Annotated in this window: 206 protein-coding genes, 2 tRNA genes and 1 other RNA gene (2 of these 209 cut by a window edge); 117 read left to right on the top strand and 92 right to left on the bottom strand. The window is 34.1% G+C overall.

Translation table 11 applies throughout. The features are described 5' to 3' along the window. Nucleotides 1-266: the 5' portion of a diadenylate cyclase CdaA gene (gene cdaA / locus PBT89_RS12225; protein ID WP_270062154.1), read on the bottom strand. The gene continues 514 nt to the left of window position 1, outside the view; the window shows 266 of its 780 coding nt (coding positions 1-266); the start codon lies at nt 264-266; its stop codon lies beyond the left edge, outside the window. 37 nt (nt 267-303) lie between these two features. Then, nucleotides 304-1,128, bottom strand: a complete 825-nt coding sequence (gene folP / locus PBT89_RS12220; RefSeq protein WP_270062153.1) for a dihydropteroate synthase — start codon at nt 1,126-1,128, stop codon at nt 304-306. A 91-nt stretch (nt 1,129-1,219) separates the two neighbouring features. Here folP and PBT89_RS12215 point away from each other — a divergent pair, with 91 nt between their 5' ends. From PBT89_RS12215 to PBT89_RS12190, 6 genes are all read left to right on the top strand, one after another. Then, on the top strand, nt 1,220-1,768 hold the full coding sequence (locus PBT89_RS12215; protein WP_270064260.1) for a DUF1599 domain-containing protein: 549 nt from the start codon (nt 1,220-1,222) through the stop codon (nt 1,766-1,768). Nucleotides 1,769-1,792: 24 nt separating this feature from the next. Further along, the gene (locus tag PBT89_RS12210; RefSeq protein ID WP_270062152.1) at nt 1,793-2,887 is read left to right on the top strand and encodes a BT_3928 family protein; all 1,095 of its coding nucleotides are present in this window, start codon (nt 1,793-1,795) and stop codon (nt 2,885-2,887) included. Between the two features lie 132 nt (nt 2,888-3,019). Next, on the top strand, nt 3,020-3,772 hold the full coding sequence (gene tpiA, locus PBT89_RS12205) for a triose-phosphate isomerase (RefSeq protein WP_270062151.1): 753 nt from the start codon (nt 3,020-3,022) through the stop codon (nt 3,770-3,772). A 3-nt stretch (nt 3,773-3,775) separates the two neighbouring features. Continuing rightward, a complete protein-coding gene (prmA, locus tag PBT89_RS12200) occupies nt 3,776-4,609 on the top strand; it encodes a 50S ribosomal protein L11 methyltransferase (protein WP_270062150.1) in 834 nt (277 codons plus the stop codon). Nucleotides 4,610-4,665: 56 nt separating this feature from the next. Next, nucleotides 4,666-4,935, top strand: a complete 270-nt coding sequence (locus PBT89_RS12195; protein WP_270060615.1) for an ATP-dependent Clp protease adaptor ClpS — start codon at nt 4,666-4,668, stop codon at nt 4,933-4,935. Between the two features lie 186 nt (nt 4,936-5,121). Beyond that, nucleotides 5,122-5,195 (top strand) — tRNA-Arg (locus PBT89_RS12190). A gap of 447 nt (nt 5,196-5,642) precedes the next feature. Here the strand turns inward: PBT89_RS12190 and PBT89_RS12185 are convergent. Then, on the bottom strand, nt 5,643-6,026 hold the full coding sequence (locus PBT89_RS12185; RefSeq protein WP_270062149.1) for a DUF805 domain-containing protein: 384 nt from the start codon (nt 6,024-6,026) through the stop codon (nt 5,643-5,645). Between the two features lie 511 nt (nt 6,027-6,537). Next, the gene (locus PBT89_RS12180) at nt 6,538-6,864 is read right to left on the bottom strand and encodes a DMT family transporter (RefSeq protein WP_270062148.1); all 327 of its coding nucleotides are present in this window, start codon (nt 6,862-6,864) and stop codon (nt 6,538-6,540) included. A 284-nt stretch (nt 6,865-7,148) separates the two neighbouring features. On the opposite strand from PBT89_RS12180, the gene PBT89_RS12175 reads away from it, so the two are divergent. After that, a complete protein-coding gene (locus PBT89_RS12175) occupies nt 7,149-8,561 on the top strand; it encodes an alkaline phosphatase (RefSeq protein ID WP_270062147.1) in 1,413 nt (470 codons plus the stop codon). Between the two features lie 170 nt (nt 8,562-8,731). Here PBT89_RS12175 and PBT89_RS12170 read toward each other — a convergent pair whose 3' ends face one another. The 5 genes from PBT89_RS12170 to PBT89_RS12150 form a co-directional block, all read right to left on the bottom strand. Beyond that, complete coding sequence (locus PBT89_RS12170) at nt 8,732-9,541, bottom strand: hypothetical protein (RefSeq protein WP_270062146.1); 810 nt, start codon at nt 9,539-9,541, stop codon at nt 8,732-8,734. 34 nt (nt 9,542-9,575) lie between these two features. Next, nucleotides 9,576-10,769, bottom strand: a complete 1,194-nt coding sequence (locus tag PBT89_RS12165; protein ID WP_270062145.1) for a GTP-binding protein — start codon at nt 10,767-10,769, stop codon at nt 9,576-9,578. A 94-nt stretch (nt 10,770-10,863) separates the two neighbouring features. Then, the gene (locus PBT89_RS12160; protein WP_270062144.1) at nt 10,864-11,274 is read right to left on the bottom strand and encodes a Fur family transcriptional regulator; all 411 of its coding nucleotides are present in this window, start codon (nt 11,272-11,274) and stop codon (nt 10,864-10,866) included. A 122-nt stretch (nt 11,275-11,396) separates the two neighbouring features. Then, nucleotides 11,397-12,548: a hypothetical protein gene (locus PBT89_RS12155; protein ID WP_270062143.1), complete on the bottom strand. Its 1,152-nt coding sequence runs from the start codon at nt 12,546-12,548 to the stop codon at nt 11,397-11,399. Between the two features lie 537 nt (nt 12,549-13,085). Continuing rightward, nucleotides 13,086-13,625, bottom strand: a complete 540-nt coding sequence (locus tag PBT89_RS12150) for a glutathione peroxidase (RefSeq protein ID WP_270062142.1) — start codon at nt 13,623-13,625, stop codon at nt 13,086-13,088. A 549-nt stretch (nt 13,626-14,174) separates the two neighbouring features. Between PBT89_RS12150 and PBT89_RS12145 the strand changes: the two genes are divergently transcribed. From PBT89_RS12145 to PBT89_RS12120, 6 genes are all read left to right on the top strand, one after another. After that, nucleotides 14,175-14,744: an RNA polymerase sigma factor gene (locus PBT89_RS12145; protein WP_270062141.1), complete on the top strand. Its 570-nt coding sequence runs from the start codon at nt 14,175-14,177 to the stop codon at nt 14,742-14,744. 163 nt (nt 14,745-14,907) lie between these two features. Beyond that, nucleotides 14,908-16,065, top strand: a complete 1,158-nt coding sequence (locus tag PBT89_RS12140; protein ID WP_270062140.1) for a FecR family protein — start codon at nt 14,908-14,910, stop codon at nt 16,063-16,065. A 166-nt stretch (nt 16,066-16,231) separates the two neighbouring features. Continuing rightward, on the top strand, nt 16,232-19,645 hold the full coding sequence (locus PBT89_RS12135; protein ID WP_270062139.1) for a SusC/RagA family TonB-linked outer membrane protein: 3,414 nt from the start codon (nt 16,232-16,234) through the stop codon (nt 19,643-19,645). A gap of 43 nt (nt 19,646-19,688) precedes the next feature. Beyond that, the gene (locus tag PBT89_RS12130; RefSeq protein WP_270062138.1) at nt 19,689-21,197 is read left to right on the top strand and encodes a RagB/SusD family nutrient uptake outer membrane protein; all 1,509 of its coding nucleotides are present in this window, start codon (nt 19,689-19,691) and stop codon (nt 21,195-21,197) included. 104 nt (nt 21,198-21,301) lie between these two features. Beyond that, on the top strand, nt 21,302-22,501 hold the full coding sequence (locus tag PBT89_RS12125; protein ID WP_270062137.1) for a TlpA disulfide reductase family protein: 1,200 nt from the start codon (nt 21,302-21,304) through the stop codon (nt 22,499-22,501). A 113-nt stretch (nt 22,502-22,614) separates the two neighbouring features. Next, on the top strand, nt 22,615-23,055 hold the full coding sequence (locus tag PBT89_RS12120) for a DoxX family protein (protein ID WP_270062136.1): 441 nt from the start codon (nt 22,615-22,617) through the stop codon (nt 23,053-23,055). A gap of 105 nt (nt 23,056-23,160) precedes the next feature. Here PBT89_RS12120 and PBT89_RS12115 read toward each other — a convergent pair whose 3' ends face one another. After that, nucleotides 23,161-23,748 (bottom strand): RNA polymerase sigma factor, encoded by a 588-nt coding sequence (locus PBT89_RS12115; RefSeq protein ID WP_270062135.1) that lies wholly within the window; start codon nt 23,746-23,748, stop codon nt 23,161-23,163. 100 nt (nt 23,749-23,848) lie between these two features. On the opposite strand from PBT89_RS12115, the gene PBT89_RS12110 reads away from it, so the two are divergent. From PBT89_RS12110 to PBT89_RS12085, 6 genes are all read left to right on the top strand, one after another. After that, nucleotides 23,849-24,982 carry a FecR family protein gene (locus PBT89_RS12110; protein WP_270062134.1) on the top strand — a complete coding sequence of 378 codons (1,134 nt, stop codon included), beginning with the start codon at nt 23,849-23,851 and terminating at the stop codon, nt 24,980-24,982. 92 nt (nt 24,983-25,074) lie between these two features. Then, on the top strand, nt 25,075-28,617 hold the full coding sequence (locus PBT89_RS12105; protein ID WP_270062133.1) for a SusC/RagA family TonB-linked outer membrane protein: 3,543 nt from the start codon (nt 25,075-25,077) through the stop codon (nt 28,615-28,617). A 9-nt stretch (nt 28,618-28,626) separates the two neighbouring features. Continuing rightward, nucleotides 28,627-30,042 (top strand): RagB/SusD family nutrient uptake outer membrane protein, encoded by a 1,416-nt coding sequence (locus PBT89_RS12100; RefSeq protein ID WP_270062132.1) that lies wholly within the window; start codon nt 28,627-28,629, stop codon nt 30,040-30,042. A 52-nt stretch (nt 30,043-30,094) separates the two neighbouring features. Next, nucleotides 30,095-32,074, top strand: a complete 1,980-nt coding sequence (locus tag PBT89_RS12095) for a TlpA family protein disulfide reductase (protein WP_270062131.1) — start codon at nt 30,095-30,097, stop codon at nt 32,072-32,074. A gap of 6 nt (nt 32,075-32,080) precedes the next feature. After that, complete coding sequence (locus PBT89_RS12090) at nt 32,081-33,487, top strand: alpha/beta hydrolase family protein (protein WP_270062130.1); 1,407 nt, start codon at nt 32,081-32,083, stop codon at nt 33,485-33,487. Nucleotides 33,488-33,507: 20 nt separating this feature from the next. Next, nucleotides 33,508-35,610: a protein-disulfide reductase DsbD family protein gene (locus tag PBT89_RS12085; RefSeq protein ID WP_270062129.1), complete on the top strand. Its 2,103-nt coding sequence runs from the start codon at nt 33,508-33,510 to the stop codon at nt 35,608-35,610. Between the two features lie 66 nt (nt 35,611-35,676). Here PBT89_RS12085 and PBT89_RS12080 read toward each other — a convergent pair whose 3' ends face one another. After that, nucleotides 35,677-36,903 (bottom strand): MFS transporter, encoded by a 1,227-nt coding sequence (locus tag PBT89_RS12080; RefSeq protein ID WP_270062128.1) that lies wholly within the window; start codon nt 36,901-36,903, stop codon nt 35,677-35,679. Nucleotides 36,904-37,097: 194 nt separating this feature from the next. Here PBT89_RS12080 and PBT89_RS12075 point away from each other — a divergent pair, with 194 nt between their 5' ends. From PBT89_RS12075 to PBT89_RS12065, 3 genes are all read left to right on the top strand, one after another. Beyond that, nucleotides 37,098-37,952 (top strand): M57 family metalloprotease, encoded by an 855-nt coding sequence (locus PBT89_RS12075; protein ID WP_270062127.1) that lies wholly within the window; start codon nt 37,098-37,100, stop codon nt 37,950-37,952. A 546-nt stretch (nt 37,953-38,498) separates the two neighbouring features. Further along, on the top strand, nt 38,499-40,526 hold the full coding sequence (locus PBT89_RS12070; RefSeq protein ID WP_270062126.1) for a tetratricopeptide repeat-containing sensor histidine kinase: 2,028 nt from the start codon (nt 38,499-38,501) through the stop codon (nt 40,524-40,526). 74 nt (nt 40,527-40,600) lie between these two features. After that, a complete protein-coding gene (locus PBT89_RS12065; protein WP_270062125.1) occupies nt 40,601-41,167 on the top strand; it encodes a DNA-binding response regulator in 567 nt (188 codons plus the stop codon). Here PBT89_RS12065 and PBT89_RS12060 read toward each other — a convergent pair. From PBT89_RS12060 to PBT89_RS12045, 4 genes are all read right to left on the bottom strand, one after another. Next, nucleotides 41,164-41,316, bottom strand: a complete 153-nt coding sequence (locus tag PBT89_RS12060; protein WP_270060639.1) for an SsrA-binding protein — start codon at nt 41,314-41,316, stop codon at nt 41,164-41,166. The genes PBT89_RS12065 and PBT89_RS12060 overlap by 4 nt on opposite strands. A gap of 70 nt (nt 41,317-41,386) precedes the next feature. Beyond that, nucleotides 41,387-43,618 (bottom strand): M56 family metallopeptidase, encoded by a 2,232-nt coding sequence (locus PBT89_RS12055; protein WP_270062124.1) that lies wholly within the window; start codon nt 43,616-43,618, stop codon nt 41,387-41,389. 47 nt (nt 43,619-43,665) lie between these two features. After that, entirely contained in the window at nt 43,666-44,025 is a 360-nt protein-coding gene (locus PBT89_RS12050) for a BlaI/MecI/CopY family transcriptional regulator (RefSeq protein WP_270062123.1), read from the bottom strand. A 79-nt stretch (nt 44,026-44,104) separates the two neighbouring features. Continuing rightward, the gene (locus PBT89_RS12045) at nt 44,105-45,100 is read right to left on the bottom strand and encodes a carboxypeptidase-like regulatory domain-containing protein (RefSeq protein ID WP_270062122.1); all 996 of its coding nucleotides are present in this window, start codon (nt 45,098-45,100) and stop codon (nt 44,105-44,107) included. 113 nt (nt 45,101-45,213) lie between these two features. Here PBT89_RS12045 and PBT89_RS12040 point away from each other — a divergent pair, with 113 nt between their 5' ends. Further along, complete coding sequence (locus PBT89_RS12040) at nt 45,214-46,161, top strand: calcium/sodium antiporter (RefSeq protein WP_270062121.1); 948 nt, start codon at nt 45,214-45,216, stop codon at nt 46,159-46,161. Nucleotides 46,162-46,438: 277 nt separating this feature from the next. On the opposite strand, the gene PBT89_RS12035 is transcribed toward PBT89_RS12040, so the two are convergent. After that, nucleotides 46,439-47,449, bottom strand: coding sequence for a glutamine synthetase beta-grasp domain-containing protein (locus PBT89_RS12035; protein WP_270060644.1), 1,011 nt, complete (start codon nt 47,447-47,449; stop codon nt 46,439-46,441). Nucleotides 47,450-47,674: 225 nt separating this feature from the next. Here PBT89_RS12035 and PBT89_RS12030 point away from each other — a divergent pair, with 225 nt between their 5' ends. From PBT89_RS12030 to PBT89_RS12020, 3 genes are all read left to right on the top strand, one after another. Beyond that, nucleotides 47,675-49,861 (top strand): glutamine synthetase III family protein, encoded by a 2,187-nt coding sequence (locus PBT89_RS12030; RefSeq protein WP_270062120.1) that lies wholly within the window; start codon nt 47,675-47,677, stop codon nt 49,859-49,861. 184 nt (nt 49,862-50,045) lie between these two features. Then, on the top strand, nt 50,046-51,224 hold the full coding sequence (locus PBT89_RS12025) for an AIR synthase related protein (RefSeq protein ID WP_270062119.1): 1,179 nt from the start codon (nt 50,046-50,048) through the stop codon (nt 51,222-51,224). A 120-nt stretch (nt 51,225-51,344) separates the two neighbouring features. Continuing rightward, entirely contained in the window at nt 51,345-52,034 is a 690-nt protein-coding gene (locus PBT89_RS12020; protein WP_270062118.1) for a hypothetical protein, read from the top strand. A gap of 13 nt (nt 52,035-52,047) precedes the next feature. On the opposite strand, the gene PBT89_RS12015 is transcribed toward PBT89_RS12020, so the two are convergent. Continuing rightward, on the bottom strand, nt 52,048-52,698 hold the full coding sequence (locus PBT89_RS12015; protein WP_270062117.1) for an ATP-binding cassette domain-containing protein: 651 nt from the start codon (nt 52,696-52,698) through the stop codon (nt 52,048-52,050). A gap of 442 nt (nt 52,699-53,140) precedes the next feature. Between PBT89_RS12015 and prfA the strand changes: the two genes are divergently transcribed. The 3 genes from prfA to PBT89_RS12000 are packed head-to-tail and all read left to right on the top strand — an operon-like array spanning nt 53,141 to nt 55,870. Next, entirely contained in the window at nt 53,141-54,217 is a 1,077-nt protein-coding gene (gene prfA / locus PBT89_RS12010; RefSeq protein WP_270062116.1) for a peptide chain release factor 1, read from the top strand. Nucleotides 54,218-54,253: 36 nt separating this feature from the next. Further along, entirely contained in the window at nt 54,254-55,075 is an 822-nt protein-coding gene (gene pyrF / locus PBT89_RS12005; RefSeq protein ID WP_270062115.1) for an orotidine-5'-phosphate decarboxylase, read from the top strand. 3 nt (nt 55,076-55,078) lie between these two features. Continuing rightward, entirely contained in the window at nt 55,079-55,870 is a 792-nt protein-coding gene (locus PBT89_RS12000; protein ID WP_270062114.1) for an ABC transporter substrate-binding protein, read from the top strand. Here PBT89_RS12000 and PBT89_RS11995 read toward each other — a convergent pair. From PBT89_RS11995 to purU, 3 genes are all read right to left on the bottom strand, one after another. Next, nucleotides 55,828-56,031, bottom strand: coding sequence for a Lacal_2735 family protein (locus PBT89_RS11995; RefSeq protein WP_270062113.1), 204 nt, complete (start codon nt 56,029-56,031; stop codon nt 55,828-55,830). The genes PBT89_RS12000 and PBT89_RS11995 overlap by 43 nt on opposite strands. A 128-nt stretch (nt 56,032-56,159) precedes the next feature. After that, nucleotides 56,160-56,864, bottom strand: coding sequence for a DUF4197 domain-containing protein (locus tag PBT89_RS11990; RefSeq protein ID WP_270062112.1), 705 nt, complete (start codon nt 56,862-56,864; stop codon nt 56,160-56,162). 102 nt (nt 56,865-56,966) lie between these two features. Continuing rightward, nucleotides 56,967-57,818 carry a formyltetrahydrofolate deformylase gene (gene purU / locus PBT89_RS11985; protein ID WP_270062111.1) on the bottom strand — a complete coding sequence of 284 codons (852 nt, stop codon included), beginning with the start codon at nt 57,816-57,818 and terminating at the stop codon, nt 56,967-56,969. 167 nt (nt 57,819-57,985) lie between these two features. Here purU and PBT89_RS11980 point away from each other — a divergent pair, with 167 nt between their 5' ends. After that, on the top strand, nt 57,986-61,432 hold the full coding sequence (locus PBT89_RS11980; protein WP_270062110.1) for a methylmalonyl-CoA mutase family protein: 3,447 nt from the start codon (nt 57,986-57,988) through the stop codon (nt 61,430-61,432). 188 nt (nt 61,433-61,620) lie between these two features. Next, entirely contained in the window at nt 61,621-62,235 is a 615-nt protein-coding gene (locus tag PBT89_RS11975) for a MarC family protein (RefSeq protein WP_270061428.1), read from the top strand. 16 nt (nt 62,236-62,251) lie between these two features. Here the strand turns inward: PBT89_RS11975 and PBT89_RS11970 are convergent, their stop codons facing one another. Then, complete coding sequence (locus PBT89_RS11970) at nt 62,252-62,632, bottom strand: hypothetical protein (RefSeq protein WP_270062109.1); 381 nt, start codon at nt 62,630-62,632, stop codon at nt 62,252-62,254. A gap of 118 nt (nt 62,633-62,750) precedes the next feature. Here PBT89_RS11970 and PBT89_RS11965 point away from each other — a divergent pair, with 118 nt between their 5' ends. Further along, nucleotides 62,751-63,200, top strand: coding sequence for an Lrp/AsnC family transcriptional regulator (locus PBT89_RS11965; RefSeq protein ID WP_270060657.1), 450 nt, complete (start codon nt 62,751-62,753; stop codon nt 63,198-63,200). Here the strand turns inward: PBT89_RS11965 and PBT89_RS11960 are convergent. Then, a complete protein-coding gene (locus PBT89_RS11960; protein ID WP_270062108.1) occupies nt 63,193-64,086 on the bottom strand; it encodes a class I SAM-dependent methyltransferase in 894 nt (297 codons plus the stop codon). The genes PBT89_RS11965 and PBT89_RS11960 overlap by 8 nt on opposite strands. A gap of 190 nt (nt 64,087-64,276) precedes the next feature. Here PBT89_RS11960 and PBT89_RS11955 point away from each other — a divergent pair, with 190 nt between their 5' ends. From PBT89_RS11955 to PBT89_RS11945, 3 genes are all read left to right on the top strand, one after another. After that, the gene (locus tag PBT89_RS11955) at nt 64,277-64,474 is read left to right on the top strand and encodes a DUF1328 domain-containing protein (RefSeq protein ID WP_270062107.1); all 198 of its coding nucleotides are present in this window, start codon (nt 64,277-64,279) and stop codon (nt 64,472-64,474) included. A gap of 104 nt (nt 64,475-64,578) precedes the next feature. Continuing rightward, nucleotides 64,579-66,042 carry a hypothetical protein gene (locus PBT89_RS11950; RefSeq protein ID WP_270062106.1) on the top strand — a complete coding sequence of 488 codons (1,464 nt, stop codon included), beginning with the start codon at nt 64,579-64,581 and terminating at the stop codon, nt 66,040-66,042. Between the two features lie 6 nt (nt 66,043-66,048). Continuing rightward, nucleotides 66,049-66,660: a DUF1684 domain-containing protein gene (locus PBT89_RS11945; RefSeq protein ID WP_270062105.1), complete on the top strand. Its 612-nt coding sequence runs from the start codon at nt 66,049-66,051 to the stop codon at nt 66,658-66,660. Between the two features lie 65 nt (nt 66,661-66,725). Here PBT89_RS11945 and PBT89_RS11940 read toward each other — a convergent pair whose 3' ends face one another. From PBT89_RS11940 to PBT89_RS11920, 5 genes are all read right to left on the bottom strand, one after another. Then, nucleotides 66,726-67,838, bottom strand: a complete 1,113-nt coding sequence (locus tag PBT89_RS11940; RefSeq protein ID WP_270062104.1) for a porin — start codon at nt 67,836-67,838, stop codon at nt 66,726-66,728. A gap of 164 nt (nt 67,839-68,002) precedes the next feature. Continuing rightward, complete coding sequence (locus PBT89_RS11935; RefSeq protein ID WP_270060663.1) at nt 68,003-69,217, bottom strand: ammonium transporter; 1,215 nt, start codon at nt 69,215-69,217, stop codon at nt 68,003-68,005. A 33-nt stretch (nt 69,218-69,250) separates the two neighbouring features. Next, nucleotides 69,251-69,589 carry a P-II family nitrogen regulator gene (locus tag PBT89_RS11930; RefSeq protein WP_270060664.1) on the bottom strand — a complete coding sequence of 113 codons (339 nt, stop codon included), beginning with the start codon at nt 69,587-69,589 and terminating at the stop codon, nt 69,251-69,253. A gap of 172 nt (nt 69,590-69,761) precedes the next feature. Next, nucleotides 69,762-70,136 (bottom strand): fluoride efflux transporter CrcB, encoded by a 375-nt coding sequence (gene crcB / locus PBT89_RS11925; RefSeq protein WP_270062103.1) that lies wholly within the window; start codon nt 70,134-70,136, stop codon nt 69,762-69,764. Further along, nucleotides 70,129-71,175, bottom strand: coding sequence for an SRPBCC family protein (locus PBT89_RS11920; protein ID WP_270062102.1), 1,047 nt, complete (start codon nt 71,173-71,175; stop codon nt 70,129-70,131). Before PBT89_RS11920 ends, crcB begins: the two co-directional genes overlap by 8 nt. A 281-nt stretch (nt 71,176-71,456) precedes the next feature. Here PBT89_RS11920 and PBT89_RS11910 point away from each other — a divergent pair, with 281 nt between their 5' ends. Beyond that, on the top strand, nt 71,457-71,843 hold the full coding sequence (locus PBT89_RS11910; protein ID WP_270062100.1) for a nucleoside triphosphate pyrophosphohydrolase family protein: 387 nt from the start codon (nt 71,457-71,459) through the stop codon (nt 71,841-71,843). 1 nt (nt 71,844) lies between these two features. Here PBT89_RS11910 and PBT89_RS11905 read toward each other — a convergent pair whose 3' ends face one another. Both PBT89_RS11905 and PBT89_RS11900 read right to left on the bottom strand, forming a co-directional pair. Beyond that, the gene (locus tag PBT89_RS11905) at nt 71,845-73,551 is read right to left on the bottom strand and encodes a hypothetical protein (protein WP_270062099.1); all 1,707 of its coding nucleotides are present in this window, start codon (nt 73,549-73,551) and stop codon (nt 71,845-71,847) included. A 305-nt stretch (nt 73,552-73,856) separates the two neighbouring features. Further along, complete coding sequence (locus tag PBT89_RS11900; RefSeq protein ID WP_270062098.1) at nt 73,857-74,924, bottom strand: branched-chain amino acid aminotransferase; 1,068 nt, start codon at nt 74,922-74,924, stop codon at nt 73,857-73,859. Nucleotides 74,925-75,029: 105 nt separating this feature from the next. On the opposite strand from PBT89_RS11900, the gene PBT89_RS11895 reads away from it, so the two are divergent. From PBT89_RS11895 to PBT89_RS11885, 3 genes are all read left to right on the top strand, one after another. Beyond that, complete coding sequence (locus tag PBT89_RS11895) at nt 75,030-75,557, top strand: DUF4920 domain-containing protein (RefSeq protein ID WP_270062097.1); 528 nt, start codon at nt 75,030-75,032, stop codon at nt 75,555-75,557. Between the two features lie 4 nt (nt 75,558-75,561). Further along, nucleotides 75,562-76,233, top strand: a complete 672-nt coding sequence (gene mnmD, locus PBT89_RS11890) for a tRNA (5-methylaminomethyl-2-thiouridine)(34)-methyltransferase MnmD (protein ID WP_270062096.1) — start codon at nt 75,562-75,564, stop codon at nt 76,231-76,233. Between the two features lie 72 nt (nt 76,234-76,305). Beyond that, a complete protein-coding gene (locus PBT89_RS11885; RefSeq protein ID WP_270062095.1) occupies nt 76,306-77,208 on the top strand; it encodes a TIGR01777 family oxidoreductase in 903 nt (300 codons plus the stop codon). A gap of 76 nt (nt 77,209-77,284) precedes the next feature. Here PBT89_RS11885 and PBT89_RS11880 read toward each other — a convergent pair whose 3' ends face one another. Next, nucleotides 77,285-77,959, bottom strand: a complete 675-nt coding sequence (locus PBT89_RS11880) for a YceI family protein (RefSeq protein ID WP_270062094.1) — start codon at nt 77,957-77,959, stop codon at nt 77,285-77,287. Between the two features lie 167 nt (nt 77,960-78,126). Here PBT89_RS11880 and grpE point away from each other — a divergent pair, with 167 nt between their 5' ends. The 8 genes from grpE to PBT89_RS11840 all read left to right on the top strand — a co-directional run bounded on the left by grpE (nt 78,127) and on the right by PBT89_RS11840 (nt 85,948). Then, nucleotides 78,127-78,714, top strand: a complete 588-nt coding sequence (grpE, locus tag PBT89_RS11875; protein WP_270062093.1) for a nucleotide exchange factor GrpE — start codon at nt 78,127-78,129, stop codon at nt 78,712-78,714. A gap of 34 nt (nt 78,715-78,748) precedes the next feature. Then, nucleotides 78,749-79,876, top strand: coding sequence for a molecular chaperone DnaJ (gene dnaJ, locus PBT89_RS11870; protein WP_270060676.1), 1,128 nt, complete (start codon nt 78,749-78,751; stop codon nt 79,874-79,876). A gap of 210 nt (nt 79,877-80,086) precedes the next feature. Then, nucleotides 80,087-80,626: a fasciclin domain-containing protein gene (locus tag PBT89_RS11865; RefSeq protein WP_270062092.1), complete on the top strand. Its 540-nt coding sequence runs from the start codon at nt 80,087-80,089 to the stop codon at nt 80,624-80,626. 136 nt (nt 80,627-80,762) lie between these two features. Continuing rightward, complete coding sequence (locus PBT89_RS11860; RefSeq protein WP_270060678.1) at nt 80,763-81,692, top strand: ABC transporter ATP-binding protein; 930 nt, start codon at nt 80,763-80,765, stop codon at nt 81,690-81,692. Next, a complete protein-coding gene (locus PBT89_RS11855) occupies nt 81,685-82,980 on the top strand; it encodes an ABC transporter permease (RefSeq protein ID WP_270060679.1) in 1,296 nt (431 codons plus the stop codon). Before PBT89_RS11860 ends, PBT89_RS11855 begins: the two co-directional genes overlap by 8 nt. Before the next feature lies 1 nt (nt 82,981). Further along, nucleotides 82,982-83,875 (top strand): mechanosensitive ion channel family protein, encoded by an 894-nt coding sequence (locus PBT89_RS11850; protein WP_270060680.1) that lies wholly within the window; start codon nt 82,982-82,984, stop codon nt 83,873-83,875. A gap of 1 nt (nt 83,876) precedes the next feature. Beyond that, nucleotides 83,877-84,782 (top strand): DUF6268 family outer membrane beta-barrel protein, encoded by a 906-nt coding sequence (locus PBT89_RS11845; RefSeq protein WP_270062091.1) that lies wholly within the window; start codon nt 83,877-83,879, stop codon nt 84,780-84,782. Then, complete coding sequence (locus PBT89_RS11840) at nt 84,782-85,948, top strand: sigma-54-dependent transcriptional regulator (protein WP_270062090.1); 1,167 nt, start codon at nt 84,782-84,784, stop codon at nt 85,946-85,948. The genes PBT89_RS11845 and PBT89_RS11840 overlap by 1 nt, the downstream gene beginning before the upstream one ends. 41 nt (nt 85,949-85,989) lie before the next feature. Here PBT89_RS11840 and PBT89_RS11835 read toward each other — a convergent pair whose 3' ends face one another. From PBT89_RS11835 to PBT89_RS11815, 5 genes are all read right to left on the bottom strand, one after another. Continuing rightward, complete coding sequence (locus PBT89_RS11835; protein ID WP_270062089.1) at nt 85,990-87,219, bottom strand: hypothetical protein; 1,230 nt, start codon at nt 87,217-87,219, stop codon at nt 85,990-85,992. A 131-nt stretch (nt 87,220-87,350) separates the two neighbouring features. Beyond that, entirely contained in the window at nt 87,351-89,357 is a 2,007-nt protein-coding gene (gene uvrB / locus PBT89_RS11830) for an excinuclease ABC subunit UvrB (protein ID WP_270062088.1), read from the bottom strand. A 66-nt stretch (nt 89,358-89,423) separates the two neighbouring features. Beyond that, nucleotides 89,424-91,835, bottom strand: coding sequence for a T9SS type B sorting domain-containing protein (locus tag PBT89_RS11825; RefSeq protein WP_270062087.1), 2,412 nt, complete (start codon nt 91,833-91,835; stop codon nt 89,424-89,426). Between the two features lie 70 nt (nt 91,836-91,905). Continuing rightward, nucleotides 91,906-92,739 (bottom strand): ABC transporter permease, encoded by an 834-nt coding sequence (locus PBT89_RS11820; protein ID WP_270062086.1) that lies wholly within the window; start codon nt 92,737-92,739, stop codon nt 91,906-91,908. After that, nucleotides 92,739-93,641 carry an ABC transporter ATP-binding protein gene (locus tag PBT89_RS11815; RefSeq protein WP_270060687.1) on the bottom strand — a complete coding sequence of 301 codons (903 nt, stop codon included), beginning with the start codon at nt 93,639-93,641 and terminating at the stop codon, nt 92,739-92,741. Before PBT89_RS11815 ends, PBT89_RS11820 begins: the two co-directional genes overlap by 1 nt. A gap of 235 nt (nt 93,642-93,876) precedes the next feature. On the opposite strand from PBT89_RS11815, the gene PBT89_RS11810 reads away from it, so the two are divergent. Continuing rightward, complete coding sequence (locus tag PBT89_RS11810) at nt 93,877-94,941, top strand: hypothetical protein (RefSeq protein ID WP_270060688.1); 1,065 nt, start codon at nt 93,877-93,879, stop codon at nt 94,939-94,941. A gap of 78 nt (nt 94,942-95,019) precedes the next feature. On the opposite strand, the gene PBT89_RS11805 is transcribed toward PBT89_RS11810, so the two are convergent. The 5 genes from PBT89_RS11805 to PBT89_RS11785 form a co-directional block, all read right to left on the bottom strand. Then, entirely contained in the window at nt 95,020-96,078 is a 1,059-nt protein-coding gene (locus PBT89_RS11805; RefSeq protein WP_270060689.1) for a nucleoid-associated protein, read from the bottom strand. A gap of 49 nt (nt 96,079-96,127) precedes the next feature. Next, nucleotides 96,128-96,640 carry an IS1096 element passenger TnpR family protein gene (locus PBT89_RS11800; protein WP_270062085.1) on the bottom strand — a complete coding sequence of 171 codons (513 nt, stop codon included), beginning with the start codon at nt 96,638-96,640 and terminating at the stop codon, nt 96,128-96,130. An 84-nt stretch (nt 96,641-96,724) separates the two neighbouring features. Further along, the gene (locus PBT89_RS11795) at nt 96,725-97,741 is read right to left on the bottom strand and encodes a COX15/CtaA family protein (protein ID WP_270062084.1); all 1,017 of its coding nucleotides are present in this window, start codon (nt 97,739-97,741) and stop codon (nt 96,725-96,727) included. A gap of 118 nt (nt 97,742-97,859) precedes the next feature. After that, the gene (locus PBT89_RS11790; protein WP_270062083.1) at nt 97,860-99,287 is read right to left on the bottom strand and encodes a CCA tRNA nucleotidyltransferase; all 1,428 of its coding nucleotides are present in this window, start codon (nt 99,285-99,287) and stop codon (nt 97,860-97,862) included. Nucleotides 99,288-99,290: 3 nt separating this feature from the next. Beyond that, a complete protein-coding gene (locus PBT89_RS11785) occupies nt 99,291-99,860 on the bottom strand; it encodes an L-threonylcarbamoyladenylate synthase (protein WP_270062082.1) in 570 nt (189 codons plus the stop codon). Between the two features lie 211 nt (nt 99,861-100,071). Between PBT89_RS11785 and PBT89_RS11780 the strand changes: the two genes are divergently transcribed. Further along, a complete protein-coding gene (locus PBT89_RS11780) occupies nt 100,072-100,887 on the top strand; it encodes a glycosyltransferase family 2 protein (protein WP_270062081.1) in 816 nt (271 codons plus the stop codon). On the opposite strand, the gene PBT89_RS11775 is transcribed toward PBT89_RS11780, so the two are convergent. After that, on the bottom strand, nt 100,862-101,986 hold the full coding sequence (locus PBT89_RS11775) for a CDP-glycerol glycerophosphotransferase family protein (protein ID WP_270062080.1): 1,125 nt from the start codon (nt 101,984-101,986) through the stop codon (nt 100,862-100,864). The genes PBT89_RS11780 and PBT89_RS11775 overlap by 26 nt on opposite strands. Nucleotides 101,987-102,070: 84 nt before the next feature. Here PBT89_RS11775 and PBT89_RS11770 point away from each other — a divergent pair, with 84 nt between their 5' ends. Then, the gene (locus PBT89_RS11770) at nt 102,071-102,826 is read left to right on the top strand and encodes a lipopolysaccharide kinase InaA family protein (protein ID WP_270062079.1); all 756 of its coding nucleotides are present in this window, start codon (nt 102,071-102,073) and stop codon (nt 102,824-102,826) included. Here PBT89_RS11770 and PBT89_RS11765 read toward each other — a convergent pair. Genes PBT89_RS11765 through PBT89_RS11755 form a run of 3 tightly spaced genes read right to left on the bottom strand, consistent with a single transcriptional unit; the run spans nt 102,823 to nt 105,757 of the window. Next, on the bottom strand, nt 102,823-103,896 hold the full coding sequence (locus tag PBT89_RS11765) for a UDP-N-acetylglucosamine 2-epimerase (protein WP_270062078.1): 1,074 nt from the start codon (nt 103,894-103,896) through the stop codon (nt 102,823-102,825). The genes PBT89_RS11770 and PBT89_RS11765 overlap by 4 nt on opposite strands. Beyond that, the gene (locus tag PBT89_RS11760; protein ID WP_270062077.1) at nt 103,893-104,942 is read right to left on the bottom strand and encodes a glycosyltransferase family 9 protein; all 1,050 of its coding nucleotides are present in this window, start codon (nt 104,940-104,942) and stop codon (nt 103,893-103,895) included. Before PBT89_RS11760 ends, PBT89_RS11765 begins: the two co-directional genes overlap by 4 nt. Further along, nucleotides 104,942-105,757: a 2,3,4,5-tetrahydropyridine-2,6-dicarboxylate N-succinyltransferase gene (locus PBT89_RS11755; RefSeq protein WP_270061429.1), complete on the bottom strand. Its 816-nt coding sequence runs from the start codon at nt 105,755-105,757 to the stop codon at nt 104,942-104,944. Before PBT89_RS11755 ends, PBT89_RS11760 begins: the two co-directional genes overlap by 1 nt. 88 nt (nt 105,758-105,845) lie before the next feature. Here PBT89_RS11755 and ruvX point away from each other — a divergent pair, with 88 nt between their 5' ends. The 4 genes from ruvX (at nt 105,846) to PBT89_RS11735 (ending at nt 107,920) form a co-directional block, all read left to right on the top strand. Further along, a complete protein-coding gene (ruvX, locus tag PBT89_RS11750; RefSeq protein ID WP_270062076.1) occupies nt 105,846-106,250 on the top strand; it encodes a Holliday junction resolvase RuvX in 405 nt (134 codons plus the stop codon). Between the two features lie 32 nt (nt 106,251-106,282). Beyond that, nucleotides 106,283-106,873 carry a peptide deformylase gene (def, locus tag PBT89_RS11745; protein ID WP_270062075.1) on the top strand — a complete coding sequence of 197 codons (591 nt, stop codon included), beginning with the start codon at nt 106,283-106,285 and terminating at the stop codon, nt 106,871-106,873. Nucleotides 106,874-106,930: 57 nt separating this feature from the next. Further along, nucleotides 106,931-107,353: a DUF5606 family protein gene (locus tag PBT89_RS11740; RefSeq protein ID WP_270060701.1), complete on the top strand. Its 423-nt coding sequence runs from the start codon at nt 106,931-106,933 to the stop codon at nt 107,351-107,353. A 222-nt stretch (nt 107,354-107,575) separates the two neighbouring features. After that, complete coding sequence (locus PBT89_RS11735) at nt 107,576-107,920, top strand: hypothetical protein (protein ID WP_270062074.1); 345 nt, start codon at nt 107,576-107,578, stop codon at nt 107,918-107,920. 33 nt (nt 107,921-107,953) lie between these two features. On the opposite strand, the gene smpB is transcribed toward PBT89_RS11735, so the two are convergent. Then, nucleotides 107,954-108,415: an SsrA-binding protein SmpB gene (smpB, locus tag PBT89_RS11730; RefSeq protein ID WP_270060703.1), complete on the bottom strand. Its 462-nt coding sequence runs from the start codon at nt 108,413-108,415 to the stop codon at nt 107,954-107,956. A gap of 143 nt (nt 108,416-108,558) precedes the next feature. Here smpB and PBT89_RS11725 point away from each other — a divergent pair, with 143 nt between their 5' ends. Beyond that, entirely contained in the window at nt 108,559-109,302 is a 744-nt protein-coding gene (locus PBT89_RS11725) for a DUF6503 family protein (RefSeq protein WP_270062073.1), read from the top strand. Here the strand turns inward: PBT89_RS11725 and PBT89_RS11720 are convergent. Both PBT89_RS11720 and PBT89_RS11715 read right to left on the bottom strand, forming a co-directional pair. After that, nucleotides 109,294-109,824, bottom strand: a complete 531-nt coding sequence (locus PBT89_RS11720) for a DUF4269 domain-containing protein (RefSeq protein ID WP_270062072.1) — start codon at nt 109,822-109,824, stop codon at nt 109,294-109,296. The genes PBT89_RS11725 and PBT89_RS11720 overlap by 9 nt on opposite strands. A gap of 1 nt (nt 109,825) precedes the next feature. After that, nucleotides 109,826-110,587, bottom strand: coding sequence for a class I SAM-dependent methyltransferase (locus PBT89_RS11715; protein ID WP_270062071.1), 762 nt, complete (start codon nt 110,585-110,587; stop codon nt 109,826-109,828). Between the two features lie 232 nt (nt 110,588-110,819). Between PBT89_RS11715 and PBT89_RS11710 the strand changes: the two genes are divergently transcribed. Further along, nucleotides 110,820-112,220 (top strand): NAD-dependent succinate-semialdehyde dehydrogenase, encoded by a 1,401-nt coding sequence (locus PBT89_RS11710; RefSeq protein ID WP_270062070.1) that lies wholly within the window; start codon nt 110,820-110,822, stop codon nt 112,218-112,220. A gap of 75 nt (nt 112,221-112,295) precedes the next feature. On the opposite strand, the gene PBT89_RS11705 is transcribed toward PBT89_RS11710, so the two are convergent. After that, the gene (locus tag PBT89_RS11705; RefSeq protein ID WP_270062069.1) at nt 112,296-112,838 is read right to left on the bottom strand and encodes a phosphoglycerate mutase family protein; all 543 of its coding nucleotides are present in this window, start codon (nt 112,836-112,838) and stop codon (nt 112,296-112,298) included. A 3-nt stretch (nt 112,839-112,841) separates the two neighbouring features. Then, nucleotides 112,842-113,942: an esterase-like activity of phytase family protein gene (locus tag PBT89_RS11700; protein WP_270062068.1), complete on the bottom strand. Its 1,101-nt coding sequence runs from the start codon at nt 113,940-113,942 to the stop codon at nt 112,842-112,844. A 114-nt stretch (nt 113,943-114,056) separates the two neighbouring features. On the opposite strand from PBT89_RS11700, the gene PBT89_RS11695 reads away from it, so the two are divergent. Next, entirely contained in the window at nt 114,057-114,242 is a 186-nt protein-coding gene (locus PBT89_RS11695; RefSeq protein ID WP_270060709.1) for a CsbD family protein, read from the top strand. 81 nt (nt 114,243-114,323) lie between these two features. Here the strand turns inward: PBT89_RS11695 and clpB are convergent, their stop codons facing one another. Then, nucleotides 114,324-116,927: an ATP-dependent chaperone ClpB gene (gene clpB / locus PBT89_RS11690; protein ID WP_270062067.1), complete on the bottom strand. Its 2,604-nt coding sequence runs from the start codon at nt 116,925-116,927 to the stop codon at nt 114,324-114,326. Between the two features lie 178 nt (nt 116,928-117,105). Between clpB and ytxJ the strand changes: the two genes are divergently transcribed. Together ytxJ and PBT89_RS11680 are read left to right on the top strand one after the other, a co-directional pair. Then, on the top strand, nt 117,106-117,501 hold the full coding sequence (gene ytxJ, locus PBT89_RS11685) for a bacillithiol system redox-active protein YtxJ (protein WP_270062066.1): 396 nt from the start codon (nt 117,106-117,108) through the stop codon (nt 117,499-117,501). Between the two features lie 121 nt (nt 117,502-117,622). Beyond that, nucleotides 117,623-117,838, top strand: a complete 216-nt coding sequence (locus tag PBT89_RS11680) for a hypothetical protein (protein ID WP_270062065.1) — start codon at nt 117,623-117,625, stop codon at nt 117,836-117,838. 54 nt (nt 117,839-117,892) lie between these two features. Here the strand turns inward: PBT89_RS11680 and fahA are convergent, their stop codons facing one another. Continuing rightward, on the bottom strand, nt 117,893-119,182 hold the full coding sequence (gene fahA / locus PBT89_RS11675) for a fumarylacetoacetase (RefSeq protein ID WP_270060712.1): 1,290 nt from the start codon (nt 119,180-119,182) through the stop codon (nt 117,893-117,895). 108 nt (nt 119,183-119,290) lie between these two features. On the opposite strand from fahA, the gene glyA reads away from it, so the two are divergent. Continuing rightward, on the top strand, nt 119,291-120,565 hold the full coding sequence (gene glyA, locus PBT89_RS11670) for a serine hydroxymethyltransferase (protein ID WP_270062064.1): 1,275 nt from the start codon (nt 119,291-119,293) through the stop codon (nt 120,563-120,565). A gap of 58 nt (nt 120,566-120,623) precedes the next feature. Here glyA and PBT89_RS11665 read toward each other — a convergent pair whose 3' ends face one another. Beyond that, complete coding sequence (locus tag PBT89_RS11665) at nt 120,624-120,965, bottom strand: DUF6249 domain-containing protein (protein WP_270062063.1); 342 nt, start codon at nt 120,963-120,965, stop codon at nt 120,624-120,626. Nucleotides 120,966-121,110: 145 nt separating this feature from the next. Here PBT89_RS11665 and PBT89_RS11660 point away from each other — a divergent pair, with 145 nt between their 5' ends. Then, a complete protein-coding gene (locus PBT89_RS11660; protein ID WP_270062062.1) occupies nt 121,111-121,692 on the top strand; it encodes an RNA polymerase sigma factor in 582 nt (193 codons plus the stop codon). Next, entirely contained in the window at nt 121,682-122,125 is a 444-nt protein-coding gene (locus tag PBT89_RS11655; RefSeq protein WP_270062061.1) for a hypothetical protein, read from the top strand. Before PBT89_RS11660 ends, PBT89_RS11655 begins: the two co-directional genes overlap by 11 nt. On the opposite strand, the gene PBT89_RS11650 is transcribed toward PBT89_RS11655, so the two are convergent. After that, nucleotides 122,122-122,535, bottom strand: coding sequence for an acyl-CoA thioesterase (locus tag PBT89_RS11650; RefSeq protein ID WP_270062060.1), 414 nt, complete (start codon nt 122,533-122,535; stop codon nt 122,122-122,124). The two genes, PBT89_RS11655 and PBT89_RS11650, sit on opposite strands and share 4 nt — an antisense overlap. Before the next feature lies 1 nt (nt 122,536). Continuing rightward, nucleotides 122,537-123,604 carry a glutaminyl-peptide cyclotransferase gene (locus PBT89_RS11645; protein WP_270062059.1) on the bottom strand — a complete coding sequence of 356 codons (1,068 nt, stop codon included), beginning with the start codon at nt 123,602-123,604 and terminating at the stop codon, nt 122,537-122,539. Between the two features lie 88 nt (nt 123,605-123,692). On the opposite strand from PBT89_RS11645, the gene ffs reads away from it, so the two are divergent. The 3 genes from ffs (at nt 123,693) to fsa (ending at nt 125,377) form a co-directional block, all read left to right on the top strand. Beyond that, an RNA gene (gene ffs / locus PBT89_RS11640) (signal recognition particle sRNA small type) lies at nt 123,693-123,791 on the top strand. A gap of 42 nt (nt 123,792-123,833) precedes the next feature. Further along, entirely contained in the window at nt 123,834-124,652 is an 819-nt protein-coding gene (locus PBT89_RS11635; protein ID WP_270062058.1) for an SDR family oxidoreductase, read from the top strand. A gap of 68 nt (nt 124,653-124,720) precedes the next feature. Continuing rightward, on the top strand, nt 124,721-125,377 hold the full coding sequence (gene fsa, locus PBT89_RS11630) for a fructose-6-phosphate aldolase (protein ID WP_270060720.1): 657 nt from the start codon (nt 124,721-124,723) through the stop codon (nt 125,375-125,377). A gap of 125 nt (nt 125,378-125,502) precedes the next feature. On the opposite strand, the gene PBT89_RS11625 is transcribed toward fsa, so the two are convergent. Further along, the gene (locus PBT89_RS11625; protein ID WP_270062057.1) at nt 125,503-126,918 is read right to left on the bottom strand and encodes a TlpA family protein disulfide reductase; all 1,416 of its coding nucleotides are present in this window, start codon (nt 126,916-126,918) and stop codon (nt 125,503-125,505) included. Nucleotides 126,919-127,085: 167 nt separating this feature from the next. Between PBT89_RS11625 and PBT89_RS11620 the strand changes: the two genes are divergently transcribed. Next, nucleotides 127,086-128,702 (top strand): ABC-F family ATP-binding cassette domain-containing protein, encoded by a 1,617-nt coding sequence (locus tag PBT89_RS11620; protein ID WP_270062056.1) that lies wholly within the window; start codon nt 127,086-127,088, stop codon nt 128,700-128,702. 100 nt (nt 128,703-128,802) lie between these two features. Here PBT89_RS11620 and PBT89_RS11615 read toward each other — a convergent pair whose 3' ends face one another. Beyond that, nucleotides 128,803-131,157 (bottom strand): TonB-dependent receptor domain-containing protein, encoded by a 2,355-nt coding sequence (locus PBT89_RS11615; RefSeq protein ID WP_270062055.1) that lies wholly within the window; start codon nt 131,155-131,157, stop codon nt 128,803-128,805. A gap of 392 nt (nt 131,158-131,549) precedes the next feature. Here PBT89_RS11615 and PBT89_RS11610 point away from each other — a divergent pair, with 392 nt between their 5' ends. Next, entirely contained in the window at nt 131,550-131,912 is a 363-nt protein-coding gene (locus tag PBT89_RS11610) for a CoA-binding protein (RefSeq protein ID WP_270062054.1), read from the top strand. Here PBT89_RS11610 and PBT89_RS11605 read toward each other — a convergent pair. Continuing rightward, nucleotides 131,883-133,346, bottom strand: a complete 1,464-nt coding sequence (locus PBT89_RS11605) for a sodium:solute symporter (RefSeq protein WP_270062053.1) — start codon at nt 133,344-133,346, stop codon at nt 131,883-131,885. The genes PBT89_RS11610 and PBT89_RS11605 overlap by 30 nt on opposite strands. Nucleotides 133,347-133,429: 83 nt before the next feature. On the opposite strand from PBT89_RS11605, the gene recR reads away from it, so the two are divergent. The 18 genes from recR (at nt 133,430) to PBT89_RS11515 (ending at nt 152,301) form a co-directional block, all read left to right on the top strand. Beyond that, nucleotides 133,430-134,047 (top strand): recombination mediator RecR, encoded by a 618-nt coding sequence (gene recR, locus PBT89_RS11600; RefSeq protein WP_270060726.1) that lies wholly within the window; start codon nt 133,430-133,432, stop codon nt 134,045-134,047. Nucleotides 134,048-134,231: 184 nt separating this feature from the next. Next, entirely contained in the window at nt 134,232-135,557 is a 1,326-nt protein-coding gene (locus tag PBT89_RS11595; RefSeq protein WP_270062052.1) for a dihydrolipoamide acetyltransferase family protein, read from the top strand. Between the two features lie 95 nt (nt 135,558-135,652). Further along, entirely contained in the window at nt 135,653-136,426 is a 774-nt protein-coding gene (locus PBT89_RS11590; protein WP_270062051.1) for a 3'-5' exonuclease, read from the top strand. Nucleotides 136,427-136,428: 2 nt separating this feature from the next. Further along, nucleotides 136,429-137,373 (top strand): carboxypeptidase-like regulatory domain-containing protein, encoded by a 945-nt coding sequence (locus PBT89_RS11585; protein WP_270062050.1) that lies wholly within the window; start codon nt 136,429-136,431, stop codon nt 137,371-137,373. An 11-nt stretch (nt 137,374-137,384) separates the two neighbouring features. Beyond that, the gene (locus PBT89_RS11580) at nt 137,385-137,999 is read left to right on the top strand and encodes a fumarylacetoacetate hydrolase family protein (RefSeq protein ID WP_270062049.1); all 615 of its coding nucleotides are present in this window, start codon (nt 137,385-137,387) and stop codon (nt 137,997-137,999) included. A gap of 14 nt (nt 138,000-138,013) precedes the next feature. Beyond that, nucleotides 138,014-138,352: an Hpt domain-containing protein gene (locus PBT89_RS11575; protein ID WP_270060731.1), complete on the top strand. Its 339-nt coding sequence runs from the start codon at nt 138,014-138,016 to the stop codon at nt 138,350-138,352. Next, a complete protein-coding gene (locus tag PBT89_RS11570) occupies nt 138,352-139,602 on the top strand; it encodes a CinA family nicotinamide mononucleotide deamidase-related protein (RefSeq protein WP_270062048.1) in 1,251 nt (416 codons plus the stop codon). The genes PBT89_RS11575 and PBT89_RS11570 overlap by 1 nt, the downstream gene beginning before the upstream one ends. A 141-nt stretch (nt 139,603-139,743) precedes the next feature. Continuing rightward, the gene (gene rpmB, locus PBT89_RS11565) at nt 139,744-139,983 is read left to right on the top strand and encodes a 50S ribosomal protein L28 (RefSeq protein ID WP_013070732.1); all 240 of its coding nucleotides are present in this window, start codon (nt 139,744-139,746) and stop codon (nt 139,981-139,983) included. 26 nt (nt 139,984-140,009) lie between these two features. Further along, entirely contained in the window at nt 140,010-140,192 is a 183-nt protein-coding gene (gene rpmG, locus PBT89_RS11560) for a 50S ribosomal protein L33 (protein ID WP_093113661.1), read from the top strand. Nucleotides 140,193-140,200: 8 nt separating this feature from the next. Then, nucleotides 140,201-140,350 carry a DUF4295 domain-containing protein gene (locus PBT89_RS11555; RefSeq protein WP_084842706.1) on the top strand — a complete coding sequence of 50 codons (150 nt, stop codon included), beginning with the start codon at nt 140,201-140,203 and terminating at the stop codon, nt 140,348-140,350. Between the two features lie 139 nt (nt 140,351-140,489). Then, a complete protein-coding gene (ftsY, locus tag PBT89_RS11550) occupies nt 140,490-141,440 on the top strand; it encodes a signal recognition particle-docking protein FtsY (protein ID WP_270062047.1) in 951 nt (316 codons plus the stop codon). A gap of 86 nt (nt 141,441-141,526) precedes the next feature. Beyond that, nucleotides 141,527-143,185, top strand: coding sequence for an amidase family protein (locus PBT89_RS11545; protein ID WP_270062046.1), 1,659 nt, complete (start codon nt 141,527-141,529; stop codon nt 143,183-143,185). A gap of 414 nt (nt 143,186-143,599) precedes the next feature. Then, complete coding sequence (locus PBT89_RS11540; protein ID WP_270062045.1) at nt 143,600-146,836, top strand: S41 family peptidase; 3,237 nt, start codon at nt 143,600-143,602, stop codon at nt 146,834-146,836. A 122-nt stretch (nt 146,837-146,958) separates the two neighbouring features. Next, nucleotides 146,959-147,837 carry an aminotransferase class IV gene (locus PBT89_RS11535; protein ID WP_270062044.1) on the top strand — a complete coding sequence of 293 codons (879 nt, stop codon included), beginning with the start codon at nt 146,959-146,961 and terminating at the stop codon, nt 147,835-147,837. Nucleotides 147,838-148,050: 213 nt separating this feature from the next. Next, nucleotides 148,051-148,302, top strand: coding sequence for a hypothetical protein (locus PBT89_RS11530; protein ID WP_270062043.1), 252 nt, complete (start codon nt 148,051-148,053; stop codon nt 148,300-148,302). An 86-nt stretch (nt 148,303-148,388) separates the two neighbouring features. Beyond that, nucleotides 148,389-149,738, top strand: a complete 1,350-nt coding sequence (gene rimO, locus PBT89_RS11525) for a 30S ribosomal protein S12 methylthiotransferase RimO (protein ID WP_270062042.1) — start codon at nt 148,389-148,391, stop codon at nt 149,736-149,738. Nucleotides 149,739-149,798: 60 nt separating this feature from the next. Next, entirely contained in the window at nt 149,799-150,158 is a 360-nt protein-coding gene (locus tag PBT89_RS11520; protein WP_270062041.1) for a hypothetical protein, read from the top strand. 97 nt (nt 150,159-150,255) lie between these two features. Further along, on the top strand, nt 150,256-152,301 hold the full coding sequence (locus tag PBT89_RS11515) for an LTA synthase family protein (RefSeq protein WP_270062040.1): 2,046 nt from the start codon (nt 150,256-150,258) through the stop codon (nt 152,299-152,301). Here PBT89_RS11515 and PBT89_RS11510 read toward each other — a convergent pair. From PBT89_RS11510 to PBT89_RS11500, 3 genes are all read right to left on the bottom strand, one after another. Further along, nucleotides 152,298-153,476, bottom strand: a complete 1,179-nt coding sequence (locus PBT89_RS11510) for a hypothetical protein (RefSeq protein WP_270062039.1) — start codon at nt 153,474-153,476, stop codon at nt 152,298-152,300. The genes PBT89_RS11515 and PBT89_RS11510 overlap by 4 nt on opposite strands. Nucleotide 153,477: 1 nt before the next feature. Next, complete coding sequence (locus tag PBT89_RS11505) at nt 153,478-154,755, bottom strand: YaiO family outer membrane beta-barrel protein (RefSeq protein ID WP_270062038.1); 1,278 nt, start codon at nt 154,753-154,755, stop codon at nt 153,478-153,480. A 118-nt stretch (nt 154,756-154,873) separates the two neighbouring features. Then, on the bottom strand, nt 154,874-155,857 hold the full coding sequence (locus PBT89_RS11500; RefSeq protein WP_270062037.1) for a PAS domain S-box protein: 984 nt from the start codon (nt 155,855-155,857) through the stop codon (nt 154,874-154,876). Nucleotides 155,858-156,022: 165 nt separating this feature from the next. Here PBT89_RS11500 and PBT89_RS11495 point away from each other — a divergent pair, with 165 nt between their 5' ends. Together PBT89_RS11495 and PBT89_RS11490 are read left to right on the top strand one after the other, a co-directional pair. Further along, on the top strand, nt 156,023-156,871 hold the full coding sequence (locus PBT89_RS11495) for an aldo/keto reductase (RefSeq protein WP_270062036.1): 849 nt from the start codon (nt 156,023-156,025) through the stop codon (nt 156,869-156,871). Nucleotides 156,872-156,958: 87 nt separating this feature from the next. Next, nucleotides 156,959-157,032, top strand: a tRNA-Pro gene (locus PBT89_RS11490). A gap of 397 nt (nt 157,033-157,429) precedes the next feature. Here PBT89_RS11490 and PBT89_RS11485 read toward each other — a convergent pair. Both PBT89_RS11485 and PBT89_RS11480 read right to left on the bottom strand, forming a co-directional pair. Next, nucleotides 157,430-158,266 carry a class I SAM-dependent methyltransferase gene (locus PBT89_RS11485; protein WP_270062035.1) on the bottom strand — a complete coding sequence of 279 codons (837 nt, stop codon included), beginning with the start codon at nt 158,264-158,266 and terminating at the stop codon, nt 157,430-157,432. Nucleotides 158,267-158,368: 102 nt separating this feature from the next. Next, nucleotides 158,369-159,001: an alpha/beta hydrolase gene (locus PBT89_RS11480; protein ID WP_270062034.1), complete on the bottom strand. Its 633-nt coding sequence runs from the start codon at nt 158,999-159,001 to the stop codon at nt 158,369-158,371. Nucleotides 159,002-159,414: 413 nt separating this feature from the next. Between PBT89_RS11480 and PBT89_RS11475 the strand changes: the two genes are divergently transcribed. The 4 genes from PBT89_RS11475 (at nt 159,415) to PBT89_RS11460 (ending at nt 163,626) form a co-directional block, all read left to right on the top strand. Next, nucleotides 159,415-160,092: a sensor histidine kinase gene (locus PBT89_RS11475; protein WP_270062033.1), complete on the top strand. Its 678-nt coding sequence runs from the start codon at nt 159,415-159,417 to the stop codon at nt 160,090-160,092. Nucleotides 160,093-160,565: 473 nt separating this feature from the next. Next, nucleotides 160,566-162,467 (top strand): tetratricopeptide repeat-containing sensor histidine kinase, encoded by a 1,902-nt coding sequence (locus PBT89_RS11470; protein WP_270062032.1) that lies wholly within the window; start codon nt 160,566-160,568, stop codon nt 162,465-162,467. Continuing rightward, nucleotides 162,467-163,108 (top strand): response regulator transcription factor, encoded by a 642-nt coding sequence (locus PBT89_RS11465; RefSeq protein WP_270062031.1) that lies wholly within the window; start codon nt 162,467-162,469, stop codon nt 163,106-163,108. Before PBT89_RS11470 ends, PBT89_RS11465 begins: the two co-directional genes overlap by 1 nt. Before the next feature lie 95 nt (nt 163,109-163,203). Further along, nucleotides 163,204-163,626 carry a hypothetical protein gene (locus tag PBT89_RS11460; RefSeq protein WP_270062030.1) on the top strand — a complete coding sequence of 141 codons (423 nt, stop codon included), beginning with the start codon at nt 163,204-163,206 and terminating at the stop codon, nt 163,624-163,626. A 67-nt stretch (nt 163,627-163,693) separates the two neighbouring features. Here PBT89_RS11460 and PBT89_RS11455 read toward each other — a convergent pair whose 3' ends face one another. Next, complete coding sequence (locus PBT89_RS11455; RefSeq protein ID WP_270062029.1) at nt 163,694-165,256, bottom strand: carboxylesterase/lipase family protein; 1,563 nt, start codon at nt 165,254-165,256, stop codon at nt 163,694-163,696. Between the two features lie 243 nt (nt 165,257-165,499). On the opposite strand from PBT89_RS11455, the gene PBT89_RS11450 reads away from it, so the two are divergent. From PBT89_RS11450 to PBT89_RS11435, 4 genes are read left to right on the top strand one after another with little or no spacing between them, the layout of a single operon-like run. Further along, nucleotides 165,500-168,166, top strand: coding sequence for a TonB-dependent receptor (locus PBT89_RS11450; protein WP_270062028.1), 2,667 nt, complete (start codon nt 165,500-165,502; stop codon nt 168,164-168,166). Nucleotides 168,167-168,182: 16 nt separating this feature from the next. Further along, nucleotides 168,183-169,532, top strand: coding sequence for a DUF4876 domain-containing protein (locus PBT89_RS11445; protein WP_270062027.1), 1,350 nt, complete (start codon nt 168,183-168,185; stop codon nt 169,530-169,532). A gap of 36 nt (nt 169,533-169,568) precedes the next feature. Next, the gene (locus PBT89_RS11440; protein WP_270062026.1) at nt 169,569-171,125 is read left to right on the top strand and encodes a DUF6850 family outer membrane beta-barrel protein; all 1,557 of its coding nucleotides are present in this window, start codon (nt 169,569-169,571) and stop codon (nt 171,123-171,125) included. Nucleotides 171,126-171,128: 3 nt separating this feature from the next. After that, nucleotides 171,129-172,265, top strand: a complete 1,137-nt coding sequence (locus tag PBT89_RS11435) for a cytochrome-c peroxidase (protein WP_270062025.1) — start codon at nt 171,129-171,131, stop codon at nt 172,263-172,265. Between the two features lie 83 nt (nt 172,266-172,348). On the opposite strand, the gene PBT89_RS11430 is transcribed toward PBT89_RS11435, so the two are convergent. Both PBT89_RS11430 and PBT89_RS11425 read right to left on the bottom strand, forming a co-directional pair. Continuing rightward, nucleotides 172,349-173,407, bottom strand: a complete 1,059-nt coding sequence (locus PBT89_RS11430; protein ID WP_270062024.1) for a succinylglutamate desuccinylase/aspartoacylase family protein — start codon at nt 173,405-173,407, stop codon at nt 172,349-172,351. Nucleotides 173,408-173,681: 274 nt separating this feature from the next. After that, nucleotides 173,682-174,434, bottom strand: coding sequence for a hypothetical protein (locus PBT89_RS11425; protein ID WP_270062023.1), 753 nt, complete (start codon nt 174,432-174,434; stop codon nt 173,682-173,684). 162 nt (nt 174,435-174,596) lie between these two features. On the opposite strand from PBT89_RS11425, the gene PBT89_RS11420 reads away from it, so the two are divergent. Continuing rightward, nucleotides 174,597-175,700: an SGNH/GDSL hydrolase family protein gene (locus PBT89_RS11420; RefSeq protein ID WP_270062022.1), complete on the top strand. Its 1,104-nt coding sequence runs from the start codon at nt 174,597-174,599 to the stop codon at nt 175,698-175,700. Between the two features lie 119 nt (nt 175,701-175,819). Here PBT89_RS11420 and PBT89_RS11415 read toward each other — a convergent pair whose 3' ends face one another. The 3 genes from PBT89_RS11415 to PBT89_RS11405 form a co-directional block, all read right to left on the bottom strand. Further along, nucleotides 175,820-176,272: a hypothetical protein gene (locus PBT89_RS11415; protein WP_270062021.1), complete on the bottom strand. Its 453-nt coding sequence runs from the start codon at nt 176,270-176,272 to the stop codon at nt 175,820-175,822. 124 nt (nt 176,273-176,396) lie between these two features. After that, nucleotides 176,397-176,807, bottom strand: coding sequence for a hypothetical protein (locus PBT89_RS11410; RefSeq protein WP_270062020.1), 411 nt, complete (start codon nt 176,805-176,807; stop codon nt 176,397-176,399). Then, nucleotides 176,807-177,358 (bottom strand): hypothetical protein, encoded by a 552-nt coding sequence (locus PBT89_RS11405; protein WP_270060861.1) that lies wholly within the window; start codon nt 177,356-177,358, stop codon nt 176,807-176,809. Before PBT89_RS11405 ends, PBT89_RS11410 begins: the two co-directional genes overlap by 1 nt. 297 nt (nt 177,359-177,655) lie before the next feature. Here PBT89_RS11405 and PBT89_RS11400 point away from each other — a divergent pair, with 297 nt between their 5' ends. Genes PBT89_RS11400 through PBT89_RS11390 form a run of 3 tightly spaced genes read left to right on the top strand, consistent with a single transcriptional unit; the run spans nt 177,656 to nt 181,918 of the window. After that, nucleotides 177,656-178,768 (top strand): glycosyltransferase family 4 protein, encoded by a 1,113-nt coding sequence (locus PBT89_RS11400; protein ID WP_270062019.1) that lies wholly within the window; start codon nt 177,656-177,658, stop codon nt 178,766-178,768. Between the two features lie 32 nt (nt 178,769-178,800). Further along, nucleotides 178,801-180,648 (top strand): ABC transporter ATP-binding protein, encoded by a 1,848-nt coding sequence (locus PBT89_RS11395; RefSeq protein WP_270062018.1) that lies wholly within the window; start codon nt 178,801-178,803, stop codon nt 180,646-180,648. 1 nt (nt 180,649) lies between these two features. After that, nucleotides 180,650-181,918, top strand: a complete 1,269-nt coding sequence (locus tag PBT89_RS11390; RefSeq protein ID WP_270062017.1) for a glycosyltransferase — start codon at nt 180,650-180,652, stop codon at nt 181,916-181,918. Between the two features lie 92 nt (nt 181,919-182,010). Here PBT89_RS11390 and PBT89_RS11385 read toward each other — a convergent pair whose 3' ends face one another. Further along, nucleotides 182,011-182,202, bottom strand: a complete 192-nt coding sequence (locus PBT89_RS11385; RefSeq protein WP_270062016.1) for a hypothetical protein — start codon at nt 182,200-182,202, stop codon at nt 182,011-182,013. Nucleotides 182,203-182,445: 243 nt separating this feature from the next. Between PBT89_RS11385 and trhA the strand changes: the two genes are divergently transcribed. Continuing rightward, nucleotides 182,446-183,102, top strand: a complete 657-nt coding sequence (gene trhA, locus PBT89_RS11380; RefSeq protein ID WP_270062015.1) for a PAQR family membrane homeostasis protein TrhA — start codon at nt 182,446-182,448, stop codon at nt 183,100-183,102. A 142-nt stretch (nt 183,103-183,244) separates the two neighbouring features. Here trhA and PBT89_RS11375 read toward each other — a convergent pair whose 3' ends face one another. The 3 genes from PBT89_RS11375 to sbcD form a co-directional block, all read right to left on the bottom strand. Then, nucleotides 183,245-184,522 (bottom strand): carboxypeptidase-like regulatory domain-containing protein, encoded by a 1,278-nt coding sequence (locus tag PBT89_RS11375; RefSeq protein ID WP_270062014.1) that lies wholly within the window; start codon nt 184,520-184,522, stop codon nt 183,245-183,247. Between the two features lie 124 nt (nt 184,523-184,646). After that, entirely contained in the window at nt 184,647-187,670 is a 3,024-nt protein-coding gene (locus tag PBT89_RS11370; protein ID WP_270062013.1) for an SbcC/MukB-like Walker B domain-containing protein, read from the bottom strand. 2 nt (nt 187,671-187,672) lie between these two features. Next, a complete protein-coding gene (gene sbcD / locus PBT89_RS11365; protein WP_270062012.1) occupies nt 187,673-188,896 on the bottom strand; it encodes an exonuclease subunit SbcD in 1,224 nt (407 codons plus the stop codon). A 325-nt stretch (nt 188,897-189,221) separates the two neighbouring features. Between sbcD and serA the strand changes: the two genes are divergently transcribed. Next, nucleotides 189,222-191,114 carry a phosphoglycerate dehydrogenase gene (gene serA, locus PBT89_RS11360; RefSeq protein ID WP_270062011.1) on the top strand — a complete coding sequence of 631 codons (1,893 nt, stop codon included), beginning with the start codon at nt 189,222-189,224 and terminating at the stop codon, nt 191,112-191,114. 90 nt (nt 191,115-191,204) lie between these two features. Here serA and PBT89_RS11355 read toward each other — a convergent pair whose 3' ends face one another. After that, nucleotides 191,205-192,143 carry an oxidoreductase gene (locus PBT89_RS11355; protein WP_270062010.1) on the bottom strand — a complete coding sequence of 313 codons (939 nt, stop codon included), beginning with the start codon at nt 192,141-192,143 and terminating at the stop codon, nt 191,205-191,207. Nucleotides 192,144-192,648: 505 nt separating this feature from the next. Between PBT89_RS11355 and PBT89_RS11350 the strand changes: the two genes are divergently transcribed. Then, entirely contained in the window at nt 192,649-193,515 is an 867-nt protein-coding gene (locus tag PBT89_RS11350) for a L,D-transpeptidase (RefSeq protein WP_270062009.1), read from the top strand. 112 nt (nt 193,516-193,627) lie between these two features. Then, nucleotides 193,628-194,302: a hypothetical protein gene (locus PBT89_RS11345; protein ID WP_270062008.1), complete on the top strand. Its 675-nt coding sequence runs from the start codon at nt 193,628-193,630 to the stop codon at nt 194,300-194,302. A 35-nt stretch (nt 194,303-194,337) separates the two neighbouring features. Here the strand turns inward: PBT89_RS11345 and PBT89_RS11340 are convergent, their stop codons facing one another. Continuing rightward, nucleotides 194,338-195,129 (bottom strand): HAD family hydrolase, encoded by a 792-nt coding sequence (locus PBT89_RS11340; RefSeq protein WP_270060873.1) that lies wholly within the window; start codon nt 195,127-195,129, stop codon nt 194,338-194,340. 209 nt (nt 195,130-195,338) lie between these two features. Here PBT89_RS11340 and PBT89_RS11335 point away from each other — a divergent pair, with 209 nt between their 5' ends. Next, a complete protein-coding gene (locus PBT89_RS11335; protein WP_270062007.1) occupies nt 195,339-197,801 on the top strand; it encodes a TonB-dependent receptor in 2,463 nt (820 codons plus the stop codon). Between the two features lie 240 nt (nt 197,802-198,041). Here the strand turns inward: PBT89_RS11335 and PBT89_RS11330 are convergent, their stop codons facing one another. The 13 genes from PBT89_RS11330 to nhaC all read right to left on the bottom strand — a co-directional run bounded on the left by PBT89_RS11330 (nt 198,042) and on the right by nhaC (nt 210,473). Then, nucleotides 198,042-198,398 (bottom strand): phage holin family protein, encoded by a 357-nt coding sequence (locus tag PBT89_RS11330; protein WP_270060875.1) that lies wholly within the window; start codon nt 198,396-198,398, stop codon nt 198,042-198,044. A gap of 74 nt (nt 198,399-198,472) precedes the next feature. Continuing rightward, nucleotides 198,473-199,102, bottom strand: a complete 630-nt coding sequence (locus PBT89_RS11325; protein WP_270062006.1) for a SanA/YdcF family protein — start codon at nt 199,100-199,102, stop codon at nt 198,473-198,475. Nucleotides 199,103-199,619: 517 nt separating this feature from the next. Then, a complete protein-coding gene (gene ribB, locus PBT89_RS11320) occupies nt 199,620-200,768 on the bottom strand; it encodes a 3,4-dihydroxy-2-butanone-4-phosphate synthase (protein ID WP_270062005.1) in 1,149 nt (382 codons plus the stop codon). A gap of 35 nt (nt 200,769-200,803) precedes the next feature. After that, nucleotides 200,804-202,249, bottom strand: a complete 1,446-nt coding sequence (locus tag PBT89_RS11315) for an LptF/LptG family permease (RefSeq protein WP_270062004.1) — start codon at nt 202,247-202,249, stop codon at nt 200,804-200,806. Between the two features lie 10 nt (nt 202,250-202,259). Beyond that, the gene (locus tag PBT89_RS11310) at nt 202,260-202,901 is read right to left on the bottom strand and encodes a LolA family protein (protein WP_270060879.1); all 642 of its coding nucleotides are present in this window, start codon (nt 202,899-202,901) and stop codon (nt 202,260-202,262) included. 16 nt (nt 202,902-202,917) lie between these two features. Further along, nucleotides 202,918-205,332 carry a DNA translocase FtsK gene (locus PBT89_RS11305; protein WP_270062003.1) on the bottom strand — a complete coding sequence of 805 codons (2,415 nt, stop codon included), beginning with the start codon at nt 205,330-205,332 and terminating at the stop codon, nt 202,918-202,920. Nucleotides 205,333-205,447: 115 nt separating this feature from the next. Next, a complete protein-coding gene (locus PBT89_RS11300; protein WP_270062002.1) occupies nt 205,448-206,443 on the bottom strand; it encodes an alpha/beta fold hydrolase in 996 nt (331 codons plus the stop codon). An 83-nt stretch (nt 206,444-206,526) separates the two neighbouring features. Beyond that, nucleotides 206,527-206,895: a diacylglycerol kinase family protein gene (locus PBT89_RS11295; protein WP_270060882.1), complete on the bottom strand. Its 369-nt coding sequence runs from the start codon at nt 206,893-206,895 to the stop codon at nt 206,527-206,529. A 1-nt stretch (nt 206,896) separates the two neighbouring features. Next, a complete protein-coding gene (gene tpx, locus PBT89_RS11290; RefSeq protein ID WP_270060883.1) occupies nt 206,897-207,397 on the bottom strand; it encodes a thiol peroxidase in 501 nt (166 codons plus the stop codon). Between the two features lie 138 nt (nt 207,398-207,535). Then, nucleotides 207,536-207,787 carry a DUF6952 family protein gene (locus PBT89_RS11285; protein WP_270062001.1) on the bottom strand — a complete coding sequence of 84 codons (252 nt, stop codon included), beginning with the start codon at nt 207,785-207,787 and terminating at the stop codon, nt 207,536-207,538. Beyond that, a complete protein-coding gene (locus PBT89_RS11280; RefSeq protein ID WP_270062000.1) occupies nt 207,768-208,082 on the bottom strand; it encodes a thioredoxin family protein in 315 nt (104 codons plus the stop codon). The genes PBT89_RS11285 and PBT89_RS11280 overlap by 20 nt, the downstream gene beginning before the upstream one ends. A gap of 107 nt (nt 208,083-208,189) precedes the next feature. Further along, nucleotides 208,190-208,828, bottom strand: a complete 639-nt coding sequence (locus PBT89_RS11275) for a peroxiredoxin (RefSeq protein ID WP_270061999.1) — start codon at nt 208,826-208,828, stop codon at nt 208,190-208,192. Nucleotides 208,829-208,988: 160 nt separating this feature from the next. After that, nucleotides 208,989-210,473: a Na+/H+ antiporter NhaC gene (nhaC, locus tag PBT89_RS11270; protein ID WP_270061998.1), complete on the bottom strand. Its 1,485-nt coding sequence runs from the start codon at nt 210,471-210,473 to the stop codon at nt 208,989-208,991. A 317-nt stretch (nt 210,474-210,790) separates the two neighbouring features. Between nhaC and lpdA the strand changes: the two genes are divergently transcribed. The 5 genes from lpdA (at nt 210,791) to PBT89_RS11245 (ending at nt 214,741) form a co-directional block, all read left to right on the top strand. Beyond that, nucleotides 210,791-212,197, top strand: a complete 1,407-nt coding sequence (lpdA, locus tag PBT89_RS11265) for a dihydrolipoyl dehydrogenase (RefSeq protein ID WP_270061997.1) — start codon at nt 210,791-210,793, stop codon at nt 212,195-212,197. Between the two features lie 196 nt (nt 212,198-212,393). Then, nucleotides 212,394-212,702, top strand: a complete 309-nt coding sequence (locus PBT89_RS11260) for a hypothetical protein (RefSeq protein ID WP_270061996.1) — start codon at nt 212,394-212,396, stop codon at nt 212,700-212,702. Nucleotides 212,703-212,985: 283 nt separating this feature from the next. Next, entirely contained in the window at nt 212,986-213,960 is a 975-nt protein-coding gene (locus PBT89_RS11255; protein WP_270061995.1) for a hypothetical protein, read from the top strand. Continuing rightward, nucleotides 213,953-214,213 (top strand): hypothetical protein, encoded by a 261-nt coding sequence (locus PBT89_RS11250; protein WP_270061994.1) that lies wholly within the window; start codon nt 213,953-213,955, stop codon nt 214,211-214,213. Before PBT89_RS11255 ends, PBT89_RS11250 begins: the two co-directional genes overlap by 8 nt. A 33-nt stretch (nt 214,214-214,246) precedes the next feature. Continuing rightward, nucleotides 214,247-214,741, top strand: coding sequence for a hypothetical protein (locus tag PBT89_RS11245; RefSeq protein ID WP_270061993.1), 495 nt, complete (start codon nt 214,247-214,249; stop codon nt 214,739-214,741). A 192-nt stretch (nt 214,742-214,933) separates the two neighbouring features. Here PBT89_RS11245 and PBT89_RS11240 read toward each other — a convergent pair whose 3' ends face one another. Both PBT89_RS11240 and PBT89_RS11235 read right to left on the bottom strand, forming a co-directional pair. Next, the gene (locus PBT89_RS11240) at nt 214,934-215,644 is read right to left on the bottom strand and encodes a LytR/AlgR family response regulator transcription factor (protein WP_270061992.1); all 711 of its coding nucleotides are present in this window, start codon (nt 215,642-215,644) and stop codon (nt 214,934-214,936) included. Nucleotides 215,645-215,690: 46 nt separating this feature from the next. Next, on the bottom strand, nt 215,691-216,089 hold the full coding sequence (locus PBT89_RS11235; RefSeq protein ID WP_270061991.1) for a hypothetical protein: 399 nt from the start codon (nt 216,087-216,089) through the stop codon (nt 215,691-215,693). 242 nt (nt 216,090-216,331) lie between these two features. On the opposite strand from PBT89_RS11235, the gene PBT89_RS11230 reads away from it, so the two are divergent. Further along, on the top strand, nt 216,332-217,357 hold the full coding sequence (locus PBT89_RS11230) for a sensor histidine kinase (RefSeq protein WP_270061990.1): 1,026 nt from the start codon (nt 216,332-216,334) through the stop codon (nt 217,355-217,357). 251 nt (nt 217,358-217,608) lie between these two features. On the opposite strand, the gene PBT89_RS11225 is transcribed toward PBT89_RS11230, so the two are convergent. Beyond that, a complete protein-coding gene (locus tag PBT89_RS11225) occupies nt 217,609-218,952 on the bottom strand; it encodes a DEAD/DEAH box helicase (protein WP_270061989.1) in 1,344 nt (447 codons plus the stop codon). A gap of 72 nt (nt 218,953-219,024) precedes the next feature. Beyond that, on the bottom strand, nt 219,025-219,897 hold the full coding sequence (locus PBT89_RS11220) for an aldose 1-epimerase family protein (protein ID WP_270061988.1): 873 nt from the start codon (nt 219,895-219,897) through the stop codon (nt 219,025-219,027). Nucleotides 219,898-220,056: 159 nt separating this feature from the next. On the opposite strand from PBT89_RS11220, the gene PBT89_RS11215 reads away from it, so the two are divergent. From PBT89_RS11215 to PBT89_RS11185, 7 genes are all read left to right on the top strand, one after another. Next, on the top strand, nt 220,057-220,590 hold the full coding sequence (locus tag PBT89_RS11215) for an NADPH-dependent FMN reductase (protein ID WP_270061987.1): 534 nt from the start codon (nt 220,057-220,059) through the stop codon (nt 220,588-220,590). After that, complete coding sequence (locus PBT89_RS11210; protein WP_270061986.1) at nt 220,590-221,900, top strand: anthranilate synthase component I family protein; 1,311 nt, start codon at nt 220,590-220,592, stop codon at nt 221,898-221,900. Before PBT89_RS11215 ends, PBT89_RS11210 begins: the two co-directional genes overlap by 1 nt. A gap of 61 nt (nt 221,901-221,961) precedes the next feature. Continuing rightward, nucleotides 221,962-223,272, top strand: coding sequence for a tRNA lysidine(34) synthetase TilS (gene tilS / locus PBT89_RS11205; protein ID WP_270061985.1), 1,311 nt, complete (start codon nt 221,962-221,964; stop codon nt 223,270-223,272). 235 nt (nt 223,273-223,507) lie between these two features. Next, complete coding sequence (locus PBT89_RS11200; RefSeq protein WP_270061984.1) at nt 223,508-225,361, top strand: CocE/NonD family hydrolase; 1,854 nt, start codon at nt 223,508-223,510, stop codon at nt 225,359-225,361. A gap of 6 nt (nt 225,362-225,367) precedes the next feature. Next, entirely contained in the window at nt 225,368-227,188 is a 1,821-nt protein-coding gene (locus PBT89_RS11195; RefSeq protein ID WP_270061983.1) for a DUF885 domain-containing protein, read from the top strand. A gap of 54 nt (nt 227,189-227,242) precedes the next feature. After that, complete coding sequence (locus PBT89_RS11190; RefSeq protein ID WP_270061982.1) at nt 227,243-228,229, top strand: aldose epimerase family protein; 987 nt, start codon at nt 227,243-227,245, stop codon at nt 228,227-228,229. A 179-nt stretch (nt 228,230-228,408) separates the two neighbouring features. After that, nucleotides 228,409-230,091 (top strand): sodium:solute symporter family transporter, encoded by a 1,683-nt coding sequence (locus tag PBT89_RS11185; RefSeq protein WP_270060898.1) that lies wholly within the window; start codon nt 228,409-228,411, stop codon nt 230,089-230,091. A 174-nt stretch (nt 230,092-230,265) separates the two neighbouring features. Here the strand turns inward: PBT89_RS11185 and PBT89_RS11180 are convergent, their stop codons facing one another. Then, on the bottom strand, nt 230,266-230,686 hold the 3' end of the coding sequence (locus PBT89_RS11180; RefSeq protein WP_270061981.1) for a UDP-glucose--hexose-1-phosphate uridylyltransferase. Its footprint extends 620 nt past the window's final position; only the last 421 of its 1,041 coding nucleotides appear in the window; its start codon lies off the right edge, out of view; the stop codon is at nt 230,266-230,268.

Raw genomic sequence — 230,686 nt, 5'->3', positions numbered from 1 at the left:
CCAATCATCAATAAAAACTTCCTGATTTCTTGCTGAAAAACCACGATTAAAGCAAACATTCCTACGCCAACAAACTGGTCTAAAACACTACTTAAAAGTTCCATTTGAAGTAGTTGCGTAAGTCTCCAAACCAGATAGATGATCACAATACCGATAAAGATATTTACCGCAACCGTCCCTCTAACCAGTTTATATACATAGTACAGCAGAATTGCGATAAGAACTATATCGAGAATATCCAGGAAGCGAATACTTAAAATATCCAAATTTGCGAGGTTTTATGTAAAAATAGAAAATAAAAGATTATTTGCTTAAATGCGCTATCAATTTTATAGACTCCATAGCTTCTTTAACATCATGGACCCTTAAAATCGATGCACCTTTGGTTAGTGCTAAAGTATTAAGCACGGTTGTACCATTAAGTGCTTCAGTTGGATCGATATTCAATGTTTTATGAATCATTGTTTTTCTTGAAATACCAATGAGCACTGGAAGTTTGAAGCTTGAAAAAAGATCTGATTTTTTCAATAATTCAAAATTTTGTTCGGTTGTTTTTGCGAAACCAAATCCGGGATCTAAAATAAGATCGTTAATACCTAAAGCTCTTGCTTTTTTAATTTTTTCTGAAAAATAGAAAGTGATGTCACTTACCAAATCCTCATATTCGGTTAATTGTTTCATGGTTTTTGGCGTGCCACGCATATGCATCATTATATATGGTACCTGATATTGCGCAATTACAGCCATCATTTTTTCATCTAGATTACCAGCAGCAATATCATTAATCATCGCCGCACCGGCTTCAATAGCTTCAGCAGCAACTTTACTTCTAAAGGTATCTACAGAAATTAAAATTTCAGGAAACTCTTTTACTAAAAGTTCTATTGCTGGTACTACTCGGTTTATCTCTTCCTCTTCAGCTACATCCTCTGCATCTGGCCTACTGCTATAACCTCCAATATCGATAAAGGTGGCGCCTTGCTTCAGCATTAAATCACCTTTTTTAAGAATATCGCTTTCAGTTTGCGTTCGGCTATGCTCAAAAAACGAATCTGGCGTAATATTTAAAATTCCCATCACTTTGGGAGAAGAAAGATCGATAAGCTTGCCTTTGCAATTGATCGTCATGTCTTTAGAAGTTTTAAAAATTAGGGCAGTTCAAAATAATTTTGACCAGCTGGAATATTTGCCCGAAATTTACGCAAATTACCACGGTTTTATGCAAGACACCTCGAAACAATACGATGCGGTAATCGAAATTTGTCGCAGTTTGTTTACCAAGAAAATGAAAGATTACGGCTGTGCATGGCGAATTTTAAGATTGCCATCCTTAACAGATCAAATCTTTATTAAAGCGCAACGAATACGAAAACTTCAGGAAAATGAAGTAAGAAAAGTAGATGAAGACGAGAAATCTGAATTTATTGGCATTATCAACTACTCGATCATGGCACTTATTCAGCTTGAAAAAGGAATTGCAGATCAGCCAGATTTGGGCGCAGAAGAAGCCTCACAGCTTTATGATGAAAAGATCACTGCAACGAAAGAGTTAATGATGAATAAAAATCACGATTATGGCGAAGCCTGGCGTGATATGCGTATAAGTTCGCTAACAGATCTTATCCTTCAGAAATTATTGCGTGTAAAGCAAATTGAAGATAATAAAGGACAAACTTTGGTAAGCGAAGGTATTGATGCTAACTATCAGGACATGATCAATTATGCGGTATTTGCAATGATTCATTTTGCTGAAGCTGAAGAAAAATAATATCCAAAAACCACCAATATTAAGATGAAGTTATTAGTGAAATTTGCCCGCATTTTTGTAGGTATTCTTTTTATTTTCTCAGGATTTATAAAACTGAATGATCCTATTGGATTCTCTTTTAAACTTCAAGAATATTTTTCACCAGAGGTTTTAGATTTAGCTTTCTTATCGCCTTTTGCGCTGGTAATTGCTATCTTAATTTGTGTTTTCGAATTGGTGTTGGGAATAATGCTGCTCATTGGTTATTTGCCTAAATTCACGGTGTGGAGTTTGTTGCTGATGATCATTTTCTTCACCTTCCTCACATTTTATTCGGCATATTTTAATAAAGTGACCGATTGTGGTTGTTTTGGCGATGCCATCCCGCTTACACCTTGGCAAAGCTTTACGAAAGATCTCATTTTACTTGTTTTCATTTTAATATTGTTTTTTAATAGCAAGATGATCAATCCGGTTTTTGTTCCAGCAAGCCATCGTTGGATCATTTTCTTAAGTTATATGCTCTGTTTTTTATACGCATATTACGTGTTAATGCATTTACCGGTTATCGATTTTAGACCTTACAAAGTGGGAAATAATATTCCGGAATTACGAGATATTCCTGAAGGCGCTGCAACCGATGTTTTTGAATATCATTGGAAATTTAATGTGGATGGTAAAGAAGAAGTGGTAGTGACCGATGGAAGTTATCCGCAGCACGAAGGTGAATTTATTGAAGTTGATACAGAAATGATTGAAGAAGGCTATGTGCCGCCAATTCACGATTTCCAAATCTTAGATGATGGAGATGATATTACTTCAGAAATTCTTGAGGCCGAAAAAGTATTATTAATTGTAGCTTACGATCTAAATCTTACCGAGAAACAAGGATACGAAGCTATAAAATTTCTGGAAAAAGAAGCTAAAAGTAAAGGTTATGAAGTGGTTGGATTAACCGCCTCAGGAGATGTTTTAAAATCTAAGATAAAAGAAGAATTTAATCTTGAATTTCCTTTTTATCAAACCGATGCTACTGCACTTAAAACAGTGGTAAGGGCTAATCCAGGAATCTTGGTTTTAGAAAAGGGAACAATAACTCAGAAAAAACATTGGTCTGATGCTTCAGCAATAAAATTATAAGCAAATTCTAAAAAGTTTTAGAAGATTAATAAAAAGCTGCAAAAGCCTTTTACACAACTAAGCTATGTGTGTGCGAATCGGTATATTTGTAGAAATCAGCTTAAAAATTAAACAATCTTAGAACATTTAATTATGAGAAAAAATATTGTAGCCGGAAACTGGAAAATGAATAACGACCTGGCACAAACCCAGGAACTTATTGCAGATCTAAAAAAGCAAATGTCTGGCGAGCCGGCAGCAACCATCATGGTAGCACCAACATATACAAATCTTTATCCTGCGTTTGAAGCTTTAAAAGACACCCCTGTTATCGTTGCAGCTCAAAATATGCATCAAGAGGACAACGGTGCTTTTACAGGAGAAATTTCTGCAGCTATGCTTAAAAGTGTAGGAGTAGAGACTGTAATTTTAGGACATAGCGAAAGACGTGCTCAATTTAATGAAACAAACGAGCTTTTGGCTAAAAAAGTAGATGTAGCTTTAGAAAACGATATGACCGTGATCTTTTGCTTTGGTGAGGAATTAGAAGATCGTAAAGCAGATAAACATTTTGATCTTGTGGAGCGTCAGTTAAAAGAAAGTTTATACCATCTTCCTAAAGAGAGTTGGAAAAGCATCATCCTTGCTTACGAGCCTGTTTGGGCTATTGGTACAGGAGAAACTGCATCGCCAGAACAAGCTCAGGAAATGCATGCATTTATTAGAAAAAGTGTTGCAGATAAATTTGGTAGCGACGTAGCCGATGGGGTTTCTATACTTTATGGAGGTAGTTGTAAGCCAGGAAATGCTAAAGAGATCTTTGCAAACGAAGATGTCGATGGTGGATTAATTGGTGGAGCAAGCCTTAAGGCAGAAGACTTTTTAGCAATTGTGAACTCATTTTAAAAAATGGCATCAAATTATCTTGAATTTCAGTTTAAAATAAATCCACCAGTTCCTGCTTCAGAAATATTAATTGCTGAATTGGGCGCTTTAGGATTTGAAAGTTTTGTGGAAAATGAAGATGGCGTTACAGCATATATTCTGAAAGATGAATTTCAGGAAGAAATGCTGGCTGAGGTTCAGATATTAGATTCTGATGAATTTGAAATCTCCTATTCTTCTTCCGAGATACAACAAGTTAATTGGAATGAAGAATGGGAGAAAAATTTTCAGCCTATTGTGGTTGATAATACCTGTAGTGTACGTGCACCATTCCATCCAAAGCCGGAAACCGAATTTGATATTGTTATCGAGCCAAAAATGAGTTTTGGAACTGGACATCATGCTACTACGCATATGATGATTCAGTTTATTTTAAAGAATAGCTGGAAAGGTAAATCAGTCTTAGATATGGGCTGCGGAACCGGAGTTTTAGCTATTTTAAGTGCACAGAAAGGTGCAAATCCTGTTGAAGCTATCGATATAGATAACTGGTGCTACTTAAATACACTTGAAAATATTGAACGTAATAATGTTCCCGACATTAACGTTAAAGAAGGAGGAGCAGAACTATTAGGTGACAATAAATATGATGCTATAATAGCGAATATTAACCGAAACATTTTGTTGAATGATATGTCGAAATATGTTTCAGTTTTAAAATCTGATGGCGATTTATATCTAAGTGGATTTTATAAAGAAGACATTCCTATTATCCGAGAAGCTTGCGAAAAGCTGGGATTAAAATTTCAGGAAAATCTTGAAAAGGATAAATGGGTTGCGGTAAAGTTTTCTTTTTGAGTTGTTTAACTGTTATTTTTGTATTTTTGCGGTCTCCGAATTAAATTTAATACCCTATGAGTACACAAGAAGAAGTATTAGAGAAAGTAGAAACTAAAGTTGATAAAGAAAACGAGATTGTTTTATATAATGACGATTACAATACCTTTGATCATGTAATCGAAACTTTAATTTACGCCTGCGATCACACTCCAGAACAGGCAGAGCAATGTTCTATTTTAGTGCATTATAAAGGAAAATGTACGGTAAAGACCGGAGCTTTTAATGATTTAAAACCAAGATGCTCTAAACTTTTAGATGCAGGATTAAGTGCAGAAATTGTTTAGATAAAAATAGGTGATTTACAATGCGATATTTTAAGGTTGTAAGAATTATTGTTCGCTAGGCATTAATGTGTTACAATTTCGACCTATATTTTTCTTGAAAAAAGTTTCAAAAAAGTTTTTCTGAATTTAAAATAAAGAATATATTTGCACCCGCTTAAGGTTATTGCCTTTAGCGAAACAAATAAAGGCCTCGTGGCGCAACTGAATAGCGCATCTGATTACGGCTCAGAAGGTTGCAGGTTTGAATCCTGCCGAGGTCACTTTTTAAGAAGATAAATGATTACAAAACCACGCAAATCCTAGGAATTGCGTGGTTTGCGCGTTTTTAGGTATGTCGTTAAATAAACGGTTTCCGGGAAAAATTAGTACAAGAAGCGCCAAATATTTAAATATATCATATAGCGGATCAAACCAGGAGAAATGAGATGAGCTTTTTGAAAAAGAACAGGAAAAGATCTATCGAAAAGATAAGAGTTACTATCTAAGGGTTTCTATATATAATACCCCTCAAAAGACCAGAAATTACATAGTACATAATAAGTTTCCTGCATAGCTTAAAACATTGGTTTGCAAGTCTATTATATTTTAATTACTAATTTCCGAAAATCAGATTTAAAAAAGGCTAAGAAAAATCTTTGTGAAAAAGTTCTCTTAGCCTTACAATTCAAAATCTGAGATAATCTTACTCGGGATTAATATTCCAAATATTAGATGTCTTGTATAATAAATTCTTGCTTTGGATTTGCACCATACTCATTATTTTCAGGATCACTGTCTGTAATTAATAAGATTAGCATCCAAATAGGCCCGACTAATGGGATAAAGTTAACTAATAGCATCCAGCCACTTTTGCCTATATCATGTAAACGTCTTACAGATACTGCAATTGATGGAACTAAAGTAGCCAGCATGTATAAGACATAAATACTAATAAAAGCAGGAGTTTCTAGCCATGCACTAAGTGCAGAACTTACTGCAATACAAAGTATCGTAAATAAGGCGTTAAATAGACCAAACATAAAATATTCTTTTCTTCTTGCTCTACCGTTAAAATCTGAATATTGACGGAATGCTTTTAAATACCATTTCATAATTGAATTTTTAATTTTTGTTTATACTATAAATAGAAAATATGGGGAATTACATTTTTGACTGAAACTGCTACCATAATTGCGAGTTTTGCCTAGATTTGATTTTTTAAAACGGATTAATAAGTAATAGTTGTAGTACATAATATCATTAGCAAAATTCCATAAATCATAATAGGATTATTTAAGTTTAAGTTCATGCAAATATCTTTAGGAATTGGATTCTGCAGTAGACGGTAAGCCGTGAAATGTATCTCCCTGAAAACAGTAGGTCAGTTTATTTTACGGCATAAAGAATAGTAGTTTAGCTTATTGAATTTTGTAAACGAATAACTAAGTTTTCGATAATTCTTGAAGATTTTTTAGGCGAAAAAAAAAATCTTTTTACTATTTCATTTCGGGTTTTAATTGATACCCTTTTTGATTATCTATGTAAAGAAGTTTTATCATTTTAATAGGAAAGCCGATAATTTTAGATCACTGATTTCAGAATTATTTTTATTATTGAATTTTATTAGTGGGAAACTAATTTTAAACCGATGATAGAACCAATAAGTGTAGTTATAAAAAATAACCTCCAAAATGTGGCTGGTTCTTTAAAAACAAATATTCCCAAAAGTACGGTTCCGGCAGCTCCAATTCCCGTCCAGACAGCATAAGAAGTGCCAATAGGGAGTGTTTTTGTAACTTTTACAAGTAAACTCATGCTAAGGAAAAGACATAGTAAAAAACTGCCAAACCAAACCTTAGAGGTCATTCCTTCAGTGTGATTAGCTTTGCCAAGACATAAAGCAAAAAGCATTTCAAATAATCCAGCGATAATCAGGAGTAACCAATTCATAACAATAGATTTTCAGTAAAAATAGAAACAATTATGAATAAAATCTCGATAAGAATCGATATTCAAATTCGGTAATATTTAATTCTTTTTTTGATCATTAAAAACCATAAAAATACATTAGAATGAATAGTTGTGATATTTATATTGAATATTTTGCCGATGCTTATTCCTATCTTTCTTTCAAACGTTGATAGGCACTTTAAAATAAAGATTTGTAAGTTAACTTCAAGATAATATAGACTAATAAAAAATATTTTATATTTAACGCAACTAATATGCGTTAAATGAAAAGAAGAGATTTTTTCAAAAACAGTAGTCTTTTTGCTTTTGGAAGCCTTGCAAGCCAGTTTCATTCAGATATTTGGATGAATAGCAAAAACAATTTTCAAACTAAAAAAGCCAAAAATATCATTTTTATGGTAAGTGACGGGATGAGTACCGGCACTTTAAATATGGCTGATAGGCTTTTACAAATTAGCAACGGCAAAGGAAGTCACTGGTTAGATTTATATAGAGAGGGTAAAATTAATAGAGCTTTAATGGATACTGCTTCAGCAAGTTCGCTGGTAACAGATTCTGCCGCAGGTAGTTCTTCTTGGGGTGGGGGAAAGCGTGTCCCTAATGGATCATTAAATGTTTCAGCAAATGGAGAAAAACATTTACCGATTCTTCAAAAATTCAAAAGTTCAGGGAAAAAAGTAGGCTGTGTAACAACAGTGCCAATTACGCACGCTACACCAGCTGGTTTTTCGGTAATGCAAAAAGATCGAGGAGATCAAGAAGCGATCGCTTTAAAATATCTGGATCTGGAATTTGATGTGATGATGGGTGGTGGTAACGATTATTTTTCTTCTAGTAAAAGAGCAGATGGGAAAGATGTTTACGCGAGTTTTAAACAAAAAGACTTTACCATTTTTAGAAATCGAAAAGACTTATTAGCATCCAAATCAGATCAAAAAATTCTTGGTGTTTTTGCTGATGGTGGGCTTCCTTATGCATTGGATAGGTCTAACGATAAAGAATTAGAGGAGTCAACACCTACTTTAGCTGAAATGTCTAATCAAGCTATTAAACATCTTTCCAAAAATAATGATGAAGGTTTTGTATTGCAAATTGAAGCGGGAAAGGTAGATTGGGCAGCTCATGCTAATGACCCAGGAGGTTTGCTGTATGATCAAATAGCTTTTGATGAAGCCATAAAAGAGGTTATAGACTTTGCTGAAAAGGATCGCGAAACATTGGTGATTATTACAACAGATCATGGAAATGCCAATCCCGGACTTATTAAAAGTCATGATGTAGATAAAAATTTCAGCTATTTGCAAAATTTTACTCATACCAATGATTGGTTACTTCAGCAGATAAAAATGAAAGCAAATTCTTTTTCATCAATTCGCGAAATGATCGCAAATGCTAATGGCGATAAAACAATTACAGACGAAGAAGCCAAAATATTATTGAATTTTTACAATATAAATAATGGGGGATTATATAATACCGGTAATTTACCTTATGGCCCGCTCGCAGAAATGCAAAAGAAATATACGTCTATAGGTTGGATAAGTATGGACCATTCTGGCGATTATGTAGAATTAGCCGCTTTTGGCCCAGGAAGCGATGAGCTTAAACCTTTCGTAAAGAATTATGAGCTGCATCAGTTTATGCTACAATCTGCTGAAGTAGAAGATAACTTTTGATTTTTGTAAAAACCCATTAAGAAATAGCTAATATTGGCCATTTCTTAATGGGTTTTTATAAGCTTTTTCTAGTTAATTAAATTTCAAAAAATAACCGGCAAAGATGGTCGAATAATAATCACAAAACCAACCATTATTAAACTTCACCGGCATTCTTATAAAAGAGATTCTTATTTTAGTAGTACACTTCTGGTAACGTCGTTATATTCACCTTTAATTGGTTGATCGTTATTATCGAAAAGTTGCAGTCTAATATCAATTTGTCCTTTTGATAGGCCTTTTATAATATAAGGTTGCCATTTTGTAATTTTGAATGTTTCACCGTTTATAGTAGCTTTCACATAATTGCCATTTTCAGACAAAGTGGTATTCAATAGAAAAAAATCAAGTAATAAATTCTCAATATCTTTTCCAGAATATTCTCCTTTTGGTCGGCTATATATTAATGTGGGCTTCGTAAAATCTACATTAGATCGTTCGTCAGGACTACTACCAATTTTGACTGTTTTGGTAATAAAAGATTGATCGTTTTTAACAGATTCGTGATATGATCTGCTTAAAAAAGCAACAATATGATGTGTGCCTTCAGAAAAATCTTTAGAAAATTCAGTTTCGTAATGTGCTGAATAGGGTTCGTTATCAACAATAAAATGAATGTGCTGTCCTTTATCAGAATTTGCAAGTCTCGAAGTTATTTCATTCTTTGTTGTTTGCGCTCCTAATTGGTAATTATCCACGTTGAATTTGAATTCAACAGTGTTTTTCGTAAACTGATTATTTTCAGGAATAACAAGACTTAAACCTGAATCCTCATATGCCGGAGATTCTTTTAAAGGCTCTATACTTATGTTTTGACTTTCAGTGTCTTGGAATGATTCTTCTGTTTTATTTTTTTTTTCTTTATTCTTCTCATTATTTTTGCAAGAGGAAAAGCTTAGTAATGCTACCACAGCGTATAGTGGTAAGATTCTATAATTCATAACTATTTTTATTTAGTATTACTAATTCTAAGTTTTAAACTGGCCAGCAATCATGAAGCTCAAGATAGCCTAATTGCCATGCTTCTAGTTCAGCTTCATTAAGAAGGCAGGCATTAAGTTTTTCTGCTAATTGATTTTTATCGTAATGCATTCCTATAAAAACGAGTTCGTTTTTACGATCACCAAATGCTGCATCCCAGTCTTTTTCTATAATGTCTTGATTTTCTATAAATGCGGGATGGTCTATACGTTCATTAAATTGCATGGAAGCCCACCAGACGCCTGCGGGATCGGCCTTAAAAGATCCCCCGGCACTGCTCCAAATTAAAGCCTGTTCGGGTCGAGATGCTAACCAAAATAGGCCTTTACTTCTTATAATTCCTTGCGGGAAATTTTGCATTAAAAACTGAAACAAGCGCTCTGGATGAAAAGGAAGAAGTTGCTTGAAAGTTAGCGAAGTGATCCCGTATTCTTCGGTTTCAGGAATGTGTTCATTTTCCAATTCTTTTATCCATCCTGCAGAAGCTTCAGCTTTTTCAAAATCAAAACTTCCGGTACCAATTACTTCATTATAATCAATTTCAGCATTTTTAGCCTGTATTATTTTTGCTTCCGGATTAAGTGCTTTTACAAAGGCTTTAACGCGCTGCAATTCTTCAGCGGTAACTAGATCTATTTTATTTATAAGAATAACATTAGCAAATTCTATCTGATCGGTGAGTAGATTAACAATACTCCTTTGGTCTTCTTCGTCACTTGCCAATTGACGATCTTTTAAAAGAGAAGCGCTAGAAAAATCATTTAAAAAGTTGAATGCGTCAACCACAGTGAGCATACAATCTATGTAGCTGATATTTTTTAAATTGAAGTGGCCTAATTCATCTTCAAAACTAAAGGTTTGAGCTACCGGTATAGGTTCAGAAATCCCTGTACTTTCTATAATTAAATAATCAAACCGCCCATCTCTTGCCAGACGTTTTACTTCAATCATTAAGTCTTCCCGAAGCGTACAGCAAATACATCCATTGCTCATCTCAACTAATTTTTCTTCAGTCTTAGAAAGTGTATGTTGATTCTCGACAAGCTGAGCATCGATATTAATTTCGCTCATATCGTTTACGATTACAGCGAGTTTCATGCCTGCACGATTGTGAAGTAGATGGTTTAAAAGCGTCGTTTTTCCAGCTCCTAAAAATCCACTAAGTACAGTAACTGGTAGTTTTTTCATACTATTTGGTTAAGTATGTACCAAATGTATAAAAGAATTTTTAATTAAAGCAATTAAGTTGCATTAAATTGATCTGAATTTGTTTTACTGAAGTTTAAGATTTGGCAGTGGTACAGGTTTTACAGATACCAATCAGCAATAATTGAGTTTCTTTAATTTGGTAGTTTTTAAGTGTAGGAACTTCTAAAGTCTGCGGAAGACATTCTACATTTCCGCAGTTTTCACATTGAAAGTGTAAGTGATTATGGATATGTTGCTCTGGCTCTTCTTCACAATCTTTACAAAGTGCGTAGTAAGATTTACCATTTTGCCCGGTTACAAAATGGATTTTTCCGGCATCTACAAAACGATCTAACATCCGGTATACGGTTGTTTTATTAATGTTATCTTCTATTTGTTCCTTAATCTCATCTGCGGTGAGTGTTTTAGTTGCTTTTTGTAAAAGATCTAATACTGCTTGTTGATGTTTTGTATTTCTAGTTTTTTTCTCTTCAATCCTACTCATTTTCTCCAAATTTATAATGTAAAATTAGGCATTCTAGGAATGAAAAAAAAGTCTATTTATGGTAACAAATGAAACAAAAAAGCAGGCGAAAGCCTGCTTTTTCTATAGTTAGTGTATGCTTTTTAATGTTGGTGGTTATCGTCATTAACTTCGTTCATGACCAAGGTCACTTCAGCTTCAAAGGTTAAACCGGTGGTGGTTTGGGCCTCTACTGTTATTAGATATTCACCTTCGGTTAAACTATGGTTATGTGCGACGTTTATTTTTCCTGATTCGGCCTCTATAGAAATAATTCCTTCCTCATTCTCAAAATTGCTACCGTCCTTTTTTATGGAAAGAATAGAAAAAGATTTTTTATATTTTTCAGGATATATTTGTGGAGCAGCGGATTGATAGGTTTGGTGTAAACCTATATGCAACCTATTGGTTGATATGGTCCAATCTAAATCAGGATAGTACATTCCGTATAAAAATTTTATTTCGGGAATAAATCTCACACGAAATTGTCTTCTGGCTACTGTAAACCCATCACGTTCTAAAGAAGAAATTAAATCATAGGTCCATTCTGCTTTTTGTTCCGGATCTCCAGGGTTTTCAGCGAAAGAGATTACATTTTCATTGAGTAATACTTTTTGATCTGGTCTACCATTTTGATGTAGCTTCCAACTGGTGTTTTCTAAGTCCAAATCTTCAGCAAGAATGTGAAATTTTGATGAGGTGGCATCACTGTACATTTGATAAGCGAAGGGAATAGAAAGCTCATTATCCAATTCTTCAATTTGAAGAGCCGCAGGTTTTATCTTCACATAAAATGTTTTACTTACTGGTAAATAAGCGTCTGCCTTTGCAGTTAAAGTAACGACATAAGCTTCTGGTAATCGATTTCCGTTAATAGAGGAACTAAAATTGTTAGGATATAATTGCTGACTATTAACTACTAATTTATTGGTAGTGGCGTCGACAAAAATTCCTTCCTGAAGTACATCATATAATTTTTTTTCAGCATTAATGATGCTATTTTCGTTTGAAAATTTCATCTCAAAATTCACATTTTGGGATGGATATTCTTCTGGTAAAACAGTTGTAAAATTACTGCCATAATTCAGTTTAATGGTGTCGGGTACTTGTAGCGGTGCCAGATAGCCTACGAGCTCAATTTCTTCTGGTTCATCTTTGCCAGATGTATCAACCATAAAGTCATCATCGCTATCACAAGCGAAAAACATTAGCAAACTTGCCAAAAGGCACATGCTTTTTAGATAAAATTTAGTCATCGGATATTTTTTTGCAAGAATACTGTTTCTTGATTTTAAACGCAACATATTTGCGTTAATTATTGCGGTAATGTTGCGTTATTGAAAGATCTTCTATAGTATTTATACATAAAGAACAGGCCAAGTTTCAATTTTATAGCATAATAAAGCGTTCGGAATGATGATTTAAAACCCTTAAAACTATTTATTTAGGAAATATTTATTGTCTATAATTTTGTGAAGAAAAATAACTACGTGAGCATTAAACCAGAAAATAATGTTTTAGCTAAGTGGAGATGATTTTCAGCTTTGAAAAAAAGAGAATGTCTAACAGCTTAAAGGATATCAGTTGGAAAACCGAAAGCAATACATTAAATCTCGACCTTATTTTAGTATAGAAGTATTATTTTAGACATCGTACCTAGTATAGATGAAATTATTCTTATAAAGAGAAATTTTCATGAACTTTTTAAAATGAAAGAATTTAATATAGGCGAAAAAATCTAATTTGAGTGATTACTCTCTGCTGTAATTTAAAACGCAAAATTCAAGAAAGTCTTAATCGGTAATCCATTTTATAATTTCAGGATCATTCGGAAGTTTTTGTGATTCTAGCACCGCTACTAATTTTCCGTCTTTACTAATTAAATATTTCTGAAAATTCCATTTTACTTCAGAATTTTTAAATCCGTTTTTTTCTTTTTGTGTCAAGAATTTATATAGTGGATGCATATTTTCACCTTTGACAGTTATTTTCGACATCATTGGAAAATCGACTCCATAATTTTGCTGACAAAATTCTTGTATTTCTTCGTTACTTCCAGGTTCCTGATTACCAAAATCGTTGGAAGGGAATCCAATAATCACAAAATCTTCATACTTATATTGTTTGTACAATTTTTGAAGAGAAGCATATTGCGGAGTGAATCCACATTTACTAGCGGTATTTACGATCATTACTTTTTTTCCTTTTAAAGAACTAAGCTCGAACTCGTTTCCGTCTATATCTTTTACTTTATAATTATAAATCACTTCTTGATTTTGGGACATTACGAAGTTTCCTGACAACATTATTAATACTATAAAGAAATATTTCATTGCTAAATTTTATTTTGAGTACTAAGGTAACTATTTATTTAAGGTGAAAAATGTGTAGACTACACGAAAAATTTTTTATGTATTCGGAAAAAGTAGACGGTTAATTATGTAAACGTATAAAAATCAGATGTTGAGGAAATATCAAGCCTTATATTGGTGAGAATGGGTGTAAGGTATTATCATGTTCAAAATATAATCCTATTTATGTAATATGGGAATTAAAAGACCATTTTAGTCTGTGCTCAATACAACTTTCGGGCGACGAAATCGCATAGAATATAGATTTGCGGTTACAGTAAAACCTATTTTATAATAAATACATGAGCCTCCATCAGTAGTTTTTTGTACGTATAAAATTATTTAAATAGATGCTATTGCTCCAATAAGTTTAAGGGATTGTAATTTTAATTGTTAAATAAAACGATTAAATTTTCTTCTATAAATAACTATTTAAAAATCAAAACTTCGTTTTATTGTTGATATCCTAAATGTAATCTAATATTAAATTTTTGTAAAAAATATCATTAATTTTGTTAATTAATTGCATCAATGATAGAGTCTTCAATGGATGATGAATTTCTTAAAAAAATAAAAAAAGGAGATAAGCGAGCCTTAACTTGTTTATACAACAAATATTGGAAAATGTTATATATGTCCTCCTTTAACATATTGAAAGATAGAGAAATTTGTGAAGAAATTATTCAAGATGTTTTTATCGATGTTTGGAACAATAGAGCAAAACTTCAGATTAAAGTCTCTCTAAAAAGTTACCTATTTGCTTGCGTAAAATATAAGGTTTTTTCAGAGTTCAGGAAAAACAAAGCAGTTCATTTAGAGTTATTTGAAAATTTAGATACAAGATTACAGCAAGTAACTCCCGAATCTAAAATTATTGATCAGGAACTAAGACAACACATAGATATTGTTGTAAATAATCTACCTAAAAAATGTCAAAAAGTTTATAAGCTGAGTAGATATGAGCAATTGAGCCATAAAGAAATTGCAGAAAAATTAGGTATTTCAACTAAAACTGTAGAAAATCATATAGGAATTGCTCTCAAAGTACTTCGCACCTCTCTTGGAAGTATATATATCATTTCATTATTTATTTCCTTATAAATTTATTATTCAAAATAGATTTTTTTGTCTTATTATTCTTATTGGTGTTAATTGAAGGTTTGTTTTAGTCTTAAATTTTGTTAAAATTTAAAATAATTCAAATTTAATTTAGGGGGTACTTAGATTTTTTGACACTATACTAATAGAAACTAAAATTAGATTTTTGAAAGAATCAGAAATTAATACCATAAAGCTCAAAAAACTTATAGAAAAATATCTAAAAGGAGATATTACAAGTATCGAGTTACAGCAGCTAATGAATTACTATGAGAGTTTTCAGCAAGTTGACAGTTGGACTACTGAGATGGGCTCAGAGAAGGAATTAGAAAATAAGATGCTAATTACTATTCTTGAATCTTTAGAAAATGAATCAGAAGCAAAATCAGTTCCCTTTTATAGAAAAGGGTTTTTTAAATATGCTGTTGCTGCTTGTTTCGCAGTATGTATCGGGATTAATTTCTTCTATTATTATCAAAATGATACATCGCATGTAAGCCAAAATACCTCGAATATTCAAAAAGGAACAGATAAAGCGACATTAACTTTTGCAGATGGAACTCGTGTTATTTTAGAAAATGGAAAAGAATATAATTCCGATGCAGTTTATAGCAACGGAACTCATTTAGTTTATAAGAACAAAGAAAATAAAGATAAATTAAAGTGTTCTTATCACTATTTAAGTGTTCCCAAAGGAGGAAAATTTTTTATTGAACTGGCTGATGGAACAGAGGTGTGGTTAAATTCAGATTCTAAAATTTCGTACCCAGAAAATTTTATAGAAGGAAAAAAACGAGTAGTAGATCTGATTTATGGCGAAGCTTACTTTAAAGTCTCTCCAAGCTCAGCACATCAAGGAGCACGATTTGTCGTAAAAACAGGTGATCAGGAAATTGAAGTATTGGGAACTGAATTTAATGTAAAAGCTTATAAAGAAGAACAACATATTTATACGAGTTTGGTAGAAGGGAGTATTCAATTAAAACATGCTACTAATCATATTGAAAAATTAACTCCAGGTGAACAGGCTATTTTTAATAAAGAAAGTAACGATGTGATTGTTTCTCCAATCGATCTCTCCTATGAAATTGCTTGGAAAAAAGGCTTGTTTAAATTTAAAAATGCAGATTTAGAGGAAATTATGACCGTTTTGTCACGGTGGTATAATATAGATGTCAGCTTCGATAATGAAGCTCTAAAACAAATACAATTTACTGGTCAACTTAGGAAAGATCAGGATTTAAAAAGCATTTTAGATTTATTTGAAAATACAAATTTCATCAAAACATATAAGCTCGAAAACAATCATGTCCAATTAAAATAATCTTCAGAAAAAAGGGAGTAAAGCCTGCACTCGCCAAAGTTAATGCTTTCTCCCTTCTATTTAATAACCAGTTAAATGAATTAACTAATTAACACCCTCTAAATTTATGAAAATAAAATTAACCGGTACCTCTTGTGAAACGCTAAGTAGGTATTTCAAGATTCTTATGAAAAGTTTCATTTTTTTATTCTGTACAACTGTCTTCAGTTTTTCTTCAAACAATATCTTATCTCAGAATGCCAAAATATATGTCAAGGAAGATAAATTAGTTTCTGTAGATGAGGTACTCAATTTGGTGATGAGCCAAACAGATTACGTTTTTGTGTACCAATCAGATTTATTTAAAAACTCATCAAAAATCGATTTAAAGGAAGGAGCCATCAAAGCTAACGAATTGCTTAATTATAGTTTAGCAGATAGCAAATTTGATTTTGTTTACGATGGTGAGTATACCATAGTATTTAAAGAAAAGCCGAAATCAAGTCAACAAGTAATTGCAATTACAGGGAAAGTTACCGATAAAGAAGATATGCCTTTACCTGGACTTACTGTATATATCACTAACAAAGAGCCTACAATAAAGAACGGAAAAGCAGATAATGACAATATAGTAAGAGGTACAGTTACCGATTTTGATGGTGTTTTTTCCATTAAAGCAACTGTAGGTGAGTTTCTTGTAGTTAGTGGAGTAGGTTATGAAGCCTATTATCAAAAAGTTGAATCTACATCAACAGATGTTTCTATTACTTTAAAAGAAGAAATGAATTCTTTAGAAGAAGTAATGGTTGTTGGGTACGGAACAACTAGAAAAAAAGATTTAACAGGATCTGTAGGATCTGTAAAAGCTGAAGCATTACAACAAATAAAAACACAAACTTTAGATCAGGCCTTGGTGGGGCAAGTAGCCGGTGTTTATGTACAAAATAGAGGAGGGCAACCAGGAGCCGGAGCTTTTGTGCAAGTTAGAGGGCTTAGCCAAATTAGAGGAGACAATCAACCATTGTATGTTATTGATGGAGTTCCAATAAATATTACACCAAATACCGAATCTCTTGGGATTATTAATTATGGATCGCGTGAAAATCCGCTTTTATCTATAAATCCGGATGATATTGAACGTGTAGATATCTTAAAAGATGCTTCAGCAGCTGCGATCTATGGTTCCAGAGCCGCAAATGGTGTTGTTATAGTTACTACCAAACGTGGTAAACGAGGTGAAGCCCCGAGGTTATCTTTCAACGTAAGTTCTACCTTTCAAAATCCAGTGGATACTTATGATTATTTGGATGCTTCAGGATATATTTCTTGGACTCAAGCCAATGCTCGTCGTATATTAAGTGGTGTTCCTGAAGAAAATTGGGAATCTGCCTACCCGGTACAATATAACATTTTAAATAATCCAGATAGTTATTTTGGTAATGCAAATACTAATTGGCAGGATTTAATTACGAATAAAAATGCTTTATGGACAAAATATAGCTTAAGTGTTAGTGGAGGGACAGAAAAAGCAAGTTATTTTACCTCTCTTGGTATATCCGATCAAGATGGAGTTATGATTGGCAATAATTTTAAGCGTTACAATTTAAGTACAAATGTAGACGCTAATGTAACCGATCGTTTAAAAGTAGGAACTTCTATTAATTATAATTATACCGTTAATAAAAACAATGGGTTTACTTCTTTAAGTCAAGGAGAATTTAGACCTGATTTAGGTCCTTATAATGAGGATGGATCATATTCAACTTTTGATGGCGAATATGGTGAACAGTTTACGCTTTTAGGAAATGGAAATCAAATAAGGGATAAAAGAATTTCTAAAAACCTTTTAGCCACTATTTTTGGAGAATATGAAATTATTGATGATTTGAAGTTTAAATCTCGAATTAGTATTGGATTGAAAGAAGACAATATCGATGAGTTTTACACTTCAAAATCTACAGAAGCTTTATATGAAGGTTTATATTATAGCCGACCTGGTGCTGCTTTAGGTGTACAAACTAACAATAACTGGTCTACAACATTTACAAATACGCTAAACTTTAATAAAACGATCAATAACGATCATACCATCGATGCTGTTGTTGGAGTTTCTTGGGATCGAAGTCGTTATGATGCAGAATCACAAACTTATAGAGGTTTTCCCGACGATGATATTTTAACCAATATAGCTTCAGCAAGTTTTTTTGATAATGCCAATAGCGAGAGTTTACAGCAGGGCTTAAACTCTGTTTTTGGAAGAATAAACTACAATTATAAAAGCAAATACTTAGCTACATTTACTGCACGTAGGGACGGATCGACAAAATTTGGTCCAGATAATCAATTTGGATTTTTCCCTTCTGGTGCTCTTGCCTGGAATATGCATAACGAAGATTTCTTAAAAGAAGTAAGTTTTATTAATCAACTTAAGCTTAGAGCTTCTTTGGGGCGCGTAGGGTCTGACAATTTACCTTCTTTTACCTACTTGTCCTACTATCAGGCGTTAGAAAATGGAGATTCTTATTATGATGGCCAAAACGGTATAGCGGTTACAGGAGTGCCAAATACAGGAATTAGATGGGAAGAAACAGATCAATTAGATCTTGGTGCAGAATTTAGTTTATTCAATAATCGTTTAAACGCTGAGATTGTTTATTATGAAAAAAATACTTCCGGTATAATTTTATTTTCCCCAATCCCTGCAGAAACTGGATTCAACTCTTGGAATACTAATATTGCAGATGTTTCGAATAAAGGTTGGGAAATAACAATAGGAGGGGATATCATTAGAAATAAAAATTTCACGTGGAATTCTTCACTTAATATCGCAACTATTAAAAATAATGTGGATCACTTGTATGGTTCAAATTCAGGAGATCAAACTGGTATTGTAGAAGGTCAGCCTATTGGCGTAATAATGGGGTACGATGTAATTAAAATTGTTCAGACACAGGAAGAAATAGATGAATTAAATAGTACGGTCGACGGTCGCTATCAGTCTTCACTAAGACAACCAGGAGATTATCTTTTTAAAGATATAAATGGTGACGGTAAAGTGAATACAAATGATAGAACACCTATTGGTAATCCTAATCCCGATTTCTTTGGGGGGTGGAACAACCGACTTTCTTACAAAAATTGGAGTTTAAACATGAATTGGAATTTTGTTAGTGGAGCGGAACGAGAATATGAAATGATAACAAAATTGAGGTCTATCGATATTAACTCAAATATCACCAATCTAGTAAGTAATACATGGGCAGAAGATAATACTGATGCAACTTATGCAAGACATGGTTCAAGAAGTCACGGCTCTACTCCAAGTTCAAAATCAATTGTAGATGCATCTTACATAAAACTTAGATCTGCTTCTATTAGTTATAATTTGCCTAAAAAATGGTTTGGAGATACAGGAATTTCTAATACTCGATTAACCTTGAGTGGAAATAATCTAATCACTATTACCGATTATCCCGGTTTAGATCCTGAAGATGTTTCTAGTTTTGGTTTTGCGAACCGAAGTACCAATTTCAACTCAGATGATGGACTTTCGTATCCAAATGTTAGAACTTTCACGTTTGCTCTAAATGTGACCTTTTAAATAGAATGCAAGAGCATATTATCTCAAACAAAAATTTTAAAAGATGAAAAAAACACTATACAAATATATAAGCGTTTTAACGCTTTTGGTATCTATATATTCTTGCCAACTAACCGAAGAGCTGGACGATTATGAACCCTTATATTCATTAGACGCCGAAGATGCAATTGATACACAAGAGACTGCAGAATTAGCGTTAGTTGGAGCATATTCTGGTTTTACACAAAGAAGTTTAGGTAGCCCATTCCCAGATATGTTTATTATTCCAGATGTTTTAAGTGGCTATAGCACTGTAGGGCGCATATTTTCTTCAGATCCAGAAGAAGCGGCCTTTATTCAAAACGATCCAATTTCAACTGGTACGGTTAGAACATTAAACATTTATACTGGCTTATATGAATTTATTAATAGAACAAATTGGATAATAAGTACTGTAGAAGAACTTGACGATGATATTTTTGAACCTAAAGTAAGACGTATAGAAATAATTGCTGAAGCTAAAATTCTAAGAGCTTTAGGACATTTTTATTTGTTACGCAATTTTGGTCAGTTTTACGATATTAATTCAAAATATGGTATAAATACAAGATTAGAGCCCTCCAAATCGGCTAAAGCTTACTCTAGAGATTCAGTTTTAGAAACTTACGAAACGATATTAAAAGATTTGGAATATGGTATTGAGAATGGTCCTAGTTTAAGAACTAAAGGCTATACTAATAGTACATTTGCAAAAGGATTAAAAGCTAGAGTATTATTATATATGCAGCGTTATAGCGAAGCGGCTAATGTAGCAAAAGAAATAATTGAGAGTTCTAGTAGTAACTTCAGTTTAGAACCTACTTTTTTATCTATTTTCGATGATCATGAATCATCAATAATATTTCAAAGTTCAGAAATTTTATTTGGGACAAGAGGGGAACCTGCAGCTACTATTGGTATGGGATCTTATTACAGTGGTTTTTTTGCCACTATTACTCAGGATTATTTAGATGCAGTTAATGGATCGTTGAATGTTAATGGACAGATCATTGATATTGGTGGTTCAGAACGAACTGAAGAAATCTTTTTTCCGAACTCATCTTACGGAGGATATTATTCTACAAAATACACTTCCAATTTCACAGACGGAGATTATGATATGATTTACCATATGCGTATGGCTGAGGTTTATTTAATATTTGCCGAAGCAAATGCCAGAGCAAATAATGTGGTAACACCAGAAGCTTTGGAAGCATTAAATACAATTCGACTTAGGGCGGGAGCAACTTCCACTGGTGAAGACGGTTTTAATACATATCCTACAAGCATAAGTTTAGATCAATTTCTTACGGCTGTTCGATATGAAAAATTAGCAGAGTTATATTCAGAAGGAGGAGAAACGTGGTACGATCTAATTCGTTACGATTATAGCGATGGTTTCAATTCCGGTTTTCAGGTAAGCGATGTTAAAGCATCAGCCACAGATCCAGATAAATTCATTTTACCGATTCCAACTGAGACTATAGACGCAGGAGGAAATGTAATTATTCAAAATCCAGGGTATGATGATTAATTTTATTGGAGTATGGATAATGCACTGGCTTTTATAGCCAGTGTGCTGCCATAATCTGTATGTTATCAGAAATACCTTAAAATTAAATTTTAAAACACGCAGAAATGAAAAAGCTTATAACATTGTTTTGTGTAATCCTGATACTCATAGCTTGTCAAGATAAGAAAAAATTAAAGCCTGGTGAGTATGAAATTTCAGGTGAAGTTCGAGGCATGGAGACTGGAGAATTATTTCTTATTTCGAAAAAGCCAAGCGGCATTCAGGTGGATACTTTACATGTTAAGTCTGGAAGTTTTAATTTCAGAAACAGTCTGGAGAATGATGTAATAGAAGCATATATTGCAGATCAGCCTAATTATCGTTCAAGTGATAATGTAGCCAGTATTTATATAGAACCGACCCGTATGCAATTGCAACTTGATACCAATGATTTTGAGAGTGCTGAATTAACAGGTTCCCGAACACAGGAGGACGCTGAAGCATTACAGAAAAAGCAAGAAGAACTGCGGTTAAAATATAAGAAAGAGCTTGACGCTTTTTCAGCTAATGGAGAGCTATTAAAAAAAGCCAAAAAACCTGAAGAAAAAGAAGAATTAAAATGGAAAGATGATGAATTAAGAGGCGATCTTCGACCTTATTTCGCAGAAGAAAAAGAGCTTGTGAAACAATTTATATTAACACATCCAAAATCGTATATAAGCTTTGAAAATATGCTTTATATGATAGAAGAATTCACTCAGGAAGAAGCCAGAAAAGTTTATAATGAATTTCCAGAGAGTTTTAAAAAAAGAAAATTAGGCTCGGTTATTAAAAAACAAATCGATGATAAGTCAAAAGGTATCGTAGGAGCAACTGCTGAGAATTTTAGTACGGTGGATATTGACGGTAAATCTCTAAAATTAGAAGATTTTAAAGGACAATATGTATTATTAGATTTTTGGGCTTCTTGGTGTATTCCCTGCAGGAAAGGAAATCCACATTTATTGAAGATCTACGATAAATATAATGATAAGGGTTTTGAAATTATAGGTATTTCTGATGATGATAGAAATCCTGATGCATGGCGAAAAGCAGTAAAAAAAGATGGAATAGGAGTATGGCGCCATATTTTGAGAGGTATGGAGGTGGATACCACCGGTGGACGATTCAAAATAATCGATCAGGGTATTACAGACGGATACAATATTCCTTCTTTACCGACTAAGATCTTAGTAAATCCCGATGGAAAAATAGTTGGGCGTTACGAGGGAAGTAAAGACGATGAAGAATCTTTAGATAAAAAGTTGGCAGATATATACGAATAGAATCAGATTTCCCCATTTCAATTAGCTTAACAATAATGTCAAAGATTTGATAAAGCCCGTTCCATAATTGCTATTACCTTAAATCCTAAGTATTTTTAGAGGAAAAAGAGGTTATGAGAAATATAGGAGCTAAAAGTGTTTTACGAATTGTGATGGGATCTGCGATGGTATTTGCGGGTATTGCTCATCTTACTTTTAAGCGAAAGGAATTTCAGGCACAGGTGCCAAGATGGTTACCAACAGATCAAAAAACCATGGATTTAACTGTGCTCAGTTCTGGTATTGTAGAAATTTCATTAGGATTATTAATGATTTTATGGAAGGAAAAGAAAATTACTACTGGCTTAATGTTGGCTTTGTTTTATATTCTTATTTTTCCGGGTAATATTTCCCAATATCAAAATAGAATAAATGCATTTGGCTTAGATAGCGATACAAAACGCCTTGTTAGATTATTGTTTCAACCCGTTTTAATTTATGGAGCATTATGGACAACAGGAGCAGATAAATTTTTGATAGAGAAATGCGATTTTCAAAAGTGTCTTGAGAATTAGAAGATATTAAACTAAAAGACTATTAATTCAATTTGATAAAATAGATTATACATTCAGCGAAGTAGCTATCATATTTTGTGTGCTACTCTGCTGGATGTTATTTAATCAAGCTTTGTCACTTTTAGATGCAATTCTTCCAAAACAGATTATTAGCAATAGATCTGTTTCTTCTTTAAATTCTTTCCTAATACGTTTAAGAGCAATACTCATCTGTGCTTCTACGGTTTTTACAGAAATTTCTAATTTATCTGCAATTTCCTTAAAAGAATGACCTTTTTCTTTATGCAATTTGAATATTGTTTTACAGCGATCGGGCAGACCTTCTACAGTCTTTTGAATTAATTTAATTTTTTTCTGAAATTCCTCTTCAGGCTCATCTACTAAAGATTGTAAAGCTTGATGCTTGAGGTCTTCTAAATAACTTTTGTTTTTCTTCTCTTTTCTGAAGTTATCCACATAAGAATTGTACGCTGAAGTATATAGATAACTTTTTATTGAAATTGTTAAATTAATATGACTTCTTTTTTCCCACAACTTAATAAATGTGCTCTGAGCGATATCTTCGGCATCAGCCGGTTTATCAGTATATTGTAAAAGGTAGGCTACCAATGGTTGATACAATTCATTAAAAAGCACGGTGAATGATTCTTCATCCCCTTTCTTCCATAAATTATTTAACTCAGTATTGGTCATCAAACATTAAAAAAAACTCAAAGGTTAAAAAAAAATTAATTTTTCTTTAAGGGTAGCTTTGATTTTTTTCGTCATTAAGTTGTAAAATAGTGTATATACGATGGGTAACATTGATAAATTAATAGATAAATTTCAAAAGAATAGCATAAGCAGTGAAGAATTATCTGAACTTGAAAATTGGGTGAAAGATAGTGAATATAATAAGGATTATTTTAAAAGGAGTGTCCAGAATGACTATTTAATTTCATCTTTTTACCGAAAGCAAGAAGAAATTCCGAATTTATCAAATCTAAAAAAGCCAATAATTGCTCTTAAAGCGAGAAAACGACGAGCAAATTTGATGAAATTTGCAGCTATTTTTATTGTAGCACTTATAGCTTCCACTACGGTATATTTTTACTTTTTTAATTCCGCAGAAACTACTTATGTACCCGGAGAAATTATTATTACGAATGAAAATGGTGAGAAAATAACCGTAGATAATCAAATTAGAGAGATTGTTTATAATGAAGAAGGAGAAGTTTCAAACTTGGGATCACAAGTAAAAAAGAATCCTAATTCTAGCAAAAATCGCAGTAATACATTAGCATATAACACGATTAATGTGCCTAAAGGAAAGCGCATACAATTAGTGTTATCAGATGGAACGAAAGTATACCTCAATTCTGAAAGTTCGCTACGATTTCCTTCTCACTTTCCAAAAACAGGACAGTTACGAAAGGTTAGTATTACTGGCGAGGCGGTTTTCGAAGTAAGTAAAGATTCTTTAAAACCTTTTATAGTTGAGGCGGGGATGCTGAAAATAGAAGTTTTAGGGACACTATTTAATGTAGATGCTTATCCTCAATCTAAACAAATTTCTACTACACTGGCAGAAGGATCGGTACAGTTAAATTACGAAAATGAAGTTCTTAGATTAGAACCGGGTGAAGCCGGGATTTTAAGTAAGAATACAAATATTCTTCAGTTAGAAAAAGTAAATGTAGCTAACAAAATGGCTTGGGTAGACGACCGTCTATTGTTTATAAACGAGACTTTTTCAGAAATTCAGAAGAAAATAGAACGTAGTTATGGCGTTCAGATAATTAACAATAACAAACAGTTAAACGATGTGAGGTTTAACGGAGATTTTGATATTAATTCAGAAAATATAGAGGATGTTTTAAATGCCTTTAAAGCAGTAGACTTTTTCGAATATACTTACAAAAATAATATAGTAACCATTAAAAAATAAAGAATGATATAGCGCTTAAAAAAAGGGAATGCGCCAACATTCCCTCAAACAGTCAATTATTTCCAATAAACAATTAAAAGTTATTCAAAATTATGAAAATAAAGTACTTGAAGATGAAAGCTTCATTCATTTTAACCTTGTTTTGTGTTTTTCAGATTTCTGCATTAGAAAGCCTGGCGCAAAAATTTAATATCGATCTGGATGGGGTTAAGGTTACCCAGGTTATAGAACAGATTAAGGAACAAAGTGATTATAAGTTTTTCTATAAAGATAATGTGATTAATGAAGACTGGAAGGTAGACATTCATAGCGATGGTGAAGATATAAATGAGGTCTTAAATCAGTTATTTCGAAATTTCCCGGTAAGTTTCGTAATTCAGAAAAAGCAAATTATCCTCAAAGAAAAAGAAAAATCATCTACAACTGGTAGCGCCGATATGCAACGTTTTATCGATGGTACCGTAAAAGACGAAACCAACTTTCCTATTATGGGAGCAACAGTATGGTTAAAAAATTCTCGGATAGGTGCAGTTACAGATGAAGACGGTAAATTTAGAATCCAGGCTGCTACTGGCGATACACTTGTATTTAGCTTTATAGGTTTTAAAACCAAAGAGCATGTGCTGGGAAACGAAAAAAACTTAGCTATCCAACTAAAAACCGATGTTAGTGGTTTAGATCAGGTTACTGTGGTCTCTACCGGTTATCAAAAAATCAATAAAGAACGTGCAACAGGTTCTTTTTCTACTATAAGTGGCGAAGAGCTTCAAGAAGTACCAGTAAATAACGTGATGCACCAATTGGAAGGACGTGTGCCTGGTTTACAAATAGATATAGAAGAGTCTGATAATACTTTTGTTTACAGTAATTTAAATAGAGAGACAGAGGGTAACGGTAGTTACAATTTTAAGATACGAGGACAATCAACTATTGATGGTAATAAAAGTCCGCTTATTGTTATTGATGGCGCCCCAACCGAGCTGGATATCAAAAATATTAATAGTGCTGATGTTGCAAATATAACTTTTTTGAAGGATGCTGCTGCGGCTTCAATTTATGGGGCCAGGGCTGCTAATGGAGTTATTGTTATCGATACTAAAAATGGCAAAAAAGGTAAAATGAGAATTAATTTTTCTCATACCAATACTTTCTCAACAAAACCTTCTATATCAGGTCTTCCTTTAATGAATTCTAGCCAGATATTGGATTTAGAACAGGAACTTGTAGATAAGAATCTTATTACAGATCCTGCACAGGCAGGAGCACTTTATAGTTCCTATCCTGTAAGTGAAGGAGTAGAGAATATGTTGGAATACGAACGTGGAAATATTAGTTTGGAAGAGCGCGAAGCACGTTTAAATGATTTACGAGGAAGAAATAATTATAATCAAATCACCAAATATTTAATGCAACCGGCCTCTGCTACTACTTATAATTTATCACTTAGTGGAGGAAATAATAATTATAATTATTTCACATCGGCATCTTATTCAAAAGAAGAAACACAACGAAAAGGTTCAGAAGGTGAGAAAATGACATTTACCATAAATCAAAATTTTAAACTGTTTGATTATGCAGATGTAAGCACTAGCCTTAAAGGTTCCTTTTTTAATTTTGATGAGAACGGGATAGGTTTAGAACCATTAGCCGGGCAGCGTTATTCTTACTTACCTTATGATAGACTTCGTGATGAAAATGGTAATAATGTTAGTTTTGCCCGTGAATATTATCGTGATCAAATTACAGAATTTGAAGATGCGGGTTATTTACCTTGGGAATACAGTTATTTAGATGAATTAAAAAATGGAAACTCAACTGCTCAGGAGCAAAACTATTCTGCTAACATTCAGGTTTCCCTGCCTATATATAAAGGATTGAATGCATCTGGAACATATTTGATAGAGCGTTCTAACAGAAGTAGACCTACATTATACAATGAAGAAACGTACTACACAAGAAATGCTATAAATAGTGCAACTTATTTAGATCCTGCTACCAATTCTATTACTAGAGGATTGCCATTAGGTTCAATTTATCGAACAAACCGAAGTATTTTAACAAGCCAGACAACAAGAGCGCAATTAAATTATAATGAACGTTTTAAGGATCATGCAATCGATGCTATTGCCGGCATAGAATTTAGAGAAACCAGGGAAGAAGTATCATCAGGGACCTTATACGGTTATAACGAAAAAACGCAAACTTCGGTAGATGTGGTTTCTTTAAATTATACTAACGTAGAGGGGTGGAATTCCACCTTAAATTATGGTAATGTCTTAACGGATCAAAGAAGAAGATTTTTGTCTTATTATGGAAATGCAGCCTATACATATAAGGGGAAATATGTGATTTCAGGTAGCGCCAGACTGGATGATTATAACAATTTTGGAGTAGATAAAAGTTATAGAAGAACACCTTTATGGTCTACCGGTCTTAAATGGAATGCAAGTAAAGAATCTTTCCTAAAAAATATAGAAGCAATAAATAATCTAAGTTTCAGAGCTTCCTATGGTTTTAACGGAAATATAAGTTTAACAACATTTCCTTTTACCAAAATCTCAATTGCTAATACCGATTACAACCTTTCTCAATTGCCTTATGCATTTGTATCTGCAGCTGCCAATCCTGCCTTAAGATGGGAGAAAACAGGGATATTAAATATTGGTGTTGATTTTGGATTATTGGATAATAGAATTTCAGGAAGTTTAGAATATTATAAAAAAAATAGTGATGATTTAATTCAGGAATTCCCGGTATCAGAATTTTATGGAGTTCCAAATAGTACACTTATAAGAAATACTTCAACCTTAGAGGGGAAAGGAGTAGATTTAAGCTTAAATGGTATTTGGATACAATCCAAAAATTTCACGGCAAGCTCTAATTTCATTTTCACATATAATACGAATGAAGTTACCGATTCTCGTTTCAAAAATTATTCAACGTATCTAAACGGTTCAGGAATTACTCCTCCAATTGTAGATTATCCATTAAATAGTGTATTTGCATTTCGCTCTGCTGGATTAGATGAAAATGGAGCATTCCAGGTTTACGATCGCAATGATGAAATTGTTGGGCCGAATGAGTTATTGACGGAAATAGAGGATTTGAAATATATGGGTACTAGTACACCTAAATATTATGGAAGTCTAAATACAACGCTAAAATACAAGCAATTTTCGTTGTATGTTTTAGCTACCTATAAAATGGGTTATAAATTGTTTAAGCCTACATTCGATAATTACATTTCACGTTTTAATGAATTTACCGGCTATAATTTGAATACAGATATTGCCGATAGATGGCGTGAACCGGGAGATGAAAATTCTACAAATGTACCGGGTGTTTTAGGGTTAGGAGGATACTCGTATTCAAGATATAGATTAAGTGAAGATCAGGTAATCTCTGGGGATCATATTCGATTAAGAGAAATTTCCCTTAGTTATGATTTTTCTAAAGTACTGCAAGAAAGCTTTATAAGAGGCGCTTCATTATCATTTACCGCTCGTAATCTTGGACTTTTATGGCGAGCTAATAACGACGACATAGATCCAGATTTTTTACCCCACACTACAGGAAATCAAATAAGACCTACACCTACAGCGATGTATTCTATAGGCTTAAATGTTAACTTTTAATTCGATATTATGAAATTAAATTATATATATACCTTTTTATTGATCATAGTTACAACATTAGTGAGCTGTGATGATTATGTCGATATAAAGACAGAAGGGATTTTATATCCTGAAGATACCGAAAATTATAGGTACTTATTAAATAATACTCCTATTTACGATCTTTCATATAGCCTGGTAGATGTCCCATCAGATGATATTTCTATGCGCTACGATCATGCTCAATATTTTGAAGAAAATGCAGCAAATTCAGAGTTTAATCGTCCATTTAAAGATACTTATATTTTTGCAGACTCTATTTATCATACGGGTGAAGCAGATAGTGAAATAAAAACCATGTACGAAGGTCTTTATAGTGCCAATGTGGTTATTACTGAAGTTTTAGAAAGTACAAGTGGTACTGAGGAAGAAAAAATAGCCTTAAGGGGAGAAGCATTGGTGCATAGAGCCTATTTGTTTCTTAATCTGGTAAATACATTTGGGAAAGCATACGATGCCAGCACGGCCAGTACAGATTTAGGAATTCCGATATTTACTGAGCCAACTTCTGATGGAGATATAAAAAGAGCAACAGTTCAGCAAGTTTACGATCAAATAATTTCTGATTTAACCGAAGCAACCAATTCAGGCTTGCCTGGGGTTCGAAGTGGTACCGAAGTTGGTTTCCCTTCTAAATCCAGTGCTCATGCTTTATTGGCAAGAACCTACTTGTATATGGGTAATTATACGGAAGCTTTAGAAAATGCAGAACAAAGCCTTGCGTTACAAAACACTTTGCTAGATTTAAAGAATTATACGGAAACTCCCGATTTTAGCTGGCCTCGACGTATAGAAGATCCAGAGCTTATTCTATCAAAAAAAACAATAAGATCTTATGCGTATCTGCCAACTTTACTATCACTTAGCGACGAATTACTAAATAGCTTTGATAGTACCGATTTACGCTATCAACTTTATACAAGATCTAATGAAGAGCTTTCTTATGGATCTATTTCTGAAGGAAGATCGTATTGTATAGCAAGATTAACCGGCGAAAATCGTAATGCCGGGCCAACAGTGCCAGAAATGTATTTAATTAAAGCAGAATGTTTGGCGCGTACCGGTAGTACAGATGCAGCGATGGAAACTATAAATACACTAAGAGAAGCGCGTTTTAGAGCAGAAGATTATTATGATTTAAGCGCAAGCGATGCAGAAGATGCTTTAATAAAAGTGCTTGCAGAGAGAAGACGTGAACTTATGGGAAAAGGCGGATTTAGGTTTTTCGACCTAAAACGTCTTAATAAAGAGCCTCGATTTGCCAAAACTGTGGAGCATGAATATTTAAATGAAACCTATACGTTAGAGCCGGGAGGTGATAGATATCAATTTCCTTTCGCTTCAACTTTATTTCAGTATGCGCCCAATTTAGAGCAAAATCCATAACACAATTAATAGTCCCCGAGATTAATCGGGGGCTTAATTAGATTCATAAAAAATGCGAAAAATAAGAATATTGCTAGGTATATTATTAGTGCAGTTCACTATAAATGCCCAGCAGACCGAGCAAATTTTTTCTTTAAGTCCAAAATTACCTAATCCAGGAGATCGGGTTACCTTAAACTATAATCCAGCGAATACAGTATTAAAAGATGCTAAAGAGATTCAGGCGGTGATCTATATAAATGCAGATCATAAGTGGTCGGCTAGCGATCTAAATTTTCAAGAAACCGAAGATAATCATTGGAAAGCCTCATATAAATTACCAGAGAATACAGCCCTTATAAGCTGTGTATTTAAATCGGATACTTTAGTAGATAGAGGTGGAGCAACTACGTATTCTTGGTTGCTCGATAAAGAGCCGGGCTCCTATGCTAGCTGGGGGATCTTAAGGTCTAAAATTTTGCAAGAGGAAAGTATTGCAATAGTAAACGATAGCGCCTATATCTCTAGCGAGGTTGGATTAATGTGGATCAATAAAGAAATAGAGAAATTTCCTGAAAGCCGAAATCTATATTTCTATGAAGGGCTAAAATTAATGCAATATTCTAAAGAAGGCGACCATAGCAACCGAATTCAGAATGAAATCAAGCATGTCTTAGAACAGGATCTTTCTAAACTTCAGCAATATAAACTTCAGCAATCACTTCAGTTATTAGATAAAGAAAAATCGAAATCTTTCATTGATTCTGTAAATGATGTTTTATTGAAAAGATATCCTAAAGGAGTTTTAGCTAGGGATAACGAAATTAAGCGTTTATTTACCGAAAGTGATGTTCAGAAAAAGATTGGCGAATTTGAAGAATTTCAATCTGACTTTCCCAAAGAAGATTTTAAAGAGGTCTTTACGTTTACCGAAGACTTATATTACGACAAATTATACAGAACTATAGCCTATAGATATATTACAGAAAACGGCGATTATAGCTTTGTGTTCGACAATCTTAAAGATGCAGGTTTTTATAATCTGGTAGATTATAGCTGGCATTTTGTAAGTATTCCCTATAATAATGAATCTATAGCAGTGGATAGTTTAAATACTATCGCAAGCAAAATTACACCTGAATTAGAAATTCGAGAAAAAGTAATTCCTAAAAGGTACGAAGGGAAATTATCACCGCAAGAATGGAAACAAAAAGCACAGGAAGCATCTGCGCGAGAATATTTAACCTATGCTAAAATTCTTGACGAATTAAAAGATTATAAAGCTGAAGATCATTATTTAGAAAAAATAAAATCATTCTATATTTATGAAAATACAGATTTTAATGAGCTTTATGCAGATTATTTAATAAGGCAGAATAATAAAGAAGAAGCGATTAATTTCATTAAAGAAAGTCTTTCCCGTAATAATGCTACAGCGCAAATGCTTTCTATACTGAAAGAAGATTTTTTAGCAAAGAATAGAAGTAATGCTAATTTTGAAGAGTATATAAGCGGTATTAAATCTGGCGATTCTCAAGATCAATTTAAAGAAGAATTGATTGCTGAAATAATCAATAAACCTATTGAAGATTTTGAACTAGAAAGTTCTTTAGGCGGAACGGTAAAACTATCCGATCAAAAAGGGAAAATCGTAATTATCGACATGTGGGCTACATGGTGTGCTCCTTGTAAAAAAGCAATGCCCGGGATGAAGATGGCGGTAGATAAGTATGCTGAAGATAAAAATGTAAAATTTTACTTCTTAGATACTCAAGAATATATTTCAGATTATAAAAAGAAAACAGTAGAATTTATCGAGGAGAATAATTATCCTTTCGAAATTCTTTACGATGCTGAAAATCCTGAATCAGGTAAGTTCGACGATACTTATGCTAAATATTCAAAAGCATTCGAATTTTCAGGAATTCCACAAAAAATGATTATCGATCAGCATGGAAAATTAAGGTGGCGATCTACCGGTTACTCCGGAAGCCCAAGCGAACTTGCAGACGAAATTTCTATCATCATCGAGTATTTAAAATCTGAAAAATAAATCCTAATGCTTAAAGTAAAGCAACTTGTAGTTTTTTCAATTTTTTGTATTTCAGCTTTTGGCCATTCTCAACAACTATGGCAAGGGCAGTATAATTCAAAAAGGCTTTTATTAGAAAAAGTAACAATTTCAGATGGCTCAGACTCAATTTTTTTAAGTAGTCCAGAGCATATGTATAAAAAACTCCCCCTTCAACAAGAAAAGAAGGGGGATTCTTTATTCTTAGTGAACCAAAATTATAATATCAGTCTCACAATCAAGACGATATTGGGTGATTTAAGCCAGGATTCTTTAGTTGCTAACTATATTGATTATACTGGGATTCATCCAGTAAATTTCATTAAAACCGATAGTTTACAGCCGCTTATTTTTCCGCAGCATCCCAAAGGAAAATTGCCTTATATTAATAAAGAAGTAACATTTTATAGTGAGAAAACAGATATAACTTATGGTGGAACTTTAGTATTACCTAAACATACAAATCATTATCCATTAGTTTTTTTGCTGAATGGAAGTGGACAGCAAGATAGAAATTACACCTATGCAGGGCATCAGTTTTTTACCGTGCTGGCGGATGCTTTGGCCAAAAAAGGCATAGCTTCTTTTAGAATGGACGATCGTGGAATTGGAGAAACTACTGGCGATTTTGAGAATGCAACAATTGAAGATTTTGTATTGGATCTTGAAGCCGCAAAATCGTTTATAAAATCTCAGGAAAATATAGATCACTCCTTTATGGGAATAATAGGACATAGTGAAGGTGGGGTAGTGGCTTCTATAGCAGCTTCTAAAGATAAAGAATTTAAGTTTATGCTGAGTCTCTCTGGTGTGGGAGTTACAGGATTAAAAATTTTGGATCTCCAGAACACAGCGATTTTAAAATCTATGAATATTGAAGACTCCTTGGTAGATCATTACATGGAACTTTATAATTCTTTATTCAAAACGGTTTATAATCATCATGAAGCAGATAATTTAAAACTGAAGTTAGAACAGGCGGTAAATAATTGGATGCAGGATAAAGATGGAGATTTACTACAAAGTATGGGATTGGCCGATGGACGAGAAAAAAATTTGATCTATAGATTTCACAAGGAAGCAAAAAAAGATGCATATCAATACATGATTCGTTATAATCCTAAAGAATATTTGCCTAAAATTGAAATTCCTGTAATGGTTTTAAATGGAGCTGAGGATGTGCAGGTTCCTGCCGAAGAAAATATCGCCGGATTCCGGAAATATCTTTCAAAATCCACTAATTTTGCATCGAAAATCTATCCAAACCTAAACCATATGTATCAACACTGTCATAGCTGTACTACTTCAGAACAAAGCGAGCTTGAAGAAGTATTCGCTCCTGAAGTTCTTGCAGATATCACCAAGTGGATACTTAGCGTTTATCAAACAAAGTAATTACAATTAAATAGTCTTCAATGAAACTAGTTATTGCCAGTATCCTTCTATTTTTTTCAACATTCTCACAGGCTCAAATTTATGATCCTGTATCTTTTGAAACTGCTGTTGAAAAAGTAAACGAAAATCAGTACGCCTTAATCATCAATGCAACGATAGAACCCGGTTGGCATTTATATTCGCAAGACGTACCTTCTGGTGGTCCTATTCCTACTTCATTTCAGTTTTTATCTAATGATAGCTATGCTCTAAAAGGCAAAGTTGTAGAGCCAGCAGGTCATGTTATAGATGATCCTATTTTTGAAATGGAAATTAAATATTTTTCAGATGAAGCAACTTTTAAGCAAATTATAGAACGCAAGTCTCAAGATGCTTTTCAAATAAACGCTTCGGTAGAATTTATGGTTTGTAACGACGAAAGTTGTTTGCCACCTACACAGAAAAATGTAGTATTCAAGTTCTCTAAACTGAATAATTCGGAAGTTGCTCCCGCTACAGATTTAGAGGAAGAACCCGATAACAAAGAAGATGTAACCGAGTCTGAAAAATCTGTAGAACAAGATAAAGAATCCGTTGAAGAAGATATTAGTCCGCAGGTTTCTGGAGATATGGTTGATGCTGTTTCCAAAACTGATGATAGTGATGCAGATGTTAAAAAAGATATCACTAAAAATGATGATGAAATTGAAGAAAGCGAGAGTTCAGAAAGTCTTTGGTCCATTTTTATACTAAGTTTTTTAGGTGGTTTTGCTGCTTTACTTACCCCATGTGTTTTCCCTATGATTCCTATGACGGTAAGCTTTTTTACCAAACAAAGTAAAAGTCGTGCTTCCGGAATTAAAAATGCCATTTTTTATGGGCTATTTATTATCGTGATTTATGTGATTTTGGGCTCTGTAGTAACCGGTATTTTTGGCGCAGATGCGCTTAATGCCTTGTCTACAAATGTATGGTTCAATGTGATATTCTTTATTTTATTGATCTTTTTTGCTTTTTCATTTTTGGGAGCTTTCGAGATCATGTTACCAAATTCTTGGGCTAATAAAATTGATTCTCAAGCCGATCGTGGTGGGATTGTAGGTATATTTTTTATGGCGTTGGCATTAGCTATTGTTTCTTTCTCCTGTACAGGACCTATCGTAGGTACTTTACTTGTAGAAGCAGCATCTAAAGGAGGTATTGCACCTATTGTAGGAATGCTTGGCTTTTCAACTGCAATAGCATTGCCATTTGCTTTATTCGCAGCATTCCCAGGGTGGTTAAATTCGCTTCCAAAATCTGGTGGATGGCTAAATACAGTAAAAGTAGTATTAGGATTTTTAGAGCTTGCACTAGCGTTTAAATTTTTAAGTAATGCCGATTTGGTTTTGCAACTTCATTTGTTAGAACGAGAAACATTTTTAGCGATCTGGATTGCAGTATTTGCCGGACTTGCATTATACTTATTCGGGAAAATTACATTGCCACATGATAGTCCTTTACCACATATCTCCGTAGGAAGATTAACTTTAGGATTATTGACATTAGCTTTTGTAGTTTATCTAATTCCGGGGCTTTGGGGTGCTCCATTGCAATGGATTAGTGGTTTCCCTCCACCAATGCAGTATAGCGAATCTCCGTACGGTGTAGGAAATAGCAAAGGAAGTGTTAGTGGTCCAGCCGAAGAACTTCCTCCAAATGCCGAGCTTGGTCCTTTAGATATCGTTATGTTTAAGGATTATGAAGAAGGAATGGCTTATGCTAAAAGTCAGAACAAACCGGTGATGTTAGATTTTACAGGTTACGCTTGCGTTAATTGTCGTAAAATGGAAGAACGCGTTTGGCCAGATCCTCAGGTTAGCCAAGTCCTTAAAAACGATGTGGTACTAATTTCGCTATATGTTGATGACAAAAAAGAATTGCCTGAAGAAGAAAAATATGTTTCTGAAACTACAGGTAAGGAAATTGAAACTATAGGAAATAAATGGAGTGATTTCCAGATAAAAAATTATAAAGCTAATGCTCAACCTTATTATGTGTTGATCGATAATGAGGGGAACAACTTAAATAAACCAACGGCCTATGATCCAGATATAGAATCTTATTTGGGATGGTTACAAGAAGGTTTAAAGAATTATAAATAAAAGAATAATCGATTTTAGATATTAAAAAAAGGGATCGTTGCTTTTAAGCTTCGATCCCTTTTTAATTTAAGATTTTTGCAATTTCAGTTTTCTTCTATTGTTTTTCAGAATTAGAAAAGCTGAGTAAAAAATAACCAAAACTAACGGAATCCCAACGCCAAGGTAACGTAGCGACATATCGAAAGTAGTGGCGATTTCACCTGAAGAAGATATTACGAAACTAGAGATTGATGTAATGATATAAAGCAATCCACCAATAAGTCCGCCAGCGATACCGGCATTGCTAGGGAAATAAATCATGTTTTGGGTAAAGTAATTAGTGAAAATAAACCCTGAAACAATATGGATCACAAAAGCGAAAGCGACTAGAAGGTAAAGATGATCTAATCGTGTTGCTGCGGCGATAAACACGATTAAAAGCACTATTTGCGCGAAACCTGAAATTCGTAATTTCTGAGGGAAATTTTGGTTAGCAAAGGTCTTACTTAAAATTCCGCCAATCATCCAGGATATGCCTAATATTAGCGTACAATACCCCGTAGTCACCGCATCAAATCCAAAATGATGTTCTACCACAAACGGGCCAGCGATGTTAAATACCATCACGGTTGAATAAGCTAATCCCAAAATCAAGATTCCTAAAACAAAAGCTTCATTCTTCAGCATTACGGCGTAAAGCATTGAGGTTTTCTTCAGATTAAATTTCTTGACATTTCTAATCGTTTCTCCGCTAAAAATTAATTCAGCAAAAAATAGAATTGCCGCATATATCGCTAAAAAGTAAAAATTTGCCTGCCAATCAAACAAGCTTTCCAGATAACCACCAAGAAAAGGAGCGATTATCGGTCCACAGGACCATACGATGGTGAAAAAGCTTAAGAAATGTTTTCGTTTTACTTCATCATAGAGATCGACAAAATAAGCTCGTTTTGCGACCACGATAAACGAGGTTCCTAATCCCTGTACGATTCGCCAAAAGCAAATAGCCCAAACTTGATCTGTCCATGTAATGGCAAGGCTACTGATAAATAGTGCAATTAGGGAAAATAATACAGGTTTATATCGCCCAAGACTGTCTAATAAACTTCCTACAAACAACTGCGCAAAACCATAACTTAGAAAGAAGCAAGTAAGGGTAAGCTGAATACTTTTTTCTGAAACCGATAAATTCTCTGCCATCGATGGAAATGACGGTAAATAAATATCTGTCATAAACCCAGAAAGTGGAATGGTAAAAAAGGTGATTATCGTTGCAATTTGTTTTCGTTTTTCAGAGGCTTGTCGTAGGTGCATTAGTTAGAAAAGTTGGCTTGGTAGGGAATTTATAAATTTTTGAAGTGTAGTCGAGAATTGGCGCTTTTTCTTTCAGTTTTAGTATAAACTGGAGAATTTTATATTACGGTTTTCCCTTACTTATTCTACGGTTTAATTTCAAATATTTGGAAACTAGTAGGTTAAATTTGAGATATAATTTAAAACCTACTTAAATGAATTTAAACAAACTACCACTCGTTTTGGCAGCAACAGGACTGCTTTTTACTTCCTGTCAAAAAGATGAAACATCACCAGAGACTCAGGAATTGCTGAATAATGAGGCTCCAACTTCATCACAAATTCCTAAAGAGGTAATAGAAAAGGTGAGCAATTTACATTTCAATTCAGATTATATTGAAACATTCGAGCTTACTTTACCTGGAGGAGCTACTGAAACCACTTATTTAATTGAAAATGATATCGCAATTTCTGCCGATCAATTAGATAAGCTAAGTACCGCAGATATTACCAGTAAGCAGTATCGTACTAACAATTTGGTTACTAGTCCCAGAACGATTAATGTAATTGGTTATACGGGTACTGGCTATGGGCAAAATCTTTCCGACAAAATGCAAGACGCATTAGAAAGAGCTGTAGCGAATTACAACGACTTAAATATTGGTCTAACATTCAATGTTAGTTTTGGTGTTAATTATAGCTCGTCAGACATTGTTGTTTATAAAACTAGCAATGGACAGGCTGGCGGAGTAGCCGGTTTCCCATCAGGCGGTGATCCATACAAATTTGTACAGATTTTCTCAGGAATGGAAAGTTATAGTACTGCAACCAACGAACATGTAATCACTCACGAAATTGGACACACTTTAGGATTACGTCATACCGATTGGTTTTCTAGACAGAGCTGCGGCCAAAGTGGTGAATCGGCCAATCCAGATGGAGCCGTACATATTCCTAATACGCCTAAAGGATACGATGCTAATTCTGTGATGCTAGCATGCTTTAGCGCGAATGAAAGCGGCAATTTTGGTTATTACGACAAGATCGCTTTAGAAGAGTTATACGACTAAGCTCAAAAGTTACATTATTATTTTAATGTAGTTAGCCCAACTATTTCATCCGGCGAGATAATTTTCTTAGAAATCCCAAATCTACTTATCAATATGGCTTTAAGGCCTAATTGCCGGGTGATCTTATTTATCCTTTTCGTCTCTAACAAGTATATCTTTTTGTGAGAGAATGTCTTCACTTTTTTAATAATACTTTATACAATCATCCATGAAAAATTTATTTACACTTTTAATTTTAGGAACTTTAATGGCAGTAACTATTCTTGCGAACCGGAAGCCTTGCCTGTATCTAATGCCGAAACATTTGAAGAATCTTAAATAATAGATATCGATACTTATGCCGATTCTTCTGGACGAGAGGAGAACGAACAGGAAAGAAGAGATCTGCCTGAAGAGGACGAGCAAGATTAATCTTCTAAACTAAAATTAATTTGAGAAATGTATGATTAAATTCTTAAATTGATCGATGCCCAATTCTACATATTTCAATACGAGACGTAATTACTATTTCTAAGTTCAGAGTTTGGGCATCTAAACAACTGAATATTGAAGAAGAATTATTTATTACTTTTACTATTAGTCTTAATGCTTTCATCCTGTGATCTATACCAGTCACAGGATGAGTCATTTTCTAAAGAAGTTATCGAAATTTCAGATGATTTTAAGCTGGATTCTATAGATCTAGAAGTTAGAAAGGAGAAACTGAAAACATATTTAAATCAGACTTCAAAACTTAATGATGATACGCTTAAAAAGAAAAATTACCTGCATGCTTCTTATTACGCAGCTTCGATAGATTCGGCTTTATTTTTAGAAGCCAATTCCAAGGCTATAGCTTATGCAACACGGCTAAACGATAGTTTGGGGCTTGCCGGGGCTTTTTGGGATCGTGGATATTTCTATTCAGAAATTGGTGGATATCGCCAAAGTTACGACGCCTATCAAGAGGCAAGTGAACTTTATTTAAAAAACGACAAGCCAGTATTGGGAGGGAGATTGCTGATAAACATGGCGATTCTTCAATCTGATATTAAAGATTATGTGGGGAGCGAAGTAACCACGGTTAAGGCTTTAAAAGTTTTAAAGCCTCTGGATGCAAAAGAATATGTTTATAGATGTTATAATAATCTTGCAGTTGCGTATAATCAAATGAATGATTTCGAAAATTCATTAGAATACCACAGGAAAGCCTACGAAATTCAAAAGGACTTAGGAAATAATATTTATCAAAAAGCTTCAACTTTAAACAATATTGGTGTTCTATATGAAAATATGGGGAGATTTGATGATGCTCTAAATGCCTATGCTGAAGCTTTAGAATTTTCAGAATTAGAAAATAAAGAACCTCAGGTTTATGCTAAGATTATCGATAATCGGGCGTTTGCTGAATTTAAAATTGGTAAAAAAGAACATATTCCTAAAGACTTCTATAAAGCCTTGCAACTAAGGGAATCAATTGGTGATGAAGATGGCGCTATTTTTTCTAGTATTCATCTGGCTGAATATTATGAAAATATAGATAAAAGTAAAGCTTTGAAATATGCAGAAAAGAGTAAAAAATTAGCACAGCGACGAGAGCATATGCAAGGGCTAATGGAATCTTTAAGATTAGAAGCGCGTTTGGATAAAGCTAACAGTTATGAACACCTTGAGCGATATATTTATCTAAAAGATAGCTTGGAGAGGGAAGAGCGAGCCGCCCGTAATCAATTTGCAAGAATACGTTACGAGACCGATGAATTTATCGAGCAGAACAAATATTTAAATGCACAGCGAAAATGGATAATATTAGGTGCTGGATTTTTGCTGATTATCGTAATACTAGGATTTGTAGTACGGCATCAAAAGATTAAAAATAGGCAGTTGAAATTAGAAAAACTGCAACAACAATCTAATGAAGAAATCTATAATTTACTTATAGACCAGCAAAATAAATTAGAGGAAGGTCGTCAAAAAGAAAAGATACGTATTGCTGCTGAATTGCATGATGGGATTTTAGGGAAGATTTTCGGTATTCGATTAATATTGAGTATTTTAAATGATAAAGTTGATGTAGATTCGGTTGAAACCAGATCAAACTACATCGCTGAATTGAAAATGCTAGGCGAAGAGGTTCGCAGTATATCTCATGATTTGGATGCTAATATTTTTGATTCACGTTCTGGATTTATAAGCATGTTAAACGAGCTATTGAATGAACAGTCTACTTTAGGTAAATTTGAAGCTGTTTTAAATAATGATCCCAATATCGAATGGGATAAGATAAGTAGTAAAATCAAAATTAATCTTTTTAGGGTTCTGCAAGAGTCTACTTATAATATTACAAAATATGCTCAGGCCAAGAAAGTTATTGTAGTTTTTAGAAAACAGGATACTCATCTTTTTGCAATGATCAAAGACGACGGAAAAGGCTTTGATATTGATGCCAACTCAAAAGGAATAGGATTAAAGAATATGAAATCCAGGATTAATAATCTAAATGGTAAAATAAACTTCAAGACTAGTGAAGAAGGAACTGCGATAAGTATACAGATACCTATTAATCAAAATCATAAAATATGGCTAACCGCTTAAAAGTATTGATTGTAGATGATCATCCCATAATTATAGAGGGTTAAAAAAGTACATTACAATCCTGCAAGCAAGACATGCTTATACAAACCGCTAGCGATGCAGATGCAGCTTTAGAACAAGTGAATAAAGCCGAGAAAGTTTTCGATATAATTATTTTGGATATTAAAATTCCAGCTTCTAAGGATGGCAGAATAATTTCCGGAGAAGATCTAGGGGTGAAATTTCGCGAAATTACACCTCATTCTAAGTTGGTTGTGCTTACGATGTTCAATGAGAAATATAGACTTCAAAATATTCTAAAAAGTATAAATCCTGAAGCTTTTATGATTAAAAGCGATGTAGGTTCTACAGAACTTTGTGCTGCAATTTTATCGATTAGCAACGGAATTCCTTTTTACAGTAAGACGGTGCGTGAATTATTTAGAAAACAAATGACACGAGATATCACTTTAGATGAAAATGATCGGAAGATTTTATACTACCTCTCTAAAGGAACAAAAACAAAGAATTTGGTAGATTACATTCCGCTATCCTTAGCTGCCATCGAAAAAAGAAAAAGAAATATTAGGAAGCTTTTTGAAATAGAAGAATCTGGCGATAAATTAATTTTAGAGAAAGCTGAAGAATATGGGTTTCTTTAATCTAAGGAATTTTTAGTAACCCAAGTCTTCCATCCAATAATGGCCATTTGCAGTTTTGTAGCTTTGGCTAAATCCAATTCTTTCTTAGAATAACTTGGTAAGACTTTTTTGTTGAGTTTTGCCAAAGATTTAAAAAACTTCTTTTTCATTTTTAGTCAGTTTATATCAAAGATATTAAAATATTGACGTTCAATGAAAAAGAAGCTGTTTTAAGATTGTCTATATTTTTTTAGGTTTCTCACTGGTAATCTTGAAATCATCTTTTTTTGTATCCATAATCATATAAAACTCATCAATCGTATCACTACTAGACTCGCTATACGTAACATTCCAGAAAGAAGAACCCTTATGTCTGGCTTTGATCTTTACACTACTAATCATTCCTGAATCATCGCGCTTTAATTTTTTAATATTAATTTCAAGATTATACTTTTCTTGGATCGTTTTGACCATGTTTTGAATGGCTTCATCTGTTTCATTAGGATGAATGGTATATACGAAGGTGGTAGATTTTTGAGGTAATTTACCTTTATAGTTTTTGGTATATATTTCGATTACACCATTTTCGGTAGCTTCCTCCTTATATTTTTCAGGTATATGTTCATTCTTGCTAACAGTCACAGAATAAATATTTTTAGGATTAAGATCCTGGATTTCTTCATAATCAACGATTTTCTCGTTAATAACAAATAGAGCTTGATTTTCTGATTCCGAATTAGCGAATTCTAAGCCGTTTTCAGTACGATTAACTTTGGTATTACCAAGTAAATAAATTTTGGTATCCTTTTTATTATCGGATTCTTGTTTTGTTTGTTCTTCTTTGGTTATTTCTTGGTTATTTCCTGTGAAATTTAAAATTGATTTTTTATAAGATACACCTTTCTCGTTTGTAATAATTACTTTAATCCCATTACTAGCGCGAGAGCCATATAATGCTTGTATTTTTGCATTTCCTGGTATATAAAGTATTTCCTTAATTTTCCCTTTCTCCAGATTTTTAAGAGTTTTTTCCGAAGTCAGCTGTCCATTAAGTAAATGTATCGTGTCTTGCAGGTTATTAGCAGAGAAGCAAATAATCTTATTAAAATTCTTAGAATTTTTTTCTGATTTTTTTTCTGAAGAAGCTTCATTTTTTGGGACTGTTGTTTCTGAAGTTGCTTCATTTTTTAAGGTAATAACCATTGGTTTGTTGACTGAAGTGATTTTTAGAACCTGAAGTTCAGCTGCTTCATCTTTTTCATCTAGGTTTCTCAAAAATTCCTGAAAATCTTCAATAAATTCGGTTTTAGAAAGTATAACGGCGCCATCTTTTCCTTTTTCACCGTATTGTTTTAGTGCAGTTTCGGGTGCTATCACTTGGATAGATTTAAAAACGATTGTTTTACCTTCAAGTTCATCTCTTTTATAATTTTGGTTGTCCAAAATGTATAAAGCATCTTCACCTAAATCCTCAAATGAAATTGATCGTTTTGGTGATATTTGAGTATTATTTTTTTCAGTTTCAGTATAACTTCCAATTCCTGTTATTTCAGGATTATCTACTGTATCAGTATACTGAGATCTATTATCCTTTGAAGTGTTAAGCACTATACTTTCTTTCTTTAAATTGAAACTATAAAGGAATAGGCATAAAAATGGAATTACCAAAATAGTCTTCCACGAGGTGTTTTTCTTTTTCGATTTGTTAAGCATAATAATACGTTTTTTGATGAATGATTGATAAAATTGATTAGTCATAGCTGGCTGCAAACCTACACTTGCCATAACCAGCGCTTTTTGGTATTCTTTTTTGCTGACTATTGTTGCTACTGCATCTTGATCGGCTAGAAATTCTAAATTTTGGACGATAATTTTTTTGTACAGCCAGATAAACGGATTAAACCAGAATACCACACAGAGTACAGAAATGAAGATCACATCCAAAGAATGCCATTGCTTTGCATGGATTTGCTCATGCTTCAGGATTAGTTTTAGGTCTTTTTGATGATGTTTTTCAGGATTGTAAACAATATTGTTAAAGAAGGAAAATGGTTTGATATCCTTATTCGTTCTAACTAATTTCAAATTCTTGTATTTTTTTAAGAATCCGGAATTAATAATCTTTTTTAGGCTGTAGATCTGAAAACCAAATCGTAAGCTCATTAGTGACACACCAAATAGATAAACATACAAACCAATTTGCCACCAATTTGTAGGTTCTTCAATTACCACATTTTCCTGCTGAATGTCAGCATTCATAACTGTATAAGGTATTTCAGTGGACGGTAATTCTATGTATTCTTGCTGAGTGAGATAGATAAGTGGCAAAACTAAAGAAGTCGCCAAACCTACTAATAGAAACTTGCGGTTTTGCATAAAACTAGTCTCTTGTTTTAGCAGAGTAATGTAGGCTAAATAGAAAATAGCAATTAATGCTGAAGATTTTAAAAGATGGGATATAAATTCTTGCATAAAGGAATGATTGAGTGTTCGCTTTTTGATTGATAAATTACTTAGCGCTATTTTTTATTTTCAATGATTTCTAAAATTTCTCTAAGTTCTTCAGCACTAATTTTTTCTTCTTTCGCAAAAAAGGAAACCATACTTTTATAGCTATTGTCAAAAAATCGTTTAGTAGCGATATTCATAAACTGTTTTCTATAGGCTTCTTTGCTAATAATAGGGTAGTATTGATGCGTCTTCCCATAAGCTTTATAGGAAACATATTTTTTTTCTTCAAGATTCCTTACAATGGTCGAGACCGTATTGTAGTGCAATTTCTGTTCTTTGATATGAGGTATAATTTCTTTTACAAAAGCTTTTTCAAGCTTCCATATGATCCTCATAATTTCTTCTTCTTTATTGGTTAACTTTTCCATGTCGTTGTCTATCTTCAGATATATAGAAGATAAATATAACGAAAAAAATAGTTTTCAAACTAAAAAAGTAGTAATTATTTTAAAGCGCGTAATTTAGCGGCAAGCATAAAGACATTCTCGCCTGTCCCATTACGCCAGAAATATTAAAAGCTCGAGTAGGAGTGAAGTTTCCAAATTCGTCGATATAAAACGGACTTTTATATACAAGACCAGATTGATTATTTTTATGTAATATGCTAATCGAGTCTTTAGTCATCACTACTTTAGTAAATTGATGTTCTTGCTGAATATCAAAATATTTATATTCCGGAACCTGAAATCTCTCATAAAAAATCTTAAAACCATCTTTGGCAAGTTCTTTTTTAGCAAGTGATCTCATAAACTGAAGTAGTGAACCTTCAAAAGCTTCTTCGCGATTTTTTAGATGACGTTTTCTAGGTTGCTCCTTTAATTCTTTATAGAAACTGCTTCCCTCGTAAAAGGTGTATTCAATTAAATTAAGGCCAGAACTACCAATGCTAAATTTGATGGTAAAATCTATAAGCTCATATTCTATAAAATATCCCAAATGATTATTTTTGATTAATATGGGCTCTTCTGCGTATGCAATAAGTTCGTTTTTAGAAGGGCTATATTTAAGTTTTATAGCATCTTCATTAAGTATTTTGCATTTTAGCGAAGCTTTTGTATTGCCCAAAAATTCTCTGCGGAAGTAATTAAGCTTCCTCTTGCGAGACCAAGGATCGGTTTCCAATATTACCGTGCCTAGCTCATCCATACTCTCTTCAAGAAACACGATGGGATAATTTTCATCTTTAAAAACGGAAATATTAGAAACAGTTCTTGTTTTATATCCAATAGATCTAAAAATTAATGGTGAAATATTAGAAGCCGAGTTTTGAATTTTGAAGAATCCTTTACTATTGCTTACAGTTCCTAAGCTAGTGCCATCAAAATAAATGGAAACTCCTTGTAGAGCAGTCGAATCTTTTGCGCTTAATATTCTACCAGTATATACTTCTTGAGCGTGAAGTTGCAAGGAGAATAACAGGCTTAAGAATAAAACATATTTCATATAGTAAATATAACGATTTTATTAGTTTTAAAACTATTTGTTTAGTTTTTAATTCATTATTTCATTAATGCGATAGCTTTAAAGATTAAGTTATATTAGCATAAAAAAGTCCTATGGATATTGTTTACATACTAATTGGGTTGGTGTTATTAGTGGTAGGTGGTGAGTTTTTAGTACGATCTTCTGTCGCTCTTTCTTTCAAAATGAATATCTCAAAAATGGTTATCGGGTTAACTGTGGTTTCTTTTGCGACTTCAGCACCAGAATTATTAGTGAGCTTACAGGCAGCCATGGAAGGATTTTCAGATATATCGCTAGGAAATATTATAGGATCCAACATTGCAAATATTGGATTAGTATTAGGAATCACAGCACTTATTTCTCCTATTGCCGTAGATCGCGATTTCTATAAATTCAATTGGCCGGTAATGATGATTTTTTCATTTGCTCTATTTTTCTTTTTATTAAATGGGGAAGATATAGACCGTTTAGAGGGAGGAGCTTTAGTTTTGGGACTATTAATTTACTTGCTTTTCTTGATTATTCGTAGTAGAAAAGTAAAAGAAGAGGTGGTAGAAGAGGTAGATGATAGTTTAAAAAGCACTTCTTGGTTTAAGATTATTATCTGGTTAGTAATCGGTGGTGCTGCACTGTATGGGGGATCAGAATTGTTAGTGGACGGATCTGTTTCGCTTGCTAGAGATCTAGGCGTGAGTGAGCGTATTATTTCAGTAACGATGATCGCGATAGGAACTAGTATTCCCGAGCTTGCTGCATCAGTAATAGCCGCCTTAAAAAAGGAGAAAGCCTTATCTTTTGGTAATTTGATAGGTTCTAATATTTTTAATATTGCTTCAGTTTTAGGGATAACTGCTTTAATAAAACCAATTGTAATGCAATCTCAGGAAGTTTTAACCAATGATATCTATTGGATGATTGCTTTCTCATTTATATTGGTTCCTATGGCTCTTATTCCGAAGAAATTCCTATTTGGAAGAATTAAAGGCTTGGTTATTTTAACCGGATATTCAGTATTTCTTTATATCACGATTTTTAAGTAATAGAAAATAGAGAATAGAACGTAGAAATTAGATAATAGTAAAAAGCATAAGACGTCATAAATTAGTCCTCTGAAGTATCAATCTTGATTTATGTTTTAATTTCGATTTATGATAAGATTGCTGATTTTGGTTACTCTGTACTAAATTTTCTGTCTCCGAAAAAAATTGTTTAAAAAAGTCTTATTTCAGCATTTGATAAATTGAAAAAAATTAAAAAAGGCGTTTCTAAAAGAAACGCCTAATCTAAGATTATTACAATCTAGCCTAAATCTATTATTTATTCTGCATTTTTAACCGTTTTAATAATACGGCTTGCAATTTTATAAGGATCACCATTAGATGATGGTCTTCTATCTTCTAACCATCCTTTCCATCCGCGCTCTACAGTTGCGATTGGAATACGGATTGATGCTCCACGGTCTGAAATTCCGTAGCTAAAGTCGTGGATAGAAGCAGTTTCGTGCTTACCGGTTAAACGCATGTGGTTATCTGCACCGTAAACGTCGATATGTTCTTTTACAACTGGTCGGAATGCCTCACAAATTTTCTCGTAAGTTTCACGATTTCCAGCATTTCTTAATGTTGAATTAGAGAAGTTAGCGTGCATACCACTACCATTCCAGTCTAAATCACCCAATGGTTTTGGATGTAGATCGATAGATACACCATATTGTTCTCCTATTCTTTCTAAAAGGTATCTCGCCACCCAGATTTCGTCACCAGCAGCAGCAGCACCTTTAGCGAAAATTTGATATTCCCACTGTCCAGCGGCAACTTCGCCATTAATACCTTCTACATTTAGTCCAGCTTCAAGACAAGCATCTAAGTGCTCTTCTACGATCGCTCTACCATAGGCATTATTAGCGCCAACAGAACAATAATAAGGACCTTGTGGTCTTGGATATCCATTAGCAGGGAATCCTAGAGGCTTACCAGTTTCAGTGTCGATAAGGAAATATTCTTGCTCAAATCCAAACCAGAAATCATCGTCCTCATCGTCTATGGTAGCTCTTCCATTAGTTTCGTGCGGTGTACTATCTGCATTAAGTACTTCGCACATTACTAGGAATCCGTTTTTACGTTGTGGATCTGGACATATAAATACCGGCTTTAATAGACAGTCAGAAGAGTTTCCTTCAGCTTGTCCCGTAGAAGAACCATCAAAAGACCATACTTCACAGTCTTCTAATTTTCCAGAAAAATCGGTTACTATTTTAGTTTTACCACGTAACTTCTGAGTTGGCTTACTACCATCAAGCCATATATACTCCAGTTTTGATTTGGTCATAATCTAATTCGGTTTTTTATAAAAATTGAACGTATAAGGTTAACAAAAGTATAATTTTTTGATTTAAAAGTGTATTTTTATAGGGGTGATTTGATAAGAATTTTCAATTTACAAAATACAGCCCTTATTTTTTAGGGGGTGTATAATATTTAATCTTTTTCAAGGTGTTGTAATGAGAAATATTTAAATTTGGTCGTAATATTTTATTAATCATAATAGCTTAACATGTCAACACTTAGATTTAAGGCAATAGAAGAAACCTTTAACCGAAAATCTGTAAATATCGAAGAGCCAGGAAGACGCTCAGCGATTTTTGGAAGTAATGTCTTTAATGAGTCGGTTATGAAGCAGTATTTAACCAAAGAAGCATATAATAATGTGATGGATGCTGTGAAAACCGGAGCAAAAATTAACCGAACAGTGGCCGATCATATATCCGCCGGGATGAAAGAATGGTCTATTAATAAAGGAGTTACACACTATACTCACTGGTTTCAGCCTTTAACTGGAGCAACTGCAGAGAAGCATGATGCATTTTTTGAAACTATAGGTGAAGGATTAGCGATAGAAAAATTTGGAGGTGGATCTTTAGTTCAGCAAGAACCAGATGCTTCCAGTTTTCCGAATGGAGGAATAAGAAATACCTTTGAAGCTCGAGGATATACCGCATGGGATCCTACTTCTCCTGCTTTTATTTGGGGTACAACCTTATGTATTCCTACCGTTTTTGTTTCTTATACAGGTGAGGCTTTAGATTATAAAACACCACTTCTTAGAGCATTGCAGGCAGTAGATCAGGCTGCAACAGATGTTGCAAAATATTTTGATAAAAATGTTTCTAAGGTAAATGCTACCTTAGGGTGGGAGCAGGAATATTTTCTTGTAGATTCTGCTTTAGCAGCTACGCGACCAGATATTCAGTTAGCAGGGCGTACCCTTCTAGGACATTCTCCAGCCAAAGGACAGCAATTGGACGATCATTATTTTGGATCTATCCCATCTCGTGTGCTGGCATATATGAGAGATTTGGAAATTGAATGTATGCGATTAGGAATTCCAGTGAAAACCAGGCATAACGAAGTTGCTCCTAATCAATTTGAATTAGCTCCTATTTTTGAAGAAGCGAATCTTGCGGTAGATCATAATTCATTAATTATGGATGTGATGAATAAGGTTGCCGAGCGTCATCATTTTGTAGTATTAATGCACGAAAAACCATTTGCCGGAATTAACGGTAGTGGTAAACATAATAACTGGTCTTTAGGAACTGATACTGGCGTTAATCTTTTATCTCCTGGGAAAACTCCTATGAAGAATCTTCAGTTTTTAACCTTCTTCATCAATACAATCAAAGCAGTTTGTGATAACGAAGAGTTATTAAGAGCTTCTATTGCCAGTGCATCAAACGATCACCGTTTAGGAGCCAACGAAGCACCTCCAGCAATTATTTCAGTATTTATTGGTAGTCAGCTAACAGCGGTACTTGATGAACTGGAAAAAGTAACTTCTGGAAAATTATCTCCGCAGGAAAAAACAGAATTAAAACTAAATGTAGTAGGGAAAATTCCAGAAATTCTTTTAGATAATACCGATCGTAACCGTACTTCTTCTTTTGCATTTACAGGGAATAAATTTGAATTCAGAGCCGTAGGATCTACCGCCAACTGTGCAAATCCTATGACAGTTCTTAACGCCATAATGGCCAAACAACTAAAAGACTTTAAAGTTGAGGTTGATAAGCTTATTAAGGATAAGAAAATGAAGAAGGATGATGCTATCTTCAACGTTCTTAGAGAATACATAAAGAAAAGTAAAAAGATAAGATTTGAAGGAGATGGTTATGGAGAAGCCTGGGAGAAAGAAGCCAAAAAGCGTGGTTTAAGCAACAATAAAAGTACTCCGGAAGCATTAAAAGCTCAAATATCTAAAAAAGCAATTAAGCTTTATGAGGAATTAGGAGTGATGAACACGGTAGAAATTGAAGCTCGTCACGAAATCGAATTGGAAGAATACGCAATGCGTATCCAGATTGAAGGCAGAGTGCTGGGTGATATTGCCAGAAATCATGTAATCCCAACGGCAATTAGATACCAAAATGTTCTAATTAAAAACGTTACCGGTCTAAAAAGTATCTATGGTGAAGATTTTAAAAAATATGCTGAAGAGCAATTAGACCTTGTTGAAAAAGTTTCTAACCATATCGCAGTTATTAATAGTAAGGTTAGTGCTATGATCGAAGCTCGAAAAGTAGCCAATAAATACGATGATATACAGAAGAAGGCAGAATCTTATTGTAACGAAGTAAAACCATTCTTTGATGAAATTCGTTACCATTGCGATAAATTAGAATTGCTGGTTGATAACGAAATTTGGCCACTTACTAAATATAGAGAGTTATTGTTTACTCGATAATCGAGCATAAACTTTTAAGGCTGGCCTTGCAATAAGTATCTAGCCATGTAGTCGCCGATAGGTGGTTTACTAGATACGATTAGATAATCTAATGATAAAGCTCTGCAAAACGCAGAGCTTTTTCTTTTTATAAACTTTCTTAAAGAATTTAAAACTGTTTATCTTTGAGGCCTAAACCAAATTCATGAGTCAGGACGTAAGTAAAAGGTATAGTCAGCGTGGTGTTTCAGCAGGTAAAGAAGATGTGCACAACGCTATTAAAAATGTAGATAAAGGACTTTTTCCTAAAGCATTTTGTAAAATAGTTCCCGATTATTTAACTGGTGATGAGGATTACTGTGTGATAATGCATGCCGATGGTGCAGGTACAAAGTCTTCTTTAGCTTACATGTACTGGAAGGAAACCGGAGACCTCTCGGTTTGGAAAGGTATTGCTCAGGATGCACTGATTATGAATATTGACGATTTACTTTGTGTGGGTGCTACCAATAAAATTCTGTTATCTTCAACTATAGGTAGAAATAAAAGCTTAGTACCTGGCGAAGTAATCTCTTCCATTATTAATGGAACTGAAGAATTAATTGCCGATCTTAAGGAATTTGGGGTAGAAATTCATTCTACCGGTGGAGAAACTGCAGATGTTGGTGACTTGGTAAGAACCATTATTGTAGATTCTACGGTAACTGCAAGAATGAAGCGCAGTGATGTGATCGATAATAAGAATATTGCTCCCGGCGATGTGATTGTTGGTTTAGCTTCTTATGGACAAGCAACTTACGAGAAGGAATATAATGGAGGTATGGGCAGTAATGGCTTAACTTCGGCGCGTCACGACGTTTTTGCTAAGATTTTAGCTGAAAAATATCCCGAAAGTTTTGACGCTTCGATTCCAAGTGATTTGGTATATTCTGGTGGTAAAAAATTAACCGATAAGGTTGAAGGATCTCCGCTTGACGCCGGTAAATTAGTATTATCGCCTACCAGAACGTATGCTCCTGTTATTCAGAAAATATTATCAAAATTCAGCAATAAAGAAATTCACGGTATGGTGCATTGCAGTGGTGGTGCGCAAACCAAAATTCTTCATTTTATAGATAATCTTCATATTATAAAAGACAATCTTTTTGATGTTCCTCCGCTTTTCAAATTAATTCAGCAGGAGAGCAAAACCGATTGGAAAGAAATGTATCAGGTATTTAATATGGGACATCGTATGGAGATCTATGTTAAGCCCGAACATGCCGAAGAAATTATTCAAATTTCTAAATCTTTTAATATCGACGCGCAGATTGTTGGAAGGGTAGAAGCTTCAAACAATAAGTCACTTACCATAAATAGTGAATTTGGAGAATTTAATTACTAATAATTTAATTTTTTACACTAAAAATAAAGATGAATGCCAAAAAAAATGGCTATTGCGTTAATTTATTAGCTTTTTCATCTTAATGCTTTTTTTATATTTGCCTCCAAACGAGGCAGATAAATGGAAGAGAATAGAAAGTTTATTACATTATCTATAGTTTTTTGGATAATATTAAATATTTCAACTTTATTAGTTTTTGACGATAATTTTGGGCGGTGGATGCGTTTTACTACTTCTGCATTCTATTTAATTGCGTTAGTTTTTATAAAAACTTTCGATTGGAGGTTATTTTTGGCTTTTTTATTGTTTGCTATTTGTGACTTTTCGGTAATCTATTACGAAAATCCGATTTTCAGTACAGCAGCCTTCGTTAGTAGAGGTTTAGCTTTTGTTACTGTTAGTAGTATTGGATTTGTGAAATTAAAGCGATTTCGGATTTCTAAAGTCGAGTTATTGGTTGGGCTTCTTCTAATAGCACTTAATTGTTTCTTATTGTTTGAGTTGGAAAGTATGATGAGTCTTCAAGATCAGGAACAACTAGAGCAGCTATCTTTCTATATTTTTGCAGGTATTACAATTATTACGATGATCATTGCGGTATCGTATAATAATCGATACAACAATAAAAAAAGTTTATTTTATTTAGGCACCGTTTTATGGATGATCCTTTCTGATCTTTCCTTTTTTATCGCCTATTATTTAGGTTTTACAGAATTTTATTATCCAGATCGAATATTTAATATTTTGGGATCTGGATTTCTAGCACTATTTGCCACGACCACTTACAAGGAGAAATTAGAATTCTTTTAATCCTAACTAAAAGTTAACTTGTTAGATAACCCCAATCCACTAAATCTGTTCTAGAGTTTACCACTTTGCATTGTTTGTTCTGAAAGAAATAAATCTTATCTGAAATATCCAATATCGCTTCGTACCGATGATCTGTAATTATAATCGCTTTTTGCTTTTTTTCTTTTTGAATTATTGCTGAAAGTTTTTCGATCATTAAAGGTGAAAGCTGAGCAAAAGGTTCGTCTAAAAGAACAATCTCAACCGCTCTTTTTAAAACTAGGTAGATTTCAATAATTCTTCGCTGCCCGCTAGATAATTCGCGTATTTTTTGTTGCTTTATAGAAGTCATTTCTGGAAAAACACTGCAAAAATCGATAAAATCAATATTATAGATTTTAAAGGCTTTTTCTACTTTAATTGTGGGCGGAAGCAAAGGAAACTGAGGAAGCATGGCAACTCTTCCGGTTTTATAAAAGCGCTTCAGGATAGGTTTTTTATCTATACGAAGCAGTTTAGACTTCGGTTTTAAGGTTCCAAAGAGAATTTTTAAAAGACTGCTTTTTCCACTTCCGTTTCGACCTAACAATCCGGTTATTTTTCCGGTTTCGGCCTGTATATAAGCCGCTTTAAGAATAGGCTTGTCATCAAAATATAACTCAATGTTATCAATTTCAAAAATCATATAAAAAAGCTTATAGCAGCACACAGACTAAGAAGAAAGATGTCGGCTAGAACAGCAAAAACAAACAATTGCAATCTGCTAAAACCAAGATTATAGTAAAAGATGAGCTCTTTTTTAATAGACGTAAATCGATATAAAAGATAAACAATAAATGCGATAAATATTTTATCTAGAAAAATTACGAATAGCGGATTTCCTATTGCTAAAATTAAAAAATTGAGTAGTATCGACGGAATCAAAAACTTTCGATAAAACTGTAAAAAGACTATAAAATTGTGATACATGAAAATCGTTTGGTGATTGATGATGGTTTTAAAATAATAACGAAAAAAGCTTTGCTGTCATATTTTTTAAATCAAGAAAAATATCAGGTAAAGTTTAGAGAAGATAAAAGTTCAATCAAATTATTGTAAATTTGCTATATTAAATTCTTAAGAATTGTATGTTAGAGAAGCTGAATATTGTTAAGCAACGTTTTGATGAGGTAAATGATTTGATTATCCAGCCGGATATTATTTCAGATCAAAAACGTTATGTGGAATTAAATAAAGAATATAAAGATCTTAGAGCGCTAATGGATGAGCGTGAAAGATTTATTGAACTTACCAATAACCTTAAGGAAGCTGAAGAAATAATTTCAGACGGGAGCGATCCTGAAATGACTGAAATGGCAAAACTTCAGCAAGAGGAAGCTAAAGTAGAACTACCTGCTTTAGAGGAGAAGATAAGAATGATGCTGGTACCTAAAGATCCTGAAGATGCTAAAAACGTTGTTCTTGAAATTAGAGCAGGTACTGGTGGTGATGAGGCTAGTATTTTTGCAGGTGACCTTTATAGAATGTATACTAAATATGTAGAAAGTAAAGGTTGGAGCCATAATATAGTGGATTTTAGTGAAGGAACCAGTGGCGGTTTTAAAGAGATGATCTTTGAAGTTACCGGAGAAGATGTTTACGGAACCATGAAGTTTGAAGCGGGTGTACATCGTGTGCAACGTGTGCCGCAAACCGAGACTCAGGGGCGTGTTCACACCTCTGCAGCAACCGTGATGGTGTTACCTGAAGCTGAAGAGTTTGATGTAGAAATCGATCCTAAAGATGTTCGTATAGATTATTTTTGTTCTTCTGGGCCTGGTGGGCAATCGGTAAACACCACCTATTCTGCGGTGCGTTTAACGCACGAACCAACAGGTTTAGTGGCGCAGTGTCAGGATCAAAAATCTCAGCATAAAAATAAGGAAAAAGCTTTTAGGGTATTGCGTTCTCGTTTATACGAGATGGAGCTTGCTAAAAAGATGGAAGCCGATGCGGCAAAAAGAAACTCGATGGTTTCCAGTGGAGACCGTAGTGCAAAAATTAGAACCTACAACTACCCGCAAGGTCGTGTAACCGATCACCGTATTAACCTAACACTTTATGATCTATCGAACATCGTAAATGGTGATATACAAAAGATAATTGACGAACTTCGATTAGTAGAGAATACAGAGAAGCTTAAAGAGAACTCAGATATATTTTAATATTCGACATTTTAGTGATGTCCTTAAAAACTAAATATGACTACCCAGGAATTAGTTGAGCAGATTAGAAAAAAAGAATCATTTTTATGTATAGGTCTGGATGTGGATCTTAAAAAAATTCCAACTTATTTGCTTTCCGAAGAAGATCCTATTTTTAGTTTTAATAAAGCAATTATAGATGCCACGCACCGGTTTTGCGTGGCCTATAAACCAAATACCGCATTTTATGAAGCATGCGGCTTAAAAGGCTGGAGTGCATTGCAAAAAACCATCGAATATCTTCATGATAATTATCCAGAGATTTATACGATCGCTGATGCCAAACGTGGTGATATTGGGAATACTTCTAAAATGTATGCAAAGACTTTTCTGAAGGATATGGGCTTTGATTCTGTTACAGTAGCTCCTTATATGGGGAAAGACTCAGTAGAACCTTTCTTAGAGTTTGATGATAAGCACACAATTTTATTGGCGTTAACTTCGAACGAAGGAGCCTTCGATTTTCAGACTTTAACAACAGATGGTACAGAGATTTACAAGAAAGTATTAGAAACTTCTAAAACCTGGCAAAATTCAGAAAATTTAATGTACGTAATTGGTGCAACTAAAGCTGAATATCTTGCTGAGGTACGAAAAATTATTCCTGAAAGTTTCCTTCTTGTTCCCGGTGTTGGGGCTCAAGGCGGTAAATTAGAAGATGTCTGTAAATATGGAATGACTAAGGATGTTGGTCTTTTAGTTAACAGCTCACGTAAGATTATTTACGCCTCTACCAATAATAATTTTGCTGAAGTTGCGGCAGCGAAAGCCGAAATTTTACAACAGCAGATGGCTGAAGAATTAAAGAAATTCGAATAAAAAATGGTCATTTTCGATCATTTGGGCCGAAAATTATTTTTAAAAGATACTCCCAAGCGTATTATATCTTTGGTACCTAGCCAAACTGAGCTTATTGTAGACCTTGGTTTAAAAGAATCTCTACAGGGAATCACTAAGTTTTGTGTTCATCCAAAAGAGCTTCGAAAAGAAAAAAAGATTGTTGGGGGCACAAAAACAATTCATCTAGATAGGATTAAAGCCCTACGGCCAGATATAATTCTTTGCAATAAAGAGGAAAATACAAAAGAAATAGTTACAGCTTTAGAGAAAATTGCTCCTGTTCATGTTTCTGATGTTTCTAGTATATCTCAATCGCTTCAACTAATACTTGATTATGGTGAACTATTCAATGTAGAGAAGGAAGCTGAATCTTTGGTGAGTAAGATTGCAAATAAATTAAAAAATCTTTCAGAAAAACTTCAAGATAAAAAATGGGAGTCCTGCGTATATCTAATTTGGAAAGATCCTTACTTGGCCGCAGGAAGCGATACCTTTATAAATGAATTACTATTACTTAATAAACTAGAGAATAAAATCTTACAAACGAGATACCCTGAAGTTAGTTTAGCACAGTTAGAATCGTACTCATCAGATTTGCTTTTGCTGTCTAGCGAACCTTATACTTTTAAAGATAATCACGTAGAAGATTTAAAAAATAATGGTTTTAACGCTATAAAAGTGGATGGAGAATATTTTAGCTGGTATGGCTCTAGATTAGAAAAGGCTATAGACTATTTTAATGATTCGGTAGCCCAATTTTCAACCTCCAAATAATGCATTCTTCTTAATTCCTGTAGTATTTTCCTTGCTTTAGCATTTATTTTATCACTACGATCTTTATCTACAAGCGCAAGCTTATAGGCTTTATGCATTAATTGCGTGTATTTAGCACACATGCATTCTTCCTTCGATTTTTGTCTAAGTATTCTAAACATTCTCCTAAGTTTCTCCATCAATAGCACAAAGATACAAGGAGGTTGTTTTAAGAATTATTAATTACCAGTTAATGTTAATTTAAAGTTTAGGATAAGTTTACCGAAACTGTTAAATAAATTTTGACTCCCTAGTCTTGTAGTGAAAATACGCGTTTTAGTAAGTTAGTGGTTCTTGCAGAAAGATCGGTACGAATATCCTTTTCTTCTACTGCAATCATTGTGTAAACACCTTCCAATGCCTGTGAAGTAACGTAATCTGCAAGATCTGGATTTACATTTCTGGTAAGCGGGATACTGTTATATTTTTCGATAATTGTGCTCCAGATTGAAATGGCTCCTACTTTTTCTAAAGAATTAGTTATTACAGGATTAAATTTGCCGTATAGTTGCGTTTTTGTTTTACCCACTAAATATTGAGTAGCGGCATCTTCTTGACCAAGAAGAATAGTACGGGCATCATTGAAAGTTATACCTTTTACGGCATCAACAAAAATAGGAGTTGCCTCTTTTACAGCATCTTCGGCAGCGCGATTTAAAACCTTTAATCCTTGATCTGCCAAATTTCCTAAACCAACATCTCTTAGAGTTTTATCTACTTTTTGTAATTCTGGCGGAAGCGCAATTTTAACTAGTTCATTTTTAAAAAAGCCATCTTCCTGCGTTAGTTTAGTTACCTGCTTATCGATCCCAAAGTCTAGAGCCTGTCGTAATCCAGAAGCAATTTCGTTATTAGTAACACCATAACTACTTTGTGGTAGCTGATTTGCAATATTTTGAAGTTCAGAACAGGATAGTAAAGTAAGTACTATAAATATGCTAACTATTTTTTTCATGAAGTATTTTTTGCAAAGATAGTTTTTAAAGATTACTATAAAATTATTTAATTTTTGAGTGTGCAATAAATGATCTCGCTACTTAAAATAAAAATTTAGTGCTTACGTAAATATGATCGTCTTATTATTAAAAACCATCGTTTTTCGTTGAATATGAAGTTTTATCCCACGGCTAAAGACAATTTTCTCAAGATCGCGACCTTTAAGAATTAAATCTTTGATCGAGTGAGAATGCGAAATTCTTGCAATATCCTGTTCGATAATTGGTCCGGCATCAAGTTCTGCTGTAACATAATGGCAGGTAGCACCAATAATTTTTACACCGCGCTTATAAGCAGAATGATAAGGTTTTGCCCCGGCAAAAGCAGGTAAAAATGAATGATGGATATTTATAATATTGTTGGGATATTCACTAATTAATTGATCTGAAATAATTTGCATATAGCGCGCAAGGACGATAAAATCGATCTCAAATTGCTGCAAAAGTTCCAATTGTTTTGCTTCAGCCTGGGCCTTCGTGGTTTTAGTAACCGGTACATGATAAAAAGGAATTTCAAAAGCTTTTGCTATGGGAGCCAGATCGGTATGGTTACTTAAAATAAAAGGAATTTCAACATTTAATTCTCCAGCTTTGTATCTCCCTAAAATATCATACAGACAATGATCGTATTTAGAAACAAAAATTGCCATTTTCAGGATACGTTCTTCAGCAAAAAGCTTCCAATTCATATCATAAATTTCGGCAATCTCTTTTCCAAATTCTCTTCTTAATTCAGTAATATCAAATTCCGTATAAAATTCATTTTCTAAACGCATAAAGAATATACCATTTTCGGTGTCTACATATTGATCGATGTAAACGATATTCCCTTTTCTTGCGTGAAAAAAATTAGTAACCGTTGCGATTATTCCGCTTTTATCTTTACAATTAATAAGTAACGTAACCTTCGCCATAATTTCAATATTAAAGGCCCTAAAATCCAAAGCCTGATAAATAATAAAATTACCTTAATCACTTTAATTGCACTAATATGAATTCAGTTTTGTGCTTTTTTCATAATAATCAAAAAATATTTACAATTTTCGTAAATTGCAGCTTGTAAATTAAGACTTTATTGAAAATGGAACAACAATCCCCCTATATCCCTAAGCATAAAATAAGAATTGTAACTGCCGCTTCGCTGTTCGACGGGCACGATGCAGCCATAAACATTATGCGTAGGATTATTCAGGCTACAGGAGTAGAGGTAATTCACCTGGGGCATGATAGAAGTGTGGAAGAGGTGGTGAATTGTGCCATTCAGGAAGATGCGCATGCCATTGCCATGACAAGCTACCAAGGTGGGCATACCGAGTATTTTAAATATATGTATGATTTATTGCAGAAAAAAAATGCTGCCCAGATTAAGATTTTTGGTGGTGGAGGTGGAGTAATACTTCCTGAGGAAATTAAAGAATTACAGGAATACGGAATTACTCGAATTTATGCTCCGGATGATGGTCGTGAACTTGGTTTACAAGGAATGATTAATGATTTGGTACAAACGGTAGATACTGAAGTGCCATCACTTTCGGAAACTATTGATATAGCTGAAAGTTTAAAATCGAAAAATAGTAACACAATTTCTCGTTTAATTTCTTTGGCTGAAAATAAGCATGATGAATTTATAATACATTTTGAAGCGATTCCTAAAACCAAAAAAAATATTCCTGTTTTGGGAATTACGGGTACAGGTGGTGCCGGAAAATCGAGCTTGGTAGACGAGTTGGTTCGTCGATTTTTAAGCGATTTTCCTGACAAACATATTGGTATTGTATCGGTAGATCCTTCTAAAAAGAAAACTGGTGGCGCTTTGCTTGGGGATCGTATAAGAATGAATGCTATCAACCACCCGAATGTTTATATGCGTTCTTTAGCCACTCGGCAAAGTAATTTAGCATTGTCTAAATATGTTCAGGAAGCCGTTGAGGTATTGAAGAAAGCCGAATACGATCTTATTGTTTTAGAGACTTCAGGAATTGGTCAATCAGATACTGAAATTATCGATCATTCTGATGTTTCTTTGTATGTTATGACGCCGGAATTTGGTGCAGCAACGCAGTTGGAAAAGATCGATATGTTAGATTTCGCTGATTTGGTCGCGATTAATAAATTCGATAAGCGTGGAGCACAGGATGCCTTGCGCGATGTTAAAAAACAATACCAGCGAAATCATCAATTATGGCATGAAGATGCTGAAAAACTTCCGGTATTTGGAACAATAGCTTCGCAATTTAACGATCCCGGTATGAATACTTTATACCGAAAGATCATGGATACCATTGATGAAAAAACAGCTTCAAAATTAGAATCTACTTTTGAAGTTACTCGAGAAATGAGTGAAAAAATCTTCGTGATCCCACCTAAACGAACGCGTTACCTTTCAGAAATTGCCGATAATAACCGATTATACAATGAAACTGCGGTAAAGCAAGCTGATATTGCACAAAAACTTTACGGTATTTATAAAACCATATTGAGTGTTGCTAATATTTCCGAAGAAAAATATAATGTGCATTTAGATAAAAACGGACTTTTACAAGAAGAATTTTTAGATGACCATCAAACCGAAAATCATGAATTTTTAGGTTTATTATTTAAAGAGTTCGATCGTGTAAAAATGGATTTAGATCCATATAACTGGGAGATTATTTTAGGTTGGCAGGAGAAAGTAAATAAATACGTAAATCCAATTTATTCTTTTAAAGTACGCGATAAAGAAATTAAGATAGAAACGCATACCGAGTCACTTTCACATACTCAGATTCCTAAAGTTGCTTTGCCAAAATATTCGGCTTGGGGCGATATTTTACAATGGAGTTTGCAAGAAAATGTGCCGGGAGAATTTCCGTATACTTCAGGATTATATCCTTTTAAACGACAGGGAGAAGATCCTACCCGAATGTTTGCCGGTGAAGGTGGGCCAGAGCGAACCAATAGAAGATTTCATTATGTAAGTTTAGGTTTGCCAGCGAAGCGTTTATCTACTGCATTCGATTCGGTTACGCTTTACGGGAACGATCCCGATCACCGACCAGATATTTATGGAAAAATCGGGAATGCCGGAGTGTCGATTTGCTGTTTAGATGATGCTAAAAAACTGTATTCTGGTTTCGATTTGGCGCATCCGTATACTTCAGTGAGTATGACGATTAATGGGCCAGCGCCGATGTTGCTCGGATTTTTTATGAATGCGGCGATCGATCAGCAATGCGAGAAATATATCAAAGAAAATGGTCTGGAAGCTCAAGTTGAAGCTAAATTAAAAGAGCTTTACGACGATAACAATATCGAACGACCAACCTATAAAGGGGAATTGCCTGAAGGGAATGACGGTTTGGGCTTACTGTTATTAGGAGTAACCGGAGATCAAGTTCTTCCGCAAGAAATTTATCAGGAAATTAAAATCAATACCCTTGCATCGGTGCGTGGTACGGTTCAGGCCGATATTTTAAAAGAAGATCAGGCGCAAAATACCTGTATTTTCTCTACGGAATACGCTTTGCGCTTAATGGGCGATGTGCAGGAATATTTCATTAAAGAAAAAGTTCGTAATTTTTATTCCGTTTCGATTTCAGGATATCATATTGCTGAAGCCGGAGCCAATCCAATTACACAACTTGCTTTTACCTTGGCGAATGGTTTTACGTATGTAGAATATTACTTAAGTCGCGGAATGGATATTAATAAATTCGGGCCTAATTTATCGTTTTTCTTTAGTAACGGTGTAGATCCCGAATATGCAGTGATTGGTCGTGTGGCAAGAAAAATCTGGTCTAAAGCTTTGAAAAATAAGTACGAAGCAAACCCTAGAGCGCAGATGCTGAAATATCATATCCAGACTTCCGGACGATCTTTACATGCGCAGGAAATCGATTTTAATGATATTAGAACAACGCTTCAGGCACTTTATGCGATTTACGATAACTGTAATTCGTTACACACCAATGCTTATGATGAGGCGATTACGACACCAACTGAAGCTTCGGTAAGACGTGCTATGGCAATTCAGCTAATTATCAATAAAGAATTAGGTTTAGCCAAAAATGAAAATCCTATTCAAGGTTCATTCATTATCGAAGAATTAACCGATTTGGTGGAAGAAGCAGTGTATGCTGAATTTGATAGAATTACCGAGAGAGGAGGAGTGCTTGGTGCAATGGAAACCATGTATCAGCGGGGGCAAATTCAGGAAGAAAGTTTGTATTACGAAACCTTGAAGCATAATGGTGACTATCCAATTATTGGCGTAAATACGTTTTTAAGTTCTACAGGATCGCCAACGGTAACGCCAGGTGAGGTGATTAGAGCTACTGAAGATGAAAAACAACATCAAATTAAAACTTTAGAAACCTTACATAAAGCGAAAGAAACCAGAGCCGAAGAAGCTTTAGAAGCAATCAAAAAAGCCGCTGTGCAAAATGAAAATATCTTTGAGGTTTTAATGGAAGCGACTAAAGTTTGTAGTCTTGGGCAAATCACAAATGCTATGTTTGAAGTTGGCGGCCAATACCGCAGAAATATGTAAGCTTGAATAACGAAAAAAAATCAGTATTATTACTGGATTAAACTTATTGAAAATCAGTCTTAAAAATCATTTTTTTTCATATTGAAAAAAGATGATTTTTTTGTTTGTAAATCGATAATTCCAATCTACTTTTGCCGGCTTTTTGGAAAGGATTTTTAATATTAATTTTTTTAAAACAACTTGTAGTGATAGAGAATGTTTGGTTATTTGCAATTGCGGTTTTTACCGGTTTTTTTGCAATCAATAGCCCACTTGGTAACATACCTGTTTTTATAAGTTTAACGAAGCAGGCCGATCGTAAAACGCGTAAAAAGATTTCAAAAAAAGCTACGATTACGGCTTTTATCATAGTTTCTGGCTTTGTAATTTTAGGTAAATATATCTTTAGCCTTTTTGGCTTAACAATTCCGGCCTTTAAAATTACGGGAGGCTTACTTATTTTCTTTGTAGGCTTCGAAATGATTAGAGCTCAAGAATCCAGTATTGATAACCAAACAGAGGTAAACTTTAACGAAGGTATTTCTACTTCTCCGTTAGCAATCCCGATTTTGGCTGGTCCTGGATCTATTGTAACCGCAATGAACTATACGACAAATGCAGATTATCTAGAATTGCTTGTAATTTTAGTAATGTTCGGGCTTATTATGTGGTTAAATCACCTTGCGTTTTTATCTAGTGACTATTTGGTACGTTATATTGGACAAAACAAGATTATAGTGGTAGAAAAGATTATGGGACTTATCATTGCAATTATTGGTACTAATATGCTTATTGAAGGTATTAAATTGGCCTTTTTTGAATAATTTTTAAGTAAGATTATTAGTGCTCCTGGTGTAACCAATCTGAAACTAAATGCTCAAAATGATGAATTTCTTTTCGAAGTAAATCTAAAAATTCGGTTTCTTTAATACCGGTAATCTCAATATTGCGGCAATTAGATTTAATTCTTTTTGCCGCATTTTTTATTCGTTCTATACGTTTTTTCTTTACCTCAATAGTTCGCGCCGTTATTACTCCGGCTATACCTGGTGCTAGCTGTAGCGATTCTGTAACTAATCTTCCTGCATAGTTATGAGCCGGAATTGAAGAAATTTCCATTTCCAGAACGTGACTATTGTTAGAAAAATAGGAAGAAACTGCACTTGATAATTTAAAAATTTCAAGCGCTTTTTGATAAACGGGCAGCTGGTAAGCATTCATAATTCGGGAATTTCTACTATAAAATTACCGAGAATCTTACTAATCTATATTTGAATATTAAAGCTAAATTTATAATTTACCTTATATTTTAAATATATTTGCTTGAAATGCTTTAAATATGAATGTAGATAAATTGAATTGGGCTATTCTCGATTTACTTCAGCAGAACGCTAGATATTCGTTTTCTGAAATTGGTAGAAAAGTAGGTTTAAGCTCGCCCGCAGTAGCTGAACGTGTTAAGAAAATGGAAGATGCCGGCGTGATCAAAGGTTATAAAACCGAGGTTTCTTATCAAAAAACAGGACATCATTTAAAAGCAATCATTACCCTACGTGCTTTTATGGGAAGGCTAAAACCATTTTTAGAAAAGGTTACCGAATTTAAAGAGGTGATAAATTGCTATAGAATTACAGGTAATGAAAATATTATAATGGAAGTTATATTTTTGGATCAGGGGCATTTAGAAGTTTTTATCGATAAGCTAATCACTTACGGAGAGACTAAAACCCATATTATTTTATCTAATGTGATTGAACATGCACCAGTAAGAAACCGGAATATTACTTAATTCCACTTACAAGATACATTAAAGAACCTCCGGCAGCATGATATTGCTCTCTTTGCACGGCTCCCATAATGTGATCTGATCTTGTGTCGTATTTTTCCTGATATTCAAAATAAAAAGGCATATATTCTTCTCCGGCAGCATTAAAATAATCGATGTCTTTTCGAGTGTTAGATTTCCATGCGCTGCCCTGCATCCATTGTTTTAGCGTAGCAATTTGCTCTTTATTATCATAAGGTGGATACATCGCTATTGCTTTGTCTGATAAACGTACCTGAATATCCTTCATGGTTTCCATAGCAAACCAACCGGGCAACAAATCTCCCAAAGAATTATCTCCTTCTCCCAGTTTTTTCTTTCCTTTTTCGATAATCAGTCGGTATTTTATATGATCCAAAGTTTCATCGATACTATCGTTTTGCGAAATGGAGTTTTTAGTAAGCGTTTGTACGATATTGTTTGGCTCTACGCAAAGTAGTAATCCATTTGGCTTTAGTACACGAGTCATTTCACTTAAAGCCTTTTTTGGATTTTTAAGATGAATCAAAACTGTTTGGCAGGTTACCAGATCAAAAGTTTCATCGTCAAAAGGAATGTCTTCCGCATCTCCTTTCTTCAAACTAAAATCAATTTGAGATATACTGAAGTAATGCTCTAATTCCATATTACTTTTAAACCAGTTCTCATCATTATCGATAGCGGTAATTTTTGCTTCCGGGGCTAAATAGGGTGCCAATGTTTTAGTCCAATGACCCTGGCCGCATCCAACATCCAACATATTAGAATAGTTATTTAATTCTAATCGTTTTGCCGTAAGATCAAGAAAGCTTTTGTTCCACCAAAAATCGCGATATGATCCAAAATAATTATGAGAGTGTCCTTGTTGCAATATGATAATTTTAGTCTTGCAAATATACTTTAGAGTTCAGTTTCTCACAAAGCTGAAATTAGCATTTTAATGTCTTTAATTTTGCAATGTTAAATTATTGTATAGCATTAGTTAAATTTAGGAGAATTGAATTTTTTTTAATAAAATGTTTATCATTCTGGTTGTATCTTTGAACAAATAAAAAATTGTTATGAAAAAGTATACAGTGTTGTTTTTAGTTCTTGCCATTACTACTGGATTAGTAGGTTTTACAGGACTACGATTTACGGGGATTGAAGTTATACGTGTTGTTTGCTTAATTACTGCCGACCTTTTCGTAATTTCTTTGCTTTCAGAAATGTTTTTCCCCAATAAGAAATTAAAACTTCAACGAATTAAAAAGAGATAAAATACAATAGTTTTAAAGAGAATTTAGGCTTTCACTTTAGTGAAAGCTTTTTTTATGCATTAAATTTAAAACATACTATATTTACTAGAATTAAATATGCACCTATGTATTTTAGAAAAACCATATTAGTTTTCTTTAGCTTCTTTTTTTCTGCGGTAATGAGTGCGCAGGAGATCAGACTGAAAAAAGGAGATGTTACGGATAATATAAGATTAAACGATTCTATAGAAGGAACCTATGCTGTTTATCTTCCGCAAAATTATGATGCTAAAAATCCACCTGCGGTAATTTTTATTTTAGATCCAGATGGAAATGCTAAGCAATCTATTCAATTATTTCGAAAAACAGCTGAAGAGCAATCTTACGTGATCGCTTCAAGTAATAGAAAGATCGATACTGCTTCCGTAGAAAATAATATAAAACAGGTACTTGAATTTATGAATGGATTTTTTAGGACTGTACCAGTAGATCCTAATTCCTTATATGTAGCAGGCTTTAATGAAGCCGGCCAGATCGCTTCGGCTTTGCCTTTGGTAAATGAAAGAGTTACTGGAGTTCTAGCGATTAACAATGCCTGGATCAATCCACAATTTGCTGAAAATAGAAAAATACCATATACTTTTTCAGCGATAGTTGGAACTAAGGATTATACCCGCTATTCTGTAGAAGATATTATCGATTTTTTAGATGATGAAGATTTCCCTTCAGAAATTAATTATTTTGAAGGCGGTCCTGAAAGCTGGCCAGATACCAATACGATTTACAATGCTGTTGCTAGTTTTACACTGAATGCGATTAATAATGGAAAACGCCAAAAAGATAGCATTTTAGTGAATAACATTTTTGAAAGCGAAATTGCTGCTATAGAATCTTTGCGTAGAGAGCGTTCTTATTATACCGCGTGGTTACAGCTTAAAAAAGCAGAAGATAAATTTGATGATTACGATCGTTTTGATGATCAATTAAAAGATTTAAAGAAAAGTATTAGGAAAAATAAAGCATTTAAGCAGCAGCGCCGAGATTGGTATACTTTAAAAGAAGAAGAGATGCTGCAACGTGACGATTACACCTATTTTTTAGAGACTGACGTATTTACCGCAAATTTTGAAAATATAGGTTGGTGGGCATCTCAGTTGGATAATCTTAAAGAGGGAAAGTCTAATAATGATTTATTAGAACGGAATAAAGCTTTTCGACTAGAAGGTTACTTAAAAGCGATCATCAGTAATGCGTACAAAGATTTAATTTCTTCTAAAGCTAGTTTAGATCTAAAAATTTACATTTCGATATTAGAAACAATTGTTGATAAAGAAAATCCTGAAGGATATTTAAGTATTATAAAGTTAGCAGGGCACGATGGCGATTATCAAACTGCGATGTTGTATCTGGAAGATTTATTGAAGACAGGTTATGACAACTATCCGAAGCTTTATGAACTTGAAGGAATTCTTGATCTTCAGATGAGCAATGAATTTAATCAAATGATTGAAAAATACGGTGGAACTGCAAAGTATCTTGTTTTTGATACAGAAGATCAGTCGGAAGAAAATTCAACGGAGCAAAATTAATATTCGATGAAAAAGCTGGCATTAATTTTTATTTTATTCGGCACTATTTTTTCTAGTTTCAGCCAAGAAAAAAATGAAGATCCTGTTGATCAGATAAAAGAATTTCAGGAACAATTAAATGAAGAATACCTTAACCCTAAAGAGTCGCCTTTATCTGAAGAAGAACGTTTAGCGTTTAAAGGACATAAGTTTTATGACATCGATGCCTCATTTATAGTTGAAGCAGCTTTTGTAAGAACAGCTCTTGAGTCTCCTTTCAGAATGCAAACATCATCTGATCGTCGACCAATGTATGTAAAGTATGCCGATTTATATTTTACACTGAAGGGTAAAGAATTAAAACTAGCTGTTTACCAAAGTCAAACTTTAAAGGAAGATCCTAAATATTTTGATTATCTATTTTTACCTTTTACTGATGATACCAACGGAAAAGGTTCTTATGCTGGAGGAAGGTATATAGACTTAAAAATTCCTAAAGAAGGAACTAAAAAAATAATTTTAGATTTTAATAAAGCTTATAATCCATACTGCGCTTACAGCGGAGGATATTCCTGTCCTGTTCCTCCTGCTGAGAATCATCTTGATTTGAAGATCTCAGCAGGAGTAAAGGCTTATTAAGCAATGACAGGATGCACATTAATATGCATTAGTAAATTGGTTAGTTAATTGTTGATTTTTGATCGTTAGAATGAATAAATCGCTGCAATTAAAAAAGATGATAAATTATCCTGTGGCATAAGATCAGAATCTACAAATGGTTCAGCACCATCTACGCTATCTAATCTTAATTCAGGTTTTACAATTAAATTTCCGTAAGTATAGCTTCCAGTTAAAGTGAATGCAGTCGTAGTTGCATCTTCTGCGTAAACCACTCCGCCATCTTCTAATTCATTAAAATACTCAGCTCTAAGCCCCAGTCCAAAACTCTCTGTAAGGGAAATCTGTGGATAAATTGCAGCACCTGCAAAACCTGCACCGTCTGTTGTTTGGTAAGAACCATTAAAACCTAAATAGAATGTATCACTCAAGTCCCAACCTGTAGTAAGATCTATTTGAAACAATGCATCATCAGCCATTGTTTGTTCTCCGTAAATTAAATTAAGGTAGGCACTACCGGCATCGTTCGAATAACCTAACTGACCTCCAAAAGAATATTTTCCGATTGGATTATATTCTGTATAATCTGTTGGATTCATTACTGCTAACATAGCACTCCAATTTTCATCTATGGTGAAATCTGCTTTTAAACCAGTATGAGAAAACGGCCCATAAGAGAATAAATATGAGGTTGAATAGTTGAAGTTAGCTGCGGGAGAAATTACTTCGTAACCAAGAAAGGTATTAAAGTTACCCAAAGTTAATCTAACATTATCACTTACATTGTAGTACATATATAATTGGTTGATAATGTTTGAAGATCTATAAAAATCGCCTGCCTGCGGAGAATTAAATACCGCATCGGCTCCTCTTGGGCCATATACAAGATCGGCTACAAAACCCACTTTTTCTCCCTCATAACCAATAATAACGTTGGCCATACCTAAAGCAAATCCAGGTAAATTTGCGAAAGAAGAACCCGGCGCGGTACCAAGAAGTTCTTCACCAGCATCATTTACATCTTCTTTATTAAGGCCATTAAAGTTAGCTCGGTAATAAGCATCTACAGTACCTGAAATACTGATTTTTGATAAAAAACTTTCCTCTTCTTCTTCCTGAGCCTGTACATCTACATTTAGTACGGCTACCATTGATAATACTAGAAAAAGTCGGATATTTGCAAAATTGAATTTTGACATGTTTACATGAATTAGTTTGTTCGACAAAAAATGAATTAATAGTAAGCAGAAAGAAAAATTCTTAAAACGGGAGCACTCCGCCAAGTGCTCCTTTTTTATTTTTCAGTCTGTAAAAGTAAACGTGTGTTTGTTATGTTGTAAAAGTGGAATTGAATAAATATACTTTATTTATCTCTTCCAAATTCTGGGTAAGAATCTATACCGTGTTCGTGGATGTCTAATCCATCAAGCTCTTCTTTTTCAGTAACTCTTAGTCCCATAACAGCTTTAAGAATAGAAAGTAAGATAAAGGTTGTTATCATTGCCCAAGCTCCGATAGATACTACACCAATGGCCTGTACACCAAGTTGTGCAAATCCTCCGCCGTAAAGCAGTCCGCCATCAGTAGCAAAAACCCCTACCAATAATGTACCAACAGCACCAACAACTCCATGTACAGAGATTGCTCCCACAGGATCATCTATTTTAAGTACTTTATCAATAAATTCGATAGAGAATACTACAACAATACCAGAGATAATTCCGATAATAAATGCACCCATAGGGTCTACAGCTGCACATCCTGCGGTAATCCCTACAAGACCTGCTAAAGCACCGTTTAGGGTCATAGAAATATCGGCTTTGCCATATCTAATCCAAGTTAAAAATAAGGCAACTACGGCTCCGGCTGCAGCTGCAAGATTTGTGGTGATTACGATACCAGCCACATTATATGCACTATCTCCAGAAATCGCAAGTTCAGAACCTGGATTGAATCCAAACCAACCTAACCATAAGATAAATACCCCAAGTGCGCCATATAGCATATTGTGACCTGGTAGCGCATTTGATTTTCCATCGGTATATTTACCAATACGTGGCCCTACTAAAGCAGCAGCTACCAAAGCAGCCCAGCCACCTACAGAATGTACTACGGTAGAACCTGCAAAGTCTATAAATCCAAGACCAGTTAGCCAACCATCCCCTTGCCATACCCAATGTCCTGAAATAGGGTAGATAATAGTTGTTAGTAATAAGGAGAAAATTAAGTACGTAGAGAATTTTGTTCTTTCTGCAATAGCACCAGAAACGATTGTTGCGGCTGTTGCGCAAAAAACAGTCTGGAAGAATAAATTGTGCATATCGTCACGCACGTTATAGAACAAACTAGGTGTTCCTATAAAGCTGCCAATTGAATCTCCATACATAATGGTGTATCCAATAGCCCAAAAGGCTAAAGATCCTACAGAAAGATCCATAAGGTTTTTCATGATGATGTTAGAGGTGTTCTTTGCTCGCGTGAATCCAGCTTCTACTAGGGTGAAACCTGCCTGCATAAAGAAAACAAGTATTCCACAAATTACAATCCACATTAAATCTAATACAGCATCTGTTTCCATAATAATTTCGTTATTTCTTTGTTAGTTAGTTAATTATTTAAGGGAGTCGGTTCCTTTTTCTTTCGTACGTATACGGTAAGCTTCGTCGATTGTAGAGACGAAAATTTTACCATCGCCAACAGAACCGGTATAAGCAGATTCTAAAATGGCATTTACAGTTTTGTCCAGGAATTCATCCGAAACGATAATGGACAATTTTCTTCTTTGTATATCAGCGGTGCTGTAAGAAACCCCTCGATATACATGTCCTTGTTTTTCGTTTCCGACCCCTGTTACATCCCAGTACGTAAAAAAGACAACCTCAGAGCTGTGCAAGGCTTTTTTTACTTCGTCAAATTTTGACTTTCTGATAATAGCTTCAATTTTCTTCATAAGAATTTCAGGTTTAGTGATTTAAAAGTATTAAAAATTCTTAAATAAAGTTAAATAAATAGGGGGTAAGCTTAAATTAATGTGAATATGAGAATATAACCCCATTCATTTTATGGGGTAAGTAATTAAAAAGTCAATTTTGAAGTTTTCAGTAGAAAGTTAATAATGGCTATTAGCTAATTTTTGAAAGAAATAGGCCAAAAAATGTTGAAGAAATTCCAATAATTAGTGTTGCAAGCACATAAATCGCAAAATTATAATAGTCGCCGGATCTTAAAAGTGCTTGATTTTCAAAAGAAAAGGTAGAGAAAGTGGTAAATCCACCACAGAAGCCAGTGGCCAGAATTAAGTTTGTAGTGCTGTTAAGTGTGTTGTTTTTTATAGCAATGCCCAGAAATAATCCAATTAAAAAACTACCCAGAATATTTACTGTAAATGTTCCCCAGGGCAAGACAGTTCCGTTACTGTTCAGTGCTTTGCTAATTAGGTAACGGCAAACACTACCTAAGCCACCTCCTAAAAATACCAGCAACGCACTTTTAATCATTTTTTATTTCCTTTATAGGGATGTAGATATTAGTAATCCAGTCGGCGGGATTAACAGTTTCTATGGGATTGGTGATATATACTTCAAAGGCTTTAGCATCTTGAGCGATTTCTAATCCGTTTTCGTCAATATATTTATATGCTTTTTTCCAGGCTTCTTCGATATTATCATATTTACCTTTAAGTACCGTTTTCAATACTTTTTGATTAGGCATACTTCCATTTAGAACATCAGCATCTATAGGTGTACGAACTTCATTCGGAGTAAAATATCCTGCAGAAAATATAGCAGAATTGTTAGATTGGTTCCATTCATTATAAATTACAACCGGGTTCCCTAATTTCTCGAAACCCTGAGTTTCCATAAAATTTGAAACTTCAGTAATCATTGGTCGCATTTTACTGTTTACCTGGCTTATTTTGCTTGCAGTAGTCATATACATGTAATAACCACCACCATGATTAACGACACCATCTACGGTAATGCTATATTCGTTCATTTTGTTATCGATGACTTTTTGCATTGCCGCTAATCCTTTGCTTATTTCTGGTTGAATTCTTTCAGCTAAAGTTTGGTCTTCAAACAACGACCAAAATTTCTCTTTAAAACTTTGCGAACCTGTGATAGTCCATGTCACCTGGGTTTTGTTATTTTCCAAAGGATCAAAGTTCCATGAAACCTTATTGTTAGCTTCTCCTAATAAATTAGAAATCTTAATTTTCTGAGTAATTTCTGAAAATGGTTTTGATTCAATGGTTTTTAAGCGCCCTTCACCAATAGGTCCATTCTCCCAGGCGTAAGATGCCCCAACGCCTTTAATAGTATCCCCAAAACTAATATTTGCTTTTGAAGTTGTAGACCAGGGTGCCCAATATTGCCAATTCTCAAAGTTGTTAACCTCGTTAAATATTAACTCTTGAGGAGCGTCAAATACTTGTGTTTCTTCAACTTGAAAATTTCCATCTTTAGTTGCTATATATATAGATGCTCCTATAAGAACAATTAGAAGTAGAAATAGTAGATATTTAAAAATCTTCATAGTTACGATATCACAATTACTGCTAATATAAGAAAATAGCCGATAGCCTACTCATTCAGATATACCTTAATTATAAAGAGTAAAGCTATAAATGCAATAAATCCTAATAATATAAAAATACTGTTTTTATAGTATTTCCGGTGTAGTTTTAAATCCTTTCGATACATAAAGACCATTACTACTATAAAAGTAACCAGAAAAAACCCTGCAAATATCCACTGTCCTGTACTAAACATTTTGTCTATTTTTATGCAAATTTAAATGAATAAGCTAAAAAAGACATGAAAAAAAGAATCGAAGATGTTACGCAATTTCATAATGCATTTGGTTTAGGTATTAGTGAACATCCAAAAGCCAGTTTGGGCGAAGCAAAAAACAAACTTCGTTTTGAATTAATGAAGGAAGAAAATGAAGAATATCTAGAAGCTGCTGAAAATAATGATCTCGTTGAGGTAGCAGATGCGCTTGGTGATATGCTTTATATCTTATGCGGAACTATTTTAGAGCACGGAATGCAGTATAAAATTGAAGAAGTATTTGAAGAAATCCAGAAAAGCAACATGAGCAAATTGGGTAGCGATGGAAAACCAATATATCGTGAAGATGGGAAAGTTTTAAAAGGACCAAATTACTTTAAACCCAATATTAAGGCCATCTTGGATAAATAAGTTATCGAAATTCCAAAATATGGGGAGGCTCGTAGCGATAATTCTCTAATCTAAATTGATTATCGGTGTTTACATCAAAATCTAATACGTTACGACCTCTTCCTGGAATCTCTGGAAATATGGCGAAGGATAGGCGAATATTATCAAAAACAAAATAATCGTTACTTATTAAAACTCCTAATCCAAATTTGGTATAGAGATCATTTTTAAAAAAAGGAGCAGGTTCTTCACCGATAAAGCCAAGATCGAAATTAACAAACGGACTCATCCTAAAACCTAACCAATTAAATGGTACGTAAGATTGTGTTTGAAAATTAAAAACAAATTTACGTGTTCCGTAGACTTCATGAGTATCAAAACCATAAATTCCGTCCCTGTCATTTATTGATATTCTATCATTAATAAAGTCTTTCCGTTTGATGCCTACCACCATATTTGTTCTAATAAACTGCCTAAAAAACCAACTTCCGATCCTAAAAATAGGGGTGAAGTAGGTGTTCTCTAGTCTGAATAAAGATTGTCTCGCGGCCCCATCTCTAAAATAACTTCCGTAGCCAATATTGGTCGCCAGATATCCGAAGTTTTTTATATAATCTGAAAAAGTTAAATCTACTCCCAAATAGAGAAAATTTTGAGTATTCGAATTTCGTTGTACTCCCGCATTCAGAATGTAACTATAGCCAAGGGAAATATCTTCAATATCTCCATTTCTAAATATATAGCGATCACGGGCAAAATTTATATTTCTAACTCCTATAGATCCTAATAGAACGTTACTGTTTGTAAAATAAGAAACAGAATCGATTTGCTCCCCAGGCCTGTCCATATAAAATCTTTTCGTAAATCGCCCTGCAACAACTAAGTTAGTAGGTAATTTTTTTTCAGAATCTTTATTAGCGATAGGGATAGCGTAAGCACCCCATATATTAAAGTCTCTAAATTTTAAAGGTTCCCTTAAAAGTGTGTCCAGCTCTTCATGATAAATATCTTCCTTGTAAAGATTTTCGCCAATACTAATTTGCCCGGCCCATCGTGCGTAGGGAGAGTAGAACTCGCGATCTATACTAGCATAGTTTTTATATGATTTATCGACTTCCAGATCTCTTAGGGCTTCAGCATTAATATAAGTATAGAATAGATTTTGCGCTCGATAACCAATGGTATATCCAATGCCTATTTCATCATCATAGCCTTGTTTGTAGGCTAATGTAGTGCGATGTCCCAGACCAAAGCTGTTATATTCCCGAAGTCGTAATTCTCCTTTATGGCTTGAAATATCTCCGTCTACAGATAAACTCCAGCTATCTAAAACATACACATATAAATCTACACTATTAGGATCTTCGTCCAAAAGAACAGGTCTAATTAACGCTCTTCTTATGTATTTTTGAGCTCTTAGTACACGCTCCGATTCCAATATTTGTAAAGAATCCAGTTTAGTATTTTTTTCAATAAGCAAAAGCCCTCTAACAGTAAAACTTTTGGTGCGTGCGTGCAAGACGTTTCCTATTTTTTGAATCCCCTTTGTAGGATGTACGGTAGTATCTTTTTCGCTATAGCCAAAAGGGTCTAAAGAGTTAATTTTTATATCTCTTATTGTTTTACCTTGATATTGCGTAAAATCCCGCTGTAATTGATTTTCTATTTTTTTTGCGGCTTTTTTAGAATTTGCGGGATCTACAGGATCGAACATCAAATCGTAAAGCATACGAGTAAATTTGCTGTTCTTAGTTCTTTCTTGCAGTCGTTTATAAAAGTTGAGATCTTTTGCTAATTGGGTAGAATCGCGAACGGGAAAACGACTTAAACTGTCGTTTTGAGCAGATACCGAAAAGCAGCAGAATAATATTAATATAAAAGCGTATCTCAACTCATATTCCTTTTTCCATATCGCGACAAACTTATGTAATTTTTTCTAATCGAAATATTTAGTCTATGTTAAAGCCTGGAATGATATTTAAAATAAAAATGCGCTGAATTTCAGCGCATTTAATAGAAAACTTAAAATCAGGTTTACTTAACAGCATGTCTCCATCCAAATTTATCTTCAGCCTGATTGTATTGTATTTTTAATAAGCGATCTTTAAAAGATTTCGCATAAGAATCTTCTATGCTAGGTAACTCATATTTCTCACCTTTATAACCAAATCCTAAAATAGGAGTAACAACCGTTGCAGTTCCAGATCCAAAAATCTCTTTAAGCTCCCCAGATTTAGCAGCTTCTATAATTTCAGAAACCTTGATTCTTCTAATGTCAACTTCTATATTAGCATCTTTTGCAAGATCGATAATACTTTTACGGGTTATACCGTCTAGAATTCTATCGCTGGTAGGTGCAGTTACTAATTTATCTCCTATTCTAAAGAAAACATTCATTGTTCCTGCTTCTTCCAGGTATTCATGCGTATTTGCATCGGTCCAGATAATCTGCTGGTATCCTTCTTTATGCGCTATATCTGTAGGGAAAAATTGAGCTCCGTAATTACCTGCTGCTTTAGCGAAACCAACGCCACCATCGGCAGCACGGCTGTAATCTTCAGAAATTTTAACTCGTACTTCTCCGCTATAATAAGCCTGCGCGGGAGAACATAAGATCATAAATTTGTATTCACTTGCGGGAGATGCAGAAACTCCAGCTTCGGTTGCGATTACAAAAGGACGTAAATACATCGAATTTCCAAATCCTTTTTGGATCCATTCTTTATCCAGTTTTAATAATTCTTCCAGACCATTAAAAAAATGACCTTTAGGAAATTCAGGAATTGCAAGACGATTACTAGATTTATTAATTCGTTCAAAATTTTGCTCTGGTCTAAAAAGCCAAATTTGATCATCATTGTCTTTATAGGCTTTCATACCTTCAAAAACAGCTTGGCCATAGTGAAAAACCTTTGCAGATGGATCCATGGATAAAGGTCCATAAGGGACTATTTCAGGAGTTTGCCAGGAACCATCTTTATAATCGCAAACCATCATGTGATCGGTAAATACTTTACCAAATGTAAGATTGCTAAAATCTGTTTCAGATAATTTAGAAGTAGATGTTTTTGTGATTTTTACTTTCGTTGCGATGTTTTCCATTGTGTTTTATTTAAGAACTTCAAATTTACCTAAATAAAAACAAATTTAAAATCTAAAGTTTTGGTAATTTTGATGCTATTAATTGCTTAATAATCCATTTTATCAATGAAAAAAATAATCTATTCAGCACTAATTTTCTGTTCGATATTAGCTTGCAAAAATTCAGAAGAAAATAAAGTTGAAGATACAAACAGCCTCGAAGTTTCAGAAAAAGAAAAAACTAAAGATGTTGCATACGCAAGCTATGGAGAAGAAATTTCTGCGGAAGATGCTTTGGATGCAGAAGCTATTGCCGCCGATTACAAAAAGCTGAAACCAGGCGATACGATTGCTACAAGTTTTAGATCTACAGTAAATGCGGTTTGCAAAAAGAAGGGCTGTTGGATGAATTTAGAAATTCCGGGGGATGAAGTTGTGAGTGTAAAATTTAAAGATTATGGATTTTTTGTGCCAAAAGATATAGAAGGCAAAGAAGCTGTAGTTGAAGGGGTAGCATTTATTCAGGAAGTCTCTGTTGAAGATCAAAAGCATTATGCAAAAGATGCGGGAAAAACTGAAGAAGAGATTGAAGCAATTAAAGAACCTAAGCACGAATTTGCTTTTATGGCAAACGGTGTTCTTTTAAAAAAATAATTTTTTGGAGCGAAAGATCATAAAAACCGGCGATGGTTCTTCTACGATCCATATCCCAGAATGGAATGAGCAATACCATTCTAAACACGGAGCTTTGCAGGAGGCTATGCACGTTTTTATTAAAATGGGCTTGGATTTTTGGGTTGCCGAAAATAAAAAATCTGAAATTTCTATTTTGGAGATAGGCTTTGGCACGGGTTTAAACGCGCTACTTACTAATTTATATAGCACTAATCTTAAAGTGCAGTATACGGGAGTTGAAGCATATCCGGTAAAACCTGAAGAATTGGCGGTTTTAGGCTATGCATCAGTTTTACCAAATTTTGAAAAATCTGAGCGTATTTTCAATGAAATGCATCAGATAAACTGGGAAGAATTTAGTGAGATAGAATCAAATTTCAGTTTAAGAAAACAGGAAAAAACATTTCAGGAAATCAAAGATAAAGAATTTTATGATCTTATCTATTTTGATGCTTTTGGCGCTAGAGTGCAGCCAGAGTTATGGACCGATGTTATTTTTGAGAAAATGTTTTTGGCCTTAAAAACTAATGGTGTTTTGGTTACTTATGCTGCTAAAGGTAGTGTGCGTAGAGCTATGCAGGCCGTAGGATTTCAGGTAGAGCGTTTGCCTGGTCCTCCAGGAAAAAGGGAAATGTTAAGAGCCGTTAAAAATTGAGATCATTAGCTGTTAAACCTCGCTAAATCAATTTTAAAATTAATTGATAAGCACTACCTTCAAAAGAAAAAAATGCGAGTATTAATAACTGGGGCGACTGGTCTTATCGGGTCTAAAATTTCATCTTTATGTCATGAGAAAGGCATTGATGTAAATTATCTTACGACAAGCAAAGATAAAATTGAGCATAAAGATCATTATCGTGGATTTTTGTGGAATCCTGAAAAAGGTGAAATAGATAAGCGAGCGATTGAAAATGTAGATGCTATCATAAATTTGGTTGGTGCCAGTATAGCACAACGATGGACAGATGAAAACAAGCGTAAAATTTTAGATAGTCGGGTAGAAAGCACCAATCTTTTGTTCGACACTCTTTCTAAAAATGAACATCAAATCAAGCAAATAGTATCTGCCAGCGCTATTGGAGTTTATCCAAGTTCTTTACAGAAACTTTATTTTGAGGATGAAGATGGAGTAGACGACTCTTTTGTAGGTAAAGTTGTGGTTAAATGGGAAAGCGCTGTGAACAACTTTAAAGATTTGGGCTTAAAAGTTTCTAAGATAAGAATTGGGCTTGTAATGGCGAAAAATGGCGGAATGCTAGAAAGGCTTAAAGAGCCTGTGAATTTTAATATAGGTGCTCCTTTAGGTAATGGAAAACAATGGCAATCCTGGATTCATATAAGTGATCTCACAAATATTTTTATGTATGTTTTAGAAAACGGACTTACTGGAACATTTAATGGTGTTGCACCAAATCCAGTGACTAATAAAGAAATGACTAAAGAGGTGGCTAACCAATTAAATAAACCACTTTGGTTGCCTAATGTACCCGGATTTGTGCTAAAAACTTATTTTGGTGAAATGGCAACGCTTTTACTTTCCAGCCAATTAGTAAGTAGTAAGAAAATCGAAGAGCAGGGGTACCATTTTCAATACCTTCATTTACAACCCGCTTTACATGATTTACTCTAAATTCAAAAGAATAGTTATAAAAAAAGGCTAGCAATTTAAATTGCTAGCCTTTTTTTATAATCTTAACTTAGATAAATTAAGCTTTCTTATTTGCTTTAATATCTAGTTTTAAAGTGATATCATCATAAATGAATTTATCACCTAAACCATCAAATACAGATTTAGAACCGTAATTTACATTCCAGTTTGTACGATCGATTTTAAACTCTTCGCTAGAGATCTCGTATCCGCTATCAGTTTTGTTAATAGATACTGGGAAAGAAATGTTTTTAGTTTCATCTTTAATTGTTAGATTACCTTCTAACATCATTTTTCCTTCAGTTTCAGAAATTCCAGTTACTTCAAAAGAAGCATCAGGATATTCGTTCACGTTAAAGAAATCACCTTCTTTACCTTCAACAGTACCCATTAAGTGAGCTTCTAAGCTTTTCTTATCGTCACCTTCTAAATCAGTAACTTCGATAGAAGTCATATCGATAGTAAAGTTTCCGCTTTCGATAATGCTATCATTAGCCATAAAAGTACCTTCTGATACCTGGATAGTTCCAGTGTGTTGTCCAGTTGGTTTTTCTCCAATCCAGCTAATTGTAGATGCAGTAGTATCTACTGTATATTCCATAGATTCAGCAGTTGCTTCTGCCGCTTCTTTAGCATCTTCAGCAGATGTTTCTTGGCCGTTGTTATTTTTACAACTTCCTAGACCTACGATAAGGCTTAACGCCATAAATCCTTTTACAATGTTTTTCTTCATCTTTTTAGAAATTTAGTTTTTTGCAATTTGGTTGAGCGGCAAAAGTACAATGAAATAAAAATAATAGTACTAAAATAATATTAAAAAATATCTGTGACATTTTGACACAATCCTAGGAATGGCAATAAATTTGTCTATACTATTGCATCAAAAATTGAGATAAGACAATGACAAAGAAAGCTAACGATAAAGATCAAAATTCTGTAAAAGATCAGGTAGAGGAAAATATCGATAAAGCAATCGAAGAAGTAGAGAACGAGAAAGCCGAAAAGGCTGAGGATAACGATAATGCTGAAGAAGAAATTTCTGAAACCGATAAATTAAAGGAAGAAGTACAAAAAGAAAAGGACAAGTTTTTACGCCTTTTTGCTGAATTTGAAAATTTCAAAAAGCGTACTTCTAAAGAAAGATTAGAGCTTTTTAAAACCGCCAATCAAGATGTGATGATTGCCATGTTGCCAGTTTTAGATGATTTTGACAGAGCTTTAATTGAAATTAAAAAGACAGAAGACAAAAACCTTTTGAAAGGCGTAGAGCTTATTCATACTAAATTTAGTGAAACGCTTAAAAATAAAGGTTTAGAACCTGTAGAAGTGAATAAAGGAGATGTATTTGATGCTGATATTCACGAGGCGATAACTCAAATTCCGGCTCCTAGCGACGATCTTAAAGGTAAAATCGTTGATGTTGTAGAGCAGGGATATAAATTAGGGGAGCGCATAATTCGTTATCCAAAAGTTGTTACCGGTAAGTAAACCGAAACAGCTTGAAAAATAACAAATTTTAGACATGAAAGAAGATTATTACGACATATTAGGTTTAAGTAAAGGTGCATCTGCAGCTGAAATAAAGAAAGCTTATCGAAAGATGGCAATCAAATATCACCCTGATAAAAATCCAGGTGATACAGAAGCTGAGAATAAATTTAAAAAGGCAGCTGAAGCTTACGAAGTTCTAGGAAACGAAGAAAAACGCGCAAAATACGATCGATTTGGTCATCAGGCTTTCGACGGCGGCTTCGGCGGAGGCGGCGGAGGTGGTATGAATATGGACGACATATTCAGCCAATTTGGTGATATCTTCGGTGGCGGCGGCTTTGGCGGCGGCGGATTCTCTGGTTTTGGTGGTTTTGGCGGCGGTGGTCAACGTCGTGCTAAAGGTAGCAATCTAAGAATTCGTGTTTCCCTAACCTTAGAAGAAATCGCCAATGGTGTCGAGAAAAAGATAAAAGTTAAAAGAAAAGTTCAGGCAGCCGGCACAACCTACAAAACCTGTTCAACTTGTAATGGTACGGGACAGGTAACACGTGTAACCAATACTATCCTCGGAAGAATGCAAACTGCTTCACCTTGTACAACTTGTGGAGGTAGTGGACAAATGATCGATCAAAAGCCTGCTGATGCCGATGCGCAAGGTCTAAAAGTACAGGAAGAAATGGTTTCCATCAAAATACCTGCTGGTGTTGAAGATGGGATGCAATTAAAAGTTTCTGGAAAAGGTAATGAAGCGCCAGGTAATGGTATTGCAGGAGATCTTTTAGTAGCTATAGAAGAAAAACCACATGATAGCCTTCAACGGGAAGGTGATAATTTGCATTACGATCTCTATGTAAGTATTTCTGAAGCTGCATTAGGTGCATCCAAAGAAATTCAAACCGTTAATGGTAAAGTACGAATTAAAGTAGAACCCGGAGTTCAGTCTGGAAAAATACTTAGGTTAAGAGGCAAAGGTGTAAGTAATTTAAATGGTTACGGCAAAGGGGATTTACTGGTTCATGTAAATGTTTGGACGCCAAAAACGCTAACAAAAGAACAAAAAGAGTTTTTCGAGAAGATGGCTAATGACGAGAACTTCCAGCCAAATCCCGAAAAAAGTGATAAATCATTTTTTGAAAAAGTTAAAGATATGTTTTCTTAAAACCTTGATTTTAAGAAAAAATTTATATATTTGATTCTCACTAAGACTTTTAGTGATAATTTTTCTTTTTCATAGCAATTTTTTTCCCATCCTTAATTTTTTTGAGGGTGGGTTTTGTTTTTTAACAATCTCGTTAAACCTATTATAAACCTGCTTTAAAAATTCTTTTTTAATGGTTTTTGTTTTTTAATTTCCTAAAAAAATAAAATCATGAAAAAGAAAACTTTACTTTTAACGATGTTGTTAGGATTTATAACAACTCTTACATTCGCTCAGGAAAAAGAATTCTTCTCTTCTGTAGATGATACTGAAAATTATTCAGCTTTAGAACTGGCACAAAATGACGATCAATTTTCTATATTCTTAAGTTTCTTAGAAGCATCTGGTTTAGATACTTCCATGGAGTATGCTGATGGGTTTACAATATTTATGCCCACTAATGATGCTTTTGGCGAGATGAAAGTGAATAAATTATCAGAACTTACAAGTGCCGATAATAAAGCGAAATTGATCGAATTTGTAAAGCATTATATTGTGCCAGAAAAGATATATAAGAATCAATTTAACGATTCCCAGGTAATTAGTGTGTCAGACGATCAAGCCATTAAAATTAATACAGAGATGAATGGAAATAGTGTATCAATCGGAGGTGCTAACATTATAAGCAGTGACATCGAAACCAAAAATGGAATAATACATGTGATCGATCAGTTGCTAACTGCAACAGATTATTTCTCAAGTTCTTACTAAAATTCTAAAAATTTAGATAAAAAAACCTGCTCCTTTACAGAGCAGGTTTTTTTATTCAATGCTGAAATTAAATATTCCATGCATTTTTTAAGTGTCTATAAGGATTTGAATATCTTTACACCTTCAAAATAAATTTATGGAAAATCTCTTGGTTGCAGAGAATGTCTACAAACAGTTTGGAGGTTATACTGCACTTAATAATGTTTCGATTACTATACCAAAAGGCAGCATTTTTGGTTTGCTAGGGCCAAATGGAGCGGGTAAGACAACTTTTATTAGAATCATTAACCAAATAACGATGCCAGATAAAGGTAGCGTATATTTAGATGGAAAACCCTTGCATCAAGATGATATTCGGCATATTGGTTACTTGCCAGAAGAGCGGGGCCTTTATAAATCTATGAAGGTTGGAGAGCAAGCCATGTATCTAGCAAGACTAAAAGGACTTTCTAAAGCAGAAGCAAAAGAGCGTCTAAAATATTGGTTCGAAAAATTGGAGATTACCGAATGGTGGGACAAAAAAATTCAGGAATTATCTAAAGGAATGGCACAAAAAGTTCAGTTTGTGATAACCGTTTTACATGATCCCAAATTATTGATTTTTGATGAACCTTTTAGTGGATTTGATCCTGTAAACGCTAATATTATAAAGCGTGAAATCTTGGAGCTGAAAGAAAAGGGAGCAACAATTTTATTTTCTACCCATCGTATGGAAAGTGTAGAAGAGCTTTGCGATTATATGGCTTTGATTAATAAATCCAATAAATTGCTAGACGGTAAAGTTTCAGAAATTAAAAAAGAATATAAAAATAATACTTTCGAGGTTGGGTTGGAAACCAATAATGAAGAAGCATTATTGCAAGAATTACAGGATAAGTTTAAAATTGGGAAAGCGAATTTTAAAAGTATAAACGACGATTTAAAGATTAGTATTCAACTTAATCCCATGGATAATCCTAATGATTTAATTCAATATTTGTTAACTAAAGCTAGAATAAATCATTTTGTAGAAGTTATACCTTCTGTAAACGATATCTTTATCAAAACAGTGACCCACAATGCGTAGTTTAAAACTTATCATACAAAGAGAGTATTTAGCAAGAGTTCGCAATAGAACTTTTATTGTAATGACATTCTTGAGTCCTGTAATTTTAGTGGGAATGTTTGCATTGATCGCCTATTTGAGTATGTTGAATAGCAGCGAACAGCGTATCATAGGATTGCATGATGAAACAGGTTTATTTCTGAAGGAATTTCAGGATGATGAAAACTTGCAATACCTGAATTTTTCAGATAAAGAATTAACAGAGGCTAAAAAAATTGTTCGTGAAAATGAATATTATGGTCTTATCCATATTCCTAACGCCGATAATCATAATGAGCTTACCGGTAAGGTTGAATTTTTTGGTGAAGAATCGCCAGGTTTAGGAACCGTACAGCATATCGAGAAAATAATTGCAGATAAATTGCAACGAAATGAACTTATTTCTAGAGGTATAGATGTAAGTCAGATCGATTCAGCAAAAACAAAAGTGAACGTAGAAATACAAAATTTCTCGGGAGAGCGTACTTCAAAAATGGTGAATTACCTCAGGATGTTTTTTGGTGGTGCAGCTGGTTATTTACTAATGATGTTTATTATTATTTATGGGAATATGGTAATGCGTTCGGTGATTGAAGAGAAAACCAACCGTATTATAGAAATTATAGTTTCTTCTGTAAAACCAATTCAGCTAATGCTAGGAAAGGTATTGGGAACATCACTAGCCGGAATTACACAGTTTACAATTTGGGTGATTTTAGGAGGAATCTTGTATACAATTGCTGGTTTATACTTCGGTATTGATCTAATGAATGCGCAACCTTCGCAAGCAAACCTTAATGAAATAAATATTCCGGAAATAAACCAAATTGTAGCAGATGTACTCAATCTGCCAATTTTGAGTTTAATCATTTATTTTCTTATTTACTTTTTGGGAGGATATTTCTTATATAGTGCTATTTATGCATCGATAGGAGCTGCGGTAGATAGTGAAACCGATACACAACAGTTTATGTTCCCTGTGATTATACCGTTAATGCTGGGGATCTATGTTGGTTTTTTCGCGGTTATAGAAAATCCGCATGGAACGGTAAGTACCATTTTTTCTATGATTCCGCTTACTTCTCCTATTGTTATGTTAATGCGTATCCCATTTGGCGTGCCATGGTGGGAAATTTCACTTTCTATTCTTATATTGCTTATAACCAATGCCGGAGTGGTATGGCTTGCAGCCAAAATTTATCGCGTTGGTATATTAATGTATGGTAAAAAAGCCAGTTATAAAGAAATTTACAAGTGGTTGAAATATTAAAATGCAGAACAACGATACAGCAAATCAAATTTCTGAAGTATTAGAGCAGGACATTTGGGGTAATATCAAAAACTTCTTAAATTTTCCTATACTTCAAAAACCATTTGAATTAACCGTAGGTACGGTGATTCTAGTAATTTTTGTTTTCGTATTAACCTCAGTGTTATTGCGTGTTATTCGTAATTTCATTGCTGGGAAACTTTTAGATGAGGATAAATTAAAGTTTATAAGTGTCTTTAAGTTTGTAAAATATGTGGTTTATCTCATCGTAATTTTAATCACCTTGAGCTCTACCGGTATCGATATTTCGATATTACTTACTGCTTCAGCTGCATTATTTGTTGGTGTTGGTCTTGCATTGCAAGAATTATTTCAGGATATAATTGGTGGTATTTTTATCATTTTAGACAAATCTTTATTGGTTGGTGATATTATCGAAGTCGATAATAAAGTGGCCAGAGTTTTCGAAATTAAATTAAGAACCACTCGTGCACTTACAAGGGACGATAAGGTAATGATTATCCCCAATCATAAATTTATTAGTGATACAGTCTATAATTATACCCAAAATCATAGAACAACAAGAGAGAATGTAAAGGTTGGCGTTGCCTATGGTAGCGATACTAAGAAAGTGCAACAACTTTTGTTAGACTGCGTTGCAAAACAAAAAGGTATTCTAAAAACACCAAAACCGTTTGTTCTATTCGAAGATTTTGGAGATTCAGCTTTACTCTTCGGGCTTTACTTTTATTTAAGTGATAGTTTCACAGATCCTAAAGTTAAAAGTGAATTACGGTTTAAAATAGACGACAGTTTTAGGCAAAACGGAATTACAATCCCTTTCCCGCAAAGAGATGTCCACATGTTCTATCCAAATAATACCGAAAAAGAATGATATGAAAAAACCTTTAAAGAAGCTTTTATTTTTAGCATTGATCGTTTTTGGTTCAATTTCAGCAAAGGCTCAGTTATCTGATTTGGCTAGAGTAGAATATACTTATTTTCCACAATCAAGCTCAGATAATTCTTTTAGAAGGTTTAGAACATTCGCCAATTTCCCCATAGAATTAGGTAAAGAAGGAACATATTTAGTACCCGGCTTAGAATATAGAAATGTAAATTTTAAGTTTGAAGATAATACCGATTTTGGAACCTATCATCTAAATAGATTTCAATCTTTTACCGCAACGCTCGGCTATGTTTTTAATTGGAATGAAAACTGGAAAGTAGCCATACAAACCGGAGCAAAAGCAGCTTCAAATTTTTCTACAAACAAACTTCTCAATGATGATTTAATTTATAAAGGAGCGATTTATCTGATTAAAATTAAAAAAGGGGAAAATATCGAAAAGCCTACTCGATTAATTTTAGGTTTAAATTATTCTACAACAGCAGGATTTCCATTTCCGTTACCAGTAGTCAATTATTACAAAGAATTTCGACCCCAATGGTCGTACATGCTTGGAATTCCTAAAACTAATATAAAATATAACCTAAATGACCAAAATGTCTTGCAGGCTTTTGTAACTTTAGATGGCTTTTATGCAAACGTTCAGGATAATTTTGATGCTACTCCTTTTGATCAAGGTGATAAACATGCCAATAGCATGTCGATGACAATTGTTTTGGCAGGTTTAGGATACGAATATAGTATCACAGAGCATCTAGCCTTTTATATTTATGCAGGCCATACACTTATGAATGATATTCGCTTACGTGATGATGATAGAGAAGATGTTTATACCATTAATGATGTAAATACTTTTTATACACGAAGCGGACTTAAATTTAGCTTATTTTAATGTCAAAAATTTTATTAATAGAAGATGAAGCAGCCATTAGACGGGTGCTAGTTAAAATTCTACACGAAGAAAATAAAGACTATAACGTTACTGAAGCCGAAGATGGTTTGATAGGAATGGAATTGATCAAAAAAGAGGATTTCGATCTTGTACTTTGTGATATTAAAATGCCTAAAATGGATGGCGTAGAGGTTTTAGAAGCAACAAATAAAATAAAGCCCGAAATTCCTTTTTTAATGATTTCTGGACATGGGGATTTAGATACTGCGGTACAAACCATGAGAATGGGCGCATTTGATTATATTTCTAAACCGCCAGATTTAAACAGACTCCTTAATGCTGTTCGTAATGCATTAGATAGAAAAGAATTGGTACAGGAAAATGCCCGACTTAAAAAGAAAGTGGGCAAAAACTTCCAAATGATTGGTGAATCTGAAGAGATTAACCGAATTAAAGATATTATTGAAAAAGTTGCGCCTACTGAAGCCCGAGTATTAATTACAGGATCAAACGGAACCGGAAAAGAACTTGTTGCGCATTGGTTGCACCAAAAGAGTGATCGTTCTAAAGGTCCTATGATTGAAGTGAACTGTGCGGCGATACCTTCAGAATTAATAGAAAGTGAACTTTTTGGTCACGTGAAAGGAGCTTTTACTTCAGCAAATAAAGATCGCGCGGGAAAATTTGAAGCTGCTAACGGCGGTACCATTTTTTTGGATGAAATTGGGGATATGAGCCTTTCTGCACAGGCAAAAGTACTTCGTGCATTGCAGGAAAATAAAATTTCCAGAGTTGGTAGTGATAAGGATATAAAAGTAAATGTACGTGTGGTAGCGGCTACCAATAAAGATCTTAAGAAAGAGATTGAAGATAAAAAATTCAGGGAAGATTTATATCACAGGTTAGCGGTAATACTTATTGAAGTTCCATCACTTAATGATCGAAGAGAAGACATTCCGCTGTTAATAGACTACTTTTCTGAAAAGATTGCTACGGAACAAGGAACCAATAAAAAGACTTTTACTACAGAGGCACTTAATCAATTGAAACAATACGATTGGACGGGTAACATTAGGGAGCTAAGAAACGTTGTAGAACGTCTATTAATTCTTGGTGGTAAAGAGATTACAGAAGAAGATGTAAGTCTCTTCGCGAGTAAAGTATGATCTAGAAAAAATAAAAAGCTGAATCTTAGGATTCGGCTTTTTTATTGAGCGTATTTATTAATTACTAGCCACCTATTGCCTGCACTCAAAATGGTTAGGACAGTTCCACCTTCTATGTTTGAAACTGTACTATTAGTGGTAACGTCAAATAAGTCATCTCCGTTAACAAAATCCAATGGCTTATCGGAAGTAGTAGACCAGCAGGCCAAAATAATTGTTCTGCCTTTATTTTCTGAAGCATCGGGAATTTTGATGCTACTTAAGCTATTATTGATCCTTAAAGCACCTAGATCTTCTTGTATAATAAAAGTTCCGGTAGTGCTGGTTGAAGAAACGTACGGGTAGAAAGTTGGTGGTCGCCATCTTAATTTTCCATCTTCAGCAAGTGCTAAGATCATATTTTCTAATCCTCTTTCCGAAGGAAAAATATATTCTACAGAAGGTGTTGCACCAATCCCTAATCGCCCCGCAAAATAGCCTGCAAACACATTAGCGTTCCGATCGCCTTCAGCCATGGCATAAACTCCGTAAATATTACCCTGTGCGGTTGAACTCCCAATTATTGAATACATGCCATAATTATTGCTTTTAGCTCCATATGTACGCCCAACACGATTAAAGAATCCATAGATATCGTTTGTTCCTGTATTCTGAAAGGTTTCATTGAAAATACCGTAATGAACTCCAGATCCTGTTCCGTTTACGTTATTTTTAATTCCGTATTTTGTTCCGTTAGTAGCACTTCGGTTGGTATTTTCTATCCCATAAGTGGTCTTTAGATTTTCTTCAGAATTTTGATTGTCTATTTCTATTCCTTTTTTAATTGAATCATCTTCGTGTTCGCGCACTTCAATCTGTATTTTAGACTCAACTTCATCGGTGCCAATACCAACATTTCCGGTTCTATAGAGAGGATCTTCAATATTATTTGGGGATTTTCCAGTGTCAATTCCGTAAAAATTTGCTTCAGAAAATTTTCCTTTAATAGATGTCCATGTTTTCTCTTCAGCATTCCAAAAGTAAAAGCCTTTAGCGTAATTTTGAATATCGGTATTAAGATAAACCATCATTCCATCTTGTACATCGGCGGGATCATTAGAGGGAAATTTAGATATACGCGGAATCAATATTCCGTCTGTAACAGAAGGATTTTTGGCATCTGAACTTTTAATATCTAAAGAAGCTTTAGGATCATCTGTATTTATACCTACCTGAGCATTAGTGGAAAGAATAAGAGCGAACAACGAAAAAATAAAGAATTGACTTTTCATAAGTAGTTGATTTTAAATTACTTATAAAGCCTCGGTTTTTTGGGTTATGCAGAGAATTTCTTCTAATTTATATTATAAAACCCTTTTAATCAATGTGTTGTGAGTTAATTCTATTTTAATTTTTTATAAAACTATGCTAATTCCTTCAATTTATCCTGAAGAATTTTGATTTCATCTCGCAACCTGGCTGCTTCCATAAAATCAAGTTCTTTAGCAGCAGTTTCCATGGCTTTTCTCTTTTCTTTTATTTTTTTGTCGATTTGCGGTTTTGTTAAATAAGCACCTTCTTCTTCTGCAGCTTGCATTGGCGGCTTCTTATCACCTTCAAAAATCTCTAGTTTCTTTTTTACAAGAGTAGAGGTTTCTAATTTCTTCGTTAGCGGTTTAGGAGTGATGTTATGAGCCTTGTTATAATTTATTTGCTTTGTACGACGATATTCGGTTTCGTCCATAGTTTTTTGCATACTGTCTGTAATTTTGTCAGCATACAAAATAGCTTTTCCTTCAACATTACGGGCGGCACGTCCTATAGTTTGCGTTAAGGATCGATTGCTTCTTAGGAATCCTTCTTTATCAGCATCAATTATGGCAACAAGGGAAACTTCAGGTAAGTCCAATCCTTCTCTTAAAAGGTTTACTCCAATTAAAACATCAAATAAGCCACGGCGTAAATCCTGCATAATTTCAACACGCTCTAAGGTATCTACATCGCTATGAATATAGCGGCATCGAACATCGATTCTGGTTAAATATTTAGCTAATTCTTCCGCCATTCTTTTAGTTAAGGTCGTAACTAAAGTTCTTTCATCCTTTTCAACTCTTATCTGAATTTCTTCAATTAAATCATCAATTTGGTTTTGGCTGGGACGCACTTCAATAACTGGATCTAATAATCCGGTAGGTCGTATCACCTGTTCCACGTAAATACCTTCACTTTTCTGAAGTTCATAGTCGGCAGGAGTAGCACTTACATAAATCACTTGATTTTGAAGCATCTCAAATTCTTCGAATTTCAATGGACGATTGTCCATCGCCGCGGGAAGTCTAAATCCATAATCTACTAATGTTTCTTTTCGCGAACGGTCACCACCGTACATCGCGTGTACTTGTGGTATGGTTACGTGAGACTCGTCTACCACCATTAAAAAATCATCTGGGAAATAATCTAAAAGGCAGAAAGGTCTTGTTCCCGGTTGGCGACCGTCAAGATAACGAGAGTAGTTTTCTATACCCGAGCAATAGCCAAGTTCTCTAATCATTTCAAGATCGAAATTGGTTCTTTCATCCAGCCTTTTCGCTTCAAGATGTTTACCAATATCTCTAAAATAATCAACCTGTTTTACTAAATCATCCTGAATGCTACGTATTGCATTTTGTAGAACATCAGGTGAGGTTACGAACATATTTGCAGGGTAAATATTTAATCGTTCGTATTTTTCAAGAATATCATTAGTAGCCGGATTAAAAGCTTCTATTTCTTCAATTTCATCTCCAAAAAAATGAATTCTGAAAGCATTATCCGCATAACTAGGAAATACATCTACGGTATCGCCTTTTATTCTGAAATTTCCGTGAACAAATTCTGCTTCGGTTCGAGAGTATAGACTCTGTACCAGGCTGTGCAGAAATTTGGTTCGGGAAATTTCCATATCTCTTTCAATGGAAACTACATTCTTTTTAAATTCAACCGGGTTACCAATACCATAAAGACAGGAAACCGAAGCGACAACGATCACATCACGCCTTCCGCTAAGCAGAGAAGAAGTGGTACTTAATCGTAGTTTTTCAATCTCTTCGTTTATCGAAAGATCTTTTTCAATATAGGTGCCAGATGAGGGAATAAACGCTTCCGGTTGGTAATAATCGTAGTAACTAACAAAATATTCTACCGCATTATTTGGAAAAAATTGTTTGAATTCTGAATACAACTGGGCTGCAAGTGTTTTGTTATGGGCTAGCACCAGGGTAGGCTTTTGCACTTTTTCAATCACGTTTGCAACGGTAAAAGTTTTACCCGATCCGGTAACACCAAGTAAAGTTTGAAACTGGTCGTTTCTTTCTATTCCGTTTACCAATTGCTTAATCGCGTTGGGTTGATCTCCGGTAGGTTTATATTCAGATTCAATATTAAATTTCATGCGTTCTTTTTCTTAGCCTTACGAAGTTAAGCAATAAATGTGCCTATTCAAATAGGGCTTAGAAATTTATCGTATTAGGCTAAAATGACCTTTAAAAATCTTCCCATTTTCTAACTCTACCTTAAACCAGTAATCATCTTCCGGAAGTATTTTACCTTTAGAAGTTCCATCCCATCCTTCATCTCCAGGTTGTAATCTTGCGACCAGAACACCATACCTGTCATAAATCTGAATGTCGCTTTTGGCTTGTATTTTAGAATTTATTCCTTTTATCCTCCAATAATCATTACTGCCATCGTTATTAGGTGTGAAAAATTTATCATAGCCTATTATAGCCACTTCAGTTTCTATAATTCCGCAACCATTTTTATCCTGAATAAAAAAAGTAACAAATCCCGAAGGAACATTTTCAAAAACATTATTATCCTGAAAATTTTCTGGGCTCTCGATAGCATACTCATAGTTACCTTCACCTTCTGCAAATATTGTAACGATGTTATTATTTGAGATATCTTTTACTTCTGGATCTCTGGCTATTTTAGCAATATTCGATATCTCTACCTTAAATTCTTTTTCTGAAGAACACGAAAGTCCGTTAGCTGTATTTGTAACCATCAATCGATAAGTGCCAGTTTCTGTAATATTTATAGAACTTCCAGAACCTAAGCTGATAAATGATCCTGAAGATTCTTTTTGCCATTCGTAGCTACTGAAGTTTGCCGCCTTTATTTGTAAATTACTTTTATTTAAGCACAAATTATAAAGATCTTTTAATTGAATTTTAGGATTTTCGCGTACAATTAATTCTACACTTTCGATACCCTGGCATTGATTGTCTATTTCTAATCTTGCATAAATACTTGTGGTGCTTGTTATAAATTCATTACCTAAAGCATCAATTTCTAGTGAAGCATTTTCTAGAGTTTCATAAAAATTGACTTCTAAGTTTTGGTAGCTTTCAGCAATTTTGTCCAGATTAAAAATGCCTAAAATTTGTTCATCACTTTCACTAATATTACAGCTATAATACGGGCCGATTTCTGGTAAGCTCGCAGTAGTAGGTTCTACCTGAAGTAATAAGTTTGATGTTGAAAAGCAACCAGTTTTCTCATTTAAAATTTGCACTAACAGATTTTGTTGAAAAGGAATATTATTTGAAAAACGCTCAGGATTTTCTATTGGATTGTTGTTATTAAAATCAGACTGGTTTTTGAAAAATGAAAAAACATATGAAGAATCTGAAGAAGCTATAAAGCTATTAGCTTCAGTTAAATTAACACGAGTAAGACCATCTGTCGAATTTCCCAAATCTACATCGCACTGAATTAACGTATAATCGTTAACAATCGGAGTAGGGGTGAGTTCCAAAGAAATATTTGATATACTGAAACAACCCAAATCATTAAGTTCAGTAACACGAGCATAAATTTCCGTTGGATTTGCGGTATAATTTTCTGCTAACAAGTTTGTATTATTTATTGCTGAAATACTATCCTTATGGAAGCTTAAGTGATAATCATTTTTGTTTAAATTATTTAAAATTTCAGATGAAATAGAATTCAGGTCAAAAATTTCTTCGCCATTATTACCAATATCGCATGTAGTGAGCGTCACATTCTCCTGCACAGCGGGACCGCGATTTACTTCAAGATCTAACTCTACAATTTCGTAACATTCTACTTGTGGATTAGAAACTCTAGCAAAAATTGTGGTAGAATTGGCAGTTTTGTAATATTGATCGAGAGCATTGATTTTATCATTTGCATCGGCTAGAGAAGAATAGAAGATAACATTATCAGTCTTGTTTGTTCTAATCTCATCTATTTTACTAAAAAGATCAAATTCAGCTTGATTTTCGATAGCACAAGCTATCATGGGATTAGGGGTATTTGCTGTCACACCTTCTGGGAATGCATTTCCGTCTTGCATAGCAGTACCATTCCATTCCAGATCAAAAGTGCTGTTTCCTATAGGCCTGTCTATCACTAGAAAATAAGTTTCCCCTTCTTTTACTTCCAAATTTTTAACAAAATTATCGCCGTCGGGTCCCGGACCTTCAAAATATTCATGACTGGTTTCGTTCATTCCTGTAATATTACTCGAACTTCCTGCTGCATTGGGATTGGTAGTAGAACATCTAATACTTGTTCCTAAATTATCACAGCTGGCATTAGGGCCAAAAATAAAAAAGTCGTAATCTACTTGAATATTTCTACTGGTAGGTGTTAATGTAAAACCTAAAGTACCGCTTTGGACAATTTCAATTTTTAACCAGATACTGTTATGCTCGTAACTGTTGCAGCTATTTAAACTATTGATCTCTTCTATGCCGGCTCCAATAGCGTTTGAAGATATCGCTCCATTGCCACAAACTAAAATAGCGTTACTACAATCGTTGGGTAGTTTATTTTGAGCCTTACAAACTAGCGGTAATGCTCCTAATAATATAACGATTAGGAGCGTGTAAACTTTGAGCATCGACAAATAATTAGATAATTCCTCAAGTTATAAAAGGAAAATTAAAAATTTGAAAAATTAACGTTTTAGTCTATAAATCCCTTTTCTTTAATAAGGCATAAGAAAAATACACAAAGAGAGCAGTCCATACCAAAACGATAATAATCTGATACCAATGTATAGAATAATCTTTTTCAAAAGCAGATCCTAATTGATTAGCGGCAGATTGTACTGCATTGAGGCGGGAAAATGGTTCTTTCACCAAATTACTCATCGACTCGAGTGGAAAAAACTGAACGATTTTATCTGCTATTTTAGTTCCAAAAATTTTCCATCTTAAAACAGCGTATAAAATACTTTCTATAATCCACCATATAAATAAAAATCCAAGCGCGAATGCCGAGCGTTTTACCAAAATTCCTAAAAACAAACAGAATGCAAAGAATCCGGTTAATTTTACAAAGTATGCCAGGATGTATTCAAGATCAGAAAAGATAATAGAAAACTCGTTGTAATCTGAAAAAGAAAGTCCCAGAATCAACGAAACTACAAAAAGGAAAATGGTCGAAACTATAGAAAATACCATTACCGTGATGAATTTCGATAAAATAAATTCTTTTTTTGACAGGCCGTCGATAAGGTTTTGTTTCAGCGTTCTATTACTGTATTCATTAGACATCATCGAGACAATAACAATTGCCAAAAATAATTTCAAAGTCGCAGCAATATAACTATTGAAATGCCATATAAATGGAAAATTAAAAATTCCTTGATCGGCTATTCTAAAATTAACTTGCCCAATAGGAAATTCGATTGAGGCTATGAGGGCAATAAAAGTGATTAAAATAAAATAGGTGCAAATCAAGATCTTCGAAGATCTACTATATCTAAGTTTAAGATATTCTATATTTAAGAGTCGTAACATTACGCGGTAGTTTGATTGGTTAGTTGAAGGAATTGTTCTTCCAGGCTTTCTTTACGCTTAATCAGGTAGCTTAAAGAAAGTCCTTTTTCGAAAAGATAACTGTTGATTTCTGAAGCTCCCATAGGATTTTCGATGATGGCAGTCACAAGGGTGCCATTTAGCGTTACTTTTCCTATGGATGGATGTTCACGTAGTAATTGCTGAAGTAATTCGGTATTTTCAGCTTCCAATTCAAAAAAGCCATGGCTGGCGTTAATTCCATCTACCGGGCCACTATATAATTTTACACCTTTTCTAATAATTACTACATGGCTACACACTTTTTCAACTTCATCTAAAAGATGCGAAGCCAATAAAATAGTAGTACCGCCAGCAGCAATGTTTCGAATTATTTCCCTAATTTGATGGATTCCCTGTGGATCTAATCCATTAGTAGGTTCATCTAAAATTAAAATTTCAGGATCGTTTAACAGCGCAGAGGCAATGGCTAAACGTTGTTTCATCCCTAAAGAGAAAGCTTTAAATTTGCTATCTTTTCTATCTAAAAGCCCTACAACTTCTAATTTTTCTTCAACTTTATGCTCGGGAACACCTTTAATTTTACAAACCAGTTTAAGGTTTTGCGATGCCGTCATGTAAGGATAGAAGTTAGGATGCTCGATGATAGCTCCAACTTTTTTCAAGGCTTCGTGTGTAGATTCGCTACCTTCAAACCACTTAAAATCTCCAGAGGTTTTATTCACCACATTTAGTACCATTCCCAAAGTGGTCGATTTTCCACTTCCGTTAGGACCTAAAATTCCGTACACGTTTCCTTTCTCTATTGTAAAGGAAAGATTGTCTACGGCCTTCAAAGGCCCATAGACTTTTGTTAATTGATTAATGCTAAGGATTGTTTCCAAAATAGATGGTTTCTTTTCTTGTACGACGACTAATATACATTTTTGTTACATTATCCGCAGTAGTATCGTTATTTTTACTCGATAATAGAGAGTTAAACGGTATTATGAAAAGGTCTTAAATGCTATTTTTCTAAAAACGTTTTTTCTAGTAATGGCTCTAATCCAATTTAAGAATTGTATTATACTTAAAATTTTATAAACTTTCTACGGAAGAGTTTAATCAAAGCGCAAGAATATGGAACCTAAACTGATGTCTAAAAAGAAACCTTCTTTTGCCGTAAACGAACGTTTCAATAAATATCTGGCACGCTATAATCGAAACACGAAAATCCCTGTTTTTTACGAGGATTTATTGCGATTTTCAGGCTCTATAGTCGTTTACGATCAAGATGATGAAGATACGTTTTGGGTGCGCTGTTATTATCCTGAATTTGAGCGGCAGGAGATTGATGAAAGTCTGAAAAAGATTTATAACATTTTGCATTCTGATGGTAGTGACGACATGTTAGAGTTTTTAGCGGTGGATGCGATAGATTATTGCACCTTCGGAAATTCTAAACCTTTTCGTATAAAAGTGCGGAATATTTTGAATGACGTCTTTACTTATTTTTACGTGAAAAAAGCTGATGCTTCCCGAATTTATGGTCTCGAATTAGAGCATTTGCTTTCACCGCATCGAATCACATTCTTGGTCTATAAAGACACATTAATTGAAGCTCATATTGCAGGAATTCCCGGTGATGTTTTTATAGAAGATCATTTACCAAAATTAAGCGAATGGGAAAAAGCACAGATCGCCAAACAATTTGTAAAGTTTAACGAACGCTGTACAGTAAGGCTTTTGGGCGATATGCGGTCTTATAATTATGTTGTGATTCCAACGCATGATTTTGATCACGTACAATACCAGATAAGAGCAATAGATTTTGATCAGCAATGTTTTGAAGGAAAATTTAAGGTTTATCGTCCACAGTTCTTTAAAGAGAATTATAAGATGGTAAAATTAGTTTCAGAACGTTTGCAATTATCGTCTATAGAGCAGTATCGAAAAGAAGAGCGCTCACTTTTGGCCAAAAGAATGATAAACACGCAGGCTAGGTTTAAGCGATTGATAAAGTGTATGAGCAACGATCATGTTTCTACAAAAGAAAATGTGCACCAGCTGCGAACAGAGTTATATCATTTTACCAAAGATGTGAAATTTAAGCGCGCCAGTACGATGGGGCAGATTTTAAGAACCGCTCTCGATTTTGTGCAACGAAATTATGAGGATGTAAATATGAAACGCCTATTGCAATAAATCACATTTTATAAATTTAAAAAAAACAAAGGCCGAAATTCGATAATTTCGGCCTTTGTTTTTTCGCTATTTAATTATCTAGCTTTTTTCTTCTTTGTTGAAATAAACCAGGTAATAATACATTTGTTTTTCTTCGTCCCAACCTTTTTCAACGAATTTGTCGGCAGAATCTGCATTTACAAAATCCATTTTAATTTGAATATTCGTATCTAGATTAATTACGTTTTTCAGCTTTTTACGTGCATCGGTTACCGCTTTGTTCGCAATTGGGAATGTGGTAAGATCTTCGATCTTATATTTTGGTGCTTTTTCAGTTTTATAATTCTGAAATTCAGGAACCAAATCTGGATTATCGATCACCGAATTAAGGAAATTTGATTCTTCAAAATCGTCGTTTTTTGCGAAGTAATCCATACTTCGGTTCATAAACATCACTTCCTCTTTTTTATCTTCCGCAGGCAACACCACGTCTTTAGCAAAATTCTGGCAGAATTTTAAATACTTTTTAGTGTAGTAATTTTCATCTGCCATAACATCAACTCCCAAAAAGTTTTCTAACCAATATTTAGTGTCATATTTGTTAGAATCGATGGATAAAATCTTGTATCCTTCTTCTCTTTGTTTGTTGAAGATTAAGGCGCCTTTATCTAATTTTTGAAGATTAATCCCTTGCTGAACAATCATTTCGAGAATGCTTCCTTTTTCCTGAAATTGCAAGAAATCATGTTTCAATTCAGATTTAAAAATTCCAATCGCGGGAAGTTTTTCGTTATCCAGCTGTGCATTTTCAAAATAAACCACATACACTTCACCACTTTTAATGTGCGGATGTGCAGATTGCTCAAAAAGTAATGTTGTTATTTTTTTTGAAGCCTCGTGGATATTTTCAGGATTATCAAAAATCGCATTCGCAAGATTATAAAGTTCGTTGAACTCTATATCTGTTTCATGCTGAAATTTGTAATAATTCTCTTCTTTTTCTCTGAAGGGTTTTAAGAAATATTCCTTGATTAAAGGGGTGATCTCGTCGTTTAACTGAAAGGGTGCAGCCGAAAGAAAGATATTTTCATTACGACTTTTGTTACCCACACGATGAATCGATAGAGATTCTATCTGGGCGTTATATAAATTGATCATTTCGTGTAAAAGTTAAAATCGATAAAATTAGCTAGAAAAATATAGCGTATTAATTCCAGTTCTCGTCAAAAGAAAAGCTGTCGTAATCGTCTACATCAAAATCATCATTAAAGTTTTCATCAGCTTCAGGATCACCTTCCGCTTTAAATTCTTTATCTGGTGCGTTTGATGGAATTTGCCCGTGTACAAACATCAAATTAGGATAATCTCTACCTTCTTCAACTTCAGCAATTTGAGCAAGTTCTACCATAAAGGTCCACATATTGAAGAAATCGTAAACGTAAAGTAGTTTGGTCTGGTCTTCAGAAAGCACACTGTCTAAAGTGGTCTCGTTCATTAACCGGATATCATTATCGGCACCACTCATGTCAAATTGGTGAATTTCTTCTCCTTGATTCCACTCATCATCACTTATATAAAAAGAAGCCATTTCAGATCCATCAAAGCCAAAAGCTTGTACGATAGAGTTATGTAAGTCTTCTAGCGTATCGGTTTTTAAAATTTCAATATCTCTAAAAACATCTTCTGCCGTGTCGAGAATTACTCTAAATCTGTAAACCATAATTGAAAAATTTGGTTAGCAAAGATACGATTTCAAAACCGTAATTGGCAAATACATTGTGGCAGAACTTTATGGTATTTCAAATTATTTACTGAATCTGTGTAAAATAAAAGTCATGCTTGCTAAAAGGAAAAAAGCACCTACCTGATGGGTTACGCCCAGCCAAACCGGTACATTATAAATCAAAGTAAAAATACCTAGTAGAATTTGAAGACAAACAATAAGAAGTACGCTATTAATTCCGTTTTTCTGAGCCGAAGTTAAATTTAGTTTTCTTGCTTTGTTCCAAATAATTAGAATGGCAACAAAAACAAACCAAGCAAGATAACGGTGTATAAATTGAACTCCACTTTTACCGGCGATAAAGTTTCTCCAGATTGGTTCTAGTTCTATATAAACAGTTTCGTGTATCCATTTACCATCTGTCATTAGCGGCCAGCTATTATGGATAAAACCTGCATCCAGACCAGCCACAAAAGCTCCCCAGGTAATTTGTAGGATAAGAACAATCATTCCTGCCCAAATCCACTTTTTCAAGTTGGGAACTGCCGGTTTTACCTTGTTTTTATAAATAATATCTAAGGCCACCCAAAATGAATACGCAAAAGTTATAAATGCCGTCATAAGATGAGCTGCCAAACGATAATGACTAACAGAAGGTCGATCTACCAATCCGCTTTTTACCATATACCAACCCATAAAACCTTGAAAAGCACCTAAAGCTAATAATATAATGCATTTACGAATTGTAGATTTGGAAAGCTGTTTTCTAAATAAGAAATATAAAAACGGAATAATAAATACAACACCTATAAGTCTTCCAATCACTCTATGTATCCATTCCCAAAAATAAATATCCTTAAAATCTTCTAAATTGAAATGATAATGAAGTTTTTGATATTCTGGATATTGCTTATAAAGTTCAAAAGCCTCTATCCATTCCTGCTGATTCATTGGTGGTACAACACCATGAATCAATTTATAATTTGATATTGAAAGCCCCGAATTGGTTAAGCGAGTAATCCCACCAACTACTACCATAACAAAGATAAGGGCACATCCTGTGAGCAGCCAGTATACTACTTTTTTATTGTCTTTCATTAGCTATCGTCTTCATTAAAGTTTTTTGATAATTGAAATTTTTAATCTTGATTTTCAATCATCTTTTCATAAAACTAGATCATTTTATTTTTCAGTATTTTTTACCAGCTGTTTTATTTTATTGAGGCTGTAATTTTAATTCTTTACCTTTTTTCAGCATAAATTGATGAGCAGCATCGTAATCGTTTAGTATATCACCTTCCAAAATAGCTTCTTTAATGGCATCTTTTATAATACCTACTTCTCGGCAAGGTTTTATATTGAAGGTTTCCATAATTTCTTCACCACTTACCGGTGGTTGAAAATTGCGAACATGGTCTCGTTCTTCAACCTCTCTCATCTTCTGTCTAACAATTTTAAAATTGTTATGGTATTTTTTATAACGACGAGGGTTTTTAGTAGTGATATCGGCTTCGCACAAGGTCATCAAATCGTCTATATTTTCACCGGCATCAAAGATTAAACGTCGCACTGCAGAGTCGGTTACATTATCATCTACTACCGCAATTGGTCGCGAACTCATTAACACCATTTTCTGTACAAATTTCATTTTGTCATTTAATGGCATTCTTAGGCGCTTAAATAATTTAAACACCATTTTAGAACCAATAAATTCATGCCCATGGAATGTCCATCCAATCTTTTTATGAAATTTCTTTGTAGGCGCTTTACCAATATCATGTAGCAAAGCGGCCCATCGCAACCAAAGATTATTGGTGTTCTCGCTTATGTTATCAACTACTTCAAGAGTGTGCCAAAAATTGTCTTTATGGCGCTGGCCTTCAATTTCGTCGATTCCTTCTAAAGCAGTAAGTTCAGGAAGGATAATTTTTAAAAGTTTAGTCTTATGTAAAAGTGCAAAACCTTTAGAAGGTCTGTCGGATAATAATATTTTGTGTAATTCTTCAGTGATCCTTTCGTTAGAAATGATTTTGATGCGCTTATAATTTTCTTTAATAGCATCTAATGATTTCTTCTGAATAATAAAATTAAGTTGTGAAGCGAATCTAATGGCTCTAAGCATTCGCAAAGGATCGTCTGAATAAGTGATTCCTGGTTCTAGCGGAGTTCTAAGTAATTGTGTTTTTAAATCTTCGAGTCCGTTAAAAGGATCAAGCAAATCGCCAAAACTGCTTTTGTTTAAACTTAATGCTAATGCGTTTATGGTAAAATCACGGCGATTTTGGTCGTCTTCCAGCGTTCCGTTTTCTACTACGGGATTTCTGCTATCTTCAGAATAACTTTCTTTTCTTGCGCCAACAAATTCGATTTCCATATCGAAGGCACGCAGCATGGCAGTACCGTAATTTTTAAAAACCTGTACTTTTGGTTTATGCGGAAGAAGTTCTGATACTTTTAATGCAAGGTCGATCCCGCTGCCTACGGCAACAATATCAATATCTTTGGCATTGCCGCGTTGCAAGATAAAATCTCTTACAAAACCACCAATAACGTAACTTTCTAATTGTAGTTCTTCGGCAGCCTGAGAAATTACCTTAAAAATCTGATGATCTAAAGCTTTTTTGTAATTCTGTAAATTGGGCATGTTTTATTTCCGTATCACTTTAACCTTTCCATCATTATTCAGTTTTATTATAGCTGAAGGTTTTGATGATTTTTTAGACTGGTGCAAATTTACTACATAGTCCACACCTTTTAAAATTTCAGGGCTAATTTGCGAAAATGAATTTGGAGTGGTTTCTCCACTAATATTAGCAGATGTAGAAACTATTGGACGTCGAAATCTTCTGGTAAGTTCTTTACAAAATGGATCTTTTGTAACTCGTATTGCAAGTGAATTATCTTCAGCAATTAAATTTTCAGCTACTCTAATGGGATCATCGTAAATAATAGAAGTTGGTTTTGCGGCATATTTCAGTATATCATAAGCTACTTCAGGAACTTCTTCAACATATTCATTCAGCATTTTAAAATCTGAAACTAAACAAATCATAGATTTGCTTTCTGCCCTTTTTTTAAGTGCAAAAATTTTATCAATAGCATCTGCATTGGTGGCATCACAGCCAATCCCCCAAACCGTATCTGTAGGGTAAAGAATAAGTCCGCCTTTTTTTAAAATGGCTAAACAATTTTGAATTTCTGTCTTTTTATCTTCCATAATTTCCTTGCTAACGACCTGCAAAGGTACTTCAGAAAAAATAAAAGGCAGGGATTTTGTAAGAAAAGCTTTAGTTTGAAGGTTTAGAAGTAATCGATATTAACTCCTTATAAATTAAATTGGAGAAATGTATTTCTAAATTTTTAAACAAAGATTATAAATTTGTATCTTTTATTGCTTAATCAATAAAAAGATTAGATTCTAAAATTTAATGAAAATAGCTCTTCTTATTTCTACTTATAATTGGCCTAAAGCATTGAAGTTGGTACTTAAAAGTGCTGCTAAACAAAGCCTTATGCCTGATGAGATTTTGATCGCCGATGATGGTTCTAAAAATAAAACCAAGTCTATTATTGCCAAATATCAAAAGAAATACAATTTACCACTAAAACATATTTGGCATGAGGACAAAGGTTTTAGGAGAACAGTGATTTTAAATAAAGCTCTGGCCGCTACAAATGCAGATTACATTGTTCAATTAGATGGTGATTGTATAATGCACCACAATTTTGTGCGAGATCATGTTCAACATGCAAAGAAAAATAGATTTTTATTTGGGAGTAGGGTTAATCTTAAAGAGAGTTGCTTGGAAGAAATTTTTAAAAATAAAGAAACTGAATTTGATTTCTTTGATCAACGAATTACAAAACGTACCAGAAATTTACATATTGATTTCTTAGCGAAATTGTATAAAGAATCCCCAGAGTTGAGTTCTAAAGTTCGTGGTTGCAACATTTCTTATTGGCGCGAGGATTTTTTAAAAGTGAACGGTTATAATGAAGACATGACCGGCTGGGGAAAAGAAGATTCTGAATTTGTGATAAGGCTACTTAATAATAATATTTATGGTAAGCGAGTGCGTTACAATGCTATTGTGTATCATATTTGGCATAAAAATGCGTGTAGAGCAAAAGAAGTGGTGAACACAAAAATTCAAGCCGAATCTATCGAAAATCGATCGAAAAGATGCGAAAATGGAGTTTCTAAATATCTAGAAAATGCTACTCCTTCAAGTATTTCGAAATAATTTCAGCTATATTTTCTGAAGCGGTTTTATCTTGCGGTACAAAAAAGTTTTCAGAATTTAATTTGGACTGAATGGGTTCAAAATCTTTAAAAGTTTTGAAAGCCATTTTTAGAGCTGAAGTAAAATCTTCTAAATTTTCTATAACTGGTCCACTTTGCCAAAATCGATAGTCAAATTTATTATCGTAATGGATAGCGCTAGGATTCAGGAATAAGCAAGGTCTGGGATTTAATATGAACTCGTAAACCTGGCTGCTCACGTCACCAAGGTATAAATCTGCCACACGGGTATATTGCATATCTACACTATCGCTGCTGCCAAGATCAATATAGATATTTCCAGAATCATAAATTTCCTGAGGGATTTCATCTATATTTCTATTTCCTTTTTTTTGCTGAAATAAATGTAAATGTGGAGCAAATATGAGATTGTAAGTATTTTGTTGAGAAAAGTATTTCAGAATATCAACTCCAAATTTATCCCAACTACTAAATTCAGCATCAAAATGCGGATTATATAGAACTATTGGTTTTTCGTTTTCAAAATAGCGCTTTGCAGGTATTTCTTTAACCACATCTAACTTGGGATAACCGCCAATTGCATGATTTTTAGCTAATATATTTTTCTCGCTTAAAACTTTTTTCTGAAAACTCCCTACTAGCACTTGCATGTCAAACTCACTTTGGGCTGCTTTAAATGCGTAGGCTCTTCCAGGTATGCCGTGATTTAATTTGATTACTTTTGGGTGTTCTTTTTCGCCGCGTGCTTTTTGTAAATATTTGTGAAAATAATCTGTAAAAATTACAGCATCAAATTGTAGTAGATAATCCAGGTTTTTCTTTATCCAGAATCCTTTTCTGGGAATTTTTATATCCTTTAGTTTATCTGTAAATGCCCGAAATCGCTTGGTGGGTAGCTCTTCAATTTTTACATCTTCAGCCTTTATAGTTTTTACTCTGTCGTACAAATATTGAGTTGCGTTTTTATAAGTAAGAATCTTTACTTCATGATTTTTAGATAATTCTTTAGCCACACTGATAAAGTGAGAAACATGATGAATTTCATCTAAAAAAAGAAAAGCAATTTTTAATTTTTGCATCTAAGCGATTTTAAAAGAGTAATAAATAAATGAAATATTCCCCAATTGTGTATGGATACAAATTTATAATTATAATTTTGTAGTATGAAAATCGAATATGCAGATGCTTTTAAGGGGGAAGCAAAAAGAATAGAACAAATTTTAGCTGATTTTTCTGAAAGCGGAAAAACACTTAGCAGCGGCCGAAATACTATTAAAACCTTCGATCTAAATGGGAGGCAAGTAAATGTAAAGTCTTTTAGAGTCCCAAATCTAATCAATAAAATTGTTTATCGATTTTTTCGTAAATCAAAAGCAGAGCGTAGTTTTAGCTATGCACAATATCTTCTATCACGTGAAATAGCAACGCCCTTTCCTGTAGCTTATGCCGAAGAATGTAAATGGTTAAGCTTGGGTCGTAGCTTTTATATTTGTGATCACTTAGAATACGATTTCACCTTTAGGGATATCGAAAATTTTGAAGATAAAGAACAAAAAGAAGAGGTTTTAAGAGCCTTTACACGCTTTACCTACGATATCCATGAAAAAAATATTGAGTTTCTAGATCACTCTCCAGGTAATACACTAATACGTATAAATGGTGATCATTTTGAATTCTTTTTGGTTGATTTAAACCGAATGAATTTTAAGCGTTTGGATTTTAAACAGCGCATGAAAAATTTCTCACGTTTAACGCCAAGCAAGGAAATTATTGAAATCATTGCAAACGAATATGCTACACTTACCGCCTGGAACGAGCACGAAGTATTTGAAACCATGTGGCAATTCACGCAAGAATTTCAGGAGAAATTTTATCGCAAGAAACGACTAAAAAAACAGCTTAAGTTTTGGAAAAACTAATCTTTTTTATTTAGCGTAAAAGGTTTTCTATAGCTTTTCAATGTAAAGTACCCAAGTTTTTTTCTTAGCTGATATCGTCTTACTAAATTCAGTGGTTTTTTTGCTAAATCTGGCTTTTCGGCGTGCAAGACTTCAATACAAGTTGAAATCACACGTTCACTGCTTTTACCGTCAAAGTAGGGATGAGTTTCGTGGATGTAAGCATCAATATTAGTTAGTAGTTCTTCTGGATTTGATATAGCTTTTCGTATTGCATCTTCGATTTCCCCAGGATTGGTAATATTAATAAGGTGAGGAGCAGGTTTATTATTTCTGAAAGTAACTACCGGTTTTTTCTGAAGAATAAATTCTGTTATCGCTGAGGTAGTATCTGAAAACATGATATCTGCCTGGCGAAACAGCGGAATAATATCTGTGGTATCGTAATATTTGAAGTTTTCGTGCTGCATTTTTTTAACGATCTCAATTTTCTCTTTAGCCATTTTAGGATGCAGCACAACTAGAAACTCAAATTCGCCGGTTTTAGATAATCTTTTTATTTCAGCGATCACCTCTTCATTATACAACCAACTGTATTTTGGAGAGAAGGTAGAAGACAAAAGGATAGTAGTCTTACGTCGTTCTTTTTCTTCAATTTTGAATAATGGATCTACTTTAGACCATCCCGTTTCGCGTACTAAAAAATGTTTCTTTTTCTGCTGAATTTCTTTAAAAGGAATAGTAGTCGACGGTCCTTGCGTGCAATAAAGATCAAATAACCCTCTAATTCTAAAATGCCCTTTTGCATCGCTATGTTTGTTGGCTAAAAATCCATGGAATATTTGAACTTTCAAACCGGGTAAAAAATCGGCAACAACATCTGTAATACAAAGGACGATGTGCGGTTCGTATTTAATAGCGTCATCTATATGTTCTATTAAATCACCATTTTCAGGAAAATAGGATTTTGGAGGATTTAGCTCTGTAAACCATTGAACCTCATAGTTTCTTTTCCTGATTTCCTCCTGAAGCGGTAAACCAATCGGCAAGGCGTAAGTATGACTTATGTAAATTAAAAAGCGATAGGTCATTTAGTGTTCAGTTTTAGGAATTGATCCAGATGTTCTTCAATATAAGCGGGTGAAAATTTCTCGTAAAGCGCAAACACATCTTTGTGCAAATCATCCTGACTTTTTTCAGCAAATAATTCTGGAGAAAAATCTTTTAAATGAACTGAAACATTCTGCTTTCCATCTTCATAAATATTCCAGTTCGCTTTGTTTAATGGAGGTGAAAATATTGCAAAAGATGGAACATTTAACGCCTTTGCCATGTTTATAGCGCCACCTTCATTCCCAATGATTGCGTCACAAAAACTGGTTAGCGCTAAAAATTCTCTCAGGCTTTTTCCGTAAATCTCAAGATAGATTTTATGTTTGGTTTGCGCATTGCAATAGCCAATTAATGTTGAAATTTGTTCTTTTTGGCTTGGGATATAATTGAATAAAATAGCCGTTTTTTCTTTGGCTGCGATCTGGTCTAAAAGCTTGGCCAAATAGGGGAGGGGATAGGTTTTCTTTTCTGAACTTCCTAAAGCTCCAATCATATAAATTGAATCTGTAAGTGTTATTCCTCCCTTAATTAAACTTTCCTTTGCTTTGTCTTTTTCAGCAGTACTCAAATATATTTTCGGCTTTATTTGGATTGGTGCATCTTTGATGATGGGTTTTAGTAACTGCATCCTTTTCTCTATTGCTGCGCCCGCATTTGTTTTCGCCTGCATATTTCTACTAAAAACATGTGTATAGAATGGCCGGGTGTATTTTTTATCGAATCCAATTTTGTATTTCGCACCAGATAAATTGGTGATAATTGAAGTCTTTACCGTAGAATATGCATCGATAATAGCATGGTATTCTTCAGATCTAATTTCCTGCAATAATCTATAAAAAGTAAGTTCATTTTTACCAAATATCAGCTTATCGATAAATGGGTTGTTTTCTACAACCGCTTTAGTGTGTGGATAAATTAGGTAATGCAACTTCGCTTCGGGATGAGCTTCCCGGAGTGCCTCAAATAAGATTGAGGACGTAAGAACGTCCCCAATCATTTTTTGCTGTATTACCAGTATTTTCATTACACCGCGACATCATATTCTCTAAGCGCATCGTTTAGAGAAGTTTTTTTATTGGTGCTTTCTTTACGTTTCCCAATAATCAAAGCGCAAGGCACATTATACTCTCCTGCTGGGAATTTTTTAGTATAGCTACCAGGAATAACTACAGATCTTGCAGGAACAATACCTTTCATCTCTACAGGTTCGTCGCCAGTAACATCAATTATTTTTGTTGAAGCTGTTAGAACAACATTAGCTCCAAGAACAGCTTCTCTTTCTACACGAACACCCTCTACAACGATACTACGTGAGCCTAAAAACGCATTATCCTCGATGATTACAGGAGATGCTTGTAATGGCTCTAAAACACCACCAATACCAACGCCACCACTTAGGTGAACATTTTTACCAATTTGTGCACAGCTACCTACTGTAGCCCAAGTGTCTACCATTGTACCTTCTTCAACATGGGCTCCTATATTTACATAACTTGGCATCATTATCACTCCGCTAGAGATATAAGCTCCATGTCTTGCCACAGCATTTGGTACTACACGAATTCCTTTCTCTTTGTAGCCTTTCTTTAATGGCATTTTATCGTGATATTCAAAAATACCAGCTTCTAAAGTTTCCATTTTTTGGATAGGGAAATAAAGTACAACGCCTTTCTTTACCCATTCGTTAACTTGCCATCCACCTTCAATTGGCTCGGCAGTTCTTAGTTTACCTTCATCAAGAAGCGTAATTACTTCTCTAATAGCATCGGTAGTTTCCTTATCTTTTAACAGCTCACGGTTTTCCCAGGCTGCTTCAATTTTCGATTTTAAGTGATCCATAAATCTTATTTTTAGCAAATATAACAGCTTCATTGTAATTTTTGGGGCGCTATGGATATAAACCTTACCTTTGCATAAAATTTGAAGTATGGCAAGAGTAATGGCACTAGATTATGGAGTAAAAAGAACAGGAATAGCTGTTACCGACGAGCTCCAAATGATTGCCAGTGGTCTTACAACAATAGCTACTTCAGAGCTTTTGAAGTTTTTGCAAGATTATTTCAAAAAAGAAAAGGTAGAAACTGTTGTAGTAGGAGAGCCTAAACAAAAGGATAATTCGGCCAGCGAAAGTGAAGTTTTTATTGCAGAATTTTTAAAGAAATTTACTGAAAAATTTCCAAGCATTAAACTTGTAAGAGTAGACGAGCGTTTTACCAGTAAAATGGCTTTTCAAACAATGATCGATAGCGGACTCAAGAAAAAGAAGCGTCAAGATAAAGCTTTAGTAGACGAAGTAAGTGCTACCATAATACTTCAATCCTATCTGTATTAAGGTACAATAAAGACATTAAAGATTAAAATTATATGATTTTACCAATAGTTGCCTACGGTGATCCCGTTTTAAAAAAGAAGGCAAAAGAAATTGATAAAGATTATCCCAAATTAGAAGAACTAATTGCTAATATGTGGGATACCATGTACAATGCTTATGGTGTAGGTCTTGCTGCACCACAGGTGGGAGTGCCAATTCGATTATTCGTTATAGATGCCGCTCCTTTTGCTGAAGATGACGATTTAAGTGATTCTGAAAAAGAGCAATTAAAGTCATTCAAGAAAGTATTTATTAATGCCCAGATCATCGAAGAGACAGGAGATGAGTGGGCTTTTTCTGAGGGATGTTTGAGTATTCCAGATGTAAGAGAAGATATTTTTAGAAAACCTGAAGTAACTATAGAATATCAGGATCAGAATTTTGAGACTAAGAGAGAAACCTTTACCGGTTTAGCGGCTCGTGTAGTTCAACACGAATACGATCACACCGAGGGAATTCTTTTTACTGAAAAGATTTCAAGTCTTAAAAAACGACTGATTAACGGGCGTTTAAAAAAGATTTCTTCAGGAAAAATAAAAGTTGACTATAGAATGCGTTTTCCAACTGCAAAAAAAGGTCGTTAATATTTTTGATATTTTAAAGCGGGGTGTGATATTTGCCACCCAAATTCAAAACACAATATGGGATTAGATAAAATTTTAGCAATATCAGGAAAACCAGGTTTGTATGAGCTTGCTGCACAAACTAGAGGTGGATTTATTGCAAAATCAATCTTGGATGGAAAGAAAATTGCTGTAAATATGCGTCACAATGTGAGCATTCTTAGCGAAATTGCAATTTATACATATACTGAGGAAGTACCTCTTGGCCAGGTTCTACAAAATATAAAAGAAAAAGAAGATGGGGGAGAGGCCATTAGCCACAAGTCTTCTAAAAATGAACTAGAGAGCTACTTTGCTGAGGTATTGCCAGATTACGACGTGGATCGCGTGTATATTAGTGATATAAAAAAGATCATCCAATGGTATAATCTTCTTACTAAAAATGGTTTTACAGATTTTTCTAAGGAAGAAAATGTAGAAACCAAAGACGAAGAAGAATAGACCTAAAAATCGATTTCAAAACAGCAAAAAGCCTGTTTTAGTGAAAACTAAAGCAGGCTTTTTATTTAACTGAAAGTCAAACACTTATATTTTAAGTTATTGATGATTTGATAAAAATAAGTTTATTTTATTAATAAATTAACGATTTCTAATCTCATTTTAATCTGAATCCAATAATATTTTAAGCTTAGACGATTAGTTTTGATTCAAAATAAGAAGGCAATGAGAACTATAATTTTATTCAGTTTATGTTTAATGATTTCAGGCTTAGGTTTTGCACAACAGCCTGAAAATGTAGAAAAAGGAGATACATTTACTTTAAAATCATCAAGTAATGTAAAATTCCAATCTTTAAAACTTCCGAAGCTTAATTTTTTAGTTAAACAGGGAGAGCGACCAAATTATAAGAAACTTAATGGTCTTGAAGTAGAAGTTGTTTCTTTAGAAGAGACTAAAAAAGGAACTTATGCGGTCTTAAAAAGAACTGATGATAAAGACTTTTTTATCCATCGTAAAACATTAAAAGCCAATTTAGAAAAAGCTTTTAGTTACGGAGAGTTAGAGTAGATTATTTTTTCCAAACTAAAAAGGAGTATAGTTTTAATTATACTCCTTTTTTATGCGGTCTAATTTCCGTTTGTTGTCTCTATCCTTTAAAGTTTCACGTTTATCATAGAGCTTTTTACCTTTAGCTAAGGATATTTGTAATTTAGCAAGGCCGCGATCATTTATAAAAAGGCGAAGCGGAATGATCGTTAAACCACCATTTTTTACTTCTTTCTCTAATTTTCTAAGTTCTCTTTTTTGTAATAAGAGTTTACGTTCACTTTTTGGATTGTGATTAAAATGCGTCGCGTGCGAGTATTCTTCTACATGCATGTTAATTACATATAGCTCGCCATCCTGAAATTCGCAAAAACTCTCGGCAATTGAAGCTTTACCCTGTCGAATAGCTTTTATTTCAGTTCCGGCTAATTTTATTCCTGCGACATATTTATCCAGAAATTCATATTGAAATTTAGCCTTACGGTTTTTTATATTGATTGTGTTTGCCTGCTTCATAGTCAGCAAAAATACTAAGCTTTAAACGAATATTGGGTCTTTTTACAAAAATCGTAACAAACAAAAGTAATAAATCTGGTCGATTTCAATTCAAATATAAGTCTGCTGAAAGGATTTACTATATTTGCCGACAATTTTAGTCTATGAGAAAAAATACCCTACTTATAATTGTTATCCTATTTATTGTTTCCTGCAATCAAAAAAAACTTAGCCCTGCTCAAATTGTAAATAAAGCCATAGAAGCTTCTGGAGGAGATAATTATAAAACTGCAGAAATAACATTTCAGTTTAGAGATAAAAAATATAGAAGTAAACGGAAAAATGGAGAATATCAGTTGGAACGTTTTCAGATAGATTCTTTAGGAAACAATATTGCAGATCGTTTAAGTAATGAAGGTTTTGTAAGAATTGTAAATGATAGCACAGTTTCTTTATCTGATCGTGAAATTAAAAAGTACTCCAATTCAGTAAATTCAGTTCATTATTTTGTGCAATTACCTTTTGGACTTGAAGGCGATGCTGTAAACAAAGAATTAATCGGTAAGGATAGCATTAAAAATAAGGAATATTACGAAATTAAAGTAAGCTTTGATCAAGAAGGTGGCGGCACCGATTACGAAGATGAATATATGTATTGGATAAACACCGATTCTTTTACAGTAGATTATCTGGCCTATAGTTATCATGTAAATGGCGGTGGGATACGATTTCGAGAAGCGTTTAATCCAAGAGTAGTTAACGGATTGCGATTTGTAGATTATAAAAACTATGCTGAAAAAGATCTTTCTACGCCTTTAGAAAAGTTGGACAATCTGTATCAGGCAGGGGAACTTGAATTATTTTCTGAAATTATTACTGAAGATATTGAAGTTGATCTTTCAGAATAATTGATTTTCGATTTCTAATAAAGATTGGTAGGGATTACCTTCTAGTTGAAGTAATTTTGCAAAAGCAGGTTCGGTTTTTAAGCCTTCGTTTTTAAGTTTTATAATTTCGCTTCGGAAGTTTTTATCTTTTTCCTGAAGAATCTTATGCTCAATAACCACGTGCCGATAAGCATTTTGCTGACTTACAGGTAGATTTTGACCAAAGATCTCAATTTCAAAACAGCGAGCTTTAAAACTGCAAACGGTGGCTAATTCTGTAAATTTTGAAGTTTCCCATAATTTGAAGTCATCTTTATTACCAAAATTAGCGATTAGTTTTTCCTGAAATTCAGAATGCTTTTCTACATAGCATGAAATATCAAGGTCACTGGAAGCGATCGCAATATCTAATGGAATGGTTCCTGTAAGTACAGGCTGAAATTCGGCTAATATAGCCATGATTCTTAGATCTAAAATCTTCTTATACGCAAGCTTTTGGATTTTACTTCCAGTCCTTAAATATTCAAGATCTTTAAAATCCATATTAGCTATTTTTGTAAGCAATAATTCGCAATCGGCGATAATCGGCATACCAGCCATCTTCTTTTAAAAGTTCAGACTGTAATCTGGATTGTACTTCACTTTTGATGATGTCGCATTCATTTTCAGGAATACCTTCAAAAAAAGTTTTGCCAAACATCGAAAGCCAGTCTTTGATTCCGCTTTCAGGATCGGCCAGTTTTGTGGGACGATCATATAATTCTGCTAAGCGTACTTCGAAGCCAGCCTGTTCTAAAACCTGAGTATATTCAGAAACAGAGGGGAAATACCACAACTCGATATTGGCTTGTTTAGAATAGTTTTTTTCTAGCAGAACTTTTTTTAATGTTTGCTCGATTTTCTGTACGTTTCCTTTACCTCCAAATTCTATTATTAGTCGGCCGTTGTTCTTTAAGTTTTTAAACATGCAATTTGCTGCAGCACGGTAATTTTTCACCCAATGTAAGGTAGCGTTAGAAAAGATGGCATCGAACTTTTTAGGGAAGCTAAAGTTTGCCGCGTCGCCAACTTTGAATTTTATATTTGGAAAATGAGTTTTCGCATTTTTAATCATCGTTTCAGAAGCATCCATTCCAATAACTTCAGTACCGGCATCTGTAATTTGCTGGGTTAGCTGCCCTGCTCCGCATCCTAAATCTAAAATTCGTTCTCCTGCTTTCGGTTTTAAAAGTTCGATTAGCGAACTTCCGTAGTGAAAAACAAAATCGTGCTTTGTGTTATATAAGGTAGCATCCCATGTTGCCATGTTTTTAAATTTAGGTTTTAGAGTATCGTCTAGAGGACTCTGTTAGAAATTCCGTGTTTTGTAAAAAATAAAATTAGGCAAAAATACCGAGCTTAATTATCCAAAATAAGATTTAAGGAACGTGCGTTTTATGTTAATAAATCTCAATTAACTTCAATTTCAAAAAGCTTTAACGGGGCTTTATAAGCAAAGCCACTCACTTCGGCGTAATTTAGAAAAAAATTGAAAAGCTATGAGTACATTAATTGAAAACAAAACGATTACAACGGTTAATCCAACGACTGGTAAAAGTCTTAAGGATTATCCGTTAATGACGAATGAAGAAGCGAGTGAAGCGGTTAAGAAATGTCACGAAGCTTTTGTGAAATGGAAACATCATTCTTTAGCCGATAGAGCAGAAGTTCTAAAAAAGATAGGAAGCACATTAAAAGATTATAAAGATGAGTTCTCTAAGCTAATGAGTAGCGAGATGGGAAAACTTGTTTCCCAGGCAGAAGAAGAGATTGAACTTTGCGCAGGTATTTGTGATTATACTGCAGAAACCGGACAAAAAGAATTAGCGAATGAGCCAGAACGCAAACTTCCAGGTGGAGGACGCGGGATAATTACATATTCTCCTATTGGTGTGATCTACGGAATCCAACCATGGAATTTCCCTGCATATCAGGTTGTGCGTTATGCTATTGCTAATTTGATGGCAGGTAACGGAGTATTGCTTAAGCATGCTGAGGGTACAACAGGATCTGGTTTAATGCTTCAGGAAATTTTTGAAAAAGCCGGATTGCCTAAAAACTTATTTACCGTATTGATTATCGATCACGATCAGTCTGATGATATTATTGATAATGACTTTGTAAGAGGTGTGACTTTTACAGGAAGTCCCGACGGTGGTAGAGCTGTAGCTAAGAAAGCAGCAGGAAATTTAAAGAAAACAGTACTAGAGCTTGGTTCTAATGATGCTTATCTAGTTTTAGATGACGCAGATATCGATGTTGCTGTAAACTGGAGTGCAAAAGGTAGAACCTATAATAATGGTGAGACTTGCGTTGCAGCAAAAAGATTTGTAGTGACAGAGAAAAACTATGATGCTTTCTTAGAAGCTTTTGTCGAGAAAATGAAGAATGTAAAAATGGGCGATCCAACAGATAAAGATTCTGATATTGGACCAATGGCTCGTGAAGATCTAAGAGAGAAGTTACATAACCAAGTTGAAGAAAGTGTGAAGAATGGAGCTAAAGTGTTATGTGGTGGCGGAATTCCAGATGGTGACGGATTCTTTTACCCATCAACTGTATTGGCGAACGTAAATCCAGGACAACCTGCTTACGACGATGAATTATTTGGGCCAGTAGCATCTGTTATTAAAGCAAAAGATGATGAAGATGCGATGAGAATTGCTAATGATAGTAGATTTGGACTAGGTGGCGGAATTTTCTCTAAAGACGAGAAAAAAGCGATCGAACTAGCCGAGAAACATTTTGATACCGGAATGGTGTTTATTAACTCATTTGGTGTAGCACAACCAAATATGCCTTTTGGAGGAGTTAAAAATTCTGGTTACGGTAGAGAACACGGAGGTTTTGGTATTAAAGAATTTGTAAATACTAAGGCAATAAATATCCTAGAAGGATAATCTAAATAAAAAGACGCTGGATTTAGTTACAGCGCAATTGGTTGGAAAAAAGTCGTGATTTATATCGCGGCTTTTTTAGTTAACTGTAAGATCCTGAATAGAATTTTTTCCGTTAGGATTAATCTGTACGATAAATAATTTGCCGTGTTCAGATTCGTCAATATCAGTTTCAAAATGATCGTATCCTAAAGTGCGATTGGCAAAATATGGAGTAGTATTGGTATGACCAACTACCAATACTTTTTTACCCAATGTTGCTTTTCTGAATTCTGCTGAATTCAGGTTTTTATGGTCGTAGATTTTTATTGAAAGATTTTTACTTTCAGCAGTAGGAAGTGCTGTTTCTTTTGTTCTAATGAAATCTGAACTATAAATCGCATCAAAGTCTACTTCAGCAAAAATCATTTTCCAATGTTCAGCTCTCTGTTTTCCTTCCGCAGTTAATTCAGGGTTTTTGTTATTAGCGTCTGAAGTATTTTTTTCAGCATGTCTTATAAAATAATACGTTGTTGATTTCTCTGACTTATTTTGGCTAATATCATTCTTATTTCCGGGCGTAGTTTGGCAGGAAAACAAAAATGTGAGCATAAGCACTAATAACGTGATCGATCTGGTCATGATTTATTTGATATCTATTTCTAATAAAATCAGCTGTGTGAGCTGCTTAGTAAAGCTATTAAAATTATTATCTGAAATTAAAAGTAGGGACTGTTTACCATTCGGTAATTTTGGTCCAAAGCAAATACCTTCAATATTATCAATAATCTTATCTGTTAATTGATTTCTTACCGATTTAAAATCAAAAACTAATCTTTTTTTAGCAGAATTAAAATTGCTTTTTTTTAATGAATTTTGATTTAAAATATTAGTAGCATTTTCAGCATCAACATCAAATATCTTTACGGTATTACTTTTAGAGCCATGTCCTGCTGAATACGCACGTTCTAAAACTAAAAAGTTATCTTTTTTATATTCTAAAATTTCGGTAACGCCATTAATTGCAAAATATAACCAAGGGATTTTAGAAATTCCGTCTAGCTTATAAGCGAATTGTTTGCTGGCTTTTTTGGAATCTTTATCAAAATAAGTGATTCTGGTAAATGATTTTGTAGGGAATAATTTTGGCTTAGGCCCATCTTTTTCTAAAGGTAATTCTGTAGAAACCCAGATGCCTTTTTGATCTATCGTTTCAGTTAAACCTTCAAAGACACCGTTATGTCTTGGTTTCTGCTCGCCAGTAGCTGTAAAATGTTCTGGAATTTTAAAAGCATCTTCAAAATTTCCATTTTCGTTTAAGATAAAAATAGAAGGATCTTGTTTGTTATTAATGTTCCCTTCACTAGTGATATAAACCTTATTTTCTTCCGGTAAAAAACGAATTGATTCGGGATCTAAGGGATGATCATTAAAAAAATCAGCCGATTTTTCAATAAAAACAGCTTTATTAAATTTTACCGTATCAATTTTATTAGAAGAAATATCAACTTCAGCTTCGTAAAACCGCGCATCAGAGGGGGTATCGACTATAAGGTAATATTTGCCATTTTTATAATCGATTCCAGATAATCCGCCAACTTTAGTGCCATCTATCTTAAGATCTTTATCGATTACATATTCATCTAAAAAGCGGATTTTTAATCTATCATTTTCGATTTTATTTGTTGTGGCACAGGAATAAAAAAGGAGTCCTAAAATGGCTAAAATTGGTAATTTCTTCATCATAATTTTTTTCAGGGTAAAAATAACAAAAGCTTAAGTAAAATATGGCGAATCCTTATGATTAATCAGTTAATTCTAGTTGTACTTTTATAGTGTTAACCAGTAAAAACAAATGTTATGAATAATGATCAGTTAGAAGGAAAATGGAAGCAGATAAAAGGTGAATTTAAACAGAAGTACGGTAAAGTAACCGATGACGATGCAACCTATTCTGAAGGGAAATTTGATGAAATGCTTGGTAGATTACAGGAGAGAACCGGTAAATCTAAAGAAGAATTGAAAACTGAAATTGACAGGTGGTAATTAGGGCGGATAGTCTTAAAAAAAGAAAGGGATCGCGATTGCGATCCCTTTTTTTATGATTAATCTTTTAATTTATAAAAATTAAGATTCAGTTAATTCTTCCTGATTTCTAAATACCAAGTTATCATCAAATTCATCTAAGAGAATAATACTATCTGTGCTTATATTTCCTGAAAGAATCTCTTTCGATAATTTATTCAATACCTCTTTTTGTACGGTTCGCTTCACTGGTCTGGCACCAAATTGCGGATCGAATCCTCGTTTGGCCAAAAATTCCAATGCCTGTTCAGTAGCATCTAAAACAATATTTTGTTTTGCCAGCATCCTTTTGACACCTTTTAATTGAAGGTCAACAATTCGTTTAATGTCCTGTTGCGTTAATGGCGAGAACATTACAATATCGTCGATCCGGTTGATGAATTCTGGGCGTACACTTTGTTTTAATAAACTAAGAACTTCTGTTTTTGCAGCTTCCATGGCAGTTTCTACATCAGGGATATTTTCAAATTTATCCTGAATAATTTGGCTTCCCATATTCGAAGTCATAATGATGATGGTGTTCTTGAAATCTGCAAGACGACCTTTATTATCGGTTAATCGCCCTTCATCTAACACTTGTAATAAAATATTAAAAGTATCTGGATGTGCTTTTTCAATTTCATCTAAAAGAACTACCGAATAAGGTTTACGTCGCACTGCTTCCGTTAACTGTCCGCCTTCATCATAACCCACATATCCCGGAGGTGCACCAACCAATCGGCTTACCGAATGGCGTTCCTGATATTCACTCATGTCGATTCTAGTCATGGCCGATTCGTCATCAAATAAATACTCGGCCAGTGCTTTGGCTAACTCCGTTTTACCTACACCGGTTGTACCTAAGAATAAAAATGAACCAATAGGTCTATTTTGATCCTGTAAACCGGCACGGCTTCTACGTACTGCATCACTTACAGCTACTATCGCTTCTTGCTGTCCAACAACCCGGCGGTGCAACTCATCTTCTAGTCGAAGTAACTTTTCGCGTTCGCTTTGCAGCATTTTGGTTACAGGAATTCCTGTCCATTTAGCAACAACTTCAGCGATATCATCATTGGTAACTTCTTCCTGAATTAAAGATTTTCCGCTTTCCTTTTCTTGAACTTCTTTTTGAAGACGCTCTAATTTTTCTTGAGCATCTTTTATTTTTCCGTAACGTAATTCAGCTACTTTTCCGTAATCACCTTCGCGTTCCGCTTTATCGGCTTCAAGCTTGTATTGTTCAATTTCGGTTTTTGCATTCTGAATATTATCTACAACCTCTTTTTCATTTTTCCATTGTGCATGAATTTCGTTACGTTCTTCTTTAAGATTGGCTAAATCGGCGTGTAATGATTTTAATTTTGTTTCATCTTTCTCACGTTTAATAGCTTCAATCTCAATTTCTAGCTGCATGATTTTTCGATCTAGCACATCTAATTCTTCAGGCTTCGAATTAATTTCCATACGGAGTTTAGACGCAGCTTCATCCATCAAGTCAATAGCTTTATCGGGTAAAAATCGGTTGGTGATGTAGCGTTGCGATAATTCTACCGCTGCAATAATAGCTTCGTCTTTAATACGTACTTTATGGTGTTGCTCATACTTTTCTTTAATACCGCGCAGTATCGAAATTGCACTTTCTGTATCGGGTTCTGCTACCATTACCTTTTGGAAACGACGCTCTAGTGCTTTATCTTTTTCAAAATACTTTTGATATTCATCTAAAGTGGTCGCACCAATTGCTCTAAGCTCACCACGGGCAAGTGCGGGTTTTAAAATATTGGCTGCATCCATAGCACCCTGGCCACCACCGGCACCAACAAGGGTATGAATTTCATCAATAAATAGAACGATGTTTCCGTCGCTGCCGGTCACTTCTTTAATTACCGCTTTTAGGCGTTCCTCAAACTCTCCTTTAAATTTAGCTCCGGCAATAAGCGCACCCATATCTAAAGAGAAAATTTGTTTGTCTTTTAAATTTTCGGGTACATCGCCAGCTACAATACGATGCGCTAGACCTTCTGCAATCGCGGTTTTACCGGTACCAGGCTCCCCAACCAACATTGGGTTGTTTTTGGTTCTACGTGATAAGATTTGTAGAATTCTACGAATTTCTTCGTCACGCCCAATTACCGGATCCAGCTTCCCCGTTTCAGCTAATTGGTTAAGGTTTTTTGCATATTTATTTAAGGAGTTGTATGTCTCTTCTGCACTTTGGGAAGTTACACGATCTCCTTTTCTAAGTTCTTCAATAGCTGCTTTTAATCCTTTTTCAGTAGCACCTTGATCTTTTAAAATTTGTGCAACTTTACTAGATGATTTAAAAATAGCCAGAATTAAATGTTCTACAGAAACATACTCATCGTTCATTTTTTTGGCGATGCTAGATGCTTCATTTACTGTTTTACCGGCTTCTCGGCTCAACATAATATCTCCGCCGCTAACTTTTGGAAAACTCTGTAATGTATTATCCAGAATTTGCGTAAAAAGGTTAACGTTAATGTTCAATTTTTTCAGCAAAAATGGCGTTACATTCTCATCTACAATGGTAATCGCTTTAAACAAATGTTCATTTTCAATTTGCTGATGGCCCATCTCCTGAGCAAGCTGTTGCGCTTGCTGGATAGCCTCCTGTGATTTTATGGTAAAATTATTAAAGTTCATGGTCTTTTCTTTTTCAGATTGTAAATAGCAAATGCTATACCCTAACGATAATTAGACAAAATGGCATTATTTTTAATGAATTTTAAGACAAAACGTCATAAATGCTAATTATATATAAAACATTGTTTTTTGGGTTAAGCATTCGGGTTGAAGGTTTTATCTTTGCAAAAAAACAAGTATGGGAATTTTTGATAAAATGTTTGGTGCAGGCGATAAGGAATCGAAAAATGGATCTAAGGTGAATTGGACTGCATTAACTGATATTTCACAATTAGAAGTTGCAGAAATGGAATCTCAACACCAATTGGTGGCGATTTTGAAACACTCTACTCGCTGCGGAATTAGCCGAATGGTGTTAAAACAATTCGAAAATTCTTACGATATTCCTGAAGATGCAGAGGTGAAATTATACTTTTTAGACCTCCTAAGTCATCGTGATATTTCTAACGAAATTGCAGAAAGATTTAAGGTAAGACACGAGAGTCCACAGCTCATCGTACTTCAGGGCAAAAAAGTTGTTCATCACAGTTCGCATCAAGATATACAAGTGCAGAATATTAAAGATTTTTTATAAAATTTGAATAATTAGTTTTTTTAATTTAATTTTAGAAACCATTGTTAAACATTATTAATCAATCTGGCAAAAATTATGATCATTCGTAATTTTGAACAGACGAAAAAGATTAATCAAAGTTATGGATAAAGAGATAGATTTTAAGGAACTTGAAAAAAGATGGGAAGCCATCAAAAAGAGTCAAGAAACCAATAGAGAAGATCGAGAATTCCAAGACCACAGCGAAGCAAATCTTCCAGAGGATAGAAAGAGTGGTGGAAGCATCGACGATAAAAAAGCTTTAGAAGCTACTATGCGCGAGTCGAGAGAATTTCGAAGCTATAGTAGAATCGGATAAATAAAAAAAGCTGCCAAATTTGGCAGCTTTTTTTATTTATATACTAAAGTTATATTACTTCTTTTTAGGTTCAAAAACTGGTAATAATTTGGTGTTAATTTCACCAAAACCTATTCTTATGCTTTCATTTTCGCAGTGTCCACGCATAATTACGGTGTCATTATCTTTAATAAAACTGCGTGAACTGCCATCTGCTAGAGCTATAGGCTTTTCACCTTTCCAGGAAAGTTCCAGCATACTACCATAAGTATCTGGTGTTGCTCCTGAAATGGTTCCTGAAGCCATCATGTCGCCAGAATTTACCGGGCATCCATTAATAGTGTGATGCGCCAATTGTTGGCTCATATTCCAATACAAGTATTTATAGTTTGTTTTAGAAAGTAAATTTTCAGCTCCGTTCTCTGGTTTTAAATATACTTCCAGTTTTATATCAAAACTTTTATTTCCAGTATATTTTAGATAGGACATCAACTCTTTTTCAGGTTTTGGTCCTTCAGTTCTAAAGGGTTCTAAAGCATCCATGGTAACGATCCATGGCGAAATAGAAGAGGCAAAGTTTTTGGCTAAAAATGGGCCTAGTGGAGCATATTCCCATTTTTGGATATCGCGTGCGCTCCAATCATTAAACATTACCATTCCAAAGATATATTCTTCAGCTTCATCCACAGGGATTGGTTCTCCCAGCAAATTGGCATCGGTGGTAATAAATGCCATTTCCATTTCAAAATCTACTTGCTTAGAGGGACCAAATACTGGTTCGCTTGCACCTTCAGGCATTGTTTGTCCTTTAGGACGATGAATCGGGATGTGACTGGTTACTATTGAGGAACTTCTACCATGGTAACCTACAGGAATGTGCAGCCAGTTTGGTAATAACGCATTTTCTTTATCACGAAACATACTGCCTACATTTGTAGCGTGCTCTTTACTAGAGTAAAAGTCGGTGTAATCACCAACCTGTACGGGCATTTGCATTTCTATTTCATCTAAAGTGAATAGAACCACATTGCGATGTTCCTGATTATTTTTTAAAGTTTCGTTCTTCTCGTCAAAAATCTCAGCAATACGATTTCTAACCAATCGCCAAGTTTTTTTACCATCAGAAATAAAATCATTTAAAGTATCCTGAAGAAAAATATCATCGGTTAAAGGAATACCTTCAAAATAGCCTAGTTGATGTAATGCACCAAGGTCGATCGCAAAATCCCCAATTCTGGTTCCGATAGTGATAATATCATCTCTGGTTAAAAAAACACCAAAAGGGATATTCTGAATTGGAAAATCGGTATCCTTTGAAATATCTAGCCAGGTTTTTCTGTTAGGATCGTTTGCGGTAATAGACATATAAAAATGAGAATTTGTTAAAATCTAGTTGATTCAAATATATTATTTTCCTGTAATTAACCGAATGTATTTATTACTTTTGATTAATATTTAACGTAAATAATTAAGATGCAACGAGATACACAAATTTTTGATCTAATCGAGAAGGAGAAAGAACGTCAACTGCATGGTTTAGAGCTTATTGCGAGTGAAAACTTTGTTAGTGATCAGGTAATGGAAGCTGCCGGATCTGTACTTACCAATAAATACGCAGAGGGATATCCCGGTAAAAGATATTACGGTGGATGTGAAGTTGTAGATGAAGTAGAGCAGTTAGCCATCGATCGCTTAAAGGAACTTTTTGGAGCAGAGTATGCAAATGTGCAGCCACATTCTGGATCACAAGCCAATACTGCAGTTTTCCAGGCATGTTTAAAACCAGGTGAGAAATTCTTAGGTTTTGATCTTTCTCACGGTGGACACTTAACACATGGTTCTCCTGTAAATTTTTCTGGTAAATTATACGAACCTGTATTTTATGGAGTAGATAAAGAAACCGGACTTATCGATTATGATAAAGTAGCTGAAATTGCAGAAAAGGAAAAGCCAAAAATGATTATTGCTGGTGCCTCGGCTTATTCTCGTGAAATTGATTATAAACGCTTTAGAGAAATTGCAGATAGTATTGGTGCTATTTTGTTTGCCGATATTGCACATCCTGCCGGGCTTATTGCAAAGGGCGTAATTGGAGACCCAATGCCACATTGCCATATCGTAACTTCTACAACTCATAAAACACTTCGTGGGCCAAGAGGTGGAATTATTATGATGGGTAAAGACTTTGATAACCCATTTGGTTTGAAGTTGAAGAACGGAAATCTTAAAAAGATGTCTTCACTTTTAAATAGTGCCATCTTTCCAGGAAACCAGGGAGGGCCTTTAGAGCATATTATTGCTGCAAAAGCAGTAGCCTTTGGAGAAGCTCTTACAGATGAGTTTTTACATTATGCTGTGCAGGTTAAGAAAAATGCTAAGAAAATGGCGGAGGCTTTTGTTGAAAAAGATTATCAGATCATTTCTGGCGGAACCGATAACCATTCTATGCTTATCGATTTAAGAAACAAAGAAGTAAGTGGTAAAGAAGCGGAAGAAGCGTTGACTAAAGCCGATATCACAGTAAACAAAAACATGGTACCTTTTGATGATAAATCACCTTTTGTAACTTCAGGAATTAGAATTGGTACTGCGGCGGTAACCACTAGAGGATTGATTGAAGAAGATATGCCTAAGATTGTAGAATTGATTGATAAAGTAATTAAGAATATCGATAATGATGCAAAATTAGCTGAAGTAAAATCTGAAGTAAATTCTTTAATGCACGGTCGTCCGTTATTTAAAGCTTAAGCGATATTTGTCAATATTATAAAAAAAAGCTACCAATTTGGTAGCTTTTTTTGTTCGTTTATAATTTCATCTTACGCGTTAGGTAAAAACCTAAAAGTAAAAATGCTCCGGGAGTAAAGAATAAACTGGCAATATATCCTAAATCATCGTTTAGTACCGTATAAGCTTCGAATAAGTTACCTATTAGAAAACCAAAACCGACACCCATTAAAACAAGTGACAAATTAAGTAGGATAACTGCCCAAACAGGTGATGATCTATCTTTTCTTACTTTAAATATCGAAGCATCTTTATCATTTTCGATAAGCGCAAGACGTTCTTTATTTCTCGTTTGAAAAAAGAGGAAGAAAATACCAAAGATGCAGGCAAAAAGGGAAATACATATAATAACAGGTTCCATATTTTTAATTTTATATGATTAATGAATTTTTAAGCGCTTTCTAAAATTAAGACGATACTTTACAAAAATAGGTTACAAATAATTTCGAAAAAGAAAGAAGAAATTTATTGTAACCAGATTTACCTAGTTGTCGTCCTACAATTAAATGACCATCAAAAAAGACCAATTACTCATCGATCAAATCCTGGGCGGAGATAAGCAATTATTCTCGGTGCTGGTTGATCGTTATAAAAATATGGTCTTTACGTTGTGTTTAAGATTGCTGAAAAATAGGGAAGAAGCCGAAGAGGTGGCGCAGGAAAGTTTTGTGAAGATCTATAAATCTTTAAGTAAATTTAAAGGAGAGGCAAAATTTTCGACCTGGGTGTATCGAGTAACTTATAATAATTGTCTCGATTTCCTAAAGGCCAAGAAGCGTAGGTTTAAAGAGTTAAGTGTAGATGCTTACAATGGTTTTGAAATTGAAGATTTAGACAATGCGATTAACAATTTAGAAGAAAAAGAGCGGAAAACGGCTATTCTTGGCTGTATAAATATGCTGAATGAAGACGATGCTTTTTTGCTAACTTTACATTATTACGAAGATCAGTCGGTTAAAGAAATAGCTAAAATAATGAATCTTTCTGTATCCAACGTAAAAGTAAAATTATACCGAAGCCGTAAGCAATTGGCGGTTATTTTAAAGAGAAGATTGTCGAATGATATGTTGCTGAATTATGGAAAATAAAGAAAGGAAATTAGACGAATTTACGAAGAAAATTTTCAAGGAATCCAGTCTGGAAACTCCTTCTTTTAATTTTACCGATAAGGTAATGACCAATCTTTCTGAAATTAAAATAGCCGAAGCAACAACCGGCAAAACTTTAGCAAATAAAATTAAATACGAACCATTAATTTCTAAAAAAGGTTGGGTAATGATCGCAGCCTTTGTGGCGATATTGTTGTTTTCTTCGTATTTTTCTTCAACAGTAGGAGCTTCAGAAAAATTGATCAATAAATGGAGTGAATTTAAATCGGTATTTAATTTCTCTTTTGAAATGTCCAATATCGATATATTAAATAGCGATCTTTTGGCTATTTCCGTAGCACTTTTTACGAGTTATTTTTTACTCGAAATTTTTCTACTGAATAACTGGATAAAAAATAAACGATTTTCTTAAACTGATTTTTCCTGAAATAAAAGTTTCATTTCTTCATCAATTCTTGCCGGTCTGTTAGAACCATGCTTTAGTAAACACCAAACAGTTTTAGCTTTAACCAAAACCTTATCGGTGTTTTTGTCCTTAATAAGCACGTGCCTAATGGAAGTGACATTGGTAATTTCATCTACATAAGTTTGTAGTAAAATCTCATCATCTAGAAAAGCCTGCTGCTTATAATCGATTTCGTGCCTAACAACCACCCAAAAATATTCCTTTATTTGATCTTTAGAAGCTCGATCTTCCCAGTGCCCTTTTGCTACATCCTGTATCCATTGCACATACTGCACGTTATTTACGTGCTGTTGTTCATCAAGATCAGATTCAGTAACTTTTAATTCTAGTTCAAAAATTTGGGGTTTGGTAATCATTTTATTTTTCTATGATTTTCACTTCAAATAATTTATCCCAATGTTTTCCGGTAACAAATAATTGCTTGGTGTGAGGATTGTAAGCGATACCATTTAGAACATGATTCGCTTCATCCAATTCGTTTTTGTTTCCTAATTTATCTCTTAAGCCTCTAAAATCAATAAGCCCATCTATAGCACCATTTTTAGGATTGATGATTGCTACACCGTCTTTTTGATAGGTGTTGGCATAAATTTCACCATCTACCCATTCTAATTCGTTCATTTTAGAAACTATATTTTTATGAGTAGCAATTTGTATGTAATCTTCTTCAGCTAAAGTTTCAGGATTTAGTAACCAGATTTTTTCGGTACCATCACTTTTATAAATGTGTTCGCCGTCATGGCATAATCCCCAGCCTTCTTTACTTTGATTGTAACTGAAGGTTCCTGTTTTTTCAAAAGTATTCAGATTATAGATATAACCTTCTTTTGCTCTCCAGGTTAAAAGAATAATTTGATTTTTGAAAATGGTCATTCCTTCACCAAAAACTGAATCGTCCAGTTTTATAATTTCCAGAACTTTTCCGGTTTTTAGATCTACTTTTCTAAGATCAGATTCGCCATATTCGCCGGTACTTTCATATAAAGTATCGTTTAAGAATTCTAAACCTTGTGTATAAGCTTCAGGATCGTGAGGGTAGGTGTTTACGATTTCGTAAGTGTAAGCTTTTGGAGCTGCGTTATTATAAATTTTGATCGATTTGGTAGTTGTATCCTTTTTACCTTCATAAAAAACTTCAGCTTCTAGCGTTTGATTACCTAATTTCTCGTCTTCCAAAGAAAAATTAAATGACCAGTTTGGTGATTTTGCGGTAGCCTTTTCAGTATTTAAATGCACAACAACTGAATCTATTTTGAACTCTTTTTTGTTTTCAATTTGTCCTGAAATGCGTTCGCCGAGTTTAAATTCTTTTTTATTTCCTTCAATTTTTATCTTAAATGAAGAATTTTTTGATCCCGAATTACTTCCGCAGGAAAAATATAAAAAAGCTAATGTTAAGATTAACAGAGATTTAAATTTCATCATCTTCTAAAGTCCTATTTTATATGGCTAAATTAACTAATTCTGTTTAAAAAATGCTTGCCAGAAGTACTAAAGATTGTATATTTGCACCCGGCAAGTCCCACACAACCAGCTCCTGCTGAATCCCCCAGGGCGGGAACGCAGCAAGGGTAAGTGGTCGCAGCGGTGTGATGTGGGTTACTTGCCTTTTTTTGTATCTGGAAATTAAGAAAAATAATCGCATATTTGCGCTATGAAAACAGATACTTTCTCTCAAAAAGTAGTTTTAATTACCGGCGGATCTTCAGGTATCGGTAAAGCAATAGGAGACTATCTAACTCAGCATAATTTTAAGGTTTACGGCACTAGTAGAAATTCTACCGGAAAATCATCAAATTTTAATCTAATAGATTTAGATGTTACTCGGGAAGATAGTATCTTTAAAGCAGTAAATTTAGTTTTAGATAAAGAAGGTCGAATTGATATTTTAATTAATAACGCAGGTGTAGGGATTACAGGACCTCTAGAAGAAACCCCGACATCGGAAATTCGTAATGCCTTTGAAACTAACTTTTACGGTCCTATAAATGTTTGTAAAGCGGTTTTACCAGCTATGCGCAAAAAAAACAATGGCCTTATAATTAATATAACATCGATAGCAGGATATATGGGATTACCTTATCGCGGAATCTACTCGGCTTCTAAAGCGGCATTAGAAATTGCTACAGAAGCGTTTAGGATGGAAGTGAAAGGGTTTAATATAAAAATGACGTGTGTTGCTCCTGGAGATTTTGCGACTAATATCGCTTCTGGTCGATATCATGTCCCGGTTTTAGAAGATTCTCCTTATGCTAAATCTTATGGAGATTCTCTTAAATTGATGAATGAGCATGTGGATGAAGGTCAGGACCCAGAAATGATGGCCAAGGCTGTTTTAAAAATTATAGAAGAAAAAGAGCCTAAAGGACATTATAAAGTTGGTGATTTATTACAAAAAGCAAGTATTGTTCTTAAAAAGCTTTTACCAGACAAAGCATACGAGAAGATGCTAATGAATCATTACAAATTATAAATTGTATAGATAAAGTGTTATTTTTACACTTAAATTGAATTGATAATAAACTTAAAAAAATCTGTAATATGAAATTTTTTATTGATACAGCTAATCTTGATCAAATAAGAGAAGCTCAAGAATTAGGTGTTTTAGATGGTGTAACAACCAACCCTTCCTTGATGGCTAAAGAAGGAATTACTGGAAGAGAAAACATTATTAATCATTATAAGAAAATCTGTGAAATCGTAACTGGTGATGTTAGTGCTGAGGTTATCTCTACAGATTTTGACGGAATTGTAAAAGAAGGTGAGGAGCTTGCTGCACTTCACGATCAGATTATCGTTAAAGTGCCAATGATTAAAGAAGGTATTAAGGCTATTAAATATTTTAGCGATAAAGGGATTAAGACTAACTGTACTTTAGTATTTTCTGTAGGACAAGCGTTATTAGCTGCAAAAGCGGGAGCAACTTATGTGTCTCCTTTCCTTGGTCGCTTAGATGATATTTCTACTAATGGTCTTAACTTGATTGAAGAAATTAGATTGGTTTATGATAACTACGGTTATGAAACAGAAATCTTAGCAGCATCAATACGTCACACCATGCACGTGATTGATTGTGCAAAAATTGGAGCAGATGTAATGACAGGACCACTTTCTTCTATCGAAGGATTATTAAAACACCCTTTAACAGATATAGGATTGGAGAAATTCTTAGCTGATTATAAAAAAGGAAACGAGTAGTATTTCCTAAAATATATACATTGAAAAAGCTGCCTTTTGGCAGCTTTTTTTTATATGCTACTTTTTAATTAATCAGCTTTGCTGTAAGTTAATTAATAAGTGAAGTTTATAAGTAATTTTCTTTTTTAGTTATTTATAAATTCCAGAAGTTTAGATTCAAATTCAGCTGAGGTGCTTAGTGCTTCATCACCTTTTACGATAACGGCATCTTTGTCTAAGAAGTTAATTCGATATAGATATTTAGTAGCAACATGCTCATCAAATGATCTATTTGATAGTTGATACTGGTTGGAGGTATCGTAATTATTTTCCTCCATAACCTGTAGCCATTTTTTATGCTGTCCTATATCTAGATTTATTCCTATAAAATCTAATTCAGGATATTTTTCTCGCAAATCTTGGATAGTTTTAAATTGCCATAAATAACGTCTCGCATTATTGGTGGACCAAAAGTATACAATTGTTTTTCTATCTATAATATCCTTATAAGTCATCTCTTTTCCATTATCATCTAGGATGGTGAAATCTGCAATAGATTTTCCTATAAAATAATTGGTCTGAATTTCAGCAAGCTTATTTATTTCATCAAGATTCGCATAATTTATTGATTTAGCAAAATCTAACACTCTTTCCAAGTCCTCTTCATTAGAGGTCATGGTAACTGCTTTACTAAGAAGTATATCAAGAAATTTATTTTTGATTGAAGGTGTATTCGAAAGTGAATCTATAAGCGTTGCTCTTCGTTTTACATTTTGGAAATTAGAAATATTGTAACAATCTCTATCTTTATGTTTTTCGATACAATATTCTAAAGCTCTTGTACGCAGGTAATCATCAATAGTATTGGTATAAACGTAGTAATTTTGAAGAAGCTTATTATTGAAATCTATAGAATCTCTATAACTGTTGAAATCTTCCGGAATAAGATCGGTATAATCTGAATGATATTTCTTGATAAGATAAGTGTAGCGCTCGCGTAGGTCGTAAAATTCGTAATCGATACTTTGTTTCGCTAATTCTAGAAAGTTTTCGCTTAGATCGTAATCTTTAACCTTTCGGTCAAATTCAGCCATTCTGGTTTGATGTATAGAATCGCTAATTTTTTTAAACTTTTCAGGTTTAATTTTGTAGTAGTCTAATACCAGATTGTTGTTCGCTCTATTTCTTAAAAATAAGTCAAGTAAAAAAGAGCTTTCTTCGCTTCCTCTACCGCTAAAATTAAGGGATTGGTCAAAATCGTAAGTATTAACCCATACAATAATACTATCACCGGGTTCTAGATATACAATCTGATTTTCGGGATTATGCTGAAAAGTGTAAATCCCGGCATCTAGTTTGGGAAGATATTTTCCGAATTCATTATTTTCGTTTAGCTGGACGGTATCTACCGGTTTTTGACCCTTAGATATTATTACATAATTAGTATTTGGATTAATAATTTTACCCCCAATATAAATGTTCTCATTATTAGCTCTGTCATTTTTGCAGCTAATGAAAAAGATCACTGAAGAAATAATACTGAAAAGTAAAAATTTTCTCATCCTAAAAAATTATATAACCATAGCTAAAACTGATTTCTATTAACAGCAAATATAGATTGTGCCAAAAACCTTGCATGTTAAGTACGAGTTAAAAGGAATTTTATAAACGTTAATCTTTTAGAAAGTGTACAATATATGCTACTTTTGCCAAAAATTTAAAGGAATTTATGCTTTCAGTTTCAAATCTTTCGGTTCAGTTTGGTAAAAGAGTTCTTTTTGATGAAGTGAATACCACTTTTACTGAAGGGAACTGCTACGGAATTATTGGTGCCAATGGTGCCGGTAAATCTACATTTTTAAAAATATTATCAGGGAAATCAGATCCAACCTCTGGGCATGTACATTTAGAGCCTGGTAAAAGGATGTCGGTACTAGAGCAAAATCATAATGTTTATGATGATTTTCCGGTTTTAGAAACAGTTTTACGAGGAAATAAACCGCTATTTGAAATTAAAACTGAAATTGATGCATTATATGCTGACTATTCCGATGAAAATGCCGAACGTATTGGAGAGCTACAGGTGCAATTTGAAGAAATGGATGGTTGGAATGCCGATAGTGCAGCCGCTTCGCTTTTATCTAATTTAGGAATTAAAACTGAGCATCATTACACATTAATGAAAGACCTGGATGGTAAGCAAAAAGTACGTGTGTTGTTAGCGCAGGCCCTTTTTGGTAATCCTGATGTTTTAATAATGGATGAGCCTACTAACGATTTGGATTATGAAACTATTAGTTGGTTGGAGAATTTCCTTGCTCATTATGATAATACTGTTATCGTGGTATCTCACGACCGTCACTTTTTAGATGCCGTTTGTACTCATATATCTGATATTGATTTTGGTAAAATAAATCACTTTAGTGGTAATTATTCTTTTTGGTACGAATCTTCACAATTGGCTGCAAGGCAACGTGCTCAGCAGAATAAGAAAGCTGAAGAGAAAAAGAAAGAACTTCAGGAGTTTATCCAGCGTTTTAGTGCCAATGTTGCAAAATCGAAACAGGCAACTTCTCGTAAGAAAATGATCGATAAGCTTAATATTGAAGAAATTAAGCCTTCTAGTCGACGTTATCCTGCTATTATTTTTGATAGAGATCGTGAGGCAGGAGATCAAATTTTAAATATAGAAAAGCTCGAAGCTTCTATTGAGGGAGAAACCTTATTTAGTGGCGTAGATATTAATTTATCTAAAGGAGATAAAGTAGTTGTTTTCTCTAGAGATAGCCGGGCAACTACTGCGTTTTACGAAATTATAAACGGTAAAGAAGAGCCAGTATCAGGAAAATATAATTGGGGTGTAACTACTTCACAATCTTATCTTCCCTTAGATAACTCAGAGTTTTTTGAAAACGATCTTACCCTTGTCGATTGGTTAAGACAATATGCCAAAACAGAAGAAGAAAGAGAAGAAGTTTTTATTCGTGGTTTCTTGGGGAAAATGTTGTTTAGTGGGGAAGAAGCGTTAAAAACTAGTAACGTATTATCTGGTGGTGAAAAAGTACGTTGTATGTTAAGCCGAATGATGATGATGAGAGCCAATGTATTGATGTTAGACGAGCCAACAAACCATTTGGATCTGGAATCTATTACCGCTTTCAATAATTCTTTGAAGAATTTTAAAGGAACAGTAATGCTTACCACTCATGATCACGAATTCGCACAAACTGTAGCAAATAGAATTATAGAGCTTACGCCAAACGGGGTAATAGATCGTTATATGACTTTTGATGAGTATATGAGTGATTCTAAAATTAAAGAACAACGTGATAAAATGTATTCTTAAATTAGGGAATTTGACTATAAAATATAAAAAGCCTGAAGTTGTACTTCAGGCTTTTCTGGCTAAACAAACAAATTTTATCAAATGATATAACTTGTTTTCTTTAAAACATTCCGCCGCCTTGGGCTTCATCGTTATCTCTTTGTTTTCTTTTTAATTTCTTAGCATTATTACCTCCAAAACGATAGCTAAATCCTACATATACGTTTTGAAATTCACTTTTAAAAATTCCGTTTTGTTCGTAAGGTCTGGTAGTGCTAAACTTATATTCTTGGGTTCCAAAAACATCATTAAAGTTTAAACTAACTGTAGCTTTGTTATCCAAAAACGAATAGCGCCCGCCAATATTCGCAAAAAATACATCTTCATTTTTAAATTGAAGTTCTTGGCTTGGGCCTCTGTAAAAACCAAATAACTGCAAAGTCAAATCTTCGGTGACAGAAAAGCTATTATTAATTCTGGCAGTGTAAACAGTATTGTCTACTTCAACAAAATCGCTTCCTACAACACCACTTTGAGTTTGTTGGTACAATTCAAAACTACCATTCGCGCTCCACCATTCCGTAAATTTATAGTTAGAAGATAATTCAACACCATAAGCATTCGTGTCATCAAAATTAGCAAACGAAATAAATAGACTCGCAGGATCTGATGGATCTTCTTCAATTAGTTGATTAATATTATCATTAATATTTCTGAAGAAAACACCTCCCGTAAAACTTCCGTTTTTAAGATTTCTGGTATAATTGAATTCTATCGAATTTGTAAACTGTGGTTGTAAATCTGGATTTCCTAAAACTGTAATGGTAGGAGTACTAATCTGTCTTACGAGACTTACCTGGCTCAAACTCGGGCGATCAATCCTTCGACTATAACTTATCTGATAGGTGTTTTTTTCGTTTGGCGTATAGTTGAAAAATCCAGAAGGATATAATGTGATATAATCATCCTCAAAGACGTTTTCTCCATATACCTCTGCATCGATATCAAAACTTTCTAAACGCGCTCCTATCTGGTAAGAAAACTTCTCGTAGTTCTGGCCAAATGTGCCGTAAAGCGAATAGATATTACGATCGTAGCTATAGTCTGAATCTTGTGCTAATGGATTATTAGTATCATAATCCTGTTCGTTTTTTAGTATTCTTGCTTCAGCGCCTGCTTCAAATTTAGAACGCTCTCCAATAGGTAAGGTGTAATCAATATTAGTTATTAAAGTTCCTCTGTCTTCATTTACATCTTCAGTATAAGAATCAAAAGAAGCGTTTTCGCTGAAATTTGCAGTAAAATCTTCATTACCGTCATAATCATTATAATCTGCTTCAAATAGAATTTCGTGACCTTCTTTAGCAAACAAATGCTTATATGCGAAATTGTAAGTAGCATTATTACTTTCAAAATCAATATTTAGAAGCTGGTCAAAACTATTAGAAGGATTGTTTAGATATATTGCATTAATTGTGGCATCTAGGCCGCCATCAAAAACGTTTTGATTGGTATAAAAGCTAAAAGTATTATTATCGTCTAAAAAATAATCAACGCCAACTTTGTAGATATAAGAATTATTATCGTTTATCATATCCAGGTTTTGCTTAGCGTCTCTTCCTACAAGATTGATATTGTTAATATTTTGGCGTTTTCCAAAATTGCTTCCTAGGTTGGCGTAGAAATTAAATTTTCCCTGGCGATAGTTGAGATCCAAAGAACCATTTAAACGTGCATTTTCACCATAGGTTAGTCCGGTATTTAAATTTCCGTTAAATCCGTTATTCGCATTTTTATGCAGCACAATGTTAATTATTCCGCTCATACCTTCAGGATTATATTTTGCTGAAGGATTAGTTATTAATTCAATTTTTTTGATTGAAGTAGAAGGGATCTGCTTTAATAACTGGGCAGGATCCATATTTGTTGGTTTGCCATCAATTAAAATTCTTACGTTAGAATTTCCCCTGAGTGCAATGTTACCGTCCTGATCTACATTTACCGATGGTACATTATTCATTATTTCTGAAGCGGTGGCTCCGGTAGTGGTTAGATCTTTCCCTACATTAATAATTTTGCGGTCAATTCGCTGTTCGATCGTTGAGCGTTCGCCTACCACGGTTACTTCATCCATTTCAGCAACAGCAGCTTCAAGGTTGATAATTCCTAAATCTATTGCTCCTGAATTTCGCGTGATTTCAATTTCCTTTGAGAATTTGTTGTAACCGATAAATTGAATCCCCAGCGTATAATTGCCCGGTTTTACTTTTTTGATGATGAATGACCCGTCTTCTTCTGATGTAGTTCCTGTGATGATTTTTCCTTCGGTATCCTGTAAACTAATTGTGGCATAAGGAACAGGTTCCTGTAAGTTTAAATCCATAATAGTTCCTGAAATTCTTGCAAATGGTTCATTATTTGCAACTGAATGAAAAGAGGATAATGTAAGGATGATGATTACGAATAACTGTTTCATTTTTTGATTGATGTTTTGATGTTGTTTTGTTATAGATAATACTTTGTATTACATAATATGAAAACGTATGTTTTTAGAATATTGATGATTTCTACTATAAAGACGACGCTAAAAAATTAATGTTACAGAAAACCTGAATTAATTTTAAAAAAAGTTCGCGCCTTGCAACCAGCGCGAACTTTAAAAGCATTGCTATCTTCTAACCATCAAAAAAAGATAGCAACAGCATTTTTAGACTAGTCTTACTATAAAGACTGATAAGTTTTAAACTTGTTACAGTAATTTTTAAAAAGTATTTTTACTCAATAATCGAGATGACATGTTGAGATTTGCCTCGACATAAAAATAAATTTCAAAAAAAATCATAGGCTTGCCCTTAGTTAATTAATAATATGAAGAAAAAGACTTTAGTAATAGGCGCTTCAACTAATCCAGCCAGATACTCTAATATGGCTATTAAAAAGTTGAAAAGTAAACAGCAACCTACAGTAGCTCTTGGGTTGAAAGAAGGCGAAGTTGATGGAGTAAAGATCGAAAATGAAAAAATAATTTTTTCTGATATTGATACGGTCACATTATATGTTGGACCAAGAAATCAGCCGGAATATTACGAATATCTGGTAGCATTAAATCCAAAGCGAGTGATTTTTAATCCTGGAACAGAAAATCCTGAATTATATCGAATCTTAAAAGATAACAATATAGAATTTCAGAATGCCTGTACTTTAGTGATGCTTGGTACGAATCAATACTAAACCTAAGAAAGTTATTGCGCCGTTTACAATTAGCAATTCATAATTAAATACATAACCGCCAAGATAGTCTGGTGGTATATTACCAATTACAAAAGTTAAGGCTACAGAGATTATGGCAACGATCCATACCAGATGATCTTTGATTTTCATTTTGGTGAAAATCCCAAAGGCAAACAGTCCAAGTAGAGGGCCATAGGTATAACTAGCCGCTTTTAGCAGAAGATCAATCACGCTACTGTCTAGAAGATATTTAAAAGCCATAATCACAATTACAAGCAGTATGCTTATTAAAATATGTGCTCGCTTTCTAATACCGGTTTGGTCGCTTACTTCTCGTTTTTCTATATCCAGAAAGTCTACACAAAAGCTGGTGGTTAAACTGGTAAGTGCGCTATCGGCGCTAGAATATGCAGCTGCAATAAGGCCAAGCAAAAAGATAATGGCCAGTCCTATTCCCATTTCAGCATTTAAAGCAATTTCGGGAAAAAGAAGATCGGTTTTTTCTTTACCATCCAGCATAGGAATATTAATCCCATTTTGTTCAGCATAAATAAACAATAAGGCTCCTAGAAAAAGAAATAATATATTAACCGGAATAAATACTAAACTGTAGGACATCACGTTTTTCTGAGCATCTTTTAGGCTTTTGCAGGTTAAATTTTTCTGCATCATGTCTTGGTCGAGTCCCGTCATACAAATTGTGATAAACATACCGCCAAAAAAAGCTTTCCAGAAATAATCCTTTTCGAGGAAGTCATCAAAATGAAAAGTTTCAGTGTAAGGAGCAAGTTCCGGTGCGGTAAAAAAGTCGTTGAACGTCCAATTTAATTCGGTTGAAATAAAATATATTGCAATACCTACAGAACCTAGCATAAATAAGGTTTGTAGCGTATCGGTATAAACAATTGTTTTAATACCGCCTCGCGATGTATAGATCCAAATAAGTAATATAGAAAGGACTACGGTAACCACAAAAGGAACATTCCATGCTTCAAAAACAAAGTATTGCAATACAGTAGCTACCAGAAAAAGTCGAAATGAAGCTCCTAAAACTCTAGATATAAAAAAGAAAAAAGCACCGGTTTTGTAACTTACAATTCCGAATCGGTTATTCAAATATTGATAAATTGAAGTTACATTTAGGCTGTAGTAAATAGGAAGCAATACAAATGAGATAACCAGATAGCCAAATAAATAACCTGCTACTACCTGCATATAACTAAACTGGGAATCTCTAACCCAACCGGGAACCGAGATGAATGTCACGCCAGATAGAGAAGCGCCAACCATACCAAAAGCTACGATGTACCATGGCGATTTACCTTCAGCCTTAAAAAAAGCTTCATTACTATCTTCCTTACCAGTGAAATAAGAGATGAGCATTAAAACTCCAAAATAAATAACGATGAGCAGGACAATGTGTATGGGCTCCATATCTATAAATTTAACCAAATGCTTTGCAAACTTAGCATAATCGTAACTATTAGCATCGATTTAAAAATCGTAAATTTGTCGCTATGGATTTTTCTTCGAAATTATTGGAGCAGGCTGTAGATCAAATGTCACAGTTGCCCGGTATAGGAAAACGTACCGCCTTACGGCTGGTATTACATTTATTACGGCAGCCAGAAACACAAACTGAGCAGTTAACAAAGGCACTATCTAAACTGAAATCGGAAGTAAAACGTTGTCGAAATTGCTTTAATATTAGCGATACCGAATTGTGCGATATCTGCGCCAATCCTTCCAGACAGGAAGAAGTAGTTTGCGTGGTAGAAGATATACGTGATGTTATGGCTATAGAAAATACGGGCCAGTATCGCGGGATGTACCATGTATTAGGCGGAAAAATAAGTCCTATGGATGGGATAGGACCTTCGCAACTTACCATTAAACCTTTGATAGATAAAGTGAAAGACGGAAAGATAACAGAGATTATCTTCGCCTTAAGTAGTACGATGGAAGGTGATACCACCAATTTTTATATCTACAAACAGCTTGAAGGTACCAACGTAAAGACGTCTACCATTGCACGGGGAATTAGTGTTGGTGATGAATTGGAGTATGCCGATGAGGTTACACTAGGTAGGAGTATTACTAATCGCATACCTTTTGAAAATAGTCTAAAAAATTAAAATGTATAAGTCTATTATTTTTGGGTTGATAGATGAAATTGTAATTTTACACAGCAAATTTTTTAAGATAGGCGTAAAAATATTTTCAGTGAATTTATATTTTATTGATTTTTTAATATTTAAAAACCTTTATTTTAAGTAAATTCGCAAACAAAATAATGAAAAATAGCTTTCGAATATAGATATGGCAAAATTTGAACTGAAATTACCTAAAATGGGAGAAAGTGTTGCTGAGGCAACCATAACCAGCTGGTTAAAAGAAGTAGGCGATACCGTTGAAGCCGATGAACCTGTACTTGAAATTGCGACCGATAAGGTTGATAGCGAAGTGCCGAGTGAGGTTGATGGCAAAATATTAGAAATACTTTTTGATACCGATGATGTAGTTGAAGTTGGCCAAACCATCGCGATTATTGAAACAGAAAGTGAAATTGAGCAGGAAGAAGACGAATTTGAGATAGATACCAAGGAAGATGAAGATTTAGAGCAACACGCAGCAAAAGCCGAAAGCGCTGTGGAAACTGCAAAAGAAACAGTAGGCAGTGAAGATTACTCAGATTCAGATCGTTTTTATTCTCCGCTAGTTAAAAATATAGCTAAAGAAGAAAATATTAGCTTCGAAGAATTAGAGGGTATAGAGGGTACTGGTAAAGATGGACGTGTAACTAAAGACGATATTTTAGCTTACGTTGAAAATCGATCAAATAAAACAGAGAATAATAGCGCTGAAAAAGTTTCGTCTTCCTCTTCAAATCAATTAGAACCTGCTTTTAAAAATCAGGAAAACGTAGTGGCTTCAGGAGAAGATGAAATTATCGAGATGAGCCGAATGGGTAAAATGATTAGTAAGCACATGATTGACAGTGTGCAAACTTCAGCCCATGTACAATCTTTTATAGAGGCCGATGTAACAAATATCTGGAATTGGAGAAATAAGCATAAAGATTCTTTTCAGAAAAAAGAAGGGGAGAAGCTAACCTTTACACCAATCTTTATGGAAGCCGTTGCAAAAGCTATTCGCGATTTCCCACTAATCAATATTTCTGTAGATGGCGACAAAGTAATTAAGAAAAAAGATATAAATCTTGGTATGGCCGCAGCGCTTCCAGATGGAAATCTTATAGTTCCGGTTATCAGAAATGCCGATCGATTGAACCTTGTGGGAATGGCAAAAGCAGTGAATGATCTTGCAGGTAGAGCGCGACAAAATAAACTGAAGCCAGACGATATACAAGGCGGGACTTATACCGTAACCAATGTAGGAACATTTGGAAGCATTATGGGGACACCAATTATTAATCAACCTCAGGTAGGAATTTTAGCCTTAGGAGCCATTCGTAAAATGCCGGCAGTGATCGAAACTCCTGAAGGAGATTTTATCGGGATTCGATATAAAATGATTTTATCCCATAGCTACGATCACCGTGTAGTAAATGGAGCCCTTGGAGGCCAATTTGTACAAAGAGTAGCACAGTATTTGGAAGGATTCGATAAAAACAGAGAACTATAATAAATTATTAAGAATTAGATTAAAAACCGGAGCTGCTTTTATCAAGTGGTTCCGGTTTTATTTTTATCTTGCTATTAAGAAAACAAAAAAATATCATGGAATTAAACCTTACAAAACCTATCTGTTTTTTCGACCTAGAAACCACAGGAACAAATCTGGCTAAAGATAGGATTGTAGAAATCGCAATTTTAAAAGTTTTTCCTAACGGAAATAAAGAAAGTAGAACCTGGCTGGTAAACCCTGAGATGGAAATCCCTAAAGAGGTTATCGATATTCATGGTATTTCAAATGAAAAAGTGGCCAATGAACCTACTTTTAAAGAATTATCTAAGCAAGTTTACGATATGATTAAAGGTTGCGATTTAGGAGGTTATAACTCGAACCGATTTGATATTCCGCTTCTTGCTGAAGAATTATTACGTGCAGATATCGATTTTGATATGAAGAATATGTTGGCTGTAGACGTTCAAACCATATTCCATAAAAAAGAACAGCGAACTTTAGCAGCCGCTTTTAAATTTTACTGCGGAAAAGACCTTATCGATGCGCACAGTGCCGCTGCCGATACTGAAGCTACTTTTGAAGTTTTAAAGTCTCAGCTAGATAAATACGACGATTTAGAAAATGATATCAAATGGTTGTCTAAATATAGTGCTAGAAAAACTTTTGCAGATTTTGCAGGCTTTATCACGTTCAATAAAAAAGGTCAGGAAGTCTTCTCCTTTGGGAAGTATCGTGGCAAACTGGTAGAAGAAGTTTTAGAAAAAGAACCAGGTTATTTTGGCTGGCTTCAAAATGCAGATTTTCCTTTGTACACAAAAAAAGTATTAACGGCGATCAAATTGCGTAAACTAAATACCAAACTTTAAAGATGCGTGCCCTTTTCACTGTATTTCTATTTATTTCTGTTAGCAGTTTTTCGCAGACAGTTAGAGCAGTAGGGCAGGTGGTAGATGCTAAAACATTAGAACCTTTACCTTACGTTAATATTGTTTTGGAAGAAGCAAGAAAAGGAATTTCTACCGACGAAAAAGGAAGGTATACTTTTGTAGTAAAGGATATTTCAGATAAGACTGAAGCCAAATTTAGTTATGTTGGTTACCAATCTAAATACGTTAAATTAAAGGATTTAAAAGGAAAGGTTGTTAAGTTATCGCCATCAATAGATGGTTTAGCTGAGGTTTATTTATATACGATTCAGAATAAAAAAACAAAAAGGATCAACGATTTTAGAATCGGGGAATCAATAGGTTTAGGGAACTTTAGCGGCGGTCAATATCCAAGTATCGTGGCCAGATATTATGAGAAACCTGCTAAATTTGAAGAGGGGTGTTTTATAAAACAAATTGAAGTACGATATTTTTCAGTAGAAGAAACACTTTACGGAAACGCAAAGTATCGTTTGCGAATTATGGCTGTAGATCAAAATGGAAAGCCTTCTTATGATCTTTTAAGTGATGGTATAATTATAGAAAAAGCACCAAATCAATTTAAGACAAAAATTGATATGCTTCCTTATAAAATTCCTGTTCCGGAAAGTGGTTTTTTCGTAGCTGTAGAGCATCTTTTTATAAAGGAGAATAGTTATTACGAAAAGAAAGATTATCGTGTAAATGATACGATAATTTATAAAAACGTAGAATTACAAAAATACGGGCCAGTTTTTAAAGGAGTTTTAGAAGAGTATTCTCCTAATTTTAGCTCATATTACAAAGACACCAGTGGTTGGAGGAAAATGAATACTTTAGATAATTCGAATGATGCATTTTCAGGCAAATTACCCGTACCAGCATTCAAAATTATATTAACAGATTAAAAGAATTGTAGATGAAGCTTATTTGCATAGGTAGAAATTACACTGATCATATTGCTGAATTGGAAAATGAAAAGCCAGATGATCCGGTGGTATTTCAGAAACCAGATACGGCGATATTGTTAAAAAAACAGCCATTTTTTATTCCAGATTTTTCTAATGATGTGCATTACGAAGTAGAGCTTTTGGTTAAAATTGTACGTGTAGGGAAACATATTCAGCCTAAATTTGCTCATAAATACTATAACGAGATAGGCTTAGGGATAGATTTTACTGCAAGAGACCTTCAATCTCAATTAAAGGCAAAAGGCCTTCCGTGGGAAAAAGCAAAGGGTTTTGATGGCGCAGCAGTGATAGGAGAAAAATGGTTGGATAAAAATCAATTTTCAGATTTAAATAATATTAATTTCAGCTTAAAGAAGAACGAAGAAATTGTTCAAAAGGGTAATACTTCGTTGATGTTGTGGAAGATTGATGAACTAATTTCTTATATTTCAAAATACTTTACCCTTAAGATCGGTGATGTGATCTTTACCGGTACTCCCGCAGGAGTTGGGCCAGTGGTTCCAGAAGATCAATTAACAGGTTTTATTGAAAATGAAGAAATGTTCTCTATAAATATCAAATAAACTCTATAATCCTTATGAGTACCTATAATCTAAAAGATGTTGAAGAAATGGCAGATGGCGATCAGGATTTTCTGCTGGTTGTTGTGCAAACATTTCTTGAAGAAGTTCCGCCAGATGCCGCCGCAATGAATGAAGCTATAGCTAACGGTAATGCAACGCTGGCTTATAGATATGCTCACAAAATGAAACCAAACCTTAAATTGTTTGGCTTAGATCTAATGCCACAAATCACAACTATAGAGCATTGGTCTAAACAAGGAAAAAATAATGAAGATGTACCAGAGGCGGGTAGCATTATAACGACCAAGGTCGATCAGGTATGTAAAGAATTAAAAGAAGATTTTAATCTGTAATGAACGCAGAAATTATAACCATTGGCGACGAAATTCTTATTGGCCAAATTATCGATACTAATTCGGCATATATTGCCAAATCGCTTAATAAAATAGGCGTAAGTATTCATCAAATAACTTCTATAGAAGATGATTGGGATCATATTTTAGACACACTCAAAGATGCACAACAAAGAGCAGATATTGTAATTATCACAGGAGGTCTAGGCCCAACCAAGGATGATATTACTAAAAAATGTCTTTGTAAGTTTTTTGATGATGAGTTGGTGCAAGATGAGAAAGTTCTTGCTCACGTAGAGGAGCTTTTTGAGAAATATATAGACACTCCAATTTCAGATTTAAATAGAATGCAAGCTTTAGTTCCTTCTAAAGCTGAAGTGCTTATGAATAGGTTTGGAACTGCTCCAGGGATGTGGCTTAAAAAAGGCGAAACAATCTTTGTATCCATGCCTGGTGTTCCTTACGAGATGAAATCTTTAATGGAGGACGAAGTGATTCCACGAATTATAGATCGATTTAAAAGACCGGTGATTTTGCACAAAACCGTACTTACCTACGGAATGGGGGAAAGCGCAATTGCTGAAAAGATTGAAGCCTGGGAAGATGCTTTACCTTCGCATATTCGTTTAGCCTATTTGCCAAATCTTGGTAAAGTACGTTTAAGGCTAAGTTCAAAAGGAAATGATCTTGCCAAAATGGAGCAAGAAATTGATGAGCAGATAAATTCTTTAAAAAATATTATTGGAGAGATTATAAGAGGAATTGAAGAAGAAGATCCAATAGAAGTTCAAATTGGTAATTTACTGAAGAAAAAAAATGCTTTCTTAGCTACTGCTGAAAGTTTTACCGGCGGGAGATTAGCCTCAATATTTACAGAGTATCCTGGATCTTCAGCCTTTTTTAAAGGTAGTGTGGTAGCTTACGCAACTTCAGCGAAGGTGAATATTTTAGGAGTTCCCAAAGAACTTATTGAAGAATATTCCGTAGTTAGTAGTCAGGTGGCTTGTGAAATGGCAAAAAGAGTAAAGGCTTTATACCAAACCGATTATGCGATCGCAACCACCGGCAATGCGGGTCCCAAAAAGGGGGATAGCGATGCTCAGGTAGGTACGGTTTTTATAGCGATAGCCACTCCAGAAACTGTTTATGCAAAAGAATATAGCTTTGGAAACCATCGTGAAAAGGTCGTTGGAAAGGCTGTAAATAAAAGCTTAGAGCTCATATTAGATGAAATTTACGCTCTTAAATAACTTGGTTTTTAGCCAATAATTTAATACTCAATATTGAAGAAATAAAAATTGTAAATTTTTTTCTCAAAATGTGTTGTGAATTAGGTAGAAAAACCGTTAATTTGCACCCTGTTTTGAAATAACGAGATAAAGTATAGAGCAATGTCAAGAGTTTGTGAACTTACAGGTAAAAAAGCGATGGTTGGGAACAATGTTTCTCACGCAATGAATAAAACCAAGCGTAAATTTAACGCCAATTTGGTAAAAAAACGTTTTTTTATTCCTGAAGAGGATAAATGGATTACTTTGAAAGTATCTACCTCTGCGCTTAAAAATATTAACAAAAAAGGAATCTCTGCCGTGATCAAAGAGGCTAGAGCAAAAGGATTTCTTCAGAAATAATCCTTTACCTATAAAAATAAAGTAAGATGGCAAAGAAAGGAAACAGAGTACAGGTTATTTTAGAGTGTACTGAGCATAAAGCTTCTGGTAAACCAGGTACATCTAGATATATTACTACTAAGAATAAAAAGAATACGCCGGATAGAATGGAGTTAAAGAAATTTAACCCAATCTTGAAAAAAATGACGGTTCATAAAGAGATTAAATAATTTGAGTCATGGCAAAGAAATCAGTAGCAGCATTACAAACAGGATCTAAGAGATTAACTAAAGCTATCAAGATGGTTAAATCTCCTAAAACAGGTGCATATACTTTCGTTGAAGCTATTATGGCTCCTGAAGAAGTTAACGATTACTTGAAAAAGTAATTGTATAAAAAATTATAATTTTTTTAAAAGGCCGTTCTGATTTCTTATCGGGACGGCTTTTTCTTTTTATGTATATTTGCCCCTAATTACAAAGTCTTTTGGCTAAAAAGACTATTCTCATTAAAACCAACTTTGAAAAATGAGTTTATTTAAAAAGATATTTTCGAAAGAAAAAAAAGAAACTCTAGATAAAGGGCTGGAGAAAAGTAAAAGCAGCTTTCTATCTAAAATGAGTAAAGCTGTTGCTGGTAAATCTAAGGTGGATGATGAAGTTTTAGACGATCTTGAAGATGTTTTAGTAAGCAGTGATGTTGGAGTTGCTACTACGATAAAAATCATAAATCGTATAGAAGATCGTGTTGCCAGAGATAAATATTTAGGAACAGAAGAGCTAAATAAAATTCTAAGAGAAGAAATATCAGGTTTACTTTCTGAAACAAATTCTGGTGAGGCGACTGATTTTGTTATCCCGAATAAGAAACCTTATGTGATGATGGTTGTGGGTGTAAATGGTGTTGGTAAAACAACTACAATAGGAAAACTTGCCAATCAATTTAAGAATAGAGGTTTAAAGGTTGTATTAGGCGCAGCCGATACCTTTAGAGCTGCAGCTATAGATCAATTACAAGTTTGGGCAGATCGTACAGATGTACCGATTATACGTCAGGAAATGGGCAGTGATCCGGCTTCCGTAGCTTTCGATACCGTGCAAAAAGCTGTGCAAATGGATGCTGATGTTGTTCTAATAGATACTGCTGGAAGGCTGCATAATAAAATTAACCTGATGAAAGAACTTTCTAAGGTGAAGCGAGTAATGCAAAAAGTAATTCCAGATGCGCCACATGAAGTTTTATTAGTTTTAGATGGTTCTACTGGTCAAAATGCTTTTGAGCAGGCTAAGCAATTTACTGCAGCTACCGAAGTTACCTCTTTAGCAGTAACCAAATTAGATGGTACCGCTAAGGGCGGAGTAGTAATTGGTATAAGCGATCAATTTCAGATTCCGGTAAAATATATCGGTGTTGGTGAACGTGTAGAAGATCTACAAGTTTTTAATAAAATTGAATTTGTAGACTCTTTCTTTAAATAATATTAGTGATTTTAACTATTTATTCCTTAACGAGAATAAAGATCTAGTAATTAGCAAATAACCCAAACAATTTAAGCAAACCCCATATGAAAAAGATCTTATTCTTATGTATGATATTGGCTATAATAAGCTGCGGAAAGGATAAAAAAAATAGTGAAGATACGCAAGATATCGTTGTCTCAGATTCAACCGGAACAAGCGATTATCAAGGTGATGTAATTTTACAATTTAAAGTTTTAGATTCTAAATATCTTGAAAAAAATGTAATGTGGTCTCCTTTTGAGATTGAATTATATAAGATAACTGAGAAAAAATATGATAGTTTAAAAACAATCATTCTAGAAAAAGATATTACAGAATTACAAAATAGTATTGCGCAAGACAGTCTCACCTATGAGGAGTTAACCTTATTCTATCTTTACAGAATGCGTAAGTTGGACAGAGAGAATGAACTGGCATTGAATTCTGTTATAGCATTAAATCCAGATGTTTTAAGTAATGCTCGTCTAAGAGATAGAAATTACAAAAATACTAAAGATAAAAGTCCGATTTACGGTATGCCGGTCTTGTTAAAAGATAATATTAATACCGCTACCATGGCAACAACTGCCGGTGCCGTTGCATTGCAAGGTAATACCACTCCAGATGCATTCATTGCAGCTCAATTAGAAAAGGAGGGCGCTTTAATTTTAGGGAAAGCGAACCTTAGTGAATGGGCATATTTTTTCTGTAACGATTGCCCAAGTGGATATTCTGCAGTTGGAGGACAAACTTTAAATCCATATGGTAGGAGACTTTTTGATACCGGAGGATCAAGCTCTGGTAGTGCAGTTGCTGTTGCTGCCAATTTCTCTCCATTGGCTGTAGGAACAGAAACCTCTGGATCTATTCTTTCTCCTGCTAGTCAGAATAGTCTTGTAGGATTAAAGCCAACGGTAGGTTTGTTAAGTAGAAGAGGGATTGTTCCAATTTCAAGTACCTTAGATACTCCCGGTCCAATAACCAAAACAGTACGAGATAATGCAGTGCTACTATCTGCAATGGTCGGAAGAGATACCTTGGATAGTAAGGTGTATGCTGATTCTATTGAAATCAAAAAAGATTATTATTCAGCTTTAACAGACACTACGAGTCTTAGAGGAGTAAGGTTAGGTGCTATTAAAGAATTGATGAAGGATTCACTTTATAGCAAAGCTTTAAATGAACTTAAAAAAATAGGGGCTAAAATCGTTATTTTTAAAGCCGAGGATGTCGAATTGTCAGATTTTAAGAGGCTTTTAAGCCTGGATATGAAAAACGACTTGTCAGCCTATTTAGAACGCTACGCGAAGAGAGTAGATGTAAAAACTATAGAAGATATTGTTGTTTTTAATACAGAAGATTCTGTACAGCGCATTCCATATGGACAAGCTTTACTCGAAGGTGTTGTAAAAGATTCAGCTTCAATAGAAGAATTACAGGCAATTAAAGATACGCTAAAGTCAAGAGGTAGAAAATTTTTCAATGCACCTATGAATAAGCACCAATTAGATGGTATTGTCTCTATCAATAATTATCATGCCGGTTTTGCAGCAGCAGCAGAATATCCTGCAATTACGGTACCGATGGGTTACGATAAGTATGGAGAACCAAAAGGCTTAACGTTTATCTCTGTTCCATATTCAGAGCAGGATTTGCTACGTTGGGCTTATGCCTATGAAAAGGAATCTAAACAACGTAAACCTCCAAAAGATTATATAAAATAATGAAAAGAAGATATTTGATAATATTATCCAAATTAATATTTATTTACTGTCTTTTTTATGTTTTCATGAAAGTCTTAGCCGTTTTCCAAGGTGCCTGGCTTTATGCAAATTTAATTATGGCTTTTCCGGTGTTAATATTGGGGCTATTAGGAGCTTATTTTGTAAAGATTAAAAAGTACAATTGGCTATATGTGATCTTTTCTGCAATTCTTATAAGTATTATTAGGTATTATGAACAAGGTTGGTTATTAGGTCTGCACGAATATTTTAGCACTTAAAGCTTAAAATCATATCCTTTTAGAAGGAAAACCCATCTTAATGAAAGTTTTGATGGGTTTTTTATTGCAATTAATTTGCAATAGTTAGTATCTTAGTGCCACTCTGAAAATTATCTAAATATAATTCAATTACTTTATGAGAAAATTTTACTTGCTGATAATGCTATTGTTTGTAAGCCTGGCAGCCTCGGCACAAGAAAATGCAAAATGGCTACGATATCCCTCGATTTCGCCGAACGGTAAAACCATCATTTTTGGATACATGGGAAACCTTTATCGCGTTAGTAGCGATGGTGGTGTGGCTATTGCCATAACTACAGGAGATGCTTACGATATGCGTCCTGTTTGGAGTAATGATGGTAAAAATATCGCCTTTGCTAGTGATCGCTACGGAAATTTTGATGTGTATACCATGCCGGCAACTGGCGGCACACCAACAAGATTAACCTTTAATAGCGCCAATGATTTTCCTTATGATTTTACACCACAAGATGATAAAATTCTCTACGGAAGTGGGCGCAACGCACCAGCTTCCAGCGTAAGATTTCCTAATCCCGGATTGTTTCAAAATTTATATACCATTCCTGTAAAAGAAGGAAGACCAAAATTGATTACCGCCGCAGGAGCTGAAGAAGCTCATTTCAGTAAAGATGGAGAGCATTTGGTATTTCAGGATAGAAAAGGTTACGAAGATGCCTGGAGAAAACATCATACTTCAGCAGTGACCAGGGATATTTGGTTGTACGATTTAGAAAATGATTCTTATAAGCAAATTAGTGATTTTGAAGGTGAAGATCGCGAGCCGGTATTCAGTACAGATGCTTCAAAAGTATTTTATCTGAATGAAAAGGACGGTACACAAAATCTTTACGTGAAAACCCTAAATTCAGGTTCAGAAGAAAAACTGACAAACTTTAAAGATTTTCCGGTTCGTCATTTAAGTATTTCAGATAATGATAAACTGTCTTTTTCTTGGAAAGGAGAGGTTTATACATTGATGCCAGGATCTAAGCCTAAAAAATTGGCGATCAAAGTTTTGGATGACGCTGCTTTTGAAGCTATCAAAAATATGGATATAAACAGCGTAACCGAGTTTGCTGTTAGTCCGAACAATAAAGAGATTGCTTTTGTAAACCGTGGGGAAGTTTTTGTTACGGGTGTAGATGATTCTCGTACCAAAAGAATTACCAATACCTCTACGCAAGAGCGAATGATCAGTTGGTCTCCAAATGGAAAAGAACTTATTTTTTCCGGAGAGAGGGATGGTAGCTGGAATGTGTATAAAGCGACGTTAAACCGACCTCAGGAAGAATATTTTTATGCTTCGACCATCGTAGATATCAAACCTTTAATTAATACTGAAGCTGAAGAATTTCAGGCAAAAATAGCCCCAGATTCATCCAAAATCGCCTTTGTAGAAGAGCGAAATATCTTGAAGGTAATGGATCTAAAATCGGGTAAGAAAACAGTTATTCTTCCTGAAGGTAGAAATCATTCTTATAGCGATGGAGACTGGTCTTTTCAATGGAGTCCAGATAGTCGTTGGTTAATGGTAGACGATCAAAAAGGCTATTTCTTCCTTAACAATACCGCCTTGATCAAAGCTGATGGTAGCGGTGAAATTTTTCATCCAGTCAATAGCGGATTTGGGGAATCCAATGCCAAATGGGCGATGGATGGTAAGATGATGACGTACGCCAGCAGTCGTGAAGGTAGAAAATCTTTAGCACTACAGGGAAGTACAGAGCAGGATATCTATGCGGTATTTTTCGATCAAAAAGCTTACGATCGTTATACATTAAGCGAAGAAGAATTCAAGCTTTTAGAAGAACGAGAGAAAAAGGAGAAAGAAGAAAAGGAAAAAGCTGAAGAAGACGATAAAAAGTCTAAAAAGAAGAAAGATGATAAAAAAGACGAGCCTTTAAAGCTCGATTTTGATAACCTGGATATCCGTAAAGTAAAGCTTACGATCAATTCGGCCAGCATTAGTGATTACGTTTTAAATAAAGATGCGAGTAAGGTTTTTTACCTGGCTTCATTTGAAAAAGGATATGATCTTTGGGTAACCGAACCTAGAACAAGAGAAACTAAGATCTTGGCTAAAATGGGCGGTTCTCCAAGCGGAATCGAAATTAGCGAAGATGGGAAATCATTATTTTTGAGTAATAACGGCAGGTTGGTAAAAGTGGATGCTGAAAGTGGTAAATTAGATAATATTGCCATTAACGGAGATATGGTTATAGATGCTGCGGCAGAAAGAGAATATATGTTTAACCACATGTGGAGACAGGTAACCAAGAAATTCTATGATCCAGAAATTCATGGGATCGATTGGCAAATGTACCATGATGAATACGCTAAGTTTTTACCGCATATCAACAATAATTACGATTTTCAGGAATTATTAAGTGAACTTTTAGGCGAATTGAATGCGTCCCACACCGGTGGTCGTTATTATGCTTCAGCCGCTAACGGAGATCACACTGCTTCTTTAGGATTGTTATATGACGAATCTTATATGGGCAACGGAATTAAAATTTCCGAAGTTATTTCTGGAGGGCCACTAGATAATGCCGATAGTAAAATAAAAGCTGGTGATATTATTACAAAGATCAACGGTAAAACCATCGAATCTAATGAAAACTGGAATAAGTATTTAAATAATATTCAGGATAAAAATACACTGCTAACGATTAGGAGTGGCAATTCAACTTTTGAAGAAACTATTAAACCGGTTTCAGAAGGAGCTATTCGTAGTTTAATGTATAAGCGCTGGGTAAGAACTATGGAGCGCAAAACCGATAGCCTTAGTGATGGTAAATTGGGCTACGTACATATTCAGGGAATGAATGACGGAAGTTTTAGAGATGTTTTTGAAAATGCACTTGGTAAGAATTTAGAAAAAGAAGGTCTTGTGGTAGATACCCGTTTTAATGGTGGTGGTTGGTTACACGACGATCTTAATACTTTTTTAAGCGGAGAAGAATATCTAAAATTTGCGCCACAGGGAGAAGTGATTAGCGGTGGTGAACCAATGGCTCGCTGGACAAAACCAAGCATTGTTTTAATGAGCGAAGGAAACTATAGTGATGCTTTTATCTTCCCTTACGTGTACAAACAAAACGGAATTGGTAAACTGGTAGGAATGCCTGTTGCCGGCACCGGTACTGCAGTTTGGTGGGAGCGACAAATAGATCCTTCGATCGTTTTTGGTATCCCTATGGTGGCCACTATCGGAGCCGAAGGAGAACCAACTGAAAATATGGAATTGCAGCCAGATATCGAAGTAGCTTTACCTTATAACGAATTTTTAAGCGGAGAAGATCCACAGCTGCAAACCGCGGTAAAAGAACTTTTAAAAGAAACCGAATAAGATTTTTAAAAACTTAGTCGATTCCGATCTAAAATCAAAATTAAGAACTGCCTCGTGAAATTTTTTACGGGGCAGTTTTTTTATACCCAACAATAGTTTATTTTTAGGTTTTGCATTTCAATATGAAGCTAACTTACCCCAGCAAAGTTTATTTAAATGGAGAATGGCTGAAGCCTGAAGAGGCGAAAATCTCTGTTTTTGATCGTGGTTTTTTATTTGGTGACGGCATTTACGAAGTCATTCCTTTTTACAGCGGAAAGTTGTTTTTGCTGAAGGAACATTTAGACCGATTAAAATATTCTTTAAATGAAGTCGAACTGAAATGCAACATTGGTGATTTTGAAGCACTAATTTTAAAAGCGATCGATCTGGCTGAATTAAACCAGGAAGACGGCGCAATTTACATTCAGGTGAGCAGGGGAATGGCGCCAAGAACACATTCTTTTCCTGAAAAATACGATGCTACAGTGCTTATGTATGCCTATAAAACCAATCTTAAAGGTTTTCAGCAGCAATTTAAGGATGTGGTGGTGTCAAACGACCTGCGTTGGCATCGCTGCGATATAAAATCGGTTTCCTTAATGGCCAATATTCTTGCTAATACCGAAGCTAAAAAAGGTGGTTTTGCTGAAAATATAATGATTAGAGACGGTTTTTTTACTGAAGGTTCGCACTCTTCCCTGTTTTTTGTCAAAAATAAAACGGTTTATACGCATCCAAAAGGACATTTTATTTTACCAGGAATTACCCGAGATTTATTGATCAAATTGTGTAAAGAGAACAATATTGAAATTGTTGAAAAAGCGCTTTCGGTTTCAGAATTAGATGAAGTAACCGAAGTTTTTATCACCGGAACAACTACTCAGATCACTGCTATTAAGAATCTACATTTTCCAGACAAAATTTTACATTTTGGAGATGAAATTGGGAAAGTCACTAAAAGACTTCAGCAATTATTTTCCGAAGAAGTTAAAAAGCAACTAGGAATAACTATTTTATAGTGTACTCCGTAATCGTGATCAAATGCTACTGGGCTTGCCTCGAAATATTGAATAATTTTCTGATAAATGTCTTATGGGTATGCCTTAGCTAATTTAATTTATAATGAGATAGTTAAAATTAGAAGGTTGATAAATTGATTTTTTATTTTCTCAAATAATAATTGAATTTCTGCACCGTTTTAAGAAACCAAAATCAAAGATTAGAATTATTTTATGTTAGACCTACTTATCGTCAAAAAGCTTACCCGTAAAGGAAAAACTGCTTACTGGATTATACAACTTACTCTGGATATACTTTTTATTGGCTATCTATTTCTATTTATGGATTACGATTTGGATCGTTTAACAGGAGATGGCTACGGAATTTTAATTGTAGGCATTGTAGTTTCCTTATTAATTTCAGCAGGTATTTGCTTGAGCCTTTGGAAGAAACCAAAAGAAGAATCCAATACAGAAGAAGATTAAAAGCTATAAAAGCGCTAATTTTTCCATGAGAGTCTTAGTATTTCGTTCATCTTCACTACTTTTGCACTCCTAAACGAAGATTGTACATGAGGACTAAATCGCTAAAAAAGAACAGGATAAATGTAGTAACCCTTGGTTGTAGTAAAAATGTTTACGACAGCGAAGTGTTGATGGGGCAGTTAAAAGCGAATAATAAAGAGGTTGTTCACGAGCAAGAAGGTAACATCGTAGTAATAAACACTTGCGGATTTATAGATAATGCCAAAGAACAATCGGTAAACACAATTTTAGAGTTTGTAGAGAAAAAAGAGCAGGGCGATGTAGATAAGGTTTTTGTAACCGGATGCTTAAGTGAGCGATATAAGCCAGATCTACAAAAGGAAATTCCTAATGTAGATCAATATTTTGGTACTACAGAACTTCCTGGTTTGCTAAAAGCCTTGGAAGCCGATTACAAACATGAGCTTATTGGTGAGCGTTTAACCACAACACCAAAAAATTATGCCTATTTAAAGATTGCTGAAGGTTGTGATCGTCCTTGTAGTTTTTGTGCTATCCCGTTAATGCGCGGTGGTCATAAATCTACGCCAATCGAACATTTGGTAACTGAAGCTAAAAAACTGGCGGCAAACGGTGTAAAAGAGTTAATTCTTATCGCGCAGGATCTTACTTATTACGGTCTTGATCTTTATAAGAAAAGAAATTTGGCTGAATTACTAGAGAATTTGGTGAAAGTTGAAGGTATCGAATGGATTCGTTTGCATTATGCTTTCCCAACCGGATTCCCTATGGATGTATTAGAGATCATGAAGCGTGAGCCTAAGATCTGTAACTACCTTGATATCCCGTTACAACATATTTCAGATGAGCTATTAAAGTCGATGCGTCGCGGTACTACTCACAAAAAAACCACAGACCTTCTATATAAATTCCGTGAAATAGTACCAGAGATGGCGATTAGAACAACGCTTATCGTTGGCTATCCGGGAGAAACCGAAGCACATTTTCAGGAATTAAAAGAATGGGTTAAAGAAATGCGTTTTGAGCGTTTGGGTTGTTTTACTTATTCTCACGAAGAAAACACGCATGCGTATAATCTTGAAGATGATGTTCCAGATGACGTAAAGCAAGAGCGCGCTAATGAGATCATGGAAATTCAGTCTCAAATTTCCTGGGAATTGAATCAGCAGAAAATCGGGAAAACCTTTAAGGTGATCATCGATAGAAAAGAAGGAAATTATTTTATTGGTAGAACCGAATTTGATTCTCCAGATGTAGATAATGAAGTCTTAATTGATGCTACGGAAATTTACCTGAAAACTGGTGAATATTACGATATTGAGATTACCGAAGCAGCCGACTTTGATTTATACGGAACGCCTCTTAATGCAGAAGCAAAACCAACCCGTAAAGAATTAAAAGTAAAAACGGTTTAGTATAAATTATTATAGGAATTATTAAAGGATTTCAGTATTTTTAACTGAAATCCTTTTTTTATGCAGAAAATTGAAAAACATAACGGCTTTTTTAGAAGGCATTATTATAATGTTTTTGGCTTGCTCTACATGCTTATTGCATTTGCATTGCTTTTTTTTGAGCATGATTTCAGTTTGATGTATTATGGCTATTTTATAATTGGAATTGCATATTTTGGTATTCAATATTACTACGGTGACTCTACAGAAGAATCAATAAGCTGGGATAGTGAAAAGATTATTTTAAAGAAGTGGCGCCAAAAACCTGTAACCTATTCTCTTTCTGAAGTAGATCACCTTAATATTTCAGATTATCATCTTACAATAAAAAAAGGAGCAGCTACCGGAACAATGATAAATCAATTCTATCCTCTCGTTTAGCAGGGGAATTAGCAATTGCTTAGTGCAATTAGTATTTATCATTAAATTAAGTTTCAATTAGCTTATTTTAGTAGTTTAGTGATCCATATTTACTTGTATGTCTCAGGAATCCTTCGATTATTTAAGTTTTAGAGAAAAGCTCATTTATGCTACTAGAGACTTCTTTTCGTTATCGATAGTTTGGTTGTTGCTACTCTTTATCTTGAGTATATTAGAGCTAATTTATAACGCAGCACTTCATTCTTTACCAGAAAATTTCTTCAATTTACTGCTTTACAGCTGTTGGATGGATGTTCTACTTTGGTTAAAGTGGGGTATTTTCTGTTATTTTTTTTATGCGATTCTTTATGTTATTCATCCAAAATCAGCAAAAATAGCGTTCAAAAGTTTTATCTGTGTTGCAGCGATAGTTCAAACCGGTTTGGTTTTATATTTTACGACTTCTCTAAATTTATTAGGAGCAGATATATTTAGTTATTCAATAGAAGATGTTCAGCAAACTTTGGGAGCTTCTGGTGGCTTAAGTTTTTTAGCAATACTTCAATTTTTAATCGTTATTGGTCTTTGCGTTGCTATTTTGTGGTGGTTGCCAAAATACATTAAATTACCGTGGAGCGTAGGTGGGATCTATCTAATAGCTTCAGTAATTATTTTCTTTACGCCAACCACTTCAGCGTGGAGCCAAATAAGTTTGCAAACTACTTTTGCAAGTAACCTGGTTACTAATAAATCTGATTATTTTTTTACAAGTTCGTATTATTATTTCTTTCCGAAGACAGATTACGATGTAGATATTTACGCCGATAATTATATCGGTATTTACGATAATATAGATAATGCTATAGTCGATTTTGAATATTTAGATGAAGGAAATTATCCATTTTATCACACCGAATTAGATAGCGATGTTCTTTCTCCGTTTTTCAATTTGAATGAAAAAAAGCCGAATATTGTTATTGTTCTGGTTGAAGGTTTAGGACGTGCATTTACAAATAAAGGTGCGTATTTAGGAAATTTTACGCCTTTTTTAGATTCGCTTTCTACAAAAAGTATGTACTGGAAAAATTTTCTTAGTCAGGGCGGTCGTACTTTTGCGGTTTTACCTTCTATTTTAGGTTCGTTACCATTTGCGCAAAGTGGTTATTTAGGAATGGGAGAGCAGATGCCTAAACAATTATCACTTTTAAACCTGCTAAAACATAATGATTACGAGACCTCATTTTATTATGGTGGCGACGCGAGTTTCGATAATATGGAACTGTATTTAAGAAGAAATAATATTGATGATCTAATCGACAAAGATGAGTTTTCTACAAAAGAAGGATTATTACCAGAAATAAACGGATTTACCTGGGGATATGATGATGAAGCACTTTATACAGAATATTTAAAAACAAGACCGTCAGATAGCGCTGCAAAGCCACAATTAGGCGTTTTACTTACAGTATCGTCACATAACCCTTTTAAAATTAATCATCAGCAGGAGTATTACGATCGCTTTGAACAGCGTATGGAGCAATTGGAGTTTACCGATTCTCAAAAGCAAGATTACCGTTCTTATCGCGATCAATACGCCAGTATTTTGTATACCGATGAAATGCTGAAGGAATTTTTTGATAGCTACAAGAAAAGACCAGATTTTGAGAATACTATTTTCTTAATAACAGGCGATCACCGTTTACCCGAAATCCCGATGGCTACTGTTATTGATCGATATCATGTACCTTTAATTATGTATTCGCCAATGCTTAGCAGAACTTCAGAAATAGCTTCGATATCCTCACACCAAGATGTTACCCCCAGTCTTTTGAATTTGCTGAAATCGAATTATAAAATGGATCTTCCCGAAAACTATAGTTGGTTAGGAAAAGGCTTGGACACTGTGGTAAATTTTAGAAATGTTCATCGCATTCCATTAATCCAAACAAAAGTAAATATGAAAGACTACGTAGTAGGAAAATACCATCTTAATGGTGATCGCCTGTATGAGATTCTTGAGAATATGGGATCGAGACCAGTAAACGATCCCGAGCAGCAACAAAGCATTTTGGATGCTTACAATGGATTTAAGCAGAAGAACGCGATAATTACCAACGGAGGGAAAATAATACCGGATTCAGTTTATGCGAAATATGCCAACTAAGATTGTTTATTTTTGCTGTTAATTTTTGCTTGGTAATCTTCTAAAATAGTTTGAAGCATTGGGCGATAAAATTTCCAGAAGAAGCTAGCTCTTTCAGTTTTGTCCCTATCGTTATAAAATAATCGCTTAAAAACACCAATTCCTTTAAAATATGAGGTTCTCATGGTAATTGGATTATCGCAAAAATCTCCGGAAAAATAATAAAATTCGTAATCGTTATCTACATGATAAGTTACCGCAGGAAACGAATTTGGAATACCATATTTCTTTAATTCCTGGCTGCCTTTTTCAGTGGTAAAAAGCTTATAATTTGCAGCGGTTTTATTGATTGCCGAATTATTTTGAACAATATCGAACCAAAATGGATATTTCATTTCCTCTGGCAGGGAGAAGCGTTTTCTTCCGTAGTCATTACTTAAAATTTGCGGGATTTCAAGTTCTAAGTGTATACTGTCTTCTAAAATGGTTACCTGGTCACTCTCGTGTACAAAAGCAATTCCCGATTTTTTAAACGGCCATTTATCACCATGTTGATTTAAGTAATTTCTAATAAGCCAACGCGGTAATTCTTTGTTAACCAAAGTATCCAGATTATCGAAATAACGACCAGTCCAGCCTGTCCATTGGATACCAAAAGTCCGTTCAAATTTTCTACGGATATCGAAAGCGGTAGGGGATGCAAACGTATTAAATTCGGTAATAACCAATTTGTTTTTATCTTTCATTTTCTGTAGCAACTCCATATCATTCTCCTTCAATCCGCCATACACAATACCCGATCGCTCTGTTTGATTTTTTTGCTCATACCACTCGTTGGTATAAATTCCGTAGGTATCAGTAAAATACACCAAATCGGCATCATTGCTTAGTTGTTCAATTTTATTTGAAGGGAATCGTTCTAGACCTTTAAGTTCGAATTCTTCATTTTGTTTCGGGAAAAAACCAAAATAATCTTCGCTTCTTTTATAGAATTTAGTTGAAGTTTTGGTGTATTTTTTATAATTAAGAATCCAATCTAAAGAAATATGTTCCTGGCCCTCTTTAGTTAAAACGGTCTTATCTATAATGGCTGCAACCATCTTTGTTTTAGGCGTAAAAAACCACGCCAAAAACATAAAAACCGGAGTTAATAATATTAAAATTAAGATGATGTGTTTTAAACGCTTTTTTAGCATTTTAAAAACGTTTTAAATATCCTACTCCAATTGTAAACTGATTGCCGGTTTCTCCTTGTCTATATTCCTGATTCTCTAATCCGCCTTCAATAAAAACTACATTTGTAGACCATAATGTCTTACGATAGCCCAGAAAAATATTATTCGATTTTAAACGATATTGATTTCCGTTATTATATAAAATATTGTTGGTTTGATTATCTGGGGAAAGGCCTGTACCAATTCTTAAATTTAGATAATCATCAGCACCTCCTAAATAATAACGAGTAATTAAACTAAAAGATTGAGATACTGAACTGTTTGAAGGCGTTAAAAAAGTCCTGAAATTAAACCAAAAACTTTTATAGTATTTCCCTACAGAAGCGGTATAAATCCAAGTTTCATCATCGAAGCCAAGGAGTCTAAAGCCAGCCTCTGCTTCCATAGCCCATGGGAGATTAGCATATAATGAAAATCCCGCGCGATAGTCTGGGAATATTCCTTCTTTATCTGAAATTCCTGCATTTACGTAGGCATAAAATGTTTTAGAAATACTGGGATAAGCATCTACTTCAAACTGAAAAGCATTGGTGCGAAATCTGTTTGCATAATTTACTCTTGCAACTACAGACCCTAATTTTGTTTGCCGGCTATAATCGATGCTGGAAAGATGCCATGGATCATCAAATTGCTCATCAAAATAAACAAAATCGTAAGTTAATCCAATTTGATTTTTTGCTGAAAGAGTCGTTAAGCGCTGACTTAAAGAACGAGCTTCAGTATTACCGGGATTGATTTTTAAAAGTCGGCTATTTGCTTCCTGAGCTAATTTATATTCTTTTAGATCTTTAAGTACTTTTGCTTTCAGTAGTAATAAATTTTCAGAATCTGGATGCGCTTCTAAACCATTATTTATAATATTTAAAGCTTTTTTTGAGTCATCATTCCAGTATTCCAAACTTGCATAAGCAAAAGATCCATCTTCGTGACCTGGATTGTTTTTTAGTACTTTTTCAAATTCAACACGAGCACTATCTATGTTCTTGCTCCAAGTATACAATCTACCTAAAAAAACACGAATACCCGTATAATTTGGACTTTGATCAAGAGCTTTCTTAGAAAATTTAATTGCTTTTGGATAATTGTCTTCCTCAAAAGCAGCTTCTCTAGCCATTGTAAACAATTCATCTGAACTATAATTCTGCGAAAATGCATTAGTTTGCAAGCATAAATAAAATAAAATTACTGTTAAGTAATTGAAGGTCGATTTATTTAATAGATTCATTTTAGTAGCATACATAGTTGACTCATGAAATTTGGGTACTATGAATATAAAAATTTATAACAATTTAATGAGTAAATTTATTAGATAAAGAATTCTAATTAAAGATTTTGAAAGGAATTCTCTGGTAGATTATCTAAATTTCAAAATCTGGATTTGTTTTTGCCGTAATTTCATGAATAATTTGATCAAGATCTTCAGCAGATTTGGTTATTTCTTTTAAGTAGAAATCGGTATTATCTTCAAAATTCTCGCCAAGCATATACACTAAAGACATCATTCTTACTAAAGGAGCTCTAACTACGTGGCTTTGGGTCCACGCAATTTCTTCTAGTTTTTTGTTTTGATTTTCTATAGCTTTAATGTAAGTAAGTTGTTTTGTTATATCGATCGCAATTACGATTCTTGCTTGTTTTCCTCCAAAAGTGATTATGCTGCTATGCACTTCTACATCTAATAATTCACCATTTTTAGTACAATGCTTTAAAATGCCACGGTAGCTTTTTCTTAAATGTTTATTATGCTCATATGCTTTTTTTACCGCCTCAGTGGTTGTATCATCAGATCGAATATCATCCATTGTTTTGGAAAGAAACTCCTGATAAGTGTACCCATACTTTCTTAGAACGGCTTCATTAATATCGATAATACGTAAAGTTTCAAGATCGTAAACAAATATTGGCTGAGGACACAATTGAAATAATTGATTGTAGCTCGATTTTGCTTCTTCTAAGGCATTAAAATAATTAGGGCGATCAATATTTTGTCTCAGCGCATTGTAAATAGCAAATGAATCTAAATGTTTTTTTACAATATAGTCTGATGCTCCTTTTTCTAAACATAACATTCTAAATTTTTGATTCAGCTTATTGCTAATAATTACAATCGGAATGGCGGTGGTAAACGAAAAAATGCTTTCCAGTTCTTCTAAACCATCGTCTTTAAAACTATCTAGGTCTATAAAAATTATATGTGTTCTAAATTTTTTAATGAAGGAGATCGCTTGCTCGGCATTATATACGCAATTTAATTTAGCAGAGATAATATCACTGTCTAAATAATACCCCAGGTTTAATGGCTTATTATCGAGATTAGAAATCGAAAGTATTTCGTAGGGCATACTTTTGTTCATGATATCGTTAACGTAGAATAGATAGCAAGAATTGTTTCATTTTAAAGCGATAACAAAAAAACGAATAATTACTCGTGTGCGATACATTTATTTGTTAATATATCATTTTAATTTTCAATCCAAATTTTCGATCTTAGACTAAAGAAAAAGTCTATGAAAATTACAGATGTTAATGGGACTGTAAGTCTTAACAATGGTTTAAAAATGCCTTATTTAGGGTTGGGGGTGTATAAAACTAAAGATGGTGCAGAGGTGAAAAATGCTATAAATTACGCTTTAAATGCTGGGTATCGCCATATCGATACAGCTAGTTTTTATAAAAATGAAGAAGGTGTTGGAAAAGCCATTCAAGAAAGCGGATTATCTAGGGAGGATGTCTTTATAACAAGTAAAGTCTGGAACGATGATCAAGGTTATGAAGGTACTTTGAAAGCGATTGATAAAAGCTTGGCAAAATTGAATTTGGATTATTTGGATCTTTATTTAATCCATTGGCCGGTACCCGATACTCTAACTGAAACTTGGCGTGCAATGGAAGAAATTTACAAGTCTGGTAAAGTGAAAGCTATTGGTTTATGTAATTGCGTAGAACATCAAATGGATGAAGTTATCGAAAACGGAAGTATAAAACCAATGGTGCTGCAGAATGAGTTTCATCCAAAATTGCTTCAGCAAAATATGCTTGATTATTGCGCTGAAAAAAACATTCAGTACGAAGGCTGGTCACCATTAATGCGTGGACAAATTTTAGATAATCAGATTATTAAAAATATTGCTGAAAAACATCGAAAATCGCCTGCTCAGATAGTCCTTCGCTGGGATTTGCAAAAAGGAGTGATTACTATTCCAAAAAGTGTTCATCAAGATCGAATTGAACAAAATGCTGCTATTTTTGATTTTGAATTATCGGTAGATGAGGTAATGGAAATTGATTCGTTAGACAATAATGAAAGAACAGGCGCACACCCCGATCATTTTATGGAGCATTTTGCTAAAAAGTAATAAAATAATTTTAAAATCTTTCAATTATATCTTTATAAAATATTTTGGAAAATATAAACTATACTATTTAATTTGTGCTTCTTAAATCGGGATGTGGCGCAGTCTGGTAGCGTATACGCCTGGGGGGCGTGGGGTCGCAGGTTCAAATCCTGTCATCCCGACTCAGACCATATATAAATGGCGTTAAAAAACCTTGATAATCTATTGATTTTCAAGGTTTTTTTGTTTTTATGATGTTTTTTAAGATCATTTAAAATAATTAAAAATGTGACCTATTCGGTGACCTTTTTTTTGGTTATCTTGTAGCTCATATTGATTTGACTTTCGTTTTCACGCCTTTTGTCTAATTTGAAAACGGAACACTATGAAAAATGCTGTAAGTTTTGTAATACGTTTTTTCTGAAATAAATCATTTACATAAACTCGGAATTCTCTTTTCAATTAAGACCGTTAGTTCACGCCATAACATCAGAGTTTTGTAATAAATCATTTTATTTTTCCCAGAAATAGTACAATTAAAAACTTTGAAAGAGGAAAATTCTTAAAATATAAAACAGCTCAAATTTTCTTCAACAAATAAAAGTTTTCATTCAAAATCAGTGTTTTTTCTTCAATGACTTTATGGTCATATTTTTCCGAAAGACTAAAATAATCCTGTTGATCTATTAAGCTGTAATTAGGTACAGAGGTATAATAGCGATCATCAATAGTTTGGTAATCATCTTCACTTGTTTTTGCAACTTTTAAATTGAAAAAGCGCAAGAGATTTTTAAAAGCTTGGGTATCTTTTATCGTTTCCTGAAAAGAAGCACTACCAATATAGTCGCCAGAGTTTTGAATGGTATTAAATAACTGAAACAGGCCATTGGTTTCCGCTCTGTTTAAAAAGAAAAGCACGCCTTCTATTAAGATAAAACAAGGCCTATTTCCTTTAATTGTATTTAGTTTTGTAATTAAACCAGACTTATATTCTGAAGTGAAATCGACACCGATAAAATGAATATTCCGTTTTGGTAATACATCCTTTTGTTGCCAATGTTCTAGTTTTTGCTTTTTATAAGTTACTATTTCAGGCTTATCGATTTCAATATGCAATAGTTTCTTATCAATTAAAAAAGGATACATACTGAAGCCGCTTCCAAAATTGATCAGTACATCAATTTCATTCTTTTGTACTAATGCATTAATTTCATCCAGAAAATATCTATTCCTTAAACAGTGAGTAAAAGGCTCTTCTGAAGAGACTTGTTTAAGATATTCGGCGATCCATTTATCAGTTTTAGAATTTTGCCATAGTTGGGCAAAAGTATCCTGACTCAAATTTTTATCGGTTGCTCGGAAAGCGGAAGTCACAAAAGCGGTTTCATGAACTCCGATGTTTTTTGGATGTTCCATTTTGATTGATGTTTTGATAAAATCTTATCGATCTAAATTAAAAAAATAGTAATGTAGATTAAAATCATTTCATTGAAATAACGAATTGAATTTCTTTACAAATTAATTATAATTACCCTTCGCCCATTTTATAGTAGGTAAGATCCATTCTTTTAAAGGCCTGAAAAGGAAACCATGATTCAAGCCTGTATTTATCTCAATTTCTTTAAAATGTGATATGTTACATGTGGAGTTCTTCCTTCTTTCTAATGCAGAAACCCCAAATGGATCTGTTCTTTCATAAATCGTCAGAATATTACCGCAAAAATTAATTTCAGGAATATTAACCAAATCACTCTCCCGAAAGCAGGCTATAAAAACAAAATTTAAATCTGGATTGTTCGCCAGTGTTGAAACATATTGCGCTATGTAACCTCCTTTAGAAGTTCCTACAATGGTAATTTTATTGGCATCTACACCTATTGCTAACAAACTATCTATCTGTTCAACTATTAGTAATGCATATTCCCGAGCATTTACACGACCATTTCTTTTCTCACTAAAAACTTTTAATCCTGAACTCCTGAACTCCTTCAATATAGCATCATATTCCGTTTTTCCATATTCTGGATGAATATCATTTAATTCATATTCTTCTAAAAATCTATTATGAAGGAAAAACAAGTATCTACTTTGTTCATTTCCATAAATAGTCATTGTAGAATGAAGTAATAAGAATAGAAGGAATCTCTTCATTTTTTAGCACTATAGAGGATGAATTATATCTTAACTGAATCTTGACTTATAAAAATAGCACTAATATTTTAACTAAGAGATGTTTATACCAGATAGGGAAAAAACTTAGTTCTATTTAGCGATTTCATTCTTTCTTATGCCTTCAGCGTAATAAAAGGGCATATGGCTATAATCGTTATTATTATGCATTAAACTTCATTTTTCTGTGAAATTTACTTTGAAGAATTGCATGTTTATGGAGGTTTCCGGAGTTTTTCTGTAAAAATCCATTTAAACCTTTAACATTAAAATTTAAAAATAGCGAATCTCAATAACAATGAGTGCTTACAACATTGTTCTGAGTTATCGCAATTATCCCTCCAAAGTTTATTTATAAATCTTTATAAGTTAATACCTAAATTTACAAACAAAAGGTGCGTTCGGTTTATAGTAAAAAAATTAGTCTCAATCAGCAATATGTTATCGGTATTTCGATAATACTATTAGCGTTTTTTACATCATACTTTTTTCAAGATTTCATGGGCTACAAAGTGGTAGCTCTTATACTATTATTGGCGGTTTCGCTTACGGCTGTAATTTTTAGTATATTTCCGGTATTGGTTTGTGCTTTGCTAAGTGCACTTATCCTAAATTTTTTCTTCATTCCTCCCTTTTATACTTTCAAAATTAATTCGGCTGAAGATTTATTGTTATTTATAATGTACCTTCTTATAGCCATGATTAACGGTGTACTCACTATTAAAATTAGACAATTCGAGGATAAAAAAAGAGATGAAGAAGAAAAAGAAAAAACAATTGCACTTTATAATACCTTGCTCAATTCTTTATCTCATGAGCTTAGAACTCCGATTTCAACCATAATAGGCTCGGTAGATACTATTGTTGAGAATGAAGAAAAATTATCTAAAGAAATTATCCAATCGCTATATGATGAAATCGCAACAGCGGGACATCGGTTAAATCGTCAAGTTGAAAATTTACTCAATATGAGCCGCTTGGATGCAGGAATGTTAAAACCAACTTTTGATTGGGTAGATGTAAGAAAAAATGTTGTAGCCGAAATTTCAAGAATATTTGGACATAGCTCCTAATCGTTTAAACATAAACGGAATCAAATTATTCAGGATAAATAGAAACAAACGGAAATTTCAGAATTTCCTGACCTGAAAATATCAGCTTAAATTTAGATTATTTTTCTTTTTTCTGAAGATCTTGAAGGTTTCTATCAGGTTCAATTGAATCACAGGAAGATGCAGATCCACCAGTTAGATTTACTTAATAGAAATTTTATCCCAGGTAGGTTAAATGCTACTTGGTTAGCAATATGGCTTATATCGGGATCAATCAAGTTTGGTTGGATTTGAGTAAATAATAATAAAGTAAATCTAATAAATCCAAACCATCTTTTTGTCATCCAATTTACCCCTGTTTTCCGTGAAATTTTATTTCAATAAAACTTATACCTTCGCTGCTAAAAATCACCTCCATTATTGGCTAATAATAATGGAGATTTTAAGATTCAATTTTAAAATTATAAAGTAATTTTGTAGCAATCTAAAGGGGTATGAGCTTTAAGAAAATCTTTTTTTGGCTATTTTTTGGAATACTTTTTCAACTCCATGCCCAAGATGAAAATATTAATTTCCGGTCTTTTTCAAATTTACCCAGTGGTGTACCTATTAAGTATTATAACCATTTAAAAACCGCAAAAAATCCTTTAAACAGATTATTTTACCTAGATACTATTTCTCAGATTTTCAAAATTTCAGGAAGCGTAGATTCATTATTAGTTTATGGACAAAAAATACAACGAGAATCTAAATTATTAGATAACTCGTCACTTCAGAATAAATTTGAACAGTTAGGACTATATTATGAGGCTATTGGCAAAAGAGATATTGGCCTTTTAGATGAGGCTATAGCCAGTTTTATAAAAGGAATGGAAATTTCAGGAGAAGCTGAAATTAATGCTTTCTTAAAATTAGGCTTGGCCGAAACTTATTTTCTAAAAAGAGATCGTGATAAAACGGTTTTATATTTAAATCAGATAAAAAATCCTTCACAAAATTTAAAGTTAGCATTTTCTATAGATGCTTTAAAGATAGATGTAGCCATTCTCGATAAAGACTTTGATGAAGCACAAAATTTAGTATTAGAAGTGCTTCAGCATAAAAAAATCAACAATTTTTTAGCCTTACAGTTACGGGTTGAAATTGCAAATGCACAAATTACGTCTTTAACCGGTAATCAGGAACAAGCAATACAAATGTTCCAACAAACTAAACAGAAAGCTCTAGAATTTAGTTTGTACGATTTATATATAAAAAGTGTTTTAGCAGAAGGTAGTCTTTACATCCGAATGGAAGATTACCAAATGGCAGAATTTGCACTGAGTACAGCATACGCCAATACTATAAATTGGAATCGGTTAGAATTACAACGCGATATAATTAATTTATTAGTGGTATTGTATAAGGCTCGTGATAACTATAAAAATGCATATAGTTTAATGACGCAAAAAGAATCGATTACTCGCTCCATAGCTAAAAAGCAAAATCAACGTTTAGTTAGAGATATCGAGCTTAAATACGAAACCTTAAAAAAAGAGCAAGAGATTAATAAATTGCAAAAAGAGCAATTAAAAAAAGAAGCAGAAATTGATCATCAAAGAACTACAAAAAATGCTTTTTTAATTGGATTTCTGGTGATTTTAATACCAATAATACTCTTGTTAATTGTGTATTATCAGAAATTACAGACACAAAGCTTGTTAAACAAAAAACAAGAAGATTTAAATAAAAAAGAAGTACAAGCCTTGTTGCAAAAGCAAGAATTAGATTTAACCAAAACAAGTATTAAAGCTCAAAATGAAGAACGTAATCGAATAGCTCGAGAATTACACGATAGCATTGGTGGTAATCTTGCGGCCATAAAATTACAGATGAATAATGGAAATAGCTCTTCAAAAGAACTAACTATTATAGGTCAATTAGATGCTACCTACCAACAAGTACGCGAAATCTCGCATAGCCTTATTCCAAAAGAGTTTGAGGAACAAGCGTTTAGTAGTCTTATCAAAAGTTACTTAGACAAACTTAGGGGAACCGAAAGTCTGGATATCGAATTTAGTGCATATCCCGAAGCAAGAATTAATAAAGTTCCTGAAAAAATGCAGGTTACGCTTTTTAATATTTGTAAAGAGTTAGTAACAAATGCAATAAAGCATTCTGAAGCTAGTTTGGTTAGTATACAGATAATTATGCCTGAAGAAGAGTATAGCCTTTCTTTGTTATACGATGATGATGGGGTTGGTTTTAATACTGAAGGTAATTTTAAAGGAATCGGTTTTAGAAATATTACTCAGCGTGTTCAAGAATATAATGGAACAATTGCTATAGATAGTGCTAAAGATAGGGGAACTGTCATAAGCATTGAATTTCCCAAAATAAAATTTACTGAAGAATAATGAAATATACTATAATTATTGCCGACGATCATGCCATGTTTATTGATGGTGTAAAAAGTATTTTAAACGACGAAGAAAATATAGATGTAAAACTTACCGCTGCTAATGGCGAACAGGTTTTGAAGTATTTACAGATAAATACAGATGAAGCAATAGATTTAGTAATTACAGATCTTAGTATGCCAGGAATGGATGGTATCGCACTAAACTCAGCAATTAAAAAGGAATTCCCGAATGTGAAAACCTTGGTCGTTAGTATGTCAGAAGATGGAGAAACAATAAAGCAACTTACCGAAACAGGTTTAGAGGGATATATTTCTAAAAATTCCGAAAAGCGAGAATTATTAAACGCAATTACAACCATTTTGAATGGAGGCACTTATTTCTCTGCACGGATTAAACAAGTTTTGATGGATACAATGCTTGAAACTCGGAAAAAACCGGTGGTGAAATTAACCAAAAGAGAAAAAGAGGTTTTAAAATTAATAGCCAAAGAATATACTACTCAAGAAATTGCAGATGAACTTTTTTTAAGCAAACACACTATAGAAAGTTATCGTAAAAATCTTATATCAAAATTACAGGTACGTAACTTGGCAGGTTTAACTCGTTATGCGCTGGAGAATGGTATTCTAGAGTAAGCTCCCTGAAAACAGGGTGTATTTTTTCCCAATATACGGGTTATAAATGAAGGAGTACTTCGTTGCATCTTTGTAAAAAATAAAAAATACAAATTATGATTTACGGTATCACTCTCATTTTATTAAGCATCATCGCAGTGCCATCTTTAATTCTTTCAAAAAAACCAAACGCCGAAGAATTGTTGGCTAAAGTAGCTCCTTATCAGGGCTGGATTGGGCTGGTATTTTGCATCTTTGGAGTTTGGGGAATTATTTCAGCTATCCTTAATTTAGGTTGGTTAACTTCAGCTCCTATCTGGTGGGCAACGTTATTAGCAGGTAGTATTGTAGAAGCAGGTTTAGGTTTTATGCTTGGTTTTTCACTTATTAATAGTCTGTTGCTTAAAAATAATGCTGCGGCACAAGAAAAAGCAGCTACTTTAAGAGAGAAAATAGCTCCTAAACAAGGAAAATTAGGAATTTTAGGCTTGATTGTAGGCAGCTGGATGATTATTGCTTCCTTTTTATTTGCAGTATAAAGTACTCTAAATAACTATTAAAAACGCTGGTAGAATTGTTTTTAAATTTTACCAGCGTTTATTTATTTTAATGATTTTCTTCCCAAGTTTTTCCTTCAGGAGTATATCTCCATTCAAAATAGTCATCTAAAACTTTTAACGAGTTTTCACTTGGTACAGGTCCTAAATGCGGATTAGCATCCAAATACATCACTTTTGGATTATTTTTACTGAAGCTAGGCCATTCTGGAACCGATGGGCTATTCGGATCTCCGTATTTTGCAAAGTTGGTCCAATAGGTTCCCATGAGTTCAGCTAATTTTTTATCTGAAGCTGAAATGTCTCCCTTATTTACCACCTCTAAGTTCATAAAAGCATAAGCTATATCTTGTCCGTGAGGAGAGCCATATCCATATTGTGGAGAATCTTTTGGGTACTCCGGATGTTTATCAAAATAATAATAAAATACATTGGTATTGCCTTTTTGAGATTGCAAATTGGCCCACTTCCAAGTATGCCAACCAAAAGCGGCGTCACGTGTTAAATCTCTAGCTGTTTTAGAAACTTTATTTTCAGAAACCGGATAGGCTTCAATAAGTTTATCTGAAAATTTACCATATCGATTTTGAACGTTTTCTATATACTGTTGCGGAGTTTTTTCTCTTGAAAATGAAGCTCCTTCATCAGAATTATAACCAATTAAAACCGGAACATCATTAAAGTTTCCATCTTTATATAATTCATATTGAGCATCCGGAATAACATAACCATCAACTATGGGCCAGCTACTTTGCATACCCATTCCCATAGGTAAATCTTCTGCGGGTAATTCTCGAAGTTCTTCAATAGAAGATACATCTGCTTTTTTTAAGTATTCAACTCCATCCGCTTCTGCTTGTTTAAGCGTTTTCATATTTTCACCCGGATAGGTAGTTTTTCGAGTAGGACCAAACGAACCTCCACTTTGTGAAATAGCTCCTTTAAATAAGCCTTTAGCTAAAGGAGAAGCACATAACATACTCACAGATATACCTCCGGCAGACTCCCCAAAAATGGTAACATTATCCGGGTTTCCACCAAAACTTTTAATATTATTTTGGACCCATTTTAATCCGGCGATTTGATCTAATAACCCATAATTTCCAGAGGTGTTGGATTCGGTTTCTTTGCTTAATTCAGGGTGTGCTAAAAATCCTAGCGGGCCTACTCTATAAGCTATGGATATTACGATCACTCCCTTTTTTGCAAGAGAAGAACCATCGCACACAGGTTCTGCACTACTTCCAAAGCTAAAACCTCCTCCATAAATCCATACCATAACCGGTAAATTTTCGTTTTTACTTTTGGCAGGTGTCCAAACATTCAAATAAAGGCAATCTTCACTTTTTCCAGCAACAGGATTTCCGGGCTGGAAGGGAGAATTCGAAAAATTAGTAGTGTTTTTTATGCCTTCCCATTTTTTTACAGGTTGTGGAGCTTTCCAACGTAATTCATCAACTGGAGGAGCTGCAAAGGGAATGCCTTTAAAAATAGTTAAATCGTTTTCGTTATAGCCTTTAATGAATCCGCCTTCAACTTTAATTTTAGTAAAATTTTGAGCGCTGACGAGTAGATTACAAAATATTAATGTGAAAAATAATAACTTCTTCATATGTTTTTTAATTTTTTATGCATTGAATATCAATGTTTTATTTTTTTGATGATTGGTGGAAAATAAGTATAAAAAAACACTTATTAATCGGTATTAAATTTACAAATAAATCGATTGACACATTAAATTTAAAATCTGAATTATCTTCTGAGAAAGTAGTATTAAGGCCTAATTGATATTCAATTAATTTTATTTGTATTAAATCTAAATAAATATATATTTGCAGCCGCAAATCCCTACTATATGCGATTTATTACATTGTTATTTATATTAAGCTGTACATTTTCGTATGGCCAATCACGTCTTTCCGGTCGAGTTATAAGTGATGAAAATAGCCAACTTTTAGAAGGTGTTTTAATTACCGATGCTAACAGTAATGCTTGGACAGTAACTAACGAGAAAGGTTATTTTTCGCTTAAAATTTATAATCCCAAAAGTTTTGAGTTGAATTTTAAAATACTCGGGAAAAAAGAACAGCAAATCACACAAGATGATATTAAAGATTTTAGTAAAATCCTTACTGTTCGGTTAAAAGACGACAACCTAAAATTAGACGATGTTACGGTAACCGCCGTGCCTAAACGAAGTAAAGTAGGATCTGCAGTAGTATTAGATGATTATGCCGTTAACCAACGCCAATCGTTTAGCCTTTCTGATATTTTACAACAATTACCTGGGCAAGAAATAAAACCGCCCAATTTCACTGAAACTAATATTCTTAATTTAAGAACGTCAAGCGCCGGAGCTACTAGGACAAATGCATTTGGAATTGCGTATATGATTGACGGTTTGCAAATTTCTAATGATGAAAATATGCAAACTTATAGTAAAGGAAGCAATAATGGGCTAACTAGTTTAGATAATCCTTCCAATGGTTTAGATTTAAATACCATACCGGCTTCTAATATTGAAAAAATAGAAGTAATAGCCGGGATACCGGATGCTGAATATGGAAATTTAACTACCGGCTTAATTAAAATAGACCGAAAAGCAGGAATAAGCCCGTATCGAATAATGGCTAGTTTGCGCCAAGGGACTACTCAGGTAAGTTTAGATAAAGGATATAATTTAGGAGAAAAAGCCGGAAACTTAAGTTTTTCTATTAATTATTTGAATGCGAATAATCATCCCACCGATCAATTAAATAACTACGATCGGGTAACGGCATCTGCTATTTGGACCGTAAATTCTCACGACAAAAAATTTCGAAATTCATTTTCTCTTAATTTTCATGATAATTTAAATGATATCTCTTACGATAAAGAGAATGAATCTGGAAAAAGAGAAGCTACCTTTAAAAAGGATAGAGGAATTCGACTCAGTAACCGTTTGTTTTGGAATGCCAATACGGCTATAATCGATAATATCGAATTTAATGTGGGATTTTCGTATGCTAAACAACACTCCTATCATCAATCATTTATAAATAACGGAGGACTAGTAGTCCCAACCGCGATGGAAACCAGTTTATATACTGGTAATTATACCCCAGTTTCTTACTTGTCTGTAAAAGAAGTTTTTGGACAACCGCTAAATTTAAACACTAAATTATCATTTAGAAAATCGCTGAATAGCGAAAAAATTAGTCATAATTTATCAGCAGGATTCAATTTTAGTTATAGTGATAATAAAGGTAGGGGTACAGGATTTGATCCGGATAAAGCCTATTCAAATTTTACCTTTAAAGGTACGAGTGGAGAAGATGTAGGTTTTAGGCCTACTTCGTATAGAAATTTAGTGACTCCACGGAAGAATTACGGATTTTATTTTCAAGATAATAGCACCTATACTTTTGCAAATGGCCACGATTTATTTGCGAATATCGGGCTGCGTTACGATAATCAAAATGGTTTTTCCAGTATCAGCCCGCGTATAAATTTTGGCTACGAACTATCAAGAAAATGGAGTATACGAGGCGGTATAGGTTTTGCTTCTAAAGCGCCCTCACTTTCGCAAATTTTCCCAAGTGATAAATATTACGATTATTTAATTCGGGATATTCGAACCAATGATTATGCATTTAATTTAGTACAAACCTATAAAATTGCGATTGACAAATTAGATTTAGAACCTTCTAAAATTTGGAAGTACGAGCTAGGTACTAATTACAATGCCAATTTTGCAAATTTTAGTTTAACCGCTTATTATAACCGAACTTTTGATGGAATTGTTGGGCGCGACCAATTAGTGAATTTTGATTATCCTGAAGTCGAATTTACTTATCCGGAAGATAATACAGCTCCAGATTACCAAGTAACCGGATATTCTAATCGGGTAGAAACCTATAGTTTACCACAAAATTCTCAAGAGACAACCGATGTTGGGGTAGAGTTTTTTGCAACTTTCAAAAAAATTGAAGCGATTAATACCTCTTTTAGTTTTTCAGGACGATATGTATATACCGAGAATAAATCGTTTAATGAAACTATAAAATCTAATTCCGATAAGGCTAATATTGCGGTTCCTTATGGAATTTTCACAAAATATCCTGATAAGTCTGACGATTTAAAATTGCGTGGCACGGCAAGTTATCATTTATCTGAATTAGGCTTATTAATTTCGCTTACTGCAGAACAATTCACACGAAGAACTAACTATGCTACAATAAAATCAATTTATCCGGTGGCGTATATTGATGGAAATGGAGATCGAATAGCGATATCAGCAGACAATCTAGATGATCAAAGATTTCAGGGTTTACTTCAACCCCCATCCAATTCTAGAGATCAAGTCACCCATCTGTATCACAATTTTCATTTAAGACTTACAAAAGAATTTGAAAATAATTTAAGTCTGTCGATGTATGTTACCAACTTTTTAAATTATCGACCCTTGGTAGCTACTGGAAATCATAAGAACTTACAAAATGAATCTATAAGTTTTGGAGCGCAAATTAATTATCAATTCTAATCTAAATAAATAATCAATGAGAAAGTTTTATTTGTTAGGCCTTGTTGGGCTGTTATTTTTATCGTGTAGTGACGACGATAATTTCATAAATGTTGTATCACATCAATTTACCATAGACCTTGGTACAGATGAAGGCAATAAACCGGCAGAAGAAGCTACAATTTCCTTAGAAAATGTAGAAGATGGCAAAACTTACAGCATTACAACCAATGCTTCAGGAAATGCCACCATAGAAGTAGTTCCGGGAACTTATAATGTCAACGTAAGTAAGCAGTATACGGCAGCAGAATATGAAGCATTTTCTGGTAAAGAAGTTACTAACGAGGTAATATTTAATGGAAGTTTATCAAATGTAAGTATTTCAGAAACAAACACAACTACCGAAATTTCTTTGGTTACTGGGCAAATTGGAGATTTAGTGTTTAAACAAATTTATTTTGTAGGATCTGATGTCAGAAGAGGAGCTGTATTCCGTGATCAGTTTGTAGAAATTCACAATAATTCTAATAAAACCATTTATTTAGACGGCTTGTATTTCGCACAAATAAAAGGACAAACTAGTATTAGTTCTACTATTAGAGATTATAACTTACCTAATGGGCAATACGATTGGAGCCAATCTATTAATCAACAAGATCCTGACAATGCAAATACTGCTTATGTATATGCTGAAGAAGTATTGCAAATTCCAGGTAGCGGAGAAGAATATCCGCTTGAATCAGGAAAAAGTGTAATCATTGCAGCTACTGCAGTAAATCATAAAGCTCCATTAAATACTGTAGACAGTGATGGTGAACCGGTAACTTATGAAGTAGAAGATCCATCATTAACGGTAGATTTAAGTCAGGCTCCTTTCGAGGCGTTTTATCAAGATTATTTTGCCTCTACCGGCGGAAATGGAATAGACTCTGATATTGACAATCCAAATTCGATAAATTTAAATATCCTTTTTAAAACCTTTAAAGGAAACGACTTAATATTTGACACCAATGGTCGTGAGGCTTTAGTCATTTTTAGAGCTAACCAAGAAGCATATCAACAAATAAACTCAGTACCACTGCCATCTATCAACGATGATAATTTTGATGAAGAAACTTCTACATATATGCAGGTACCTGTAGAATATGTTTTAGACGGGGTAGAAATACAAAATACAGATCCGGCTAAGCCAAAACCACCAAGATTACCAAATAGCGTGGATGCTGGTGAAATAGCAACGATTAGCGGGAAATTTTCTTCAGAATCGATAATTCGTAAAGTGAAATCTGATAAAGATGGAAAAGTATTTTATCAGGACACGAATAACAGTAGTAACGATTTTGAAGTACTAGATAGACCAATTGTAGAAATTACAACCACTTTTTAAATGAAACGGTATCGTTTTTTACGAATATGTATAGTAATGTGTTGTGTAAATATAGGGTGGTTAAACGCTCAGGAATTTACACCGGCGGGAAATACTTTTTTTTCTGATATTTTAACTGCTGAAAAAATTAATCCATTTAATTTTTTGTATTTACCGGTAAAAAACTATACCGAAACAGGATTATTCTATACTGCAGAAGGAGGGGATTTTAGAGATGCTAGAATCCCTTCCCAAATGCAGAATTTTGGGTTACAGACCAATGGAATTTACAAAAATGAAAGCGGTATTTTATTTTATGGCGATTTATCGATAACCAAATCATACTATAAAAATTTAAAATGGAATTTAAGTTACCAGCTTCCGGAAAACGGATTTATGGAAGATCCGCATTATTTTGGAGTAGCCAGACCCGGTAATTGGAGTAATCAAGATTACGATATTAATGGCGGAATTGTATTTCCTATAAAAGATAAATGGCACGCTTTAGCTGAGGTTAATTACCATCTCTTCAATAAATACAGGAACGATAGAGATCCTCGTGATAAAATTACCTTTAATGAATTAGTTTTTAATGCAGGGCTTAATTATCAAATTACGGCATCTCAGTATGTAAGTCTAAAGGGAAGCTATGGGGCTACCGATATAAGCAACAAAACAAATTATACCATTAGCAGTAACGATTCTCCAAAAAATTATAGACAGTACATTAAGTGGATAACGGGTTATGGATCATTTTCCAATGCATTTTGGACCTCTACCATGCGGAATTATCATCAGGCAGGTATTACTCTTGGATATACACTTGAGAATGAAATCTACACTATAAATATAGATGTTGGGTATCTTCAGAAAAAACAAGATACCTATAAAAATGCCAATGTAAATAACAAGCATAATGAAAAAGACTTTTTTGCAGAATATAAACCCAAAACCTATTCTTTAGATGCTTTAGTATTAAAAAAGCAAACTGAAAATAGTCATTTAAAACTTCAATTTTCTGGATTGCATACTAAAGCAGGGAATACACTTACCAATCAAGGAGGGCAGTCTTATTCGGCATCTATTACAAAAGTTAATTTACTCTTTGGGTATTTAGAAACGAAACAAGGAAAATCGGTTACAGATCTTGGTTTAGGTTTCGGTTATAGAAATTCAGAACAAAAAGATGTTCTAGAGCAATCTCGTTTAAATTTTTCGTTTGTAAAACCTGAATTTTACGCTATGAAACGAATAAAAATAAACCCGAATTTAGACTTTTTACCAAAAGTAAGTGGACAAGTAAATATTTCTCTAAACCATCAATTTAATTACCCTAATGCATCCTATTTTAATTCGATACAGGATAAAGATTTTTTCGGTTTAACACAAAAGCTTTTTTATGAAGAGGTAACACTTCCAAATAGCGAATTGTTTTCAGCTTCAAATTGGCAAAGTAGTATCGATTTAGGATTAAACTTAAAGTCAATTCAAAATCTGGATACTTATTTTTCTATAAAAGGTTCTTACCAAGAAAGCTTCAATAATTTACAGTATTTCAATAATACCACTCCTAATAGATGGACGGTTTCAGCAAGTTTAAAAGTATATTATTAAAACATGCTACACAGAATATTTAAACTTTTCATTTTTTCGATAGTTGTAAGTTTTTTTGGTTTTAAAGCTTACCAAGAATATAATATAGATCGGTTACGTGAAGTGTATAGCAGTGGCGATCCTTCTACTTGGCCAAAACCTAGCTTAGATTCTACAATAAATAAGGCTGATTTTAAGGATATAGGCAGTTTACCGGATGTTCAATTTCCGACAGATAATCCGTATTCCGAAGCAAAAAAAGACTTAGGGAAAAGCTTGTTTTTCGATCCGCGTTTATCGTCTAGCGGGCAAATTGCTTGTGCCAGTTGTCATGATTCTGAACTGGGTTGGGGAGATGGTAGAAGGCATAGCTATGGGCATTTAAGAAGAGAGGGGAGAAGAAATTCAATGACGATTTTAAATTCTGCTTATGCTGAAACACTTTTTTGGGATGGTCGTGCCAGTTCTTTAGAAGATCAGGCACAGTTTCCTATTCAGGATACGCTAGAAATGAATTTCCATATTAATTTGGCTTCTGAAGATATCGCAAAAATTGAAGGCTACAAAGCTTTATTTGAAGCCGCTTTTGGGGATAAAACAGTTAGTAAAGAACGAATTCAAAAAGCAATTGCTACCTACGAGCGTACGATTGTTAGCGGCCGCACTCGTTTTGACCGATTTATAGATGGAGAAAGTAAAATGTTTACCGATCAGCAGGTATTAGGAATGCATTTGTTTAGAACTAAAGCTCGATGTATCAACTGCCATAATACCAGTTATTTTTCAGACAATAAATTTCATAATACCGGTTTAACGTATTACGGGCGACCTTTTGAAGATTTAGGGCGTTATGAAGTTACCGGCAATAAAGAAGATGTGGGCAAATTTAAAACTTCAACGTTACGAGAAATTAGCAGAACTGGGCCTTATATGCATAATGGTTTGTTTCAGAATTTATATGGAATTGTAAATTTATACAGCGCCGGGATGCCCCATCCAAAACGAAAAGATCATCAAGTAAACGATACCTTATTCCCAACAACTTCTCCTTTATTGAAAAAGCTACACTTAACTAAAAAGGAAAAATATGCTTTAGTGGCATTTTTAAAAACTTTAGAATCAGTAAATCATCGGGAAACGCCACCAGAGCTTCCTGAATAATTTTATACCCCGAGTTCTTTAAAAATAGCAAAAAACCCAATAGATTTTGGGGTTTTTGCTGTTTTATAAAATTAATTGGTTTACTAATCGATGTGACCAATACTAAACAAACCATCTCCTTTTTTAATTGGAGGATTAAATGTTTTATAGAGAATCATTCCATCTACCGGGCAGTGTACATCTTTAAGATGATTTCCAAAAAGATCGGTGATATATCCTAATTTCATTCCTTTTTTCACGTAGTCACCGCTGGTAAAATCACTGTAGAAAAAGCCGGTTTCTTCGCTATTAATTGTTGTGCGTTGTCCTATAAATACTGCTGTCTTATTTTCAGGAACTTTAACATCTGCCATATTAAGATGTCCTATTACATTCCATAGAGCTTCCTGAATTCTTTGTACAAATTTTTCTTCAACAATTCCCATTCGGCCACACTCTATATCTACTGCAGGTATGTCTTGTATAAATGCTTCGCGAGAGGTATAAATTGCTTTATCTTTTAGGCTTTCCTGATTCCCAAACTGAACAATAAAAGGAAATCCCATCGCAACTGCAATGTCTTTTGCTTTATTCGAAATTTCAGGTTTATCAAAGTAATTATAGTAACCAGCATACGAACGCAAATCGTTATTATAATCGCCTGCGTGTACGTCGATATAAAAATCACAAACAGGAATTATCGTATTAGAAATCGTCCAGGCAAGGCGCTCGGTCATGCTACCATTTTGTTCTCCGGGAAATACACGATTTAAATTTTTCTGATCAATAGGATTTACGCGAAATGACCGATTTAAAAAACCTTCAACATTTGCTATATGTACCAAAATAATCGTTCCTGATAAGTTTTTAGGATCAATGTCTTTGGCTAACTGTTGTGCAGCTAGAATTGGAACAAATTCGGTACCATGTACACCGGCAACAATACCAAGTACAGGGCCTTCTTTTTGTCCATGAAATACAGTAACCGGAATCACAGTACTATCAGAATTGGTGTTAACCGGTAATAAAAATTCGGTTTTAGTACCTGGTTCTAACGAACGTTCTGCAAATTCAAAATTCTTTTGTTGCGCGAAACCAGCATTACAAATGCATATAAAGAGTACAGTCAGAACTTTACTCAAATTAGATTTAATGATATTCATTAGATTAAATTTTGTTGATCATTATTATGCTTCAATAGTAAGCAATATTAAAATACTGTGTCGTTTTATAATTCAAAAATTGACAAAAACCAGATAATTATTTCAAAAAAAATCAAATAAGTTCTTACGACTGGAAATACAGATAAAGCACTGAAAGTTTTCAGAATAAAAAATAAAATCTATGCTGATTTTATTCAATATTAATTTCCGAAGAAATGATCAATAAGATTATTGTCAGCTCAATTTTTAAGGAAAATAAGGTGTTTTTGGGGAATTATTTAAAATCTGGAATCTCTGGAATTTTATCGCGAATTAGCTTATTATTCATTATAGCTTCTAGCGGCAAGAACTTTATTTTCTCTCCATTTGCTATACCAATATTGCCAAAACCAACTGAGACAATTTCATCGTATTTTGGTAGCGTAAAATCTAGATCACTTAAAATCCAGGTTTTGGAATTAGTATTGTAGTGATAAATCTTCAAATCCTGATTGTTTACAATTCCAATAGAGGCTATGCCTAAAGGGTCTAGCATTAGCGGGACAATTTTACCATTTTCTGGAAGGTCAAAATCACTAACTTTATCATCAATTTTTGTCCATGCACCTTCTTTCGTATCGTAAAACCTAATCTTTTTATTTTCAATAATACCAATTGTTCCTAAACCAACAGACATCGCTTTTTGATGTTTCTTTAAATGAAAAGCCGGCGTTGAGTTCTTTCCCCAATTTCCCTCATTATTCACTGAATAAAATGAAATATCCTGATCTTTAATGACACCAATTTTTCCTACACCTACAAAAAGAAGATCATCATTTTCTGGAATTTTAAAATCTGGCGTATCACATTGTTGCCATTGATCTCCTTCAACCTCATAAAATCGAATAATATCTTGCTTTATCACACCTAACATTCCCCATTTTAAAACACAAAAATTAGTGTTAGAGGCCACATTTAAAGTTTTACAACTCAAAATAAGAGCTGCAAGCAGAATACTAAACGAAATTATTTTTAGCGACTTATTCATAAAGGAATGAAAGTTTATAGATTTAAAGGGCTTGTTGATCAAAACGCGAGATTACAATTTTTTTATCGAATCAATTAAAAAAGACAGGAAATATTTAAGGTTCTAAAATTAAGTTTATTTTTACTTTAATTAGAATTTGTAATTATTAGAACATCATTTTATATGAAGAAAATTTTACTTACCCTAGCTGCCATATCTAGCTTATTAAGTTGTAAGCAAACAAAAGAAGAGCATCAGGCTAAATTACATTCACCACAAGACGCTCAATACTTTGCGATCTCTGGAAGAACCGATCAAAGAGATTCCTCTTTGGTAATGATTAGCCCAGCCTCTAAAGTTACTTTTAAAAATACAATAGAAGATACCATCGTAGTGTATTCTAAAACCGACGATCCTAAGCAACATGCATTTTGGGCGGTTGCAGTAAATGGTGAATATAAAGGTAAAACCATTGTAGAGGGAGATACTATAAATTCAATGCAAATCCCGGTTAGTAAAAACGATACGATAGTAGAGTTGTATAAAGCTACAGAAGCCAGTACGGGTAATTTAGTGTTAAGCGGTATTAAAGCTAAAAATCTGGCAAAAGCACCTGCTAAACCGGAAGCCAAAATTGAATTTATAGGAAATTCGATTACCTCTGGTTTTGGGAATGATAATAAAGAGTATCCATGTGACGAAGGCGGTTGGTTTGATTCTCACAATGCGTACTATTCTTATGCTACCCTTGCTGCCAATAGATTAGATGCCGATTTTGTATTGTCTTCAATTTCAGGTTGGGGAATGTATAGAAATTGGGACGTTCCTGGACCAACAGTGCCAGATGTTTATGACAATCTTTATCTTAACGAGGATAGTTCAAAAAGTTATACTTCCAAAGATTTTAATCCAGATTTAATAAGTATCAATTTAGGAACTAACGATTTATCAGATGGAGATGGTAAACATGAACGTTTACCATTTAGCGAAGATGATTACGTTGGTGCTTATATCAAATTTGTAAAGCATTTAATCGATACAAGAGATAATCCAGAAATTGCCATACTGGATAGCCCTATGGTGTCTGGAGAACGAGAAGAAATTTTACACAGATGCTTAGATAGCGTAGCTAGTTATTTTGAAGGAGAAGGGAAGAAAATACATATTTTTGATTTTGAACCGATTCCTGAAACTGGATGTGGTGCGCATCCATCTATTGAAGAAGATAAAATGATGGCAGATCAAATTGTGCCATTTTATCGAGATATTTTGGAATCAAAAAAATAATTCTTCCGAAGAAATTAAACTAGAAAAGCCAGAATTGTAAATATTTCTGGCTTTTTTTATACAATTTTGCTGAAGATTTATTTACCGAGAATTATCTCGGATTTATCAAATTTGAAGTATTACACCTCCATATTCATTTGTCGGTTTTCTTCTTTTGCTTTTTTATCTTTTTGGGAACCAATTGCAAAGCCTATGGCTAAACCAATAGGAATACCAAGTCCCAAATATGCCATATTATCTAGTACTAAGCCGAAAACAGTCCCTAAAGGAATACCAATTGCAGAAATACCAATAGCAATCCAGGTATTTTGATAATAGTTTTTAGGAACTAGTTTTAAATCCTTCTCAATAATTTGTAGCATTTTTAACTGACTTTTCTTTATCTGGTTTTTCAGTTTTTTGATGGGAGCTTCGTTGACTTTATCAATTTCAACATTAAGTTTTTCAATTACAGGATCGGTAAGTTCATGTTGTTTAATCACTTCCGTGAAACCCATAAATTGCGAAAAAGTCTTATAAGACTTTTTGTTTTGTGCAATATCAGCTCTTGGCTTTATACGTTTTAATTCCATAAGAATTAAGTTCAATTTAAAACAAAAATAGAAAAATTAATTTCCGAATGTGGACTTTCTATTTATTGAAATCATTAGTATGACCAGGCATAATAGCTTAAATTTTAAAAACCATCGTTAATGATCAAAGATTTCTTTTCTTTTTAATGCCGCGGTGCTCGATAATCCTGGCCAGGCCAATAGCAACTAAAACCGAAATACATGCCGTGGTGCCCAATGCGCCACCAAATCCATTAAAAAACTTACCGGTATTAAGATAAATAATGCTAAAAATTAATCCTGAAATAGCTACGTAAAACCATTTTGAGATAATATTAATGGAAACCATGCCCACAAACGAAGCACCAATAAAAACAAGCGGAACATTTTTTGTAAGATATTCAGAAACTACATTCGGAAAAATATAGAAAAATAATCCAACTACTAAAGAGGGGAGTGCTGAAGCTCTAACGGCTCCTTGTGCTTTATGATTATTGATAAACCAGGTAAGCAAACTTCCAAAAATTCCGGTTAAGGTTAGCAATATCGTTTCCATTAGAAAAGAAGATAAATGATTAATGAGGATAAAGCTACACCCCCAAAAGCTATCGTGCCTAGTTTCCCTCCAAATCCATTAAAAACATTTTTTGCTGAAATAAATAGTACACCGGTTAGAAAACAGGTGAAAATAATAAAGGTATATCCAGATGAGACGCTAGGTGCCGTCATCCCAACAAAAGCACCGCAGTAAAGCGGAACCGGAGTTCTTTTAAGCCATTTCGAATTTTTAGAAAACGACGGTAAGTAAGACGCAAGCGTTCCTGTAAAACCAGCAGCGATTACCGCTCCAAATTCTAAATTGGTGCTAATAAAATAGGTTAATAAACCTCCAAAGCTAATATATACGATATCTTGAAGATCGTCTAAAAAATGTTCTTCCTCTTGTATACTTTTATGGTAGTAGGCATAAGTTATAAGTATGCTAGCACAAAGCACTCCTAATATTAGCCAAAGATTATTGACCTTTTCAAACAAAACGGAAGTAAGGAATGCAAGGTGACACCCGATGAATAAAAAGAAAGAAATGGTTCTAAAAATCTTTTTCAATACTAAATTTTCAACAAAGATATTGAGATTCGAATGAAATCAAAATTGAAAAGTTGAAGTATAATTATTAATTAAAATGTGCTGCTTTAAATAAACATGACTACTTCGCTAAGAAAGTGTATTCAGTTTTTTAAAAAAAAAATCACAATTCAAATATTTGGTAATCATTTAATTATTTGCTCTAGACAAAAAATAATATACCAAAATTCCTATTTAACGCAACCAAATTAGAGTTTATTCATCTTGAAAATGTAGGCTTACTAAAAATCTACCCCCTATTATCTAATTTGAAAACCTATGCAAACACTTTTTGGTAAAGACTCGAAATGCTTGAAGAAGGTGTTCTTAGAAACTCACAACATTCAAAATCTTTATTCCGGTTTTGGACAATTCAATTTGAATTTGGCTAAATCCCTAAGTGATGAAAGTGAATTTTTAACAGAACACGAGATAACCTTAAACTGTAATAATACTGTTGCGAAACGTAAAATTGGGAATAATCTACGTTATCATACTTATCATCAGATTACCAGGTATCCATTTTTTCGAATTAAGCGTAAGTTTAATTTATGGCATTCTGTAAATCAAAATACAAAGATCGAACCTTTTTCAAATCAAATTCCTTATCTGCTTACGATACATGATATAAATTTTATGGAAGAGGATAAAGGTAAACGCTTAGAAACCAGAATTAAGCTATTTAAAGAAAAATTAGACAGAAGCTCGGCTTTAGTATATATTTCAGAATACACAAAAAATCAAACACATCAATATTTTGATGTACCCAAAGTGCCAGAGCATATAATTTATAATGGCAATTCTATGGCAGGCAGCTTAGCGATAACCGATGTTGCCGCCGGTAAAAATGAATCTCTAAGGCCTTTTATTTTTTGCATAGGACAGGTAGATGAAAAAAAGAATTTTCATACACTGGTGGAAATGATTAAATATCTTAAAGGTATAAACCTCATTATTGCAGGAGGAGTAAAAAGCGAATATGCTGAAAAATTGAAATTAAAAATCAAAGAAGATAAACTAGAAAACAGAGTTTTCTTAGCCGGCCATATTAGTGAAGCCGATAAGGTTTTTTATTATAAAAACTGTTTAGCATTTGCTTTTCCTTCTTTAAGAGAGGGTTTTGGATTACCGGTGATAGAAGCAATGACGTTTGGTAAACCTGTATTTCTTTCCAGTCTTTCTTCTTTGCCTGAAATAGGAGGGGAACATTCTTTTTATTGGGAAAACTTCGATCCACAATATATGGCTAATATATTTGAAGAGGGAATGTCGACATACGAAGATAATCGAGAGAACTATACCTCAATTTATGCTGAACGTGCCAAAAGTTTCTCCTGGACAAAAGCGGCTAAAGAATACATTAATGTGTACAAGAGTATTCTTGAAGCATAAGTTTAGAATTTCATCTATTTACCTCACTACCAATGAAAAATTTTAAAAGATTTCTCAAATATCTTATTCCATATAGAAATTATCAGATTTTAAGTATTGTTTTCAATATTTTATATGCGCTCTTTTCTTCACTATCTATGTTATCCTTACTACCAATGATAAAGGTGCTGTTTGAAGATGGCGAAAAATTAACCGTAAAGCCGGTTTACCAAGGCATTAGGGATTTTGATCTTCATTATTTCGAGGATTATCTAAATTACTTTATTACCACAACACAAATTACTAAAGGGCCTTTATTCACTTTAATTATCGTAGTGGGATTTGTGTTAAGTACCTTTCTGCTAAAGAACCTGTTCAATTATCTTTCTATCTTATACATGACTTATTTAAACAATGGAATCTTAAAAGATTTAAGACAAGATGTTTACAATAAAGTTATAGGCTTAAACGTAGCTTTTTTTTCAAATGAAAGAAAAGGAGATTTAATTGCTAGAATGACGTCTGATATTAATACCATTAAAGTCTCTTTTATGAGTGTTTTAATGATGGTTAGAGAACCATTAACGATTCTATTTACACTCTTAGGAATGATAGCAATTAGTTGGAAGTTGACTATTTTTGTTTTCTTTTTTATTCCCATTTCCGGGTTTCTTATTACTAAAATTACAAAAGGAATAAAAAGTCAATCAGGGAATATTTTTGCGATGGAAGGTGAGCTTTTATCGAATATCGAAGAAACTTTAGGCGGAATAAAAATTATCAAAAACTTTAATTCTGAACGTTTCTTTTCTAAAAAGTTTTTTGAATTTACAGACAATATAAACAACCTGAATAATTCGATAGGTAAAACCATGAGCCTTGCTGCACCGGCTAGTGAATTTCTTGGGATTTTAGCCATTTCAATTCTGCTAATTTATGGCGGATCTTTAGTCTTGGTCGATCAGTCTTTAAGCGGAGGTGCCTTTATTGCGTATATGGGATTGGCCTATCAGATCTTAACGCCGGCTAAAGCAATAACCAAAGCAAATCATGCTTTACAGGGTGGGAACGCTGCTTACGAAAGGGTCGCTTTAATTCTTGATGCAGTAGATCCATTAGAAGAAAAACCGGATGCGAAGGTTATCAAAGGTTTTAATAAAGAAATAAAATTTACTAATGTTTCTTTTAAATATAAGGATGATTATGTTTTAAAGAATTTTAATCTGACCGTTCCAAAAGGTAAGGTTGTGGCTTTGGTAGGAGAATCGGGAAGTGGGAAATCAACATTAGCCAATTTACTAACTCGTTTTTATGATGTTACCGAGGGCAGCATAACATTTGATGGTGTTGATATTAAAAATGTAACTGCAGCTTCTTTAAGAGATCAAATGGGGATTGTGGCGCAAGATTCAATATTATTTAATGATACTATCGCTAATAATATTTCTTTAGGTATAGAAAACCCGGAAGAAAGTAAAATCATTGAATCTGCAAAAATTGCTAACGCCCATAATTTTATAAGTTCCTTTCCTAAGGGCTATCAATACAGCGTCGGGGATGGAGGATATCAATTATCAGGAGGGCAAAGGCAACGAATAGCGATTGCAAGAGCAGTCATGAAAAATCCCCCAATTATGATTCTTGATGAAGCAACTTCAGCTTTAGATACAGAATCGGAAAAACTGGTGCAGGATGCTTTGGAGAATATGATGGAAAATAGAACATCTATTGTAATTGCACACCGACTCTCAACAATTCAAAATGCCGATTTAATTGTAGTAATGAAGAACGGAGTGATTATCGAAAAAGGAACACATCACGAACTATTAGCACAAAATGGTACGTATAAAAATCTTGTTTTTCTACAATCATTAAATACCGCTCCTGTTTTAGCAAATTAATATGAATACAAAGAATAAAGGTTTAAACATCATTGGATATATAGATGGCGAATTTGGTTTGGGAGAAGCTGTACGATTAAATATTGAGGCAGCCAAAAGTCAGGCCATACCGCTTCATTTGATTGATTATGAAAAGATCAAGAAAAATCCAGATCTTGTTGTCGAGTTCAAATATTCGGTAAGTTTAGTGCAAATTTCTTTGAAAGATTTAGATAATTTTTTCAGAATTATAGATCCAGAATTATTCAAATTTAGATATACCATCTTATTTTTAATGTGGGAGTCGGAGTATCTACCACCAGAACATTCCGAAAATCTCAGCTTATTTAATGAAATTTGGACAGCTTCCTCTTTTTGTAAATCGATATTTAAAAGGGTTTATAATAATCCAATCACAATCGTTCCGCATCCGGTGGCTTTTAAATTAAATGGTATTGGTAAGAACATCGGTCGTAACTTTTTTGATCCTACTAAATTCAGTTTTCTATTTATTTTCAGTTATCACAGTTCGATGGAAAGGAAAAATCCAATTTTCCTTGTTGAAGCATTTAACAGAGCGTTTTCAGAAAATGATTCGGTAGAATTGATTATTAAAACATCAGGGGCAATGGCTTTTAGAAAGGAAAATACCCAATTACTGAAAATAGCATCCTCGCATAAGAACATCAAAATTTATGATGTCGATTTAGAAAAAGATGGTATAAATCACTTAATTAATGATTGCGATTGTTATGTTTCTATGCATCATTCTGAAGGTTTTGGTTTAACCCTTGCTGAAGCGATGTACTTAGGGAAGCCAACCATAGCTACCAATTATTCGGGTAATACGCAGTTTATGAATGCAGAGAATAGTTTTTTGGTAGATTATAAATTAGGATCAATTGAGAAGGCAGATAAGAACTTTTGTGCTAATACCATCTGGGGACATCCACTTTTAGAAGATGCAATTGCAAAATTAAAAGAAGCCTACTTCAATAAATCATGTAGAGATTTTAAAGCACATAAAGCTAAGGCTTATATGGAAAGGGAGTTTTCGTTTAAAAACATAGGTCAAATCATGCAATATAGGCTGGATGATATTTATAAAGCTAGTGGCGATCTTATCTCAACTCAAAATGCATATCTTCTTAATCAACTACAGTTTGTAAAAGCTGAAAATGCACATCTGCAAAGAGAAATTAAGAGAATGAAGAAAAACCTGATTATTCGGTTTATTTTATTCTTGAAAAATAAAACACGAATTATTAAAAATAGTTTTAGAGCCGCTTAGAGTTTTTATCTTATTAAGATTACTAATTTTGAAATGAATATTTAAATATTATTTTTCATTCACACTGGTCTGTTCAGAAGTTTTAAAATCATTTAAAAGTTCTGCGATAATAGATCCAATAGCATCATGTCGTTCTTCTGCTTTATCCATAAATTGAATTTTCCCCAACCTCTTACATCACAAACAAAAAGTCCGTTTGCATCTTTTATCGATTGTCCGTTCTTCTCGTAATTCACTGGGAAGTTAATAGTATCTAGCAGTGCTTTTTTCTCTTCTGAAATCATAATTATTTTTTTTCAAAATTAATTTCTGCTTGCCTTTACTAAGTTAGCTGAATTTTAAATGGAAGTATTTCTATATTAACTTATGGTAAATAAAACTCATAATTTGTTGAGTTTGTCTAGGCAGAAAAAAGAAACCAAATTTTTATGATTTTTAAACTTGTAGAAGAATAATCCTAAACCAAAATATTTCTACATAAAAAATTAATCTTTAAAATACTTATTTTTGAAGTGAATATAATTAGAATGAGGGATCGCGATAGAATTAAATATTACACCAAATCTGAAGAGCGAGTTAATATAATTTCGCATGCTCTAGGTTTGCTGTTGAGTATTCTTGGATCGATTTTGCTTATAATTAAGTCGGCAGAACTTGGTGGTACCATATTAAAAATAAGCTTTTGGATTTTTGGTTGTAGTATGATCATTCTTTATACCGCCTCTACACTTTATCATAGTGTTAGAGAGCGTAAACTTCGGTATAAACTTAATATTTTAGATCATGCTTCAATTTATATTCTTATTGCGGGAACGTACACACCCTTTGCGCTTGTAACGCTAAGAGGAACTATAGGTTGGATAATATTTGGAGTTATTTGGGGACTTGCGGTAACCGGAGTCATTTTAAAATTCTTTTTTACCGGCAAATTTCAAACCTTAAGCACAATTATGTATGTGGCGATGGGATGGATTATAGTATTTGCCGTAAAACCTTTGCTGGATAATCTGTCTGGAGATGGTTTGTTTTGGCTTTTTGCAGGCGGAATTTCTTATACCGCCGGAGCAATAATTTTTAGCATCGATCGATTAAAATTCAACCATGCGATTTTTCATTTATTTGTATTGTTCGGTACATTTTGTCATTTTTGGGCTATTTATTATCATGTAATCCCCAACAATTAAAAATTATTTTCTCCAATTAGCTGATCTAATTTCAAAAAAATAACGGGATAAGCCCATAAAATTAGGTCTCATCCCGTTCTTCAATCCAAACAACTTAAACCATCTTTAGTTCTTCAGGAATTTTCCAAAAGAAGCAATATTTTTAATCTATTATTTTTCTCTGAATTTTTTCAATAGCATTCTGTATACTTTTATCGGGTTCTATAATATTGTTACTGCCCCAAAAATTTACATCAGCAAATCCATCAATATCATCTACCATAACAATAGCAGGTTTTATAAAATCTTTGTTTTGTGAAATAATGATATTCGATTTTTCCCATTCTGTTATGGCCATCTCACTATGTACTTTGTAGCGAGAATTAAAGATTTTATGTTTCCAGTTTACTACAAATTCCAGATCTGCTTTTCCGTAACTATAGAACCATTTACCATCTTTTTCACGATAGTCTACTTGATATTGGATGTTATCTGGATGTACTCTTACACCGTTCGGTTTTTTGCTGGTAAACATTCTGCTTGCTACCCTGCGATTATCGGTATTTAAACTATAAACCGCTTTTACCAAAGTGAAACTTTCACTATCGATAAATAGTTTGCCAAAATACCATGGTCTGTCCCTTTCATTTTGTTTAAAATTTACTACATGCAATCTTCGCTCACCAATCTTGGTAGGTTTATCGTAGGTAAAACTGTACTTATCTAATTTATCAATATCAAAAAGAAATTGAGGATACTTCATCACATCAATATAGAGTGCATTAAAAGGCCCGCCGCGTAATTTTAAAGCAACCGTATCCAGACGCTTATAATCGGTGCTTTTTCTTGCTTTTAAAATAGAAATATCATCATCCTTGCTAGAAAGATAAGGTTGTTTATGCAGTTCTGTAACTGCTTCAGATAAAGAAATATTTCGGTTTCCTTTTTTAATAGTTTCTCTATAAAATGCAGTCATTAAAGCTTTGTCACTTACATAATTTTCATCACGATTATACATCATATTTCTAACCAATTCCGTGGCATCTCCCTTAGTGTAAACACTAACTTCGTCTAATTCCTGCACGCTCTCCTGCATGGCTATAATCACATTTGCACGCTTAAAATAATCTAACTGAAGTTCTTTAGTTTGATAGCCAAGTGCAGAAATGCTAATTAGAGCATCTGTCATATCTTCTGGCAGCTTCAGCGAAAACTCGCCATCCGAATTTGAAATTGTAGAAATCGTGGTGCCTTTTACATTGATGTGCGCAGACTGAATTGGATCTTCTGTAAAGGCATTTATTACTTGTCCTTTAAAAGATTGATAAGGATCGCTATTTTCTGTAGGTAGGCTTTTCGCCGTAACCGGACTTACCATTAGGAAAGTCAGTAACCAAACAGAAAAACAAAAACCTTGTAGAGTATTAATTTTTGCTTTCATTACTGTATGGTTTTAATTAAATACTTGTTAAGTATCTCTAAATATATTGATAAATATCTAATTTATAACATTTTAAATGTTAAATCAGTAACTAAAACCTTTTACGAATGCGAAATTATAAATATTAATTTTTAATAGTGATAGAACTATAACCTTGCCCATTTCTGGTAAGCATTACCTGCGTCGCAATGCGCTCTTTCAACGAATCTACATGACTAATAATTCCAATGGTTTTAGACGATTCGGCCTGTAATTTTTCTAAAGTGTCTAGCGTCTGGTCTAAAGTTTCAGGATCTAGCGTTCCAAAACCTTCGTCGATAAACAAACTATTAATCTCTACGTTTTTGGATGCAAGATCAGATAGCGCCAATGCCATCGATAAACTCAAAATAAATGTTTCACCGCCAGAGAGCGTTTTTACTGAGCGTCGTTGCCCGCCCATGTGCTCATCAATGGCCACCAAACCATCATCTTCTTCATCTAAAGGTTTATCTATAATATAACGATCGCTAAGATCGGCAAGTCGCTTGTTGGCCAAAGCAATAAGTTGCGTGAGCGTTAAATCCTGAGCAAATTCATTAAATTTTCTTCCGGTCGCATCACCAATTAGTTCATTTAGCAATCGCCAGCGCTTTATTTTTTGCTCTTTTTCGGCAATTCCTTCTCTAATTTCACCCAGTTTTTGCAGGTTATCTTTTTGGTTTTCTAACTGTCTATAAAGTCCTTTACAAACTTCGCTAATGTCTTTTAACTTTTGGCGTTTTTCGGCCAATTGCTCCTGTAGTTCAGCTGAGGTTTCGTGGATATCTAGCTTTTGCTTCTCCTCTAATTGCTGCTTTAGTAAATTATAGGAAGTATTTAATTCTGATAATTTTTGCTGAATTTTTTCGCGCTGTTCTCTAAGCTGTAAGTATTCTTTTTCTGGTATTAAATTTTTTAGTGCCTGCTGTAAATTTTCGTAGCCTTTTTCTTTTAAAACTGACGAAAGTTCACGCTCCAAAATCGATAATTCTGAAGCTAATTTTTGATGTCGGCTTTTTAAAATTTCCAACTGTTCCTCAAAAGACTTTTTCTCTTGTTTTAGCGTTGTAAACTGGCGATGATACAGTCGATTTTTATCCAAAATATCGTCCCCTTTAAACAACTTCTCTTGTTCAGCTTTAATTTTAAAAGCATCACTTAGCAGTTCTTGCGCCTTTTGCTGATCTGGAATGGCATTTTGAGCAATCTCAAATTGTTTCTGTTCTTTTTCCCACTTTTCAATCAGTTCAAATTGCTCATTTAGTTTCGCAATATTTTGTTCCCAAACATCTTCGGTAGCAAAATCGAAATCTTTAAAGCTGGTTTTAAAGGCTTTCCTTTTTTCTTCGGAAGTGGTTTTCCATCGATCTTCTTCTTTTTGAAGCGAATTCAGTCGCTTATCAAAACTTTCGAAATTCGCCTGAAGTTTAGCTAGATTCGATAAATTTAGCTGCAATTCCTTCTGAAGTAACGCAATTTTTTCTTCTAATGCGCTGTCTTTTTCAGGAGCGTGATCTGCAAAAGGATGGTGCTTGGCGCCACAAAGCGGGCAAGGCTCATTGTCTACCAAATTATGGCGTAAATCTTCTAATCTCGCTTCGAGTAACTGATTTTTTTGCTGTAATTGTAAATTTTCAAGATCTTTTTGTTGAAACTGAACTTTGGTACTCAAATCTTTTATTTGCTTCGGAAGCGCTTCGCTTTGCTTTTCTATAGTTGTTTTTTCTGAAGCAATTCGTTTTAATTCTTTGTCGCTTTCATCGATTTTGGCGTTCGCTTTTTGTGCTGCCCGTGTTTTTTCAGTTTGTTCTTTTAGCTGAAATTTTAGAGCATCAGTGTCGCTAAGATCGAAATTCGATAATTCAATCTCATAATTTTTAATGCGGTTAGCAGCCGAATTGCCAATCGCTTGTAATTGTTTATTATTTTCCTCTGGATTTTTACTGAAATTGATCGGTAGATCGGCAGTTTTCAGCTTAAATTCATCCATTAGTTTCTTGTATTCGCGGCCTTTTTCCTTTCGTTCTTCTTCAAATTGCTGAATTTTCTCAGTAAATTCATTAAGCTTAATTTCAAAATCATTTGCTGAAACTTCTGTTTTTACCAATTCTGAAACTTCAGTAATTATTCCTGAAAATGCCTGCTTATTTTTCCCAATCTTGGTTTCTATTTCAGTGATTTCTTTAGCGATCGAGGCTTCGTTTTCTTTGCCTTGTTTCCAGTTTCGCAAATCGCTGGCGTGTTCTTGTAAATTCTCGTGAGCGCTGAGTGATGTACCGTAATTTTGCTGGAACTGGTTTAAGCTTTCCTCGGCCTGCGTTTTTTCAGAAGCAATCTTAGCAATATTAGCCTGCTGATCTTTAATTTCTTGTTTTAATTCAACGAATTTCGATATTTTCTGAATCTCTTTTTCCAGCGGTTCGCAAGCGGCTTGCTGAATTTTATAATTCTCAGAAATTTCAGCGTGATCGTCGTCATTCAGCAACGATTTTTGAATAATTTCGATTTCCTGCTGTTGCTGTAAAATGGCTTTACCGGCATCTTTATTTTTTTCGTAGGCTTTTTTTCCCAGTTCACGGTAAATTCCGGTTCCCGTTATTTTTTCCAATAACTCACCACGTTCGGCTTTGTTTACTTTTAAAAACTGCGCAAATTCTCCCTGGGCCAGCAAAACCGCTTTGATAAACTGGTTATAATTTAAACCGATTAAGGCTTCGTTTTTCGCAGGAACATCAGACTTTTTAAGATCGATTAATTTATTGGTCGCCAAATCGGCGATCTCCATTTCGTAATCTCTTAGATTATCATTGCGATTGGTTGAAATTGACCATTTTGAAGTGAAAATACCTGACTTGCAACTATAAGTGACCTGAGCGGAAGCATGTTTTTGATTGCGGGTAAGAATCGCACCTTTGGCAATAATTTCATTTTTAGTGATCTTACCAAGACGTGGCACGTGGTTAAAAAGAGCCAGGCAAATTACATCTAAAATCGTGCTCTTTCCGCTCCCTGTTGGCCCGGTGATGGCAAAAAGTGAACTGGCAGAAAAAGGTTTATCAGTAAAATCTATCTTTTGCGGCCCGCGTAAAGAATTGATATTTTCGAATTCTATTTTTAAGATTTTCATGCTTAGTCGGCAGGATTTTCAGATTGGTGAATTTCTTCTAATATTTCGTTGAAAGCGCTCCAAATTTCTTTTTCAGTTTCCTCTTCATATTCGTGTGCGCCTACTAATTCAGCAAAAACATCGGTAGGTTTTAGATCTTCTAGCTGCTGGGATTCCGCATAAAGCTCGGCTGTTCCTTTCAACTTATTTTTAAATTGTGCACGCTGCTTTACAATTTCGTATCCCGGTTTTTTAAATCCGTTTACCAAGACATCGAGAGCGTAGATCTTTTGGGCGTCATATTGTTCTTCAACCAAATCGACTTCAATCAAATAATCCAGATGATCGTGTTCTTCCAACGTATTCAATTTCAATTCAATTTCGTTAATATCGCCACTAATTTTCAGCAATTTTCTAAAATTTGGAACGGTCACACTTTTAGGTTCCCAAGAAATTTCAGTATCCAAAATCAATATTCTCTTATCATCTTTTCGTTCGCTAAACGAAAGTGGAATAGGGGAGCCGCTGTAGAAAACTGGAATTTCTGCTGAAACGCGTTGCGGTTTATGAATATGCCCAAGTGCAACATAATTAAAGAAATTACCAAATTGAGATGCATTAAAAGCCGCCTGATTTCCTATCTGAATATCACGCTCACTTTCTGAAGTTTCGATGCCGGCCGCAAATAGATGGCCCATGGCAATCGAAGGCACGTCTGGAAACTTATTTTGGCAAATTTCAGCTGCTTTTTCAAAAGTATGCTGAATTCCGTTTCGAATCGCTTCAATTCGGTCTTCATAAGTTATACCTTCATTGGCGGTTCTTAAATCTGCGTCGCGTAAAAAAGGAATTGCTGCAATTATTAATTCAGCTTTATTTTCAGCATTAAAAATAGGGATAATAGTGTCTTCCAAATTTTGTGGTAATCCACCAATTATAGTAATATCCAGTTCGCGTAAAATTTCTTTTGGCGCATCTAGCATGGCCGGGGAGTCGTGATTACCACCCGTAGCAATAATCTTACAGTCTAATTTTTGCAATTTTATTAATGACTGGTAATACTGTTTACGAGCATCAGACGAAGGATTGGCAAGATCGAAAACGTCGCCGGAAATTAATAAAACCTCTATTTTTTCTTCGGAAATAAGTTGGCAAAGCCAGTCGATAAACAAATCAAAATCTGCAAAAAGATCATGTTTATGCAGTTTTTTACCAATATGCCAATCGGCCGTATGAAGAATTCTCATGCTGAAATTTAGGTTTAAAAAAGAAAAGTTAGGCTTACAATAGCAAAGGTATTTAAATAAAAATCCAATTTGAAAATGACTAATACCATTTAGCTAAGCTTTGCTAAAAATAAATTGGTCTTTTAAATTATTGTATTTTGAATAAAATCCTGAAAACCTTGATTTTTATCTACAAAAAATCTTTGAACAGATTAAAAAATAAAGACTTTTTAAAATCTTTGATTGCTTGGGATTTAACTAGATTTTTACGAATTAAAAAGCTGTAAACTCTACTAAAAATAGTAGTTTTGGGAAACTCATTATTAAAGAGTAACGACATTAACTAATGGAAACTAAGAGAAATTACGTAATAGATTTCGACAGTACTTTTACGCAAGTAGAAGCTTTGGACGTTTTGGGAGAAATTTCCCTGGCAGGCGCCAAAGATAAGGAAGCTAAGCTAGCCGAGCTTAAATCGTTAACCGACCGTGGAATGGAAGGGAAATTGGCTTTTAGAGATTCGCTTAGAGAGCGACTTGATATTTTGGAAGCCGAAGAAAAGCATCTTGAACCGCTTATTGAAAATCTAAAAACCCGAATTTCTAAATCCTTTAGACGCAACGAAGAGTTCTTTAGAGAAAATAGTGACAATATTTATATCATGTCTAATGGATTTAAAGAATTTATTATTCCTATCGTGGCTGAATTAGGGGTTAAAGCAGAGCATGTTTTTGCCAATGATTTTGTATTTGATGAGAACCGCAAGATTGTAGGTTTTAATACCGATAATGTATTAAGCAGTAACAATGGGAAGGTAAAACAATTAAAATCATTAGATCTTAAAGGCGATGTTTACGTGATAGGCGACGGTTATACAGATTATGAAATTAAAGCTGCCGGCCTTGCTAATAAATTTTACGCCTTTACCGAAAATGTAGAACGTGATAAGGTAACTGAAAATGCCGATCACATCACTCCAAGTTTCGACGAATTTTTATATCTACACAAAATGAATAAAGCGATTTCGTATCCAAAGAACAGAATAAAAGTATTATTACTTGAGAATGTACATGCCGATGCCGTGGCGATAATGAAGGAAGAAGGATATAATGTACAAACAATTGCTGGTGCTTTAGACGAAGAAGAATTAAGTGAGCAAATTAAAGATGTTCATGTTTTAGGAATACGCTCTAAAACGCAACTCACTAAAAAAGTATTAGAAAATGCCAATCGTTTAATGGCAGTTGGTGCGTTTTGTATTGGTACCAATCAAATCGATTTGGAAGCTTGTCTTGATAAAGGTATAGCTGTTTTTAATGCGCCATATAGCAACACGCGATCTGTTGTAGAACTAGCCATTGGAGAAATTATTTTCTTGATGCGTAATCTGTCTGATCGTATTGCTGAAATGCATAAGGGAATTTGGAATAAATCTGCCACTGGTAGTTTTGAAGTTCGAGGAAAAAAACTAGGTATCGTTGGTTATGGTAATATTGGAGCGCAACTTTCTGTAATGGCAGAGAGTATAGGTTTTGATGTTTACTACTACGACCTTGTAGAGCGTTTAGCTTTAGGAAATGCAACTAAGTGCAGTTCTTTAGACGAACTATTACAAACCGTAGATATTGTTACCTTTCATGTAGACGGTAGAAAAGAAAATAAGAATATCATTGGCGATCGTGAACTTTCTTTAATGAAAGACGGTTCGTATTTACTTAATTTAAGTCGTGGATCGGTTATCGATATAGAAGCCTTGCATAAGCATATTTCTTCCGGGAAAATAAAAGGAGCAGGAGTAGATGTATTTCCAAAAGAACCAAAAACCAATAACGAAGAATTTGTTTCTAAACTAAAAGGTTTACCAAACGTAATTCTTACACCACATATCGGTGGAAGTACAGAGGAAGCTCAAGAAAATATTGGAAACTTCGTTCCTGGTAAAATTATAGAATATATAAACACAGGAGGAACAACCAATAGTGTAAATTTCCCTAATTTACAGTTGCCAAGATTGGAAAATGCACATAGGCTAATTCATATTCATCATAATAAGCCGGGAATTATAGCGCATATGAACAGAATTTTAGCAGCTAACGATATTAATGTGGTTGGCCAACATCTAAAAACTAATGAAACTATAGGTTATGTGATCACAGATATTGATAAAGAATATGATAATGATGTGATCAAAGAATTAAAAGGAATAGAGGGAACAATTAGATTTAGAGTTCTTTACTAGGATTTTCTTTTTATTATATGTGAATAAAAAGCAGCATCATTTTGATGCTGCTTTTTAGTTTTTCGTACTATATTAATTGATTTAATAAGATTATGAGGCCTGAGCTTGATCCCGCGATTTCTGGAAATATTTAAAGTTCACAATTTCTTCAGAAACTTTCCAAAGTTTTTTTGCCTTATCTTTTTCTTTTGAATTATAATCTGAATCTACAATTACAGGGTGGCCTTTATATTGTTTTCTTCCTGAAGGACCAATATATTCTCCACCATTTAAAGTTTCATCTAAACAAGCCCTTAAAACAGGTAAAGCTCCTTTTTCTGCAGATTGAGACAGTACAGGCATCAAAATTGGAGATAAAAATTTAAGCCACTTAGGTAAATTTTGCATAAGGTTAGTGTTAGAAACCCCCGGATGTGCGGCATAAGAATGGATATCATATCCTTTTTTGACCAATTTTTTATCTAAATGATAAGCAAAAATTAAGCAGGCTAGTTTACTTTGCGCATAGAATTGGCGCCTGTCATAACCTTTTTCTGCATTAAGATTGTCAAAACGAATGTCTCCCCATTTATGAGCGAGACTACTAAGACTCACTACACGCGATCTAAACGAATTTTCTAAAACGGGAATTAATAAACCGGTAAGTAAAAAATGTCCAAAATAATTGGTTGCCATTTGCAATTCCAGATCATCATCGGTTTTTTGGAAAGAAGTCATCATTATACCCGCATTGTTAACCAGGATGTCTAACTTATCGTACTGGGATTTAAACTGGCCAGCAAAAGATCGTACAGAATCCAGACTTGCTAGATTAATTTCCATTAACTTCAATTTAGCCTTAGGATTTAGCTTTATTATTTTCTGCTTTGCGTTTTCTGCTTTTTTAAGATCACGGCATGCCATAATAACTTCGATGCCTAAACTAGCCAAACCTTTAGTGGTTTCGTAACCTATGCCTACATTGGCACCAGTTACAATGGCTATCTTACCCGTTTTATCTTTAGCTTTATTTAAAGACCAAAAGTTCATAGAAGAATTGTTTGAGGATTTGATTCAGATTTTTTGGTTGAAGCACTCAATTTAGCGTTCAGGTAAACGGAGAAAGGTTCGCTATCTTTCAAAATTAAATAGGATCATTATAGGTTAATTTTCTCCATTTTTCGGATTATAATAATTGAATTTTTACGAGATCTAGCTATAAATGTAAAACTGAAAATTTGATTATTTTGTTAAACGAACTATAATTACAGATTAAAGAATTTATAGCCTTCAAATTAAATGAATTGATAATATTTGTGTTTTAAATTATTATTATCGCTACATTAATTCCTTCCTCTGGAAAAATGAAATGCTAACAATTTGTTTTTTGATTAAATCTCTTAATAAGAATTCAACAAATAATTAACTCGTTCTTAGTAATTTTGAGAGACGTAATCCTCTACATTTGTGAATCACAATAATAATCCCTTATTGTGAGGATTTGTTTTATATGATGACGAAATTTACTAAAAATTCGCTTATTTTATTATGTATTTTGAGCTGTCTGATAGCTTGTAATAAGGAGGAGAAATCTACCAAAATTGTTGAAGTTCCAGAGAAAGTTTTAGATACTTTAAAGATAGAACCACCATTTGAGCGACTGGACGTGGTTTATACGATAGATTCTCTAAAATCTAAAACCGCTTTAGATAGTTTCAATAATCGATTTACAGAAGAGCAGCGCAAAACAATTTATGCTATAAATCGAATTGATAAACGAAAACTCTGGACTGGGAAGGAAATTGTTATTCCAGATTCTGTAAGTAACGATATCATGGATTATAGCCCGTTCCCCAAAAAATTAGGGATGGTAGATACTATACCTAAACTTGTTTTAATCTCCCAAAGAATTCAGGCTTTTGGCCTTTACGAAAGCGGAAATTTGATTAAATGGGGCCCGGTAAGTAGTGGTAAAAAGTCGACACCAACACCAAACGGTTTACACTATGGTAATTATAAAGCCAAACGTAAAGTGAGCTCTGTAAACAAGGATTGGATTTTACCTTATTATTTCAATTTTATGAACTTTGAGGGTGTAGGTACTCACCAATACTCGTTGCCTGGTTATCCTGCCAGTCATGCCTGTGTAAGGTTATATATGGACGATGCTAATTTTATCTATGATTGGGCAAATATGTGGACACTCGAGGGCAACCGCATTAAAGCAAATGGCACGCCATTTATCGTTTTTAGTGCCTACGATTATAAAGCAAAGAAACCATGGCTACAGCTAGCCGATAGCGTAGAAAGTAATGATTTTACCGAAGATGAAATTAAAATTTTAGGGGAATACGTGAAATCTTACAAACAAGATGCTAAAAACTTTGTTACAACAGAGGAATTAGAAAAACCGCTGACGTAGTACATTAAAGTTTTTTATATTTCCATTAAATATAACTACGATGAAACATCTTCGGCTGATAACTCTTATAATTCTTTTTAATTCAATTAATAATTTTGCGCAAACCAATATCATGGTACGTGCCAAAGCAAAGGATGCCAAATTTATAGGTACATCTATTGGCGGCGCTAAAATTATAATACGAGAGGTGTTAACGAAAAAGATTTTATCTGAAGGTGTTACCTCTGGAAGCACGGGCAATTCAGAAAAGATAATGAAGCAACCAAGGTTGCGTTATCAGGAAATTTCAGATGATAATACCGCTGGATTTTTAGCTAAATTAGATATTTCAGAGCCTACTTTTGTCGAAATTGAAGCTTACGCACCGATCAATAAAAAACAGGCAACAATAAAATCTACTACTCAACTTTGGGTGATTCCGGGGAAAGATATTATGGGAAACGGCGTTATTCTTGAAATTCCGGGATTTGTGATTGATATTTTGAGTCCGCAAACCCACGAGCGTATTCCCGGCGAAATTTCTACGGAAATTAAGGCGAATATTGTAATGATGTGCGGTTGTCCTGTTGAAGAAGGCGGGCTTTGGGATGCGAATGACTTCGAAATAAATGCTGTAGTAGAGTCTGAAGGATTTTTTAAGGAAATTGAATTAAAGCAGACTGAAAAATCAAGTACATTTTCTGGTAATATCGATTTACAAAAAGGTAATTATTCAATTACTGTTTATGCTTTTGACGCTAAAACAGGAAATACCGGGGTAGATAAAACCAATATTATAATTAACTAAAAATCCCGTAATAACGGGATTTTTTGATTGCTACTTTAATCTAAAAGTCCCATTTCACGTATAGTTTCTACCACACCATTTTCATTATTATCGTATTTAGTAATATAATTACTTACTTTAATAATTTCTGGATGTGCATTTTTCATGGCATAGCTATATTTAGCATTTTGCATCATTTCTAGATCGTTTAAATAATCACCAAAAACCATTGTTTCTTCAGGAGAGATATTTAATTCTTTTTGTACGCCTTTTATTGCATTCCCTTTATTGGCGGTATTCGACATGATGTCTATAAAAATTCTCGAAGCAATGGCTACCTTATAATTATCCTTAAATTTTTCGAATTTTGGATATGTGTTCTCCTCTACACCCTCAAAATTACATAGCGTAACTTTCAAAACTTTATCATCGACTTTGGTAAGATCTTCAACTATTTCCAGTCGTTTATAGTATTTACTTACTTCATTGATAAATTCATCATCTTCGCTTTCCGCGTAAGCAGAATTTACACCACATAAGACCAAATTACAATTCTCGGCTTCGCGACCAAGCTTAATAAATTCATTAGCCTGTTCACGATCCATGGTATCGGTGTATAATTCTTTATCCTTATGTACTACATAACTCCCATTTTCAGCAAAAAACATCATATGCCCTTTTAATTGCTCAAATTTGGACGCTAGATTATAGTACTGGCGACCGCTGGCTACAGAAAACATAATGCCTTTATCTCTCAGTTTTTTCTCTACTTCCCAAAATTCTGGATGGATTTTATGCTCATCATTAAGCAATGTACCATCCATATCTGTTATAATTAGTTTGATCATATCCATATTTTAAAAACTTAAATATAGCTGTTTATAAGCAGAATTGGAGCAGGGGAGTATGAATTTATTGTTTCTTTAAGAAGCGATTTTTCAAAAAATAGAAGTGATTTTTATTTAAAATAATTCTTAATAATTTTTTTCAAGTGGATAAGCATTTATACATTTGCGGGGTTATTTAAAAAAAGTCTAAATAAACATATTTGTAACAAATGTCACAGAAACATCTTTTATTATTTTTGTCTTTATTTATTTGTTCTCTCGGATTTGCCCAGAATTCGGGAACGCTTAAGGGTCAGGTGATTAATAGTGCTAGTGAACCTATCTTTAATGTGAATGTCTCTTTAGTGGGTACTTCTAGAGGAACTGAAACCAATAACAATGGGTTTTATGAATTGCGTAACGTAGCCCCCGGAACGTATACCATTAAATTTTCTTATGTAGGTTACAAATCGTCAGAAATAAATATTAATGTAGAAGGCGGAGTTATTACTGAAGCCGCACCAGTTGTATTAGTAGGTAGCGAAGAACAATTGGGAGAAGTACTTCTTAATGCCGATAATAAAGTGAATGAGTTTACTAAAAGCTCTAGTGTGTATGTATCGAAATTACCACTTTCCAGAATGGAAAATCCACAGGTTTATAATTCTATTTCTGCAGAGTTATTGCAAAGTCAGGTAGTAACAAACTTTGATGATGCACTTAAAAATGCGGCAGGAATTACCAAATTGTGGGAATCTACTGGTAGAGGTTCTGATGGTGCAGGTTATTATTCTTTAAGAGGTTTTGCTGTGCAACCAAGTTTAACGAATGGTTTACCAGCTTTAACAAATGGTAGCCCAGATCCACAGAATATCGAAGCTTTAGAAATTATAAAGGGGCCATCTGGAACTTTGTATGGTAGCTCTGTAATTTCTTACGGTGGTCTAATTAATGTGGTTACCAAGAAGCCATATAATCATTTTGGAGGTAATATTTCTTATACCTCAGGAAGCTATGGTTTAAATCGATTAACGGCAGATGTTAATTTACCTTTAAGTGAAGGTGTGAATTTAAGAGTAAATTCGGCTTATCACACTCAAGAAAGTTTTCAGGATGCAGGATTTAGAAAATCTTTTTTCTTTGCACCATCTTTATCGTATCAAGTAAACGATCGTCTTTCATTTTTGATTAATACTGAAATTTATCAGGTAGAAAGTACAAATCAAACTATGCTTTTCTTAGATCGAGAAAACGAATTAGCTGTTAATAACCTGGATGAATTAGGCTATAATAATAAGAAATCATACACTTCTGATGATTTAGGAATCGAAAACCCAATGTACAGCATACAAGCGCAGATGAATTATAAATTATCTGATAGTTGGACTTCGCAAACGGCCTTCTCTCAAAGTTCAGCAAAAGCAAAAGGGTATTATTCTTATTTGTATGAAGGTACTTCAGCTTTTAAAGGAGATAACCCGGCTAACGGAATTGTGTTAGAAGACGGAGTGGTTTTTGGACGACAAATGAACCATCAAAATTCTACAACGCTAACAAGCGATATCCAGCAAAATTTTATTGGAGATTTTGAGATTGGTGAAATGAGAAATCGTATTGTCGCCGGATTGGATTATTACAATCAAGAGGTTAGAAATAACGGAACGGGTTATCTTCAAAATGGGTTAATCTATATAGGTGATGCCAGCGCACAAAACGTTAATGAGAGTGTGTATGGAATTACAGAGCCAAATGCTTACCTAAGCAATTACGATAACGGAAATTTATCTGAGCCTGGTGTAGATGCACTTTTTGCCGATTCTGATATCACTCCATCAATTTCAAGACAGGAAATTTACAGTGCTTATGTTTCAGATATTTTTAATCCCATCGAAGCATTATCGATAATGGCAAGCTTACGAGTAGATCGTTTTGAAAGCGAAAGCAATAGCCAAACGGCATGGTCACCTAAATTTGGTATCGTTTATCAACCAATTTTAGATAAAGTTTCTCTTTTTGCAAACTATCAGGATGGGTTTAGTAATGTATCACCACAAATAGGTGAAGATTCGGATGGAAATTCTGTAAACTATGAATTTGATCCTGAGCATGCAAAGCAACTGGAAGGTGGTGTGAAATTGAATCTTTTAAATAATAAAGTTGCTGCTACTTTTTCTTATTACGACATACAAGTTTCCAACACAGTTATAACAATCGCACCACAAGTGTACACTCAGGGTGGAGAGTTATATAGCCGTGGATTTGAGGCAAGTATAACAGCATCGCCTGTAGCAGGACTAAATATTAATGCAAATTATAGTTATAACGAGAGTGAGCTTACTAAAGCCTCTGTCGGAGATGATTTTCTTGGTCGTCGACCAGAAAGTGCTGGACCACAAAACTTAGCTAATCTTTGGGCAACTTATCAATTCTCAGGGAATGTTTTAAATGGATTTGGAGCAGGTTTCGGAGGAATGTATGGTAGTGAAAATATGATTTTCAATAGAAATACCGCTGGTACTTTCACTTTAGATGATTATACTGTTTTAAATGCTTCTTTATTTTACCAGACCGATAAATTTGGAATTACTTTAAAGCTGAATAACTTAAACGACGAAGAATATTATAATGGTTGGTCTACAATTAATCCACAGGTTGGAAGAAATCTAGCAGCCAATTTTACTTATAAATTCTAAAAGCATATAAAAAGTTTATTCTAGTTAGTTTGTGTTAAAGTCGGATGCTTTTTTTTATAGCATCCGGCTTTTTCTTTTTATAATGCTTGCTTGCAATACCTTTAGTTTGTGCTAAAAAGATATAGGTGCGATGGCTCACTCAATAACCCATTTGTAGCCAAAATTCTAATAGTTTAGCCAGTAGGAGGGTTCACGATGTTAGGATGAAAATTTAAAAATTAAGTATCGAAACAAAGAATGTCAGAAAATCATAGCATCCAAAATACTTCCAAATAAAGCCAATATCACAGCCAACCAAAGTGAAGGTAAAAAACCCTCTGTTTTAAAATCACTGCTTACTTGATCTGCAATTTCAATAATGATAGCGTAAGCGACGATTCTGGTTATAAAGCCAAGTCCAAGAAAATAAAAGATTCCTAAAGTTGCAATATTAAGAACTGCCGTTAATAACCAGCTTAAGAAAAAGCTTAAGACGCCAATTAATAACGCCACTAAAAGTGCAGTTTTGAAACCTTTTAGATGAACTTTATTTAGGAATTTTGCAGCAATCATTAAGATTACGGCATCTAATAAGATATGAAGTATTGCTGATAACATAAAAATTTTTTTGGTTGTTTTCTGAAAAATACAAAACCAAAAACATAGAAATCTGCTATTTAAAAAAAGCTTAACTAAACTTTCTTTTTGGAAAGGCTAGGGGTTGTTTTAAAAACAACTTCAAATAAGGCCTTAAAATTTGCCAGTTTTTCGCGTTTCATAATTTTTGTTTCTATTCTAAAAGCGCGCTCTTTTGCCTGGTATCCATAATAATCCAAGCCAAGATGTTTTGCTATAAACATGGCTCGCGGCAAGTGAAAATCCTGAGTTACGACGATGGCATCTTCTATTTGAAATACTTTAGAAGCCCTATACATACTATCGTAAGTATTAAAACCTGCATGATCCAAAATTAGACTATTTTGAGGGATACCATGATTAATTAAGTAGTTTGCGATAGCATCTACCTCGTTATAGTCATCGCTGCCGTGATCTCCACTTATTAATATTTGGTTTACTTTTTGGTTGTTAAAAAGATCGATTGTACTATCTACTCTGTCTTTAAGAATGGGTGAGAGTTTACCACTAGAATAAACGCTAGCACCTAATACAATAGCAGTTTTAGTATTAGGGACGTTCCTCATTTCAGTATAAATGCGACTAGAAGTATCTTGTTTTATATAAGCTTCTAAACCCAGAGTTATCAAAATACCTAGAACGATAATAATTACCGTATATAGAATAGATTTCTTAATAAGCCGCATGCATTCTTCCCTTTTTTATATAAAAATCGAATATAACTAATATTATTAGATGAATAACCTATTTCTATTTATTAACGTAACAATTGCAATATGCATTGTTCGAAATAGAAGAAATTAAGCCATATTTTAAAGATTATAAATATTGACCTTAGAAAAAGTTATAAAGAAAAAATGGAATAATGTATTGCTGGAAAAATTGCCAATTCAGTTGGGAATGTTCTACGGGTTTGCAACTTAAGATTTTTAACTAGGGAAACTTCAAGAATTATAAAGTTACATGAACTTAATAAATTGTAAGTGTTATTTACAAATGAAAATGATATCTTCCTTGTCACGAAAAAGTAATACTGACAGAAGAAGATATCATCATAAATCCTTGTAATTTATAAAACCGATTAAAATTTGAGAAAATTATAGCTGCAAAAAGCCCAAAAGCTATGTGGTAGAAAAATGTTTTATCTTCCTAATCAATCTTTGGAGCTTGTAATCTCGATTATCGAGTAAGAAATGATATGTTTTAGTAATTTACGTAATCTACTATTTCTAAACCATAACCAATCATACCTACACGTTTCGTTTGTTTGGAATTAGAAAGAAGTTTTATCTTATGTATTCCCAAATCATGTAAAATTTGCGCTCCTATACCAAAATCTTTATGATCCATAGAAGTGCTTGGAGCTTTCATCTCGCCTTCTTTTTGGCTTTCTTTCAACTCAGCTAGTCTATTAAGTAAACTTAGTGGTTTTGTAGCAGGATTTATAAAAACAATAGCTCCTTTACCTTCTTTTTCTAAAGCTCTAAACATGTTGTCTAACTTCTTATCGGCGTCGTTAGTTAAAGTGCCTAGAATATCATTATTTACCAATGTAGAATTCATGCGAACAAGAATTTCCTCATCCTTAGTCCACGATCCTTTGGTCAAAGCAATGTGAACTTGATTATTGGTAGTTTGTTTGAAAGCGCGAAGTCTAAATTCGCCAAATCTGGTTTGGATTTGAAAATCCTCTTCTTTTATAATTAAGGAATCATGCTGCATACGATAAGCAACAAGATCTTCAATAGAAATAATTTTCAGATCAAATTTTTTAGCTACTTCCATTAATTGAGGAAGTCTTGCCATAGTACCATCATCATTTAGAATTTCAACTAAAATACCTGCTGACTGAAGTCCTGCAAGTCTAGCTAAATCTATAGAGGCTTCTGTATGTCCTGTTCTTCTTAAAACTCCGCCATTTTTAGAACGTAAAGGGAAAATATGTCCTGGTCGTCCTAAATCTTCCGGCTTAGTATCACTTTCAGTTAATGCTTTAATGGTTTTAGCACGATCATGTACAGAAATTCCTGTGGTACAACCATGCCCTATCAAATCTATAGAAACGGTAAATTGTGTGTTATGAAGTACAGTATTTTCATTCACCATTAAATTTAATCCAAGTTCCTTAGAACGATCTTCGGTAATTGGAGCACAAATTAATCCGCGCCCGTGAGTGGCCATAAAGTTAATCATCTCTGGAGTAACTTTCTCTGCTGCAGCTATAAAATCACCTTCATTTTCACGATCTTCGTCATCTACAACGATTATAATTTTTCCAGCTTTTATATCCTCAATGGCCTCTTTTATAGTATTTAATTTGAAAGACTTATGACCTTCATTATTTACTGACATCTTGCAATTTTTTTAGGTTAACAAAGGTATTTAATCTATTTATCTTTATGCTTTATCAGTGCCATCTTTTTCAGGAACTTCGAAATTGGTCTGGTAATAGAATCAAATGAAAACAGCCCTTGATCGGTAGTTGCTCGATAGGTGAAATAGATTCCCAATGGCAACATAATTAATGTACTTAGCCATGTGGCTATAAAGGGGCTTACACTACCATCTTCTGCACTGTTTTTGGCAAAAATACCTATAAAGTGATAGGTAAGAAAAATGATTATGGCAATCACCATAGGTAAACCCATTCCTCCTTTCCTAATAATAGCGCCTAACGGAGCTCCCACAAAAAATAAAACGATGCACGCAACTGCTAGTACATATTTTTCATGTAAAGCGATTTCATATTTATTTAGACGTCTAACACTTTGTTTAAATTCTTGTTTTTTAATCGATAGATGAGAAACTGCAGCATTTGTAGTTCTAATAGCATCATCAATCATTCTTAGAGATTGCTGTGTATCATATTCGTCTAAAATGGAATTCTTAATTTCCTTAGGCGTAACCGAATCTACAGGTTTAAAATTTCTATCCAATGTTTCAACTCCTGTTCTCCCGTACATGGAGGCTGCAAATGCTTCCTTACGCTCATTTAAAGCAGTAGAGAAACTATCGATACTTTTTGTAAGTTCCCCAATTCTAAGCATACTTTGGGAGGTATAACTTTCGTCTTCCATATCTACCTGATTTAAGGAAGAAAGATCGATGTTCATTGTATACTCACTAAAATGGCTTTTAGCGAAAGGTTTGTGATCTCTTTTAGAATAATCACTAGGTTCTACTTCTCTATAATAATTCCCATCGGTAAGTATTAAAGACAAAACATTAGATTTTTCACTACTTACTAATTCCCCTTCTTTAGATTTTATGACCGTATAATCACCACCACGTTCAGTACCCATATGGATAATAACATTATGCAAGTATTGATCGTTATCACCTGTCTTTTTATCTACTTTTATATTAATATTACCAACATCATTAAAAACACCTGCAGATATTGCCATAGCAGGTTTCATCTTAGCAATATTCTTACGTAAATTAAGTATTTTGAATTCAGCCGCAGGAATAACATTATTGGCAAATACAAATCCTGTGACACTTACTAAAAGAATGAATAGCGTAAGACTGCGCATTGCTCTTTGCAAAGAAATCCCGGAAGATTTCATGGCGGCAAACTCATAATTTTCAGCAAAATTACCAAATACCATAATCGAAGTAAGCAATATGGTAAGCGGCAACACCATAGGAACTAACTTAGGTGTTGTAAACAATAAAAACTTCAGGATTATAGCAACATCTAAATCTTTACCAGCTAGCTCACCTATGTACAGCCAGATAGCCTGAAGTACAAAAATGAACATCAATATAACAAAGACGGTAAAGAATGTTTGTAAATAACTTACGAGTATGTACCTGTCTAATATTTTCAAAAGTGTAGGATTAATCTAAGCGATTAATATAATAATTACTGTATCGGCTCTCGTCAAAAGTAAATAAGTTTTTGGCTAGAGATTGGTTGGTTTTAAAACTCTTTACGGTAATTGTTATTTTGGTTCCGTTAGGCTGAGTCTGGATAAGATTGTAAATATTTTTAGTCTCTTTATCTATTCCTAACAAAATATTTTTCACTTCAGCTTCGCTATCTTTAGGTGTTAATTTTACATACTGAATTGTCCTGCCGTTGACATTCTGAGTAATATCCCAAGCGAAATTATAACCATCTTGATAAAAGGTAAACATTTTAGAAGGCGTAATGTTATTTTCATCTTCAGGAACGTAATTTGAAATATTTATTTCTTCATCTTCGGGAATAATAGTGTAGACCTTTTTTCCATCAAAAAGTTGTGTAGTTCCCATAAAGTTTAATACATACTTATCACCCTGAATACTCGCATCACCGCGTGTCTCCTGGTGAATATTTTCTGAAGTATTTTCCAGAGCATATTTAAAGTCGATCACCATGTTATTGTAATCGCTCACTTTTTTTGAAACCTCATTTAAAAGTTGTTCTGCTTTTTGAGAATTTTGTGCCTGTATTCCAAGGCTTAAACATGCAATTATAAGAAATGCTATTTTTTTCATTAGTTCTATTAAATCTTTATTTAGGTTCTTCATTAAGTAATTGGTCTAAAGCTAAAAGGTCTGGCACTAAAACTTGTCGGGCTTTACTTCCCTCAAATTGGCCAACAATTCCGGCAGCTTCTAATTGATCTATAATTCTACCAGCCCTGTTATACCCAAGTTTTAATTTTCGCTGTAGTAATGAAGCCGAACCTTGTTGTGCGGTTACGATTACTTCAGCGGCTTCTCTAAATAGCTTATCGCGCTCGCTTACATCTATATCAAGTCCTGTGCCACTTTCCTCGCCTTCGTAGGCTGGCAGTTGGTGGGCATCTGGATAAGCTTTTTGTGATCCAATAAACTCGGTTATTTTATCAACTTCAGGCGTATCCACAAACGCACATTGTAATCGTTTCATTGAACTTCCCTGAGTAAATAACATATCTCCGCGACCAATTAATTGATCGGCTCCTGGGCCATCAAGAATAGTTCTAGAGTCAATTTTAGAAGTTACTCTAAAGGCAATACGAGCGGGGAAGTTAGCTTTAATAATCCCAGTGATCACATTAACCGAAGGACGTTGCGTGGCAATAATCAAATGTATACCAATGGCACGAGCAAGCTGGGCTAAACGTGCGATAGGAGCTTCAACCTCTTTACCGGCAGTCATAATTAAATCGGCAAATTCATCTACAACTAGAATAATATACGGTAAGAATTTATGACCGTTTTCCGGGTTTAGTTTGCGATTCTTAAATTTTACGTTGTATTCTTTGATGTTACGTACCATCGCATCCTTAAGAAGTTCGTAACGATCGTCCATTTCAATACAAAGTGAATTAAGCGTATTAATTACTTTTGCATTATCTGTGATAATAGCATCATCGGTATCTGGCAATTTTGCTAAATAATGACGTTCAATTTTATTGAAAAGCGTTAATTCTACCTTCTTAGGATCTACCAGTACAAATTTAACTTCCGCAGGATGTTTAGAATAGAGTAGGGAAGTAAGAATGGCATTTAACCCAACAGATTTACCTTGCCCTGTGGCACCTGCCATTAGCATGTGTGGCATTTTGGCAAGATCGACCACAAAAGTTTCGTTGCTAATCGTTTTTCCTAGTGCCATTGGAAGTTCCATTTCAGCATTTTGGAATTTAGGCGATGCTATTACCGATCGCATGGAAACAATGGTAGAGTTTTTATTCGGAACTTCGATACCAATTGTCCCTTTTCCAGGAATGGGGGCAATGATCCGAATTCCTAGTGCTGCTAGCGAAAGTGCAATATCATCTTCCAGATTTTTGATCTTGGAAATTCTAATTCCGGCTTCTGGAACTATTTCATATAGTGTTACCGTTGGGCCAACAGTGGCTTTAATTTGTGCAATTTCAATTTTATAATTCTTGAGGGTATCTACAATCTTGTTCTTATTTTCCTCAAGTTCTTTTTGATTTATTGTAATACCGCCACCATAATCCTGTAATAGTTCTAATGTTGGGAATTTGTAATTCCCCAATTCTAATGTTGGATCAAATTCGCCAAAATCACTGACTAATTTTTTACTCAGTTTGTCTTCATCAACCTCCTCCTCTTCAGGGGCAGTTTCTACCTCCATGGCAAGTTCTTCGGGTTCTTCTTGCTTTTCTTTGGTTGAAGGTTTATCAGTATGTGCGGTTTCGTTATTTTTATTTACTTCAGAAAGGTTTTTTTCAAAGCTTATTTCTGGCGCCGATTCTTCTTTTTGCTTTTCTTCTTCGGTAATTGCTGTTTGTTCTTTCCATTCTTGCTCCTCATCGGTTTCATTGGCCGTCATTTTACTAGCAGAAGCCTCTTTCGCCGCTTTAAATTCAGCATTAATATTATCTTTTTTTGTTTTTAAGAAAGAGCCAATCATCTCTGGAGTTAGCTTAAGTCGCAACGCCACGTAAGCGATAAAAAGAAAGAAAAGTAGAAGTACGGTTCCAAAAAATCCTAAATAGTCTTGAAGAAAATCATTCATTTCGAAACCAACGGTACCTCCCAGAATAGCATGATTAGTGAAGAAACCTAATGTGATGGATAACCAGATCATCACTAAAATACCCCAAAACCAGTAAGACGCGAGCTTTTTACCGGGCATTCCAAAAAAGAGATATATGCCTGAAAGTGTTACCAGCGCAGCTATAGAAAATGAAGCTATACCAAATCCCTGATAAATAAAGAAATCGCTAATTAAAGCACCAAATTTACTGAGCCAGTTTTTAGCTTCGATACTGCGATCGCCAAATTCCTGAAGTGTGCTTTGATCTGCCTTCCAATTAAACAAAAAGGAAATAAAAGCAACCGTTAAGGCTATTCCAAATAGCATAAGAAAACTGCCCAATACCACCTTTTGGTGTCTGTTAAGCGCTAACGAGAATTTTCTCTTGTTTTTAGTAGTTTTCTTAGTTCTGGTTTTCTTTTTGGCCATGTGCGGTTTTTCGGAAATTTTGGCAAAAATACAAATTAGCCTCTTCTAAAATAAAGAAAATAAAATTCAATTTTAAAAGAGGCTAACTTTATGTAAAAACGTACAATTTTCCGCTTTATTTTTTAAGGTAATCAAGTAGCGGATTTATAAATTTCTCGAAAACTTCTATATGTGGTAAATGTCCGGTATTTGGGATTTCTACCAGTTTGGCATTCGGTATTTTCTTTTGGGTGGTTTTGCCCAGTTGATCGTATAAGCCCATTCCTGCCTTAACTTCTTTAGAAACCAGATTTTTTCCCAGGGCGGTGCGATCTCTTGTTCCGATAATTAATAGCGTAGGCACACTAATTTCGCTAAATTCATAAACTACAGGTTGCGTAAAAACCATGTCGTAGGTTAATGCAGCATTCCATGCAATGCGATCGTAATTTTCGTTGAGTGTCCAACCTGCTAGAAGTTTAGCCCATTTTGCATAATCTTCGTTCCATTCACCGGCATAATAACTTTCTTTCTGGTAACTTTTAATGTCTTCGTAGGTTTTGCCGATTTCATTTTTGTACCAGTCGTCTACGCTTTGGTAAGGGACTTTTAGTTTCCAATCTTCCAACCCAATTGGATTAACTAACACCAGGTTTTTGGTTACTTCAGGATACATAAGTGTGAAACGAGTTGCTAACATCCCGCCCATAGAATGTCCAAGAATAGTTGTTTCTTTAATGCCTAAAGAATCGATTAATCCTCTGGTATTTTTGGCCAATTGCTGAAATGTGTACTGGAAATATTCTGGCTTACTAGATTTACCAAAACCTATTTGATCGGGTACCAGGACATTGAAACCTTCTTTTGTTAACGCATTAATGGTTGTTTCCCAATACGCTCCGTTGAAGTTTTTACCATGAAGAAGAGTAACTGTTTTTCCATTGTTATTTTTTGGCTGAATGTACATATATGCCATTTTATATTCATGCTGTTGCGCATTAAAATGATAAAATGAAACCGGGTAAGGATATTCATAATCTTCGAGCATTAAACCATACTCTTCAATTTTTTGTGCCTGTAAGGTTGTTAATACTAAAAAAAGGAAAATAAATACTGAAGATAGTTTTTTCATAAAAGTCTTTTAGCTGAAATGTAAGAAGATATCAGCCTGCTGAAGTTTAAAAAAACTATTTTAAAATAAATTTAACTTAGAAGTTATAGTGCAGAAAAATAGGGAATGTAAATAATACAACCAATAATGATTGCGATAAAAGCAGCAATACATACAGCTCCTGCCGCAACATCTTTAATATGTCCTATTTTATGATGAAAATCGGGATGTATAAAATCGGCAATGGCTTCAATAGCAGTATTTAGACCTTCCGCACTCATTACCATTCCCACGGCGATACATTGAAACATCCATTCTGTCCTACTAATATCAAAATAAAACCCGGCTACAGTTACAAGGATAGAAATGGCAAATTGTACCTGTATGCTGGGTTCGTTTTTTAAAAGTAGCCATGCACCTTTAAGGGCATAGCCACCACCTTTTATTCGTTTCCCTAGGAAACTATTTTTCATCTTATAAAAGCGTTTTTAACGCAGCAAGGTAATTTGGTTCTTGTGCAATATCTGGTACTTGCTGAGTATGGATTACATTTAAATTTTCATCCAGAACGATCACAACTCGAGAAAGAAGACCTTCTAATGGGCCGGTAATCATTTCTACCCCATAATCTTTCCCAAAATTTCGTTCTTTAAAGTCAGACAAGTTAATAACATTTTTCAAATCTGCATCGTTTACAAATCTTTTTTGTGCAAATGGTAGATCTCTAGATATACATAGAACTACCGTATTTTCTAACTCTGTAGCTCTTTCATTAAAATTTTTTACAGAAGTCGCACAAACTCCGGTATCGATACTTGGAAAGATATTTAAGATCACTCTTTTTCCCTTAAAATCTTCAAGTTTAGCGTTTGATAGGTCGGTTTTTATAAGATCAAAATAAGGTGCTTTTTCACCAATCGCCGGCAGATCTCCGTATGTGATCACTCTTTCGCCTTTAAACGATATTTCAGACATAGTAGTAGGTTTGAATAAAAATTAGTCCAGATAAATTTAGACTATTTGCAATGGAGTGATACTAAAATTATCATAAAACAAAAATCGGGTTAGCTGAATTAACAGTTAACCCGATTTTGGATATTTTAGAGTTAAGTTTTATTGATCTATAGACCCTAAAACTTTTTTTACGAATGCGTTTGCAGCATCGGTATCTTTCATTCCTTCTTCATCTACTAATCTGTGAACTTCAATAGCACCACAAATATTAGTTATTAATTCACCAATCACATCCATTTCTTCTTCTGAAACAGATCTATGTTCGGTAAAGTTTTCTAAAACGTCTACAGTCGCCTGAAGTTTTTCAGCTTCATTATTACGCTGTAAGTGTTTAATTACTGGTAACTTCATTTACTAAGTCTTTTAGAACGTCAAACTTATTTGTTTGAGCTTGGTTTACAAATTCTCCATTTTTGAATGTAGCGAAAGTTGGAAGGTTATTTACATTTGCCAATTTTCTGCTTTCTGGATATTTTTCAGCATCAACCAAAATAAATTCAGCGTTTTCATTTTCTCCTGAAAGCTTCTTAAATTTTGGCTTCATAAGTCGGCAATTACCGCACCATCCAGCCATATACTGTACTACTACAGTTTCGTTATTGGATATAATTTCACTTAAATTATCTTGATCTAGTGTCTTCATCATAGCAATTTTTTTCTTTTGTGAGGATTAACACCCCGGAAGTCGCTTCCGGGGATGAAAATATTTTCTAAATTTTATAGAATATCTCAAGAAACTGAGACACCGGAATATTAGTTTAAGCTTAAGTAATCAGCTACACCTTTTCTATCGGCTTTCATAGCGTCTTTTCCTTCTTCCCAGTTTGCAGGACAAACTTCTCCGTTTTTCTGAACGTGAGTATAAGCATCGATTAATCTAATGAATTCTTGTACGTTACGTCCTAGTGGCATGTGGTTTACACCTTCGTGAAATACAGTTCCTTCTTCATCGATAAGGTATGTAGCTCTGTAAGTTACATTATCTCCTTCTAGAGTTATATCTCCAGTTTCTTCATCATAAGACTCACCAGTAATGTCAAGAATACCTAGACGAGAACTTAGATTACGATTTGAATCTGCGATAATTGGATAAGTTACACCTTCAATACCACCATCATCTTTTGGAGTATTTAACCATGCAAAATGTACCTCTGGAGTATCACAAGATGCTCCTACTACCATTACATTTCTTTTTTCAAACTCTTCTAAAGCAGATTGGAATGCATGTAATTCAGTAGGACAAACAAATGTGAAATCCTTTGGATACCAAAACAATAATACTTTTTTATTATTCTTTTGAGCTTCTTCTAATACATTCAATTTAAATGTGTCACCTAAATCGTTCATAGCGTTTACGCTTAGGTTTGGAAATTTTTTACCTACAATAGACATATGTTGTTGTTTTTGGATTTACTTTATTCAAAATTCTATTGCAAATATAAGCTATGATTAGCGCGGAGCCATAAATTTGAAATTCTTAATTTTTATACTGTGATAGAATTTGATTATTGTAGTAGAATTATGCTATAAGGTTATCCTATTTTTGATGTGCTTAAGCCTTATGAGGGTTACTCGCAGAAAGTTCTTTTATCTTTATTCTGAATGCAGCAAATAGCAGAGTCATAAACGGACTCAGATAATTAAAGAAGCTATAACCAATATAAGATACAACAGGCACACCTAAAACACCGCTATGGTAGGCACCACAAGTATTCCATGGTATTAACACTGAAGTTACCGTACCAGAATCTTCCAAAGTTCTACTTAAATTTTCTGGAGCGAGACCTTTGTCCTTATATGCCTTTGCAAACATTTTTCCTGGCACAACAATAGCTAAATATTGGTCTGAGGCAGTTATGTTAAGTGCAAGACAACTAACCACTGTACTTGCAAAAAGACCAAAAACGCTATCAAAAAGATTTAGTAAGGCTTTACTAATTCTAGCTAAAGCTCCTATGGCGTCCATTATTCCTCCAAAAACCATTGCACAAATAATTAGCCAAATGGTGCCAAGCATTCCCGCCATACCACTAGAAGCAAAAAGGTCATTTAAGGCTTCAGATTCTGTTTCTATGGCTGTGTCTACGGTAATGGCATCCATAATTCCGCGGTAAGCACTAACAAAATTTAGCTCTTCACTTCCGCTAATTTCAAGAACAATATCTGGCTGAAAAATAATCGCAGCTGCAGCTCCTAAAAGTGTTCCTATTAGTAATGCAATTAATGGTGAAGTCTTTCGTACGATTAGAAAAATTACTAATACAGGTACAATAAACAACCAAGGACTAATATTAAAAGAAGTACTAATCGCATGCAAAATTACCGAAGTATCTGTAGTACCATTGGTATCTAAATTTAAGCCAATGATGATGAATATTATTATAGTTACTACAATGGTAGGTACTGTAGTGATGGCCATATATCTTATGTGTGTAAAAAGATTTGTACCAGCCATAGCAGGAGCAAGATTTGTGGTGTCACTTAAAGGAGACATTTTATCTCCGAAATAGGCTCCAGATAAAATTGCACCGGCTGTCATTCCTAAGGGTATTCCTAGGGCATCTGCTATACCTACCAGAGCTATACCAACTGTTGCTGAAGTTGTCCAGCTACTACCTGTAGCAACAGAAATTAAAGAACATATAACCACTGTTGCTGCGAGAAAAATCGTTGGGTTTAAAATTTGTAGACCATAATAAATCATTGTAGGAATAATACCGCTAATTAACCAAGTACCGGCTAAGGCTCCTACCATTAAAAGTATAAGAATAGCCCCCGCTGTACTTTGTATGTTTTTAGCAACCTCATCGATCATGGTATCAAATTTCACTTTATGAAAGTATCCAACGATCGCCGCCACAGCGCCGCCAAGCAGTAAAATAAATTGGTTAGAACCGTCTAAAGCAAGATCTCCATAAACCACCAAAACATTAAAACCAAGCATAAGGATAAGTGCAAATACCGGAATCAGCGCAGCTCCTATACTTAATTCTTTTTTTTCTAAGCTTTCTTCGGGCGGGGTAGATTGGTTTTCCATTCAGTTTGAGAGAGTTTATTTTTCTAAAAAATCAAAAAGATGTTTTTTAGATAAAGTAAAAGTTAGGTCTAAATTAAATTTTGGTTTGTAATGTTACGATTTTAGATAAAAACATGCAAGGTTTCTACATCACACCGCTAAATTAAATCGAATATAATTTGGTGAAAATTGGATAATCACTAATAATTATTAACAATAACGTTTGAAATTTTACTTTTATTAAAAATTTAGAAAGGCGTTTGCGGGCTATTGGTGGTTAAGAGAATAGTCGTACTTTTGTAAGTATTGTTAAAAATTCAACATAAAAACTTATTGTTATGAGTACATATGATGTTGCAGTTATAGGTTCTGGCCCCGGTGGATACGTGGCAGCCATACGCTGCGCTCAACTGGGAATGAAAACTGCTATCATAGAAAAATATTCTACTCTTGGTGGGACATGTTTAAATGTAGGATGTATCCCAAGTAAAGCACTTTTAGATTCTTCGCACCATTATCATGATGCAATAAAACATTTTGAAGATCACGGAATAGAAATTTCAGGAGAAGTGAAAATGAATCTTGAAAAAATGATGGAACGAAAATCTTCTGTTGTTAGCCAGACCTGTGATGGAGTAAAGTTTTTGATGGATAAAAACAAGATTGATGTTTTTGAGGGAATTGGTTCTTTTAAGGATAAAACACATATCAATATTGAAAAATCCGAAGGCGATAATGAAACTATCGAAGCTAAAAATATCATAATAGCCACTGGATCAAAGCCGGCAAACTTACCTTTTATTGATATTGATAAAGAACGAATTATTACTTCTACCGAAGCTTTGAAGTTAAAAGAAATTCCGAAGCATTTGGTGGTTATCGGTGGCGGTATCATTGGTCTAGAGTTAGGGCAGGTGTACAAACGTCTTGGAGCAGATGTCTCTGTCGTAGAATATATGGATAGAATTATTCCTACTATGGATAGCGCGCTCTCTAAAGAGCTAGCTAAAGTTCTTAAAAAACAGGGGGTTAAATTCTATACCAGTACTAAAGTAAAATCTGTAGAGCGTAATGGCGATGAGGTTATCGTTAAAGCAGATGATAAAAAAGACAAAGAAGTAGAACTAAAGGGAGATTACTGTTTAGTTTCTGTAGGTCGCCGTCCTTTCACCGACGGGTTAAATGCTGATGCTGCAGGAGTAGAAGTAGACGACAAAGGTCGTATAAAAGTAGACGATCATTTAAAAACTAACGTTGATAACATTTATGCTATTGGTGATGTCGTAAAAGGAGTGATGTTAGCTCACAAAGCCGAAGAAGAAGGAACTTTTGTAGCTGAAACTATCGCTGGGCAAAAACCACATATTAACTATAACCTGATTCCGGGGGTTGTGTATACATGGCCAGAAGTTGCATCTGTAGGTAAAACTGAAGAACAACTGAAGGAAGAAGGCGTAAAGTATAAAGAAGGAAAATTCCCAATGCGCGCACTTGGTCGATCTAGAGCCAGTGGAGATTTAGATGGAATGGTGAAAATTCTGGCTGACGAGAAAACCGATGAGGTTCTTGGCGTACATATGATAGGTGCACGTACAGCCGATCTTATTGCTGAAGCTGTAACCGCTATGGAATATCGTGCTTCTGCCGAGGATATCGCAAGAATGAGTCATGCGCATCCAACTTTTGCTGAAGCTGTAAAAGAAGCTGCACTTGCCGCTACAGATAATCGAGCTTTACACGTGTAAGCTTTATAGTGAAAATTTATCTTATTATTTACAAAGCCCTGTTTGATCATTTTAAACAGGGCTTTTAAGAAAATAAATGTTTTAATTTTTTACTGTACTAATTCGTTTTAACGACTTTATTATGAAGCTTATCGGTTTTTTTTCATGGACTAAAGTATTGTACTAGTTTGCAGCAAATTTTGCAAACTATCCTAAAATGAAATCAATTTGCTCTAATAAAAGTTTTCTTTTTTTTCTTAATGCTAGCTTATGTTTCTCTCAGGTAGGAGGGACATCAAGACCAGATGAAACTTCAGCTTTAGATGTAGAAAGTACCTCTGGAGGAGTTCTTATCCCAAGGATGACGACATCACAAAGAGATGCAATTGTTTATCCAGCTAAAGGCTTATTAGTTTATGATACTACACGCAAATGTCTAAGTCAGCAGGTAGGTACGCCAGAAACTCCAGATTGGATGTGCATTCGGACCGAAACTGAGTCAAGGTTTTTTACCTTCCAAGTATAAATATAAATACACAAAGTGAAGCTAATAACCTATCTATAGATTTATATGAAGAATATAAATCACAGTTCTCTAAATCATTAGTATCCTCTAATCCTGGATCCTCTATTCCTTATTTTGAAAAAGATGATTTAGAATATCATGTAACAGCTTATGACTAAACTGTTTTGAATATCCATAAAATTAGTGATGAAGGTATTATGAGGTATGATGTAATAGTTCGCGCTACGGCCTGTTCTTTCCTAAATGTTGTACTGGTTGTAAAATAATTTCAGAAGCAATTTTTATGAAAAAATTATTCAGTCTTGTCCTGATCTTATTCTCAATATATTCCGCTTTGGGGCAATGCGATTGTGATGATCTATCAACAATTGTTTTAGAAAACATAAATCGTAGTTCTTATACATTCCTAGCGAATAAGAATTATTGTATAAAAGGAAATGTTGCTATAGAATGGGATGGGATCACTTTCCAGAATAATACCTCGATTTGTCTTTCTGCAAACTCAAAACTCACTAACAATGATCTCAAAGGAAATACTAATGAAAACGTAAAAATAAATATAGGTGAGAATGCCTCTTTTATTTTTGCGGGTGATATTCCGTCAAGTTTTGAAATTACAATCGCAAACGGTGGTGTGATGAAACCGCGCTGGGGAGATTTAGACATAAATGGAAAATTTTTTAATCTAACCAAAGAAGAAGGTGGTAATTTTGATTACAAGACCGTAACTGTGAATTCTATTGAAACCGTCACGATTAATAATTATGGGAATTTTAGAGCAGGTAATTTAACCGTTAATAGTTCTTCTCAATATTTTAAATTAAATAATGAGGGTGTTTTAAATTCCAGTAATTTTAACATATACTCAAAAGAAGTTTTGATTGATAATTTAAATAAAATTGAAACAGGTAATCTAACATTCGATCGCACACAAAATATTATAATTAATAATGATGGTTCCTTTTATCTAAGTTTGTTTTCACTAAATTCAGGAATTGAAAATTTTGATTTTAAGAATACTAAAAATGCTGAGGTAAATTTAACATCCCATATGCATTTAGATTCAGGAGATTCAAATTTTATTAATCAGGGCCTTATTGCTTCAGCCGGAGAAATTGCTTTATCTAATGAAGCTACTTTAAATTTAAATAATTCGGGAAACATTAAGATCAATGGTAATTTCAATTGGGGGGAAAGTAGTAAATTAAATTATTTATATAATATCGGGAAGTTAAAATGTCGGCGGGCAAATGAGTAGTGAGAGTTGTAAACTTGAATTTTATAATTATAAGAGTGCAGAGCTGACAATGTTAGGGCATCTTTACGGTATAGAAGGTCCTAATAAATTTGAAAATTACGGTGTTTTTCATGCCGATGGTTTATATTCAAATGATCCAACACTTCATATGAAAAATGAAGGACAAATGGTTTTAAAGTCTAATTATAGTGATACCGAAGAAAGTTTTTTTTCTAATTGCGGTATCCTGATAATGGAAAATTGGTTTAACTGAAGAGGAACTATTATAAATACAGGAGTTTATAATGTGCCAAATGGAAATATAGCTTTCGAATCTACGGCTGAAATTCAGAATTATAGTGTGATGAATTTAAAGCAGATATTTATGGTTCCTAATTCACTTATTTATAACGAAGGCGAAATTACTTTCTCTGAACCTCCCAATACAAATATCAGATTTGCCGGACCAGGAGCAAATGAACAACCAGAACATTCAGATTCTAATAATTATGGTCAATTTAAGTGGGCTGGCAAACAATCTAATCAATCTGGGTGGGCGCGAGGAAATTTAAATTTTGTAACAACTACACCTAAGAGCATAAACGATAATAATTCCAATAATTCAAATAGCATGTTTGGTAAATGGAATAGTATAGAATTTGATAGTTCAGTAAAATTTGGAAACTGTAATACTTGTACAGTTATTACAGAATATGATCAATGCGCTAATGCTGACGGTGCTTGGCTGGTTATTGGACCAAAATGCATCCCAGTAAACAGGCATTTAAGAACATATTTATAATTACTGAAATTATAAACTAAAAGGCAGCCAACTGGCTGCCTTTTTTCATTCTAAACTGACTCAGAAATTATAAGGTTTTGGCTTTTTAATTGGTTTAGGAAGTAAATTAAAAGCCTGATTAATCTGAGTAAAATTCAATAGGGAAATATTGATTTTTTAGAATGAGATTTTGCATGTTTTTACAGTCTTTTTTTAATGATATTCAGCCAACTTTTCTAAAACCTGTTCTTTAAAACTTCGGCTTATTGGTATCGATTTTTGTCGTATCACCACCTGCTCATTAGTATAAGATTCAATTTTTGGGATCGAAACAATAAAAGAGCGATGCGTTCTTAAAAATTTAGAACTAGGTAGCTTCTCTTCAATCACTGTAATAGTTTCTCTGGTAATTTTCGTATCAGTTAACAGGTGAATTTTTAAATAATCAGCATAGCTTTCGATATAAAGCAATTCTTCAAAATCGATTTTCACCATTTGGCGATCTATTTTTACAAAAATAAATTCGGCTTCTCTTTCAGCGATTTTCGTGATTTCTTTTTCTGAATGATTTTTTCGGTAGTTATTAATTGCATCCAGCAAACGTTCAAAAGAAATAGGTTTTAGTAAATAATCTGCTGCGTGCAAATCAAAACTATCTACCGCATATTCTCGATAAGCAGTGGTAAAAATGATCTGTAAATCTTTATTGATCGATCTGGCAAAGGAAATTCCAGAAATTCCCGGCATATTAATATCTAAAAAAATCAAATGGATGTTCTCTTTGCTAATTACATTAAAAGCTTCAGTAGCGTTATTGCAACGTGCTAGAATATTGATATCTTCAATTTTAGAAAGATGACTTTCCATAATATCCAACGCAACAGGTTCGTCGTCTACAAGAATACAATTAATGGGTGCAGCCATTTATTCAGAATTAATGCTTTTTAAAATTAATCAATTTCAGCATACATCACTTTTTTATGGCTGTTAAAATAATGATTCCCAGCCTGCCAACCAGAAAAGTTACAGTGCCAAAAATAATAGTAAGTAAAGTTACTTTTAATCCACCAGCCAGCATTTCGGTAGAAACATTTCCCCAGCTTTCGATAGCATCGAACATTTCTATTAAACCAATAAACTGAAAAAGAAGTCCACTTACCAAAGCAAATAAACCGATATGATGAATTAAACTGAGCGTTTTTTTGAAAAGATGATCCTGCGAAAATTTTGTGGCAGCAAAAGTAATAAGTCCTATAGTAGTTAAGAAGCAAATAAGGATGGTCCACATAGCGAAAGGCCCACCCTCGTTCATTCTATCGGCCAGTTGGCCAAAAAATCCACGACTTTGATACAGTAATACTAGGTACATAATAATTTTTTTAAAGATTGATGAAGCAAACTTACCAGCCTTTTAGCTTCAAAAAATAACTTTGCGATAGATTACAGGATTTTGCCGCTTTTCTACACTAAAGATATATTTTTAAGTAAAATTATCGCTAAACTTGTAGAAAAGCCAAGCTTTTTTGTAGTTGGTCACAAAAGTTGATCTTACCAGATCATTCTTGCCATATTTGTAAATTAATGTTATTAAAATTGACCATAAAGATATTTATGAAACTATTGCTACACAGCTTATTTTGGGTAGCGGTGCTTTTCTTTTATATGTTCTTTTTTGCAATAGACGATTCAGATTTGTGGTTATCGGCGCGATTTTCTATTTCTTTAATGCCTGTTACAATTGGCACAACTTATACATTTTCTTACACCTTAATCCCAAAATACTTATCTAAACGAAAGTATTTTTTATTCGGACTTTACTCGTTTTACGCTTTAGTAATTTCAGCCTCATTAATCATTTTTTCGGCCTTTTATGGCTATTTGCTGGTGTTTGGATTGCAATGGGAGGGAAGTTACCCGGTTTCTAAAGGTTTAACCTTTATTTATTTTGCGGTTTACCTGGTAATCGTCTTAGGTTGCGGCTTAAGTCTTACCAAATCTTATTTTAAAACTTTAAATAAAAACGAGGAGCTAAAAAATACCCTTCTGGAAAGCGAATTACAACTTAAAATTCAGGAGTTACAGTATTTGAAGATGCAAATTCATCCTCATTTTCTTTTTAATACCTTAAATACCATTTACGGTTTGGCGCTTACTAAGAAGGATTCGGCGCCAGATATGATCTTAAAATTAGCTGATTTGCTGGATTATATTTTATACGAAACCAAGAAGAATAAGGTACCATTAGAGCGCGAAATTCAGCATTTAAAAGATTATATCGAGTTAGAAAAACTGCGGTTTGGGGATCGATTAATTGCTGAAATAAATATTGCTGAATTTTCATCGAATATCGAGATTCCGCCAATGCTTTTTCTGCCATTTCTGGAAAATTCATTCAAACATGGGAAATCTTCTGAAAGAATCCTGAAAATAAAAATGAAGTTTGAAATTATCGAAGATCAGCTATTATTTTTTCTGAAGAATTCGGTGCCGGCTCAAAAAGAAAATTTAGATAAAAATTCAGGAATTGGGCTCGAAAATATTCAAAAAAGGCTCCAGTATATTTATGGGGAAGCTTATAATTTAAATATTTCTACAAGCAAAAATGAATATTCTATCTTACTTAAAATTCCACTTTAATTTTAGTATTTTGACCTATAGAATTTTCAATTTTGTATTGAAGGAATCACTATCTTTAATAGGTTAATCCTAATTTTAAAGATTATGGCAAAAGAAAAGTCACCCTCAAAAAATTCGGCAAAAAAAGAACCGGTTTTGAGTCTAAAAGAAAAGAGAGCGGCAAAAGCTGCGAAGAAGAAAAACAGAAGTTAGTAGGTTAGAAACAATAATTTCATCTCTAAAAATAAAAAGGAGCAAATTTGCTCCTTTTTCTATTTTTTTCTTCTTCTGTTGGCATTTTTATCGCCACGAGTCTTAGGCTTTTTATATTTTTTAGCAATTTCTCTTCTGTACGAACCCCCAAGGTTTACTTTTTTATTTTTCTCTTTTTTCTCGTGAAATGCGGGTCCAGCTTCATCAATTTGTTTGTTAGGATTGTTAATCTCAATTTCTCGTGGACGTTCTTCAGGAATTAATTCATTAGAAATTTTAACTTCAGCAGGAATTTCCATGCTAGGAATTTCCATGTTCATTAAATCTTCGATGGCTTTTAAAGAATCCAATTCTTTTTCCGTAGTAAATAAAATGGCTTGTCCTTTTTTTTCAGCTCTTCCCGTTCTACCAATCCTGTGCATATAGTTTTCAGGATAATTTGGTGTGTCGAAATTTATTACCTGAGAAACATCTTCGATATCGAGACCACGGGCCATAACATCGGTCGCAATCATTATTCGGCTTAAACCTTCATTAAAATCACTTACGTTTTTAAGTCGGTAATTCTGACTTTTCCCGGTATGTACCAAGCTTACCTCTCCCGCAAATTTTTGTCCCAAACTTTCAAAAAGTCGATCTGCAATTCGCTTATCAGAGATGAAAATCAAAATTTTCTTATAGGTTTCTTTATCGGCAAGTAAATGTTTTAAAAGATTGGCTTTTGTATTAAAATTTGGAATAAGATATTTTTGCTGATCGATATTTTCAAGCGGAGTACCACTAACGGCTATCGAAATTTTCTCAGGAGATTTAAAATTTTCGCTGATCATCTGCTCTACAGTTTCTGTCATCGTTGCCGAAAACATAATACTTTGGCGATTGGCAGGAAGTAATTCTACAATATTATTTACCTGAAATTTGAATCCAAGATCCAGCATTACATCAACTTCGTCTATCACAAATCGCTGAATAGATTTTAACTGAACCGCTCTTCGTAAAACCAAATCGTAAAGTCTACGAGGTGTGGCGACTATTATATCCAGGCCACGCATTAATTCCTGTTGTTGTGTATTGATATTTACGCCACCGTAAATACCAGCAACTCTTACATTAATGTAAGCGGTAAGTTTTTCAATTTCTTCTACAACCTGCACAACCAGTTCTCGCGTTGGTACCATAATTAGGATACGCGGATTCTTTTGTGTAGAAAACTTTAGCATTCTTAGCATCGGCAAAAGATATGCAAAGGTCTTTCCGGTTCCGGTTTGCGCGATACCAACCACATCTTTTCCAGACATAATAGGTGCGAATGCCTTTTCTTGGATTGGCGTAGGCTTTTGGAAGTTTAAATCTTCCAGCGCATTACGTAAAGGTGTATTTAAATTAAGATCTTGAAAACTCACAACGAGAGGTTTAATTTTTTGCAAAGGTAGGTTATGAATCCCAAAGTTTTAGCCCCTTTTGCAGTATAAATATTATGCAATGCTAATTTTATAAGTCGCACTAAACTCCTTTTCGGCATCAAGCGCTATAATTCCTTCCTTAGTTTCGATGTTTTGATCGGTACCTTCTATATCTGCAATTCCTAACCAGGGTTCGATACAAACATAAGGAGCGCCAGGTTTTGCCCAAACTCCCAGATTTTTAAAGTCGCTATAAGAAACGCTTAAAATTTCACCGTGATTACTACTTTTTAATCTTACTTTTTTAGAAGCTATATTCTTAAAAATTAAAGCATCTTCATTAAAAAGATCTTTGGTTAGCTGAATTTTATTATCGTCTTCGGTAATCGTTTTGGTTTGATCGCTTACCAGTCCGCTTTTTCCTAAAATGTAAGATTCCAGATTTAAATCCTGGTCGAACTCTAGATAATAATCTTCGTAAGCTTCATTTTTAAAAAGAGGTGCGTTAAAAGCAGGATGTCCACCTATCTGAAAGTAGATTTTTTGATTATCTAGGTTTTTTACTAAGTGGTGAACTTCAATAGTTTTGCCGTTCAGTGTAAAAGTCAGCTCAAATTCGAATTTAAAAGGATATATTTTTACAATCTCTTCAGAACTTTTTAAAATAAAAGTAATGGAAGTTTCAGTTTGATTTTTCACTTCAAGATTGTCATTGTTTCTTACAAAGCCATGTTTGGGCATATCATAAAAACTCCCTTGAAATTTATATTTCCCATCTTTCAAAACACCAATTACCGGGAAAAGATTAGGAGCGTGGCTTCCCCAGATTTCGGGATCTGCCTGCCACATATATTCTTTATTGTTTTCCAGGTTTTTAATGCTGCAAAGTTCTACGCCATTATGCTGAATACCAACTATTAATTGATCGTTTTTTAAAGTATACATTGTCTTTGGTTAGTTTAGGAGATAAATATAAAACCTCTATTTGGTTATTAAGAAGTATAAAACTATAAATATTTCTTATAATTAGGATAGAATGTTTCTTTTAAAAGCAATAAGCCAGGTGCTATATTAAAAGTAAATTTGTAGTAGAAAAACAATATTATGAAACGTATACTAGGATTCGCAGGATCTAATAGCAGTAAATCCATAAATGCACAATTGGTGGCTAATTTATTAAATCGACTTTCGTCTGATTTTGAAACCAATCAAATTGATATTCGTGATTACGAATTGCCTTTTTATGGAGAAGATCTAGAGAACGAAAAAGGTATTCCTAATAAAGCGCAAGATTTTGCTGCAGAGATCGAAAAGAACGATGCCCTTATAATCGCAATTAACGAGCATAACGGAAGTCTTTCAGCAGTTTTTAAAAACTTAATCGATTGGGTATCTAGACATAACCGTGGTTTTTTGAGCGGTAAAAAAATACTTCTAGTAGCCGCGTCACCTGGTGGAAGCGGTGCTGCAACTGCAATGGCCTATGCTAAAACGGCGTTCGGGATTTTTGGAGGAGATGTAGTGGCAACGCTAAGTTTTCCAAACTTTTACGATAACTTTAAAGAAGGAGAAATAACCAATACTGCAATAGAATCTGAAATTACTTCAAAATTAAATACTTTTGCGCAACAAATTTAATGAGCGTGCGTACAAAAGCGATATTTGATATTTCAGATCCTCTTTTATTTAAACAGCAATTGCTGTCCTGGGCATCCTGTTGCGAAGAAGTGGTATGGTTAGACAGCAATGCTTATCCAGATACCTATCGACAGTACGATGCTGTTTTGGCAGTGGAAGCTTTTACTGCAATAAAGACCGATACGCAAAATGCTTTTGAGAAACTGAAAGAATACCAGCAAACCACAGCCGATTGGATTTTTGGTTACCTTTCTTACGATTTAAAGAATGATACGGAATATTTGAAAAGTAAGAATAGCGACGGACTTCATTTTCCGGAGCTGTACTTTTTTCAGCCTCAAAAGTTATTTTTACTGAAAGGAAATAAGCTTGAAGTTCAGTATTTAAGAATGGTTGATGATGAAATCGAACTAGATTTTACTGAAATTAACGAGATTGTAATTGCTGAAAAAGGTACTGAAAATCAACAAAAATCGTCCAATATTCAATCTAGGCTTTCTAAAGAAGCTTATCTGGAGAAAGTAGAAACGATGCTGAAGCATATCCATCGTGGCGATATTTACGAAGCTAATTTTTGCCAGGAGTTTTATGTTGAAGATGTAGATTTAAATCCTATTAAGGTTTTTGATCAATTAAATGCGATTTCGAATCCGCCTTTTGCTAGTTTTCTAAAGTTAGAAGATTACTACGCAATGTGCACTTCACCGGAACGTTACCTTCAGAAAAAAGGAAATCACGTTATTTCGCAACCTATTAAAGGAACTGCAGCGAGAGATAGCGATCCAGGAATTGATGCTTCAACTGCACAAAAGCTTTCTGAAGATGATAAGGAGCGTTCAGAAAATATCATGATTGCAGATTTAGTGCGCAATGATCTTTCTAAAACAGCTTCAAAAGGAAGTGTGAAGGTAGAAGAACTTTGTAAAGTGTATTCATTCAAACAGGTACATCAGCTTATTTCTACAATTTCAGCAGAAATTTCAGAAGAGATTCCAGCTGTTGAAGTTTTAAAAACTACATTTCCTATGGGTAGTATGACGGGAGCTCCTAAAATTTCAGCAATGAAAATTATCGAAGATCTAGAAGAAACAAAACGTGGTTTATACAGTGGCGCAATTGGTTATTTTACTCCTGAAGCCGACTTCGATTTTAATGTGGTAATACGAAGTATTCTTTATAATGCTGAACGAAAGTATGCGTCATTTTCGGTAGGCGGTGCTATAACCGCGCAGTCTAATCCAGAAAAAGAATATAATGAATGTATGGTTAAAGCTAAAGCCATGCGACAGGTTTTAGAATCTCAAAGCTAATATTAGACCCAAAATAGTAAACTTTAAAATTTTGGCTTATCGATTTTCGTATCTTTGATTTATGGAAAAAGCCTTTAATAATCATCTAAAATTAAACTTTCCTTATCTATTTAATTCCAAACTTATTCTTGCGGTAAGTGGGGGAGTTGATAGTATGGTTTTAATGCATCTTTGTAAAAAAGCCAAACTTGATTTTGCAGTGGCGCATTGTAATTTTAATCTGCGAAATAGTGAAAGTGATGCCGACGAAGAGTTTGTGGTAAGAGCGGTGCAAAACTTGAATATTAAAGTGCATATCCAAAACTTTAATACAAAAGCATTTGCTGAAGAGCATAAACTTTCCATACAGATGGCGGCGAGGGAATTGCGTTATCAATGGTTCGAAGAATTGCGGATTTCTGAAAATGCCGAGTATATTTTAACAGCGCATCATGCTAACGATTCTTTGGAAACTTTTCTAATAAATCTGGTTAGAAGTACCGGCCCTGAAGGCTTGGCAGGTATTAAAGAAGAAAATGAAAACATACGACGCCCCTTATTAAATTTCAGTAGGGAAGAGATAGAAACTTATGCCAAAGAAAATAAAATTTTATGGCGAGAAGATAGTAGTAATGCGTCTACAAAGTATCTTCGGAATAAAATACGGCATCAGGTTATTCCTCTTTTAGAAGATATGAATCCAAAGTTTTTGGAAGGTTTCAGTAACACTCAGGAATATCTGAAGCAACAACTTAATTTAGTAGAAGATTATACGGAGCTTATTTATAAAAAGGCGGTAAAAAAGGTAGCATATGGTTATGCTATCGATGTACTTTTTTTAGAGCGTCTTCCAAATAATAAAGCAGTTTTATATCAGCTTTTAAAAAGTTTTGGATTTACAGAATGGGATGATGTACATCATTTACTTAAAGCACAATCGGGTAAAATGGTGTTTTCTAGTACCCATCGTTTAGTAAAAGATCGTGATGAACTGATTTTAACCAAAATCGACCAATCACACCTGAAAAAAACTTATGAAATTCAGCAGAATGAAGATAATTTTATGATCCCATCTGGATCCTTTAGTTTTTCTGAAGTAGATAAAATACTGGAAAAAAATAATCATACGATTTATGTCGATTTAGAAAAATTGCAATATCCATTAATTCTTAGGCGATGGGAAGAAGGTGATGTTTTTTATCCTTTTGGAATGAAGGGGCGTAAAAAAATTAGTGATTTTTTTAAAGACAATAAGTTTTCTTTACCTGAAAAAGAAAACACCTGGCTTCTATGTTCTGGCGATAAAATTGTGTGGGTTGTTAACCAGCGGGCCGATAATCGTTTTGCGATTACTTCTAAAAGTAAAAGAATTTTGAAGATTGTTTCGCACTAAACAAAAGTAGCATGACGATAAAAAAATCGCTGTAAATTTCAATTGTTATTTATTGCAAATGTGAAGACTAATATGGAATAAGTTAGAGTGATTAAACATTTTTTGAAATAACTATAGAACCATAATCTTCGAAAAATCAGCAGTAATTACTGATAGCACATAGCTAAGAAAGAAAATCCTTTATGATTTGGTGTGTAATTTCTATCTTTATGGATTAAAAAATAACAACTAACGAATGAATTTCTATCAGCGTTCACTGCTTTATACATTTTTACTTTTTATTGTATTTCATGTAACCGCACAAAACAACAGCGATTATAACATTAAAGATCATTATACAAAAACTGAAGTAGATATTCCCATGCGGGATGGTACCAAACTTCACACCACTATCTATTCGCCAAAAGATACTTCTCAGGAATATCCAATGATTATGCAGCGCACGCCCTACAGTTCCAGGCCTTATGGTGAAGGGCAAATGCGATCTAAGATTGGTCCGAACGAATATTTAATGAAAGAAGGCAATATTATTGTTTATCAGGATGTTCGTGGTCGCTGGATGAGCGAAGGAAAGTACGATAATATGCGTGCGTATATTCCAAACAAAAAAGGGAAGCAATTTGATGAATCTAGTGATACTTACGATACCATCGATTGGTTGGTTAAAAATGTAGATAACAATAACGGAAACGTTGGAATGTGGGGAATCTCTTACCCTGGTTTCTACTCTGTATATTCTTTGGTAGATTCACATCCAGCTTTAAAAGCGGTTTCTCCACAAGCAGGAATTTCAGATTTCTTTTTTGACGATTTTCATCATAATGGCGCTTACTTATTAAGTTATTGGAGAGCAACAGCACTTTTTGGATATCAAAAAGACGCGCCAACTACAGAAAGTTGGTACGAACTTCCTGGACTTGGAACTCAGGATCAATATCAATTTTTCTTGGATCACACTCCACTAAGTTCTTTAGATGAATATTATAAGGAAGACAACGAATTTTGGCAACAACTAAAAGATCATCCCAATTATGACGAATTTTGGGAATCTAGAGGGATTATTCAGCACCTAGAAGATGTAAAACCAGCGGTAATGGTTGTTGGTGGCTTATTTGATGCCGAAGATCTTTACGGTCCTTTTAATGAATATAAAAAGATAGAGAAAACCAGCAATACCTATAATATTTTGGTTTACGGACCTTGGAGTCATGGCGATTGGGCTCGAGAAAGTGGCAGGCAAGCAGTAGGAAATGTATATTTTGGAGATAGTATCTCTACTAGATTTCAGCAAGATTACGAAACAAAATTTTTCAATCATTTTTTAAAGCAAAATGGTAAAGGTGCGCTAGATTTAGCTGAAGCGCATATGTATGATACTGGAAAAAGAGAATGGACAGATTATAATCAATGGCCGCCTAAAAATACCGTTTCAAAAACTTTTTATTTAGGAGAAAATCAGGAATTAACTACCCAACCTGAAGATAGTAAGCAGGAATTTGTAAGTGATCCAGAAAAGCCTGTTTCTTATAATAACGAAATTAAAACGGTTTTTACTCCAAGGGAATATATGACGGGCGATCAACGTTTTGCTGCCCGAAGACCGGATGTCTTGGTTTATGAAACCGAAGTATTAGATGGAGATTTATCTGTAGTTGGTGAAATTGAAGCAATGTTAAAGGTCGCTACCACAGGAAGTGCAGCCGACTGGGTGGTGAAAGTAATCGATGTATATCCTCCAGACGCCGAGAATTATCCTGAAACTATGGATCATTTAAAAATGAGTAACTACCACATGATGGTGCGTAGCGAAGTGATGAGAGGTCGTTTTAGAAATGATTTCTCTAAGCCAGAACCATTTGAACCAAATAAAAAAACAGATGTAAATATTACGCTTCAGGGTGTAAACCATACCTTTAAGAAAGGTCACAAGATGCAGATTCAGATTCAAAGCACTTGGTTCCCACTAATAGATCTTAATCCTCAAACTTACGTGGATAATATTTTTAAGGCTGAAAAAGAAGATTTTCAGAAACAAACCCATACTGTTTTTGGTGATTCAGCTATTAAATTTTCGGTATTAAAAAAATAAGAACCAATGTTCAGAAATTTTAGATTTGCAGGAACTGTTTTGTTTATTTTAGCGATTACTTCTTGTAATAACGAAAAACAGGGAGATTATTCTGAAAAAGAAATCGCAGAAGCATCCAGTAAACTGAATCGATATTTTGAAGATCAGTTTGAGATCGAAGTTCAGGAATCCCCAATGATGCAAACCCAGCTGGGTAGAAAAACGAACTATGGCAAGTGGGATGATTTTTCGCATTTACGATACGCCGATGAATTAAAACAGGCAAGAGAGCGTAAAAATTATATCGATAATATAGATCCAAATTCGTTAAATCCAGAGACCAATCTTAGCTATAAACTATATAAGCAAAATGTAGAAAATGAAATTGAAGATTACGAATTTCGTTTTTACAATTATCCGGTAAACCAAATGTTTGGCTATCATGCCGATCTACCTGCTTTTCTTATCAATAATCACAGAATAGATTCGATTGCAGATGCCCAAGCTTATATTTCTAGATTAAAAGGATTTACAAAAGCTTTTGATGAAGTAATTGGTGGGATCAAAATTAGAGAACAAAACGGTATTGTTCCCCCAAAGTTTGTTTTCGAGAAAGTTATCGATGATAGTCGAAATATCATAAAAGGAAAGCCTTTCGAAAAATCTGAAAATGCCAGTACACTTTTAGCAGATTTTAAGAAGAAACTGGAAAAATTAGAAATTGAAAATAGCAAAAAGCAGCAATTGATTACTGAAGCAGAAAAAGCTTTAGTAGAACATGTTCAGCCGGCGTATTTGTCTTTAATCGACCTATTAGAAACTCAACAAAAACGAGCCACTACACAAAATGGAGCCTGGAAGTTTCCGAAAGGAGATCAATTTTACGAGTTAGCTCTTAAAAGAACGACAACCACTAATATGTCTGCAGACGAAATTCATGAATACGGTCTTAGCGAAGTTGCAAGAATTCATGGAGAAATGGAAAACATCATGGATGAGGTTCAATTTGAAGGTTCGTTACAAGATTTCTTTGAATTTATGAGAACCGACGAGAAATTTTATTATGATAATACTCCAGAGGCAAAAGAAACTTATCTGTCAGACGCCAAGGGAATTATCAATAAAATGCGTGGTCGTTTAGACGATTTGTTTTTGACAAAACCAAAAGCAAAAATTAAAGTAAAAGCGGTGGAGACATTCCGTGAAAAAAGTGCAGGCAAAGCATTTTATCAACAACCAGCACCAGATGGATCTCGACCAGGAATTTTCTATGTTAATTTGTATGATATGCAGGCCATGCCAACCTATCAATTAGAAGCTCTGGCGTATCACGAGGGTATACCTGGGCATCACATGCAAATTGCCATTGCTCAGGAATTAGACAGTATTCCAAAATTTAGAAAATTTGGAGGTTATGGAGCTTATGTAGAAGGTTGGGGATTGTACAGTGAATATATTCCTAAAGAGATAGGTTTTTATAAAGATCCGTATTCAGATTTTGGACGTTTGGCTATGGAATTATGGAGAGCATGTCGATTAGTAGTAGATACCGGAATTCATCATAAAAAGTGGACACGGGAAGAAGGAATCGAATATTACAAAGCAAATACACCAAACGCCGAAAGTGACTGTATTAAAATGGTAGAGCGCCATATAGTTATGCCGGGACAGGCCACGGCTTATAAAATAGGGATGAAAAAAATCCTGGATTTAAGAGAAAAAGCTAAAGCTTCCTTGGGCGATAAATTTAATATCAAAGAATTTCATGATGCAGTGCTTTTAGATGGGGCCTTGCCGCTTAATGTGTTAGAAACCAAAATAGATAACTGGATTGCAAATAACAAATAAATAAAAGATCGTTCTGCAAGTTTGTAGAACGATTTTTCTTTAAATAAAATAGGATTGGAAAATAAAACCGAGTTAAAAACTGTAAAATTGGTAAATGCTGCCAATACCGAAGTGAGCATCGTAAATTTTGGAGCTGCCATTGGTAGTATAAAGTTTTACGATAAAAATCAAAAAATGGTGAACGTTATTGTATCACCATTAATTGAAGATTTGCCATCGCCCCTAAATAAAGCTCATAATCAATGTTTTGGTGCTTCTATAGGAAGATATGCCGGAAGAATAACAGAAGGTAAATTTGAGTTGGACGGAAAAGATTTCAGTTTACATCAGGAAAACGGAGTGCATCTTCACGGTGGGGAAAATGGTTTTCACTATAAATACTGGGAGTTTGTAGAAGAAAATCACGACGAAAATCCATCGGTTAAATTAAAATATTTTAGCAAGCATAACGAAGAAGGATATCCAGGTAATCTCGAAGTATTTGTAACCTATACACTCCACGAGGATAATAATTTGGTAATAGAGTACGAGGCCAAAACCGACAAGAAAACAGTAATAAACCTAACTAATCATGCCTATTTTAATCTAAACGGAGAAGGTAGTGTTAGTGATCACTTTCTAAAAATTAATGCCGATAAGATTCTCGAAATAGATGAGAAACAACTACCAACCGGCAATCTTAATAATCTTAGAGGGCACGCTAAAGATTTTGGTCATAATCGTTTGATTGGTAACAGAAATCTTGACGATACATTTGTATTGAATAGTGACGGAAACGAGTTAGCTGCTCAGCTTTTTGCACCGCTTACAGGAATTAAGCTGGATATGTCTACCAATCAGCCTGGCGTAGTAGTTTATGCTCCAGAAGCTTTGCCTGAAGATCTAACTTATCAAACAAGAATATCTGAATTTCCATCGATTTGTTTTGAAGGGCAAAACTTTCCTGATGCACCAAATTTTAGAAATTTCCCAAGTGCTTTTTTAGAACCAGGAGAAGATTATTATAACAGAATTAGCTTTAAATTCAGTGTGAAAAAATAGTAAAAATGACTATAACTGTAATTTTTACATTTATAAATTAAAAAAGTGATATCTTTAGCATAATATTGTGAAAATTTTATTTCATTTGATTTATGGTGTGATTTTCTAAAATATGATAATTACATCGATGTATAAATAACACTCGATATTTTCTCAAAAAATAAATTAAACTAATTTTTATGGAATTTGAATTACTGGATGTAATAGTATTCGTTGCTTACGCGCTGCTTATAATCGGTGTAGGATTATGGGTTTCTCGTGGAAAAGGGGATACTTCAGAAGATTATTTTTTGGCAAGTAAATCTTTGCCATGGTGGGCCATTGGAGCTTCCTTAATTGCAGCTAATATTTCCGCAGAACAATTTATAGGAATGTCGGGTTCTGGTTTTGCGCTGGGTCTGGCAATTGCCTCTTACGAATGGATGGCCGCGATAACTTTAATTGTTGTTGGTAAATTTTTCTTACCCATTTTTATTGAAAAGAAGCTGTATACTATTCCAGAATTTATTGAAGTTCGTTACAGTAAAAACCTAAAGACGATTTTAGCGATTTTTTGGATTTGCTTATTCATTTTTGTTAACCTTACTTCGGTTCTATATTTAGGAGCAACGGCTTTAGATACTATTATTGGTAGTGGAGACGGAGCCATTTTTATGGAATGCATTATAGGTCTTGCTCTGTTTGCAGCCGCATATTCACTTTACGGTGGTTTATCTGCTGTAGCATGGACAGATGTAGTTCAGGTAGTATTACTTGTAATAGGTGGTTTAATAACCACTTATATTGCGTTAGAACATGTTTCTAGTGATGGAAATATTTTCACTGGAATGACAGAAGTTTTTGAGCAGGTACCAGAAAAATTCTCTATGATCCTTGATAAAGGCGAAATTATTACACCAAACGGTAAAGATGCATGGTGGGATTTACCAGGAATCGCTGTTTTAGTTGGTGGTCTTTGGGTTGCTAACCTTTACTATTGGGGATTCAATCAGTATATTATTCAGAGAACACTGGCGGCAAAAAGTTTAAAAGAATCTCAAAGAGGTATCGTACTTGCAGGATTTTTGAAAATTTTAATTCCGCTTATTACTGTAATCCCAGGAATTATTGCTTTTGTAATGAATACGGATGCTAGTGGTGCCATTACTGAAGGGGTTACCAGTGCTTCTTTCTTTGGCGAAAACGGCCAAATTATAAACGATAATGCAGCGCCATGGTTAATTAAAGAATTTGTTCCTGCAGGTCTTAAAGGTCTTGTTTTAGCAGCGCTAGCAGCAGCAATCGTTTCTTCTTTAGCTTCGATGTTAAACTCGACCGCTACGATTTTTACCATGGATATTTACAAACCTTTCTTTCAGGAAAAAGCAGGAACGTCAGAAAAAGGACTGGTAAATGTAGGTAGGGTGACCGCAACCATTGCTTTGATCATCGCCATTATTTTGGCACCGCAATTAAAGAGTTTAGGACAGGTATTTCAGTATATCCAAGAATATACCGGTGTTGTTAGTCCGGGAATTTTAGCGGTATTTATGCTTGGATTATTCTGGAGAAAAACTACAAATAATGCAGCAATTTGGGGAGTTTTAGTTTCTATTCCAATTGCACTTTATTTCAAAATAGGGCCTAATGGATGGATTGATTCTCCATTATTTATTACATGGCCTTTTATGCATCAAATGATGGCTACATGGATTCTTACTATGGTTATCATGGCAATTATCACTTATGCTGAAACCGGTGGTAAAATTCAGGAGAAATCAATTGTATTATCTAGAGGATTATTTAAAACAGGACCAATATTTAATATTGGAAGTTTTGTAATCATATTAATTGTTGCAATGCTTTATGCTATGTTCTGGTAAAAAATAGATAATTATAAAAGCAAAAATCCCGAAGTTTTAAACTCCGGGATTTTTTATTGGTGGTTAATTGGAAACTATTATTTACTGGATAATCGAGATCAAATGCTCTAAGGATTGTCTCGAAATAATGAAAAATATTCTAATAACTACCTCGTTGGTTTGTCCTTAGATAGTTTACTGTTTTAAATAATGTATATCGCTTAGGTTCTGTAATGTTTTTGCAGCCTGCTCTGCGGTGATATCACGTTGTGGGCCGGCAAACATTTCGTAACCTACCATAAACTTTTTAACCGTAGCCGAACGTAAAAGCGGTGGATAAAAACTCATATGCCAGTGCCATTCTGGATAATCTGATCCATCAGTTGGGATTTGATGAATTCCGCTAGAATAGGGGAATGATGTTTCAAATAAGTTATCATATTTTATGGTCAGTTTTTTAAGAATTTCAGCAAAAGCTTTTTCTTCTTCTTCGTTAAGCTGCCCAATATGTTGCTGATGTTTTTTTGGAGCGATCATAATTTCGTACGGCCAAACTGCCCAATATGGAACAAGTGCAACAAAATGCTCATTTTCAACAATAATTCTTTCTTTGGCT

Origin of the sequence: Zunongwangia sp. HRR-M8 (assembly GCF_027594405.1) — a bacterium.
Classification (GTDB): domain Bacteria; phylum Bacteroidota; class Bacteroidia; order Flavobacteriales; family Flavobacteriaceae; genus Zunongwangia.
This window is presented reverse-complemented; position numbering and strand designations above follow the sequence as displayed.

Excerpts from the sequence above, each read along its gene's own strand:
- PBT89_RS11200 (WP_270061984.1), top strand. The coding sequence starts at position 223,508 with ATGAATTTCTATCAGCGTTCACTGCTTTATACATTTTTACTTTTTATT.
- PBT89_RS11950 (WP_270062106.1), top strand. The coding sequence starts at position 64,579 with ATGTATTTTAGAAAAACCATATTAGTTTTCTTTAGCTTCTTTTTTTCT.
- purU (WP_270062111.1), bottom strand. The coding sequence starts at position 57,818 with ATGGCGAAGGTTACGTTACTTATTAATTGTAAAGATAAAAGCGGAATA.
- PBT89_RS11860 (WP_270060678.1), top strand. The coding sequence starts at position 80,763 with ATGGAAAATCTCTTGGTTGCAGAGAATGTCTACAAACAGTTTGGAGGT.
- ruvX (WP_270062076.1), top strand. The coding sequence starts at position 105,846 with ATGGCAAGAGTAATGGCACTAGATTATGGAGTAAAAAGAACAGGAATA.
- PBT89_RS11725 (WP_270062073.1), top strand. The coding sequence starts at position 108,559 with ATGAGAAAAAATACCCTACTTATAATTGTTATCCTATTTATTGTTTCC.
- PBT89_RS11250 (WP_270061994.1), top strand. The coding sequence starts at position 213,953 with ATGAGTAGTGAGAGTTGTAAACTTGAATTTTATAATTATAAGAGTGCA.
- tpiA (WP_270062151.1), top strand. The coding sequence starts at position 3,020 with ATGAGAAAAAATATTGTAGCCGGAAACTGGAAAATGAATAACGACCTG.
- lpdA (WP_270061997.1), top strand. The coding sequence starts at position 210,791 with ATGAGTACATATGATGTTGCAGTTATAGGTTCTGGCCCCGGTGGATAC.
- PBT89_RS12020 (WP_270062118.1), top strand. The coding sequence starts at position 51,345 with ATGGAAGAGAATAGAAAGTTTATTACATTATCTATAGTTTTTTGGATA.
- PBT89_RS11765 (WP_270062078.1), bottom strand. The coding sequence starts at position 103,896 with ATGACCTATCGCTTTTTAATTTACATAAGTCATACTTACGCCTTGCCG.
- PBT89_RS12015 (WP_270062117.1), bottom strand. The coding sequence starts at position 52,698 with ATGATTTTTGAAATTGATAACATTGAGTTATATTTTGATGACAAGCCT.
- PBT89_RS12165 (WP_270062145.1), bottom strand. The coding sequence starts at position 10,769 with ATGAAAAAACTACCAGTTACTGTACTTAGTGGATTTTTAGGAGCTGGA.
- uvrB (WP_270062088.1), bottom strand. The coding sequence starts at position 89,357 with ATGAAATTTAATATTGAATCTGAATATAAACCTACCGGAGATCAACCC.
- PBT89_RS11460 (WP_270062030.1), top strand. The coding sequence starts at position 163,204 with ATGATTTACGGTATCACTCTCATTTTATTAAGCATCATCGCAGTGCCA.
- PBT89_RS11645 (WP_270062059.1), bottom strand. The coding sequence starts at position 123,604 with ATGATGAAATTTAAATCTCTGTTAATCTTAACATTAGCTTTTTTATAT.
- PBT89_RS11680 (WP_270062065.1), top strand. The coding sequence starts at position 117,623 with ATGGATAAAGAGATAGATTTTAAGGAACTTGAAAAAAGATGGGAAGCC.
- ribB (WP_270062005.1), bottom strand. The coding sequence starts at position 200,768 with ATGTCAGTAAATAATGAAGGTCATAAGTCTTTCAAATTAAATACTATA.
- PBT89_RS11375 (WP_270062014.1), bottom strand. The coding sequence starts at position 184,522 with ATGAAAGCAAAAATTAATACTCTACAAGGTTTTTGTTTTTCTGTTTGG.
- PBT89_RS11330 (WP_270060875.1), bottom strand. The coding sequence starts at position 198,398 with ATGTTATCAGCAATACTTCATATCTTATTAGATGCCGTAATCTTAATG.
- PBT89_RS11970 (WP_270062109.1), bottom strand. The coding sequence starts at position 62,632 with ATGAATGCTTACCAGCTGCCCGTTTATCAAAAAGCGCTTGAAATTTTT.
- PBT89_RS11705 (WP_270062069.1), bottom strand. The coding sequence starts at position 112,838 with ATGACCAGATCGATCACGTTATTAGTGCTTATGCTCACATTTTTGTTT.
- PBT89_RS11770 (WP_270062079.1), top strand. The coding sequence starts at position 102,071 with ATGAAAATCGAATATGCAGATGCTTTTAAGGGGGAAGCAAAAAGAATA.
- PBT89_RS11905 (WP_270062099.1), bottom strand. The coding sequence starts at position 73,551 with ATGCTTTACGATTTGATGTTCGATCCTGTAGATCCCGCAAATTCTAAA.
- PBT89_RS11340 (WP_270060873.1), bottom strand. The coding sequence starts at position 195,129 with ATGATCAAACTAATTATAACAGATATGGATGGTACATTGCTTAATGAT.
- PBT89_RS11275 (WP_270061999.1), bottom strand. The coding sequence starts at position 208,828 with ATGTCTATTGTAGGTAAAAAATTTCCAAACCTAAGCGTAAACGCTATG.
- PBT89_RS12110 (WP_270062134.1), top strand. The coding sequence starts at position 23,849 with ATGGGTAACATTGATAAATTAATAGATAAATTTCAAAAGAATAGCATA.
- PBT89_RS11255 (WP_270061995.1), top strand. The coding sequence starts at position 212,986 with ATGAAAAAATTATTCAGTCTTGTCCTGATCTTATTCTCAATATATTCC.
- PBT89_RS12065 (WP_270062125.1), top strand. The coding sequence starts at position 40,601 with ATGCTTATACAAACCGCTAGCGATGCAGATGCAGCTTTAGAACAAGTG.
- PBT89_RS12040 (WP_270062121.1), top strand. The coding sequence starts at position 45,214 with ATGGATATTGTTTACATACTAATTGGGTTGGTGTTATTAGTGGTAGGT.
- PBT89_RS11620 (WP_270062056.1), top strand. The coding sequence starts at position 127,086 with ATGCTTTCAGTTTCAAATCTTTCGGTTCAGTTTGGTAAAAGAGTTCTT.
- PBT89_RS11845 (WP_270062091.1), top strand. The coding sequence starts at position 83,877 with ATGAAAAAACCTTTAAAGAAGCTTTTATTTTTAGCATTGATCGTTTTT.
- PBT89_RS11795 (WP_270062084.1), bottom strand. The coding sequence starts at position 97,741 with ATGAAAGACAATAAAAAAGTAGTATACTGGCTGCTCACAGGATGTGCC.
- PBT89_RS12060 (WP_270060639.1), bottom strand. The coding sequence starts at position 41,316 with ATGAAAAAGAAGTTTTTTAAATCTTTGGCAAAACTCAACAAAAAAGTC.
- PBT89_RS11430 (WP_270062024.1), bottom strand. The coding sequence starts at position 173,407 with ATGAATATCATTAAATCTAATTTGAGTAAAGTTCTGACTGTACTCTTT.
- PBT89_RS12180 (WP_270062148.1), bottom strand. The coding sequence starts at position 6,864 with ATGAATTGGTTACTCCTGATTATCGCTGGATTATTTGAAATGCTTTTT.
- PBT89_RS11585 (WP_270062050.1), top strand. The coding sequence starts at position 136,429 with ATGCGTGCCCTTTTCACTGTATTTCTATTTATTTCTGTTAGCAGTTTT.
- PBT89_RS11885 (WP_270062095.1), top strand. The coding sequence starts at position 76,306 with ATGCGAGTATTAATAACTGGGGCGACTGGTCTTATCGGGTCTAAAATT.
- PBT89_RS11215 (WP_270061987.1), top strand. The coding sequence starts at position 220,057 with ATGAAACGTATACTAGGATTCGCAGGATCTAATAGCAGTAAATCCATA.
- PBT89_RS11280 (WP_270062000.1), bottom strand. The coding sequence starts at position 208,082 with ATGATGAAGACACTAGATCAAGATAATTTAAGTGAAATTATATCCAAT.
- PBT89_RS11740 (WP_270060701.1), top strand. The coding sequence starts at position 106,931 with ATGGGATTAGATAAAATTTTAGCAATATCAGGAAAACCAGGTTTGTAT.
- PBT89_RS11325 (WP_270062006.1), bottom strand. The coding sequence starts at position 199,102 with ATGCGGCTTATTAAGAAATCTATTCTATATACGGTAATTATTATCGTT.
- PBT89_RS11500 (WP_270062037.1), bottom strand. The coding sequence starts at position 155,857 with ATGCCCTACGAAATACTTTCGATTTCTAATCTCGATAATAAGCCATTA.
- ytxJ (WP_270062066.1), top strand. The coding sequence starts at position 117,106 with ATGGGAATTTTTGATAAAATGTTTGGTGCAGGCGATAAGGAATCGAAA.
- PBT89_RS11285 (WP_270062001.1), bottom strand. The coding sequence starts at position 207,787 with ATGAAGTTACCAGTAATTAAACACTTACAGCGTAATAATGAAGCTGAA.
- PBT89_RS12135 (WP_270062139.1), top strand. The coding sequence starts at position 16,232 with ATGAAAAGTTTCATTTTTTTATTCTGTACAACTGTCTTCAGTTTTTCT.
- PBT89_RS11595 (WP_270062052.1), top strand. The coding sequence starts at position 134,232 with ATGGCAAAATTTGAACTGAAATTACCTAAAATGGGAGAAAGTGTTGCT.
- PBT89_RS11545 (WP_270062046.1), top strand. The coding sequence starts at position 141,527 with ATGAAAAAGATCTTATTCTTATGTATGATATTGGCTATAATAAGCTGC.
- PBT89_RS11840 (WP_270062090.1), top strand. The coding sequence starts at position 84,782 with ATGTCAAAAATTTTATTAATAGAAGATGAAGCAGCCATTAGACGGGTG.
- PBT89_RS11555 (WP_084842706.1), top strand. The coding sequence starts at position 140,201 with ATGGCAAAGAAATCAGTAGCAGCATTACAAACAGGATCTAAGAGATTA.
- PBT89_RS12215 (WP_270064260.1), top strand. The coding sequence starts at position 1,220 with ATGCAAGACACCTCGAAACAATACGATGCGGTAATCGAAATTTGTCGC.
- PBT89_RS12030 (WP_270062120.1), top strand. The coding sequence starts at position 47,675 with ATGTCAACACTTAGATTTAAGGCAATAGAAGAAACCTTTAACCGAAAA.
- rimO (WP_270062042.1), top strand. The coding sequence starts at position 148,389 with ATGAGGACTAAATCGCTAAAAAAGAACAGGATAAATGTAGTAACCCTT.
- PBT89_RS11530 (WP_270062043.1), top strand. The coding sequence starts at position 148,051 with ATGTTAGACCTACTTATCGTCAAAAAGCTTACCCGTAAAGGAAAAACT.
- PBT89_RS11785 (WP_270062082.1), bottom strand. The coding sequence starts at position 99,860 with ATGGAAGATAAAAAGACAGAAATTCAAAATTGTTTAGCCATTTTAAAA.
- PBT89_RS12150 (WP_270062142.1), bottom strand. The coding sequence starts at position 13,625 with ATGAAATATTTCTTTATAGTATTAATAATGTTGTCAGGAAACTTCGTA.
- PBT89_RS12090 (WP_270062130.1), top strand. The coding sequence starts at position 32,081 with ATGCTTAAAGTAAAGCAACTTGTAGTTTTTTCAATTTTTTGTATTTCA.
- crcB (WP_270062103.1), bottom strand. The coding sequence starts at position 70,136 with ATGATTAAAAGTGCGTTGCTGGTATTTTTAGGAGGTGGCTTAGGTAGT.
- PBT89_RS12100 (WP_270062132.1), top strand. The coding sequence starts at position 28,627 with ATGAAATTAAATTATATATATACCTTTTTATTGATCATAGTTACAACA.
- PBT89_RS12095 (WP_270062131.1), top strand. The coding sequence starts at position 30,095 with ATGCGAAAAATAAGAATATTGCTAGGTATATTATTAGTGCAGTTCACT.
- PBT89_RS11810 (WP_270060688.1), top strand. The coding sequence starts at position 93,877 with ATGGAACCTAAACTGATGTCTAAAAAGAAACCTTCTTTTGCCGTAAAC.
- PBT89_RS11855 (WP_270060679.1), top strand. The coding sequence starts at position 81,685 with ATGCGTAGTTTAAAACTTATCATACAAAGAGAGTATTTAGCAAGAGTT.
- fahA (WP_270060712.1), bottom strand. The coding sequence starts at position 119,182 with ATGTCTATTACCGCAAACGATCCTAACAGAAAAACCTGGCTAGATATT.
- PBT89_RS11300 (WP_270062002.1), bottom strand. The coding sequence starts at position 206,443 with ATGAAAAAACTATCTTCAGTATTTATTTTCCTTTTTTTAGTATTAACA.
- PBT89_RS11590 (WP_270062051.1), top strand. The coding sequence starts at position 135,653 with ATGGAATTAAACCTTACAAAACCTATCTGTTTTTTCGACCTAGAAACC.
- glyA (WP_270062064.1), top strand. The coding sequence starts at position 119,291 with ATGCAACGAGATACACAAATTTTTGATCTAATCGAGAAGGAGAAAGAA.
- PBT89_RS11850 (WP_270060680.1), top strand. The coding sequence starts at position 82,982 with ATGCAGAACAACGATACAGCAAATCAAATTTCTGAAGTATTAGAGCAG.
- PBT89_RS11195 (WP_270061983.1), top strand. The coding sequence starts at position 225,368 with ATGTTCAGAAATTTTAGATTTGCAGGAACTGTTTTGTTTATTTTAGCG.
- PBT89_RS11735 (WP_270062074.1), top strand. The coding sequence starts at position 107,576 with ATGAGAACTATAATTTTATTCAGTTTATGTTTAATGATTTCAGGCTTA.
- PBT89_RS12120 (WP_270062136.1), top strand. The coding sequence starts at position 22,615 with ATGAGAAATATAGGAGCTAAAAGTGTTTTACGAATTGTGATGGGATCT.
- rpmG (WP_093113661.1), top strand. The coding sequence starts at position 140,010 with ATGGCAAAGAAAGGAAACAGAGTACAGGTTATTTTAGAGTGTACTGAG.
- PBT89_RS11435 (WP_270062025.1), top strand. The coding sequence starts at position 171,129 with ATGCTACACAGAATATTTAAACTTTTCATTTTTTCGATAGTTGTAAGT.
- PBT89_RS11520 (WP_270062041.1), top strand. The coding sequence starts at position 149,799 with ATGCAGAAAATTGAAAAACATAACGGCTTTTTTAGAAGGCATTATTAT.
- PBT89_RS11880 (WP_270062094.1), bottom strand. The coding sequence starts at position 77,959 with ATGAAGAAAAACATTGTAAAAGGATTTATGGCGTTAAGCCTTATCGTA.
- PBT89_RS11495 (WP_270062036.1), top strand. The coding sequence starts at position 156,023 with ATGAAAATTACAGATGTTAATGGGACTGTAAGTCTTAACAATGGTTTA.
- PBT89_RS11410 (WP_270062020.1), bottom strand. The coding sequence starts at position 176,807 with ATGGAAACGATATTGCTAACCTTAACCGGAATTTTTGGAAGTTTGCTT.
- PBT89_RS12105 (WP_270062133.1), top strand. The coding sequence starts at position 25,075 with ATGAAAATAAAGTACTTGAAGATGAAAGCTTCATTCATTTTAACCTTG.
- PBT89_RS12055 (WP_270062124.1), bottom strand. The coding sequence starts at position 43,618 with ATGCAAGAATTTATATCCCATCTTTTAAAATCTTCAGCATTAATTGCT.
- PBT89_RS11935 (WP_270060663.1), bottom strand. The coding sequence starts at position 69,217 with ATGGAAACAGATGCTGTATTAGATTTAATGTGGATTGTAATTTGTGGA.
- PBT89_RS12130 (WP_270062138.1), top strand. The coding sequence starts at position 19,689 with ATGAAAAAAACACTATACAAATATATAAGCGTTTTAACGCTTTTGGTA.
- PBT89_RS11455 (WP_270062029.1), bottom strand. The coding sequence starts at position 165,256 with ATGAAGAAGTTATTATTTTTCACATTAATATTTTGTAATCTACTCGTC.
- PBT89_RS11480 (WP_270062034.1), bottom strand. The coding sequence starts at position 159,001 with ATGAAGAGATTCCTTCTATTCTTATTACTTCATTCTACAATGACTATT.
- PBT89_RS11570 (WP_270062048.1), top strand. The coding sequence starts at position 138,352 with ATGAACGCAGAAATTATAACCATTGGCGACGAAATTCTTATTGGCCAA.
- PBT89_RS11755 (WP_270061429.1), bottom strand. The coding sequence starts at position 105,757 with ATGGATCACTTAAAATCGAAAATTGAAGCAGCCTGGGAAAACCGTGAG.
- PBT89_RS11990 (WP_270062112.1), bottom strand. The coding sequence starts at position 56,864 with ATGAAAAAAATAGTTAGCATATTTATAGTACTTACTTTACTATCCTGT.
- PBT89_RS12000 (WP_270062114.1), top strand. The coding sequence starts at position 55,079 with ATGGTCATTTTCGATCATTTGGGCCGAAAATTATTTTTAAAAGATACT.
- PBT89_RS11610 (WP_270062054.1), top strand. The coding sequence starts at position 131,550 with ATGAAGAAAAAGACTTTAGTAATAGGCGCTTCAACTAATCCAGCCAGA.
- clpB (WP_270062067.1), bottom strand. The coding sequence starts at position 116,927 with ATGAACTTTAATAATTTTACCATAAAATCACAGGAGGCTATCCAGCAA.
- PBT89_RS11515 (WP_270062040.1), top strand. The coding sequence starts at position 150,256 with ATGTCTCAGGAATCCTTCGATTATTTAAGTTTTAGAGAAAAGCTCATT.
- PBT89_RS11910 (WP_270062100.1), top strand. The coding sequence starts at position 71,457 with ATGAAAAAAAGAATCGAAGATGTTACGCAATTTCATAATGCATTTGGT.
- PBT89_RS12170 (WP_270062146.1), bottom strand. The coding sequence starts at position 9,541 with ATGAATTATAGAATCTTACCACTATACGCTGTGGTAGCATTACTAAGC.
- PBT89_RS11900 (WP_270062098.1), bottom strand. The coding sequence starts at position 74,924 with ATGGAAAACATCGCAACGAAAGTAAAAATCACAAAAACATCTACTTCT.
- PBT89_RS11980 (WP_270062110.1), top strand. The coding sequence starts at position 57,986 with ATGGAACAACAATCCCCCTATATCCCTAAGCATAAAATAAGAATTGTA.
- PBT89_RS11700 (WP_270062068.1), bottom strand. The coding sequence starts at position 113,942 with ATGATGAAGAAATTACCAATTTTAGCCATTTTAGGACTCCTTTTTTAT.
- serA (WP_270062011.1), top strand. The coding sequence starts at position 189,222 with ATGGAAACTAAGAGAAATTACGTAATAGATTTCGACAGTACTTTTACG.
- PBT89_RS12195 (WP_270060615.1), top strand. The coding sequence starts at position 4,666 with ATGAGTACACAAGAAGAAGTATTAGAGAAAGTAGAAACTAAAGTTGAT.
- PBT89_RS11650 (WP_270062060.1), bottom strand. The coding sequence starts at position 122,535 with ATGATTACCAAACCCCAAATTTTTGAACTAGAATTAAAAGTTACTGAA.
- prmA (WP_270062150.1), top strand. The coding sequence starts at position 3,776 with ATGGCATCAAATTATCTTGAATTTCAGTTTAAAATAAATCCACCAGTT.
- PBT89_RS12155 (WP_270062143.1), bottom strand. The coding sequence starts at position 12,548 with ATGACTAAATTTTATCTAAAAAGCATGTGCCTTTTGGCAAGTTTGCTA.
- PBT89_RS11895 (WP_270062097.1), top strand. The coding sequence starts at position 75,030 with ATGAAAAAAATAATCTATTCAGCACTAATTTTCTGTTCGATATTAGCT.
- PBT89_RS12025 (WP_270062119.1), top strand. The coding sequence starts at position 50,046 with ATGAGTCAGGACGTAAGTAAAAGGTATAGTCAGCGTGGTGTTTCAGCA.
- PBT89_RS12050 (WP_270062123.1), bottom strand. The coding sequence starts at position 44,025 with ATGGAAAAGTTAACCAATAAAGAAGAAGAAATTATGAGGATCATATGG.
- PBT89_RS11450 (WP_270062028.1), top strand. The coding sequence starts at position 165,500 with ATGCGATTTATTACATTGTTATTTATATTAAGCTGTACATTTTCGTAT.
- PBT89_RS11220 (WP_270061988.1), bottom strand. The coding sequence starts at position 219,897 with ATGTATACTTTAAAAAACGATCAATTAATAGTTGGTATTCAGCATAAT.
- grpE (WP_270062093.1), top strand. The coding sequence starts at position 78,127 with ATGACAAAGAAAGCTAACGATAAAGATCAAAATTCTGTAAAAGATCAG.
- PBT89_RS11635 (WP_270062058.1), top strand. The coding sequence starts at position 123,834 with ATGAAAACAGATACTTTCTCTCAAAAAGTAGTTTTAATTACCGGCGGA.
- PBT89_RS12045 (WP_270062122.1), bottom strand. The coding sequence starts at position 45,100 with ATGAAATATGTTTTATTCTTAAGCCTGTTATTCTCCTTGCAACTTCAC.
- PBT89_RS11695 (WP_270060709.1), top strand. The coding sequence starts at position 114,057 with ATGAATAATGATCAGTTAGAAGGAAAATGGAAGCAGATAAAAGGTGAA.
- PBT89_RS12115 (WP_270062135.1), bottom strand. The coding sequence starts at position 23,748 with ATGACCAATACTGAGTTAAATAATTTATGGAAGAAAGGGGATGAAGAA.
- PBT89_RS11790 (WP_270062083.1), bottom strand. The coding sequence starts at position 99,287 with ATGCCCAATTTACAGAATTACAAAAAAGCTTTAGATCATCAGATTTTT.
- PBT89_RS11965 (WP_270060657.1), top strand. The coding sequence starts at position 62,751 with ATGAATGTAGATAAATTGAATTGGGCTATTCTCGATTTACTTCAGCAG.
- PBT89_RS11485 (WP_270062035.1), bottom strand. The coding sequence starts at position 158,266 with ATGGAACATCCAAAAAACATCGGAGTTCATGAAACCGCTTTTGTGACT.
- PBT89_RS11305 (WP_270062003.1), bottom strand. The coding sequence starts at position 205,332 with ATGGCCAAAAAGAAAACCAGAACTAAGAAAACTACTAAAAACAAGAGA.
- PBT89_RS11775 (WP_270062080.1), bottom strand. The coding sequence starts at position 101,986 with ATGCAAAAATTAAAAATTGCTTTTCTTTTTTTAGATGAAATTCATCAT.
- PBT89_RS11445 (WP_270062027.1), top strand. The coding sequence starts at position 168,183 with ATGAGAAAGTTTTATTTGTTAGGCCTTGTTGGGCTGTTATTTTTATCG.
- PBT89_RS11390 (WP_270062017.1), top strand. The coding sequence starts at position 180,650 with ATGAATACAAAGAATAAAGGTTTAAACATCATTGGATATATAGATGGC.
- PBT89_RS11260 (WP_270061996.1), top strand. The coding sequence starts at position 212,394 with ATGAAATCAATTTGCTCTAATAAAAGTTTTCTTTTTTTTCTTAATGCT.
- PBT89_RS11440 (WP_270062026.1), top strand. The coding sequence starts at position 169,569 with ATGTGTTGTGTAAATATAGGGTGGTTAAACGCTCAGGAATTTACACCG.
- PBT89_RS11230 (WP_270061990.1), top strand. The coding sequence starts at position 216,332 with ATGAAACTATTGCTACACAGCTTATTTTGGGTAGCGGTGCTTTTCTTT.
- PBT89_RS12185 (WP_270062149.1), bottom strand. The coding sequence starts at position 6,026 with ATGAAATGGTATTTAAAAGCATTCCGTCAATATTCAGATTTTAACGGT.
- fsa (WP_270060720.1), top strand. The coding sequence starts at position 124,721 with ATGAAATTTTTTATTGATACAGCTAATCTTGATCAAATAAGAGAAGCT.
- PBT89_RS11295 (WP_270060882.1), bottom strand. The coding sequence starts at position 206,895 with ATGAAAAATAGTTTCCTAGGGAAACGAATAAAAGGTGGTGGCTATGCC.
- PBT89_RS12160 (WP_270062144.1), bottom strand. The coding sequence starts at position 11,274 with ATGAGTAGGATTGAAGAGAAAAAAACTAGAAATACAAAACATCAACAA.
- folP (WP_270062153.1), bottom strand. The coding sequence starts at position 1,128 with ATGACGATCAATTGCAAAGGCAAGCTTATCGATCTTTCTTCTCCCAAA.
- prfA (WP_270062116.1), top strand. The coding sequence starts at position 53,141 with ATGTTAGAGAAGCTGAATATTGTTAAGCAACGTTTTGATGAGGTAAAT.
- trhA (WP_270062015.1), top strand. The coding sequence starts at position 182,446 with ATGAGGGATCGCGATAGAATTAAATATTACACCAAATCTGAAGAGCGA.
- PBT89_RS11665 (WP_270062063.1), bottom strand. The coding sequence starts at position 120,965 with ATGGAACCTGTTATTATATGTATTTCCCTTTTTGCCTGCATCTTTGGT.
- PBT89_RS11655 (WP_270062061.1), top strand. The coding sequence starts at position 121,682 with ATGGAAAATAAAGAAAGGAAATTAGACGAATTTACGAAGAAAATTTTC.
- nhaC (WP_270061998.1), bottom strand. The coding sequence starts at position 210,473 with ATGGAAAACCAATCTACCCCGCCCGAAGAAAGCTTAGAAAAAAAAGAA.
- pyrF (WP_270062115.1), top strand. The coding sequence starts at position 54,254 with ATGACTACCCAGGAATTAGTTGAGCAGATTAGAAAAAAAGAATCATTT.
- PBT89_RS12080 (WP_270062128.1), bottom strand. The coding sequence starts at position 36,903 with ATGCACCTACGACAAGCCTCTGAAAAACGAAAACAAATTGCAACGATA.
- PBT89_RS11185 (WP_270060898.1), top strand. The coding sequence starts at position 228,409 with ATGGAATTTGAATTACTGGATGTAATAGTATTCGTTGCTTACGCGCTG.
- PBT89_RS12085 (WP_270062129.1), top strand. The coding sequence starts at position 33,508 with ATGAAACTAGTTATTGCCAGTATCCTTCTATTTTTTTCAACATTCTCA.
- PBT89_RS11580 (WP_270062049.1), top strand. The coding sequence starts at position 137,385 with ATGAAGCTTATTTGCATAGGTAGAAATTACACTGATCATATTGCTGAA.
- PBT89_RS11395 (WP_270062018.1), top strand. The coding sequence starts at position 178,801 with ATGAAAAATTTTAAAAGATTTCTCAAATATCTTATTCCATATAGAAAT.
- PBT89_RS11385 (WP_270062016.1), bottom strand. The coding sequence starts at position 182,202 with ATGATTTCAGAAGAGAAAAAAGCACTGCTAGATACTATTAACTTCCCA.
- PBT89_RS11930 (WP_270060664.1), bottom strand. The coding sequence starts at position 69,589 with ATGAAGAAAATTGAAGCTATTATCAGAAAGTCAAAATTTGACGAAGTA.
- PBT89_RS11240 (WP_270061992.1), bottom strand. The coding sequence starts at position 215,644 with ATGGCTGCACCCATTAATTGTATTCTTGTAGACGACGAACCTGTTGCG.
- PBT89_RS11370 (WP_270062013.1), bottom strand. The coding sequence starts at position 187,670 with ATGAAAATCTTAAAAATAGAATTCGAAAATATCAATTCTTTACGCGGG.
- PBT89_RS11820 (WP_270062086.1), bottom strand. The coding sequence starts at position 92,739 with ATGTTACGACTCTTAAATATAGAATATCTTAAACTTAGATATAGTAGA.
- PBT89_RS11780 (WP_270062081.1), top strand. The coding sequence starts at position 100,072 with ATGAAAATAGCTCTTCTTATTTCTACTTATAATTGGCCTAAAGCATTG.
- PBT89_RS11415 (WP_270062021.1), bottom strand. The coding sequence starts at position 176,272 with ATGGAATTAAAACGTATAAAGCCAAGAGCTGATATTGCACAAAACAAA.
- dnaJ (WP_270060676.1), top strand. The coding sequence starts at position 78,749 with ATGAAAGAAGATTATTACGACATATTAGGTTTAAGTAAAGGTGCATCT.
- def (WP_270062075.1), top strand. The coding sequence starts at position 106,283 with ATGATTTTACCAATAGTTGCCTACGGTGATCCCGTTTTAAAAAAGAAG.
- PBT89_RS11335 (WP_270062007.1), top strand. The coding sequence starts at position 195,339 with ATGTCACAGAAACATCTTTTATTATTTTTGTCTTTATTTATTTGTTCT.
- PBT89_RS11505 (WP_270062038.1), bottom strand. The coding sequence starts at position 154,755 with ATGTATGCTACTAAAATGAATCTATTAAATAAATCGACCTTCAATTAC.
- PBT89_RS11920 (WP_270062102.1), bottom strand. The coding sequence starts at position 71,175 with ATGAAGATTTTTAAATATCTACTATTTCTACTTCTAATTGTTCTTATA.
- PBT89_RS11535 (WP_270062044.1), top strand. The coding sequence starts at position 146,959 with ATGAAGCTAACTTACCCCAGCAAAGTTTATTTAAATGGAGAATGGCTG.
- PBT89_RS12125 (WP_270062137.1), top strand. The coding sequence starts at position 21,302 with ATGAAAAAGCTTATAACATTGTTTTGTGTAATCCTGATACTCATAGCT.
- PBT89_RS11835 (WP_270062089.1), bottom strand. The coding sequence starts at position 87,219 with ATGAAAAGTCAATTCTTTATTTTTTCGTTGTTCGCTCTTATTCTTTCC.
- PBT89_RS11955 (WP_270062107.1), top strand. The coding sequence starts at position 64,277 with ATGAAAAAGTATACAGTGTTGTTTTTAGTTCTTGCCATTACTACTGGA.
- PBT89_RS11805 (WP_270060689.1), bottom strand. The coding sequence starts at position 96,078 with ATGATCAATTTATATAACGCCCAGATAGAATCTCTATCGATTCATCGT.
- PBT89_RS11465 (WP_270062031.1), top strand. The coding sequence starts at position 162,467 with ATGAAATATACTATAATTATTGCCGACGATCATGCCATGTTTATTGAT.
- PBT89_RS11235 (WP_270061991.1), bottom strand. The coding sequence starts at position 216,089 with ATGTACCTAGTATTACTGTATCAAAGTCGTGGATTTTTTGGCCAACTG.
- PBT89_RS11310 (WP_270060879.1), bottom strand. The coding sequence starts at position 202,901 with ATGAAAAAAATAGCATTTCTTATAATTGCATGTTTAAGCCTTGGAATA.
- PBT89_RS11720 (WP_270062072.1), bottom strand. The coding sequence starts at position 109,824 with ATGGATTTTAAAGATCTTGAATATTTAAGGACTGGAAGTAAAATCCAA.
- PBT89_RS11510 (WP_270062039.1), bottom strand. The coding sequence starts at position 153,476 with ATGCTAAAAAAGCGTTTAAAACACATCATCTTAATTTTAATATTATTA.
- tpx (WP_270060883.1), bottom strand. The coding sequence starts at position 207,397 with ATGTCTGAAATATCGTTTAAAGGCGAAAGAGTGATCACATACGGAGAT.
- PBT89_RS11995 (WP_270062113.1), bottom strand. The coding sequence starts at position 56,031 with ATGTTTAGAATACTTAGACAAAAATCGAAGGAAGAATGCATGTGTGCT.
- PBT89_RS11715 (WP_270062071.1), bottom strand. The coding sequence starts at position 110,587 with ATGGCAACATGGGATGCTACCTTATATAACACAAAGCACGATTTTGTT.
- PBT89_RS12035 (WP_270060644.1), bottom strand. The coding sequence starts at position 47,449 with ATGACCAAATCAAAACTGGAGTATATATGGCTTGATGGTAGTAAGCCA.
- PBT89_RS11400 (WP_270062019.1), top strand. The coding sequence starts at position 177,656 with ATGCAAACACTTTTTGGTAAAGACTCGAAATGCTTGAAGAAGGTGTTC.
- PBT89_RS11710 (WP_270062070.1), top strand. The coding sequence starts at position 110,820 with ATGAGTACATTAATTGAAAACAAAACGATTACAACGGTTAATCCAACG.
- recR (WP_270060726.1), top strand. The coding sequence starts at position 133,430 with ATGGATTTTTCTTCGAAATTATTGGAGCAGGCTGTAGATCAAATGTCA.
- PBT89_RS11605 (WP_270062053.1), bottom strand. The coding sequence starts at position 133,346 with ATGGAGCCCATACACATTGTCCTGCTCATCGTTATTTATTTTGGAGTT.
- PBT89_RS11800 (WP_270062085.1), bottom strand. The coding sequence starts at position 96,640 with ATGGTTTACAGATTTAGAGTAATTCTCGACACGGCAGAAGATGTTTTT.
- PBT89_RS11825 (WP_270062087.1), bottom strand. The coding sequence starts at position 91,835 with ATGCTCAAAGTTTACACGCTCCTAATCGTTATATTATTAGGAGCATTA.
- PBT89_RS11760 (WP_270062077.1), bottom strand. The coding sequence starts at position 104,942 with ATGAAAATACTGGTAATACAGCAAAAAATGATTGGGGACGTTCTTACG.
- PBT89_RS11615 (WP_270062055.1), bottom strand. The coding sequence starts at position 131,157 with ATGAAACAGTTATTCGTAATCATCATCCTTACATTATCCTCTTTTCAT.
- PBT89_RS11625 (WP_270062057.1), bottom strand. The coding sequence starts at position 126,918 with ATGAGAAAATTTTTACTTTTCAGTATTATTTCTTCAGTGATCTTTTTC.
- PBT89_RS11945 (WP_270062105.1), top strand. The coding sequence starts at position 66,049 with ATGAAAAAGCTGGCATTAATTTTTATTTTATTCGGCACTATTTTTTCT.
- smpB (WP_270060703.1), bottom strand. The coding sequence starts at position 108,415 with ATGAAGCAGGCAAACACAATCAATATAAAAAACCGTAAGGCTAAATTT.
- PBT89_RS11425 (WP_270062023.1), bottom strand. The coding sequence starts at position 174,434 with ATGAATAAGTCGCTAAAAATAATTTCGTTTAGTATTCTGCTTGCAGCT.
- ftsY (WP_270062047.1), top strand. The coding sequence starts at position 140,490 with ATGAGTTTATTTAAAAAGATATTTTCGAAAGAAAAAAAAGAAACTCTA.
- rpmB (WP_013070732.1), top strand. The coding sequence starts at position 139,744 with ATGTCAAGAGTTTGTGAACTTACAGGTAAAAAAGCGATGGTTGGGAAC.
- sbcD (WP_270062012.1), bottom strand. The coding sequence starts at position 188,896 with ATGAGAATTCTTCATACGGCCGATTGGCATATTGGTAAAAAACTGCAT.
- tilS (WP_270061985.1), top strand. The coding sequence starts at position 221,962 with ATGGAAAAAGCCTTTAATAATCATCTAAAATTAAACTTTCCTTATCTA.
- PBT89_RS11865 (WP_270062092.1), top strand. The coding sequence starts at position 80,087 with ATGAAAAAGAAAACTTTACTTTTAACGATGTTGTTAGGATTTATAACA.
- PBT89_RS11345 (WP_270062008.1), top strand. The coding sequence starts at position 193,628 with ATGGTACGTGCCAAAGCAAAGGATGCCAAATTTATAGGTACATCTATT.
- PBT89_RS11660 (WP_270062062.1), top strand. The coding sequence starts at position 121,111 with ATGACCATCAAAAAAGACCAATTACTCATCGATCAAATCCTGGGCGGA.
- PBT89_RS11420 (WP_270062022.1), top strand. The coding sequence starts at position 174,597 with ATGAAGAAAATTTTACTTACCCTAGCTGCCATATCTAGCTTATTAAGT.
- PBT89_RS12175 (WP_270062147.1), top strand. The coding sequence starts at position 7,149 with ATGAAAAGAAGAGATTTTTTCAAAAACAGTAGTCTTTTTGCTTTTGGA.
- PBT89_RS11940 (WP_270062104.1), bottom strand. The coding sequence starts at position 67,838 with ATGTCAAAATTCAATTTTGCAAATATCCGACTTTTTCTAGTATTATCA.
- PBT89_RS11355 (WP_270062010.1), bottom strand. The coding sequence starts at position 192,143 with ATGAACTTTTGGTCTTTAAATAAAGCTAAAGATAAAACGGGTAAGATA.
- PBT89_RS12075 (WP_270062127.1), top strand. The coding sequence starts at position 37,098 with ATGAATTTAAACAAACTACCACTCGTTTTGGCAGCAACAGGACTGCTT.
- PBT89_RS11575 (WP_270060731.1), top strand. The coding sequence starts at position 138,014 with ATGAGTACCTATAATCTAAAAGATGTTGAAGAAATGGCAGATGGCGAT.
- PBT89_RS12145 (WP_270062141.1), top strand. The coding sequence starts at position 14,175 with ATGATAGAGTCTTCAATGGATGATGAATTTCTTAAAAAAATAAAAAAA.
- PBT89_RS12210 (WP_270062152.1), top strand. The coding sequence starts at position 1,793 with ATGAAGTTATTAGTGAAATTTGCCCGCATTTTTGTAGGTATTCTTTTT.
- PBT89_RS11470 (WP_270062032.1), top strand. The coding sequence starts at position 160,566 with ATGAGCTTTAAGAAAATCTTTTTTTGGCTATTTTTTGGAATACTTTTT.
- PBT89_RS11210 (WP_270061986.1), top strand. The coding sequence starts at position 220,590 with ATGAGCGTGCGTACAAAAGCGATATTTGATATTTCAGATCCTCTTTTA.
- PBT89_RS11540 (WP_270062045.1), top strand. The coding sequence starts at position 143,600 with ATGAGAAAATTTTACTTGCTGATAATGCTATTGTTTGTAAGCCTGGCA.